Below are 225,099 nucleotides of genomic sequence, written 5' to 3' on the forward strand. Positions count from 1 at the left end.
GAAGCGCGCGCGCTTCTGCAGTTCTTCGATCGTCGCCGAACCGGTATAACCCATCGCCGCTTTCACCCCGCCAACCAGCTGATGGATCACGTCGCGCGCCGGACCCTTGAACGCGACCTGCCCCTCAATGCCTTCGGGCACGAGCTTGAGCTGATCCTTGATATCGCCCTGGAAATAACGATCGGCCGATCCCCGGCCCATTGCGCCGACCGACCCCATGCCGCGATAGGATTTGTACGCGCGGCCCTGATATAAAAAGGTTTCGCCCGGCGCTTCCTCGGTCCCCGCGAGCAGCGATCCGATCATCACGCTCGACGCGCCCGCTGCCAGCGCCTTGGCGATATCGCCCGACGTGCGGATGCCGCCATCGGCGATCACCGGAATGCCCGCCTTATGCCCTTCGGCTGCGCAATCCATCACCGCGGTCAGCTGCGGCACACCGACTCCGGCGACGACGCGTGTGGTGCAGATCGAACCGGGTCCGATGCCAACCTTGATCCCGTCCGCGCCGGCATCAATCAGAGCGCGGGTCGCCTCCGCAGTGGCGACGTTACCGGCGATCACCTGAACCGAATTGGACAGTTTCTTGACCCGCTCGACCGCACGCGCGACGTCGCGATTATGACCGTGCGCGGTGTCAATGATGACCAGGTCGAGCTCGGCATCGACCAGAGCGCTGGTCCGCTCGAAACCCTTGTCGCCGACCGTCGTTGCCGCCGCGACGCGCAACCGCCCGGTCGCGTCCTTGGTCGCGTTGGGATACATCACCGCCTTCTCGATATCCTTGACGGTGATCAAGCCGATGCAGCGATAGGATTCATCGACCACGATCAGCTTCTCGATCCGGCGCTGATGAAGCAGGCGGCGCGCCTCTTCCTGGTTGACGCCGGTGCCGACCGTGGCGAGATTCTCGTGCGTCATCAGCTCGGCGACCGGCTGACGCGGATTGCCCGCGAAACGCACGTCGCGGTTGGTCAGGATGCCGACCAGCTTGCCGTCCTTCTCGACCACCGGGATGCCGCTGATCCTGTGGCGCGTCATCAGAGTCTGCGCCTCGGCCAGTGTCGCGTCGGGCGCGATGGTGATCGGGTTGACCACCATGCCCGATTCGAAGCGCTTGACCTGGCGTACCGCGGCGACCTGCTCGTCGATTTCCATGTTGCGGTGAAGCACGCCGATTCCACCGAGCTGGGCCATGACGATCGCCATGTCGGCCTCGGTCACCGTGTCCATCGCCGATGACAGGATCGGGATGTCGAGCTTGATGCCGCGCGTCAGCAGCGTCGATGTGTTGGCCTGGCTCGGGACGATGTCGGACTCCGCCGGATATAGCAGGACATCGTCGAACGTGAGACCGAGGCGGATTTCCATGGGATGCCAGTTCCTGCGCGGGGAGAATCGTGGCGGCTCATGTAACCAAAGCCACCGCCATGCGCTAGGGCCTGGACCAACGCATTTGACTGTCCTTGTCCCGCTGATCTGCTAAATTGTCGAGCAACGGCTTTTGGAGGGCGATATCATGGAATTGACCGCAGGCGTGCTCGTCCTGGCACTGGTGTTGCTCTACCTCTTCACGAGCATCAAGATCGTCCGGCAAGGTTATCAATATACGATCGAACATTTCGGGCGCTTCACGACTACGGCGCGTCCCGGGTTCAATTTCTACCCCGCATTCTTCTATCGCGTCGGCCGCCGCATCAACATGATGGAGCAGGTCATCGATATTCCGGGGCAGGAGATCATCACCAAGGACAACGCGATGGTCGCGGTCGATGGCGTGGTGTTCTTCCAGGTGCTCGACGCGGCCAAGGCGGCGTATGAGGTATCCGAACTCTATGTCGCGATTCTGCAGCTCACGACGACCAATCTGCGCACCGTGATGGGGTCGATGGATCTCGACGAAACGCTGTCGAAACGCGACGAGATCAATGCCCGGCTGCTCTCGGTGGTCGATCATGCCACCACCGCCTGGGGCGTGAAGATTACCCGGGTCGAGGTGAAGGACATCCGCCCGCCCGCTGATATCGTCAACGCGATGGGCCGCCAGATGAAGGCCGAACGCGAGAAACGGGCAAACATCCTCGAGGCCGAAGGCTCGCGCGCTTCCGAAATTTTGCGCGCCGAGGGGCAAAAGCAGTCGAAGATCCTTGAGGCGGAAGGGCGGCGCGAAGCCGCGTTCCGCGACGCCGAAGCACGCGAACGCGCTGCCGAAGCCGAAGCAACCGCGACCAAGCTCGTCTCGATCGCGATCGAACAGGGCAGCCCGCAGGCGATCAACTATTTCATCGCGCAGAAATATGTCGAGGCGGTCGGCAAGTTCGCCACCTCGCCCAATGCCAAGACGATCCTGTTCCCGGTCGAAGCGACTCAGCTGATCGGCACACTCGGCGGGATCGGCGAGATCGCGCGCGAGGCACTGGCCGATCGCCCTGCTGCGGCGCAGCACCCGGCACCATTCACGCCCCCTGCCCGCAAGCGCGGTCCATTAGAGCCCGGTGAACAATGAGCTTCGATGGAATGAGTGCCGGCGCGTTCTGGCTGACCGCGGCGCTGGTGCTCGGCGTGACCGAATTGCTGCTGCCCGGTGTCTTCCTCGTGTTCCTGGCGATCGCCGCGGCGATCACCGGGGTCGCGAGCCTCGCCTTGCCCGACTTGCCCGCACCTGCGCAATTCGCCTCATTCGCGATCTGGAGCGGGGTCGCGGTGATGATCGGGCGGCGCTGGTACCGCGACTATCCGGTCGCCTCCAGCGATCCGATGCTCAACGACCGCGCGGCGCGGCTGATCGGTGAAATCGTCACGGTCGATCAAGCGATCGATTCGGGTGGTGGACGGGTACGCCTCGCCGATGGAAGCTGGCCGGCACGCGGCCCGGACTCACCGGCAGGCTCCCGGATGCGCGTCGTCGCGGTCGAGGGTGGCGTGCTGGTGGTCGAGGCAGTCACCCTGCCCGCCGCTTGATTGCTCCCCGGCTCGAAGCCGGGGAAACACCGATCATTTCTTGCCGAACAACCCGCCAGCCAGACCAGCGAGATCGTCGAGCGGATTGCCGTCGCCGTCGCGATCGAGCATGCCGCCAACCTTGCCCATGACGCCGCCGGCACCACCGGACGCGCCGAGCAGGCTGGCGAACTGGCCGAGCGACCCTTCATCACCGATATGGCCGACGATCTGCTGCAGAATATCGGGCGAAAGGACCGTCGCCGTGGCTGCGGTCTCGACCGTGTCGCCCGGTTCGGGATGCGCGTGGACGAGCGCAGTCACCGCGCTTTCGGCTTGTTCGGGCGTCAGGCCGACCTTCCCGCCAGATTCTTGATATCGACATTGCCGGCCACCTGGCCAAGCAGTCTATCGAGCAATCCCATGATCATTCCCTTCGACTCGGAAGATGCCGTCAGCGGCTCCGCAAGCTAAGCCGAACCGGCCGCACGAGCGAATCGTCCAGGCACAGCGCAACCGGGCCGAGCGCCCGATCAGGTCGATCGGTGCGGCTCAGCGGCCGGTGAGCTTGCCCGCCATACCAAGGATATCGTCGAGCGGGTTGCCGTCATGATTCATGTCGATCAGCGACCCTAGTCCGCCCCAACCCGACGTTGCCGGTGCCGCAGGGGCGGGCTGCGGCGCCGCCTGCTGACCACCGCCGAAAATCGATCCGACGATACCGCCGAGCATGCCGCCAAGGCCGCCTGGCTGGCTTCCCGCCGTACCGACCTGTGAACCTCCGGCCTGCTTCGCAAGATAGCCCGCGACCGCCATCGCCAGCAGCGGCAGCATCTTCTTGAGCAAGTCGGATGAAACACCGCTCTGCGCGGCGGCATGATCGGCAACAGTGCGGCTGACGTCCTTCGACCCGAAAATCTGTCCCAGAACATTGTTGCCGGCTTCGACGTCGCTGGCGCCGGGCGCGAGCACATTGGCAAGCAGACCACCGCCCCCCAGGCTGCCGAGAATATCGGCAAGGCCCCCCAACCCGTCGGGATGCTGCTGCGCCTGGCCCTTCATCCCGCCGAGGATCGCCGGCAGCAACGCGGCCGCGCCCGCCTGTGCGGTTCCTTCGTCGATACCGAGCTGACTGGAAATGGCGCTGATGCCGCCTGCCCGATTGATGATGTCCATCACGTTCATTATCGTGCTCCCCATCGCCTGCGATCAGACTAGGAGCGTATCGCGGTGTTGTCAGCCTGAAACGTCAGGCAGCGGGGTCAGGTCGGGCGGCGCGAACGCGCGCCGTGCCGCGACGGTGAACAGGCGCTGCGGGCTATAGAAGCGCAGCGGCCAGTCGCGCTGCCCCGCGGGAGAGGCAAGCAGCGCGTTGACCGTGTCGGTCAATGGCTCATCCGGCATGCGACCCGACAGATGCAGCCTGATCCCGGCAACGAAACATCGCGTGATCGTATCGTGAAAGCCCTGCGTGTCGTCGTTCACCCCGCCGACGCTTTCACTATAGGCGGCGATGATCCCGGCGATCTCCGCATCGACATCCACGTCCGGCCGGTCGCGGATCAGCCACAGCGTCGCGCCGAGATGGGCTTCATGCGTCCAGCCGGCCTTGGGCAGCGTGCACGCTAGCAACCCCTCCCCGATCCGGCGGATCGTGGCGCCACCGGCAAAGGGGCGGAACGGCAAGTCGGTCATCGATCGGGCTTTCTCTAGTGGCCCGATCGATGATCAGGCGTATCAGGCGGCTTCGGTGGCTCGAACGCGTGGTGCCGATTGTCGGACGCCTTCGTCGACATGGGGTGCGAACTCGGCGAAATTCTCGACGAACTGATCGACCAGCCTGGCCGCGGTCGCGTCATAATCTGCCTTGTTTGCCCAGGTCTGGCGTGGATCGAGGATCGCACTGTCGACCCCGGCCACCGCGACCGGTACCTTGAACCCGAAATTGGGATCGGTGCGGAACTCGGCATTGTTGAGACTGCCGTCGAGCGCTGCGTTGAGCAGCGCGCGCGTCGCCTTGATCGGCATGCGCTTGCCGACACCATATTTGCCGCCGGTCCAGCCGGTATTGACCAGCCAGCAATCAACCCCGCCCTTGGCAATCCGCTCCTTCAGCAGGTTGCCGTAGACCGACGGGTGGCGCGGCATGAAGGGCGCGCCGAAGCAGGTCGAGAAGGTCGCGCTCGGTTCGGTCACGCCGATCTCGGTGCCCGCAACGCGCGCGGTATAGCCGGAGAGGAAATGATACATCGCCTGATCGGGCGTCAGCTTGGAGATCGGCGGCAGGATGCCGTACGCGTCGGCGGTCAGGAAGATGATGTTGCGCGGTACTGGCCCCATATTCTTTTCCGACGCATTGGGGATGAAATCGATCGGATAGGCGCCGCGGCTATTCTCCGCGAGGCTGTCGTCGTCGAGGTCGAGCACGCGCGTGACCTGGTCCATCACGACATTTTCCAGGATCGTGCCGAAGCGTTTGGTGGTGGCGAAGATCTCCGGCTCGGCATCGGCCGAGAGGCGGATCATCTTGGCGTAGCAACCACCCTCGAAATTGAACACGGCGGTGTCCGACCAGCCATGCTCGTCGTCGCCGATCAGCGTGCGGCTGGCATCGGCGCTGAGCGTCGTCTTGCCCGTGCCCGACAGGCCGAAGAACACCGCAGTGTCGCCACTCAGGCCCATATTGGCCGAACAATGCATCGGCATCACGCCGGTCGGCGGCAGCAGATAATTGAGCAGGCCGAACACCGATTTCTTCATCTCGCCGGCATAACGCGTGCCGCCGATCAGGATCAGCTTCTCGGTGAAATTGACCGCGATCACCGTCTCGCTGCGGCAGCCATGCTTGGCCGGATCGGCGGCAAAACTGGGCAAATCGATGATCGTGTAGTCGGCGACGAAGCTACGCAACTGGCTTTCTTCCGGACGCACCAGCATCGTGCGGATGAAGCTATTGTGCCAGGCGAGCTCGGTCACGACGCGGACATTGACCCGGTGCTCTGGCTGCGATCCACCGAACAAGTCCTGGATGAACAGATCTTCCTTGCTCTTCAGCGCGGCAAGGAAGTCGGTCTTCAGCGCGGCGAAATGCTCCGGGCTCATCGCCTTGTTGCTCTTGCCCCACCAGACGTTGCTCTCGGTCTCCGCATCGCGCACGATGAACTTGTCCTGCGCCGATCGCCCGGTATGCGCGCCGGTCTCAACCACCAGCGGGCCGTCGGCGGACAATTTGCCCTCACCACGCGAAATCGCGGCCTGGATCAGGCGCGCGGTTACCAGGTTCCAGTGCAGATTGGCGCGGGTTTCGATGCCCTGCGCTTCAAGGCCTGCGTCGGGAATGCGATCGCTCACGATATCTCTCCGAAATTGTCTGGCGGACATTGCCGCATAATATTTATCGACGGGCGCATATCGCCGCTTCGCCAGAGCGTCAAACACATGGATGTCTCACGGGACAGTAATCCATGTCTCGCCGGGACACTCGCAACACCGGTTCGATTTTCGCGCAGCCATCGGAAGCGCCATGAGCAGCTTCGCTGGCCCTGCTGAATAGACGGAAAGAACGCGCCCATGCCACGTGTCATGACAGTGATGGCACGGCAAGCGGCTCAGTCGCAGGCGGGCGCCATCTTCGCGCGCCACGCCTGCGACTGGGCGGATCCTTCAACCGGCCGGTGGCGGCGCGGCATTGATTGCCAGTTGCGCAGCGAAAGCCCGCTTATAGGCGTGCCGCGCCTCGCCGCGCGCGACATAGTCGGCCAGGTTCGGATATTCGTCCAGAATGCCCGACATTCTCAGTCTGAGCAGGACCGATACCATCAGAAGGTCGCCAGCGCAAAAAATGCCGTCGAGCCATTCGGCATCCCCCAGGCGAACCGAAAGCTGGTTTAACCGGACACGCAGACGCTCCACGACCAGCGGCAGGCGCTCCTCAGCCCAGGGCTTGTCGTCTTCGAATATCCTGGCGATCGTGAGATCGAGGATCGGCGGCTCCACCGTGTTGAGCGCGGCAAACATCCAGGTGATCGCACGCGCCCGGGCATTGGCGTCCTCCGGCAACAGACCGGCATGATGCTCGGCAATATGGAAAACGATCGCGCCGGTCTCGAACACGGCGAGATCGCCTTCCTCATAAGTGGGAATCTGGCCGAAGGGATGAAGCGCCAGATGCGCGGGCTCTTTCATCGCCTGGAACGAGACGAGGCGAACCTTATAGGGCTGGCCCACTTCTTCGATCGCCCAGCGAACGCGCGTGTCGCGCGCCAGCCCCCTGCCGCCGTCGGGTGAGCGCTCAAAGGCGGTAATAGTGATTGTCATTGGAATACTCCGTGTGATCGCAAGGCGCTTTTTCGACCGGGGCCGCAGGGGAGATAGGCCGGCTCAGCCGGCGGTATCAGGCGACGCCGAGCCTCCCGCGTTCTCCGTCACGCGGCGCCGCGAGCTCCTCGGGCGTCACGAAGTCGGCCAGATCCGCCACCTCGAAGAACGGCCGGAGCTCGATTTCGCTCGGGCCCGACATGGGGTTGGGGCAACGCTTCGCCCAGGCCACGGCCTCGTCCATGTCCCTGACCTCCCAGATCGAGAAGCCGGCAACCAGCTCGCGGGCCTCGGCGAACGGCCCGTCGATCACCGTGCGGCTGGCGCCGTCATAGGTGATGCGCTTGGCTTCCGCGCCGGACTTCAGACCGGCGGCCGCCACAAAGACGCCGGCCTGAACCAGCTCTTCGGTGAACCGGTCCATCGCCGCGAACGCCTCGATCATCTCGGGCGTGGGGGACATGCCCTTTTCGCTGTCCTCAGTTGCTTTCACGAACACCATAACGCGCATCGTCTGCCTCCTTGTTCGAGCCCGCCCGTTTGGCGTCTCATCGGAACGACGAACGAGTTTGTCGGAAATCGACATCGTTCTGCAAATTTTTTCCCGACTGTCGAAGCGCGCGGCGGGTACGGCTGTTGTTCAGCTGAATTTTGGCCCGAGGCATCTCGCCGACTTCGTCTTGCGGTCAGCCTCCTCAGGCGAAGGTTTTGCCGGTTTGAATGCCGCTATGGCCAATATTGGCCGTTTGACGCCCGCCCGCTTTCCAGCCGATGACTATAAGAGCCACCTACCATCTCGGGAGCGCGGCTCGGGAAAGCTATCGCCCCGGCGCCAAAACAACGTTACGAAACAACGGACAAAAAGGGGTTGCGATGCGCTTGGGGAGCATGAAGGGGCTGGTCGCGAGCGCTTTGATGCTGATGCTTGCGCTGACCGCATGCGGAGGAAGCGTTCAGCCGTCCGCCACCCCTGCTGGCGTCGCGGAGCACACCACCATCGACTTCGCAGACGTCGCCGATTATTCCACGCCAACGCTTCCTGCCTATTTCGATCGGACGACCACGGCGCTGGACAACAGCCCGGCTTCCAACGCCATCAATAATCGGGTGGCGACGCTCGGACGAGTGCTGTTCTACGATCTGCGGCTGAGCACCAATGACCGGGCCTCATGTGCATCCTGTCATCGGCAGGCGCTCGGCTTTACCGACTCGATGCGGTTCAGCAATGGGATCAGCAGCGCCGCCACCACCGACTTCCACGCGATGCGGCTCGGCAACCTCCGCTATTGGCAGCCCGGCTCCACCTTTTGGGATCGGCGCGCGGCCAGCGTGGAGGCGCAGGCGAGCCTCCCGATCCACAGCCTGGTCGAAATGGGATGGGGCGGGGCCGCGGGCGGCTTTGACTCCCTGATCCGGAAAATGGGCGCGACGGACTATTACCCCGATCTGTTCGCCTGGGCGTTCGGCAGCTCCACGATCACCGAAACGCGTATTCAGCGGGCGCTCGCTCAGTTCGTGCGCGCGATGATCTCGCACTCGAGCCGGTGGGACACGGGCTATGCGCGGGTCTTTTCGCCCACCGCGCCAAACCGCGCGCTGAACGTCGACCTGCAAAACTTCACACCGGAGGAAAATCGCGGCCGAAAGCTGTTCATGACAAGCGCCGGGCAAGACGGCGCAGGCTGTTCCTCCTGTCATCTTCCTCCGACCTTCGCCCTGGCGGCAAACGCGCGAAGCAACGGTCTGGATGCCGGAGAAAAGCGCCTGTTCAAGGCGCCCTCGCTGCGGAGCGTCGGACTTACGGGGCCGTATATGCACGACGGCCGCTTCACGATCCTGGCCGATGTCGTCGATTTCTACGACCACGGCATTCAGGACGGCCCGGCGCTCGATAATCGCCTGCGCCAGGGTGGCAAGCCGCAGCGCCTGAACCTCAGCACGGCGGATCGGGCAGCGCTTGTCGCTTTCCTGGGAACGCTGACCGACCGCGTCCTCACGACAGATGCCCGGTTCAGCGATCCATTTCGTCGGTAAGGGCGTCTAGGCGCGGATCGAATATAAGGTCGCGTTGCTGATCGCGTACACCGCACCATCGGCGCCGACCAGCGTCGGCGTATAGGCCTGGCCGCGTCCGGCGTTGAGCCGCACGCTCTGCGAGAACGTGTTCGTGATGAGGTCCCAACGATACATCACACCGTCCTCGTTATTCGCGAGGATCGACTTGCGCAGCGGATCCGCGGCCATCGTGTTGATGCACCATTCGCTCCGTGCCGTGGCCGAGCTTCCGTCCGGCGTGGGCCCGAGGATCGTCATCACTTCGCGCATCACCTGCACGCCCGGCACGATCGCATCGGCCTGGCTCGCTTTCGGGTCCAGCACGGCAATCCGGTTGAGTCCGTCGCCAGTCCCCACGCCGGCGTAGTTGTTGTATTTCTGCGCCAGTAAATAGGTCGATGTGCCGGTGTAGGACGGCACCATCGAGGCGGGGATCAGGCTGGGCGACACGTCCCACCCGAAGCTGCCAGGAACACCCACCGGATTGAGCAGCGCATCGAACTGCAGCAGCCAGCCCCGCGCATTATGCGTCGGGAATGTCGTTTCCAGCACGCCATAGAACACGCGACCGTCGGGACCGACCACCGGCGACGCCGTGCCATCATCACTCAGACGCGCAGGCGTGAGCAGGTTCGGGTCCGTCAACGCCACCTTGGCGCGGGTCGCGAGCGTTGTGCTGTTGAGCGCGAGCAGGAAGCCCGACTGCGTTGCACTCGTCGAGCCCCGGTTCACCGCGATGTAGACCGTGGTGCCGTCGATCGAGATGGCAGGCGCGCAATTCATCACGGGCTTCTGGATCGAAGCATCGCCCGCCGCCGCGGCAACGCCGACCCAGATGCCCGTGCCGTCGGGCGCGACGCGCGCGATGCCGCTCACCAGCCCCGCCGGATTTGCGCCGGTCACCAGGAAGCCGAAAAAGATGTTGCCCAGCGCATCTGCCGTGAGTGGCGTGTTGATGAACACGCTGCCGTCGAACGCAGCGGGATTGGCGTTGTACGCGGCGGCGCCGTAAAACAGATGCGATGCGACGGTCCCGGTGGCCGCGTCCGCATCGTCGCGCACCAGCAGCTTGCCGCCGCCGCCCGGCGCATAGAGGCGACCAGGCTGTGTGAGCAGCACATTGTACGGCGGCACCCAATTGTGCGGCGGTGTGGTGTAATCGCTGGTCGCCGACCAGATAAGCGCGCCCGTCGTCCCGTTACGGCCTTCGACGCGATAGCCACCGGTGGCCGTCGTCTTGACCGGGATCACCACTGTGTTGTGCGTTGTCACGACCGGCGAGCCGTAATGCGTGAGCAGCGCGCCGCTCGGCGTGTATTGCGGCGCAAGGTCGACCGCGGATTGCCACGCGATGCGCCCAAGGTCCTGCGAAGCGATCGCGCTTACCGCGGTGTGCTGCGCATCATGGCCGTAACTGAACCATGCGGGGCCCGTCACGGGCGTGGGGGTCGGGGTCGGCGTGGGGGTCGGCGTGGGCGCTGGCTTAGGGGTCGGCGAAGGCGCCGGCGACCCGCCGCCGCCGCTGCCGCATGCGGTGAGCATGGCATATGACGACAGCATCGCAAGCGTGCTGCGCCGCGAAACAAGGGAGGAGGAAAGTGGTCCGGGCGGGACAGGATTGTTGCTCATGGCTTCCAGCATATCCTTTGGTTCGACGCGATGCGTCGCTTCACATACCCTGATGAACCTTATGAGCGGCTCTTTGTCCACTATCCACCACCCGGGTTGTTAGCACCAGACCGTGATCGCGTAAGATTATCATCGTCACAGCCGAGAAATCCTGGGGACAGATTCTACACGGATGCGCCAAGACCACACACGCCGGGGCGAACTACAGCGGTCGGAAGCTGCGGTCGCGCAGCTCGTCACGCCCGAGGGCGTCAATGGCGCGGCGTCTGGAAGGAGACGTCTCGTTGCTCATCGCCTCTCAAATGAGATTGTAAGGTTTTTACCAAACTATCTTGACGAGCGAATGCGCATCACTATAGTTAGGTACATGCCTAACCAATCTGCACTTGTTGCGAAGTTTGCGGCGCTCGGCGATCCGACGCGGCTGGCCATCGTGGATCGCCTCGCCGGCGGGCCGTGTAGCGTCACCGAGTTGGCCGAACCCTTCGCGATGCGGCTGCCATCGTTCATGCAGCACCTGCGCATGCTTGAGGCAAGCGGCATGGTGGCGTCGACAAAGGCTGGCCGCGTACGAACTTTCCGCCTTGAGCCTGCCTCGCTGAAGGAAGCTGAACGCTGGATCGGGCAGCGCAGCGAGATGTGGGCGCGACGGCTCGATGACTTGGGCGACTATCTCGAAGCGACCACACAATCCACCACCAGGGAAGAATGAGATGACAAAGCACAAAGCAGTGCCTTCACGCATTGAGATCGAGCGCCAGTACGACGCCTCCCCAGAGCGGGTGTTCTCAGCCTGGGCATCGCCGGAAGCCCTTCTCGGTTGGGGGACGCCGGGTGAAGGATGGGAAATCAAGATCGAGGCCTTTTCTTTCGAACCCGGCGGCGAGCAGATAACGCGCTTCGGCCCTGGCAATGGCGAGGTGTACCTCAACCGGAGCCGTTACCACGACATCTTGCCCGGTTTCCGGATCGTCTCCAGCGGTTCCATGTGCCGCGGGTCGGAGCCGCTGTTCGCGGGTGTGCTGACTGTCGAGCTGGAGCCTGTGGGCGAAGGCTGCCTGCTGCGCCTGACCGAGCTGGGTGTGTTCCTCGACGGACGCGACCTGCCGGAAAACCACCAGGATGGCTGGCGGTCCATGCTGGACAGGCTGGCCAGGCAACTCGCCGCGACCCCCACCTTGGCGCAAGCTTGAAGTGAGTCGACCATGGTCGATGGTGGCGGCATCCTGTGGGAGGCGAACCCGATAATGTGCCGCCTCGCCCGGTCGAGGGAGGATCCCCCGATGCCCTCCGATCAGGCGGCGGCGGCGTGCTCTGCGCGCGCTGCGTTCCAAACCTCCCGCGCCGCATCCGCGTTCATAACGGCGATTGCCAGGCCCACGATCAGGTCGGGCCACGCGGCGCGCCATACAAGCGCTGTGGTGAGCGCTGCCACCACGATAGCCACATTGGCGAACGCGTCGTTACGAGCCGACAGGAACGCCGCCTTGGTCAGGCTCCCGCTATGATCGCGGTATCGCGTCAGCATGAATGCGCAGCTGAGATTGACCGCAAGTGCCCCCAGCGCTGCCAGCGACAATGGCACCGGATCAGGCGCGACCGGCGTGTTGAACTTCTCCCACGCGGTCCAGAGCGTCGCGAGTCCTGGAATGAGCAGGATCGCCGCCAGCGCCATGCCGATGCGCGCGCGGTTCTTCGCGCTCCATGCCAGTGCCGCGACGATCAGCAGATTCACCGAAGCATCCTCGAGGAAATCCACTGAATCGGCGAAAAGCGAAACCGATCCGATCCGAAGGGCAACGATGAACTCGACACCGAAATACGCCAGGTTGAGCAGCGCAACCGTGGTGACGACGCGCCGAAGCGCTGGGTCGGCGCCGTTCGGACAGGCTCGATTCATTCCAGTTTCCCTAAGCCGCGCGCGTGGCCGCACGCCAAACAACATGCCCAATGAAAGGATGGCGCTCGCACATAGCTGATTGAGGAGCGTGACCCAATTGAACCAAATAACCAGCCTCGATTAATGCCAGGCTCGATTAATGACATTGCGTGAGCCCCAACAGTATTTTCGGCACCTTGAGCGCCGGCGCCCGGGTCGTAGCGGCTTCGACGGCAACGCGATTATCGGCGGCGTTTGGTGGGATACATGGCGGTCACGCCGTCCTCCGCCGCCAGCTGGCGCCAGCGATTGAAACGCTCCGCTGTCAGCGTCCCCTCGGCGATCGCTGCCCGAACGGCGCAGCCGGGTTCGCCGCCATGCGCGCAATCCGAGAAGCGGCAGCCTTGCGCCACCAGGATAAAGTCATCGAAAACCTCCGATATCCCGGCGGCCGCATCGGACAATTGCAATTCGCGCATGCCGGGGGTGTCGAGCAACCAGCCGCCGCGATCCAGCCGATGCATTTCGCGCGCGGTGGTCGTGTGGCGCCCCGTATCGTCGTGTGGGCGGATCGCCTGAGTGGCGATGCTGTCCGAACCGCGCAATGTATTGACGAGCGTCGATTTGCCGACGCCCGATGAACCCAGAAGCGCCACGGTTTTGCCCTTGCCGCACCATGCGGCGAGGCAAGCCACGCTGGCGGAATCGCGGCCGTTGACCATTTCGACCCGCAATCCGGGCTCGATCGCGCGCGCCGCTGCGGCGAAAGTCTCCGGCGTGTCCGTCAGGTCTGTCTTGGTGAGAACCACGACCGGGTTCACCCCCACCTCGCGCGCCAACACCAGATAGCGCTCCAGCCGCGCGACGCTGAAATCCTGATTGCAGGATGCGACGATGAACAGCGTGTCGACATTGGCGGCGATCATCTGATCCTTGCGTGGATCGCCCGGTGCACGCCGTTTGAACAGGTTCAGCCGACGAAGCACGCGTGTCGGCACAAGCGTGGCGCTATCGATCAGCAGCCAGTCGCCGACCGTCGGATGATCGTCCGAAGGTTGAGCATCGGGTATGTAGGGCGAAACCGAGCGCTGTGGCCCCGCGCCCGCGACGGCGATCTTGCCGCGATGAACAGCCATCACCCGAACGGGATGGCATTGCTGCGCTTCCTCGACCGACACCTGCTCGCTGAAAAAACTATTCCAGCCAAGGTCTTCCAAAGTCTCAGCAGTCGATTTCATATGGCGGCAGCGTCTTCTTTCTCACCCGTCAAAGCGATTTACCCGCATCGGGCATATGCCAGGCTCCGCTAACATGGTTCGTTGCGACATCCTACCAAGCTGGTGTAGCATGGTCGATCCAATCGCGAGAAGCAGCCGTTCGTTCAACCAACGTCGTGACGGCGGTAGAAACGGGCTGCCCGCACTTAAGCAAACACGCCAAAAATATTCATCGGGCAATCAAGGCATCGGGTCTCGTCGCACAGGCGGCACACGTTGAGCGCCGACACAGCATCGCTGGGAAGGCGCGGAAGGATGGCCTCGGCGACCCGTTCCAGAACAGCTCGGTCGGCGGGGTCAACCGCGCTAAGCAGGTCGTCGAGCACCATGCGACGACGCTCGAGCAGCGCGGCGCGGGTTTCACGCCCGGACTGCGTCAGCGTCAGCGTGACCGATCGCCGATCGTGTTCGGCGGCCGTTCGCGCGGCGAGGCCCTTTTCCACCAGCCGATCGACGACACGAACCGCACCGGGATGCGAGAGCCGCAATACGCCGCTCAATATATTGATCGAGAGGCCCGGCGCATGACCGATGACGACGAGAGCGGCTGCAGCCTCACCCCCTAGCCCGGTCTCATCGAGGCTTGCCCGCCGCACTCTGTCGGCGATGCCGAGCGCCAGCGCACCAATGAGATTGCTCAATCGATCGGATGGATCACGCATATAGTTGCCTCATAGGCTGGAAACGATATAAGGCAACTATATGCATGACGCATACATCATAGCGAGACAGGAGATCGACATGCTTTCATCGTTCAGCGTCGCGGAAAAGACTTCCGGCTCGCGAGGGTCGCTCGCATTGCTGCGCTGGGCGCTGGTGGTGATCTTCCTGTGGTTCGGGTGCATGAAATTCACCAGCTATGAGGCGATGGGAATCGCACCGCTGATGCAGAATAGCCCAATCATGAGCTGGATTCCCGCAAGTTTCGGCGTGCAAGGCGCAAGTCACTTCATCGGCGTCATCGAGCTTGTTACCGCGGCAGCGCTCGCCATTGGTGCCATCAACCCGATCGCGTCCGCGCTCGGCGCCGCGATGTCGTGCCTGACCTATGCCACAACCCTGACATTTCTTTTGAGCACGCCCGGCGTGTCCGAACCGACCGCAGGCGGGTTTCCTGCCATTTCGGCTGGCACGGGGCAGTTCCTGTTGAAAGATCTGGTGCTGCTCGCGGCGTCCGCCTGCCTCCTGCTGGCATCGATACGACCGTCAAAGACCTGATCTGGCGATCGTGCGCCTTCGGGAATTTACGGGTCTTCGTGGCACCACCGCATCGGGTCGTTGGGGTCTAATCGCTGCGTGCGCCACGTACGCAAGACGTCGCCGTGTGAGCGCTTACTAGCGACGATATCCGCCTCGGTGACGGCGCTTGCGACCGCATGGCCGCCCATCGTGACCTTGAGCTTGGTGAGGTTGGCGTGCTTGACCAGATCGTCGAGCATCGCCTCACCTTGTCGAACGCCAGGTCATTGGGCGCGAAGACGGTGATCGGCCCGGGCGATTGCAGCCAGCCGGGGACGCCCGCCGCCTTGCCGGCTTTGAGCAGCATCGTGAAATGACCGTCGGCCTTTGCGGTCTCGACGATGTTGGCGGCATAGCCCGCGATCGGAACTGGCGCGACCGTCACGGCTATCAACGCCGTTCGGCAGGAAAAATGATCTCAAGGCTCGTCTCCTGTTTGAATAGGAACGATCTGAAAAAACAGCGCGGCGATGCAAAAAACCCCGCTCCGGTGACCGGAATTACGCGAAAAGGTCGGTTCGCGCAGGATCAGTCAAGTAACCGCAGGATTTGTCCCGGCGAACTCACTGGCGCCGGACCCAACAAGCGATCAGCCCGTTCGGCACCATGTTCGTTTCTTCGGCAGATCCAGGTCGAAGCAACGCGTCCACACTCGAATTTTCGGAGATTATGGTGACAGATTCAGGCAAGCAACTCGCGGGCGCAGTGGCGATGATCACCGGCGCCAGCTCGGGCATCGGCAAGGCGACGGCAATCCTGTTCGCGCAACAGGGCGCCGCGGTCATCGTCGTCCACCACGATCATCCAAAGGAAGCCGACGCGGTGGTCGACGCGATCGTCGATGCCGGCGGCAAGGCGATCGCGGTGGCGGCCGATGTGCGCGACGAAAAAGCAGTCGATATGGCGTTCGATCGTGCGACCAAAGCCTTCGGGGCGCCGACTGTGCTGGTCAATGCCGCCGGTGTCGATGCGGCCGGCATCCCCGTTGCAGACATGGAACTCGACCATTTCGAAGACGTGCTGCAGACCAATCTGGTCGGCCCCTTCCTGTTTTGCCGCGCCCTTGTCCGCGGGCTAAAGGCCACGAAATCAAATGGCAGGATTATCAACGTGACCTCGGTGCACGAAGACATCCCGCGCGCCGGCGCTGCGGATTATTGCGCGTCCAAGGGCGGCTTGCGGAACCTCACCCGTTGCCTCGCGCTCGAACTCGCCGAACACGGTATCACCGTCAACAATCTTGCTCCCGGCATGATCCTGACGCCAATGAACCAGGAAGCAATCGACGATCCCAAGGTCCGCGAGGAACAGGTCGCGAGCATCCCGATGAAGCGCGCCGGCGAGCCAGAGGAGATTGCCAAGCTGGCGCTGTATCTCGCGTCCGATGCCGCCGCCTATGCGACAGGAGCGACGTTCACGCTCGACGGCGGGCTGCAGATGAACCTGGGGCAAGGCGCCTGATGTCCGGCTGGGAAGTCGTGGAAGTCGCGCCACTGACGATGCACCGCACCAATCGATTGGCCGACATGTATCTGCTCAGTCCGTTCGTGTGGCTCGACGGTGAGGTCTATCACCTGCTCGTGCGCGCTGTGCCGCGGCGCGATGACGAACCACGGCTCAAGATGGCCGAGATCTGGCACGGCGTTTCATCCGACGGCTTCCATTTCGAGATGGAGGAGGCACCGACGATCTGGCCTGGGCCGGATCTGATCGATCTCGATGGTTGCGAGGATCCCACAGTCCATATGGACGGGCCGCTACTGCGCGTGTGGTACACCGGCTATAACGAGAAGCAGCAGACGGGGCGCCTCTTGCTCGCGCGGGGGCCGGATGTAGCGCGGCTCGCCAAGGCTGGTCTGGCGATCGATTCCATGCCGGATTTCACCAATCCGAAGGAAGCGACCGTTGCCGCGATGGGCAAAGGCAAGTGGCGCATGTTCTTCGAATATGCCCATGAAGGTGCCTCATTGATCGGCCAGGCGGAGACCGGCGATCTCGACGGCCCGTGGGAGGACGTCGCACAAGCAGCCATCCAGCCCCGCCCCGATCGCTGGGATTGCTGGCACCTCAGCCCCGGCCCGATCGTCGACGAAGGCAGCGCCTCGCCCGGCATGTTCTACAATGGCGCGACGCAGGACGCGAAGTGGCGGATCGGCTGGGCGAGTTTCGACGCAAAGCTTGGCAAGGTTACCGCGCGATGTGATGAGCCGCTGATTATACCGCGGGGACTTGTCGGCGCCGGCTCGACCGACATCGCGTTTGCTGCCTCAGCGGTCGAACTGGATAATGAGGTTTTGCTCTATTTTTCCCAGTCGGACCAGGATCTGCGCTGCGCCCGGCTGCGGCGAAAGAAATGAACGCTGCGGAGGCTCGAGATCGCCTGAAGCAGCTCTTCCACACCGATCTTGATCTGATCTGGCGGCGCGTATCAGCAGTTATCACGGAATAGGGTCGGTGTTTTGCCGGTGTCGCGCCGGAACGCGCGCGAGAACTGGCTAAGGCTGGCGAAGCCGCATTGTCGCGCGATATCAGTCAACGGCTCGCACCTTCCCGCGAGCAATGTCTTCGCATGCGCGACGCGGCGCTCGATCAGATACGCATATGGTGGCCGACCGGTGGCCTGACGGAAGGTCCGGCTGAAATGATAGGGGCTGATGCCGCACGCGGTCGCAATCTCCGGCACGCCGATCGGCGCGGCCAGATTCTGCTCGATGAAGTCGATCGCCCGTCGCAGCCGGAACGGCGCGAGAGAATGCCGAGCGCGGTCGCCGAGCGACGTCACATTCGAATGAAGGCGCAAGGTTCGACATAGCAATAGATGCATCAGATCGTCGAGATAGGCGCAGTCGCTATCTTCGCCGCTCACTTCTTCGATCAGTGAAAGCGCGAGTGATGCGAGCAGCGGATCCTGCTCACCCAGAGTCTCGGCCAGTACAACCCGCGACGCATCGCGATCGAAGGTTTCGCCGATCATGTGATTCAGGGCGTCGGGCGTGAAATATATATGGGTGAAATCAACCGGCCCTTCCGTTGCCCATTGGAATGCGGCACCGGCCGGAATGACGCTGTAGGCGCCCGAGGATACGTCGCGTGTTTGCGCACCGCCTTCGCCGCGCCGGTTCAGGCGCTTCGCGCCGCCGAGATGAATCGAGACGAAATGCTGGTCGAGGGCGGGCTGTTCGATATCCGGATCGATGCTCTGCCAACGACGCATCAACCCTGGGATGAAGGTATTTAACGAACGATCGAGCATCGGCGCGCCCGAAAGGGTCGCGCCCCAGATGCGCGGTGACAGAGTCGATGGTTCGCCTGGCATTGCACGCTCTCACTAGTCGGCCCCGTACGATCAGATACGCGGCAGGCGAGAGATTCGTTACATGTCCCTCTCGTGATTCCGTCCAGTATCGTCTTGTTTGGGCTCCGGAATCGTCGTCGGTAACTTTTGGGCTGAGGGTGCCACGACCCGATCACCGTATCTGACGGCGGTTTGCAGAATCTTGCTGTTTCTTGACCAATCCTGCCCCCGTGTGCCCGCCGCCTGCATTTTGCGCGCTGGTCGTGCGTCGATCCGCAATCCGCTCCGTTGAGTAGTTGGAGCGGCAATGGCTTCGACCGAGTGGGCGGGAATGACGTCGCCACAGACTTTCGACCGAACCACGCCGTTTTGCCAAGTCCGATTTTGGACGACGAAGGAGCCTCGATCATGAAATCCATCAAGCTTTTAGCGATGACCGCCGTTCTTGCCGCCGGCGTTGCTGCACCTGTCTTCGCGCAGGATGCGATGATGAAAAAGGACGGCATGATGAAGATGTCGAAAATGTCGAAGGCGGACAAGAAGAAGATGGCGAGTTGCCAGAAAATGTCTCACGCTATGATGATGAAGAACAAGAGCTGCATGAAGATGATGAAGATGCACCCGGACATGATGAAGAGCGGCTGATCCTGACGATTGGCGCGGGGGGCAGCCTTTTGCCGCCCCCCGACCCGCTCTTTCTTGGCTTTCGCAACCCTCGGAAGTCCGCAACACAATGTCAGCTTGCAGGATCGGTAAATGGCTTCGGCAATGACCGGCTATGTGAGGGATATCGTACACCTGCCGGTGCCCGATTTCCTTCACACAGCACGAAGCCGCTGCGCGGCAGGGGCTGCACCGACTGCGGGCCTTGGCGCGCCGCCTGTAACATTGTCGCAACCGGAATTGTCCGCGGTGCCCGGGCGCGGCCGCGCGCACCTGGCTGGCCGAGCGCGAGGCCGATCTGCTGCCGGTCAGGTACTTTCAGATCGTCTCCACGCTGCCGGCAGAGGTCGCCGTCACTGCGCTCCAGAACAAGGCGGCGGTCTCCCGCTTCACCCTTTCACGGCGCGCGCAATTTCTGGCTCGAACCGGCCGACGAAGGCGCCCATCGTTTCCTCTCCCATGTCGACGACCTTGGCGCCGCCCCCCGAAACGACCGTGACGTCTGTGATCCCGATCACGCCCAAGATCAGACGCAGATACTGGGTCGCAATGTCGCGGTCGCGGATCGGCGATCCCTCCGTGTAGATGCCCCCCGAAGCAATCAGCACGGTCGCCGTCTTGCCGGTAACCAGGCCAGTGCCATCGAAGCCGAGGGTCATCCCCTTGCGCACGATATGGTCGACCCATGCCTTGAGCGCGGCCGGAACGTTGTAATTGTAGACCGGGGTCGCGATGACAACGTGATCGGCCGCCAGTATCTCGGCGACGAGTTCGTCCGAAAGGCGCAGGGCGTTTGCAATCTCCGGGGAATGCTGCTGGGCCGGCGTGAAATAGGCCTGCAGCCACGGTGCAGTAACAAACTGCAGATTGGTTTGCGCAAGATCGCGGACGGTGACGCTGGCATCCCGGTGTGCCGCCTTCCACGCAGATATGAACCGCGCGGTCAGATGCCGGGAGATCGAGGAATCGCCGCGCGGGCTGGTTTCGACGACGAGGAGCTTGGACATGAATTTCTCCGATTGTAATACGCTTTGCGGGCATTGGCCTTCCGGGCCAGAGGGCATGCGAGGCAACGACTGGTTGAAGGCATCCGATTTAAGGGGCTCGACCACCTTGCGGGAGCGATGAAATCATGATCAACTCCATCGTCAGGAGTGATGGACTTGATCGGCAATCTCAGCCTCGACCAACTGCGCGTCTTGGTGACGATCGCGGACACGGGCAGTTTTTCGGCTGCCGGGCGCAAGCTCGGCCGCGCTCAATCCGCTATAAGTCAGATCGTCGCGTCGCTTGAGGGAGCGCAGGGCGTCGGGCTGTTCGATCGGAGCGGCCACCGACCGAGGCTAACGGAAATTGGGGATGTGCTGGTCGCGCAGGCACGGTCGGTGCTGGCTAGCGTTACGCGCTTCGAGGCGGTCGCGGCAAACACGCGCGCCGGTCTTGAACCAGAGCTTGTACTTGCGATCGATCCGCTGGTGCCGACCGCGCCGCTGATCGACAGCTTGCGTGCATTGGGTTGCATGTTCCGCGATCTCCCGGTCAGTTTCTCGACCGAAGGGCTTGGCGGATCGCTGCGACGGCTGCGGAGCGGTTCGGCCGCGCTCGCGATCTGCCTGCTGTTACCCGCCGTTCCCGACGATATCGCGGCCTATCCACTGCTTCGTATCCGGGTGCGCGCCGTTTGCTCTCCCGCACACCCGCTGGCCGCGCTGCGCCGCGCCGCCACGCACGACGATCTGGCACCGCACGTTCAACTCGTCCTTTCGGACCCCGTCGATCCAGGCAGCGCGAATTACGGGCTGTCGAGTTCACGCCTGTGGCGTTTCGTCGACCTGGCGCGCCGCCTCGACTTCTTGCTTGCGGGTTTCGGATGGTGCCGCATGCCAGAGCATCTCGTCGCCGACGCTGTTGCCGCGGGTCGATTGGTTTGGCTCGAGATCGAAGATGACCCGACGCCGCAAGAAGGCCTGCCAATCTACGCGGCGCATCGGCGCGATCGCCTGCTTGGCACCGCCGGGCGCTGGTTGCTTGACGACCTCCGGCAAAGGCTGGGCTCGGCCGAAAGCCAGATGCGCGCTCCGTTTCAGAAACCCTGTATCAGTTCTGATTTGTAAGCCGCGCCCCCGAACGGGGGCGTCCATGATTGCGGTGCACACTGGGAAGTAAGCGGCCACCCAGCCTTCAAAGCCACACGCTGGTACAGGTCCGCAAACCTCCCTACTGCGTCGGCGCGGTGCCAGGGCGCAGGTACGCAAACATGTGCGCGACATAATCGGTTTTGCCCAAGTCGACACCTTGAGCGCGTAGTATCGCGTAGGCGATCATCAAGTGGAAGTAGAACTGCGGTATCGCCCAATCGCGAGCATATTGTTCGGCAGTGAGATCGAACACCATGCCTTGAGGTAGCGCATGGACGATCAGCGTCGCCGGGTCCATCACTGGCGCAACTGCGGCGGCCGCCTCTACTGCCGCCACAGTCTCGGCGATCCTCGCTCGCGCATCCGCAATCGTACCAGGGCGCTCGGCCGCGTTCCGGCCCTCATCCAGGAGGACCGCTACCGAGTCCGGCAAGTCCTGCCCGCGAAGCCGGGCCACGCCTTCGTGTGCCTGAACGCACGCGAAGCGGACCTGGGTAGAAAGCGGGAACATGTCAGGGGCAAGGCGCGCAACGAGAAGCGACTGAGCTTCGTCGCCGGGTTTCTGCGCCTCGGCCTTGCCGAGCCAGGCGGACAACGCGCTCAGCATCTGTATGTAGGTCGGCGTGAGGACGTCCGGCAGGGTCATGATGATTCCTCTTCTACGTTCGCGGCCAATATGGGCGACGTGGGCCGTTTACGCCGGCCCGGACGTGAGCGCCACGTCTGCCGATCATTCATCTGCTGAATTCCGCGCATAAGGATCCAGAAGCCGACAATCCCGCCCACGCCCCGGACGCCCATCCATGTTTGAGTTCGGTCGCTCGCGCGCGCGCGCGCGGCCGGTTTTGTCACAGCGGATTTCCCGACGGACGGTGCGGCCTAATGTTCGACTGCTCACGACCACCCACGGACGTTCACGCCAATTGATGCGGGCCGACAAAGCGAACATACCGACAAGCCCAACTGGTGGCGTAGGATGGCGCGATGCGAAGAATGATTTCCGTGGCGACGATCCTTGCGGCAGCCGCTCTGGCTTCTCCTGTCTGGGGGCAAGCAACAGCGCGCACATGTAGCGCGGTCGAAGAAGCAGGGCCCGCATGCCTGCTATCCCGCAAGGAATTGCCATCTTTGCCATCCGGTTCGCTCTTCTGGCATATGGACAAGTTTACAACCAGGGCGGCAGCTGAACGTGCGGTCAGCCCGACGGGCACGGTCGTGGAGGCGTTCGGATCGATCTGGCTCTTCACCATCCAACATGCCGGTTGGCGGCCCAAGGGAGGTGAGCATGTCTCGCAGATCGGGCCGCTTCCTGTTGAACCGGCCCGAATTTATGCTGCTGAATATCTCAGGTCGATATTCAAACCCGGTACTACTGCGCCACTTCACGTTCATTCCGGGCCGGAAGCATTCTACGCTGTCAGTGGCGATACCTGCCTCGAAACACCCGATGGCGTTCAGATCGGTCGAGGCGCCGGCAACAGCCTGGTGATCAAGGCTGGCCCGCCTATGCTCCTCATGGCGATCGGCAAAGCCCCCCGGCAGGGCTTCGCGTTGATCCTGCATGACGCCGACCAGCCACCTACGACCCTAACTCAAATGTGGCACCCTCAAGGGCGTTGCGCACAGCAGCTTTCGATCGATCAGAATGAAATGCCGACCGGCCACTAAGTCCAGGTGGCGTTCACGTGGCGGCCCGCGCCGTGAGTTCACGAATGGCCGGTTTCAGGAAGCGCAAGTTGTTATGGGCGCGATAAAGACGGTGATCCCTGTCTGCACCCCTTGTTGTCGGGTCCCGATCTCGATGCCGCGCCGTCCTGCCAGCACGGCACGCATATTGTATGCATTGTATGCAATGCATACAATGCATACAATGCATACAATGCAATCAACACGGCGAACACTCCTTACCGTCGCGAAAGTCTCGTGAACGGGAAATAGCGGGACGCGATACCTGTTTCGCGATTGCCAGGATTCTTGCGCCGGAGAAACATCTAACTGCTTGTTTTTTTGTAATTTTCTGTCGAGTATCAAGAGCCTGCGAGCGTCCCGGTATCTGGGCACATCGATGGAACCACTCGCCTGCGGGGCATGGAGATGTGACACAATAGGGTGTTTCATATCTCCCTCCACCCTTGCCGGGCCGATCGGTCCAAAGCGGCGAGGACATGAAAGGCGACATGCATGGCAAATGCGATGTGGCGGCCGAACGAACTACGCGGCCGATTCAACCCCGCCCGCTCAACTCCTAGACCATGCCTCAACGGCACTTCGCCCATGATCTCCCCGCTCTTTCACAGGATCGACCCCATCTCCCACTTCCCGTCCCGGATACCGACAAACCCGCCGGCATATCCGCTGCTATCGGTTCGGCACGCGGTCGCGGATATCGCGCCGGTCCACCAATCCGGTTGAGCGTGCCCCGCCTTTGCACTACCGATGCCGTAACAAATCATGAGGCTGCCGAATGACGGCGACGATCGCGCTCGTCGATGACGACCGCAACATCCTGACTTCCGTATCGATCGCGCTTCAGGCCGAGGGGTTCGTCACGCGAGTCTATTCCGATGGCGAGACCGCGTTGAAGGCGCTGATCGAAAATCCGCCCGACCTGGCGATCTTCGACATCAAGATGCCGCGCATGGATGGCCTGGAATTGCTGCGGCGCTTGCGTGAGAAACAGGCGACACCGGTGATCTTCCTCACCTCGAAGGATGACGAGCTCGATGAAGCGCTCGGCCTGGCGATGGGTGCTGACGATTATATCGCCAAGCCCTTTTCCCAGCGCCTGCTGATCGCCCGGATCCGCGCGATCCTGCGTCGCACCGAACTGGCTCAGGCCGGCCCCGCCGAAGACGGCGAGGTGCCTGCGGGTGAGCTGGTGCGTGGACGGCTGACGATGGACACCGCGCGGCACCGCGTGACCTGGGCCGGGGCGAATGTGACGCTGACCGTGACCGAATTCCTGATCCTCGAAACGCTGGCACAGCGGCCGGGCATCGTGAAGACCCGCAACCAGTTGATGGATGCGGCGTATCAGGACGACATCTATGTCGATGATCGCACCATCGACAGCCATATCAAACGCGTGCGCCGCAAGTTCCGGCAGATCGACCCCGAATTCGATGCCATCGAAACGCTGTATGGCGCCGGATACCGCTTTTCAGAGGAATGAAGCCAAGGCATGACGACGGCGAGTTGTCGCTTCGCTGGTCCGGCCGTGTTTCGCTCACGCCACGGATCCTGTTCGTCAACATCTTCGCACTGGCGCTGCTCGCGGGCGGGTTCTTCTATCTCGATTCCTATCGCAGCCGGATCGTCGACAGCCGCGTCGCGCAGGCAAGCCGGGAGGCACGCCTGATCGCCGAAGCGCTTCGATCGGTGCAGCCGGAACGGCGCGATGCGCTGGCATTGCGACTGGCGCGCGACACCGGCGCGCGGCTGCGCATCTATGACGAGGCGGGAACGCTGATCAGCGACACCCGCGCGCTGGGCTTGCGCAACGTCGTGCTGCAGGATCCGGACAAGCAGGACTGGGGTCAGGGTGCCGCGCGTTTCCTGGATGCGATGATTGACACGGTGGTCGGCGCGCCGCGCGCGCCGCTCTTTCGCGAACGGGCGGCCGGGCTCGACTGGCCGGATGTCCGCACCGCCAGTAACACCGAAACCGCGCCGGCGACGGTGTGGCGCGCGCCCGATCGAACGCCGGTCATCACCGCCGCCGCCGCCATCCCCGGCCCTCCGGGCGAACGGCGCGTGGTCATGACGACGACCAACGCGACCGACATCACTCAGACGGTCCGCGTCGAGCGCTTCCGGCTCAGCGTCGTGCTGCTGATCGTCGCGATCGTCTCGGTCCTGTTGTCGCTGTTCCTCGCGCGCACGATCGTGCGGCCGTTGCGCAGGCTGGCCCGGGCCGCGGTGCGGGTCCGGCTGGGTCGCGCGCGCGAAGTTGTCGTGCCGCGCCTGCCGACCCGCCGCGACGAAGTCGGCATGCTGGCGCGCGCCCTGTCGGACATGAGCCTAGCGCTCCGGGCGCGGATCGACGCGACCGAGGCCTTTGCCGCCGATGTGACGCATGAAATGAAAAACCCGCTCGCGTCGCTGCGCTCGGCGGTCGAGGGACTGTCGCTGGTCCGCGATCCCGAACTGCAGGAACGGCTGCTCGCGATCGTGCGCGACGATGTCCACCGCATGGACCGGCTGATCACCGATATATCCGAAGCCTCGCGGCTCGATGCGCAGCTCAGCCGCGCCAAGTTCGAACAGGTCGATATCGGCGCAATGATCGCGGCCTTGCTCGAACAGCGCGCCGACCGCGGCACCAACCGCGGTGTCCGGTTACGCTTCGACCAGCGCCGCGGCGAACCGCTGATCGTGATGGGCGAAGGTGCGCGGCTCGAACGTGTGTTTGAAAATCTGATCGACAATGCGGTGTCCTTCTCGCCCGATGGCGGGTTGATCACCATCGCTGCGGCGCGCGATCAGGACGATCTGGTGATCAAGGTCGAGGATGAAGGACCCGGTGTCCCGGAAGAGGCGCGCGAGCAGGTATTCAGCCGTTTCCAGTCGCTCCGCCCGGAAAGCGAGGAATTCGGTAAGCATTCGGGACTAGGCCTCGCCATTGCGCGGGCCATCGTCGAAGGGCATCAGGGGACAATCTCGGTCGAATCGCGCGAAGACCGATTGAGCGGGGCACGTTTCGTGGTGACATTACCGCTGAGGGATCGCAGATGAGCCGCGACCCGCAGATTCCTACCGTCTCGACCGAGACGCTGCACGTCTCGACCGTCGCGATCGACGGGCGTGCCGTATTGCTCGAAGGTCCCTCGGGATCCGGCAAGTCCGACCTTGCGTTGCGCCTGATCGATCGCGGTGGCGTGCTGGTCAGCGACGATTACACCATCCTGGTGCGCAGCGGCGATGCATTGCTCGCCTCCGCCCCCATGACGATCGCCGGCCGGATCGAAGTACGCGGCCTCGGCGTCGTCGCGATGCCGCATGTCGGACGCATCCCGGTCGCGCTGCTGGTGCGCCTGGCCAGCGGGTTCGACCGCATGCCGCTCGACAAGATGGAGCGCAGGATCGCCGGAATCGTCGTTCCCGAAGTGATCCTCGACGCCCATGAAGCGTCCGCCCCGATCAAGGTCGAGCTGGCATTGAAGCGCCTGACGAAACCGGCATGACGCACGATCCGAAGAATATCCTGCTGGTCACGGGGATGTCGGGCGCGGGCAAATCCACCGTGCTGCGAACGCTTGAGGACCTCGGCTGGGAGGTTGTCGATAATTTGCCATTGCTGCTGCTCGACCGGCTGCTGTCCGCCCCGCTGCCCGAGGGCGCGGAGACGGCCGCGCAGCCATTGGCGCTCGGCATCGGCGCGCGCACCCGCGACTTCGACCCGGATCGCGTGGTCAAGCGAATCAAGAAACTACACAAGGAACATGGCCACGACATCGGCACATTGTTCCTCGATTGCGCTGGCGCCGAACTGGAACGGCGCTATTCCGAGACGCGGCGGCGGCATCCACTCGCGCTGGACCGGCCGGCGAGCGACGGGATCGCACGCGAACGCGAACTGCTCGCACCGCTCAGGCGCTGGGCCAACCGGCTGATCGACACGACCAACATGACCGCCAACGAGCTGGCGCAGAAGGTGCGCGAGACGTTTTCCGGCGAGGGACTCGGTGAACCGACGCTGTCGATCATGTCGTTCGGATACGCGCGTGGCGTGCCGCGCAATGCCGATCTGGTGTTCGACATGCGTTTTTTGCGCAATCCGCACTGGGTCGAAACACTCCGGCCGGGCACCGGACTCGATGCGGATGTCAGTGCCTATATCGCGGGCGACCCCGCTTATGACGCGGCGCTGGACCAGATCGAATCGCTCCTCCTGCTTCTGCTCCCGCGTTACCGGGCGGAGGGAAAGTCTTATGTTACGATCGCATTTGGCTGTACCGGGGGGAGACACCGCTCAGTGCATGTCACGGAACGGGTAGCCGCACGGTTGCGCGACGCGGGATTTTCCCCCACGGTCACTCACCGCGATCTTGCCGCGGCGCCCCAGGACTCGCTGGAGGGCGCCCCGACGAACCCGCCTGGGAGTGGAACTGTTTTGCAATGATCGGCCTGGTTCTGGTGACGCATGGGCGCCTCGCCGATGAGTTCGTGACCGCAATGGAGCACGTTGTCGGCAAGCAGGAGCGCATCGCGACGATCGCGATCGGCCCCGATGACGACATGGAGGCGCGGCGTGGCGACATCGCGGAGGCGATCACGACGGTCGATGCCGGCAATGGCGTCATCCTGTTGACCGACCTGTTCGGCGGCACGCCGTCGAATCTCGCCATCTCGCTGATGGAAAAGGGCCGGGTCGAGGTGATTGCCGGGATCAACCTGCCGATGCTGATTCGGCTGGCCTCGGCGCGGACCAAGATGAAAGTGGTCGATGCCGTCGCCGCGGCGCGCGAGGCGGGCCGCAAATACATCACCGTCGCTTCCGAAGTGCTTGGCGAGGCCGCTGCCTGATGCCGGTGCAGCGGACCGTTCTGATCACCAACAAGCGTGGGCTCCACGCGCGTGCCAGCGCGAAATTCGTCACCCTCGCATCGGCTCAGCCGGTCGAGCTGTCGGTTGAAAAGGATGGCGCGGGCAGCGTTACCGGGACCTCGATCATGGGGCTGATGATGCTCGGCGCGGCAATGGGCGATTCGATCACGATCAGCGCCGATGGCGATGGTGCGGAGGCCGCGGTCGGCGCGCTGTGTGATCTGGTGGAAGCCAAGTTCGGCGAGGAATGATCCCGATCTCTCTCAGCTCCCGCCCGCGGGAGGAAAAATAAATGCCGCGTGAGATTACCGCCTTTTCCAATCCGCTGGTCAAGCGCATCCAGAGCCTGCGCCAGAAGCGCCATCGCCGCGAGGAAGGGCTGTTCCTGGCCGAAGGGCTGCGCATCCTGACCGAAGCACGCGAGAATGGTCGGATCCCGGAATATCTGTTCTTCTCGAAAGAAGGCGCGGCGCATCCGCTGGTACGGACGCTGGTGTTCGATGTCGAGGATAGCGGCGGCCAGGCGATTCAAACCTCGACCGATATCCTGTCCAAGCTATCGGGCAAGGACAATCCGCAAGCGGTGGTTGGCGTATTCACCGAATTCCCCTCCGTCCTGTCGGTACTCGACCGGACCAGCGCCGATATCTGGCTGGTCGCGGAACGGCTGCGCGACCCGGGCAATCTCGGCACGATCCTGCGCACCGGCGATGCGGTCGGCGCGGGCGCGCTGATCCTGATCGGCGAATCGGTCGATCCATTCTCGGTCGAAGCGGTGCGCGCGAGCATGGGCGCACTGTTTACCGTGCCGGTCGTGCAGGCCGAATGGAGCGATTTTCTGCCCTGGTTACGCAGCGGCCCCGGCCAGCTCGTCGGTCTGAGCCTCGACACCGACACCGATTATCGCGCAGCGAAATACGCCACTCCGACATTCCTGCTCACCGGCAACGAGGCACAGGGCATGCCGGCCGACTATGCGACCGAATGCGATATGCTGGTCAAGATCCCGATGCTCGGCAAGGCGGACAGCCTGAACGCCGCTGTGGCGACGGCGGTGATGGCCTATGAAGTGCTCTCGCAGCATCGCGGTTGAACCCTTCCGCTCGCTGAATGGTTACGTAACGATCGGTTCAGCCGCGCGACCCTATCGCGGGCTTTCAAGGAGACCCGACATGAAGTTCGCCCTCGCGCTCGCTGCCCCTGCCCTGTTGCTGACCGCCCCCGTCCTGGCGGCGACTCAGCGTCCCTTGCCCTACAGGGCGGTCGGCACGGAGCCCGGATGGACGCTGACGATCGATCGCGGCCTGATCCGCTATGTCGGCGACTATGGACGGACCAAAGTCACGACCAGGGCACCTGTCGCGCGACCCAGTTTCAACGGGCTGCGCTATGTCACCCGGCGCATCACGGTCGATGTCACGCGCGTGCGGTGCGGCGACGGAATGAGCGACCGCGTCTTTCCTGACAAGGTGACCGTGAAGGTCGGACGCAAGACGGTCAGCGGCTGCGGCGGTGACCCGATTATGGCATCGACGCCCCGATCACCGGCGCCTGGCGCATCGAGAGCGTCAGCGGACAGCTGACCCGAGGCGCAAAATCCGCATCAATCACGTTCGATGAAAATCGAATCAGCGGCAATACCGGCTGCAATGGCTTTAGCGGTGGGTTCCGCTTCGAGCGCGGGTTCCTGACCGCAGGGCCGTTGGCATCGACTCGTATGGCCTGCCCTCCGCGAGGCATGGCTCAGGAACAGGCGATCCTCGGCGTGCTCGGACAGCGCCTCAGCGTGAGTGCGAACCAGAACGGCAAGCTCGTGCTGAGCGGACGCGGTCAGGCACGCTTGGTGTTGAATCGCGACTAGAGCAACCAACGCTCGCGTACGGCCACATCACGGCGATAAACAGTCGCGGCAAGAAACCCGGATCGAGGGCGAGTTCGATCCACGCGTGGTTCATGCGCTGTCGATATGCCGAACCGGTCACGGCGCGGGCACGGTACCGGCGCTGTAGCTACCGAGATCGGGCGCAAGGAAGCGTAAATTCTGTTCGCGTAACGCCGCACCGGCGTCATCGTACAGGAACGGCAGGAACGCATAGCGCTTGCCGCGCGTGACCGGTGTCGCCTCGTGCAACAACGAACAGGAAAAGACCGCGGCACCGCCGGTCGGCGCGCGGTAGGTTCGCGTGCCGAATTCGGGAAAGCGCAGATCGCCGCCGTCATAGTCATCGGCATTGAGGTTGATCGTGCAGGCGAATTTGCGGTGCGCGGTGCCCCTGGTCGTGTTGTCGCGGTGCGCGCGGAAATGGCCGCCGCCATTGTCGCCATCATAACAGGCGACGATCCAGCGTTCGACCCGGGTCGCGTCGAACTGAAAAGCGCGGCTGATCATCGGTCGCAGAAACCGGTTGAGCCGCGCCCTGAGCGTCGCGATCAGCTCTTCGTCCTCGATGATGCAGTCCGATCGCCGCTTATGGTCATGATCGACCTTTAGTACGGTCATGCCGCTCTCCTCGCGCATGAAGCCCGATTCCTCGCCGCCAACCGTTTCGTACAGGTCGATCAACCGGCGGCACAACGCGGGTTCGAGGATGCGCGGGGCGATCAGCACCGGCGCGTTCGCGTCCTGGCTCTGGCTGGTCAACGCCGCCAGCCCGGCCATGATCGTCTCGCCGCCGGCAATCTCGGCGCGCTGGACGACGCGGAGCATCGCATCGAGCAGCAGCCAGTGCGGGCGATAACGCAGGCCTTCCCCCTCGCCATCGATCGCACCATATCTTTCGGACACAGCGCGATCGTGATCGACGAACCAGCGGATGCCGGGCAGCGATTGTTCGATGCGCTTTTCCTGCACGTCGGCCGGATCGATCGACACCCCGAAGAAGCAGGCATTGGCATCGTCGAACAAATGCCGATGACGCTCCATCACTTGTAGCGCCTCCTGGCTGGCGGCCCACGCAGCGCTGCCGTGGAACAGCAGCACGATCGGACGGCCGGCGACCGAATCGAAGGCGTAGCGCGGGTTGCCGTCGAGCGCGGCGGCGTGGAACCAGGGTGCGGGATCGCCCGGGACGAGTAGGGTGGCCATGGACCAACGGATACCGGATCGATCGAGGGTGTAAACCTTCGACCCGATCAGACTCTACTCCGCCGCTTCGTCCAGGCCACCTTCGATCAGCACTGGCTCGCCGCCATAGCGCGCCAGTGCCTCGACCGGCGGCACGTCCTCGATCTCGCGCGCGCCGGGTTCGATATTGAGGTCCTTCAGCTTGCGCGCGGTGACCAGTGTACGACTTTCGAAACTCGACACGAAGGCGTTGTAATTATTGACCGCCGAGGTCAGCCCGCCGCCGACCTTGCGCAGATCGCCCGCCGCCTTGGCCAACCGGTCGTAAAGCTCTTTGCCGAGCTCGCCGATCTGGCGCGCTTCCTTGGCGAGCCGTTCCTGACGCCATACCGCCGCGACCGTCCGCGCGATCGCGATCAGGTTGGTCGGGGTGGCGAGCAGGACGCGCTTTTCGAACGCGAAGTCCCATAATGTCGGTTCCTGTTCGAGCGCCGCCGACAGGAAATGCTCGCCGGGGACGAACATGATGACGTAGTCCGGTGCGTCGGCGAACTGGCTCCAATAGGCTTTGTTGCCGAGGCCGTTGATATGCGCTTTCATCGACGCGGCATGAAGCACCAGCCCGCGGGTTCGCTCCTCCTCATCGACCGCGCCGAACGCGTCCTGATAGGCATTGAGTGACACCTTGGCGTCAATCACCAGGCTGCGGCCGCCCGGTACGGTGACGATCGCGTCGGGGCGCAGCCGCCCGCCCTCATCGCCGCCGGCCACGCTGACTTCGGTCTGGAAATCGGTGTGTTCGGCCAGGCCACAGCTTTCGAGCACGTTTTTCAATTGCTGCTCGCCCCAGCGGCCACGCGATTTCGGCGCGTTGCGTAAGGAATTGACCAGCTTGGCGGCCTCGGAGCTGACCTTTTCCTGGCCGATGCGCATCTGTTCGATCTGGCCCTTCAACTCGCTGAAGGCGCCTTTGCGCTCGGTTTCGACCTTGGAAACGGCTTCCTCATATTTGAGCAGGCGATCGCTCACCGGCTGGAGCATGGATTTCAAATTCTGCCCGGCGGTTTCTTCGGATTGCTTGAAACGAGCATCGGCGCGTTCAAGGAAATTCTTCTGCGCCTCGGTCAGAAGTTTGTTGGCTACTTCATTGAAATGCCCGGTCATTGCCTCGCGCGAATTCTTGAACTCCTCAAGCCGCGCCTCGAACGCGCTGGCATGTGCCTTAAGCGTTGCATTCTCCGTCCGCACATAATCGCGTTCGTCGCGGATCAGCGAGAGTTCCTCACGCAGTTGGTCAGCCGCCCTCGCCCGCTCCTCCGCCGAAGCGAGATCGACGATCACGCGCTTATATTCATCGGTCCGCGTATCGCGTTCGGCGCGGGCCTCCGCACTTCCCCGACCGCCAACGAACCAGCCCAGCCCGAGCCCGATCAAAAGGACGGCGATCATCAACAGTGGAACAGTCAGGCCGGTCATCGTGCGCCTCGTTGGAACATTGCGAGAACCTTAAACCGAAGGATTGTGTTGCGCCAGCCCATGAGTAGGACTGACGTCATGCTGACTGACATAGAGATTTCCCGCGCCGCTACATTGAAGCCGATCGGGGAGATTGCCGCCAAGCTGTCGATTCCCCCCGGAGCCGTCGAGCCTTATGGACATTTCAAAGCGAAGATCGACCTGTCGCGCGTCCCGACGACGGGAAAACAGGGCAAGCTGATCCTGGTCACCGCGATCAATCCGACACCCGCCGGCGAGGGCAAGTCGACCACCTCTGTTGGCCTCGCCGACGCGCTCAACAGGATCGGCAAGCGCGCGGTGCTCTGCCTTCGCGAGCCCTCACTCGGTCCCTGTTTCGGCACCAAGGGCGGCGCTGCCGGTGGCGGATACGCCCAGGTCGTGCCGATGGAGGACATCAACCTCCATTTCACCGGTGATTTCCATGCGATCACCTCAGCGCATAATTTGCTCGCGGCGATGATCGACAACCATGTGCATTGGGGCAATGCGCTCGATATCGATGTGCGCAGGATCATGTGGCGGCGCGTCCTCGACATGAATGACCGCGCGCTCCGCGATATTGCGCAGTCACTCGGCGGACCGGCCAATGGATTCCCACGCGAAAGCGGGTTCGACATCACCGTCGCGTCCGAGGTCATGGCGATTCTGTGCCTGGCAAGCGACCTGGAAGATCTCGAAGCACGGCTCGGGCGGATCGTCGTCGCCTATACGCGCGGTTCCGACAAAAATGGACGGCGACCTATCACCGCGCGCGATTTAAAAGCGGATGGCGCCATGGCGGTGCTGCTGGCACAGGCGGTGAAGCCCAATCTGGTGCAGACGCTCGAGGGCAATCCGGCGTTCGTGCATGGTGGGCCGTTCGCCAATATCGCGCATGGCTGCAATTCGGTGATCGCAACGCGCGCGGCGCTTTCGCTGGGCGATTATGTGGTGACAGAGGCCGGTTTCGGTGCCGATCTGGGCGCGGAGAAATTCTTCGACATCAAATGCCGGCAGACCGGGCTGAAGCCGTCCGCCGCGGTGATCGTCGCGACGGTGCGCGCGCTGAAAATGAATGGCGGCGTGGCCAAGGCCGATCTCGGCACGGCCGATCCGGAGGCGGTACGGCGTGGCGGCGTCAACCTCGCGCGGCATATCGAGAATGTGCGCCAGTTCGGCGTGCCGGCAATCGTCGCGATCAACAATTTCTCCACCGACAGCGAGGCCGAACTGGATGCGATCCGCGAAATCGCCTCGGCACAGGGGTCGGAAGCGATATTGTGCACGCACTGGGCCGATGGCGGCGCGGGTGCCGAAGCGCTGGCCGGGCGGGTCGCCGAACTGTGCGATCATGGCACGCCGCAATTCGCACCGCTCTACGACAATGGCCTGTCGTTGTTCGACAAGATCAACACCGTCGCGACACGCATCTATCGTGCGGAGGAAGCGATCGCCGATCCAGGCGTGCATGCTCAGTTGAAGCGGTGGGAGGATGCTGGGTTCGGCGCCCTACCCGTCTGCATGGCGAAGACGCAGTACAGTTTCTCGACCGACCCGGCGAAGCTGGGCGCGCCGACCGGCCATGTCGTATCGGTGCGCGAGGTGCGGCTTGCGGCCGGTGCGGGATTCGTCGTGGCGATCTGCGGCGAGATCATGACCATGCCCGGTCTACCCCGCGTACCGGCGGCGGAGTCTATCCGCTTCGGCAAAAATGGCGAGATCGAGGGGCTATTCTAGGCCCCGCTCGTCATCAAACTCAGCAGTGTCTCGACATCGACCGGCTCAGAGCACAGGAAACCCTGATAATATTGGCACCCTTCCTTCGCCAGAAGGTCGAGCTGCTCGGTCGTCTCCACCCCTTCGGCGATCACCGACAGGCCTAGTGAGCGGGCCATGTCGATCACTCCGCGCACCACCACCCGGTCGCGCGCGGTGCCGGCAATGTCCTGGGCGAGCTTTTTGTCGATCTTGAGGTAATCGAGCGGCAGCGATTTGAGATAGGCCAGGCTCGAATAGCCCGTACCGAAATCGTCGATCGCGATGCGGCATCCGGCGCTGCGCAACGTCGCGAGCAGGGTCGAAGCCACGCCCAGATCTTCGATCAGCCCGCTCTCAGTGATCTCGAGCGTGAGGCGCTTGCGCGGAAAGCCGCTGGCGTCGATCCGGTCGAGGAACAGATCGGCGAACCCCGGTCGGGCGATATCGCCGGCAGTCAGGTTGAGCGAGAGGCGTAAGCCAGCCAGCGCGGCGGGCCATGCCGCCGCGCGCGCCATGACGATACGCTGGATATGGTCCGACAGCCCGATCTCCAGGTCGGCCCGGGTGGCGGCCGCGAACAATGCATCGGCCCCGATCGTGCCGAGCACCGCATGATCCCAGCGCGCCAATGCCTCGACCCCGACGATTTCGCCGGTCGATACCGACACCTGTGGTTGGAACAAGATGTCGATATCGCCCTGGTCGATCGCCTGGCGCAGTTGTGACGCGAGCCGGTCGATTGGCGCGTCGCTCTCGCCAGCCTCGGCAACACGCACCGTCGCGCTGTCCGAAGCCTTGGCGTCGGCCAGCGCCTCGCTCGCCCGGCGCAGCAGCTTGGCGGCACTATCCGCTACGCTGCGTTCGGCCATGCCGATCCGGCAGCCCAGTACGACGATCGATTCGCCGATTACGAACGGCCGTGCGAGCGCGCCGGCGATATGTTCGACCGCCAGATCGATCCGTTCGCGCGGCGCGGCCGTCGCGATAAGATATTCCGAGCCGCCCATTCGCGCGACAAGCGCGCCGCGCTCGAGCGTTTCGCGCGCCACTTCCTCGATCCGGCGATGCGCGCCGCGCAACAGGCCATCGCCCGCCGACCGACCATAAGCGGTGTTGACGACCTCGAAGCGGTTGAGCGCGACCAGGATGACGGTCAACGGTACGTCCACGGCGCCATCGTCCGATCGGGCCAGCCGGCGCTCGATCCAGCGCCGCGCGCCACCGGCATCGCGCGATAGCGCCAGCGCATCGCGCATCGCCGCGACCGAGTCCGGCGCATTGCCGAGCGGCTCGACCAACGCATCGATCCGCCCGGCCTTTTCATCGAGTTGCAGATGCTGAACCACGCGGCCGACATTGATCAGGTCGTGCGCGAAAGCGGTGGTGTGGCGCGCGCCCGTCAGGCGGCGCAGTGCGGCAATCGCGGCACGGCGCTCCTGGGTGTCGAGCGTCCGCAGCAAGGTGCGCGGCGATGGTTCCTCGTCGATGTCGAGCAACCGCGCAAAACCGGGGGTCAGCAGGACCGCGCGACTGCGCAGATCGAGCCGCCAGCCAAGCGGATCGGCGGGTCCGCTGGCCTGCCATTCCCCCGCCATGCGCTCGGCATGGCGCGCGGCGAAGCGCAGCGCCTGCACAAACTCAGCCTCGCTGAACGGGCTGGCGAGGAAATGCGTCGCGCCGGCATCGTAGAATCGCCCGATCGCATCGACATCGCCGCGCGACACAAGAGCGAGCATCGCCCCGCCGTTCGATCCGATCGCGCCGCCAAGTGCCGTAGCCGCTTCGAGCCCCTCGGCGAGCGAGCCGCGCGCATCGATCACCGCGACCGGCGCGCCACTGCCAAGGAAACGCCGCTCAGCCCCAGCTGTGCGGCGAGCGGCGACGACTTGCCAGCCGGCATCCGCCGCGATCGCGGCGAGTTCGTCGCGCTGCCTGAACGACAGAATATAGAGCGGGGCCAGCGTCACTTCGGTCACAGAACTCGCATCTCCCCGTCCATCCCGAGCCCCGTCGAAGCACCACCCTGCTCTTTCCGACGTTTACGATCGAAGAACAAGGCTTGCCCAGCGCTAGGCGGGCACCGTGTTCGATCGGGTGAAAAGTCTAACACCCTTGTTACCGACCCGATGAAAGCCTAGCTCTCACTCATGACATGCGCGCCAGCCCTGATGGACCGCCACGGGCGCACGATCAGTTATCTGCGCATCTCGGTTACCGATCGATGCGACCTGCGCTGTCGTTATTGCATGGCCGAGCAGATGACCTTCCTGCCCAAGGCGGCGCTGCTGAGCCTCGACGAGATTGCGATCATCGCCGAACGCTTCGTCGCGCGTGGCATCACGAAGATCCGCCTGACCGGCGGCGAGCCGCTGGTGCGCCGCGATGTCGGCGACCTGGTCAAGCGTCTCGGGCGGCATGTCGGGGCCGGCCTGAACGAACTGACCATGACCACCAACGGCAATCGTCTCGCTGAACATGCCGGGGCGCTGGTCGATGCAGGCATGCGCCGCATCAATGTCAGCCTGGACAGCCGCGACCCCGACCTGTTCCGCCACATCACGCGCCATGGCGATGTCGGTCGCGTGATCGACGGCATCTTTGCCGCGCGCGATGCCGGCCTTGCGGTCAAGATCAACATGGTCGCGCTGAAGGGCTGGAACGAGCAGGAGATCGCGCCGATGCTCAGCTGGTGTCGCGACGAGGGCCTCGACCTGACGCTGATCGAGACGATGCCGCTCGGCGCGGTGGATGAGGACCGTACCGACCGTTTCCTGCCGCTGACCGCCGTGATGGATGATCTGCAGGCGCAATTCCCGCTGATCCGCGATGCCCATAACAGCGGCGGTCCCGCGCGCTATTGGCGGATTGCCGATACCGATACGCGGCTTGGGCTCATCTCCCCGCTCACCGCCAATTTCTGCGACACCTGCAACCGCGTCCGCCTGACCACCGAGGGCGTGCTTTACACGTGCCTCGGCCATGACGACCAGGTCGATTTGAAGGCGACCCTGCGTGCGCAAGGCGTGGATGGTCTCGACGCGGCGCTCGATGCCGCCTTGCTGACCAAACCCGCGCGGCATGATTTTGATATCGCCGCCGCCAGCCCGGCGGTCGCGCGCCACATGAGCGTCACCGGCGGATGAGCGATTTACAACGGCGCGCGCTGGTCGCTTCGCCCACGTCCCAAGCCCAAAAGGCTGCCAAGGAGCTGGCCGATGCGCATGACTGGGTCCATCCCGAAGATGCGGATCTGATCGTCGCACTCGGCGGCGATGGTTTCATGCTGCAGACGCTCCACGCTATGCTCGAACGGCGCAAGCCGATCGTGCCTGTGTTCGGCATGAACCTGGGCACGGTCGGTTTCCTGATGAACGAATGGCAACGGCACGGTCTCGACGAACGGCTCGCCCGAACCAAGCCGTTCAAAGTCACGCCATTGTCGATGACCGCCGTCACGGTCGGCGGCGATACCTATTCCCTGCCCGCGATCAACGAAGTCTCGCTGTTGCGCGAAACGCGCCAGACGGCGAAGCTGGAGATCACGCTCAACGACCGTGTCGTCATGCCCGAACTGGCGTGTGACGGCATATTGGTGGCCACGCCGGCCGGATCGACCGCCTATAATTTTTCGGCGCAGGGCCCGATCCTGCCACTCGGCTCCAACCTACTCGCGCTGACGCCGATCAGCCCGTTCCGGCCGCGGCGCTGGCGCGGCGCAATCCTGCCCGACAAGGCGCGTATCAGCATCAAGGTGCTCGAGCCCGCCAAACGCCCGGTGAGCGCGGTCGGCGACCAGCGCGAAGTGCGCGACGTCGCCCGTGTCGACGTCGTCATCGACCGATCCCGCGAACTGACTTTGTTGTTCGATCCCGAGCATGCGCTCGACGATCGCATCACGATGGAGCAATTCGCGGCTTGAAGGCCTTGCATCCTCATTTCAGCCGGTTATAGAGCCCGCCACGACATATTCCCTGATAGCTCAGCGGTAGAGCTCTCGACTGTTAATCGAGTGGTCGTAGGTTCGAATCCTACTCAGGGAGCCAGTCTGTATGAAACCGCCGATGCCTTGCATCGCCCGTTTCAAGGTTCTGTCGCAATCCACGCAAAAATACGGCGATAGCGTTCGACCAGCCAATCAATAGCCATGTGTTGCTCGCTAGCCGACACGCGGTGGACCCGCGCGTTATCGCCCCCTATTCAACATACATGTTCGAAAGCATCATCGTCGTCGCGCGAGACCGGCAGCGGCTTGTCGATATCGGTTCGGTCGCAACCCGTTTCGGCCTTGGCGCGTTGCTCGCGCGACTTGGGCTGGAGCGTTCGGCGCCACAGCCGGACGGCGAAGCCGGGCAAGCCCAGCTGCTGCCCCAGTCAATGCCGGAGCGTTGCCGCATGGCGCTCGAAGCGCTGGGTCCGACCTTCGTAAAATTCGGCCAGATCCTCGCGACCCGTGCCGACCTCCTGCCGCCGGACTGGATCGCCGCGTTCGAACAGTTGCACAGCGCGGCCCCGGTGGTGCCGTTCGAAGACCTGCGTGCCGCCGTCGAACAGGCGCTCGGCGAACCGCCCGAAACCGCCTTCGCGTCGTTCGACCCGGAGCCGCTTGCCGCCGCGTCGATGGCGCAGGTGCACCGCGCGACGCTTTGCGACGGCCGCGCGATCATCCTCAAGATCCGGCGCCCCGGCATCCGTCCGATGATCGAGGCCGATCTGCGACTGATCGCGCATCTCGCCAAACTCGCCGAGGGCGCGAGCGCGGATATCGCCCGGCTGCGGCCCCGTGACTTGCTCCAGCAGCTGACCGAAGCGGTGCTCGAGGAACTCGACTTCAGTCATGAAGCCCGCAACGCCGAGCGTTTCGCCAGCGACTTCGCCGGCAATGATCGCGTCGTCATTCCCGCGATCCACTGGGAATGGACATCCGAAACGCTGCTGACGATGGATTATGTCGCGGGCACGCCACCAACAGATGCGACACGACTGGAGACGGCCGGAATCGATCCACGGCGGATCGCCGCACTCGGCGCGGAAATCATCCTCGACATGGTGCTGGTCAATGGCCGCTTCCACGGCGATCCGCATCCCGGCAACCTGCTGTGCCTGACCGGCGATCGGATCGCGCTGCTCGACTTCGGCATGATGGGCCATGTCAGCCCCAGGCGGCGCGAGGAGATGACCGGCTTCGTTCAGTCGCTGGTCTCGGGCGATCCGGCGCGGCTCGCCGAAATCCTGACCGCCTGGACCGAAGGCGGCGGCGTGCCGCCGGCGCGGATCTCCGCCGCCGCCGATCGGCTGATAGCGCGTCACGGCCAGGGCCGGCTCGTGCTCGCCCGTGTCGTTGCCGATTTCATGGCGCTGATGCGCGAAGAGCGGCTCTCCATGCCGCCCGACCTGGTGCTGATTTTCAAGGCGCTGGTGACGATCGATGGCGTGTTGATGCGGATCGATCCGACGTTCGATCTCGCAGTGGCGGCGACGCGCGCCTGGGGCAAGGTAATGCTGTCGCGATATTCGAGCGAGGCGTTGCGCGATCGGCTGAGTGGGTTGCTGCTCGATCTTGCGGTGACCGGCGACGATCTGCCACGGCTTTTGCGCGCAACAATCAGGAAGCTCACCGCACCCCCGGTCGATATAAGCACCGATATCGCGCGCCTAACGGTCGGCGCGTCGCGGACCGGGCGCCTGATTTGCCTGAGCGTCTTCGCGGCCGGCGCCATGATTGCGGCGGCGATCTTGCTCAACTGACCGCTGAAAGAATGAAGAGATGAGCTATTCATACAAGATGATCGCGTCGCCGGTCGGTGAGTTGAAGCTCATCGCCAGCGAAAAGGGTTTGGCGGCGATCCTGTGGGAAAATGACGATCCGAAGCGGGTTCGTCTTGGTCCGCTAGTTGAGCAGGCAGACAATCCCTTTCTGGTCGAAACAGAATGCCAGCTCGACGCATATTTCGCCGGCGAATTGACGACCTTCACCATCCCGCTCGATTTCAACGGAACCGACTTCCAGAAGAGCGTCTGGGCGGCATTGCTCGAAATCCCGTTCGGCGAAACGCGCAGCTATGCGCAGATCGCACGGCAGCTCGGCAGACCGACGGCATTCCGGGCGGTCGGCGCGGCGAATGGCAAGAATCCGATCTCGATCATCGCGCCCTGTCACCGCGTCCTGGGCTCGAGCGGCGCACTGACGGGATTTGCGGGTGGCCTTGCGGCGAAGGAATATCTGCTCGGGATCGAGGGCGCGCGGCTGGCGGCCTGAATGCCTATCGCTCCCGGCAATACTGGGACGCATCACACCGACGAACTCACCCTGAGGCCCGTCGAACCGGGCGGTCAGCACCAAATCGGCCTGTTCGAGCATCACCGGCGAATTGGCGCGATGCATTGGCCAGGGTGCCGCATTTCGCCATTTCGGAAAGCCCATGTTTCCCCAGCAGGTCGGTGGTGAAACTCGCCATCGATGCCGACCGCGCGAGGTGGAACGGATGACCGCTCAACCAGTGGGAAACGCGCCAAACATTACGGCTCCACCAACCTCATGGCCCACGTCGCGACGCCTGACGCGATGTCGTCGACGCGCAGGACTTCGGCCAGGCGCTAGCGACGACAGTTACGTGCGACCTGCAACCCGCGCAGAAAACCACGCCTCGCCACACCCGCGTCAATCGCCGCGTTCAGACGGCGTTCTGCGGGCCCCGCGCCGCTGACTTCGCGTACGATACCGCGGAAGGGAATGAGTGAATTCACCAGCGCAGCACCGCCGATCTTGGCAACGTTCCGCTTGTTCTGGGTCGGCGATGCCGAGAAATCCGGACCGATTACATCGTTCAGTGCGGCAATCGACGACGCAAGCCGCGCGCAGCCACTCGTCCCGTCGGTGGTATAGGGGTTCTCGCTCACTTCGGCGAGCAAGGGCGGGATCTTGGTTTTCTCGATACCGACGTCGCGAGCGGGCTGTGTGACGATCTGCGCGGTCGATTGTTCGTTTTTGGATTGCGCCGCCGCGAAATTGACCGGACTAACGACCGCGATGGCTGCGGCGATCGCGATAAATGGTGAATAACGGCTGCGCGTCTGAACGGTTGACGTCGATGTCATGGCTGATCCTTGATGAGTATTCCGACCGCGAGCATACGGCATACACGATTGGGAATGTCGTATCGCAAACGTCCCGATCTCGAAGTAGATCCATATCATTCCAGGCAGTACGCGAATATTGGCTCGGCACGTCTTCCGCGCCCGGGGAAAGGCGCGCATAGTTAACGTCATCCAGCCCTGAGCCGATCCCGCGCGTCGGCAACCCACGAATTGGAGGTGCCAGGATATGGGTAGATCGAAGAGAAAATTTCGATTGCGAAACGAGCTTGTTAAGCCCTTAGACATCTTACAGAAATTAAAGTGAAAAGGTAAAAATCCTTACCGGAAACTTACGGCTTTTAGATCGTTCCACCGTTAACGGCATATGCGGCTCGTTCAATCGCATATGGCCGTATTGGAGAAACCGAATGTCCGCCTCCCCGCTTCGCCGCCGTCTTGCCACCGCCGCGCTCGCGTCCGCCCTACTGGCTGTTGCCGGCTGCGCGACCGAATCCACCTATCGTCCGGCCACCGGATCGGGTTTTGCCCGATCGGGCTATAGCGATCGTCAGGTCGAGCCGAACCGTTATCTCGTCAGTTTTTCGGGCAACAGCTATACCTCGCGCGACACAGTCGAGCGTTATCTGCTGTTCCGCGCCGCCGAACTGACGGTTCAGAGCGGCAATGATTATTTCATCCTGACCGAGCGCGATGTCGATCGCCAGACCCGCACCTACTCCACGCCGTCGTTTGGCGGCGGTTTTGGCGCCTATGGCGGCTGGGGCCCGAGCTGGCGCTATTATGGCCGCGGCTATGGCTGGCGAAGCTGGAGCCCGTTCTGGGGCGATCCGTTCTTCGACCGCGACATTGATGTGCGCACGATCGACCGGTTCGAGGCGACCGCCGAGATCGTGACCGGCAAGGGCCCGAAACCACGCGACAATGTCCGCGCGTTCGATGCCCGTGCGGTGATGGATTCGATCGGACCGAGTGTGGTTACGCCCAAATAAGGGCCGACTTTACGAAAAGGGCCGCGCCGACCGAGGTTGGCGTGGCTCTTTTTTTGTTCCTGATGAAACAGTCACTCATCGTCATTTCCGCTTTCGCGGGAATGACGGCGAGATTTCAGGTCTGGCTCCCGGTCAAACCGCGCCGTGGCAATGTTTGTACTTGCGCCCCGATCCGCACGGGCATGGCGAATTGCGGCTGACCTTGCCTTCCCAGTCCGCCGGATCCTCACCGATATCCGAACCGTCGAGTTGCGGGATCGACAGCGGTGGCAGGCGCGTGGTGATCATGCCCGATCCCCCATCGATATCCATCGTGTCGTCGTCCCCGGAAAAGGGGTCGAAATGGGTGGTGATGAAATCGGGCAAGTCAGGCAGCGCCGGCGGGGCATCGTTCATACGGAATTCCGCATAGGCGATGGTCCGCGTGACATCTTCGCGGATGCTCTCGAGCATGCGCTGGAACAGCGAGAACGCCTCCTGCTTATACTCGTTGATCGGTGTCTTCTGCGCATAGGCGCGCAGATGGACGACCTGACGCAGCGCATCGAGCGTCGCAAGATGTTCCTTCCAGTGGTGGTCGAGATTCTGCAGCAGGATCGACTTCTCGACCTGGATCCAGGTTTCGGGATCGAGCTCGCTCGCCTTTTGCACGATCAGTGCGTCGGCGGCTTCGCGCACGCGTTCCTCGACCATTTCCGGATCGACCGCTTCTTCGGTGAGCCAGTCGTGGATCGGCAGGTCGAGATTAAGCGTCTCGGCGAGCTTGTCCTTCAGCGCCTCGACATTCCATTGTTCAGGATAGGAATTGGGCGGGCAGGCATCGCCGACAATCGCGTTGACCGTCTCGGCGCGCATATCCTCGACCACGTCGCCGACCGTGTCGGCGTCCATGATGTCGCTACGCTGTTCATACACGACCTTGCGCTGGTCATTCATCACGTCATCATATTCGACGACCTGCTTGCGCACGTCATAGTTGCGCGCCTCGACCTTTTTCTGCGCGGTCTCGATCGCCTTGGACAACCATTTCGATCCGATCGCTTCGCCGTCGCCGATATTGTTGCGCATCATCCGTGCGAACAGCGTATCCGGCCCGAAGATGCGCAGCAGATCGTCGTCGAGGCTCAGATAGAAGCGCGACAGGCCGGGATCGCCCTGACGGCCCGAACGTCCGCGCAGCTGATTGTCGATGCGGCGGCTTTCATGGCGTTCGGTTCCGAGCACGAACAGGCCGCCGGCGGCGAGCACGGCAGCCTTTTCGACCTCGATCTCGCTTTTGACCCGCGCAATGGCGGCGTCGCGTTCCGGCCCCTCGGCGATTTCGGTCAGTTCGTCGTTGATGCGGAATTCGAGGTTGCCGCCAAGCTGAATATCCGTGCCACGGCCGGCCATGTTGGTGGCGATGGTCACGACGCTCTTGCGGCCCGCCTGCGCGACGATATGCGCCTCGCGCTCATGCTGGCGCGCGTTGAGCACCTCGTGCTTCACGCCTTCCTTGACCAGGAAGTCGCTGAGCAATTCGGATTTCTCGATCGACACCGTGCCGACCAGGACCGGCTGGCCCTTGTCGGCGTGGAGCTTGATCTTCTTGGCGATCGCCTGGAACTTGTCGGCGGTGTCCTTGTAGAATTCGTCTTCCTCATCGACGCGCTGGATGTCGACGTTGGTCGGGATGGTCACGACGTTCATCTTGTAGATGTCGAAGAATTCCGCCGCCTCGGTCGCCGCGGTGCCGGTCATGCCCGACAGTTTCGGATACATGCGGAAATAGTTCTGGAACGTGATTGAGGCCATGGTCTGGTTTTCGGGCTCGATCTCAACGCCCTCCTTGGCCTCGACCGCCTGGTGCAGGCCGTCCGACCAGCGTCGCCCGTCCATCATGCGGCCGGTGAATTCATCGATGATGATGACCTTGCCGTCCTTGACGATGTAATCGGTGTCGGCCTTGAACATCACGATCGCGCGCAGCGCCTGATTGAGATGATGTACGACCTGAGTGTTCTCGAAATCGTAGAGATTCTGCCCCTCGAGCAGCCCGGCATTTTCGAGCATGCGCTCGACCTTCTCGGTGCCGTCCTCGGTCAGGATAATCGTCTTCTGCTTCTCGTCCTTCTCGTAATCGCCGGGGACGAGCTCCTTCACGACCAGGTCGACGCTCTTGTATAAATCGGATTTGTCGTCGGTCGGGCCGGAGATGATCAGCGGCGTGCGCGCTTCGTCGATCAGCACCGAATCGACCTCGTCGACGATCGCCATGGCGAACGGGCGCTGGACCATCGAGGCGCGTTCGTACTTCATATTGTCGCGCAGATAATCGAAGCCGAATTCGTTGTTCGTGCCGTAGGTGATATCGGAGTGATAGGCGTCGCGGCGCTGCGCATCGGACAAATTGGGGATGATCACCCCGACGGTCATGCCGAGGAATTTATAGACCCGGCCCATCCACTCCGCGTCGCGCGCGGCGAGATAGTCGTTGACGGTGATGACGTGCACGCCAAGGCCGGGCAGCGCGTTGAGATACACCGCGAGCGTCGCGACCAGAGTCTTGCCCTCGCCGGTGCGCATCTCCGCGATCTCGCCGCGGTGGAGCACGATACCGCCGACCATCTGCACGTCGTAATGGCGCTGGCCGAGTACGCGATTGGCCGCCTCGCGCACCGTGGCGAATGCCTCGGGCAGCAAATCGTCGATCTTGGTGCCGTTCGCCAGTTGCTCGCGGAACACCGCGGTCTGATTCGCCAATTCCTCATCCGACATGGCCGAGATGGTCGGTTCGAAACCGGCGATCTTGTTGACGATCGCACCGAGCGATTTGACGTAACGGTCGTTCGAAGAACCGAAAAGCGATTTGGCAAAGCCGCCGAGCATGGAGAATTCCTGTGGATTTAGGTTGGATCGCGGCGGGGCGTACCCCTGCCGTCGAAAGGAAAATGACGAGATGCGGCGCGAACCGGCGCCAGCGCGTCTTATTCGCGCGGTTTGCTCAGATAGAGCGGGACCAGAGCGAAGATCGCCAGATCCGGGGCGACGAGTGGCACCGTGGCGGTTGCGGCAAACCGGGGATCGGTGACGAGCGTCAGATAAGACCGGACCTGACGAACGCTGGCGACCTGTGCGGTGACCGACCCCTGCGCGCCGGCAATTGCGCCGGCACTCTGATGGAATTGTGCTTCCGGTGCGCGCACGCCGGAAATCGCGCCGGTAAGCGCGCTCAGCAGGGCAGAAATGAAAAGCAGCAATTGCATAGGTCTGGCGGCATGTAGTGCGCCGCCCGGCCTGCGTCCATCATTTACGCGCGACGCATGGGTTGTCATCTATCCTCGATCTGCCACTTCACCGGGCGAAGGGAGAATACCGTCCACATCGACCGACCACCGGCATCGCGCGCCGGGAAGAATTCGCCATTCTCGAGCGCCAGGCGGCAAGTCGCGTCGTCGAGCGATTCGGATCCGCTGCTCGACACGATCCAGCACCTCTGCGGCACGCCTTTGGGATCGACCGCTACGCTGACCGTGACGCGCCCCTCCTCCTCTACCCGGCGTGCTTCGGCCGGGTAGGAATCCTGCGGGAACCAGTCGCCCATATTGCCTTTCGGCACGGCCAGGATCGCGGGTTTGGAATAAGGCGGGTCCGGCACGCGCGGCACGGGCCGTGCGCCGGGACCGACCGGCTGGTCCGTTGGCGTCACGGGTACAGCGGCCGATGGGGTTTGCCCGGTCTTCTGGACGATCTTTGGCCTGGTATTTCCCGGGCGGTCGCGCGCCGACAGCAAAATGAACCCGATGCTGGCGACGATCAGCAAACCGCATATGGTCAGCACCGTGACCGTTATCCATCGCTTGGCTCCGGCAGTCGTTCCCGGCCGCGGATCGCTCGCCTCGCTCATGGGAAAGCCCTGAACAGTTTCGGCACGGCGATCGGCATGCAGGTGTCAACCGGCTTACCGTTCATGGTCATCGACGGCCTCTCGGCCAGGTTTGCGGCAGTCTGGCCATCGCCGCGTGCTTACTTCGCAACGAACTTGAGCGTCATAAAGCGAACCGCGCGCGCGGCGAAACCTGGCGCGGGACGCGGCGGTGTGACGACCACATCCTTGCGAGCCTGACGACAGGCGACCTGATCGATCCCGATACTCCCGCTAGATTCGACCACGCTGCACACATCGCTATGGCCCGACGCATCAAATTCGAGGCGCATTTTGACCGGGCGCGCATAATCGGCCGGCAACCTGGCCACCGTCAGATTCGAATCCAATGCGGCGGGGCTGAAATTGGGGTCGATCATCCAAGTCATGAAGGTGCGATAAATACCCGTCATGGGCATGCCACCCGCGTCTCTCGCCGGCTCAAATTTGAGACGTTGCAGCGCCAGCCGACACGACGTCGTGTCGAGCGCGGATGAGCGGCTCGATTCGGTTATCGCACAGCTTGTCGGTTTGCCGTCCGACGACACTTGAACCTCGATCGAGACGACGCCGGATTCATTCTTGTCCCGCGCTTTGAGTGGGTAATCCTCTGGCGAAATGATCTTTTCGACATTCAGCGCCTGAGGTTCTCTCGCCAACATCGGCGCCACGACCATTTGCATCGCGATCCCAATCGCAAGTGACAGCATCGCTGAATTCTCCCGTGTCCTGGTCCTCAATCACGTTTATGGAGTCCGCGCGTATCCGTCCATCTCCCGATCATCGATGCGACCGACCCTCTACAGGCCTGAGCTGATCGCACCAAAAGAGTTCACACGTCTGTCACAGCCCTCCGCCAGTTAACGGACTCAACGGTATGGAAAACCATCATTGCCTTCTCTCTCGGTCCGGGCTCCTCGGCCGAAATGGACCGCGTCAAACAGGAGATCGCCGACAGTTTCGATGAGGAGCTGGAAATGGAGATCGATGAAAGCCGGTACGAAACCCTGCTTGCCGATCTGGCGGATCATCCCGATCGCGAACAGGTCGAACGGCGCGTCTATTTCCGTGGGCTGGTCCGGCTCCAGCATGAACTGGTCCGGCTGCAGGACTGGGTACAGCACAAGAGGCTAAAGGTGGTCTTCATCTTCGAAGGCCGCGATTCGGCGGGCAAGGGCGGCGCGATCAAGCGCATCACTCAACGGCTCAACCCGCGGGTCTGCCGGGTGGCGGCACTCCCCGCCCCCAATGAGCGCGAGCGCACCCAACGGTATTTCCAGCGTTATGCCGCGCACTTGCCGGGAGCGGGCGAGATCGTGCTGTTCGACCGCAGCTGGTACAATCGCGCCGGGGCCGAACGGGTCATGGGCTTTTGCAGCGAGGAGGAATGCGAGGAATTCTTCCGTTCGGTTCCCGAATTCGAACCGATGCTCGTGCGCTCCGACATCATCCTGCTGAAATACTGGTTTTCGATCACCGGCGCGGAATGGGAGTTCCGCTTCAACATGCGCATCCATGACCCGCTCAAGCAATGGAAACTCTCGCCAATGGATGTCGAATCGCGACGCCGCTGGGAGGATTATACCCGTGCCAACGAAGCGATGCTGGAGCGCACGCACATTACCGAAGCGCCGTGGTTGGTGGTCAAGGCAGTCGCCAAGAAGAAGGCGCGGCTCAACTGCATCGCGCATCTGCTCGACCAGATTCCCTATGGCGATGTACCCAAGGCACAGTGACCTTGCCGGAGCGCGTGCGGCACGACGACTATATCCGCCAGCCCGTGCCGACCGAATTGCATGTGCCGGATCGACACTTATACAGCCTAAACGCGACGCTTTTGCCTTCGCCGCTCTGGAGCAATCCCGTTCCGACAATAAGAAAGAGCAAGCCGGTATAGATCCGGCAGAGCATGATATGCCCGACCCTGCGTCATAACTGAATCGCCGTCGGCAGCGGAACTGAAGGGATGGGCGGCGGGAGATATGTCACACCGGTATGTGTCAAATATTCGCTGCTACGTGAGCGCGAGGCTGATAGATAATTAACGATATTCCAAATGCTTAAATAGACATCTTGGGTAGCCATGGCCATTTAACGACGCATGAAGCCGAGCCGGCGCAGCAGCAGATAGGTCGCCACCGCCGCCCCTAGCGCCAGCAGCGTGGCGCCCATCGTGCCCATCGACGATGCCAGCGGCATACCACCGGTATTCATCCCGAAAATGCCCGTGACAAGGGTCGCGGGCAGCATCAGCGCGGTCATGATCGACAGGACGTAAAGGTTCTGGTTGGTGCGCTGCGCCGCCTGGATATCCAGTTCTTCACGCAACAGCCGCAACTGGCCCTGCACGGCGATGATGTCGCCGTCGAGCGATTGCAGGCGCTGCACCAGCTTCTCGACCGTGGCGAGCAGCGCTTCGGGCAGTTCCTCATCCTCCTCAAGCCGACGGAAGACCTCACGCATGCCGCCCAGCATCCGGTGGATCTGGGCAATGCGGCGACGGATGCCGATCAGGTCGCGGGTGGTCGGCGGATCACGTCCGTCGAGCAGCGCATCCTCGGCGATACGAACATCGTCGCTGAGCGTGCGGCTGATCCCTGAGACATTCTCGGTGATCGCGCCGACCAGCAGATCGAGCGCCGCGGCCGGGCCGGCGAGTGTCGGCATCCGCTCCAGCCGCTGACGCACGATATCAGCCGACCGGATCGGGTGCGACCGGGTAGTGAGGATCAGCGTTGGGGTCAGCGCGATGCGGAGTGCACCGATCCTTGCCGTGTCGGCGACATCGAAATCGCGCTCGAAATCATGCAGCACGCACCCGACCGTGTCGCCGTCGACCAGAGCACGCTGATGCGTGTCGGGCGACAGCAGCAATTCGCGCACGTCGATTGGCAGCGCCGCGCCTTCGATCCAGCTGCGCGTGCCATGGTCCGCGAGATTGAGGTGTAGCCAGCGCAGGCCGCCGGGCTGCGGCGCGTCGCAGGCTTCGACTGCGAGGTTGCCTGAGGTGGTGAAATCCAGCCCCCAGATCAATCCAGGTCGCATGCCACCAAAGCGCATGAGATCCGGAATAAGAGTCTCGCGCGTGACCCGCCCTTCCTACAATATCTGCGAGAAGAGCATGTAGAGACCGCCGGCCAGCAGGATCGACACCGGCAGCGTCAGCACCCAGGCCATCAGCATGTTGCGGATCGTGCTCATCTGCAGTCCCGATCCGTTCGCCGCCATTGTGCCGGCGACGCCCGAGGACAGGACGTGGGTGGTCGATACCGGCAGCCCGAGATGATCGGCGCCGAAGATCGTGCCCATCGCGACCAGTTCGGCCGCCGCGCCCTGCGCATAGGTCAAATGCGTCTTGCCGATCTTTTCGCCGACCGTGACGACGATCCGCTTCCAGCCGACCATCGTACCCAGCCCGAGTGCGAAGGCGACCGCAATCTTGACCCAGGTGGGAATGAAGCGGGTGCCCGCGTCGAGCGATTCCTTGTAGGTGGCCAGCGTCTTGCCGCTCGCCTCCGACAGCCCGGCATTCTTGTCCTTGTTGAGCCGTTTGATCGCCTCGGATGCGAGGTACATGTCGTTGCGGATATTGCCTACCGCCGCCGCCGGGACCTTGGTGAACGAGCCATATTCCGTGACCTTCTGATCGACATCGCGGATCAGCGTGGCCAGCGCCGGCACAGTCGCCGGCGTGAATTGCTTGTCGGCGATATAGTTGGTCACGACATTGCGCGCAGCTTTGGGCGATGCGCCGGCCGCGGGTCCGCCCAGCGTGTCGGTCGCGCCGACCGAATTCATGTGGAAATCAACCGAATATTTTGCCGGCACCGCGCGGTTCAGCGCATAGGCGGTCGGCACCGTCCCGATCAGAATCAGCATGATCAGGCCCATGCCCTTTTGCCCGTCGTTCGAACCATGCGCGAAGCTGACGCCAGTGCAGGTGAAGATCAGCAAGCTCCGGATCCACAAGGGCGGTGGCACACCCGGCCTGGGCTCCTGATACAGCGCCTTGTTGCGGATCAGCAGCTTCATCGCGAGGAACAGCAAAGCCGCGACGGCAAACCCGATCAACGGCGATACCAGCAACGCCTGACCGATCTCCGCCGCCTTGGACCAATCGACACCCGATGTGCCGCTCTTGCCGTGCATCATCGCATTGGCGACGCCGACGCCGATGATCGATCCGATCAGCGTGTGTGACGATGAAGACGGAATGCCCAGCCACCAGGTCGCCAGGTTCCACGCGATCGCCGCGAGCAGCAACGCGAAAACCATGGCGAAACCGGCATTGGAGCCGACCTGCAGGATCAGTTCGACCGGCAGTAGCGAGACGATGCCGAATGCCACCGCGCCGGTCGACAGCAGGACGCCGAGAAAATTGAAGAAACCCGACCACACCACCGCGACGTTAGCCGGCATCGCATTGGTATAGATAACGGTGGCGACCGCATTCGCGGTATCGTGAAATCCGTTCACGAATTCGAAGGCGAGCGCGATCAGCAACGCGACGAACAGCAGGATGAAGGGCAGATAGGCGGTTGCCTCGACCCCGACCGCGCTGGCATCGCTATAGACGCTGTACCCGACATAGAGCAGTGCGGCAAAGATCGCGGCGCCAAAGCCCAGTTTTCCGGCGACGCCCAGGCCCTTGTCGAGATCGGGTCGTCCGGGCGCGATACCTGCGGCGATCGTAGCGTTCATCGGGTCGCGGCCTTTGTCGATTCTATCCCCGGTACAAGCGGGTTATGACAAGCGCGTGTCGGGCAGCGGCCCCAGCCGCGAGCCGGCATGTAAATGACAATATCGGCGAAACCGCCGGTGACCTGTTTCGCAATCACGGTTATGGGGTTCGCATGACCTCGACCATCTCGCCGCTCGCCCCCGTCGGATTCCCCGCGCTTCCCGCCATCGCCGGCGTGACGTTGCGTATCGCTCGCGCGCATTACAAGACTTGGGATCGCTGCGACCTGACCTTCGTCACGCTTGATCCCGCTACCGTCGTTGCGGGTGTGTTCACACAGAGCCGCTGCCCATCGCCCGAAGTCGAATGGTGCCGCAAGGCGCTGACGCTCGGCGAGGCGCGCGCGCTGGTGGTCAATGCGGGCAACTCCAACGCCTTTACCGGTGATCGCGGCCGTGAAGCGGTCGAGAATCTCGCCGCGCGCACCGCGCAACATCTCGGTTGCCAACCCTCCGACGTCTTTCTCGCCTCGACCGGGGTGATTGGTGTGCCGCTGCCGATCGACAAATCGGAGGCCGGGCTGAACGCCGCCTTCACCGCTGAGCCCTGCGGCTGGGAAGACGCCGCCGCGACGATCATGACCACGGATACTTTCGCCAAGGGCGCGGTCACGACGGCGATCGTCGATGGCAAGACGGTCACCCTGGTCGGAATCATCAAGGGTTCGGGCATGATCATGCCCGACATGGCGACGATGCTTGGGTTCGTCTTCACCGATGCCGTGGTCGATCCCGCCTTTCTGCAATCGGCCTTGTCCGACGCCAATGTGAAGACTTTCTCGTGCATTACCGTCGATAGCGACACCTCGACCAGCGACACGGTACTCGCCTTTGCCACCGGCGCCGCGGGCAATGCCCCGCTCGTTTCGGCCGACGACGATGGTGCGGACGCGTTTCGTGCCGCGCTCGCCGACCTGTGCCGCCAACTCGCCCATCTCGTGGTGCGCGACGGCGAAGGTGCGTCGAAATTCATCACCATCGACGTGACCGGGGCGGAGAGCGACATGAGCGCGCACCGCATCGCACTCTCGATCGCCAATTCACCTCTGGTGAAGACCGCGATCGCTGGCGAGGACGCCAATTGGGGCCGCGTCGTGATGGCGGTCGGCAAGGCGGGCGAACCGGCCGAGCGCGACAGACTGGCGATCCGTTTCGGCGAGACGCAGGTCGCGCGCGATGGCCTGGCCGTGACCGGCTATGACGAAGCGCCGGTCACGGCGCATCTCAAAGGCAGCGATGTGGATATCGGCGTCGAACTCGGTCTCGGCGATGGCCGCGCCACGGTGTGGACCTGCGACCTGACACACGGCTACATCTCGATCAACGGCGATTACCGGAGCTGAGCCCGGTGCTGACGATCTGGGGGCGGCCCAATTCGCACAATGTGAAGAAAATCGCCTGGCTCGCCGCCGAAATCGGCATGCCCCATGTGCGCCGCGATGTCGGTGGTCAGTTCGGCATGGACGACGCCTATCTGACACTCAATCCCAATGCGCTGATCCCGACGATCGACGATGATGGTTTCGTCCTGTGGGAATCGAACGCGATCCTGCGTTACCTTGCCGCAAAATATGGACCCGACACATATTGGCACGACGACCCGGCGGTTCGGGCGCAAGGCGACAAATGGATGGACTGGCAGTTCACCTTTGCCGACGCGCAACGCGACGCCTTTCTCAACCTGGTGCGACTGCCGGTCGAGAAGCGTGATCCGGCGCGCATCGCCCGATCGGCAGCTGCCTGCGGGCGACATATGGCAGTGCTGGACGAGGCGCTAAGCGCGCAAGGCTGGTTGTCCGGCGACTGTTTCGGCATCGGCGATATCCCGATGGGCGTCTATGCACACACCTGGTTCTCGCTGCCGATCGACCGGCCCGCTGTACCGCATGTCATGGAGTGGTATGAGCGACTGAGGACACGCCCGGCCTTCGCGGCGCAAGTCATGATTCCGCTCACCTGAGGCGGCACGGAGAGAGCAATGCCCGACCTGATCCTGCATCATTATCCGATGTCGCCCTATAGCGAGCTCCTGCGCCTTGCGCTCGGCATCAAGGGCGCGGCCTGGCGATCGGTGATCATTCCCAATATCGCGCCCAAACCCGATCTGATCCCGCTGACCGGGGGTTACCGCAAGACGCCGGTGTTCCAGATCGGCGCGGATATCTATTGCGACAGCGCCATCGCGATCGAGGCGATCGAGGCATTCCAGGCCGAACCGAGTCTGTTCCCCGCGCCCCTCGGTCGGCTTGCCGCGCTGGTCGCTTTGCAGTCCGGCGGCACGACCTTCAGCCAGTCGGTCGGATCGGCGATGGCACCGTTCATCGATCGCATCGACGACGAATTTTTCGAGGATCGCAAAAAGCTGTTCGGGTTCGACCGCGAACGCGTGAGACGCGGTGCGCCGCACCTGACGGCGCAGTTCATCGGCTGGCTCGCGCGGATCGACGACGCGCTGTCCGATGGCCGCGCGTTCCTCGGCGGCGACGCGCCGGGTTATGCCGATTGCGCGGCGGGCATGAATGTCTGGTTCCAGGGCAATTTCGGATTGAAGGGATCGCGCACCGCCCCCTTCCCGCATGTCGGCGCGTGGATCGCACGAGTCGAGGCGATCGGCCATGGATCGCCGACCGACATGACCGCGCAAGAGGCGCTCGACGTGGCGCGGGATGCCGAGCCGATGGTCGTCGAACGGATCGACGAAGATAGCAGCTTCACCGCCGGTCAGCCGGTCACGGTGCGTACGGAGGATCCCGGCGCGGACGTGGTCGAAGGCAGGCTGGTTAGGCTGACGTCACGCGACGTCGCGATCCTGCGCGACGATCCGCGCGTCGGCACCGTCGCGGTGCATTTCCCGCGCATCGGGCAGATCGTCATGCCGGTTTGAGGTCAGCCGGGTGCTGGAAGCCGGCCGTCCCAAATTGGTCTGGGAGAGAGGTTTAACCGCCATCGATGCGAGTTGCCGACTCTCCGCCGACTAGCTCAACCGGCAAGGCATGTCCGCAATGTTTCGAAGAGGAACTGGTCCTCCGATTGCGCGACGTTGAAGCGCATGAACGGCGCGGCCGACTGCGCGACGCTAAACACGTTGCCAGGGGCAAGAACCACACCGCGTTCCACGCAGTAGCGCGCGACATCGGCGGAATCTTGTCCGTCGGGCAGGCGGCACCAAAGATAAAACCCGCCCCGCGGCATGATCCACGGCACGATGCCGAGAGCTGCAAGCCGATCAGCCGTCTCGGTTCGCGCCCGCGCGAGCCGCCGATGCAGGCCGGCCATATGCTTGCGATAGCTCCCGCCCGCGAGGACATTCGCGATCAATTCGGTCGCAGCAGGGCTCGGACCGCCAAAGCTCGTCGCCACCTGAAGGTCAACCAGCCCCTCTATCCAATCACCGCGCGCGGCGATGTAACCGCAGCGCACCGACGCGGAGAGCGTTTTCGAGAAACTGCCGATACGGATGACGCGATCGAGGCCGTCCAGGACGGCAAGGCGCGGAGAAGCAGAAGGCTCGAAGTCGGCGAAGATGTCGTCCTCGACGATCGTCAGATCGTGCGCGGCCGCGGCACTCAGCAGACGATGGGCCACCTGTGGCGACAAGCTCGCTCCGGTCGGATTGTGAAGCGCGGAGTTGGTGATGTAAAGCCGTGGCCGCTCCGCAACCAGTGCGGCCTCAAACGCGGCGGTATCAGGTCCGGTCGGCGTATATGGGATGCCGACGACCTTGACATGATGCGCACGGAGCAGCGCCTGAAAGTTGAAATATCCCGGATCATCGATCAACACCGTGTCGCCGGGATGCAGTAAGTAACGGCAGATAAGATCGATCGCCTGCGTGCCGGATCCGGTGAGCAGGAGCTGGTCCGATCCCGCATCGATTCCTTCTTCCGCAAAGCGGCCAAGCAACAGTCGGCGGAGCTTGAGCGAGCCGCGTGTGCTGCCATAATCGGACAGTAGCGCATCGTCGGCCCGCGCGAGTGCACGCAAGCCCTGTCGCAGCGCGCCGTTCGGCATCCAGTCTGCTGGAAGCCACCCGCATCCCGGCTTCAACGCCTCGGGATCGGCGTCGAGCGATTGGCGGGAAACCCAGAACGGATCCACCGCGCGGTCACGGCGCGGTCCCATCTCGCCGATCGACATTGGTGGCATATTTGCGCTGGTGACATAGAAGCCCGAACCACGTTTTGCGCGGATCAACCCTTCGGCCGCAAGCCGGTCATAGGCCTCGACCACGGTCGAGGGCGACACCCCCATGGTCTCGGCGAAACCACGCACAGAAGGCAGTCGATCGCCCGGCCCGATCGCCCGGCTTCTGACCTTGGCTCGGATTGCCGCCATCAGCTCTTCGGTTCGCGTCGCTTCACGATGCATCTTTATTCATCCCGGTTGTATGGATCCTCATAGCCATACACTTGTCCCACATTGTACCCAATTGTTCCTGTTGGTGCCATCGCTGGTCGCGTAGGCGTATCCCCGAAAGCGAGGACATATGGAACGGACTACCGCCGGCTGGGGAAGCGGGTTTCTGGGCGTCATCATCTTTAGCGGGTCGCTGCCGGCGACACGCGTTGCGGTCGCCGACTTCTCGCCGGTGTTCCTGACCTCGGGACGCGCAGTCGTCGCAGCGCTGATCGGCGTAATATTTCTGTTTGTGATGCGGCAGGCCAGGCCCCTACGCAGCGACCTCGTGCCGCTTGCGATCGTCGCGATCGGTGTCGTCATCGGCTTCCCGCTGCTGACTGGGCTGGCCCTTCGCCACATTACCGCAGCACACTCCATTGTCTTTGTCGGCCTGCTTCCGCTTGCCACCGCGATCTTTGGCGTGGTGCGGGGCGGAGAGCGGCTCAGGCCTGCCTTCTGGTTGTTCTCGACGCTCGGCGCAGCGACCGTCACAGGCTTTGCGCTGTACCGCAGCGATGGCGGATCGGTCGTCGGCGATATGCTGATGGTCGCGGCAATCCTGCTTTGTGGGCTCGGTTATGCGGAGGGCGCCACGCTCTCGCGGCGCCTTGGCGGATGGCAGGTGATCAGTTGGGCACTGGTCCTGGCGTTGCCGTTGATGACCGTGATCGCTTTGGCGTCGATGCCGGTGAGGTGGAGCAGCATCGGTGCGCCAGCCTGGGCGGGCTTCGCCTATGTCTCGATCTTCTCGATGATGCTGGGATTCGTGTTCTGGTATCGGGGCCTGGCGCTCGGCGGGATCGCGGGTGTCGGCCAGTTGCAGCTCCTTCAGCCCTTTTTCGGGCTGGTGCTGGCTGGCGTGCTGCTCGGCGAACCCGTTGCCTGGACAATGATCGCATCCACCGCGATCGTCATCCTATGCGTCGCCGGCGCCAGACGCTTCACCTGACCCTCTATCGACCATCGGGACGGGAAGCGCTTGGGTTTGAACAAGCGCGGTCACTAGTCGACGCCCCCTTTCCTGTCCTCGTAGGAAAGGGAGGGTCGGCTCAGTGTTCGGGTCAGGCGAGTTCGTTTTCGAGCCAGGCCTTGAGCTGGTTCTTCGGGCGTGCGCCGAGCAATTCGGCGACGGGAGCGCCGCCCTTGAACAGCTTGAGCATCGGGATGCTGCGGATGCCCATCTGCGCGGCGATATCGGGGTTATCGTCGATGTTGAGCTTGGCGATCGTCACCTGCCCGCCCAGTTCTTCCGAAATCTCTTCCAGGCTCGGCCCGATCTGCTTGCACGGCCCGCACCATTCCGCCCAGAAATCGACGAGCACGGGGCCATCGGCCTTGACGACGTCCACGTCCCAGCTCGAATCGGTAACCTGTTTGGTGGCCATGATGAAGTCTCCTTTGTTGACGCTAATCTAGGGAGCGCGCGGGTCGCGCTCAAGCGCCGACTGCGTAGCTTTGTTCGTTGGCGACAAAGCCCGGCTTGTGCATGTCGAGCAGCCCCGGCGGCAGCGCGAACAGCGCGGGGCCAGAAGTGTAGAGCAAGGCCGCCTCGATCGTACGATCGGGAAAGATCGCCGCCAGGGCCGCGCAATACGCCGCCATCTGACGCAGATGATAGGGCGGAATATCGCCCAATCCCACAGGCGCATGCCGCCCGGTCTTGAAATCGATCACGCGAACCATGTCATCGGTGACGAGCAGGCGATCGACCGTGCCCGACACGACCACGCCATCCGCCACGACCGCGGCGATCGGCGCTTCGGCGAGCGAGCCCGGCCCGAACAGGTCGGCAAAAAGTGGGTCGTCCAGCACAGTCAGTACGGTTGTCGCGATATCGGCGCGATCGGCAGCGGTTTCGACGCCGCCTGCCCCGGCAAGCCACCGCTCCGCCGACGCTGCCCGCAAGGCGGGCGCAACGGCAGGCAGGCGTTCGAACAGCGCATGGATCAACCGGCCCCGCTCAGCCGCGACGCGCATCGCCGGCGATGGCGGCGGATCGGCAACCATATCCTCGCCGAGCGAGGACGGTGCGAGCGGACGCGGCGGGCGCACCTCGACCGGTGCCTTGCGCCTGGTCCAGTCGGGCAGAGGCGCGCCGGACGAAGTGCGATCGGCTCCCTTCGGTTTCAGCGCGACCGGTTTTTGCGGTACGCGACCGACATAATGCCTGGCGTCCTCCGACGGTTCGATCCCGAGTGACTCAAAGGCGCGGTCGGACGCCGCGTACCAGCTCGTCTCGGGCGGTACGCCCCTGGCCATCGGGCCGAGCGCCCCGGCGATCACAAGGCGCTCCTCCGCGCGCGTCGCGGCGACGTAGAACAGTCGCCAATGCTCCTCCAGTTCGCTCCGCGCGGTCTTTTCGAGCAACTCGGCGAGTGGGCCGCCAGCCTCGTCCTTGCGCGGCCGGAAGATCGGGAAGGCAGCGCCGCCATCGGCCGCCCATTTAAGCATACGGGTTGGCGTGCGCGAAGGATCGGCGGTGGCATCGGCGAGGATCACCAGCGGCGCCTGCAAGCCCTTGGCGCCATGCGCGGTCATCACCCGGACCGCATCGAGCGGCGCCGATGGATCGCGCACGATCTCGACATCGCCGCGGTCGAACCAGTCGAGGAAGCGCTGCAGCGAAGGCGTCGACTGCGTCTCGAAATCGAGCGCGGCGTTGAGCAGTTCCTCGATCGGGTCGCGCGCTTCCTGCCCCAAACGGCGCAGCATCTTGCGCCGCCCGTCGAGCGGCCCCGAGAGCAGTTCCTCGAGGAAGCGATAGGGCGTGGCAATATCGGCGCGCGCCAGCATCGCCAGCAACGATGCGAGCCGCTCCGCCGGCTGGGTGCGACGCAGATGCGCCCACAGGCTGCCCGAACCGCGCGGTGCAGCGGCCATCAGGTCGTCCTGGCTCCAGCCGATCAGCGGCGACACGAGCAGGCTCGCCAGCGACAGGTCGTCGCCCGGCTGCAACACGAAACGGATCGCGGCGAGCAGGTCCTGCACGCTGAGCGGTGCATTGAGGCGCAGGCGATCGACCCCCGCAACAGGCACACCCTCAGCATAGAGCCGCGCCACGATCACCGAGGCGAGTTCGCCGCGCCGCTTGACCAGGATCATCACATCCTCGGGGTGGAGCAGCCGGCCCTGGCTTTCCAGCATCAGCGGTGTCGGCCCGTAGAGCCAGTCCCTCAGCGTCCGTGCGATCCGTGTCGCCAGCGCGCGCGTCGCGTCGGGGATCCAGCCCTCGACGTCCTCTTCGCTGCCGCCGGCGACGATCGGCGGCCACAGCGTCACCGTGCCGGGGCCAGCCACTTCGCTGGCATGTAGATCGGCAATCGCGCCGAGCCCCGGATCACCCAAAGCGCCAAGCGCGGCGTCTACAAACTCGAGCACCGGCTTGGTCGAACGGAACGAGGACGTCAGCGACAGGTGCTCGAACGGTAAACCACGATCGTCATCGGCGGTTTCTTCATCACCACGAGCTTCATCTGCGCGCCTGGCAAAATAGAGTCCCGCCGCTTCAAAATTGCGAGGGTCGGTGCCCTGGAAACCAAAGATCGCCTGTTTCTGATCGCCGACGGTAAACAGCGTGCGAGTCTGGGCCCCATAGATACCCTGGCCGGCGAAAAACTCGTCCGCGAGCGCTCGTATGATACGCCACTGAGCCACATTGGTATCTTGCGCCTCATCAATCAGGACGTGTTCGGTCACCTGATCAAGCTTGTAGCGGATCCACTCCCCCATGTCTGGCTGATCCAGCAGTTCGACAACCGATCGTATCAGGTCATCAAAATCGACCGCACCGATCCGCCGCTTTGCCAGCGCATAGGCATTGGCATAGTCGCGCCCGACGATCAGCGCGTCGGCCAGCAAATCGACATATGCGCCGCGCACGCGCATCTGCAGCAGCGCGGAGCAATAGTCATACATGCCGGTCGCGAGATCGGCATAATCCGGCTCCTGCGGCGCCTGCCCTTTGCCGAACGAGCGGATGTCGAGGTCGGCCTTGGCCCAGATCTTGTTGAGCTCGCCCAGCGTCGCCGCGCGATCGGGCGGTGAGCGGTCGAGCCAGGCCGAGACCAGCCCCGCCCGTTCGATCCCGCTCTTGGTGCCCCAGCTGGCATTGAAGCCGCCGATCGCGTCGAGCGTTTCATGGTCGAACACACAATCGTCGCATGCCTCGGCGATCGCCGCTTCGATATCGCCCTCGGGCAGATCGAGCTGGCGACGCAGAAAGGGTTGCAGGTCGATCGGCAATTCCTGCAACGATGCCAGTGATCGGGCGCATTCGCGCAGGAAATGTTCCGCTTCGCCCTCGCCGAGCCTGAGGCTGAGCGCACCGACCGTGTCGATCGCATGCGGGCCGGCATCGACCAGCATCTCGGCCAGCGCCTCGCGCGCCAGCACCGATTCCTCGCGCGCTTCCAATGGCCGGAAACCGGGCACCAGCCCCGCTTCGATCGGGAAGGAAGCAAGTAAGCTCTGGCAGAAACCATGGATCGTCTGGATACGGATGCCGCCGCCGGGCGCGTCGAGCACCTTGGCGAACAGGGTGCGCGCGCGTTCCGCGAGGCTGTCGTCGGGTTTCTCGCCCAGCGCGCTCAGATCGCTGAACAACGCCGATTTCGGCATGCGAACCCAGGCCGCCAACCGCTGGCTGATCCGCCCCGCCATTTCCGCCGCGCCTGCTTTGGTAAAGGTCAGACAGAGGATCGCGCCGGGATCGACGCCGCGCAGCAACAGCCGGAACACACGCGCCGCCAGCACCTGGGTCTTGCCCGTGCCGGCCGAGGCCGACAGCCAGACATGCGCACCCGGGTCGCTGGCGCGCGCCTGATTGTCCTTGAGGACCGGCAGCGGGCGGTTATCCACGCTCACGGCCATACCATTCGTCGCGGCGCATCAGCTGGTCATAATCGGCATAGGGCGCATATTCGGGATGGAGCTTGGCGGTAAACGGCGCATCTCCGGTCAGCCATTCGCGAACCGCCGCGGTGAAGTTGCGCGCGGCGATGGTGGTGAAATCGGCGGTCGGAATGCGACCCCGCTTACCCTCCGGATCGACCGGGCTTTCGACATATCCGAATTTGCCATTCTTGCGCGACAATGACCAATATTCGAACGCATCGGCGCGACCCTTGGCATCGGCGAACCCGCCATGTTCGGCGATCAGACCGAGCAGGCCGAGCTGCAGGCTATACCCTTCCGCGACGGCGGCGGCGGAGGGCGGCTTGCCGGTCTTGTAATCGATAATCGCCAGCCCGCCGCCGGGCAAGCGATCGACCCGGTCGAACTTGCCGGTCAGCGTGACACCGGCAATCTCGCATTTGCCGTCCTGTTCGACCGCGACCAACGTCCGGCCCTCTGCGACATGGCGCGCTGTTTCCGCGACGATCCAGTCGATCGCCTCCATCAGGCGCGGCTGCCATAATGCCTGCATCAATGGATGCGCATCGGCGAGCATGGTCAGTGCGCGCGCGTGCAACTTGGTCGGATCGCACTGGTCCTGACGCGCCCAGGTTTCGAGCACCTCGTGCACCGCGCTGCCGCGCCACGCCGCGCTCGGATCGGCATCGACCGGATCGAGCGGCATCAGACGCAGGATGCGCTTGGCGTAAAAGGCGTAAGGGTCGGCCTTGAGCCGGTCGACATCGGTCACCGCGATGCGTTTCGGGCGCAGTTCAGCCGGTGGCGACGGCCCTGGCTGAGATTCGGGCAGATGCTCGCCCGGATCGTCGAGCGCGCGGCTCCAGCCTTCCAGCTCCACCGCGCGTTCGAAACGCTCGCCGGCCAGCGCCTGGAGCCGCAGCCAGAAACGCGAAGCGATCGCCGGCGACTTCGCATCGCGCCGCGCCCGGGTCAGCAGCGCGCCCGGTGCGCCGAGTGCACTGGCGAGATCATGTGCCGACACACCGACCCGGCGTTCCAGCCCTGGCAAGCCAAGCTCGCTACGGATACGCGGTGCGAGCCAGGGATCGGGCGCGGGCTGACCCGGCCAGGTACCCTCATTAAGGCCGCCCAGGATCATCAGGTCGGCGGTTTGCAGGCGCGCCTCGATCAGGCCGTAGATCGCCAGCCGGGGATGCCCGCCCTGCGGTGGCCGCACCGCGACCTCGTCCATCAACGTCTTGAGCAACGGCGCGAGACTCTCGGGCTCGATCAGCACCGGCCCGGCCCCCGCCTGCGCTTCCAGTTCGGTGAGTAGTTCGGCCGCGGCACGTCCCGCCGGGCCGCCCCACAGCGCATCGCCGCACAATGCCTGCGCCGTTTCGCGTAGCGCCGCGACCATTGCCGGCAAGGGTTGTGCGCCGCCGCTGAACACCGCCTCGATCGGCGCCAGCAGCGCGCGCGCCTCTGGCCACCATATCGCTGCCTCGGCGCGGCGATTCGCCTCTCGCTCGGGCGCGTTGGCAAGATGCGCGTCGATCCCGGTCAGCCCGGCGGCCGGACGCGGTCCGCGTAGCACTCGATCGAGACTGCGCGCACCGTCGAGCCACGCCGTCCGCCCCTCGCCGAAACGAACCAGCGGATGTTTGAGCAACGCGAGCAGCGCAAGCGGTGCGAAACGCTGCACCGCCGCCTCGGCCAACGCGGTCAGCAAGGTACCCGATGGCAGGATCGACAAGGGACGACCGGCAGTGTCGTCGATCTCGATCTCCCAGCGCCGGAGATGCGCCGCCACCCGCCGCGCCAGCGCGCGATCGGGGGTGACCAGTGCGGCGGTCTTGCCTTCGGTCTCCAGCACCTCGCGCAAGGCCAGCGCGATCGCCTGCGCTTCCTCTGCCGGCGTTGCCAGTTCGGCCGCGGCGATGCCCGACAAGCGGCGCTTATCGGCATCCAGCGTCGTCCATTTCCCGGTGAATTCGGCCGGGGCAAGCGCATTGGCGATGGCGCGACCGCGCGCGATCGTCGCGTCATGCCCACCGCCTTCACGCCACACGCTGAACTCGCCGCGATTGACGCTCATTCGTTCGAGCAGCAGCTTCATATGGAATTGCGGATGCGTCTCGATCGAGCGCCGGCGCTGTCCCGTCACCGGGTCGGGCTTGTGCGGGCCGAGCGCGAGCCACTCGGCCTCGTCCATCTCCAGCGCGAGATCGGCGAGCACCACCATGCCTTGCGGCAGTTCCGAAACGCAGCGCATCAACCGCGCGACGGCGGGGGCGCTGTCGGTGATGCCGGCCGCGCAGACGAAGCCGGCGGGCGGTTTGTCACGCCAGCGACGGGCGAGGCGGTCCAGCAATAACGAGCGCCGGTCGGCAAGATCGATGCGTCCCAGCGCCTTGAGCTCCGCCGGCCAGCGATCGAGCACCGTGCCGAATAGCGACAGCGCCTTTTTCCAATGGTCCGACAGTTCCTGCGCCAATTCCAGTTCGCGCAGCCTGGCCGGCGCGACGTCCTCCACCAGCAATTGGTCAAGGGTGCGCGCCAATTCTCCGGCAAGCCGGACCGCTTCTGCCGCATCGACCGGCTGGCCCGCGCGTACACCCTCCTCCGACACGAGCCGTGCGAGGATCATCCGGCGCTGTAGCGGCGCCACCGCCGGCGGCACCGGATCGAGATCGTCGGCAGGGTCGAGCGCCGCCCCCGCCGCCTCGTCGAGCGATGGATCACCGATAGCAACCAGTCGGGGCAGCAACAGGCCGCCACCGCTCGCGCGCACAAAGGCATCGGTCAGCGCGCGCTTGGCGCGATTGTTGGGCAGCAGCACAATGCCCCGTGCGAGCCCCATCGGCCCGCCGCCGAAGCGCTTGATCAGTCCCGCCGCCAGCGCATCGGCAAAGGCCCGGTGCGCCGGGATCGTGTAGAGTGCTGGCTTGCGCCACTCACCCATCAGCCAACATCGCTTCGGTCTTGGCGATCGCGCCCGGCGTGCCGACGTCGAACCACAATCCCTGATGCACCAGGCCATAAGCCCGGCCCGCGGCGATCGCGCGTTCCCAGAAAAGCATGGTCGAGAATGGCCCTTCCGGCCAATCGGCGATCACCCGCGGTGAGAGGATCTGCACACCGGTATAAACGAACGGCGCGATCTTGCCCGGCTGGCGCCGTCCGAGAATGCGGCCATCGGGCGCGACGCGGAAATCGCCCTGCCCGGTATGGCAATGCGCGCGCGCCTGCGGCACGAGCAGCAACAGCGCATCCATCTGCTCGTCGTCCCAGCGCGCGGCAAGCGCGCGGATCGCGTCGGTCGGTCCGTCGATCCACAGATTGTCCGAATTGACCACCACGAATGGCTGGTCGCCGATCAGGTCGCGCGCCTGGACGATGCCGCCGCCAGTCTCCATCAGCTTGCCGCGCTCATCGGACACGACCACGTCGATGCCCTTTACGCGGTTGTTGAGATGCGCTTCGAGCGCATCGGCGAGATAGTGGACATTGACCACCGCGCGCTTGACGCCGGCCGAACGCAACCGGTCAAAAACATGGTCGAGCAGCGCCCTGCCGCCCACCTCGACCAGCGGCTTGGGTCGGGTCGCGGTCAGCGGGCGCATGCGTTTGCCGAGCCCTGCCGCCATGACCATCGCGGTTTCGGGCACATGGCCGCCCGGATCGGGCCGGATCGCGAGCGTGCGCTTCAGACTCATTTGCCCAACGTCTTGGCGCTGATCGTCATGGGATCACCGCGCATCTCGGCGGGTATATTGGCGTCGAACCAGGCCGCGACCGGTGCCAATGCCGGATGCGCCAGATCATGTTCGAGATAGCGCCACACACGCGGGCACATGCCCGGATAACGCGGCTTGCCGTCGCGTTTCCACAGTCGGGTAAAGATGCCGATGATCTTCGCGTTCCGTTGTGCGCCGAGCACATGATAAGCGGTGTCGAAATCGTCGCCTACGCCAGTAATCCGCCGATAGCGATCAAGCATCGAAGCCTCCAGCGCCACCGGCACATCGCGCCGCGCATCCTGCAACAGAGAGACGAGATCATAGGCGGGGTGCCCGGCCAGCGCATCCTGGAAATCGAGCAGACCGAGCGTCTCGCTGCCGCCTTCGACCGCGGCGCCGATCAGCATCAGGTTTTCGGCATGATAATCGCGCAGCACGGTCACGCGCGGCCCGGCCAATGTGCTGGCCAGCACCTTGTCCCATGCATCGCGGTAACCGGGAAGGTCGGCATCGACACCGATCGCCGGGCAATACCATTCGGTGAGCAAGCCCGCCTCGCGGTGAAGTTCGGGCAGATTATAACCCGGCAACGGCCCCGCTTCGTGATCGCGCAAGCGAATCAGCACGTCGATCGCGGCTTCGTAGAGCCTGAGTTCGCTCTCCGGCGCGGCATCGACCGTCTCGCGCATCCGCGCGTCGCCGAAATCCTCGATCAACACCAGGCCGTTGTCGAGATCGATGCCGTGGATCGTCGGCGCGGCAAAGCCGCGCTCGACCAGCCACCGTGCGATGGTGATGAACGGTTGCGGGTCTTCATGCGGCGGCGGCGCATCCATCAGCACCGCGCTGCGATCATGATCGACCACGCGGAAATAACGCCGGAAAGACGCATCGCCCGCCAGCGGCAGGATCGATGCCTCCGCCCAGCCGATGCCGCGAAGAAAGTCGGCCGCGGCGGCCGGGGGATTCATATCAGGTGCCATCGCGCCTTCCATGCCGCCGGGACCCGCGCTGTCAAGGCGCGCGCGCCATCGGGCATGATCTCCAGGGTGAGTGCCAGCGCATGCGGCCAATATCCTGGCGCGCGTTCGGGCCATTCGACGATCAGCAGCGAATCGGACGCCGCATCGTCGAGGCCCAATTCCTCCATCTCGTCAGGGTGTTCGATACGGTAGAGATCGACGTGCAGGACGGGCAATCGCACTTCGGGCGGCGCATAGGGCTGCACGATCGCGAAACTTGGGCTCGGCGCTTCGCCGGCCAGACCAAGCGCGGCGAGCAACCCGCGCGCGATGCTCGTCTTGCCCGCGCCGAGCGGGCCGGCGAGCGTGATGACGTCGCCTGGTTGCGCGAGTGCGGCAAGGCGGACACCGAGGTCGTCGCTCGCGACGGGATCGGCCAGCAAGATCAAGTCGGGCACGGTCAGTACCCGCTCAGCAGCATATCGATGGCGGCCATGATCGCATCCTGTTGGTCGGCCAGGGAGGTGACGCGCGGACCAAGATGGCTCGACCGGATTGCCGCGGCATATTGCGTCATCATCACCACCGCCTCGCCTTCGACATCGAATACCGGATTCAACCGGCGAGCCGGCGGCGGCGCATCGCCGCGTCGGATGAGTGGCACCGTCAATCTGGTTTCCAGATCATCCAGATAATCCGTCTGGCAATCCAGCAAGAACCCGCCACCACCCGGTAAATGATGCACATCGAACCGAGCCATCAGAAAAGACGGAATTTTTCAAGCGGCAGACCGTTTTTCTCTATCCATTCGTTCGATGCCCGGAGTGCTGCACGATTTTCTTCAAGCCACCGCCGGGCGCGTTCTTCCGCCACTTGATTTTCAAGGCCTTGTTCGCAGGCGCGCGATATATTGATGCCGAGTTCCTTCGCATCGTCGATTAATGAGGAATCGAGCGACACATTGGTCGCTCGACGAAACGCGGCTCTCGTTTCGCGAACGCTGGGTCTGGGCATCTCTTGGCTCCTAAAGATGCACATATGATATGCGCATTGTTCAGTGCACGCAATGTTCAGCGCCGCGGTAGTTCGACCGTGATGAAGGTCCCCTGCCCCGGCTTGGACACAAGCGAGATCGTTCCGCCATGCGCCTCGACGAACTGCTTCGCGAGCGGCAGTCCGAGCCCAAGCGCCCGCTCGCCGCCGCGCGTGGTACCGGGTTGCGCAAAACGGTCGAATGCATGCTTGACCGCCTCGACGCTCATCCCCGCGCCGTCATCGGACACGATGATCCGCGCCGCCGCCGCCGTACCATCGGTATGGAGCAGGATGCGCCCGCCTTCCGGCGTGCCGCCGATCGCATGGCGCAGCAAATGCTCGATCATCTGGCGCAAACGCTCGGCATCACCCTTGGTACTGCCGACCGATGGCATGACCTCGATCGCGAAATCGAGTTTCTTGCGCCTGCCCAGCGACGCCACCGCATCCGCCGCCGCCCGTGCGGTCTGTTCCAGATCGACCTCGAGCATTTCCAGCGCGGCAGCCTTGCCATCATTCTGCGTCAGGTCGAGCACCTCATCGACCAATGTGCCGAGCCGCTGGACCGACTCCAGGATCGCCTCGACATAACCATCGGCCGCCTTGCTCAGCTTGCCGGCATAACCTTCGCTCAGCATTTCTGCGAACCCGCTGATCGAGGTCAGCGGGGTGCGCAGTTCATAGCTCATATTGGCGACGAACGCGGTCTTCACCTGGTCGGCCGCCTCGAGCGCTTCGTTGCGATCCCGCAGTGCGCGTTCGATCCGGCGGCTGTCGGAGATGTCGAGCATCGTGAACAGGCCGTTGCCATCGGGCAGCGGCACCGCGGCAAACTCGAAATGCCGGCCATCGGCAAAGGCCACGCGCCCGGCACGCTGTTGCCGCTCGACCGTCGCCGCCCGCACCAGGTCGGCGATCAGCTGAGCACGCGCCGGATTGGACAGCTTGCCGGCCGCCGCTTCGGCCAGCACATCGACCCGCGGATGGGTCGAGAGGAATTCCTCATCAAAGCCCCAGAGCGCACGGAATTTGTTATTCCAGATCTGCAGTCGCCCGTCCGCCGCGAACACGCCAAGTGCTTCGTAGAGATTGTCGAAGGTCGCGGTACGCACGCGCAGCAGCGTGTCGCGAGCGCTGGCCAATTGGACCTGTTCGGTGCGGTCCTCGAAGATCAGCAACAATCCCCCATCGGGCAGCGGCTGCGCGACGACGCGCAAATGCACGCCGCCCGGCAAATGCCAATTCTCCTCGATCGCACCGCCGGTCGCGACGAACCAGTCGCGCCGTTCCGCCTTCCAGCCCGGGAAGTCGCGCACTTCGGGCAGGCGATTGGCCTCGCGCATCCGCTCCAGCACGCGGTCGAATTCGGGGCGGTCGGACAGCCATTCGCTGCGCATCGCAAAAAGGCGGCGAAACGGCTGGTTGTAGAAGACCAGGGTGCGGTCGGCGGCGAATTGCACGACCCCCGCCGACAGCCGGTCGAGCATCGCGCGCTGCGCGTCCCCGAACCGCTTGATCCCGCTGCGCGCCTGTTCGAGTTCCTCGATATCGACCGCGAAGCCGGCGACGCCGCCGGTCGGCAACGGCACGTCATAGACGCGCAACATGCGCCGCGCGCCGCGGATGGTCGCGGGCATCGCCTGCATCTGCGGCCTGTCGGTATCGCGTGCCAGCACCGCGCTGGCCAGCGGGCCGCCAATGCCCGATCCTTCGACCAGTTCGACTCCGCGGCGCACGACATCCTCGGCATCCGCGCCTTCGACCGCCTCGACATAAGATGAATTGACCATCGCCAGCCGCAGGTCGGCGCCGCGGTACCACATCGGCAATGGCGCCGCCTCAATCAACCCGGTGAGCGCGTCGAACGCGGCGCGCGCGCCGACGCCATCCTCGCTCAGGCGTTCGATCTCAGCCTGGCTTTCGGTCGCATCGAATACCCACAGCACGACGCCGCCCGGCGCCTGCAAGTCACGCGGCGCGCGCAAGCCGTGGATCATCAAGGTCCGTGACGACCCTTGCGCCTTGACCGCACGTCGAAACGGCCGGCCGGCCTTTTGCGAGGCGGCGACATCCGCCGCCAGCGCGGCGGAGTCTTCGGCGATGAGCCCCGCTTTGCCACCCGCCAGATCGGCGAGATAGCGCGGCGGCGAAGACAGGCCAAACCAGTCTGTAAGCCGGTCGGAGAGTTCGAGACGGCCGTCCGTGCGGACGACCATGGCGAGCGCGGGAGCGGCGGCGAGCAATGCTTCAAGACGCGCGTTGGCGAGCGTCGTCGTGACGGCCTCACGTTGCGCGCGGATACCGCGATAGAGGAGCGCACCCGCACCGATGACGAGCAAAGCAAGCACCACGCCGGCGATTGCGGTGGCCATCGTCGATATCTCGCTCATGTGTCGCCCGTTCGGCGCATCGTGCGCTGGCTCCCTTACCGTGAGGATCACGGCACGACATTCAATGCCGTGTTCGTGCAGGGCCGTCGATAACGAAAAAGGCCCCGGCAAATGCCGGAGCCTTTTTTTCTCCATTTACTCAATCCGGTATCGAGCACGCCGTGCACGAAGATACTTCACAAATATCCAGATCGAATTATCACCCGGAGATAGCGATCAAAATAGCCGGTCGAGCGAAATCTTAGCGCCAAAATAGAAGTACCTGCCGACCGCGCTCACCGGGTAACCAGCGAGTGCCGCGACATCGGGCTGCTGGTTGGTGAAATTATTTACGCCGCCGTAGAAAGTGAACCGGTCATTCGTATTGATAGCGAAGCGGATATCGTGCTCCCAGCGCTCCTTGTACAAGAAGTATTTTGAATCAGATATATCTGGGTTACCCCGCAGCTGTTGGTCGGTGAAGCGCTGGGTCTTACCCTGCCATCCGAGACCGTAGTTGATCGAGATCGGCCCCCTGCTCCAGCCAAGGTCCAGATTACCAACATATCTGGGCTGATACATGCGGTTGCGCTGCTGCTCAGGAACACCGCCCGCCGTCGCGTAAAACGTCAGGTCGTCCAAATAGTTTCCGCTCAAGCGGAAATTGAATGTCCCGATATCGATGGCTGGTTTGAAACGATATCCAATCGAGACTTCGAGCCCTGCAGTCGTAAATTGCGCGACGTTTTGCGCTTGGACGATAAAGGTATTGATGAATCCGGTGCCGGATGCCCGGCTGAAGTTATTACAAAACACGTTGTCTAGGCTGGGTTGATCGACACACAGCTTGAACAGCTCGTTCACGTCTGGCGTATTAATCGCATTCTTGATGTTGATGTCATACCAGTCGGCGGTGATCGAAAGCCCCGGGATAAAGCTTGGGCGGAGCACAAGACCCGCCGTCCATGTCTTGGCGGTTTCTTCTGTCAAGTTGGGATTGCCACCGGTTAGACCCGGCTGACTCGTACTTTGCTCGGCGTCGGTTGACGGGCTGAAGTTTGCAATCTGCGCGGGGGTGAGACCGGCGGCAGTCAGTGCGGCACGACAGTTTGCTTCGCGGTATTGTGTCCCTTCCGGCAAGTTGACCGGATCGCACGGGTCATCGAGGAACTGGAAGGTTCCCTGAAGTGGGCTAAACAGTTCGGTAATGTTGGGAGCGCGAACAGCCTGCGAATAAGAACCGCGGAAGGTGATGTCGCTGACGGGTGAATAGCTTCCATCGAGTTTCCACGTGAATGTTGAACCAATAGTCGAATAATCCGAGAATCGCGCAGCCCCGCCAAATGAAAGGTTCTTCGCGAACGGAAGATCCTTCAACAACGGCACGTTTATCTCGCCGAAAACCTCCTTTACATCATACCCACCGCCGCTTGAAATGATGGCGGACCCGCCGTCGAAAAATCCTGCCGCCTGGAACTCGGACGGCGTAGATCGGGTGGACTCCTTGCGATATTCACCACCGACCGCGAAGCCGATCGGCCCACCTGGCAGCGAAAACAGAAAACTCAGATCGCCGGAAATAGAGCCGGAAACGACATGCTGTTCGCTGCGCGCCCGGGTGATGCTATCGACATAGACCCAATCGATTGCGGCTTGCGACGAAACGCCCGAGCCCAGAATGTTAAGTGGCTGGCATTGACCCGGGCTAAACGATAGCGGCGCTCCGGTAACCGGCACACCGCCTATGACTTGAACGCCCGCATAGTTATTGGAATCAATGATCGACTCGCCGGGCAGGTTGATGCGACACGTCGCGTTACCTGTAACCGGATCCCGCACCGCGTCGATGGCAGCGAAATAGCGGTCCGTGACACGAGTGTTCTCGTCGGTAACAACCGAACTTGCCCGCCCGTAAACGTATGACAGTTCGTAACGGAAATTGCCGCTACCTTCGCCGCTGCTCAATTCGCCATCGAACCCGACAACCGACCGGATGGTCTCGCGATCGGCCTTTTGGCGGCTGATCCCAAAATCAAAATTATCGCGATTTACCAAAGCGCCATCTGGCGCCAACGCCCCGAACTGACGATTGAGGTAGAAGTTATCGGGCGTTAAATAGGTACCGAAGTCGAAAGAAGGCTGGGATTCGGTAAGCGCGCGAGTTTTTACATATTTTGCTTCCGCAAAGAAGCGGATCGCCGGGCTGATTTCGAAACTGGTCAGCAGGTTTACATTGTGACGCTCCAGCTGGGGAGCAAAGTCACCAAAATACCCTGCAGTCGGCGTATTAGATGAACCATTGATTGCCCGACCACCGGAACCCGAGAGGAACTGGCCCCCATCATATATCCGACCGCCGCCTTCGAAATCCGGAATGCCATCAAGATCGACGTCGACCGCTCCATTTGGAGCGCTGTCTGCCCAGCCGACATAATTAAACAGCCGCCGATCGGCAACGTTGGGATCGTCCGGGAAGTCCTGCGGATCGCGCAGCAATTCGTAACGACGCGCGGGATCCCCTGTGTAGGACCTTTGCCGCTGACTAAACCTATCGGACGAACTATACTCGTAAGCGAGCGCGATATTGCCCCGGCCATCGGCGAAATTCTTGCCCGCGACGATCGAACCGAACTTGTTTCCCGCATCTCCCTGTTCAGAGATGCCAATCTGCCCGCGCGCTTTCAGCCCCTCGAAATTACGTAGGAGCTTGAAGTTGACCACACCGGAGACACCGTCGGCGCCGTAAATCGCGGAGACGCCGCCGGTAAGAATATCGACGCTTTCGATAAGGTCGACTGGGATGGTATTGACATCAACCGAGTTTTCACCGGGAAAAGCGTTTACGTGGCGCCGACCATTAACGAGTACCAGCGTCCGAGCCGTTCCGAGATTACGCAAGTCAAGTAGATTTAATCCGACCGATTGAAAGCCAGCATTCGACCCGGAGTTTCTCTCGCTGGACAAAGAACCGACAAGAGCCGGAGAATCTAGCAGCGCGTCGATCAGGTTCGTATCACCCGATTCTTCAATGTTCTTTGCCGTGATGACCTCGATAGGGTTAGGAAACGAGAGCTCAGGTCGAAGGATGCGTGAGCCCGTAACGACGATATCGGTGGCGATGTCGGGTTCCGCCAATGTCTCGGGAGTCGTGGCCGGCGTCTGTGAATCAGGCAAAACGGTTTGTGCGATCGCTGGCATGGCTATGCTAGCGCACGACAGGGCAAATAGCGAGGCTGTGATGCCGAATGCTGCGCGATGCCGGGAAAGAGTGACAGACATGAAAGACCCCTTTTGAAATTCTACTTCCGCCCCCCGGACGACACACAGCAGAACATCCAAAAGGTTATTGCAATCCCCGGGCAACAGTTTTGCCCAAGGTGTTGCGAAGGGGCCACAATGAAAAGGCCGCACCTGCTGTTCAAAAGCAGGCGCGGCCTTCGCTATTCCAGGAGATCGTCGCTCAATACCGATAATGATCCGGCTTGAACGGACCCTCGACCGGCACGCCGATATAACCGGCCTGCTTCGGAGTCAGCTTCGACAGATGTACGCCGAGCTTTTCGAGATGCAGCGCCGCGACCTTCTCGTCGAGATGCTTGGGCAGGACGTACACGTCGTTGCCGTACTTCTCGCCAGCGGTCCAAAGTTCGATCTGCGCCAGCGTCTGGTTGGTGAAGCTGGCCGACATCACGAACGACGGATGGCCCGTCGCGCAGCCGAGGTTCACCAGGCGGCCCCTGGCGAGGATGATGATCTGCTTGCCGTCGGGGAACTTCACCAGATCGGTGCCCGGCTTCACTTCGGTCCACTCATAGTTCGACAGCGCCGCGATCTGGATTTCGCTGTCGAAGTGACCGATGTTGCAGACGATCGCCATCGGCTTCATTGCCTTCATGTGATCGGCGGTGATCACGTCGGCATTGCCGGTCGCGGTGCAGAAGATGTCGGCGCGGGTCACGGCCTCTTCCATCGTCACGACTTCGAAGCCCTCCATCGCCGCCTGCAGCGCGCAGATCGGATCGACTTCGGTGACCATCACACGCGCGCCGCCATTGCGGAGCGACTGGGCCGAGCCCTTGCCGACGTCACCGAAGCCGGCGACGCAAGCGACCTTGCCGGCAAGCATCACGTCGGTCGCGCGACGGATCGCATCGACCAGCGATTCCTTGCAGCCATAAAGATTGTCGAACTTCGACTTGGTCACGCTGTCGTTGACGTTGATCGCCGGGAACGGCAGCTCGCCCTTCTTGGCGATCTCGTACAGGCGGTGCACGCCGGTCGTGGTTTCTTCCGAAACGCCCTTCAAATTCTTCACCGTCTCGGTCAGGTAACCCGGATATTTCGCGACATACGCCTTCAGCGCGCGCTGGAATTCGACTTCCTCTTCATTCTCCGGCTCGCCCAGCGTGTGGCCGGCTTCGAGCTTCGCGCCCCACAGCGCGAACATCGTCGCGTCGCCGCCATCGTCGAGGATGATGTTGGCGGTGGTGCCATCGGTGTCGGCGCCCCAGTTGAAGATGTCGCCGACATAGTCCCAATAATCGGCCAGGCTCTCGCCCTTGATCGCGAACACCGGCACACCGGTCGCGGCGATCGCAGCGGCGGCATGGTCCTGAGTCGAGAAGATGTTGCAGGTCGCCCAGCGCACATCGGCGCCAAGCGCGGTCAGCGTCTCGATCAGCACTGCGGTCTGGATCGTCATGTGCAGCGAACCGGTGATGCGCGCGCCCTTGAGCGGCTGCGACGGGCCGAACTCGCTGCGCAGCGACATCAGGCCGGGCATCTCGGTCTCGGCGATGTTGATCTCGGCGCGGCCGAAATCGGCGAGGCTGATATCCTTGACGACATAGTCGTTGGTTTCGATGGCAGGTGCGGTGGCCACGAGAAAGTCTCCGGTAAAAGCGTTTGGATGGCGCGCACATAGAGCGTGACGGCGGCCAAATCAAATATAAAGATATCTTTATGTGATCTCCCCAGCTTCGATTCAGCCTCGACATGGGATCACCCTGACTGGGGTGATTGCGATGCCTCGCGAACTAAGGCACTTCACCGCCTCCCGCCGGAGCAATGGTGAAAACATGATATCGGAAATGGCGTTTCAAGGGCGCTGGCGCGATTATCAACACCAGGTCCTGACCGACCTCGACGCGCATCTTGCCGATGGGAAGCTGCACGTCGTCGCGGCGCCGGGGTCGGGCAAGACCGTGCTCGGGCTCGAAGTGCTGCGCCGGATCGGCCAGCCCGCGCTGATCCTCGCGCCGACGATCGCGGTGCGCAACCAATGGGTCGACCGCTTGTGCAGGATGTTCCTGCCGGCGCCGCATGATCAGCCCGGCTGGATATCGACCTCGCTCGCCGCGCCAGCGTTGGTCACGATCCTCACCTATCAGGCGCTTTATGCCGCGCTGGGCGAGGCCGCCGACCGGATCGAGCCGGAAATCATCGAAGACGCTACGGTCGAACAAGAAGCGGCGGACGCCGACCCGGCGCGGATCGAGACATTGCTTGCCTATTACCGGGTGCTGGGCCCGACGACGATCATACTCGACGAAGCGCATCATTTGCGGCGCGAATGGTGGCGCGCGCTCAGCACGCTATATGAGGCATTGCCCGAGGCCCGGCTCGTGTCGCTGACCGCCACGCCGCCCTATGACGTCGAATATGCCGAATGGATCCGCTACGAAACCTTGTGCGGCCCGGTCGACGCCGAAATCCCGGTGCCCGAACTGGTCCGCAATGGCGATCTGTGCCCGCATCAGGATCATGTTCATGTATCGCGGCCGACAGGTGCGGAAAACGTGCTGCTCGCGGCGCGGCGCGACGGTCTCTATGCATTCGTGACGGCGCTGCTCAGCGATCCGGGCGTGCGCGATCTCATCCTCGCCCATCCCTATCTGACGCTCACCGCCCATTATGAAGAAGAGATTCTGGCGGCACCCGAATTCTTCTCCTCGATGTTGATCTTCGCTTTTTCCGCGGACGCACCACCGCCCCGCGATGCGCTTCGCCTGCTCGGCGCGAGCAGGAGCGATATGCCGGCCATGTCGCTTGGCTGGCTGGAAATCCTGCTCACCGGGCTGTTGTTCGCCGACCCTCATCTGGCCGAGGATGGAAAGACCCGGCTGACGACGATGAAGGCCGACCTGCGGCAACTCGGCGCGATCGAAGGGCGCCGGGTGCGCCTGGTCGATCAGGACGAACTTCATTCGACCGTCGCCGGCAGCATCGCCAAGCTCGGCAGCGTGATCGAGATCGCGCGGTGCGAGGTTGCGGCGCTGGGCGATGATCTGCGCATGGTCGTGCTGGCCGATCATGTCCGTGCCGGGGACATGCCACGCCGCGCCGACGTCCCGTTTCTGCCGGTCAAACTCGGCGTCGTACCGATTTTCGAAGCCCTGAGGCGCCAGGAAATCGGCGCGGCGCGGCTCGGCGTGCTGACCGGTTCGCTGGTGATCGTGCCGGTCGAAGCACTGGACGCCCTGGAACAGAATGCGCGGGAAATCGCTATCGCCCGGGATCATCTGCGCACCGTACCGCTCGGCCATGACCCGCGTTATGCCCGCATCGAGATCGGCGGCGAAAGCGGCCACCGCATCGTCCAGCTCATCACGGCGCTGTTCAATCAGGGCGAGGTGACCCTGCTGGTCGGCACTCAGGCGCTGCTCGGCGAAGGCTGGGATGCGCCAACCGTCAACACGCTGGTGCTGGCCAATTATGTCGGGTCGTACATGCTCTCCAACCAGATGCGCGGCCGTGCGATCCGCACCGATCCGCAGCGCCCCGACAAGGCCGCCAATATCTGGCACCTCGCGACGGTCGTGCCGGAATCGCTTGGCAATGCCCTGGCCAAAGGACTGGGCTGGCTCACGGCGGTCGATCCGTCGGATCCCATTGGCCGCCCGCTCGGTGCCGATATGGAAATGCTGAAGCGCCGTTTCCGGGCATTCGAGGGCATCAGCGAAACCGGATCGGTGCGGATCGAAAACGGCCTTGGACGGCTCGGTCTGGCCGGGCGCGACTGGAATGCCGAAGCGATTGGAGCCTTGAATGAGGACACATTGCTCCGGTCAGGCGAGCGGGCAAGCCTGGCAGCGCGCTGGCGTTCGGCGCTCGACGGGACCACCATCCGGCCAAGGATGCGGCAGATCACCCGCGTCAATCACACGCCCCGGCTGCTGCCGCTCGCCGACACGCTGCACTATCTCGCCATCAGCGGCGTGCTTGGCGGGTTGTTTTCGGCCGCCAATGCGCTGCGCGGTCGTGGCTTGCCGCCGAACTGGGGCGTCGCGGCAATGATCTTCTTCGGTCTGACCTTGCTTTACGCACTGCCGAAGCTGGGCAAGGCACTCTACCTGCTCGTGCGCAACGGCACGCTTGAGGGCAGCATCATGCAAGTCGGCCGGGTCGTCATCGATTCGCTCGCTTATGCCGGCCTGATCACCAGCGATCCCGACTCGATCCGGGTCGAGGCGCGAGACAGTGCGATGGGCAAGTCCCTCGTCCATGTCGAAGGCGCGACGCGAGCGGAGGAACGCCTGATCCTCGAATCGATCGAGGAAATTCTCGGGCCGGTGCGCAACCCGCGCTACCTGCTCACGCGCAGTTCGCCGCTCGGCCGCTGGCTCAGGATCGACTACCATGCCGTGCCGACCGCTCTCGGCCAGCATAAGGAGACCGCCGCATTCTTCGCGCAACGCTGGATCCGCCACGTCGGTGCGGGAAAGCTGGTCTATCTGCGCAGTGCCAAAGGACGACGCGTCCTGCTCAGGGCACGCACGCGGTCGATGGCAGCCGGCTTTCGGCGAGCGGTCGACCGGCTCAGCATCTGGCAGTGAGGCTCAAGGTTGGTTCGAAATGGGCTGAGGCGCATCGAGGCGGCGACGACCCGCTCCTTCACGCCGTGCCCGCGCCGCTCGTCAGCAAGCGCGTATCGACCCCCGCCTCGGCAAAGCCACGTTCCCATCGCGTCTCGGCCGGCGTTTCGTAGAGCAGCTCCAGATCGCCCGGTACGTTGAACCAGCCGGGGCGCGTCATCTCTTCGTCAAGCTGCCCCTCGCCCCATCCGGCATACCCCAATGCCACGACCCAGCGGCTCGGTCCCTTGCCCGAAGCGATCGCGCGCAGCACGTCGATCGTGCCGCTCAATGCCCAGCGTCCGGCGACATCGATCGTATCCTGGCCGCCCCAATCCTTGGAATGGATCACGAAACCGCGCCGCGGTTCGACCGGGCCGCCGAAATGGACCGGCGCGTCGGGCGCATCGCCCGGATCGATCTTGAATTGTTCGAGCACGGTATGCAGCCCGAGCCCGCCGATCGTCGCGCCAAGCCCGATGCCGATCGCCCCCGCCCCGTCATGCGCACAGATCGCGATCACCGCATGTTCGAACCGCGGGTCGCCGATCCCGGGCATGGCGAGAAGAAATTGTCCGGTGAGATATGCTGCGCTTTCCATCGCTTCGCCCATAGCCGCCCGTGACCGATCTAGCCAACGCTTGAAATCCCAATGCTTGAAATTTGGGCGAAGCCGCACGAGTTAGGGCCCACCCGCTCAAGCGGCTATCTAGCGCCGCATCGGCGGCCATCAGGAGAATCAGCAATGACCATCAGCGTCGGCGATCGCGTCCCCAGTCTCACGCTCACCAAGGCCACCGCGAGCGGCCCCGATCAGGTCAGCTCGGACGAATATTTCAAGGGCCGCCGGGTCGCCGTGGTCGCGGTGCCCGGTGCCTTCACGCCGACCTGTTCGGCCCGCCATTTGCCCGGCTTCGTCGACAAGGCGAGCGAGATCAAGGCCAAGGGCGTGGATGAGATCGCCTTCACATCGGTCAACGACGCGTTCGTGATGGGCGCCTGGGGCAAGGCCAGCGATGCGGGTGACATCACCATGCTGGCCGACGGCAATGCCGATTTCGCCAAGGCGGTCGGCCTGACCTTCGATGGATCGAAGTTCGGCATGGGTGAGCGCAGCCAGCGCTATTCGATGATCGTCAACGATGGCGTGGTCGAGCAGCTCAACGTCGAAGCACCCGGCGAATTCAACGTCAGCTCGGCCGAACATCTGCTCGGCGAACTCTAATATCTTCAGCGTTCTAACACCTTCAGCCGCCCCGCCTGCGCGTCCAACTGCTTTCGGGCATGGAACGAGTTGCGCGGGGCGGGGTTGTTCATACGGATAACCAGAAGGGAATTTGCGATGAGCGACACCACCCAGGACGCAGGCAATGCGATCGTCGACTCCGCCAAGGAAGCTGCCGGCGAGAAGTCGTTCTTGGATCAGGCACGCGCAGCGGTCGGATCGGCCGTCGACTCGACCATCGAAGCGGTCGGCTCGGCATTCGAATCGACGGTCGAGGCGGCCAAGGAAAACCCGGTCGCGGCGGCAGCGATTGCCACCGGCGCCGCCGCAGCGGTGGCTGGCGCCGCGTTCGGAATCAGCAAATTGCTGGAAGACGACAAGGCTTGATCCGCCTCTCTCCCCTCTCTCGGCGAGGGAGGGGAGCATGACTGACGCGGCGCTATGGCCCCGATGACTTGCCCCATGACTTGCCAGCGTAACGAAGCTGCCTTAGCGACAGCAGATGACACGTGCATCCATCCCAAATGCCTCCTCGCCCATTGCTTCATCGATCGTCGCTGAGCTCGATCGGCTTTATACCGCTTCGGTAAAGCGGCTGCAGGACGCCCTCACCGCTTATCTCACCGACCGCACGACGCCCGATCCGGCAAGCCGGACCGATGGCTCCTTCGCTTATCCCGAAATTCGCTTGCGCTATCTCGGCGCGGATGATCGTCCCGCGCCGATCCGCTCGTTCGGCCGCTTGGTCACGCCGGGCGAATACAAGATCAGCGTCACCAAACCGGCGATCTTCGCCGATTATCTGATCGAACAGCTCACCCTGTTGATCGAGGATTACGACGTCGAGGTCGAAGCGGTCGCGGGACGGCAGGAAATCCCCTTCCCCTATGTGCTCGATCCCGGCCATGCGATGAGCCTGGACGAAGTGTCGGCGCTGGATCTGGCGCGACATTTCCCGGCCACCGAACTCGCCTATATCGGTGATGAGATCGCCGACGGGCTTTACGCCGCTCCCGACGAAGTTCGCCCGCTCGCCTTGTTCGATGGGCTGCGCACCGATTTTTCGCTCGCGCGGCTGCGCCATTACACCGGCACGCCGGTCGAACATGTCCAGCGCTACATCCTGTTCACCAACTATCATCGCTATGTCGATGAATTCGTGCGCTGGGCCGCGTCGCAGCTCGGTGAAGGCAGTCGCTACACCGGCCTGTCGGGTGCCGGCGGCGTAATGATCCATGCCGGCGATGACGCCGACAAGATCGTCACCGACAGCGCGTGGCGGCGGCACCAGATGCCGGCTTATCACCTGATGGCGGATGACGGCACCGGCATCACCCTGGTCAATATCGGCGTCGGCCCGTCCAATGCCAAGACGATCTGCGACCATCTCGCTGTGATGCGGCCAGAGGCTTGGCTGATGATCGGCCATTGCGGTGGCCTGCGCCCCAGTCAGCGGATCGGCGACTATGTCCTGGCGCATGCCTATCTGCGCGACGATCACGTCCTCGATGAAGTCCTGCCGCCGGAAATCCCCGTCCCCGCGATCGCCGAAGTGCAGGTCGCAATGGCGCGTGCGGCGGAAACCATCTCCGGCCAGTCGGGCGAGGAATTGAAGCGCCGCCTGCGCACCGGCACGATCGTCACCACTGACGATCGCAACTGGGAATTGCGCTACTCCAAATCGGCGTTGCGCTTCTCGCTCTCGCGCGCGGTCGGCATCGACATGGAATCGGCGACCATCGCGGCGCAGGGTTACCGCTTCCGCGTGCCCTATGGCACGTTGCTTTGCGTCTCGGACAAGCCGCTCCATGGCGAACTGAAGCTGCCCGGCCAGGCCAACCGCTTCTACGAACGCGCGATCAGCGAACATATGCGCATCGGGATCGAGACCTGCGAGGAGCTGCGCCGCGAAGGCGCCAAGCTGCACAGCCGCAAGCTCCGCGCGTTCAACGAGCCGCCTTTCCGTTAAGGCGTTTCGCGAAAAGGAAACCAACGCCTGTTCATGCGTTACGCAAGCTCAACGACTCAGGAATTCGCCATGGCCACGCCTCCCAAGAAGCCCGCGCCGCGCCGCAAGCCCGCCAGCACCCGCAAGCCCGCCGCTGCGCGCAAGCCGAACATCGCGCCCGCCGCGACGAGTGGCGCGCCCAGCGCGGCCGCTGCCCCGGCCGAGCCAAAGGCAAGTGCGGCCAAACCCGCGGTGACCAGGGCCAAGGCTCCAGCTAAAACCGCAGCAAAGCCTGTGGCGAAGACTGCGCCCAAGACGGCAGCCAAGCCCGCCGCCAAACCCAAGGCGCCGGCCCGTCCCCGCGCGACAACGGCCAAGACGCCATCACGCAACGCCGCCGTGACGACACTCGGCAAGGCGCGCCAGGTCGTATCCAAGGCATCGCCGGCCAGGAAATGGACCATCGCGGCGATTATCAGCGGCATCGGCGCCGCGGCCACCGCCGCGCTGCTGACCTTGCGCGGCAGCACCCCCGACGCGAAGGCCAGGGCGAAAGCCACGCCAGGCAAAAAGGCCCATCAGGCCGACGGCACGGATTCGTCCAAGTCGTTCCAGGCCGGCATTGCCGATGAGGGCACGATCCCCGAGTGATCGCCCCACCCATGACACTCTAACTCGCCTTCCCCGGCGAAGGCCGGGGCCCAGTCGAGGAGCAGATGTTGGGAGACGCCTACGGGAGCGGCGCTTGCTCAGCATGAAGCCGCCACCCTGATTAGTCTAACGCCGGCAGGCCGAGATAACCCTCGTTTGAGCATGCAGGGTGAGGTGCCGAAATATCCGTCCGCGAGCCGGCTATGGCATCGGTGGAGTCGATTGCTCAACACTTGAGGCTGAATGCCACCTTGAAGCCAGACAGGCGATGAAGGCAGTGCCTATCAGTTGACCGACCTAGAAAAGAAGAAGTTGGCTATGGGCCGCGCAGGTGGTTGGTCCCGCATCGCCTAGCGGCCAATATCTGACATTGTGAGATTGAGAGCGCTGCGCGAAATCAATCGGCTCCGATGTTTGGAAACCAATCATTGATGGCCGATTGATTCACGCCGTGAGATGCGTTCCACCACTGAACCGGATAAGGCCAATCGTCCGTGTGCCACGGTGTTCCTTCTCTTTCGACGACCGGGACAAAATCTCGCCGGAAATCCGGCCTTTTGCGATCGACCAGAACACCAGCGTAGCCGAGGATTCCGATGAGTGTGCGCCGCTCAGCGCTGTTCGACGGCAGCACTTTGACCAAAGCCTTGTCGAGGTCCCCAAGACGGGCCTTTGGCGGCAATGACCTAGCCGCATCGAGGATCGCTCGCAGGATCGCGTAGTCGCCGGATTCAGTTCGGGGCACATCCCGATTGCGCAGTGTGCCAAGATCAAACGCGATATACGTCGGCTGATCGTGACGGACGCCACCCCACTTCACGCGCTCGAAGTTCAAGGCGTTGAGATCAACGTCGGTTCGGGCGTACAGCCCGCAATATGAGCACATCTTACTCGTCGCTGAAGGCCTTGCCGCATGCTGACGTATATGACGCGCAACTGCATAGCTTCCTAGCGCAGACCGCACATCTAATTCTCTCGAACTGAGGCTACCCACGAACGCATTGACCACATCTATCGGTTTCAATGCGGCGGCAGCGCTTATCGCGGCATCGATCGCTTCATCGTGGGAAAGCGAAATCGGGTCAAACATCACGCCATGCGCCTGGGCGTAAGCGAAATCCTCATCAGAGACAGCCGGTTCCCGCTTCCAACCGAGGGAAGACCAGTAGGTTGAGGTCAAGATACGAACGGCCGGTTTGTCGAGAGGCATCTCGGTTTTCACACCTCGCGTTTGTTGAGCGATCCGAGCTTCGGATAGGCAAAAGGTTCACGAGGAATATGCCGCAATTCCGAGATTCCTAACATTCGCTGATGGCTCGTAACTGCGGTATCGGCTCGAGCGGCGCTATACTCTCCCAGATAACGACGAATGCACTTGCTGATTTTTTGATCGAGGTTGTCGAAAGTTTGACGGTCATTGCAGAACCAATAATGCTTTCCCCATCCGTCAATCATTCCGTCCACCCGCTTTAGCGTGCTGGATAGCGAATTGGTTCGCTCAAAAGGCTGCCCGTGCTGAATGCCGCGCATCATTTTCAGGCTTTCGTCGAAAGCAGATTGAACGGAGCGCAGAATTTTTGCTTGCGCCTTCGAGCCCGGCCGGACCGCGCCGGGACAAAGGTTGATACCGAGAAAATCGAATCCATCGTCGATTGAGGCACCACCCTTGGAAGTTTTTTCAGGCGACAGTTCCATCCTCAGCACCTCAAGAAGGTCAGCAGCCTTCCGAAGCCTTGCTGAAGCTGCCTTTTTCGAAGGCGCGAGGATTATGAAATCATCGATGTAGCGCACGCATTTACAATCACCGTCGTTCATTACCCGGTCGAAGTCGGCGAGAATGATGTTTCCAAGCAGAGGTGAAAGTGAGTTGCCCTGCGCAACCCCGATGTCCTCGATCGGAAAATCGACTGCTTTGTCTCGAAGCTGAGCCATGTTGGAAAGCTCGACATCGATCGCTTCGCGAAACAGCGCCACTAGCTCATCGTCGTTGACCGCAGACGCCACAATCTTGGTCACGGCATCCTTCGAAATCCGCGTGAAAAAAGACCTGATGTCTGCGCTCGCCACAAACCGTGCGCCATTACCAATTTCGTCAAGCACGGCTCGGATCGCAGCGGGAGCAGCGGAAAGTGAGTCAGATCGCGCGACCTTATCATTTTGCGAGCCGCGCACGCCCCTAATGCCGCCAAAGCTGTAGGGGGTTTGGATGAAGGGCTTGAGCGCTGTAACTTCGAGCAACACATTCAGGATCGCGCGCTGAACAATGCGGCTTTCCACAGGAGCAAGAACGATAGGCCGAAACTTTCCGGTCTTCTTACCCTTCTCGTCTAGTTTGGGTATCGGCACGCCTTTAGCAGGCGCAAATTTGAACGACCCGCGCGCCAGTCGGCCCTTAAGCGACCTCAAGTTGGTCGGAGCATCTTCGGCAAAAGCTTCCAGCTCCAGGCGCACATCTTCGGATTTAGACGCACGACCGTTTCGCTGAATCACGCTCCATGCGCCTTCAAGGTTGCGCAGGCTTCGAACCGCTTTGATTAATTCTGAAGCCAAGCGTCTCTGGGGTCCTGTCGATTCACCTCACCCACCTGACGGAGCGCTGAACTCAGCAGCGGTACCTTTCGGCCCTTGCCGCCCAATCGGGGTGACGACTTGCGCCGTCGCCTCGCCGTAGCAGGTTCGCTCGCACTCGACGGTGATCCCGCCAGCCGCGCTTCCTGCTAGAGCCAGTCCGACCAGAATTGCCGTGAAGCGCCGCTGGCCGACCCGTGCCGGGTTGGCACGTTTTTGCATGGTTCGCGCATTATGGTCTCCTCCCGGAAAGCGTAACGTTTTTAAGGCGTTAGGCAAGAGGCGAAATGCCGCGCGGCCCTCCCACCTCCCTGTGTAACTAAAGCGAGTAGCCGTTCGACAGGTCCCCCTAACGGTAAAGGTTCCGGCTCTCATAGGTACATCAGGCAAGCGAGCGCTGAACTCAGCAGCGGTACCTTTCGGCCCTTGCCGCCCAATCGGGGTGACGACTTGCGCCGTCGCCTCGGCGTAGCAGGTTCGCTCGCTCTCGACGGTGATCCCGCCAGCCGCGCTTCCTGCTAGAGCCAACGCGAACAGGATAGGAACATCAACGCCTTCAGGTCAAGCATTAAGCGAACGTTCGCCGAGCAACGACACCGGCGATACTCGATGGGACAACCGCTGATCGCTCCGACCGCGCGACGGGCGGGGGTTTCGTTCACAGTCCATCTAATCGCTTATCTCCGCCCCCTCACCATCTCGCTACCGCGCCCAGCCCCAATCATCCACCCCCATCCGCAACCCCGCCCAAATGCCACTCAACCACCGCACACAACGCCAGCATCTCATCACGCTTGCGCTCGGCAATCTCCGCGAACCGCGGCAATGAGGCGCAGATGATGTCGGCGTTATACTCCGCCGCCGCCGCCTTCAGCCGGGTAAGCGTGGCACGCAGATTTGCCAGCGTCGCGCGCTGCCCCGGCGCCGGCGGCTTTCGATAAACCACCGTCCGCAATCGCGCATCGATCACCACATCGTCGGGCGGCGGCATCGGCGGCTCCATCCTGATCGTCATCCCCTCGGTAACGTCCAGCACCTCTGCCCACGCCTCCAGATACACGCCGGCCTCCGCCACGGCCCGCGCCGGGTCTCCCGCGATCTCCACCACCGGCGGCACCGTGGGTGGCAGGGCCTCCGATCCGTCCTCCGCTTCGTCATCCCCGCCATCACCATGCCATCGCGGTTCCTCCGGTAGCCGCATCGCCGCCGCACGCGCCCTGTCGGACGCCTCGCGCTCCAGCCGCATCTTGTGACGGCGGCGGTCATGCTCCGCCATCGATCGCAGCGCATTGTCGCGCGCCCGTTCTTCGGCGGAGCGCCGGTCGGTGTGGATCTGCCGGGCATAACGCTGCGGCAAATGCCTCGCGATTAGGTCGCGGACATCGACCAGCGCGAACCAGTCGCACCATGCGGCCGCCTTGTCATATCCCTCGACCATCGCCTCGATCCCGGGGCGCCGCGCCGGCAGTTCCGCCTGCAATTCGGCATGCGTCGCGGCCAGCCGGTCGAGCAACAATGGCGCCCCCGGCTCCGCCCCCGGCCAGTCCGCCGTGCCCCGTACCGACCCGATCCTCACATCGTCGGGGTGCGGCACCGGCGCGGCCAACTCGGAGTTGAGCGGCTTCGCCCTGGTCAGCAGCTGCGTCCACACCTCCTTATACTCGACCGCCGTCTCGTACCCGGGCGCCGCTCCCTCCGGACCACGCCGGACATCCCACGGGTGAGGCGACGGCGCGGGTGTCTGCGCCTGAGCCTGTGCCGCCGCGCGCGCTTCCGCCGCCTCGGACTGCATCACCAGCCGCGCCAGCGTCGCCGTGGCCAGCCGATTGCCTCGCGCCGCCTTCATCGCAATCTCGCGGAACGCCGCCTGCATCGCCGGGATCTCGACCACGCGTCCGCCCGCCTTGACCCGAACCATGCGCATCGCCTCGGCCATCAGCATCCCATGGACCGATTCATTGGGAAGTTGCGGCACCACCTCCTCGCACGACTTCACCTTGCGCTTCTTGCCGCCCGGATTGGCGCGATTTCCCTTTTGAAACTGGTGCGTTTTCGGCGGCTTGCCGCGACCCACCGCATAGTCGTCCGGTGCCGCGCTTGCGGTTGCCCCCGTTGCCTCCGCGTGTTCGGTGCGATTCAACTCGCTCTCTTGTGTCGTCATATCTGCTCTCCGCCGCACGTTTGCGCATGCGCGGTGAAAGCCCATTTGGCCGGGCATGTGAATCGACCAACCCGAAATTGAGCAGACCATGACCGTCACGCCGCCATTCCCGATCTTCCCGCAACATCGCGGCAAAATACCCGTCATGACACGCCGGTTTTCCCGCAGTTTTTCCCGCAGCTTCCCGCAGAACCGGCAAAAAACATCTTCCCGCAAAAAATCCCGCAGCGACGGGAATTCGGAACACCGAAAGCGGTAACCAGCCGGCTGCGGCTTCGATCGGAATGATCCGGCCGATTCAACTCCGCCCGCCGAATCGCTAGCAGCACCCCGGACGGCCTTTCTCTCGCCGCCGTCCGGCTCTTTCACATGACGAAAAACACTCCCCGCCCCACCGGAACAGGAAGCGCCCCCGCTGCCATCGGCAGCGGCGGCGCATCTTCACCAGCCGGTCGGCTTGCCCTTGTTCTGCTCGTCGAGCCAGGTTTTCAGCGGCGCGAAATATTCGACCATCGCCGCGCCCGACATTTCCTTGGTGCCGGTGAATGCTTCGAGCGCTTCGGGCCAGGGCTTGGACTGGCCCATCTTCAGCATCGCGTCGAGCTTCGCGCCGACTTCCCTGTTGCCGTAGAAGGAGCAGCGATGCAGCGGCCCCTTCCAGCCCGCCTGATCGCACGCCGCCTTGTAGAACTGGAACTGCAGCAACCGCGCGAGGAAGTAACGCGTGTACGGCACGCTCGCTGGCACATGGTATTTCGCGCCCGGATCGAACTTCGTCTCGTCGCGCTCGACCGGTGGCACGATGCCCTGATATTGCAGGCGCAGCGCGTTCCACGACGCCTCATATCCGGCCGGCTTGATGGTGCCGGAAAAGACGCCCCAGCGCCATTTGTCGATCAGCAGGCCGAACGGCAGGAACGCGACCTTGTCCATCGCCTGTTTGAGCAGCAGGCCGGTGTCCTTGTCCGCGCTCGGCACCTTGGCCTTGTCGAGCAGGCCGATCTGGACAAGGTAATCGGGCGTGATCGACAGCGCGACGAAATCGCCGATCGCCTCATGGAAGCCGTCATTCGCACCGTTGAGGAACAAGGGCGGCTGGTCCTGATAGGCGCGCTGGTAATAATTATGGCCCATCTCGTGATGGATCGTGACGAAATCGTCGCCATTGACCTTGGTGCACATCTTGATGCGCACGTCGTTCTTGTTGTTGATATCCCAGGCCGAGGCATGGCAGATGACTTCGCGGTCGGCCGGCTTGGTGATTTGTGAGCGCGTCCAGAACGTCTCGGGCAATGGCGCAAAGCCAAGCGAGGAATAGAAACCCTCACCGGCCTTGAACATCTTGATCGGGTCGTAGCCCTTGGCCTTGAGCAGGTCGCCGGTGTCGTATCCGATGTCGCCCGCGCCCTTGGGTGCGACGACATCATAGATATTGCCCCATTCCTGCGCCCACATATTGCCGAGCAAATCGCTGCGGATCGGACCGGTCCTGGACTGCACCGCATCGCCATATTTCTCGTTGAGCTTCCAGCGGACATAGGTGTGCAGCGACTGGTAAAGCGGCTCGACCTCTTTCCACAATTTGTCGGTGAGCTTGGCGAATTCCTCCGGGCTCATGTCATAGCCGGATCGCCACAGCGACCCGACATCCTTGTACCCGAGTTCGACCGCGCCCTGGTTGCCGATCTCGACCATGCGCGCATAATCCTTGCGCATCGGCGCGCCGACATTGTCGTGCCAGCTGACCCACATCTCCTTCAGCTTGGCCGGGTCGCGCTCGGTGCCCATCGCGGCTTCGATATCGCTGCCGTTGATCGGCTTGCCGTCGAGTGTGCCCTTTCCCTTGCCGTACGACGAGGACATGCGCGTCACCAGCGTCGATAATTCGGTCGCCGCACCCGGCTTGGTCGGCGCCGGCAGGGTAAGCCCGCCGCGCAACAGGTCGAGCTTGCGCCGCGTGTCGGGCGACAGGCCGCTAACCTTGCCGTACTTCGCCGCTTCCAGCGCGAACTTGACCGACATTTCGGTGCCGGTGGCGTTGATCCGCGCCGCCATCGCATCGGTATCGTCGGTGATATAGGTCGCATTGACCCAATTGACCTGGCTCGATTCGATCGAGAAATCGAACAGCGTCTTTTCCGCCGCCGCGACGAAAGCGTCGGCCTCCGCGGCGGTCGGCGTCAGCGGCCGCTGTGCCGCTACGGGCGTTTCCTTCTTGTCCTTGGCGAGCGTCGGCGTGGCGGCGATCGCGCATGCGAGCGCCACGATCGAAATTCCGGTGCGGATCATTGGTAACCCCTGAAACTTGTTGATGGCGGCAACCTGTCCGCCACCGCGCGCTAGGTCAAGCCGGGGGTCAAACCGGGGGTCAGGCCCAGGATCAGGAGGCGAGAAAATCCGCGATCGCCAGGCCAAGCTCTGGCTTCACCACCGCGCTCATATGGCCACCCGGAACGCTGCGGTAGGTCGCGTTGGGCAGAATATCCGCCAGGTCCTCCGCCGATCCATTGTCTTGATCTTCCTCGCCCGCGAGCACCAGCGCCGACGGGGTGATCGCACGCAGCGCCTCGACCGGCGTATCGACGAACGTGTCGAGGATGTGCAGCAGGGCAATGGGGTCGCCTTTGCTGGTCTTCAGGAACGCCTCAGCCAGCCATTCCGGCGTGCCGCGTTCGAAGCTGCCGGGATTGGTCAGTATGTTGCGGAAATGCCCGCCACGGCCGGCGGTATCGGTCAGCCCTTTCAGTCCCATGCCCGACAGGATGAAGCGGCGCGGCGTCGCGCGCGCCGTAGGACTCCGGGCCATCATCCGCGCCACCGTCCGCGCACCGAGCGAATAACCGCCCAGGTCGTAATCGCCAAGGCGGAGATGCTCGATCAGCGCAAAGCCGTCCTTGGCCAGCACGTCGCGCGGATAGGATGCGGCGTCATGCGGCTTGGCGCTCGACCCATGCGCGCGCAGGTCGGGCATGATGACGCGGAAACCGCGCTCGGCGATCGCCGCGGCATGGCCATAGCGGATCCAGTTGGTCTGCGCGTCGGAGAAGAAGCCGTGGAGCAGGACGACCACCCTGCCCCCGTTCGATTCAGTGCCCAGTTCGCGCCACGCGATCCGCGCGCCATCGAAGCTTTCGAAGAAATTCGGTTCAATCGGGGAGTTTGCCAATGGTTTTCATCCAGCGATCGACAAGGGCCTGATGCTCATCGGTGCGATAGTCGGGCAGATCGCGGGTGTCGAGCCAAGCCTCATGACGACTCTCCACACCGAAATGGTGTGTCGGACGAAACCGCCCGGGCGTATCGAAGCTGCCGACGGTCAAGTCGATATTGCCGCTGTCGGGATAATCGAAGGAGAGCGGTGTGCCGCAGGCCGAACAAAACCCCCTCTCGGCAAAGGGCGAAGAGGCGTGACGCTCCGGCTCGTGTGACCAGGCCAGATCCGCTTTCTTCACGGTCTTGAAGGCGATCGAAACGCCGCCAGTCGCGCGCTGGCACATCCGGCAATGGCAGAGATACGCGCCAACATCGCCGACCTGAACGGTGTAGCGGATCCGTCCGCACTGGCAGCCGCCGGCGAGCCGCTCGTTGATCGGCGCAACCGCCGGCGCGACTTTGCCCGGCACGGCATCGATGTGAGGCTGATCGACCATGAAAACTCTCCTCGAACGGACCCGGATTCAAACGCTTACGCTGCGCTGCAATATTTTTTCCCAGCGCGGTATTGGATTATATAAGGAAGCTTATTATATGTGCAGCCATGAGCGATACACTCGGATTCCTTCTTAGCGATGTTTCGCGCCTGATGCGGCGGCGTTTCGACGAGCGCGCGCGCCTGATCGGCGTGACGCGTGCGCAGTGGCGTACGCTGTTTACCGTGTCGCGCAATGAAGGTGCCAACCAGGGCGGATTGGCCGATATCCTCGAAGTCGAGCCGATCACCCTGTGTCGCATGATCGACCGGCTGGAGGAATCGGGCCTGGTCGAACGCCGCCGCGACCCCAGCGACCGTCGCGCCTGGCAGATTTTCATCACGCCCAAGGCGCGCCCGCTGCTCGATCAGCTCCACAAGATCGGCGAAGACATGTTCGCCCATGCGCTCGACGGCGTAACCCAGACGGAGCGCGACGAGCTGGTCGCCGCACTGACCCTGATCCAGAACAATCTGAACGACGCCCCGAAGGGCAAGGAGGCCAGTCATGGCTGATGCAGACCCAGTGATCGACCGCAGCCAGGCAATCGCGATCGACATCCCCGCAACCGAGGACCTCCCCATGGTCAAGCGCCGTAGCTGGCTGCGTCCGCTGCTGATGTTCAGCGTACCGCTGCTGATCCTCGCGGTCGGCGGCTATTTCTGGCTGATGTCGGGCCGTTACGTCTCGACCGACAACGCCTATGTGAAGCAGGACATGGTTTCGATCAGCCCGGATGTCAGCGGTCGCATCGTCCAGGTCTCGGTCAGCGAAAACCAGCGCGTCAAGGCCGGCGACTTGCTGTTCCGGATCGATCCCGAGCCCTATCGCATCGCACTGGCGCAGGCCGATGCCGCGATCGCCAATGCGCGCGTGCAGGTCAGCACCATGTCGACCGATGTCGGCGGCGCCGATGCCGATATCGAAAGCGCCCGCGCCGACATCCTGCTCGCCCAGGGCACCTATAATCGTCAGGTCGCATTGATGAAGCGCGGCTTCACGACGCGCGCCAGCCTCGATGCGGCATCGCATGAACTCGCCGCGGGCAAAGCCAAGCTCGCCACCGCGCAGGCTGCGGTGGCCCGAGCGCGGAGCCAGCTCGGCAGCGGCAGCACCTCGTCCGCGGCTCCAGCCGCGATCCAGACGGCGATGGCGCAGCGCGAACAGGCCGCGCTCAATCTCGCCCGGACCGAAGTCCGCGCGCCCAAGGACGGCATCGTCAGCCAGACCGGCCGCCTGCAAGTCGGCAACATCACGCCGAGCGGCGTGCCCGCGCTGAGTATCGTGGTCAGTCAGGGCACCTGGCTCGAGGCGAATTTCAAGGAAACTGACCTTAACCATATGGCCGTCGGCCAGCCTGCGGAGATAACGCTCGACGCCTATCCCGGGCTCAAGGTCAAGGGTGTCGTCGCGAGCATCGGCGCAGGCACGGGCTCGCAATTCTCCGTCCTGCCGGCGCAGAACGCGACCGGTAACTGGGTCAAGGTGACGCAGCGTATTCCGGTGCGCATCGCGATCGACGGCACTCCCGCCCGTGCGATGATCGCGGGGCTCAGTGCCGACGTCTCGATCGATACCAAACCCCATGGCTGAGCTCGTGCCCGGCGCGCCGCTGCTGCCCGTGCGGCAGCGCGGCTTGCTGACCGTCGGCGTGATGGGGGCGATGATCATGCAGATCCTCGACACCACCATCGCCAATGTCGCCCTGCCGCATATGCAGACCAGCCTCGGCGCGACAGTCGATACGATTACCTGGGTGCTGACCAGCTATATCGTCGCCTCCGCGATTGCGATTCCGGCCACTGGCTGGCTGTCCGGCCGGTTCGGCTCGCGCAATCTGTTCTTGTTCGCGGTCGGCAGTTTCATCGTCGCATCGATGCTGTGCGGGACAGCTGTCAGCCTTGAAGAGATGGTCGCCTTCCGCATCTTGCAGGGCGTCGCCGCCGCCTTTATCGGCCCGCTGTCGCAAACCGCCATGCTCGACATCAACGCGCCCGAGGATCAGGCAAAGGCCATGTCGGTCTGGGGCATGGGGGTGATGGTCGGCCCGATCATGGGGCCCGTGATCGGCGGATGGCTGACCGAAAGCTATAGTTGGCGCTGGGTATTCTATGTCAATCTGCCGATCGGCATCGCGACCTTTGCGATCCTGTGGTTCCTCCTCCCCTCGCGTCCGCGCGAAACCCGCTCGTTCGACATCACCGGCTTCGCGCTGATCGGCATCGCCGTCGCCAGCTTCCAGCTGATGCTCGATCGCGGCCAGCAGGAGGATTGGTTCTCCAACTGGGAGATCATCGTCGAAGGCGGCGTTGCGATGGCCGCGCTATGGATGGGCATCGTCCACCTCGCGACCGCGAAAAAGCCCCTGTTCGACCGCGCCCTGTTCAAGAACCGCAATCTGGTCGTCGGCATGTTCTTCATGGTGGTGATCGGCATTTCGACCATGGCGCCGATGGCCTTGCTGCCGCCGATGCTGCAGTCGCTGTTCGGCTATCCGGTGATCGATACCGGCCTGATGCTGGCCCCACGCGGAGTCGGCGTGCTGTTGTCGATGGCGCTCGCCGCGCGGCTGATGGGCAAGGTCGATACGCGCATCGTGATCGCGGTCGGACTGGTCATCTTCGCCTTCTCACTGCGGCAAATGGCGGGCTGGTCGCTGGAAATGGATTTCTGGCCGGTGATCATCAGCGGTTTCGTCCAGGGCATCGGCATGGGGCTGGTCTTCATGCCGCTCAACTCGCTTGCCTTCGCTACGCTCGGCGGCGCGCACCGGACCGACGGCGCCAGCCTGCTCAACCTGATGCGCAGCATCGGCCAGTCGGCCGGCATCTCGATGGTCACGACATTGCTCGCACGCAATCTGCAGCAAAGCCATTCCGACCTCGCCAGCCATGTGACCTCGGCGACGATCCCCGCGCTCGATCTCGGCGCACTCGATCGCTTCGGCAGCCTGTCGGACGGCGTGTTTGCCTTTGCCGACGGCATGATCAACCAGCAGGCGGCGATGGTCGCCTATATCGACGATTTCTACCTGATGGCCTGGATCTCGATCGCCGTCGTGCCGCTGGTCCTTCTGTTGTCCAAGCCAAAGGGCAAGATGGAAGCGGTACACGCCGAATAGGCGGATCAGCGCGTCGCGCGCCCGCTAGCGCATCATCGTCGCGATGAACTCGGCAATCGGCGGCGTCTCGTCAAAGGCCGGCACGCCATCGGCGATTACCACCCAGGGCTGCTTGCGCTTGACCCACATATGCAAGCGCGGGCTGAGCCGATCGCTTTCATCAAGCGTGCCGGCGCGCAACACTGCAAGTCCCGGCCGCGCGCTGTTCGTATTGAAGATGCGCGTATGGCATGTGCCGCAGAAGCGCTGATGCGATTCATGCCCGCTCGGATTGGTGAAGCGATACTCGACCACCGGCCCGGCCACGCTGATCGCGCCTTCGGGCAGCAGCGCACTCTGGGTGAACGCGCTGCCCGCCCAGGTCTGACAGGTCAGGCAATGGCAGCAATACGTCGCCGGCGCCGCATCCAGCGCCAGCACGTAGCGGACGGCACCGCAATGGCAGCCGCCCTCCACGCTCATCTCAGGCCGCTTTCTTCAGATGGCGACGACCGAGCAATTCCGCGATCTGCACCGCATTGAGCGCGGCACCTTTCCGCAGATTATCGCTCACGCACCACAGGGTCAGCCCATTCTCGACCGTCGAATCGTCGCGCACACGGCTGACGAAAGTGGCAAATTCGCCGACGCATTCGATCGGCGTGATGTACCCGCCATCCTCGCGCTTATCGATCAACATCACGCCGGGTGCCTCACGCAGGATATTCTGTGCCTGCTCGGCGGACATCTCGTCCTCGAACTCGATGTTGATCGCTTCGCTATGGCCGACGAACACCGGCACGCGCACGCAGGTCGCGGTCAGCTTGATCTTCGGATCGAGGATCTTCTTGGTTTCGACCACCATCTTCCATTCTTCCTTGGTCGACCCGTCGTCGAGGAAGCTGTCGATATGCGGGATCACGTTGAAGGCGATCTGCTTGGTGAATTTGTGCGGCTCGGCCGGATCGCCGACGAAGATGTTGCGGCTCTGCTCGAACAGCTCGTCCATGCCTTGCTTGCCCGCGCCGGACACCGACTGATAGGTCGAGACGACGACGCGCTTGATCTTCGCCACATCGTGCAGCGGCTTAAGCACCACGACCATCTGCGCGGTCGAGCAATTGGGATTGGCGATGATGTTCTTGCGCAGATAACCATCGATCGCCTCCGGATTCACCTCCGGCACGATCAGCGGCACGTCCGGGTCCATGCGATAGAGCGACGAATTGTCGATCACCGTGCAGCCCGCCTTGGCCGCGATCGGCGCATAGACCGCAGTCGCTTCGGAGCCGATCGCGAACAGCGCCATGTCCCAGCCGGTCCAGTCGAAATGTTCGATATTCTGGACCTTGAACTGCTTTCCGGTGTCGCCGTAATCGACCATCAGGCCCTGGCTGCGCGACGACGCCACGACGGCGATCTCGTCAGCCGGAAATTCACGCTCCGCAAGTATGTTGAGCATTTCGCGCCCGACATTCCCCGTCGCGCCTGCGACCACAACCCGGTAACCCATGTTAACTCCCATTCGTCAGCACGGGGCGCGGTACTCCCGCTGACGCCGCCACGCAAGCAAGCGGAGCTTTATCGCGCCCCACAGAAGCTTGGCGAAAGCCCGCTATTTCGCGGCCGGCCCGTTCTTCACTTCGCGGTCGAGAAAGTTCAGGATCGTCGTCCAGACATGGATGTCGCGCACCGCCGAATGCGTCTTGCCGGGATAAAGCATCATCTCGAACGGAACGTTCTCCGCCTGCATCTTCGCGGCGAACGCGGTGCTGTTGTCGAGCACGACATTATCGTCCGCCATGCCGTGAACCAGCAGGAGCGGATCGGCGATCCTCGCCGCGTCATCGATCGCATCGGACGTCGCATAGGCTTTCGCGTCCTTCCTGGGATCGCCCATGTAACGCTCGGTATAATGCGTGTCGTACAGCTCCCATTTGGTCACCGGCGCGCCCGAGACACCCGCTGCATAAACACCCGGATTGGCCTCAAGCATCTTGAGCGTCATATAGCCGCCATAGGACCAGCCATAGGTCGCGATCTTGCCGGCATCGACGAACGGCTGTTGCTTGAGCCACTTTGCGCCGGTCAGCTGATCCTCGACCTCGACCGAGCCCATCGCGCGGAAGATCTGATCCTCGAACGCGGTGCCCCGATTGGCCGAACCGCGATTGTCGATCTGGAACACGACCCAGCCCTGGCTGACGAGATACTGGTGCAGCGCGCTGCCCCAGTTGCGGCTGACGGTCTGCGAATGCGGCCCGCCATAATGTTCGAAGAACACCGGATATTTCCGGCCCGGTTCGAGGACCGGGGTCAGCATCTCGTAATAGAGCGTGCTGCCATCGGCCGCCTTCAGCGTACCGAAGGTCGGTGATCGGTGCTGCTGCACGAACGGGAAATAGGGGTGGCCCGGACGAAGCGCGTTCTCGTTGATCCATGACAGCCGCTTGCCCGCGGCATCGCCGAGATAGACTTGCGTCGGCTGATCGGGATTGGAACGTGATACGATCATTCGCGATGCGTTCACGTCCATCGTCGCGCCGTTCCACCAGCCCGGTTCGGTCAGTCGCGAAATGACATTCGGTCGCGCGATGTCGACCGAATAGACGTGCTGTTCGAGCACCCCATCCTTGTTGCCGGTGAAGAAGATGCGCCCCTTCGCCTCGTCGAACCCGACCATGCCTGTGACCACCCATGCCCCCCTGGTCAGCTGCGTCCATTTGCCGCCCTTGAAGCGGTAGAGATGCGCATAGCCGTCACGTTCCGACGTCCAGATCAAACCTCCCTCGTTCAGCGCGCGGTACCCGTCGTTGAGATTGACCCAACTCTTTGACCCCGATTTCTCACTGAACAACGGGGTCGATTTGCCCGTTGCCGGATCGACCTCGAGCATGTCGAGCACGGTCTGATCGCGGTTCTGGCGCTGCACGAGCAGTGATTGCCCATCGGCCGTCCAATCGACTCGCGCGAGGTAGATGTCGGTTGCCTTGCCCAGATCGACCTTTACGCGGCCACTGCCATCGGCGTTCATCACGTAAAGTTCGACCAGCACGTTCGGCGTGCCGGCAGCGGGATAGCGCTGGTCGAACACCTTGGTGCCATTGGCGCCGATCGCAGCGCGGGTGACCACGCCGACCGGCGCTTCGTCGAACCTTTCGACCGCGAGCCGCCGGTCGCCCGGTGCCCACCAATAACCGGTGCGACGCCCTATTTCTTCCTGGGCGACGAATTCCGCCTCTCCCCAATGCACGGTGCCCGCACCGTCATCGGTCAGCGCCATTTCCTTCCCGTCAAGCGGCTGTACGAACAGGTTCTGGTCACGCACGAAGCTGACGAACGCGCCGCCGGGGCTGATCTTGGGGTTCAGCTCGCCGGCCGCCGTCGCGGTCAGGCGTGTCACCTTGCCGTCGAGCGTCGCCAGATAGAGGTCGCCGTCGAGCGGCACGAGGGTCGATTTGCCGTCGGGTGACCATTCATAAGCGACGATGCCCCTGGACCCGCCGATCCGTGCGCGTTCGCGCTGCATCTTTTCGGCTTCTGAAAGCTCCTCACCGGTGCCGAGCTTCTTCGAATCGACCAGCATCCGCTCCTTGCCGATCTTCGTGTCGAGCACCCAAAGGTCGAGCCGATCCTTGTCGTCCGCTCTTGGGCGCAGCGATGTAAGCAGGCTGCCGTCAGGCGACAGCTTGAGCAACTTTGGTTGCGCCCCTGCCAAATCGGGCGATGCGTAGACCCGCTGCAATGTCAGTTTCTGCGCCGTCACTGCCTGCGTGGCGGGCACCGGCTCAGCCGCCATGGCGGGCACAGCGATGCCCGCGAGCATAGCGCCCGCCAGCAGCCAGGATTTCCGCATCATCCATCTCCAGTCCCGAATTACCTGCGCCACGCGAATGGCGGAATACCGCGCGTTATCGCGGGGCTTCGGGTTTGGGTAAAGGGGCGATAGTCGGATCTCAGCCGGCGACCGGCTGCGCTCCAATTGCCGCCTTGCCGCTCTTGCGCAACGGCAGAGTTCGCCCGGCAATGATCGATCGCCAGGCCCATTCGACCGGCGCGATAGCGTAATCGCGCAGGTAACGGTTCGCCGCCCATAACAGCAATGCGTTCACCGCCAGCGCGGTCAGCATCAGCCCCATCCAGCCCTGCTGCCCATACAGGCCGAGCGTGAACGGCGGATAGAGTATCCACAGGCAGATAATGGTCTGCAGGATATAAAGGGTTAGTGCCGTGCGTCCGGCCGCTTCGAACGGCTTTAGCAATTTCGTACCGGCGACCGTGCCGAGCAGGATGTAGACCAGCCCGATATGACCGATGGTGGTCGCCAGCCGCGTCACTTCGCCGGTCGCCAGGATCATGTGCGGGTAATCGTCGAACCGAGTCACCCAATAGGCCATCACGGCGCGGCCGGTCAGGCCGATCGCATAGGCGATGAGCGTCGCGCGAAAATAGAAGGAGCGCGAGCGGCTGCCCTGAATGATTCCCCATTTGAACAACGCTGCACCGATCAGCATCGTACCGGCGGCTTCCCACACAAAGGCCCATTCGATGAACGTGGCATCGCCGAAACCGTCGGAGAAACCCCAGAGGAAAAGGATGGTCGTCCACGCAGCCTTCGCCCAGCTTATAAAGGTGCCGCTGACATCCGAACGCGCCTTGTCCTCGGCGGCGATACGGGTGGCGTCCTCGGCCTTTTTCCTGGCGCGTTTATCGGCACGCCCGGCCTGATCCTTGACCTTTGCGATCTCGGTCGCGGTAAGCTTCTGGCCGGCGTCAAGCTTCGCGTGCAATTGCGCGACCTCGGTCCGCGCCTGCTGCGCCATGCGCAGACCGATACCCCCGCCGATCAGCTGGAGCATTGCCAGGGTCAGGCCGATGCCGAGCAGAACCTTCGGCCCGCAGCGACGAAACAGGAAAGCGACCATCGCCGCGATGCCGTAGGTATGAAGAATGTCGCCCGGCCACAACAGGATGAAGATGTGGACCAGTCCGAACAGGAACAGCACGAAATTGCGCCAGTAATACCCGCGCAGAACCGCCGCTTCACCGAACAGAACACCCCCGATCCGGCGGATGCGGCCGGCGGGATCGGTGGCCGAGGTCTCCAAGGCGCCTGCCGCGCGATCGGTCAGGATCACCATGCCGACGCCGAAAAGCATTTCGAGCATGCACCGCGCGGTGCCGTCGGCGAAGATCTCGCGCAGCCACCATGCGACCTGATCGGCCTGGGTCCAGCCCAGATGCCGGACATCATCGAACGACGCCCAGAGCGACCCGCCCATGTCGTTGATGTTCATGAACAGGATGCCGAGGATCGCGATACCGCGCAGGATATCCAGCCCGGCGACACGCGGCGCGCCGTCCGGCTCCACGGCCGTGGTCATCGATACGTCGCTCATTGCCCGCCCTTTCGAAACCCCTGGCCAGAATAAACCTGCCGGAAGGTGTATTGTAAATATCAAACAGCGCGAATGAAAGAATCGACCGCAAGTCCTGCGGAGGTTTGAAACCGGTGCCACCGGCGTTAAGGGCATATGATGGACTATCCCGATGAACCAGAAACCCGGACCTGGATCGACATCGTTCGCGAAAAATCGACCTACGCCTTCGGCGTCCTGTTCCTCCTGTCCTGGTTCGCCCTGCTATACTTCATGTTCCGCGACCTGATGTAAGCGGCAGGTCGGCTGCGAATATGGCCGACTCTCCTTCGAACGTGGGATGCGCGATCATCCCGGACATAGCATCGCCCACTCCGCAATGACGTTCATGGAGTTTGGGATGTTCGACAGCTTTACGATCCGGGGCCCTGGCCATCGCCACCTGCTCACCGGTACGGGCCTTGCGGTCATGGTCTTCCTTACTTCGCCGATGGCGCATGCGCAGGAAGTGGCCGGCGGCAACGTGACAGGCGGCGCGGCCACCGCGGTCGGTACGGGATCGCGGGCGGATACCCGGTCCGTCGCGGTCGGCCGATCCGCACGAGCCTCCGGCACCGCCTCGGTCGCCATTGGGTACCGGTCGATCGCGACGGCGGTCGACAGCACGGCGATCGGGGCCAATGCCGAAGCGCGCGCCGCCGGCAGCGCGGCGATCGGCGAGAACGCGGTGGCCAGGGGGACGGATTCCGTCGCGATCGGCAGGAATTCGACCACGACGTCGAGCGAGGATCGCACGGCGTCGTTCGGCAACAGTTCGCTTGAACGCAGACTGATCCACATCGCCGACGGCATCGCCGATAGCGATGCCGCCACGGTCGGTCAGATGGCGGCCGGCAATGCGGCCACCTTGACCGCCGCCAACGCCTATACCGATGCTGGCAATGCGGCCACTTTGACCGCAGCCAACGTCTATGCCGATGCCGGCGATGCGACCACCTTGATCTCGGCCAACGCCTATACCGATACCGGCAATGCACAGACGCTGGCTTCGGCGCAGGATTTCGCTCGGGCCGGGGATGTGGCCACGCTGGCCAGCGCGCGATCCTATGCCGATCAGGTAGGTGCGCAGACGCTAGCCTCGGCCAATTCCTATACCGATGCGCGCATCGCCGGACTGCAGTTCGATTTGCGCCAGGTACGCCGCCATGCCGACGCCGGCACCGCGGCGGCGATCGCTGGCGCGAACATCCCGCAATCGGTCGAACCTGGCCGCACGACGATCGGCATCGGCGGCGGGACCTATGGCGGCGAACAGGCCTTTGCGATCGGCGCATCGCATCTGATGGCGAATGGCCGTGTCGCGATCAAAGGCAGCGCGAACTTCAGCGGCGGCGACGGGTCCGGCGGTGGCGTCGGGGTCGGTTTCAGCTTCTAAAGTCAGGAGGGCGCGGCGGCCGCAGCTTCTGAAACCAAGAGGCGCGGCGGCCGCGCCGCCGTGCCCCCGATCAGTTCTTGCGGCGAAAACAGCCCGCGACATGATCGTCGAAGATGCCGCACGCCTCCATCCAGGCATAGACGATCACCGGCCCGACGAATTTGAAACCGCGTTTCTTGAGCGCCCTGGATATTCCCTCCGACAATGGCGTTTTGGTTGGCAAGTGAACGCCGTCACCAACGATCGGCGCGCCGCCCGCCATGCCCCAGATAAAGGCCGAGAAATCCTCGCCCGCGTCACGCATCGCCAGCCAGGCGCGGGCATTGCCGATCGTCGCGACGATCTTCGCACGCGAGCGGATGATGCGGGCATCGGTGACCAGGCGCTCGATATCCGCTTCATCGAAACGCGCGACGATCTCCGGATCGAAGCCTTTGAAGACCTCACGAAACGCATCGCGTTTGCGCAGGATGATGCTCCACGACAATCCCGCCTGAAAACCGTCGAGCATCAATTTTTCCCACAGCGCGCGACTATCCTGCTCGGGGACACCCCATTCCAGATCGTGATAGTCGCGCATCATCGGGTCGTTTCCCGCCCAGGGGCAGCGCTCGATAGTCATGCGGTTCGCTTGCGGAACGGCAGGCGCCGCCATTCGACCAGCGACCGCCACGCCCATTCGACCGGCGCGATACGGAAGTGCCGAAGATAGACATTGGCCAACCACAACAGGCCAAGATTGATGATCACGGCTGTCACCATCAACGCTGCCCAGCCCTGCGTACCGTATAAGCCCAGCGCGAACGGTGGATAGAGCAGCCACAGGCAGATCAACGTCTGCATGACATAGATCGATAGCGCGGTGCGTCCGGCGGCGACCAGTGGGTGCAGCAGTTTCGAACCCAGCACACTCATGGCGAGCAGGTTGACCAGCCCGACATGACCCAGGGTCATCGCTTGTCGCGCAATCTCCTGCGTCGCCCAGATCGTGTGCGGGGCATTATCGAAGCGCATGGTTTCCTCGGCACCGATGATGCGCAAGGTGCAGCCGATCAGATAGGCGAGGACGGTCATACGCCAGTAGAAGCGCCGCGATCGCTGGCCCTGCAGGATGCCAAGTTTGAACAACGCCGCGCCGATCAGCATCAGGCTTGCCGATTCCCAGACGGCAAATAGCTCGCCAAAGCCGAACAAGCGTTCGGCACCCATGCGCAACTGCTCGACAAACCAGTTGCCGGTCGTGCCCGACCGATCACTGTCTTCCTTTGCAACCTCAGCTTTGCGCTCGGCGCGATCCTTTTCGCGCTTGGCCTTGTTCTTGACGATCTCGGTCAGCTTCTTCTTTTCAACGACCGTCAGCGCCTGCCCGGCGTCGCTCTTCGCCTGCAGCGCGATGCTTTGGGCCTGCCGCTGGATGCCGGTGTAATAGCCGAAATAACCCCCGCCAAAGAGCTGCAGCAACGCCATGATCATGCCGATGCCAATCAACCAGCGCGGGCTCAAGCGGCGGAACCAGAACACGATCAGCGCAGCCATGCCATAGGTATGGAGGATATCGCCGCCCCACATCAGGATGAACATGTGCGCGAGACCGAAGAGCACCAGGACGATGTTGCGCCAGTAATAGCGGCGCATCGCGGTCCATCGCCCGGCCGCCTGCACCGCACGGTCGGTCAGGATCACCATCCCGGCACCGAACAGCATTTCGAGCAGGCAGCGCGTCGTACCATTGGCAAACACTTCACGCAGCCACCAGGCGACCTGATCGTTCGGGCCCCAGCCGAAATGCCGGACATCGCCACCGGCGCGGAACGACGCGCCCATGTCGTTGATGTTCATGAACAGGATGCCGAGGATCGCGACGCCGCGCAGGATATCGAGTACCGCGATCCGCGGCGCGCCATCCGGCTCCTCCACCTGCGCCGACGTCTGTTCGCTCACCCTCAGTTCCCCCGAATTGCCGGTTGTTGGTAACGCAATCCCGGAGTGTATTGCAAACATAAAACACTGTGGCGGATCGGACCGACGCAGGGCGGCGCGGTGGGCGCCCGTGCAAACGACAATCCCACACCGCGCGCGAGCAAGCGGATTTTCCGGATTTGCCCCTAGGCGAACAGCCGTTCGGTCATGCATGGAGCGTCCAAAGGAGTATGAATATGACCGTTTCGAGCGGCTCACAGGCTGCGGTGCAGGAACTTGCGGATACTTTTGGTGCCGTGCCGACTGCGATCAACGCATTCTATGCGCAAGGACAGACCGAGGGAGTTAACATCGCCGTGTTTGCCGACAGTCCGGCAGAAGGAGTGAACTCGGTCGGTACGGTGACACTATCGGACCATGACCTGAAACTCGACCCGGCCGAATTGCGGTTGGAGATCGTCGCGATCTACCCATCGAGCGCGGTCAGTTTTCCCAACGCCATCGCCGACTGTGCCGTTGCCACCTTTCGCGACGGCGCTCCGCTGCAACGAGGCGCGGTGCATCCTTATGTGATGACGCGATATGATTTATCGCAAACCATGGAGCATTTGATGTTTACCCTGCCCTTTTCATGGAAGGGCGGCCCCAAAACGCTCACGCTTGATGATCGCACCACTGCCTGGTTGCAGGCTGTGCCGATCTCGGAAGCGGAGCGCGCCTATGCAGAACGAGAGGGCGCCGCGGCTCTGGAAGAGTTGCTGGCGCAGCATAAGGTCGATGTTACCGACCTGAACCGGGAATCGGCAGCCTTTGTTCGCATAGCCTGACGGCCCAGGCAGAAACGAGAAAGGGCGCGGAAGACCATGGTCTTCCGCGCCCTTTCTTATTCGCAGCCTGGCTGATCGCGCCGATTACTCGGCGGCGACGGTGCCCTTGGCGGGACGCGTGTCGCGGCGCTCGGCGATACGTGCCGACTTGCCGGTGCGGCCACGCAGATAATAGAGCTTTGCACGACGGACGGCGCCCTTACGGACCACCTCAATCGAATCGATGTTCGGCGAATAGAGCGGAAAAACGCGCTCGACGCCTTCACCGAACGAAATCTTGCGCACGGTGAAGTTCGAACCCATGCCCTTGTTCGAACGCGCGATGCACACGCCTTCGTAGTTCTGGACGCGGGTGCGTTCACCTTCGACCACCTTCACGCCGACCTTCAGCGTGTCGCCGGGGCGGAATTCCGGGATCTTCTTGTTTTCGAGAAACTTGGCGATGTTCTCGGCTTCGATCGTCTGGATGAGATTCATCTCATTCGTCCTTCGTCTTCGCGTGCGCGCCAGAGGGCGACTGGACCCGAGCACCGATATGGCGCTCCCAAAGGTCCGGCCGTCTTAGCCGTGTCTCGGTCTCGGCCATCGACTTTCGCCAGGCCGCGATCCTCGCATGATCCCCCGATCGCAGCACTTCGGGGATCGTGCGCCCTTCCCACGTCGGTGGTCGGGTATAATGCGGGTATTCGAGCAGCCCCGTTTCGAAGCTCTCGTCCACACCGCTGGAAGCCGCGCCCATTACGCCGGGAAGCAGCCGAATGCAAGCGTCGAGCAGGACCAGCGCGCCCATCTCCCCGCCCGACAGGATATAGTCGCCGATCGACACTTCCTCGACCTCACGCGCTTCGAAGATGCGTTCGTCGAATCCTTCGAACCGGCCGCATAAAATCGTAACCCCAGGGCCGTCGGCGAGTTGCCGCACACGCGCCTGAGTCAGCGGCGCGCCGCGCGGCGTCATCGCGAGCACGGGTCGATCCCCGGGTACGCTATCGATCGCCGCCGCCAGCACATCGACGCGCAACACCATCCCGGCCCCGCCGCCGGCTGGTGTGTCGTCGACCGTGCGATGCCGATCGATCGCAAAGTCGCGGATATTGACTGCGTCGAGCGACCATTTGCCTTCGTTCAGCGCGCGCCCGGCAAGAGAAATACCGAGCGGCCCAGGAAACATCTCGGGGTAGAGCGTTAAGACGGTGGCGGCGAAGGACATGACTCTCCTTCCCGCAATGGTTACGCGAAGGCAAGGACGAGCAATTGGACGTACAGGACGACTGCATCATCATCGGTGCCGGCCCCGCCGGCCTGACCGCCGCGATCTATCTTGCGCGTTTCCATCTATCGATCCGGCTATTCGATTGCGGCAGCAGCCGGGCCGCGCTGATCCCGCGCACGCATAATCATGCGGGTTATCCCGGTGGAATCAAAGGAACGGACCTGCTCGCGCTGATGCTCGAACAAGCGGAAAGTTTCGGGGCGCGGCGTGAAATGGCCGAGGTGACGGCGATCGTGCCGATCGACGACGGCTTCGAAGTGCAGGTCGAGGGAGCGACCTTCCGGGCGCGCAGCGTGTTGCTGGCGACGGGCGTGGTCAACAACCGGCCGGACATGCCACGCGACGAGCATGACGATGCGTTGGCGCGCGGATTGCTGCGCTATTGCCCGATCTGTGACGGGTATGAGGTAACCGACAAGCGCGTCGGGGTGATCGGCACCGGCGATCACGGCATGCGCGAGGCGTTGTTCCTGCGCGGCTTCACCGGCGACATCACACTGATCGCGCCGGGTGCCGCGCATGATCTGGATGCGGCGTGTCGCGCAACGCTCGATGCGGCGGGGATCGTGCATGTCGATGGTCCGTGCACGCCGATCCAGGTTCGCGATGATCGGATCGTCGTGACCACGCCAGGGGGCGAACTGGATTTCGCCAGCATCTACCCCGCGCTGGGGTCTAAAATTCGCTCGGGCCTGGCGGTGGCGGCTGGTGCGCGCGCGTCGGAGGATGGTTGTCTCGAGGTCGATGCGCATCAGCGCACAACTGTCCCCGGCCTGTTCGCGGCAGGTGATGTGGTGAAGGGCCTCGACCAGATCAGCAATGCGATGGGCCAAGCCGGCGTCGCCGCGACCAGCATCCGCAATCTGCTCGACGAGCAGCAATCGATCAGGCGGTGAGACGGCCGCTGCGGAGCGCCTCGGCCCAATCGCCGCGCCCTTCACGCGCCGCCTTGGCCGCAGCCGCTTCATGATCATACTCGACCGCGACGAACCCAAGTCGGCCGTTTTCGATAATCGCGTAGCGAGCTCGGGGATCGCCGACTTCCACACGATACGGCCAGGGCCGGTCATCGTCGAACGCCTGCAGTCCGACACTACCGGGATTTGCGACGACCCGTCCGTCATCGAGCGTGACGATGCGGGGAAGATGGGTGTGGCCGCACAGGATGATCGCCTCATGTCGATCCGTCGCACGCGCAGCGATCTCCGCACCGGTTGCCTCGCGCATGCCGGTCGGTTCGACCGTGTTCAGGAAATGTTCGAGGTCGCTGTCCGGCGTACCGTGACACATGAAGATGCCGGGCGAATATGCCAGTACCGTCGGCTGCGCGGCTATCCATGCGAGATGCCTCTCTTCGAGTACATCGCGCGCATGACCGTCGCTTGCGCCCATCCGCGCCCGATCGAGGGTCAAGAGCTGACGTTCATGGTTGCCCGCGATCGTCGGCCAGTCTTCGCGCATCAGGCGCTCGGCGGTTTCGACCGGCCAGAGCGGGCCGGATAGCGTATCGCCGAGGTTGAGAAAAGTGTCGCAACCCCGTGCCTGCGCATCGGCGATCACCGCGTTCAGCGCGAGCACATTGCCATGAATGTCCGACAGCACCGCGATACGGGTCACGAGATGAAGTCGTCCGCCACCACCAGTCGCTCGCCATCCCATTCGGGTACCGCGTTGGCGTTCATCGGCACCATGAAGCGCTTGCCGGTGTCGCGTTCGATCTCGATCACATCGCCGGCGCCGAAATCGTCGATCGCGACGACCTTGCCGAGCAACTCGCCACTGACGGATACCGCGGGCAGGCCGAGCAGGTCGGCATGGTAATATTCTCCATCGGCGAGCGCCGGCAGCGCGGAACGGGGCACGGTCAGTTCGGTGCCGCGCATCGCCTCGGCGGCGTTGCGATCGGTCACTTCGGCGATGCGCGCGATTATGCCATTGCTGCCGTGACGCGTCGATTTCAGCGTCAGCGCACCGTCATTGAAGGTCTTGTACGGCGTCAGGTCCCCGGCAAAGACCTTGAGCCGCACCTCCCCCGTCACGCCGTGCGCGCCGATGACGACGGCGAGCGTGACGGGGCGGTCGGTCGACATCAGCCCTCGGCAGGCTTTTGTGCGGATTCGCCTTCGACGGCATCGACGCTGTCGCCCGCGTCGCTGTTCGGCGTCGCTTCATTGGCTTCGGCAGCAGGCGCTTCTTCGGCAGCGGCCGCTGCTTCGACGGCAGGTGCCTCTTCAGCGGCAGGCGCCTCGTCGGCTACTGGCGCTTCTTCAGCGGCAGGTGCCTCTTCAGCGACAGGAGCTTCGTCAGCGGCAGGCGTCTCTTCAGCGACAGGAGCTTCGTCAGCGGCAGGCGTCTCTTCGGCGGTCGCTTCAACCACGGCTTCGGCCTCGGGGGTCGGCTCTTCGGTCGCGGCTTCGACCTCGGCAGCTACAACGGCCTCGGCTTCCTCATTGCTGTCAGCAACCGGGGCAGCTTCGGGCTCAGGCTCTGGGGCCGGCGCGGCAGCGGCGGCTGCAGCGGCTTCCTCGGCTTCGGCTGCCTTGGTCGCACGCTCTTCGGCACGCTCATTGGCCTTGTCGCCCGGCTTGCCCTTATTCGGGTTGTTGCGCGCGGGGCGCTCACGCACGCCGGCAACGTCCAGGAAGCGCGCGACGCGGTCGGTCGGTTGCGCGCCGACGCTCAGCCAATGCTTGGCACGCTCGGTGTCGAGCTTGATGCGTTCGGGCGAATCCTTCGCCAGCAGCGGGTTGTAGGTGCCGAGCTTCTCGATGAAGCGGCCATCACGCGGGCTGCGCGCATCGGCGACGATGATCTTGTAATAAGGACGCTTCTTGGAGCCGCCACGCGACAGACGAATGCTGAGTGCCATTGTCGTTATCTTCCTTGAGTGATCTGAAAATGATCTGGATTGAGAGAGTTATTTCTTGTTGAGCAGATTTTCGAAACCGGGCGGCAATTTGGCCTGGCCGCCGCCGAGACCGGGGAGCCCGCCCCCGCCGGCGCCGCCAAGCATGTCGCCCAGCCCCTTGCCGCCGAGCGCGTTGCCAAGACCGCCCATACCGCCCTTGCCGAGCATGGCCGCCATCCCGCGCATGCCGCCCATCTTGCGGATCTTCTTCATCGCAGTGGACATTTCGAGGTGCATTTTCAGCAACTTGTTGACGTCCTGCACCGTTGTGCCGCTGCCCCTGGCAATACGGATCTTGCGCTTGGCGTTGATCACGTCCGGTTTGGTGCGTTCCTTTTGCGTCATCGATGTGATCATCGCGTCCATGCGCAGCAGGATGCGTTCGTCGACCGCGCCGGAGGCCATCGCCGCCTGCGCCTTCTTCATGCCTGGGATCATGCCGGCGAGCGCGCCGAGACCACCCATGCGGCGCATCTGGGCGAGCTGGCTGCGCAGATCGTCCATGTCGAACTGGCCCTTGGCCAGTTTCGCCGCCATCTTCTCGGCATCTTCCTGCTGGATGACCTCCGCCGCGCGCTCGACCAGGCCGACCACGTCGCCCATGCCGAGGATGCGGCCGGCGACCCGGCTGGGATGGAATGCTTCGAGCGCGTCGAGCTTTTCGCCCATGCCGGCAAACTTGATCGGCTTGCCGGTGACGGCGCGCATCGACAGCGCCGCGCCGCCGCGCGCATCGCCGTCCATGCGGGTCAGCACGATACCGGTCAACGGCACCTGTTCGGAGAAGCTTTTCGCGACATTGACCGCGTCCTGTCCGGTCAGCGCATCGACGACGAGAAGGATTTCGGCAGGCCTGGCGACATCGGCGACGGCACGCATCTCGTCCATCAAGGTCTGATCGACATGGAGACGGCCCGCGGTATCGAGCATCAGGACGTCATAGCCCTGCAACTTGGCTGCCTGTAGCGCGCGGCGTGCGATATCGACCGGCTGCTGGCCCAGCACGATCGGCAGGGTCGCGACGTCGGCCTGGGTGCCGAGCGTGGCGAGCTGTTCCTGCGCGTTCGGGCGATTGACGTCGAGCGACGCCATCAGCACTTTTTTGCGATCACGGCCCGCCAGGCGCTTGGCGATCTTGGCCGTGGTCGTGGTCTTGCCCGAACCCTGCAGGCCGACCATCATGATCACCGCCGGCGGCGTGACACCGAGTTCGAGCTCGGCGGATTCCGCGCCGAGCATCTCGACCAGCGCGTCGTTGACGATCTTGACGACCTGCTGACCCGGCGTGACCGAACGCAGCACGTTCTGGCCGATCGCGAGCTCGGTCACCTTGTCGACGAAATCGCGCGCGACGGGCAGCGCGACATCGGCTTCGAGCAGCGCGACGCGGACTTCGCGCATCGCCGCGCGCACGTCCGCTTCGGTCAGCGCACCGCGCCCCCGCAGTCGATCGAACACACCACCAAGGCGGTCGCTCAGGCTTTCAAACATCAACAAACTCCGTTGCCGATCGCGGCTATTCCCTTGAAACGCAAGAAACGCCGGCGGACGAAACCTCGTCAGCCAGCGTATGACCGTCCTGCGGTGGACGGTGCCCCTGCGTTTTTGCGGGAACGCGCCGGGCTATAGGGGGCAAAGCGCGGAAACGCAACCGCACCCGTTCAGAGCGATATCGGCGCGCATTTGTCGGAGACCAACGCGCGCGATTTGATCACGGCACAAGCCTCGGTGCTCGCCGCTGTCAGCTTCAGTCGACGCGCCATATCGACCGCCTCGTGCACAAGGGCATCGGCCCGCGCTGCGTTCCCGGTCCTGGCCTCGAGATCGGCCTCGAGCAACAACGAAAACGGTTGAAATATCTCGAAGCCGATCTGGCGGCGCGTCGCCGAACTCCTCACCGCGAAATCGCGCGCGGCGGTAAGGTCGCCGGCATCCTCGGCGACCCAAGCAAAGTGCCGGTCGATATAGGATTGCTCCAGCGCGCATCCGTCGGCCGTCGCCTTCCGCGCGGCTTCGAGCCCTACCTTCGATGCGGCGACCTCACCAGCGACCTGCGGCATCAACGCGGCGAAGAACAATGCTTCCGAACGCTGGCACGGTGCCTCGATCGCTTCGGCGGCCGACAGGAAGGTCGGCACGAAGTCGAGCGACTTGGCGGTCTGATCGGCGATCAGCGCGGTGAAGTAAGTCGAGATGGTCAGCCGCAGCGTCGCCAACCCCTTAAGCGAGCGGTTGCCACTCGTCTTCATCAGCGTCTCGATTTCGCCGATAACGGCTTTTTCATCGCCGACCGTCACGCCCGCCAAGCGCGCATTCTGCTGGAAGCGGAGTTTCTGGACGAGCAATTCGAGCCGTGCATCCGGGGCGAGGCGCGCAGTGCCGAGCGCGGCGTCCAGGTGCCGCGTGCCGGTCTCAAAATCGGCGGCATACAAGGCCGCCTCGGATTGCCGGATCGGTTCACGGATATCGGCTGGAGCGGCTGCGCCCAGCGCCAGTGCGAAGAGAGCGAGAATCGTCATGCGCGATTGATATCAAACACGGCCGCACACGCAAGGCCGGCTTAACGTCTTCTACACACGATCCATGAGATCAGGGACATCAACAGGATCGTGGGGCAGACCGGCATGGCGCTGGATATAGGCGAAGACATCATCCAACAGCCGATCACGGCCAAACGCGAGCTGCTGAACGGCGCGATCACGGTTGCCGCAATTCTGTTGTTCGTCGGCACCGGGAGTGCGGTGCTGTCGACCACGCTCAGGCAATACCTCGCCGGCGGAACCGGGAGCGACCAGACCCTGGTCATTGCCTTGCTGCTCAATGTCGCGCTGATCCTGTTCGGCTGGCGCCGCCATCGCGAACTCAGCATCGAAGTGACGATCCGCGCCGCCGCGGAGGAGCGCGCGCAGCAATTGGCGTCGAAAGACCCGCTGACCGGTTTCCTCAATCGCCGCAGCCTGGCGGAAGAAGGCGCCGCCATGTTCGTGCGCGCCGAACGCCGCAACAAGGCGATGGCGATGCTGATGCTCGACCTCGACCATTTCAAGACAGTCAACGACATGCATGGCCACGCCACCGGCGATGCATTGTTGCGCCAGGTCGCGATCGAGATCGCCGCGGCGATGCCATCAATCTCGCTCACTGCACGCTTCGGCGGCGACGAATTCGCCTGCGCCTTTCTGTTCGATCCAGCGCATCCCGATACGGTCGAGCGGATCGCCGAGAAACTGATCAGCCGCCTCGCCCAGCCCTTCCATGCCGAGGGCCTGCAACTGCATATCAGCGCCTCGGTCGGCGTGGCGCGATCCGATTTCGATTGCGCCAGCATCGACGCGCTGATGCGATCGGCCGACATCGCAATGTATGCGGCGAAGAATTCGGGCCGCAACCGCTATGCCTGGTTCGACCTGTCGATGGAGCGTGAGCTGCAGGCGCGCAACGAGCTGGAGAGCGGCCTGCGCGCCGCCATCCCGCGGCTCGAAATCGTGCCCTATTTCGAACAGCAGATCGACCTGACCACCGGTCGGCTCGGCGGCTTCGAGGTGCTGGCACGCTGGGAACATCCGACACGCGGTCTGATCGTACCCGACAAATTCATTCCGATCGCCGAGGAAACCGGCATGATCGCGGAGCTGTCGCTGTCGATCATGCGCCAGGCGTTCGTCGCGGCGAAGGACTGGGATCCCAGCCTCTCGTTGTCGGTCAATATCTCGCCCTGGCAGCTCAAGGACGCCTGGCTGGCGCAGAAAATCATCAAGGTGCTGACCGAAACGGGGTTCCCCGCGAGCCGGCTGGAGATCGAGATCACCGAAAGTTCGCTGTTCGACAATCTCGCGCTCGCGCAATCGATCGTCGGGTCGCTCAAGAACCAGGGCATCCGCCTCGCGCTCGACGATTTCGGCACTGGCTATTCCTCGCTTGCCCATCTGCGCGCATTGCCGTTCGACCGGATCAAGATCGACAAGAGTTTCGTCATGTCGATCAACGACAATTCGGAAAGCGCGGCGATCGTCAACGCGATCACGCGACTGGGCGACAGCCTCAACCTGCCGATCACCGCCGAGGGCATCGAGGACGCGTCGATCGAGGAAAGGTTGCGTGCGCTGGGCTGCTCCAAGGGGCAGGGCTATCTTTATGGCCGACCGCTGAGCGTTGCCAATGTACGGCGCCTGCTCGCGGAAAAACGGCTATTGCGGCAGCCGCTGCCGATTACCGAACCCCAGTCGAGCGATCCTACCAGCCGGCGTCTGGCCGGCTGAGATAGTCGAGTTCTTCAGGCGTCGATTCGCGCCCGAGTGCAGCGTTGCGTGACGGGAATCGGCCGAAACGCTCGATCACCTCGGCATGCTCACGGGCAAATTTGACGTTTTCCTCATTGCCGAGCCGTTCGAACCAGGCGACGCTCTTTGCCTGTATCTTGCGATTTTCGGTATGCATCATCGGCATATAGAGAAATGCGCGGCGCTCGACGGGTTGCCGATCGTCCCAGGCAAGGATGAGTGCGCGCTCCGTCAACTTCAACGCCAGCGGGTCGGCCGCGAACGCCGCCGCCGTACCACGGTGGATATTGCGCGAGAATTGATCGAGCAGGATCACCGCGGCGAGCACCGTATCCGGATCGTCGCGCCAGCCGGCCGCCATGGTCGCCAGGACAAGATCGCGCACCGCGCCGAAACGCTCCGTGATCGTGCGATCGAGCGCCTCATCCCTTGCGTACCATTTGTCGGGCGGCACTTCGTCGAACCAGAAGTGCAGCACGGTGCTGGCCTTTTCATGGACTTCGTCCGGCTTCGCACCTAGATCACCGCTCATGCCCCATCTCCCGGCCACGATTATGGCTGACCCCGACATTATCAGCATGGGCTGCCGGTTGAACATCGCTGAAAGCGAAACGATCCGCGCGCTCGTTGCCGGTCGCGATATGGTTGTGATCAACAGCTGCGCCGTGACCAACGCGGCCGTGCGCCAGACGCGCAGCGCGATCCGCCGCGCTCGGCGCGACCGACCGGGCGCGCAGATCGTCGTCACCGGATGCGCAGCGCAGATCGATCCCGCAGGATTCGCCGCCATGCCCGAGGTCGACCGGGTGATCGGCAATGCGGAAAAGCTCACAGCGCCGGCCTGGGAGGTTCAAGACCCGGTGGTGGTCGGCGATATCATGCAGGTGCGCGAGACCGCCCCTCACCTCGCCGCCGCCTTCGCGGCGCACGCCCGCGCCTTTGTCGAGGTGCAGAACGGCTGCGACCATCGCTGCACGTTTTGCGCGATCCCGTTCGGGCGCGGCAACAGCCGTTCGGTGCCGGCGGGCGCGGTCATCGACCGGATCGCCGGGCTGGTCGACGCCGGGCACCGCGAGGTTGTGCTAACCGGAGTGGACCTGACCAGCTATGGCCCCGACCTGCCCGGCGCGCCCAGCCTAGGTTTGCTGGTCGAGCGCATCCTGCGCCACGTGCCGGCACTGGAGCGACTACGCCTGTCGTCGCTCGATTCGATCGAAATCGACAACCGGCTGTTCGACCTGATCACCGGCGAAGCGCGGATCATGCCGCATGTGCACCTGTCCTTTCAGGCAGGCGATGACATGATCCTGAAACGGATGAAGCGCCGCCATGACCGGGCGCAATCGGTCGCTGCGGTCGAGCGGCTCAAGGCGGCGCGGCCGGAGATCGCGATCGGTGCCGACCTGATCGCGGGTTTCCCGACCGAAACCGACGCCATGTTCGCCAACACGCTGGCGCTGATCGACGATTGCGACGTGGTCCACGCGCATATCTTTCCCTATTCGCCCCGCGCCGGCACGCCGGCGGCAAAGATGCCGCAGGTCGCGCCTGACATACGCAAGGCACGCGCGGCGTTGCTGCGTGGGTCGGCCGAGCGGCGGCGGGCGGCATGGCTTGAGAGCCTGGTCGGGACCACTCAGGCGGTACTGGTCGAACGCCCCGGAGACCGGGGTCATTCAGGCAATTTCGCGGAAGTTCGCCTCGATACGGTGGACGAGGTCGGCAGCGTGATCGACGTGTTGGTCACGGGGGTGACCGCCGAGGCCCGATTGACCGCCCTGTCCTGTCATCCTCGCGAAAGCGGGGATCCGGCTTCTTCTCTACCGTCGCAGCAGAAGCGGGACCGCCGCTTTCGCGGGGTTGACGTCGATATGGAACTGATCACATGAGCACTACCCCTAGCTGGCACGACAAATTGCTCGGCGGCTTCAAGCGCACCTCCGACCGGTTGCTCGGCAATCTCGCCGGGCTCGGCGCGGCGCGGCTCGATGATGCGACACTCGATGATATCGAGGAGGCGCTGATCGCATCCGACCTGGGGCCGGAAACATCAGCACGAATCCGCGCGCGGCTCGCCGAGGGACAATATGAGCGCAACATGGAAGAGCTCGGCATCCGCCTGATCGTCGCCGAGGAGATCGAGAAAGTGCTCGCCAAAGTGGCCAAGCCGCTCGAGATCGAAGCGTTCCCGCGCCCGCAAGTGATCCTCGTCATCGGCGTCAATGGCTCCGGCAAGACCACCACCATCGCCAAGCTCGCCCATTTGCTGATGGAGCAGGATTATGGCGTGATGCTTGCCGCTGGCGACACGTTCCGCGCCGCCGCGATCGGCCAGCTCGCGACCTGGGCCGAGCGGGTCGGGGTGCCGATCATCAGTGGCAAGGAAGGCGGTGACGCGGCCGGGATCGTTTACGAGGCGGTCAAGCAGGCGACCGCGACAGGCATCGACGTGCTGATCGTCGATACCGCAGGGCGCCTGCAGAATAAACGCGAGCTGATGGACGAACTGTCCAAGATCCGCCGCGTGCTCGGGCGGCTCAATCCGGCAGCGCCGCACGATGTGGTGCTGGTGCTCGACGCGACGACCGGGCAGAACGCGCTGAGCCAGATCGAAGTGTTCCAGAAGGATGCCGGTGTCACCGGCCTGGTCATGACCAAGCTCGATGGCACCGCGCGCGGTGGCGTTCTGGTCGCGGCGGCGGAGAGATTCGGCCTGCCGATCCATGCGATCGGCGTTGGCGAGAGCATGGGCGATCTGCGCCCGTTCGATGCGAACGAGGTTGCGCGGATCATTGCCGGTGTGGAAGGAGCGGTGAAATGACCAGTTCAACCCGCCCGCCGATCGGCACCGGCCTGCGCCTCGCGATCGATATCGGGCCGCTCGCCGTGTTCTTCCTCGTCAATGCGCTGGCCGGTGGGCCCGCACTGGGCAAGCTGCTCGCCGCGACCGCGGCGTTCATGGTGGCGAGCGTCATCGCGATGATCGTGTCGCGGGTAAAGACCGGGCATATCTCGCCGATGCTGTGGATTTCCGGCACGCTGGTGCTCGTGTTCGGCAGCCTGACGCTGTATTTCCACGACGGCACCTTCATCAAGATGAAGCCGACCTTCGTCTATTCCATGTTCGCGGCGATCCTCGCGTTTGGACTCGTGACCAAGCGGCCGTTACTGCAGCAATTGCTCGATACCGCATATCCGGGCGTCGATGCGGCCGGCTGGCGGCAGTTGACGATCAACTGGGCGCTGTTCTTCGTGTTCATGGCGGTGCTGAACGAAAGTGTGTGGCGCTATACCGCACCGCTCAGCACCGACGATCCCGCTTTCTGGGCCGGGTTCAAGCTTTGGGGCGCGGTGCCGCTGACGCTGATCTTCGCCTTTGCGAATGTGCCGATGCTGATGAAGCACGGGCTGAAGGTCGGCGAGGATGAAACACCGCCGATACCACCCGAAGGCTGAGCCCGTCGGGCGAGGCCATGGCGCTCGCGATGCTGATTCGACACTAAGAAAGAGCGCGCCGGTAATGCCCGACAAAGGATGACATGCCCGATCCGGCGTGATGGTTGAATCGCCGCTGACAACAGGGCCGAAGGGTCGAGCGACGGGAGATATGTTACACCAGTAATGTAACATATCTCTGAGCCCACACCGTCGTCAAATCCGAATAATATCATTATACATCAAATGGTTGTTTCGAATACCGACCCGTTGCGACAAACGAAAAAGGGCCCCGGTTTCCCGAGGCCCTCGCCGTTTCGATGATCTGCGGATCAGCCGACCGCGGCGTCGTAGCGCTTGCCGGCTTCGTCCCAGTTCACCACGTCCCACCATGATTTGAGATAGGCAGCGCGGTCGTTGCGATAGGTCAGGTAATAAGCGTGCTCCCACACGTCGTTACCGAGGATCGGGGTGCCCTTGTCCTTGGCGTCGTCCATCAGGGGATTGTCCTGGTTGGGCGTCGAGGTGACTTTCAAAGCACCGGATGAATCGGCGATGACCCAGGCCCAGCCCGAACCGAACTGACCGGCACCCTTGGTGTTGAATTCTTCCTTGAGCTTGTCGAGGCCGCCGAACGCCTTGATCGCTTCGGCCAGCTTGCCCGACGGCGTGCCGCCGCCCGGAGCCATGATCTTCCAGAAAAAGTCGTGGTTCCAGAAACCACCGCCATTGTTGCGCACCAGCGGCGGCTGCGACGAAATCACCGCGAGGATCTGCTCGATCGTCTTGCCGGCAAGCGACGGGTCCTTCTCGACGCCCTCGTTGAGCTTATCGGTATAGGCCTTGTGATGCTTGTCGTGATGGAACTTCATCGTCTCTTCGTTGATGGTCGGCTCCAGCGCGTCATAGGCGTAGGGAAGCGGCGGTAATTCGAAGGCCATGTAAAGCTCCATCTCTTTAGTGTCGGTCACCAAACGCCTGTCGGGCGACCTGGTTCAGCCGGGTGGTGCGAATTCGTTACAGGTGGCAAACGATCCCGCCAAGCCCGGTGCCGATGATCCGTGGAAATCGACACAGGGCGGAGATGGGGAGCTGCGCGAGGCGGACAAGGTCGCGCCCGCGCAAATGCGTGGACCCGGGCATTTTTCCTGTTGCCTCCCTGCTTCGCCGTGAAAGCACAAATTACGGGAGGCACCAAACGATGCAGATCTAATCGTCGCGGATCTGCCCCGCTGAAATCAGGCCGTGACGCTTGAGCGCATGGCGAAGCTGATCGTAGCTGAGCCCCAGCCCTTCGGCGGTCGCGCGTTGGTTGAAGCGGTGTTCGGCCAGCGCCTTGGCGAGCAGATCGCGTTCGAAACGAGCGATGCGCGATTTGAAATCGGATCCGCCCTCGGCAGCACTTTCACCTGCAACCGCCGCCGGCAAATCGCCGACTTCGTCTTCAGCCATGCGAGACGGCGCGACCGCCGGCCGGGCGGCGCTCGCCGGTTGATAGGGTGAATGGAACGGGTCGAATTCGATCGTTTCGATCGCGCCGCCCAGTTCCCAGCGATAGACCGCGCGTTCGACCACGTTGCGCAGTTCGCGGACATTGCCCGGCCATTGATAATCAACCAGCGCGTCGATCGCCTGCGGACCGAAGCCGGACCATTCGTCGCGACCCATCTCCGCTGCCATGCGCCGGCCGAAATGGTCAGCCAAGACCATCACGTCGCCGGGCCGCGCGCGCAGCGGCGGCAGGGTCACGACCTCGAAGCTCAGTCGGTCGAGCAGATCGGCGCGAAACTGATTGCGTTCGACCTTTTCGGGCAGATGTTCGTTGGTCGCCGCAACGATGCGGACATCGACGCGCATCGGGCGCGACGAGCCGATTCGGGTGATCTCGCCATATTCGACCGCGCGCAACAAGCGCTCCTGCGCGCCCATCGATAAGGTGCCGAGTTCGTCGAGGAACAGGGTGCCGCCATCGGCCTCCTCGAAGCGCCCGACCCGCGCCTTGGTGGCTCCGGTAAAGGCGCCGGCCTCATGGCCGAACAATTCGGCTTCGATCAACGTCTCCGGCAGCGCGGCGCAGTTCATGATCACCAGTGGCTGATCCCAGCGCGGGCTCAGGCGGTGAAGCCGTTCGGCGACCAGTTCCTTGCCGGTACCCCGTTCGCCGATCACCAGCACCGGCCGGTCCAGCGCTGCGGCGCGACTGGCGCGTTCCAGCACGTCGAGAAATTCGGTCGACTGGCCGATGACCTGTGTGGTGCGATCCATGCCCAACGCTTGGCGTAAATTCCCAAGCCTTGGCAAGATGGAAAATACCAAGCTGAACAAAATGACAGGAAAATGGCGGATTTGCGTCAATCTTCAAATTGGCACGGGTCCTGCAATACTCTCAGCAACCGCCGATGAGCGGCACCGATTACCGCCGCAACCGGCCAGAAACAGGGAATTTTCGACATGAACAACGACTATAACCCCCGCAACGCCCGCCACACCGTCGCAGCGATCGTCTGCACCATCGTGTGCAGCACAGTGTTCGTACTCGGCGCCGTCGCACCGGCCCAAGCCGCTACCGCCCCCACTTACCAGATCGCCGCTCACGCATAAATCGAGCGGCGCCAGCCGGGGTGGTCCAACGCCCCTTGCACCACCCCGGCACCCTAATCCCTTCAACCCCACTCAACGGCCCAGTATTCCGGCCAGCGTATCTTCAAGGAGTTTACCGATGGGCATTTTCTCCCGCACCCGCGACATCATCGCCGCGAACTTCACCGATCTGCTCGACAAGGCGGAAGACCCGTCGAAGATGATCCGCATGATCATCCTCGAAATGGAGGAAACCCTGGTCGAGGTTCGCGCCTCCGCCGCGCGCACCATCGCCGATCAGAAGGAAATGCGCCGTCACATCTCCAAGCTGGACACGCTGCAGGAAAGCTGGACCGAAAAGGCCGAACTCGCGCTGTCGAAGGACCGTGAGGATCTTGCCAAGGCCGCTTTGGTCGAGCGCCAGAAGGCCGCCGATATGGCCGACCAGCTGCGTGCGGAGATCGGCGTGCTAGATGATGCGCTGCGCGCTTCGGAGGAGGACATCGCCAAGCTGCAGAACAAGCTGCGCGAAGCGCGGACGCGGCAGAATTCGATCGTTACCCGGCTGGAAAGCGCCAACAACCGCTTCAAGCTGCGCGATATGTATGCCGGCCCCAAGATCCAGGACGCGTTCTCGCGCTTCGAAGTAATGGAACGCCGGGTGGACTTCGCCGAGGGCCGCGCCGATGCGCTGAGCCTGGGCGGGCCGCAGAAGAGCCTGGAAGAGGAACTGGCCGAGCTGAAGTCCGCCGAGAAGGTCGATGCCGACCTCGCCGCGCTCAAGGCACGCCTGGGCAAGGACAGCTGAGATGGAAGATGTCATCGTCCCGGTCTTTGTCTGCGGTCTGCTCTTCGTGGGAATGCCCTGGGTGATCCTGCACTACGTCACGAAGTGGAAGCAGGCGCCAAAGATCACGCAGGAGGACGAGAAGCTGCTCGATGAGATGCATATGCTCGCCCGCCGCCTCGAAGACCGCCTCAACACCGTCGAACGCATCGTTGCGGCCGACAATCCCGACTGGAGGCCCGGACTGCCGAGCGCATCCAGCACCGATTATGAAATTACCAGGAGGAGCTGAAATGTCCGCCAGCCGCACCAAATTCTATCTCGACAAGCAGAACCGCAAATGGCTCGGCGTCTGCTCCGGGATCGCCGACTATACCGGGGTGGATGTCACCTGGGTCCGGATCGGCACCGTGGTCCTCACCCTTGCCGGCGGTTTCCCCTGGACGCTGCTCGCTTACTGGCTCGCCGCCTGGATGGCCGACACGAAACCTTACGGCCTGTACGACACGCCCGAGGATGCGAAATTCTGGCAGGGCGTCCGATCCAACCCGAAGCGTTCGACCGCCGAAGTACGATCGACCTTCCGCGAAATCGACCGCCGGCTCGCCGATATCGAAATGCACTATACGAGCCGCAACAGCTCGCTCGCCAATGAGATCGACAGCCTGCGCTAAGACACCGGCTGGTCAGGGAGAACGACAATGAATTGGGGTGGACCGGGCTTTATCATCGCGATCATCGCGATCTCCACGGCCGGATGGATCATCAACAACTGGATCCGTGCCCGTCACGGCTATCCGATGGAGGATGAATGGTCCGGCAAGAAGAGCCACCGTACCGATGTGGCGGTCGATGCCGAGCGCAAGATCGGGCTGCTCTCTTCGGAGAATGAACGCCTGACCGGCCAGATCAGCCGCCTGGAGGAACGGATCGCCGTCCTCGAACGCATCGCGACCGACCCCGCCGAGCGCACCGCTCGCGAAATCGACTCGCTGCGCTGAAATAGGAAAACGACCATGAACCCAACACAATTCATACCGGTCATCAGCGCCATCGGCCCGCTCATCGCCATCGTCGCAGTTGCGGGCGTGATGGGCTGGGTGATCACGACCTGGATGCGCATCCGCCATGGCTATCCGCTGGACGGGCAATGGGGCCAGGCGATCTATCCCAAGACCGATCAGGAAGCCGCCGAACGCATCCGCCTGCTCAGCCAGGAAAATGGCCAGCTCCGGGCTGAGATCGGATCGATCAAGGACCGGCTCGCCAATGTCGAGCGGATCGTTACCGACAGCGCGCACAACCTCGATCGCGAGATCGAAAGCCTGCGAACCAAACCGAACTGAGGAACAAGTCCGATGAACCCCCTGCTGATCCCCATTCTCGGAATATCCTGCGGTCTGCTCGCGATCTTCGGCGGCGTCTTCATCAAACCTTGGTTTACCTACAAGCATCGCCAGATGGAGCTCGAAGCCAAGATGATTGCCGAAAAGGCAGCGCAATACGCCTCCCAGACCAGCAGTCTGGAACAGCGTGTCCGCGTGCTGGAGCGTATCGTCACCGACCGCGGCATCGAACTTGCCGATGAAATCGACCGCCTGCGCGATGACAGCGCACCGCTCAACTAACCGCGCGGTGAAACGCGCCATTCAAACTGAACCCTCCCCGAAAGGAATCACGACGTGCTTATCATCTTCGCTATACTCGCCACCATCGCCGGCATCGGCGTGTATCTGACCGAACGCGTCGATCGCCCGCTGCGTCGCCAGGAGCGCGAAGCCCGCAACGCGCAGTAGTTCTGACCATCAAGAACAAGAGAATAAGGGAAGCCTCCCCATGAACCCCTTTGAAATGGTCGTTGCGATCATCGTCGTGATCACGATCGGCAAAGTCCTTCAGGCGCGGTTCGGCGTCGGCCAGGACAAGCGTGACAGCAGGTTCAACCTACGCCGTGACGACGCGGCGACCGAAAACGAGAACCAGCGGCTGCGCGAGGAATTGAAGGCAATGAAGGATCGCCTCGCCGTCCTGGAACGCCTGGCCACCGACAGCAACGACAGCGGCGCCCGCCTCGATCGTGAGATCGAGAAGCTCCGCGACCGCAGCTAAACCCAAATCCAAACTAAGGAGCAGGGATCATGACCGATCCGAACTTCTATCTGACCTTATCCGCCGCAGCATTGGCCGGCCTCGGCATGCTGACCCTGGCCACCCTCACCGGCTGGCGCGGCTGGCTGGCGCTCAAGCAGCAGGAGCTGCGGGCGAATGGCGACTTCCATCCCGCCGCCCCGGTGCCCAGCGCCAGCGCGCGGATCGAGATCGCAGACCTGAAGGAACGCATTCGCAAGCTCGAGGCGATTGCCGCCGGCGTGGATCTCTGACCTCTCCCCGGCCATTGCCGGGAAGTTGAGGTTGGCATGGCGGGCAACGAGGCTATAGCCGGCGCCATGCCCGATCTTTCCGACCTGCAAGACGAATATGGCTTTCTCGACGCCGACGACCGGTACCGTATGCTGATCGACCTGGGGCGCGCGCTGGAGCCAATGCCGGAAGCGCTCAAGACCGACGCGACACTGGTTCGAGGCTGTTCCGCCTCTGTATGGGTTTATCCCACCGTCCGCGACGATGGAGCGCTCCACTTCCTCGCCGATTCAAACGCCGCTATCACCAAGGGCATCATCGCGCTGGTCCTGCTGACTGTACAGGATGCCGCACCGGCGGCGATCCTCGCCACCGACATCCAGGCGGCACTCGCGCCGTTCGAACTGAAGAGCCAGCTCAGTTCGAACCGCACCCAGGGCATTCCCAACATGATCGCGCTGATCCGCGATACGGCGGCGCGATACGCCGCCGTCTAAGGAATAATTCGGTTGGCCTTCACCCCCGCCGCGCCGTCGCTCTAGCGGGCGGCGGCGGTTTTTGGCGGTTTCGGATATGGCACGAACTCGCTCAGGCCGACCGAACCGCTCGACATGCGCGACGACCGATCAATCAGCTGTATGATGTCGATACTGCACAACTGGCTGGAATAGGTCTTGCTGACAAGGATATCGTCATCATCGAGGAATGCCGCGCCGCCGTCCACCTTGTTGACGTACAGCGTCCCGTTCCTGCCGCGATAGACGATGGCGGTCTTGTTGACGATCTCGCTCGATTGAATGTCCCGCAGTTGGATACAGCTCACCGGCGCACCGGCAATTCGCCCATCGAGCATCTTCGCCAGCTTTGCTTCCGGGCTCAATCGCTCAGCCTGGGCGACACCACCGCCCATCAACAGAGCGCCCGCAAGGATAAGATGAATTGCACGCATGCCAAAAACTCCTATCGTTATGTCGGATCATAACACAGCCGGTCTGAACCATGGCTGACCAATATCACCCTATTTGCCGAGACGGAGTGCCGACACGATTTCCGCAATGTCCCGGCGGGCTGGTACGATCTTCCATTCACCCGGATGGGCGGCATCGACTATCGTCACGGCACCGCGCGGGCACACGCCAAGGCATTTGACTTCGACGATACCGAGTTTGCCTTTGCGCCCCTTGCCGCTGCCAAGTTCCTTGCGCAATGCCTTGGCCAGCGATGTGCGCCCTTTTGGACCAAATCCACCGTCGAGCCGCTTCGAACATTTTTTGCACACCAACAATGCGGTCGACCAATGCGAACGTACCGATTTCAGTCCGGCGGGCTTCAAGCGGTCGGTTTCCATTCCCGCGTTTCCTCGGCCAGGCGAAGCACATCATATGCTGCCTGGATCGCCTGAAAACGCTTCGCCGCCTCGGCGTCACCGGGGCGGACATCGGGGTGGTTTTCCTTCGCCAGCCGGCGCCAGGCGAGGCGTATGGCGGCGAAATCGACATCCGGTTCGAGCTCGAACAGGTCGAGCGCACGCATCTCGTCACGCGACCGGCTGCCGTCGCCCGGGCCGGCCCAGCTGTGGTGCTTCGATTCGGTATAACCATCGGCGGTGGACCGTTCGGCGGCCTCGCGCTCGGCCGCTTCCTCGGCGGTCAGCCCTTCGAAATAGTTCCAGCCGCGATTATATTCGCCGGCATGTTCCTGGCAGAAATACCAGCGCTCGGGACTGTTGGGCGATTTCGGCGCGGGGCAATTGCCCGGCTCCTCGCATCCGTGCCGGTCGCACAGGCGCACCGTCGCCGCCTCGCTGCCGGCGGAGCCATAGCCGCGCCAGCGAGGAAAGCCCCAGTCGACCGATCGAGAAGAAGAACGCGCCATCGCCGCCCGACATAGGCCGCGCGGACGAGAGCGCAACCCGGGTATCAGTTTTGGATCAGGAACTTCACGCGCTGCACACTGCCGCCGCAACCCAGCCCACCATCGGGGCGGAAACTCTTCTCGTACTTCGCAGTCGCGAGCGTTTCCTTGCCCGCCTTGGTGAAGACGAACGGCGGATAGGAAACGATCGCGCGCTCGTTGAGCACCTTGCCATCGGCGGCGACATCGAACTGCACCTGTGTCCAGCCCTCGAAGCCCCATTGCCGCGCTTCGTTGGGGAAAGTTCCGCCGGCGTGCAGGAAACGCGGCGGCGCATCGATTAACGCGCACTGATTGGCCGCCAGGCCGGAGCTTTCGAACGCGGTACGCGCGGCGTCGACATTGCCGTTCGCCTGTTCGAGCGAGGCGAGCCGGACCAGCGCGCCGACGCGTAGCGGGTGGTTGGCAGGCAGGGCGGGTTCATCGCCGACCTGCTTCAGCATGATGCGCGCGCCATTCTCGTCGAACGTGCGCATGGCATCCGCCAGCATCAGGCGGATCGCCGACCGGGCCGGCACATCGGCGGCGTAGGCCGGATAGGACAGAGCCGGCATGATCGCTTTTACCTCCCGCTTTGCGTTCCAGCCCTCGGCACCGCTGCTCGCCGCGACGATGCGGTCGATCGCGAAGCGCGCCGTGGCGGGTGCCCCGGCGGTGGTGACGATGGCCAGTGCCCGGCGTGCAAAGCCGTTCGCTTCCTGACGCGGGACGACGGCATTGCGTGCAAGCAGGTGCAGGATAGGCACCAACGGGAGAGCATCCTTGCCGTCGCGTGCTTCGGCCGCCGCAAGCTGGCTGCGCAGCATGGGCAGCGTCGCAGCATCCGAACCGTTCGCGAGCAGCGGCGGGGCGATGCCCTTGCTCGACAGCCAGGAAGCGAGATCGCCATCGAGATAGTCGCCGACCGATGGGCGCTGGAACACCGTGGAGCAGCGCAGTTCGATGCGCATGCGAATGCGGAAAAAGGTCGGCATCGTTTTCACCTGGACCGGGTCGAACGACCAGTTCTGTACCGCACGGGCGAATTCCAGCGCGACCGCGCCGCCGCCCGCAGCATAGACGGGAACCGCGGACACCGTCCCGTCACTGCCGATCGAAAGTTCGACAACGGCCATATCCTCGGGCCGCAAATTGGCCTCGCCGCCGCAATCAGGCACCTTCATCTGCGGGCCGGGATCGAAACTACCCTTGCTGAGGCGCCCCGCCCCGGTCATCGCCATGTAACGGCGCGCTTCGTCGGTCTTGCCGTTGAGCAATGCCGCGATCGCGTAATTCGACCGGGCCGCCACGTCGTACAGATCGGTGTTCGAGGTCAGGCCACCCAACAGCTTCACCGCCGCACCGGCCTCGAGCTGAGCCGCCGCATAATTGCCCTGGTTCATCAGCAACTGGCTCTTGACGCGCTTGAGAATCGCGCGGTTCCGTGCATCGATCTTCAACGGCGCCATGAACGCCTCCGCCCGCGCCATGTCGCGGGTTGCCGAGTCGGGGTCGACGAAGGTTTCCGCCTCGACCAGGCCACGAAAGGCGGCAACGCGATTGAGATCGTCGCTCGCGATCGGTTCGGCCTGACGATAGGCTTCGGCAGCGCTCGCATAGTCGAGCGAATATTCCGCGATTCGCCCCAGGTTCGACCAGCCGACATAGCGGTCGGCCTTTAGCGTCGGGTCGTCGATCGGCAGATCGGCCAGCCCGGCACGGACCGCCGCGACCGCATCGTCATGGCGCTGCAGTCCGATCAGCGCCGTCGCCTTGCGCACGCGAATGATCGCCAGGCTGCGTTTGTTTTTGGGGATCCGCTTTTCCAGCGCTTCCCAGACGGCGAGCGCCTCGGCATGTTTTCCGGCGTCCTGCAGCGCGGTTGCCGCTTCGAAATCCTGCTGAACAGAGCGTTTCGCGGATTGCACAGGAGCCGGGCTTACGGCCGCGGCCGGTGACACGGCCTGGGCCGCGATAAGCATAATCCCCAGCATTTTGCCCGCCTTTTCCGTGTACTGCCAAGAATAGTCGATAACCGGCCGGCTACGCCAGCGACATTTCAACCGGTTCGGTGAGAGATGTGGCTATGGGCGGCCACACGAGACATGTGGCTAGAGGCGGCTGCGGCTTATCAGCGCGGCGAGCATCAACAGCCCCGCGGGCAGCGCGACCGCGACTCCGCCCAACCGGATCGCCAGCGCCGCGCCCAAAATGGCGCCGAAAACCAGCGCGAACCACAGGCCGAGCCAAGGCATCGCTTCGCGCAATTGCCCGGTGCCGGTGGTCGCCGCCGCGAGCCGCTCGCCGACCCTGGCCAGCGCGCCGGTCATATAGGTGACGCCGAAGCGCACCTCGCCATCGACCATGAACACGGCATTCGCGCTGCCCATCGCCAGGACCATCAACGGCGTCGCGGCGTGGGGTCGCCCGGTCGCGTGCAAAGCCGCCGCGGCGGCCAGCAACATCCCCTCGACCAGCAGCAACGCGACGGTCCGGTCGCTCTGAACTTTCTCGCCGATGATGTTGCCCGCCGCAACGCCGGTAACGAACAGCGCGATCAGGCCCGCCGCAAAAACCAGATCGGGCCACATTTCCTGCGCCGCGGAGACCGCCAAGCGAGTCGAATTACCGCTCATGAAAGAAACGAAGAACTGGCCGATCGTGATGAACGCGACTGCATCGACAAATCCGGCGACCGCCGCGAGCGTCAGGGCAAGCGTCAATTCAGGACGGTCGAGCTGCTTCATTCCCAGCAGGTTAGCAGGAGACCCGATCGATCCACAAGAAAATGCCAGAGGGTCTGTAAGCCGGGTTCTGTCCTCGCATCGAAATGCGATGTGCGACCATTCCTCTAGGCCCGCATTCGCATGCGGGCTCAAGCAACCAACCCGGGCGACGAGCTGAAACAAAGCCCCCGAACCTCGAAGGTCCTTTGCCGCCCCTATTCGGTCTTGCTCCCGGTGGGGTTTGCCGTGCCGCCCCTGTTACCAGGCGCGCGGTGCGCTTTTACCGCACCCTTTCACCGTGGCGTGGCCGAAGCCGTCGCCGTCTGCTCTCTGTGGCACTTTCCCTGGGGTCGCCCCCGCCGGGCGTTACCCGGCACCGTTGTTTCGTGGAGCCCGGACTTTCCTCGGCGTGCTGACGCACGACGCGGCCGCCCAACCCTCTGGCGCACCCGCCCTACTCGTCCCCCTGCGGTTTTGGCAACAGCAAGGCGAGCAGGATGCAGCGGCATTCGCCGTCGATCTCGCCATCGATCAGCTCGGAGCGGAAACGGCGCTGGAAGGCGACGACGGCGGCGAGTTTGTCGGCGACATCGTAACCGAAGCGTTCGAGCGCGATGAGGAAGCCCGAATCGCTCCACATCGGGTCCATCAGATTCCGGGTTGGACGCGGCAGTGCGAGACGCAGCCTGGCGAGGCGCGCCCAGGGGAACAGCTCGCCCGGATCCTGTTTGCGCGTCGGGGCAATGTCGGAATGGCCGACGACATTGCCGCGCGAGATGCCGTGCCGTTCCTTGATCTCACCCAGCAACGGCAGCAGCGCGTCGATCTGCTCCTCCGGAAAAGGGCAATACCCCCATTCATGGCCGGGGTTGACCAGCTCGATCCCGACGCTCGCGCTGTTGACGTCCTCGATCCCGCGCCAGCGCGACTTGCCGGCGTGCCAGGCGCGCTTGTCCTCCCCAACCAAACGCACAACCGCACCGTCTTCCTTGACGAGATAATGCGCCGATACCTTGGCGGCTGGGTCGGTCAGCCGCGCGATCGCCGAGTCCGCGTCATGCATGCCGGTATAATGCAGCACGATCATCGACACCGGCAGCACGCGGTCGTCGAAATTGGGTGATGGCGTCTCGATCATGCTCATGGCGTGTCCCCTGCGCGCGCGGTCCGGATGGTGACGATCGCGACGCCCAGCATCGCCACCGCCCCACCGGTTAGCATAAGCATGGTCAACGGCGTGCCGAAATACCAGGATGCGGCGAACACCGAGACGATCGGCGCGGCCAGAGTCATTGGCGTGACCACGCTGATCGGGTGACGCTGCAACAGCCAGGACATCGACCCCTGCCCGATCACGGTCGATCCGATCGCCGAAAACGCCACCCAGCCGAGCGTGGACAGCGGCAATGATGGTATCGCGTGCATTGCGACCGGCTCGACGAACCAGGCGAGCGTGCCCAGCGTGATCGACCCCCAGAAACCGATCCAGGCATAGATGGTCAGCACCGGCACGCCGATCAGATAGCGCTGGATCAGCGAGCAGATCGCCCAGATGAAGCTGGAGATCGCGGTCAGTGCCAGCCCCGGCACTTCGCGCGCGGCGGCCGGATCGAACACCAGCAGCACGACGCCGCCAAATGACAGAGCGATGCCCGCAATGCGCGGCAAGCGGATGCGTTCGCGAAACACCAGGATCGCCAGCAGCAGTGAAAAAGGCACACCCAACTGCCCGGCGATCGCCAGTGCGCCGACATTGTCGGACACCGCGAGCGACAGGTTGACCGCGACGTAGAATACTCCGCCCGAAAGGATACCCAATATGGTCAGCAAGCGCATCTTGCCGGGCACGATCTTGAGCGCGGTGCCGCAGACCATGAGCACGATCGCCTGGCGCAGGAAGCCGGCGGTCAGCGGTGCGATCGCCATCACCGCCATCTTCACCGCGATGATATTCAGACCCCACATGATGTTCATCACCAGCACGACCGCAAAGTCATGGGCGCCGAAGCTGGTGGCTTTGGGAACGGTCCCGGTCATTGCCGCCGCTTGCGACGTGCGACCGGCAAAGTAAACCGGTGCCAAGGGTGTTAGGACGGTGCCAGGCGCAAATTCGCTCGACCGCAAGTTTTCAGACAAAAGTTTCAGGCGCGCGCGGCGATCCCGCAAGGCGCGATACCGGTCGGCTCGTAAAGGCCGCGATAATCGGGTGAAGGCCGAAACGCTTCGGTCTGGCCGATCACCGTTTCGCCCGCACCGAGCACCAGCAGACCGCCCGGCCGCATCACCTGCGCCAGGCGATCGAGCACCTGGTTGCGCAACGACGGCGACAGATAAAGCAGGACGTTGCGGCACAGGATCACGTCGAAGCGCCCGATCGGCAGCGGGTCGGCGACCAGATTGAGCCGACGGAAGGAGATGCGGCGGATCAATTCGGGTCGGGCGACCCAATCCACGCCGACCGTGTCGAACCAGCGCATCATGCGCCGCACCGGCAGGCCGCGCTGGATCTCGAACTGGGAAAAACGCCCGGCCCGCGCCCGCGAGATCGCATTTTCCGAAACATCGGTGGCGACGATCTCGGGCGCCTGCAATCCGGTCGCCGTCTCGTACTCGGCGAAGAGCATTGCCAGCGACAGGGGTTCCTGTCCCACCGAACAGCCGGCGGACCACACGCGCAATCGTCGCGTCGGTCCGTCGGCGCGCATCGCTTCGAGCGCCAGCGGGATCATGTCGAGCACCGCCGCATCGCGGAAGAATGAACTTTCCTGGTTGAGCAAGGCGTCTACCACTTGATCGGCGACCGCCGGGTCGCGTCCATTGACGATGACGCCAGCCAGGTCGTCGAGCGCCTCCAGGCCACGTTCGCGCAGCAGTGGTTTCAGCGCGGTCTCGATGCGCCATTCGCGGTTCGCCGCGATCTGCTGGCCGGTGCGCTGTTCGAGCAGCGCGGCGAATATGTGCATCGCGCCGGTCGGCCGCGCGGGGGCTGCCGGGCCAGCCGGGCGGGCTCTGGGCATAGCGGGCATGGGCATCACGGCCGCCGCCGCATGGCGATGAGGCGGCCGATCTCATCGGGCGGCAGGATCGCACTGGCGCCGCCGGCGCTGGCGATCGCGCCGGGCATGCCCCACACGACCGAGCTTGCCTGATCCTGCACGACGACACAGCCGCCGGCATCGGCCAACCGTTTCGCACCGTCGCTGCCGTCGCGGCCCATGCCGCTGAGCACGATCGCCAGCGCGCGCGGACCGTACACCTCTGCCAGGCTTTCGAACATCGGATCGACCGACGGCATGCAGCCACTTTTCGCCGGTTCGCGCGACAGCCGCACCGCCGCGCCGCCGTCACCGAGATTGACCAGGCGCATATGGCCGTCACCGGGTGCGATGATGACCCGGCCCGGACGGATGCGCAGGCAATCGGTCGCGACCTCGCACGGCCGCCCGGCGAGTACCGCCACCTGCGCGGCGAAATAGGGCATGAAGGATTCGGGCAAATGCTGGGTGATCAGGATCGGCAACGGAAAGCTTGCCGGAATCTCGCGCAGCAACTGGCTCAGCGCGTGGATGCCGCCGGTCGAGGCGCCGATCGCGACGATGTCGAAGCCACCGCTGTCGCTACGCGCCGATACCGCCGGCAGCACATCCTCGACGATATCGTCGATCTCGAGCAGGCGCGTCAGCTTGTCGGTCAGCACTTCGGCGAAACGGCCGGCGAACGCACCGACGCCCGGTTTGACCAGCGTGTCGGCAGCACCCAGCGCCAACGCCTGGATCGTGGTCACCGCGCCCTCGTCGCACGACGACGAGACGATCAGTACCTTGGCGCCCAGGCTTGCCGTGATCAGGTCGGGCAAGGCGGTCAGCCCATCGATCCCCGGCATGTCGATATCCAGCAGGATCGCGTCGACCGCGTTGCCCTTGAGAAAGGCCAGCGCGGCCTGGGCGTCGGACACCGATCCGGCGACCACGAAACGGCGGCTCGCTTCGATCATCCGGCCGATCACTGCGCGCGCGACGGCCGAATCATCGACGATCAGGATCCGGGGCGAATGGGCGGGTCGGTGACTGGGCGCAGGACCGCTTGCGCGCGCAGTGGCGCGGAGCGACCGGGCCTCGGCGGGCGGGCGGGGCATCGGTGCGGCCTCAGGCCATGCCGACGATCTGGAGCTTGCTTTCCAGCGTCTCGCGATCGAACGGCTTCATGACATATTCGTCGGCGCCGGCCTCGATCGCGGCGCGAATATGCGCCATGCCGTTTTCGGTGGTGCAGAAAACCACCTTGGGCCGATGCGAAACCGCGCTGTCGCGCAGCGCGCGGAGAAAATCCATCCCGCTCATCACCGGCATGTTCCAGTCGAGCAGAACCACGTCGGGAGCCGATGCCAGGCAGGATTCGAGTGCCTCGCGGCCGTCGCCCGCCTCCGAAACGGAGAAGTTCAGCGTTTCCAGAATATGTCGGGCTACCTTGCGGATCACCTTCGAATCATCGACCACCAGGCACGTCTTCATTTGTAAATCCTGTTCCGCTCAAGTCCTGTTTGCCGGAAACCCGTAAGCGTCGCGTTAATTTGTAGAAATCCGCAGGCGATCGTCACGCCGCCAGCGCCGTCAGGCCGGGGATCAGCGCGCGCAGGTCGATCGCTAGGATCGCCTCGCCGTCGCGCTCGACGATCCCGCACCCGGTCGCGCGCCAGCCGCCGTCGAGCACGATGCCCGATGACAGCGGTGCGAGGTCGAAGGGCGCGACATCTTCAAGCGAATCGACCAGCACCGCATAGTGATGACCATCGGCCAGCGTGATGATCGCGCGCGTCGCCGCCACGCCGGCGGGCGGTACGCCCAACGCGGCGCGCGTATCGATCACCGTCACGACCCGGCTGCGTAACGCGGCCAGTCCGAGCACCTGACTCGCCGCACGCGGCACCGGCACGACATCACCGATATCGACGACCGATTCGACCTGTCCCGATTCGATCGCGACCGCGCGACCGGCGATATGGGCAATCAGAAATAACTGTGTCATCGCCCGTTTCCTCCTGCCCGCTCGGCGAGCGCGGCGAGCAAAGCCCCCCGGTCGTAGCGATAGATGCTGTCGTCGCTCACGCCGTTCGCCGAGCGATCCTGGCGCAGCCGGACGACCGGCGCCGCGCCGATCCGCGCCGGCGCCGCAACGTCCATCGTCAGCACCACCGCCGCGGTTTCATCCGCACCCAGCCTGGTTGCAACACGATAGCCAGCGCCTTCCAGCACCGGCTTCAGGAAAGTCGTCATCCATACCGTATCCGCGCCATCGATCAGGCAGAGCGGCGGGCTCTCCTCGCGGCCTTCTTCGCCGTGCGTCGCGAACAGCCAGTGGACGTCGAGCAATTCGATCTGCTCGCCATCGAGCGCGACCACGCCGGCAACCGGCCCGGCCTCGCGTGCCGGCGCGATCGCGTCGGGCAGGGAAACGATATCGAGCGCCTCGCCGATCGCATAACCAATCTCCATCGCGCCATCGCGCAGGCGCAGCACCGACACGTCGAGCCGTTCGCCGATCTCGCCCTGCGTGGCGAGCGGGATGATCCGGCCGTCGATCGACAGCCTGAGCCGCCCGGCGGCGAAGCGGATCGCGTCGGTCGATACCGGCTCGACGCGGTCGATGACCGACAGCGGCACCAGCCGCCGCACACCGTCGAGATCGTCGAACAGCAAGGCCGACGGGCGTTCCGCGACGATCGTCTCAGGCACATCGTCCTCGCCGGTGATCTCACGGTGGAAAGCCAGGCCGGCGACCGCCGCAATTCCCGTGCAATCGAGCAGCAGCATCGGCAACCCGCTGTCGGGCAAGGTCTGTCCGGCATAAAGACCGGTCGACATCACCGCGGGTGCCGCTGGCTTTATCACCAGTTCCTCATGATCGAGCACGGTATCGACAGCGAGCGCATAGCTCCCGCCGGCGACGCTGACGATCACCAGCATCGAGGGCGACACACCGCTTGCGGCCATGCCAAGCGTGCCCGAAAGATCGACCAGCGGCATGCGCCGTTCGCGTACCGTGGCGGCCGGCGTATCGCCAAGCATGTCGATGCGGATCGCATCGCCACCGACGCGTACGATCTCCTCGATCGCCTGGCGCGAAATGGCGAAACGCTGATCGCCCACCCCAACACCGATGGTCGAGATGATCGACAGGGTCAGCGGCACATGGATCGCGATGCGCAGACCCTTGCCGGGATTGTTGTGGAGATCGATGCGACCACCGATCTGTTCGATATTGGCGCGCACCACGTCCATGCCGACGCCGCGCCCTGAAATAGCGGTGACCTCGTCCTTGGTGGTCAGGCCGGCCTCGAATATGAGATCGAGTCTGGCCTTGTCGCTCAGCGCGCGCAGGTCGCGCTCGGTCCGGCCGGAGCCAGCGATTTTGGCGATTAGCCGTTCGGTATCGATGCCCTGCCCGTCATCGCTGATCTCGATAATGATCTGATTGCCCGACTGGCGCGCGGCGACGGTCAGCCGGCCATGGTCGCGCTTGCCCAGCACACGGCGCAGCGCGGGCGCCTCGATGCCGTGATCGATCGCGTTGCGCACGATATGGACCAGCGGATCGCGCATCATCTCGATCATCTCGCGATCGAGTTCGACATCGGCGCCTTCGATATGGAGGTTGACTGACTTGCCCAGTTCCGCCGCGGTGTCGCGGACCATGCGCGGCAGTGCGGAGAACAGCGCGTCGATCTTCTGCATGCGTGTGCGCGTGACGGTGTCGCGCATCTCGGCGACGGTCAGCGAGAGGCGTTCGAGCGCTGCCTCGACCGCCGGATCGGCGCCATCGTCGCGCAGGCGTCGCGCCAGTTCGTTGCGTGCCAGCACCATGTCGGACATGCCCGACATCATCCGGTCGAGCAGATCGACGTTCAGCCGCACGCTGCGCGACGGCGCGCGCTGGGCGAGCGCGGTCGGCGCGGGGGTGATCGTTTCCGTTTCCGATCCCTCGTCGAGTGCTGCGATCAGCATATCCTCCCCCGAATCGGCGAGCGCCGCACCGGCGTCGATCGCTTCGACGATCTCACCAATCCGGTCGACGATCGCGAGCACCGCATTGACCAGCGACGTGTCGGGATTGCGCGTGCCCGAACGCACCGCGGCGAGCACATCCTCGGCGGCATGGCTCAGCCGGGCAAGCCGGGGCAGATCGAGGAAACCGCAGCTTCCCTTGACCGTGTGGACGAAGCGAAAAATCGCATCGAGCCGGTGGCGGTCGGATGGATCGCTCTCCCACGCGACGATCTCACCGGAAAGCGCTTCCAGCGTCTCTCGCGTCTCGGCGATGAATTCTTGAAGAAGATCGTCCATATGTCCCCGCGCGGCTTGCATCGGACCATGGTGTAAAAACGGTTAAGGACCGGTTATTCCCGGAGCGATGACCATGATGATCAGGATATTCACCCTGCTGCTCGCGCTCGCCGTGGCGACGCTGATCGGCTTCGTGCTCGGCCGCTCCGGCCGGTGGCAGGATTATGAGCAACGCCGGCTGGGCGTGATGCAGGCGATCGTGCGGCAAATGGGCCCGGGACAGATGCTGATCGTCGGCGACAGCATCGTCGAGATGCAATCGCTGCCGCCGATTTGCGGCCTGGTGCCGATCAATGCCGGTATCAGCGGCGCCCGGTCGCAGGACCTGCACGGATTTGCGACGGCGGCGATCGGCCTGACCGGGCCGTCACGTGTGGTGTTTGCGGTCGGCGTCAACGATCTGCTGCAAGGCACCGACCTGAAACAATGGACCGCACAGACGACCGAACTGGTCGATAAGTGGCGGGGCGAGCCGATCATTATCGGCATCACGGCGATCAGGAATGCCGATCCGGCGACCGCGAACCGGATGAACGCGATCCTGCGTGGACTGGCGATGGGACGCGGTGGCATTTTCGTCAAAGGCCTGAGTGTACAGGAAACCTATGACGGCGTGCATCCATCACGCGCCGGCGCCAGGGCATGGCAGGAACGCCTTGCCGCGGCGTGCGCCTGAAAGACGGCGTAAGTCGAGAAATCTATCCCGCTTTAAACGCCGCCCCGAACAGCAGCACGGGCTCGTCCGGTGCGGAAACCTGGACCTGACCGCCGCCCTCGGCGACCAGCGCATGGACCAGATACGCGGCGGCCGCGCGCGGCGTAATGACCGCGTCGCCGGTCGTGCCGTTCAGCGCATTGCGCAATTCCTGGTCGAGCACGATGCGAGGCCCGTCGGCGCGCACCACGATTTCGACCTGGCCGCCAACGCTTTCCGCCCCGACATCAAGCTGCCCGCCACGGATCAGCGCATCGCCCGCGATCAGCGCGAGGTTGAGCAATGCCTTGATCGCCGGCTTGGGCAAGGTCGCATCCTCGACCAGCCAGCCCAGCTTGACGCGGTGATTATCGCCGAACAGCCCCTCGATCGCCGCGCGCGCCTCGCGCGAATCGACCGTCTCGCCGAATCCGCCCGCCGCACCGAAGGCGAGCCGGAAGAATTTCAGCTTGTTGGCGGAGGCACGCGCGCTTTCGTTGAGCAATTCCAGACAGCGCTGGCGCATCTCCGGATCATGCTCGTCGGCAAGCAATTCGAGGCCGTTGTTAAGCGCGCCCACCGGGCTGAGCAGATCGTGGCAAAGTCGCGAACAAAGCAGGCTGGCGAAATCGACCGCACTGATGGTCATGAAAAAGGTCCGCTTTCGGGATTATTGATTTGATCGCTCTTCTGGCGATGTGGGCGCGTGGGCGCAACCCATTGCCACCGCTCATTGCCGCGACCTGCCGACGCCCGATATCGGTCGAGCGCGACTTGCGTGCATGTTTCGGCAGCGCCGTAGCGCCGACAGATCGGCGGCGAATAAGGTCCGCCGACTGGGCCGTGATAAAGGAACGCCGCTAGCGGACTCGTATCCAGCACCACGCGCTCGACCTCGCGGACATGTCGCTTCAGCGTCTTTGCGATCACCTCCAGTCTGTCGCACAAACCCCGCGCCACATGATCGTGCCAGCACCGTCGACGACGTACAGGAGCGTCATCTGTCACTCACATCCAACCCTGCAAACATCGACATCTGTCATCCTCCGGCTCTGGAGAGCCGAAAGGCGACGCCGCACCTAAGCAGGAGGGCGGCTACCTCAACTACGCGATGTCACAGTAACTTTAATTCATGATTATAGACGCGTACAAAAGTCGCTATTTTTCTGAACCGAAATTCTTTTTACCTTATTAATTTTCTCTATCCTCGCCGCTCTGCGGTAGTGACCAAAGGCACCAAAGGGACCTTTTCCCGGTAAAAGTCTCAATCTCCCTTCAAGTTGAAAGTAGATAGCTCCACCGCCGCCCAATGCATCTTTAAGCTCTGGGAAACGGCGACGGTCGAATTCAATCCAGATCGCTTGATCGCTGTAAAATGGATCTGGCGTACTCCATTTACATAGGTTTGATACAAAAGAAGATGCCTCTATATCTACCATCCAAACCCCTTTAACTTTTAGCCTTTGCTCAATCGTCAGAGTTTTTTCGGTCGGATTACTGGGTTTGCACCCAAGTAATGATGTTAACAAAACCGATGTTACACTTAAGAATATTGGTATCTTCATTCCCAAATGCCCCAGATGTCATGAGCAGTTCTGCCGACAACAAGCCCGTATCTAGAGCCTACAAAACCTAACGTCCCGGTGCCTCTGTTAACTCGAACATCAGGCGCACTTGGAGCATTCTGCCTTAGATGTGTATCAGGATGAAAATGGAACGATGCAGCTAAAGGTGCCTCAATTTCGAATCTGGTTAGCGTAAAATCATTTCCCATCGCGCCATTTGACGCACCTCGAGATATCGGCCCCGAAAAGTATTTACCCGCGCTACCGTATATCCAGAATCCATATTCTCGATCGTACCTGATACCTCTAATCAAACTACTGGTCATATTATCTCGAATCGATGCGGTCCCTAATATGCCCGCAACTATTAATTTGTCGCTGGCTGATAATTTATCATATTCTTTGAACCACCCCATCTTCTTTTGATCATCAGTAGGATTTAATACAGCAGAAAAGCCCGCCCCGACGGCATCTGCAATCGCAATTTCTCTCTGCATTCTGGCCGCTTGAGTGTCTGTTCCATTTATACTAAGAAGGTTTACCTGCGAACAATCTACACTCGGCAAGATCGATCCTGTACAATATTGCGCCAAATTTCCACTTGGGTCTGCTGAATTAATTGGATCGCCGCCAACATAATTATACCAGTTCATACCATCGCCGTACCCGATCGGATCGGTCTGCATGAACCGCCCCAACGTCGCCGAGTAGAGCCGCGCCTTGTAATAATAGAGCCCGATCTCGGCCAGCCAGGTTTGACCCGTATATTGAAACCGGCCGATATTGCCCGATCCCGGGATGCCGTATTCGTCATAGGTGTTGGTGCCGATCACCGCACCCGTGCCGTTGGTTACCGCGATCACGCTGCCGCGTTCGTCCGTGTGCAGCCAGCGCCTGTCGCTCGTATTGGCTGTGTTATACCAGACCAACGGCTCATCGCTGCCGGGGCCGTGGACATAGCGTTTCTGCAACACGCCGGCCGGCGTCCATTCGCCGATCAGATCGAGCCCGTCATAGCCGAGCCGCGTGGTATCGTTGATCTGAAAAAGTCGCAGCAAGGGTCATAATACAACGCGGTACTGCCTGTGGATTGCAGCAGATTCTCCGAGGTATAAGCATAGCTGGTCGCACCCGAGCTGGTCAAATTGCCTCGCGCATCATAACCCAGCGCAATGGCGCCCGACGCCGTCGCCTGATTGAGGCCGTTGATCGTGTAGGCGCGATCGACATTGACCGACCCCGTCCAAGCATAGCCATTGTTCGGTCCCAGTGACAGCTTACTTAACCCCCAGGCCGTCGTCATTGCGGAGCCAGTCGGCCACTTCCACGCGGCTTTCACGATGATACCCGGTTTGGCTGTCGAATGATTGCAGCCAACCAATAGTAGCTGACGCTCAACTGGACCCAACTTCACACGCCTGCTCGAAACGGATTAGCCGCAAACACTGTATGCATTGTATGCAATGCATACAGTGCGACTTGATCCTGATTTCAGCGACAGGCTGCGCGGCTTCGTCACATTTTTCGAACGCCGATCAGCCTTAACTATCCATCTACTATATTGATATAGAACGATTTAATTGGCAAGTTCGCTACTGTGCGGCTTCTGGGGTATCCGTCATATATCTTGCCGGACCGTCGCTGAAACGGCGCGACGATAGGTGTCCCACATCTCCCCGCCTCGAAATATGACACAAACGGGTGTGTCATATCTCGCCGCTCGGGCACCGCCCGGCGGTCCGGCTTATGCTCGAGCGGGTCGATTCAAGTCATCTGTAACCGGCGTTATCTGTCGCTCTGCTCTTTGACATGACGAATAAAACTCACCGCCCGGTTCAGGCGGCGACGTTTGCCTCTGCCAAGGCCGCCTTGATCGCGGCGACGGCATCGTTGGCCTTGTCGCCGTCCGGCCCGCCACCCTGCGCCATATCGGGGCGCCCGCCCCCGCCCTGCCCGCCGAGTACGGCAACGGCGCGGCGCAACAGGTCGACCGCATTGTGCGACGCGATCAGGTCGTCACTGACACCGACGGCGATCGACGCGCGGCCTTCGTTGACCGCGACCATCACCACCACGCCCGATGCGATGCGCTGCTTGGCCTCGTCGACCGCGCCGCGCAGGCCCTTGGCGTCGAAATCGGCGATCACCTGGCCGACGAAATTGACCCCGCCGACCTGTTCCGGTCCCGCCGGCGCCGCACCGGCACCGCCGCCGAGTGCCAGCGCCTTTTTCGCCTCGGCCAGTTCGCGTTCCAGGCGGCGGCGATCCTCGACCAGCGCGGCGACACGCGCGGGAACTTCGTCGGGTGATGCCTTCAGCGTCGCGGCGGTCTCGCGCAATTTCTCGTCGCGACCGGTGAAATACTGCCGCGCAGCTTCGCCGGTCAGCGCCTCGATACGACGGATGCCCGACGACACGGCGCTCTCGCCGACGACCTTGAACAGGCCGATATCGCCAAGTGCCGCGACATGAGTGCCGCCGCACAGCTCGAGCGAATAGGTCTTGCCGCCTTCGCTGCCCATCGAAACGACGCGCACCTCGTCGCCATATTTTTCACCGAACAGCGCCATAGCGCCTTCCTCGATCGCTTCGTCCGGCGTCATCAGGCGGGTTGAGACGGAACCGTTGGCACGGATGTGACGGTTCACATCGGCTTCGACCTCGCCGATGTGCGCGGGGTCGATCGCGCTGGGCTGCGAGAAGTCGAAGCGCAGGCGATCGGGCGCGACCAGGCTGCCCTTCTGCGCGACGTGCAGGCCAAGCCGCTGGCGTAGCGCCTCGTGCAGCAAATGCGTCGCGCTGTGATTGGCGCGTATCTGGTCGCGGCGCGCGATGTCGATCTGGAGTTTGATCGTGTCGCCGACCTTGAGGCCGCCGGCATCGACGATCGCATGATGCACGAACACGCGGCCAAGCTGCTTCGACGTTTCGGTGACGTTCGCACGCAGGCCTTCATCGTTCGAGACCGTGCCGGTGTCGCCGACCTGGCCGCCGCTCTCGCCATAAAAGGGCGTCTGGTTGACCACGATCGAGACCGTGTCGCCGGCCGTGGCATGGTCGACACGGGCGCCGTCCTTGACCAGCGCGACGACCTGACCCTCGCCCGCCGTTGCGGTGTAGCCGAGAAATTCGGTGCCGCCCGATGCTTCGGCGATGTCGAACCAGATATCGTCGGACGCCTTTGCGCCCGAACCCTTCCACGCGGCACGCGCGGCGCGCTTCTGTTCCGCCATGGCGGTGTCGAAGCCCTCGCGATCGATCCCGAATCCTTGCGAACGCAGCGCGTCTTCGGTCAGATCATAGGGAAAGCCGAAGGTGTCGTAGAGCTTGAACGCGGTCTCGCCCGGCAGCGTCGCGCCCGGCGCCAGTTTCGCCGTCGCCTCGTCGAGCAGGCGCAGTCCATTGGTCAGTGTGCGGCGGAACTGCGTCTCTTCTTGCAGCAATGTCGATTCGATCGACGCCTGCGCGCGCAGCAATTCGGGATAGGCCGCGCCCATCTCGGCGATCAGCGCGGGCACCAGCCGGTGCATCAACGGTTCTTTTGCGCCAAGCAGATGCGCATGGCGCATCGCGCGGCGCATGATACGGCGCAGGACATAACCACGCCCTTCATTGGCCGGCAGCACCCCGTCTGCGACCAGGAAACCGCTGGTGCGCAGGTGATCCGCGATGATCCGGTGGCTCGCCTGATTGTCGCCGGTGGTGGTCGTGCCGGTCAGCGCACCCGATGCCGCGATCAGCGCCTTGAACGTATCGGTATCGTAATTGTCGTGCACGCCCTGCAGCACCGCCGCGACGCGCTCCAGCCCCATGCCGGTGTCGATCGATGGTTTGGGCAGGTCGGCGACGATCTGATTGTCGGCCTGCTCATATTGCATGAACACCAGGTTCCAGATCTCGACGAAGCGGTCGCCATCCTCATCCGGGCTGCCGGGAGGGCCGCCGGGGATATGGTCGCCATGATCGTAGAATATCTCGGAACACGGTCCGCACGGGCCGTTGTCGCCCATCGTCCAGAAATTGTCCGAGGTCGCGATGCGGATGATGCGCTCTTCGGGCAAACCGGCGATCCGGCGCCACAGGTCGAATGCCTCGTCATCGGTATGATAGACGGTCACGGTCAGTTTTTCGGGCGCAATGCCCCACACCTTGGTCAACAGCGTCCAGGCATGGGTGATCGCCTGGTCCTTGAAATAATCGCCGAACGAGAAATTGCCGAGCATTTCGAAGAACGTATGATGCCTGGCGGTGTAGCCGACATTGTCGAGGTCGTTATGCTTGCCACCGGCGCGGACGCACTTCTGGCTCGATGTCGCGGTCACATAGGGCCGCGATTCCAGGCCTGTGAAGACATTCTTGAACGGCACCATCCCGGCATTGACGAACATCAGGGTCGGGTCGTTCTGCGGCACGAGCGGCGCGGATTGAACGCGAGCGTGACCGGCGGACTCGAAATAATCGAGGAAGCTGCGGCGGATGTCGTTGGTCGATGTCATGCCCTGCGATCTAGGCGAGGACCGCGCCCTACTCAAGCCACCGGTGGCGGCGGCGCAACGACGGTCAATGCCAGTGGATCGATGCGGAAGGTAAAGGGCAGCTTCAATTCGGTTACTTCGCCATCGAGCGCGATGTCGACCGCGCTCGAAGGACCACTGACCTCCAGCTCCGCGACATCGCCGATCGCGGCGAAGTCCCGGTCGCGCCGGGTCCGGCCGAGCAAGCTGCGAATGGCGAAGTCGACCAGTTGGAAACGATGGCTCGGCCCGATCGCGAAGACGGAGAGCAGCCCGTCATCGAGCGCGTTGCGCTTGCCGGGATGGCCTTGCTCGATCTCGTAGTGATTATTGCCGACGAACAGCATCGGCGTGACGATCTGACGCTCGCCTTCGGCGCTGCGCAGCCGCAAGCGGTGGTGACGGATGCGTCGCAGTGTCGCGATACTGGCGGGAATCGCCGCCAGCCATTTCGCCATCTTGTGCCGTCGCTGCGTGTCTTCGCGCAGCTCGACCATTTGCGGGTAGAGCCCGATCGACGCGTTGTTCAGGAACATCCGGTCCGCCGCCCACGCCACGTCGATCTTGCGCGTGTCACGCGCGGCAATGACCTTGGCCGCGCCGGCAAGATCGAGCGGAATGCCGAGTTCGCGCGCAAGGTGATTGCGCGTCCCGAGCGGCAGGATACCAAGCGCGGACCCATCGCCGCGCTCGACCAGGATCCGCGCCGCGCATCCCAGGGTGCCGTCGCCACCGCCGACCACGATCAGCCGCTCGCCCTTCAATTCCTTGATCGCGTCGCGCAAACCATCCGCATCGAGCAGGCGCAAATCGATTTGCAACCCCGCGTCGGCGAACGCCGTGCGAACCTCGTCGGCAAGCGTATCGCCCTTGCTCGCCGCGGTGCCGCCTCGGCTGTTGATCAGGACCGGTATCGCGTCGGTCATCCGAACGGCTTTTCGATCGAGGTCGGCGGCACCGAAAACCATTTCGGCCCGGCCGCAGTCATGTGGAAGCAGTCCTCCAGCCGGACGCCGAACTTGCCCGGCAGATAAAGGCCCGGCTCATCGGAAAAGCACATGCCGACAGCAAGCGGCGTCTTTTCGCCGCGCACCAGATTGATCGGTTCATGGCCGTCCATGCCGATGCCGTGACCGGTACGATGCGACAGGCCGGGGAGTTGATAATCGGGGCCATAGCCAATGACGGCATAATAGCGCCGCACCGCGTCATCGACCTGTCCCGCCGGCACGCCGATCCGCGCCGCAGCGAAGGCGGTTGCCTGCCCGTTACGAACCTGGTCCCACACTTTGCGCTGCTCCGCGCTCGCAGTACCGAACACGAAAGTGCGCGACACGTCCGACTGATATCCTTGCACGGCACAGCCGCAATCCATCAGCACCACTTCGCCGTCGGTCACGATCTGCGGCTTGCGGCTGCCATGCGGATAGGCGGCGGCCTCGCCGAGCAGGATCAGCGCGAACTCCGGGCTGCCGCCAAGCTTGCGTGTCGCCGCGTTCATCAGCGCGCCGACCTGATTGTTGGTCATGCCCTTTTCGATGCGCGGCCAGGTCCAGCGATAGGCCGCGATCGTCACGTCGGTCGCGGCCTGCATCAGCGCGATCTCGGCCGGCGTCTTGATCAAACGGCAGCCGCGCACCACTGGATTGGCCGAGACGATCTTCGCACCCGGCAACGCCCGCTCCAGTCCATCGACCGCGAAGTAGCGCGTCGTTTCCTCGATCCCGATCGGACGGGTGCTCAGCTTGCGATCCTTGAGAAAACCCGCGACGACTGCAAGCGGATCCTGATCCTCCTGCCACACCCGCACATCAGCCGCGGTGCCGAGCGATTCGCGGATCGACGGTTCCTCGAAGAATGGCGTGACGATGCACGGATCGCCCTCGACCGGGATCACCACTGCGGTCAGCCGCTCGCTGCGCCCCCAGCGCACGCCGGTGAAATAGATCAGGCTCGATCCCGATTCGATCAGCACCGCGCCGATGCCGTTCGCCTTCATCAAGGCCTGGGCGCGGGCGATGCGCGTGTTGCGCTCGGCCGCTTCGATCGGCCGGGTGGCGCCGGTCATGTCGGACAGAGCCGATAAATCGGGCTCGGCAGCGCGTAGGATGGCGGGCACGCCAAGCAGCGGAAGCGCCGTCGCGCCGGCCAGCAGACCGCGCCGATCGATCGAAAATGGCTGCTGAATCATCATCGTCCTTCGCTTATCCGACGCCGCTCAAGCGATACGGTCCTTGACCGCGTCGCCGCAATACCCTTCCCTATCGGCAATCGTTTCTCGGAGAGGTTCATGGCCAAGCGCCTTACATGGTATATCTTGATCGGGCTGGTGCTGGGCCTGGTGGTCGGCTGGGCGCTCAACGCCTGGATCGACGATGGCACCCCCGCCGCAGCGGCGGAACTCAAGAACATCGCTTATTATCTCTCGATCGTCACCACGCTGTTCCTGCGCCTGATAAAGATGATCATCGCGCCGTTGGTCTTTGCAACACTGGTCGTCGGTATCGCCCATATGGGCGACACTGGCGCGCTTGGCCGGGTCGGGCTGCGATCGGTCGCCTGGTTCCTGTGCGCCAGCTTGTTGTCGCTGACGCTCGGCCTGATCCTCGTCCATATCTTCCAGCCCGGCGTCGGGCTGAACTTTGCGATTCCGGCCGCGACCGCAGCAACCGGGATCGATCAAAGCGCGTTCGACCTCGCCAAGTTCGTCGCTCATGTCGTGCCAGCTTCCGGTATCGAGGCGATGGCCGATAACGAGATCCTGCAAATCGTCATCTTCTCGCTATTCATCGGCGTCGCGATCACCGCGATCGGCGAGAAGGCGGCACCGCTGGTGAAGGGCGTCGAGGCGCTTGCGGCCGTTATGCTGCAGGTGACAAATTACGTCATGCGCTTCGCACCGTTCGCGGTGTTCGCAGCGGTGGCCAGCACATTGGCGGAACGCGGGCCGGGCGTGATCGGCGACCTCGCCTATTTCATGGGCACTTTCTACATCGGGCTGTTCACGCTGTGGGCGTTGCTGATCGGCATCGGCTTCCTGTTCATCGGCAGGCGCACTGGCCTGCTCGTGCGCTATATCCGGGAGCCGCTGCTGCTCGCCTTTTCCACGGCCTCGTCGGAGGCCGCTTATCCCCGCACGCTGGAGGCACTCGACCGGTTCGGCGTCCCGCCCAAGATCGCCAGTTTCGTATTGCCGCTGGGGTATTCGTTCAACCTTGACGGCTCGATGATCTACATGACCTTCGCGTCGCTGTTCATCGCCCAGGCGTACGGCATAGACCTCAGCCTGGGGCAGCAGATCACCATGTTGCTGGTACTGATGGTCACGTCGAAAGGCATTGCCGGCGTGCCGCGTGCCAGCCTGGTGGTGATCGCCGCAACCTTGCCGATGTTCAAGATTCCGGAGGCCGGCCTGTTGCTGATCCTCGCGGTCGATCACTTTCTCGATATGGGGCGGTCGGCGACCAATGTGATCGGCAATGCCGTCGCGGCCAGCGTCGTGGCGAAATGGGAGGGCGATCTCGAGCCGCGCGAGCCGGCCGAGATCGAACCACCCCATGCGCCGTCCAAGGGCCTGATCGGTTAGCGCCTATTCGGGCCGGACGGCTGCGCGCCCTAGATGCCGATCGCCGCAGCCCCGCTTCGGCGATCAGGCATAGGCGTATGGGCCGCCCTTTTCGAGTGCGACCTGATAGGCCGGGCGGGTGTGGACCTTGTCGAGCCAGGCGATCGTGGCCGGACGTGAGGCGTCGAGCCCGGCGCGGCTGCGCGCGGCTTCGAGCGGGAAGCTCATCATGATGTCCGCCGCAGTCATCTCATCACCGGCGAACCAGGAACGGCTGGCGAGTTCGGCTTCGACATAGTCGAGATGGACGTCGATCATCGGCTGGATGCGTTTCATAGCCTTTTTGCCGAATAGCGGGATACGGGCGAGCACCAGCTTGAGCAGGAGCGGCGGCATCATCGAGCCCTCGGCATAATGCAGGAAATGGCGGTAGCGCAGCACCGAATCGCGATGCGCCGGCGGGCCGAGTTTTCCATCGGCCTTTTCGACCAGGTATTCGACGATCGCGCCGGTTTCGGCGATGGTCACGCCAGCCTCTGTATCCTCAATGACCGGCGACTTGCCGAGCGGGTGGACGCGCTTGAGCTCGGGCGGCGCGAGCATGGTCGTCTTGTTCCGCTCGTAACGCTTGATCTCATAGGGCAGGCCGAGTTCCTCAAGCATCCACAGCACGCGTTGGGAGCGCGAGTTTTCGAGATGATGGACAATGATGGTCATGGCAGTCCTCTCCTGCTTTGCCGGCACGCTAGCGGCTTGGCAGGCGATGTCGAGCGGATCAGGTCTTCGGGTGAAGCCATCATCCGAAAATGCCATAAACGCGAAAGGCCCGCCATAACAGGCGGGCCTTCCCATGTGTTTGCGACGCGCGGGACGCCGACTTGAAACTGGCGTGACCGTGACACCATCCCCCTCCCCGTCGGGAGAGGAAGAAATCACATCTCCTCGCCGTCATCCTCTGGTTCGGGGCCGGCCATCATTTCCTCGGCGACCTTGTCGGTGCGCGTGCGGATCGCCTTTTCGAGGCGGTCGCACATTTCCGGATTTTCCTTGAGGAAGGTCTTCGAATTCTCGCGACCCTGACCGATGCGGACGCTGTCATAAGAGAACCAGGCACCCGATTTCTCGACCAGTCCGGCCTTGACGCCGAGATCGAGAATTTCGCCGATCTTGGACACGCCCTGGCCGTACATGATGTCGAATTCGACCTGCTTGAACGGCGGTGCGACCTTGTTCTTGACGACCTTCACTCGCGTGGTGTTGCCGATGATCTCGTCGCGATCCTTGATCTGCCCGATGCGGCGGATATCGAGCCGGACGCTGGCGTAGAATTTCAGTGCGTTGCCGCCAGTCGTCGTCTCCGGGTTGCCGTACATCACGCCGATCTTCATGCGCAGCTGGTTGATGAAGATCACCATGCAGCGCGAACGGCTGATCGATCCGGTCAACTTGCGCAACGATTGCGACATCAGGCGAGCCTGAAGGCCGACATGGCTGTCGCCCATTTCGCCCTCGATCTCGGCGCGCGGTACCAGAGCGGCAACCGAATCGATCACCAGCACGTCGATCGCATTGGAGCGGACCAGCGTATCGACGATCTCGAGCGCCTGTTCACCGGTGTCAGGCTGCGATACGATCAGTTCGTCGATGTTGACGCCCAGTTTCTTGGCATAGACCGGATCAAGCGCGTGTTCGGCATCGACAAACGCCGCGGTACCACCGCCCTTCTGCGCTTCGGCGATGACGTGCAGCGCGAGCGTGGTCTTGCCCGAGCTTTCCGGGCCGTAAATCTCGATCACCCGGCCACGCGGCAGACCGCCGACGCCGAGCGCGATATCGAGCCCGAGCGAGCCGGTCGAGATCACCTCGACTTGCATCGTCTCCTTCGAGCCGAGCCGCATTGCCGAACCCTTGCCGAACGCGCGATCGATCTGCGCGAGCGCCGCGTCGAGCGCCTTTTGGCGCTCGGTCGACGCCTTATCGGCATTCTTATCTGGGGAAACTGCCATTTTGCTGTCGATGACCTTCAAGTTCGCCGCCATTGGAGCCTCCGCCGCTAGACCTATACCGCCACGCATTCAATGCGTGATGAGGTCTTGTATCGCGTTTGTTCTTATAGAACAAGAGCGGAACATAAAAATTGTTGGACCGGTTATGGAAGTACCCCCGATCAAGACGCAGTATTCGCGGCGCACGACGCACAGGAAGATTAGTTCAGTGCTTCCAGTGCCTTGGCGACTCCATCCATGGTGAATGGCTTGGCCAATCTGGGACGCTCACGATGCTCCTCGACGATCGCGTCGCCGGTTCCGCCACTTGCGAAAACGAACGGAACACCGATCCGCGTCAGCGCATCGGCGACCGGAAAACTCTTTTCCCCACTGCGCAGATTCACATCGAGAATCGCCGCGTCGATCCCGCCCGCCTCGATCAACGCCAGCGCATCGGCGACATTGTCCACGCTGCCGGCCAATTGCTTGCCCAGCACGTCGAGGAAATCCTCGAGCATCATGGCGATAAGGGGCTCGTCCTCGACAATGAGGATATGCTGCGGTGAGCTCATGCCGCGGCTTTAGCCGCAGGCCGATCGCCGCGCCAAGTCATTTCGCCGCCAGAACGCTACGAGCGGCTTCGGCAAGCTGTTGCACCGAAAAGGGCTTGGCGAGGAACTGGACATTGTCGAGGTCGATCGACTTGCGCAGCGTCTCCTCGGCATAACCCGACATGAACAGGATCGGCAGGTCGGGATAACGCTCCCGGGCGTGGCGCACCATGGTCGGACCGTCCATCAGCGGCATCATCACGTCGGAAATGAGCAGGTCCGGCTTCTCGCTGCGGGCAAGCACTTCCAGCGCGGCCTCACCATGTTCTGCGGTCAGCACGGTATAACCTTGACGGGTCAGCGCGCGCTCTGCGACCGCGCGGACCATGTCCTCATCCTCGACCAGCAGGATCGTGCCGGTACCCCATAGATCGAGCGGCTTGTCTTTCGGCATGGCCCGTGCCGCCGCGGGGGGGGGGGCTTCGACGACCCCGCTTGCGGTGTGGACCGGCAGATAGATGGTGAAGACCGCGCCGGGCCCACCCTTGTTGTTGTCGGCGAAGATATAACCGCCCGATTGCTTGACGATGCCATAGACGGTCGAGAGACCGAGCCCAGTCCCCTTGCCCACTTCCTTGGTGGTGAAGAAGGGTTCAAAGATCTTGGGCAGGATATCGGCCGGGATACCACTGCCCGTATCGGCAATCTCCAGCGCGATATAATCGGCGATCGGCAGGATGTCGGAACCCATCTTGCGCACATCGGCGATGGAAACCGATTTGGTCAGGATCGACAATGTACCCCCGCCGCGCGGATCGCGCGCGAGCATCGCGTCGCGCGCGTTGACCGCGAGGTTGACCACGACCTGTTCGAGCTGACCGGGATCGGCGCGCACCGGCCCCAGATTGCGGCCATGCTTTACGGTCAGTGCGACCGTCTCGCCCAGCAGACGCTTGAGCAGGTTCGACACTTCGGAAATAACGTCGGGCAGTTGCAGCACCTGCGGTCGTAGTGTCTGCTGACGCGAGAAAGCGAGCAACTGGCGGGTCAGGCTGGCGGCGCGGTTCGAATTCGCCCTGATCTGCTGGATGTCGTCATAATCGCTGTCGCCAGGCGTATGGCGCATCAGCATCAGGTCGCAATGCCCGATGATCGCGGTCAGGATGTTGTTGAAATCATGCGCAACGCCGCCGGCAAGCTGGCCCACCGCCTGCATCTTGGTCGCCTGCGCGACCTCGCGCTTGAGCCGGGTTTCCTCACCATTATCTTTCAGGCTGAGGAGTACGGCGGCATCGCCCAGCCCGCGCGCGCCGGCGATCGACAGCGCGACCGGTTCGTCGGGATGATCCTTCAGCCGCACCGCAAGATCGGTCGAATGCGTCGCGCCATTGGCGAACCGCCGGATCGCGTCGGCGACCACCCCCTTATCTTCGCGCACCAGCAAGTCGCCGGGGTAAAGTGGCGGCGTCGCGGCGTCGACCTGCGCGGCACGCGCGAACGCGTCGTTCATCTGGATGAAGCGGCCATCGCGATCGACCAGCGCCATGCCGAACGGCATCAGGCTGACCAGGCTACGCACATGCGCCGAGGCGCTACCACCGATCGCCGGCGTGTCGCCGCCGACCTCCTCATCGAGCAACGCGACGAGCATCGGCGCGTCTTCGCCTTCGAGAAAGGGTATCTGCAGCACGCGCAGGGGCACCCCGGTCAGGCCTTCGCGTTCGAAGCGTACTTGGCCATGGCTGTCGGTGATCAGGAAGCGAGCGAAATCGCGCCCGGCGATCGCTCCTTCCTCATGCCCCATCGCGCGCGCGCGGAACACGCGGTTGGCCGACCGGATGCGCCCGTCAGGGCCGATCAGTGCGGTCATGATACCCGCAGCAGCGAGCCGGTCGCCGGTGGTGCCGCCGATCATCCCCTCGACCGAAGTGGCGAGGTCGAGCCCCTCGGCACCACGGAAGCGCCACACCAGCAGATCCTCGTCGCGGCCGGCGCGCTCGACTTCCGCCGCGAGTGGGGTGCCGCGCGATAAAAGGCGGTCGACCCTGGCCGTGCCGTCGCGCCATGCGGCGCGGCCGGCGGTGCTCAGGCGGTCGACGCCGGCATCGTCGATCGGCAGGCCAGGCGGCGTCGGAAAACCGGCAAACAGCGTTTCGTAGCGGTCGTTGGCACACACCAGTCGCCCCGCGCGGTCGGTGATCGCAACGGCATCGGCGCTGCTTGCCGCAAGCGTGCGCGCGACGGTCCAGTCGGCCTCGACCTCTCCCGTGCGGCTTTGCGGGAACAGGCGTCGTGCCGCGACAAGGCAACCGACGATGACCAAGGCGGTGGCCAGGAAGGCGCCGGCGATCGGCAAGTTGCCGATCAGCCCCAGGATAATCAGCGCCGCGGCGACGCCGCAACCACCGGCGATCAGAGCGGCGCTACGCGCTGGACTGAGCGAAGTGGTTGGAAGGGCGGGGAGGATGGCCATTGCCCGCCCCTCTTTGGCCGCGCTCGGTGTGTCGTCAAGCGGTTACCAGATCCGAACGCGCTGTTCCGGTGCCAGATAGAGTTTCTCGCCCGCTTTCGGCTCGAACGCGCCGTACCAGGGATCGAGATTGCGCACGATCCAGGCGCGCTGCTGTGACGGCGCGTGGGGGTCGGTCTTGAGACGCTGGATCATGTCCGCCTCCCGGTAGCTGCGCCGCCACACCTGCGCCCAGCCGAGATAGAAACGCTGATCGCCGGTGAAGCCGTCGATCACCGGTGCTGGTTTGCCGCCGAGCGACGCGTGATAGGCATCGAACGATGCGCTCAGACCGGCCAGATCGGCGGTGTTCTCACCAAGCGTCAGCGTGCCGTTGACCTTGCGGCCGGGCAGCGGTTCATAAGCGTCATATTGCGCGACAAGATTGCCGGTCAGCTTCTTGAAGCTCGCCACATCGGCGGGCGTCCACCAGTCGGTGAGCCGACCCTTCAAATCATATTTGGCGCCCTGATCGTCGAAATGATGGCTCATTTCATGGCCGATCACCGCACCGATGCCGCCATAGTTGATCGCAGGGTCGGCATCGGGATCGAAAAAGGGCGGCTGCAGGATCGCCGCGGGGAAGGTGATCGCGACCAAAGTCGAATTGGCCTGTGCATTGACCGTCATCGGTGCGAGGCCCCATTCCCAGCGATAGATCGGCTTGCCCAGCTTCTCGACATTATACTGATGCGCCCATTGATTGGCGCGCAGCGTGTTGCCGAACGCGTCGCCGGCGGCGATGCGCAGCGCCGAATAGTCGCGCCACTTGTCGGGATAGCCGATGCGAGGGGTGAACGCGGCGAGCTTGGCGTGCGCCTTGACCTTGGTTTCGGGCGCCATCCAATCGAGCTTGTCGATCCGCGCGTTCATCGCGGTGATGATGTTCTTGACCAGCGCATCCGCCGCCGCCTTGGTCTCGGGCGGGAAATATTTCGCGACATAAAGCTTGCTGACGTCGTCAGTGAGAACGCCGCTGGTATAGTCGACGCCGCGTTTCCAGCGTGTCTGCTGTTCGGGCGTACCCGATAGCACGGTGCTGAACATCGCGAAATTCTCCTTGTCGAACGCGGTTGGCAGGACCGACGCGAACCCCTCGAGCGAGCGGATCAGCAATTGGTCCCTGAGCACGCCGACCGGGGCCGCGCCGATCAATTTGGCGATACCGGTGATCGCGCTCGGCTGGGCCACGATGACATTATTGGCCGGAATGCCGATACCCTTGAAATAGGTCACGAAATCGAAACCGGGCGCGGACTTGGCCAGATCGGCAACCGCCATCTTGTTATAGGTCTTGTCGGCGTCACGGCTTTCGGCGCGGGTCCAGCTGACCCGGGCGATCTCGGTTTCGAAATCAACGATCGCCTTGGCTCGTGCATCCGCATCAGGCTCGCCGGCCAGGGTGAACATCCTGGCGATATGCGCTTGATACGCCGTCTTGGCGGCGGCGAGCTTGGCATCGTTCGCGTCGAGATAGAAATCACGATCGGGCAGGCCGAGGCCACCCTGACGCATCTGCAGGGCGTAGGCCTCCGGGTCTTTCTGATCCGGCGAAACGCCGGCGTTGAACGGCACGCCGACCCCGTTGCGATCGGCCTGCGCGACCAGTGCGGCATAACCGGCCGGCGACTTCAGCGCCTTGATCTTGTTCAGCCATGGCTTGATCGGCGCCAGCCCCTTGGCCTCGATCGCCGCCTGATCGAGATAGGCGGTATAGGCCGCGCCGATCTTCGACCCGGACTTCGCCTTTTCCGCCTCCAGGATGCCGCGGGTACGTTCGCGCGATAGATCCTGCAGCAGATCGAACGCGCCAAAATTAGCCTTGTCCGCCGGGATCGGCGTCTTTTCGACCCAGGCGCCGTTGGCGAATCCGTAGAAATCGTCGCCCGGCGCCACCTTGCGGTTCATGCCAGTCTCGTCGAAGCCGAAGCTGCCGATCGACGGCTTCGAATCTGCGGCGGCACCGACGACCGGAGCATTTTGCGGGGCGCTGGCAGCGGCGCAGCCGACAAAGGCGGTGGCCGACAACAGCAAGGTAAGGAACGGCGATCTGGACATTTGGGGCATCCGAAATTCAGGAAAGGATGCCGTGTTCTAGTCAAACAATACGCCCCGTCAAATTGAGGTCAAATTGGGGTCAATTTGGCGGCTCAATTTGCCGGATCGACAACCCGAGACCGGTGGCGATTACGCCATTTACGCGCGATCCACAGGCGCCAGCCAAGCGCACTGGCGAAATAACCGACCACCGCGAAGACGACAGTGATGATGAGCAGTCCCATGGCCGTGGCCGGCGCCGCTTCCGACGCGATCCAGCTCAGCCAGCCGGCATTTGCATCGACTGTGTTGGCGACCGGGCTGCCGGGAACATGCGCATCCAGGCGCAGCACGAAGCGGCCGATCCAATATGCAGCGACCCATAAAGGCGGCGTGGTGAAGGGATTGGTGATGAAGGTGGTGAGCGCCGCCGCCGGAATATTGGCGCGGAACGGCAGCGCGAGAACCGCCGATAGCGGCACCTGCGCGACCGGCGCCAGGATCCCGGTGACCATGCCGAGCGCAACGCCGCGCGGCACCGAGCGGCGGGTGAAGCGCCACAGCTCCGGTCGCAGCACGCGATGCGCGACGGGCTTGAGAAAGCGACTGCCCTCCATGCTTTCACGCGTTGGCATGTTGCGGCGGCACCATGCGACGAACCTGGCGAACATCCCCTGCTCAGCCACGATCACGCATCAACCTTCCCTGCTCACGCTTCCAGTCGCGCTCCTTGATCGTTTCGCGCTTGTCATGCGCCTTCTTGCCCTTCGCCAACGCCAGTTCCACCTTCGCCTTGCCTGACGAATTGAAATAGATCGACAGCGGCACCAGCGTCATGCCCTCGCGCGCCACCGCCCCGTGCATCTTGTTTATCTCGCGCTCGTGAAGGAGCAATTTGCGAGGGCGCTTGGGCTCATGGTTGAAGCGGTTGCCATGGCTGAATTCGGGCACGTTGGAATTGATCAGCCAGACCTGGCCGTCATCGACCTCGGCATAGCTTTCGGCGATCGACCCCTGGCCGGTGCGCAGCGCCTTCACTTCGGTGCCGGTCAGCGCGATGCCCGCCTCATAGACCGTCTCGATCGCATAATCGAACTTGGCGCGCCGGTTCTCGGCAACGACCTTGGTCTTTTCGAAGGTGACGGGTTTGGGACGGGCCATGGGAGGTGGGCATGTAGGCGCGGGCGCGGCGGATTGGAAGCGGGGTGGTAACTTCGCGCCTCGCTCACCCCCAATGCAGCACCGGTCAGCTTATCGCCGTCCCGCTTCCCCTCCCCCTCCCCCTCCGTCACCCCAGCGAAGGCTGGGGTCTCAAGCAATCACGCGATAAGGTCGAACAAATCGTTCCACTCAGGATTGGTTTCCTCGATCAAGCGTATCTTCCAATCGCGCTTCCACGCCTTCAGCGCCTTCTCTCGCGCAATCGCGAACTCGATCTCGTCATGCCATTCGACGAGGACCAACGTCTTGATTCCATATACTGTCGACAAAATGCCGATCCGACATCGCGGCGGTTCTGGTCGATACGTTGCGCGGGATAGCGGTCACGCCGATATAGATCATGCCGCGCAATTTGTTGGCCATCATGTAGGTCCAGCCGCCGCGCATTTCTCAGTCGTAGCCCCCGCTGCTTGAGACCCCAGCCTTCGCTGAGGTGACGTTAGAGGGTGGCTTGAATCGCCGCGTCCACTGCGCGCTGACTTGACCCGTTTGGCCATGTCATCGGCAGGCGCAGGGTGACGGGCCATTCCGGCCTCAGCTTGCCCAGCGCATATTTCACCGGGCCGGGCGACGCGTCGGTGAACATCGCGATGTGCAGGGGGTAAAGCCGGTCGTGCAGCGCCAACGCGCCCGCCGTGTCGCCCGCCGCCCACGCCGCCTGGAAATCGGCGCACAGCCGCGGCGCGATGTTCGCGGTGACGGAGATGCAGCCGGTCCCACCCATCGCGTTGAAGGCCAGCGCCGTTTCGTCATTGCCCGAAAGCTGCACGAAATCCCGGCCACAGCCGGCGCGCTGCTCGCTGACGCGGCCGAGCGCGCCGGTGGCATCTTTTACGCCGATGAAGATGTCCGGAAACGCCTGGACGATCCGCGCCATCGTCGCCGGCTGGATGTCGGTCACGGTGCGCCCCGGGACGTTATAGAGTATGATCGGCAGCGGCGATTCCTTCGCTACCGCCTCGAAATGGCGAAAGATGCCTTCCTGGCTCGGACGGTTATAATAGGGCGGCACCATCAGGGCGGCATCGGCGCCGGCCTGCTTCGCCGCCGTCACATTGGCGATCGCCACACGCGTATCATTCGACCCCGCGCCGGCCAGGATCGGCACCCTGCCCTTCGCTTGTTCGACGCAAACGCGAACGACATGGAAATGCTCGTCCGCGCTCAATGTCGCGGCCTCGCCGGTCGTGCCGCACGGCACCAGCCCGGCCGAGCCTTCGCCGATCTGCCACTCGACAAAGTCGCGATAAGCGTTTTCCGCGAACGCGCCGTCGTCTTCGAACAGCGTGACGAGCGCTGGGATCGATCCGGAAAACATGGGTGATATGCTCCTCACGGGCGATAAATCCCGCATATTTTGTAATTTTGTTCAGCGACAAATAAGGTGCGATGGCCTATTCTGTCCACATGATAGCATCGGTCATCAAATCCGGCGTATTGCTTGCCGGTATCTCGGGGCTCGCCGTCGCATCTGGCGTTCCGCAGGAACAGCTTGGTTGGGGCCGCGCTCAACAATTGCTTCAGGGACAAACGCCGCAAAGCTCGGCGATGGCCATAGCGGTCAGCGAATGGAACGCGCTGCGCCAGTCGAACAGCTATCCGTTCGATCGCTATGCGCGCTTCCTTATCGCCCATCCCGGCTGGCCGGGCGAGAACGCGCTGCGCCGGACGGCCGAGCGATCGATGGACGCAGGCAATTGGTCGCCGTCCACCGCAGTCAGTTATTTTCGGCGCCATGCTCCCCTGACCGGGGGCGGCAAGACCCGTTATGCCGAGGCCTTGTCGCTGACCGGCCAGCGTGACGAAGCGCAGGTCGCGGCACGCAACGCCTGGGTGTCGGGGCCGTTGTCGGTGACCGACGAGGCGAAGCTGATTTCCGGCTTTCCCGGCGCGCTCCGTTCCGAAGACCATGATGCGCGGATGGACGAACTGCTCTGGCAGGGCTCGACGGCATCGGCGCAGCGCCAGATCGCGCTGGCCAGCCCGGGCAAGCGCGCCCTGTTCGAGGCACGGCTCGCCTTCCGCACCAATGCGGCGGACGCTGCGGACCGCTCGGCCGCGACGCAAGGGATTGGCGCGAACGACCCCGGTTATATCGCCGATCGCGCGACCTGGCTGCGCAACAATGCCGCCGCTCCGAGCGCGCGCTCCTGGCTCGCCCGTCCCCGTTCGCTCGCGCGGCGCCCTGGCGATGTCGAGAAATGGTTCGAGGTGCTGCTCGCTAATGCCCGCGAAGCGGCGAATGACGGCCAGTCCCAGACTGCGTTCGATATCGCGAGCAAGGTCGACGATGCGTTCCCCGAAGGAACCGATATCAGCCGAACGCCGCTCGGCGAGCGCGACGATTATACCAGCCTGGTCTGGCTGGCCGGACAGACCGCGCTCAAGAAACTCAACCGGCCGGCCGACGCGATCGGCATGTACGACCGTTACGCCCGGGGTTCGCAGACGCCGCAATCGCAGTCCAAGGGCTATTATTGGGCGGGCCGCGCGGCCCAGGCGGCGGGGCGCACGGCCGATGCCAACGCCTTCTTCACCCGCGCCGCCGGGTATCGCGACCTGTTTTATGGCCAACTCGCGCTCGAGCGGCTCGCGCTGCCGTTGACGCCGCCGGGCAATCCCGTGCCGCGCCCGATCGATGAGCCGGTCCGCGCGGCTTATTTCGCACGCGAAACGGTGCGTGCTGCGCAATATCTCGGCACCGTCGGTCGCTGGGAGGATCAGACCGCGTTCGTGCGCCAGATTGCGATCGATGCGAAAAGCGACAGCGATCATATGCTCGCGACCGAATTGTCGCGCATGCTTGGCCGGCCCGATCTCGGCGTGATGGTGGGGCGCAGCGCGCTGCAGAACGGCTTTACCGATTATACCACTGTCGCTTTCCCCAATGTCCGCGTGCCGGACACGCAAGCGAGCAACTGGACGATAATCCATGCGATCGCGCGCCAGGAAAGCCAGTTCGACCGCGCCGCGATCAGCCATGCCGGCGCGCGCGGCCTGATGCAACTCATGCCCGGTACCGCGCGCGAAACCGCGGGCAAGCTGGGCCTGACCTATCAACCGGGTTCGCTGACCACCGACACCGATTATAATATCCAGCTCGGGGCGAGTTATTTTCAGCGCGTCTATAATAACTATAACAGCTATCCGCTGGCCGTCGCGGCGTACAATGCCGGGCCGGGCAATGTGAACAAATGGCTCCGAGCCAATGGCGACCCGCGGATGGGTGCGGTCGATATGGTCGATTGGATCGAGGCGATCCCGATCCAGGAGACGCGCAACTATGTTCAGCGCGTGCTGGAAAATGCCGTGGTCTATGACCTGATGAACCCGGCGCGCGCGCGATCGAGCGGTGCGAACCGGATCAGCTGGTATCTGGGCAAGCAGCAGCCGGGCTGAGCCCCGTGGAGCAGCCCAATTACATCACACCGGCCGGTTATGCCGTGCTCAGCGCCGAATATCGCCAATTGCTCGGCGAGGAACGTCCCAAGCTGGTCGAAGTCATCTCCTGGGCCGCTGGCAACGGCGACCGGTCGGAGAATGGCGATTACATCTATGGCCGCAAACGGTTGCGCGAGATCGACTGGCGGCTCGGCTGGCTCGCGAAACGCATGAAAGCGGCCAAGGTGATCGACCCCGCCGACCAGCCCGACCGCAGCCGGGTCTTTTTCGGCGCCACCGTCACCATTGCCGATGAGGGTGATGTCGAGCGGGTGCTGACGCTTGTCGGCGATGACGAGACCGAGACGGGTTCGGGCAGGATCGGCTGGGGTGCGCCATTGGCACGTGCCTTGCGCGGTGCGGCCATCGGCGATGTGCGCAGGGTGACATTGCCCGGTGGCGAGAAGGAATATGAGGTGATGGCGATCGCCTATCCGGCAACCGAGCGTTTCGTCACCGCAGATTGACCCGGCGGCGGCTGCGTGAAACGATGCGGCATCGAAACAACAGGATGTCCGCTATGCCGATCCCCGCAACCTGGTCGCCCAAATTGCTCGCTTTGCTTCGCATCGTTGCGGGTTTGGGTTTCATGCATCACGGCATCTCGAAATTCTTCAATGTGCCGCCCTTCCCCATGCCGCTCAATCCTTTGCTGTACGCGGCCGGCACGCTGGAACTGGTCGGCGGCGCGCTGATCATCATCGGGCTGTTTACGCGACCGGTCGCGTTCATCCTTTCGGGCATGATGGCGGTCGCCTATTTCATGGCCCATGCACCGAAGAGCCTCTATCCTTCGGTCAATGGTGGCGAAGCAGCGATGCTTTATTGCTTCATCTTCCTTTATCTCGCCGCCGCGGGTGCTGGCGCATGGAGCGCCGACGCAGCGCGCAATCGCGCCTGATCCCGCCCGCGATGACCCCACAATGATGATGTCGGTACGATAAAAGCTGCCGGGAACACGACGGACTCCCGGCAGATCGCGCTCCAATCCCCTCGGCCTGTGCTAGGCCGGTCGCGACGGCGCCTATCCTGGGCGCTTGCGGTGTAGAATGAGTGGGTGGGAATGGCGTCGACGCAGCGTGTCTTTATCAGCGGGAAAGTTCAGAATATCGGCTTTCGCGACTGGATCGTGCGACGGGCGCAGGAAAACTGCGTGACCGGCTGGGTGCGCAATCTCCGCGACGGCCGGGTCGAGATACTTGTCGTGGGCGAGGACGATGCGGCGACGGCGTTCCTCGACGCCTGCCGCCGGGGCTCCGAACTGGCCCGGATCGACAGCCTGCAGGCCAGACCCGATGACGAACGTGCCCCCAAGGGTTTCACCAAACGCTTCACCGCCTGACTTGCGCGCCGGTGTGACGATCGATCCTGGGGTGACGGGGCCGCATTCGACGTGCAGGATGGCGCGATGACCGATCCCCAACTCGCCGGCAACATCGCGCTGCTGATCGATGCCGACAATGCTTCGCCCGCCTCGCTCGACCCGGTGCTCACGGTGCTGGCCGATCTCGGCGCGGTGAATGTGCGGCGTGCTTATGGCAATTGGAGCAAGCCCGCGCTCAAGACCTGGGCCGCGCTGACGCTCAAGCACGGCATCGAACCGCAGCAGCAGTTCGACATCACCAAGGGCAAGAACGCGACCGACATGAAGATGACGGTCGATGCGATGGACCTGCTCTATCGCGGGCGCGTCACCGGTTTCGGCATCATGTCGTCGGATAGCGATTTCATGCCGCTGGTCATGCGCATTCGCCAGGAAGGGTTACCGGTCTATGGCTTCGGATCCTCGCGCACGCCCGAGGGGTTCCGCCAGGCCTGTACTCGGTTCATCGACGTCACCGGGCTCGCCGCGCAGGAGGAAATGCCGCTGCCGCCGGCGATCCTCCCCCGCGCGGCAAGCAAGACGTCATCGAGCGCTCCCGCCCGCCCGCCCGCCAATGAGCCGGCAGCGCCGATCGCAACCGACGGCACTGCGCCGGTCGGCGAGGAGCTGCTCAAATTGCTCGGCGATGCGTGGAAAGCGGCAAAGCGCGATTCGGATGGTTTTGCCAGCGTGTCGGAGGTCGGCCGGATCGCCGGCAATCGCTCGAGCTTCGATGTACGCAGCTATGGCTTTTCAAAGCTCTCCGATCTGATCGCGACCTTGCCCGAATTCCGCGCCGAAGTGCGCGACGGCCGAACCTTCGTGAAGCGCGTCCGCTAAGATAAGCCCGGGCCGGCTACGGCGCGTCCATAGTCGGCCCAAAGGCCCTGACCGGCGAGAGCTCGGCATCTGTTCGGGCGTCGTGGTGGCGCCGATCTTCGCGGTGAGCTGATCGTCCCGGAGTTAACCGAACCACGGTGGGAACGGTCCGTCGTTCAGTCGAGCGAAGAATGGCGCGTAGTCCTTTTTCGCGGTCGCCCCGAATCTGGCGTGGAGGAAAGACACAGCTTCCGCCAGTTACGGCTCGACCGCGCATCACCCTTCCCTTCCGTGTCGAATAGCGTGCCTCAATGACATATACACATTCAATCCGTCGCGTGCATGGCTCAGTTCACGCCAGAAGCTTCTGTAATCGCGGCAAAACGTAAAAACTCCATCTGTCGCGATTTTCCTTCGTTGATAGCGTCAGTCGAGCCGCGCGTGGGTCGCACGGCGAAATGGGCGAATGAAAATGACCGCAACACAACGGATGATCGTGACCGGCCGCGTGCAAGGTGTTGGATATCGTAACTGGGCGGTAAATCGCGCCCGCGCGCTCGGCGTGACCGGCTGGGTGCGCAACACGCACGGCGGCGGCGTCGAGCTTGTCGCCTCGGGCGAGGACGAGGCGGTCGGCGCACTGGTCGAGGCGCTGCGCCAGGGACCTGAAATGGCCCGCGTCGATCACATCGAAGTGCTTGCTGCCCAAGATGCCAAGTTGAAAGGGTTCACCAAGCGCCTCGGCACCTGAGTTTTGGTGTCGCATCCCCGACCTCACCGGACGTTGCAATCGGTGAGACCGGGATGACGCGACGACCTGATCAGCGCGTGAGTTTTTTGTAGGCCAGACGCGTCGGACGATCCGCCGCATCGCCGAGGCGACGGCGCTTGTCCTCTTCATAGCTCTCGAAATTCCCCTCGAACCATTCGACATGCGAATCGCCTTCGAACGCCAGGATGTGCGTCGCCAGGCGATCGAGGAAGAAGCGGTCATGGCTGATCACCACCGCGCAGCCGGCAAAGCTCTCCAGCGCCTCTTCCAGAGCACGCAGCGTCTCGACGTCGAGATCGTTGGTCGGTTCGTCGAGCAGCAGGACATTGCCACCCTCTTTGAGCATCTTGGCGAGATGGACGCGGTTGCGCTCACCGCCGGATAGCTGGCCGACCTTCTTCTGCTGGTCCTGACCCTTGAAGTTGAACGCACCGACATAGGCGCGGGTGCCGATCTCCTGCTTGCCGAAGCGGAACACGTCCGACCCGCCAGACACTTCTTCCCACACCGTCTTGGTCGCGGTCAGGTCGTCACGGCTCTGATCGACATAACCAAGCTTGACCGTCTGGCCGACGCTAATCTCGCCCTCGTCCGGCGTTTCCTGGCCCGTAATCAACTTGAAGAGGGTCGACTTGCCCGCGCCGTTGGGGCCGATCACGCCGACGATACCGCCGGGCGGCAGGTTGAAATCGAGATTCTCGAACAGCAATTTGTCGCCATAGGCCTTGGTCAGACCCTTGGCTTCGATCACCCGGCCGCCGAGGCGCTCGGGCATCTGGATGAGGATCGCGGCCTTGCCGACGGTGCGGTTCTCCTGCGCGGCGACCAGTTCGTCGAACGCGCGGATACGCGCCTTTGACTTGGTCTGGCGCGCCTTGGGCGTCTGACGAATCCAGGCGAGTTCGTCCTGAATCGCCTTTTGCTTGCCCTGTTCTTCGCGATCTTCCTGCTCGAGCCGCTTGGACTTCTTTTCGAGATAACCGGAATAGTTGCTTTCATAAGTGTAATAGCGCCCGCGATCGAGCTCCAGCACCCAGTTGACGACATTGTCGAGAAAGTAGCGGTCATGCGTCACGAGAATGACGTTGCCGGTATATTCCTTGAGGAAATTTTCCAGCCAGCCGACGCTCTCGGCATCGAGATGGTTGGTCGGTTCGTCGAGCAACAGGATGTCGGGCTTTTCGAGCAACAGTTTGCACAGCGCGACGCGACGCTTCTCGCCGCCGGAAAGGTTGGTGACCGGCGAATCGCTCGGCGGGCAGCGTAGCGCTTCCATCGCCTGTTCGAGCTGGCTGTCGAGGCTCCAGCCGTCGACCGCGTCGATTTTCTCCTGAAGCTCGCCCATCTCGGCCAGCAGCGCGTCGAAATCGGTGGTATCCGTGGGATCGCCCATTTCGGCGCTGATCGCGTTGAAACGCTCGACCATCTGCGCCACCGGGCCGGCGCCCAGCTTGACGTTTTCGATCACCGTGCGGGTCGGGTCGAGCTGCGGCTCCTGCGGCAGGTAACCGACCTTGATCCCCTCGGCTGCCCAGGCCTCACCGGTGAAATCGGGGTCGATGCCGCCCATGATCTTCATCAGCGTCGATTTGCCCGATCCGTTCGGCCCGATGATCGCGATCTTGGCGGTGGGCAGGAACTGCAGGTGGATATTGTTGAGCACCGGCTTGGCGGCACCGGGGAAGGTCTTGGTCAGACCCTTCATCACATAGCTATACTGGACGGCCATCGGGGGTCGTGCTCCGCGGGAAAAGAATGCTGGAAATGTCGTGGGCCATGTAGTGAGCGATGGCCCGGTTGGCAAACGTCGGCCGCTGCAAGCCTTTTGCCACGAACCTGTTCAACTTGCCCGTTCGGCTTCGCGCGCGAACGGCTTGTCGAAGTACCGGTCTTCGCTCTAAGCCTGCCGCCATCACGGAATGACCGATGAGCGGCACCCCGGTTGAGGGGCGACACGCTCGAGGCGAATGGAGAATATATGTCGCGCACCACTGCCCTGATCGCGGCGCTCGCCGCCACCGCCCTCGCTACACCACTGATCGCTCAGACGCGCCAAACCACCCCCGCAGCGGCGCCTGTCGTGCCTGCCCAGGTCGTGAAAATGCGCGACGCGGCGCTGAAGGACGATGTCGCCTATGACATCATCGAAGGGATCACGACCGAGGTTGGTCCGCGCCTTGCCGGGACCGAGGCCGAAGCACGTGCACGCACCTGGGGCCTGGCCAAGCTCAAGGCGCTCGGCTTCAAGAATGTCCGGATCGAAACTTATCATATGCCGGTATGGGTTCGGGGCGAAGAAACCGCCGAAGTCGTCTCGCCCTTTCCGCAGAAACTGCGCCTCACCGCGCTGGGCAACTCAGGCGCGACTCCGCCGGAGGGGTTGACCGCCGAGATCGTCTATTTCCCCAGCGTCGCCGACCTTCAGGCCGCGCCCGAAGACAGCCTGAAAGGCAAGATCGCCTTCGTGTCCAACGCAATGGTCGCGACTCAGGACGGGTCGTCCTATGGCACTTATGGCGTTGCCCGTTTTGTCGGGCCGAACATCGCCGCGACCAAGGGGGCGGCGGCGATCGTCATCCGGTCGATCGGGTCGGATCACGGCCGCGGACCACATACCGGCCTCACCACTTTCGCCGCCGGCGTGACGCCGATCCCGGCCGCCGCACTGTCCACTGCGGATGCCGACAACCTCTCGCGTATCGTCGCACGCGGCAAGCCGGTGACGCTCAAACTCGTGCTGACGCCGCAGCAGACCGGCACGCAAGAATCGGGCAATGTTATCGCCGAAGTGCCGGGATCTGATCCGAAGGCCGGCATCGTCCTGGTCGGCGGGCATCTCGACAGCTGGGACCTGGGCACCGGCGCGATCGACGATGGTGCGGGGATCGCCATAACGGCCGCCGCCGCCAAGCGCTTCCTCGATGGCCCCAGGCCGCGCCGGACAATCCGCGTCGTGTGGTTCGGCTCCGAAGAAGTCGGGGGCTTTGGCGGCCGCGCCTATGCCGAAGCGCACGGCTCGGAGAAACACGCGACCGCGTCCGAATCGGACTTCGGCGCCGATCGGGTCTGGCGCTTCGAAGTCAATCTGCCGGAAAGCGGGAAAGCGGCGGGGGATAGACTCGCGGCGGCACTCGCCCCGCTCGGCATCGTGCGCGGTAAGGGACTCGGCGGTGACGGCTCCGATGTCGGCCCGATGATGCAGAAAGGCGTGGCGGCGATCGACCTGAATCAGTCGGGTCAGCGCTATTTCGATTACCATCACACGCCCGAGGACACGCTCGACCGTATCGATCCGGAACAACTGCGCCAGAATGTGGCGGCATGGACCGCAATGCTGGGGATTATGGCCAACGCACCTGAGGAAATCGGGTCGGTCACACCCAGATAAGCGACGAATCGAGTGTTCCGAATATTGCCACAAGCTGAATTAAGGCGGGATCGTGATCAAATTGCGATTGACGGTGCGATATTCGCCGCTATTTGCTCAAGCTTCGTGACAGCATTCGGGCTGGCCGCGAATATTGCTATGCTTGGGAGCAACCGCATGAAGAAAATCGCCTTTGTTCTCGCCGCCGCCGGCCTGATGTCCGTGGCTGCCTGCACCAAGTCGCCGGAAGCCGCAGCCGTTGAAAACAACGCTGAGATGGTTGCCGACAACCTCGAAATGGGCGCTGACAACCTCGAAGCAGCAGCTTCGAACAGCGCCGACATGATGACCGAGAATGCCGGCAATGTTGCTGACAACATGAACGCAGCAGCTGACAACGTTCGCGAAGCTGCGGACGCCAAGACCGACAACATGTAATCGGCTCGGTCGGGCTTCGGCCCGATCGGTTTGATGCAGAGAGGGCGTCCCTTCGGGGGCGCCCTTTTCATTGCGCCGGGCAACGCGACAGCGAAGCTATCGCAAGGCCAAAGGCCATAAGCGAAACCGGCCGGCGGCGCTCAAGCGCCGACCGACGGCGTGGCTTTGCCACGGCGTACAACTCACCCCTCGATGTAATCCAGATAGCTGACGACGTCGTTGCTGGTCTGCAGAAACAACCCGTCCTGCACATCATCGGGCTGTGCTGCGGCCAATGCGAGTGCCTCGCCCAGCGTCCCGTAAACCAGCGTCGCGGCAGCCCCGTCGTCGCCCAGGTGATAGAGCCTGACGGCAACATCGTCGGAAATCGTGCGCATCTTGTCCTCATCCGGCAGGGTTTGCCCAACTGCGATGACGATATTCCCGATCGCTATGCAATCCTGATTCGCATGACCTCCCGCGAACGTGCCGCAACCATTGCCCGCTGGCCGCCACCCGTTCAGCGAAGTGCTGCATCAGGGCGCGGTCCCGGCGGAAGTTCCGCATGTCGTCGTTGTTGGCGAGTCGGGCTGGATGATATCTTCGCTACCACCCCGGAAAATGGCTCAGCGCGTTTTCTGAAAACGGCATAACGGCCACAGCGCGCCGGGAGCGTTTCTGATCAGCGACATTCGATATAGATCGGATTTCCGATGAGCCGGGGATGCCCAGTCGACAGAATTGTCGCGCTGATCCAGCCACAAGCCTGAGCCCGATCCAGCGAGAATGAACTCCATTGATCGGATCTGGTTACCGGCGCCTGATGCGACGGGACGGGTGTTCCATTGGCGATGACCTGGATCATACCCTCGGTCATGCCGGCCACATGCACCTTGAGCTCCAGCGCGCCTTCGATCCGCAGGGTCTGGCCCATCACGGCGCGAGCGGCACCCGATATCGCCTGCAACTCGAGCAGCCGGTCGCGACTGCCATCGACGTCGATGAAGACGTTCCCGGCGCGAATGCCGGCGATGATCGCGGACGTCGACAGTGCCTCGGCATGGACCACGGTGGTCGGCCGGCCGATCGGCGCCTTGCCGGCGGGAGCGTCGGGATCATGATTGTCGCTGCCGCCGATGCCGGTCAGGCGATGACCTTCGTTGAGCCGGGCATACCAGAAGCCGATTCCCGCCAAAGGACCTTCCGCCATATTGCCGTTGACGGCCTCGATCGCGGTGATGCCCGCATAGTCGGTGGCCGGCCATGTCCAGCCACACCCCATGCACACTTCGCCCGATGGCAGGGCGGGATGGTTGATCGACATGATCGCACCCGCCTCCACAGCTTTACGTTCCAGCGCGGCGACGTTCGGCACGCCCTTGCTGCCAATCCTGAAATCGACGAACTGCGATGGCGCGAAGATATTGGCATGGCCGCCAAAAGTGGTGACCTCGACGCCCGGGATCAGCAAAAGCCGGTCGAACCAGGGCTGAAGTTCGCGCAGGGTCCCGAAATGGGCGACCGTGTTGTGATCGGTGACCGCGACGAAATCGAGTCCCGCCTTCGCCGCGGCTTCGATCGTGCGGAACAAGGGACACGGCACGCGTTTGCCCGACCGGCTAGGGCAGTTTCCGTCGCTATTGGCATCGTGCATGTGCAGATCGCCCCGGTACCAGCCGGGCGCATCGTTCAGTGGCGGATCCGCGATCGCGGCGGTCGCCTTGCGCGCCTTGCCGCGGTCGAAAAAGACGCTGACGACATAAGCGCTGCTACTTCCCGCCCGCGCATTGGGCACGCCGAGCATGACCCGCCAGCGCCCGGGCGGAATGGCGCCGGAAAGATAACCGGGCGACGCATCGCTCGGGCTGATCGTGAAACGGTCGCGCGTGCCACCGCTCCACCCACGAAACGTCTTGGAATCCCATATCCCCAGATCGATCACCGTCTTGCTGGTCTTGTCATAGGACAGGGTTACGGTGATCCGCTTTACGCCGGTTGGCACGTCGAACGGCACTTCCTTGTAATGCTGGTGGTCGGCACCGGTCACGACACCCCTGGCGCGAAAATCGGCCGTTGCCACCGGCTCGGCCGCCGCCGGAGCGACGACGGCCAGAGCAAGCAGAAGGGCAAACAGGGTCCGGACCAATGCCATCAGAATTTGAAATCCACCGCGAACCTGACATTGCGGCCAAGGATCGGCCGACCGATGAACAGTTGATCATTGGCCTGGCCGCTGGTCAACTCGCCGGCGCGCGGATTGCCCTCGGTCAGGCCGAGCTTGTTGGTCAGATTGTCCCCATAAGCCCAGAGCGTGATCTGGTCGGTCAGGCCGAAGCGGACACTGGCGTTGATCACGGTATAGGCCGGCAGCTTCGAGATGTTTGCGGCATCGGCATAGCGATCCGAATAATATTCGACATCCATCTGCGCGCGGAAGCGCTTGTCGAACAGATTGACGCCCGGCGTCGCCCGCAGCGCGAGCTTCGGAACGCGGAGCAACTGATTGCCCGAATAGTCGCGCGTGACCAGTCCTTTGGAGCCATCCGACTTCGTCACGACTTCGTCGAAACGCAGATTGCGGAAGGTCGCCTCCTGCACCGTCGCATTTACCGTGAAGTCGAACCATTCGACCGGCCGGATCGTGCCCTCAAACTCGACGCCATAAGCGCGGGTATCGGTATAGACGGTCTGTGAGGTATAACCGCCGGTACCGCTGTTGAACTGGAAGTTCGAGATCGAGAAAGAATCGAAGTCGGTCAGAAAACCCGTCGCATAGACGCTGAACAACGGGGTCGAGGCCTTCACGCCGGCTTCCCACATGTGAATGCCTTGAATGACCGGGGCCGCCGTAGCGTTGGTGATGAAGCTGCCGACGCTCGGTAGGCGGAAAGTGGATGTGTAGCGGCCAAACACACCGGCAGAGTCACTGAACTGCCAATTGCCGCCAATCGTGAAGCCGACATGATCGAAGCGCCGGTCAAACGGGGTGAAGACGCCATTTCCGGCCAGCACATTATTGTCCGCCAGCGTATTCGCATCGCCCAGGTCGACCGTCCTTGTCCCTTCCTGCGCGCCCTTGGTCGTGACGCGTTCAAACCGAATGCCGCCATCGATCCGCAGCTTCGGCGTCAACTGCCATTCGTCCGAGGCATAAAGTGCGATCGTGTCCGACGAGCCTGAGCCATTGGCAAATTCGGAGCCATAGCGCGACACGCCGTTCTGCGTCAGCGAACCGACGACCTGACCGGCGGCGTTGACGGCGACGAGATCCAGCAGGCGCGAATTATCCGATACGTCCTGCAGGGTCGTCGCAGAATAGCGACGAAAGGTCTCATCGATATGCGCGAAATAGACGCCGAAGGCGACGTCGTGCGTCTGGCCGAACAAGTCGAACTTACGGGTCACGCGCAGATCGTCGAGGAATTCGCTCTCATCGACCGTCACCGGCCGAGCGCTATTCTCGAAGATCAGGCCATTGCCGTTCTGGCCTGTGAGATTGAATGCCTGGCCGGTGTCGGTGTAGCGAAGCACCAGGCCCGTGGCGCTGGGATATGCGCCGAGCAACGCGGTCCGTTTCGAGGCGACATAGGCCGCACCGGTGTTGATCGCGGCCGGGTAGACACCGTTACGCACCGTCGCCGAATCGCGATAGCGTGCCTTGTTCGAGAGCGTCCAGCCGTCGCCGAATTCCCAGTCCGCCATCGCCGAAAACTGGTCGAGGCGGATGCTGCTGCCATCAGTATTGTCGAACGAGACCGGGCCATTGGCGTTGCGCAGCGTCAGGAACGCGCTCGCGCGACTCGCGGTGGTGCCATAATGCGGGTCGAAGCCGGCAATGCCGACGATATTGCCGTTGCGATCCTTGCTCAGCGGGATGCCGGTGTAGAAGACCGCATTGTCGTCGAGCCGCTTGTAGCTGAGGCTGACATGGCCATTGCCGAAGTCGCGCGACAGATCGGCGCGGATCTGGCCGCCCTTGTTGCCGGTATAGCCCGGATCGCGAACGCCGCGTTCGTTGCGGTAGAAACCGCCGACATCGAATTTCCAGCCCCCGCCGATCGGCCCGCCGACCCAGCCGTCGAAACGAAAAAGATCAGCGGTCGGGCCGTACAGGATCCGCGCATTGCCCGAGAAGGTATCGCCGGGCCGCTTGGTGATGAAATTGACCACACCGCCCGGCGCGTTGGGAGAAAAGACCGAGGACGGACCGCCGCGCACGACTTCGATCCGGTCGATCGATTCGTCCATGCGAAATGCCTGATCGGCGTTGAGATAACCCAGCGCCGGATCATGCTGCACCGGCAGGCCGTCCTCCAGCAGATTGATCGACCCGAAACCATCGACCGGAATACCGCGCGCACGGACATTGCCGCTGCCCTCGCCGCCTGAGGCTTCGACCCAGAAGCCGGGCACCGACTTCAACGTCTCGGTGACGCTGGAGGGCGCGCGCGACCGCAGCGCGTCGTTCGACAGGGTGGTGATGGCATAGCTGGTTTCGAGCTTGGTCCGCTCGCCGCTGCCGGCGCGGCCGGTGACGACGATGTCCTCATCCGTATTCGGTGTTTCTGCCGGCGGCGTTGCGTCAATTTTCGCCTGGGCGAATGCCGATGTGCCGCACGATATCGACAGAACGGCCATTCCAAGGCCGGCCATCTTCGCTTTCCTCATCATTTACGCTTCCCTTTAATCCCCAGCGGATCACGCGATCCCGCTAGAGTCGGCGCGTTGCGCTTTCGCGATGATTGGAAGACGGAATGATGACGGAACCGGGCAAGTAATTTGACAGCCGGGACGCACGGATGACTGATAACGGCAAGGCCAACCGCTGGTTGTCGCGGTCGGCGGCATTCGTTGTTTTTCTTCCGGCATCGAGCCCGCCAAGGCGTCGGCTTCGGCCGCGGCGATTGCGGAGCGCTTGCCGATCTTGTCGCTGGGATCAGGACGAAGCTCTTCTCCGGGAGGCCGGCTTCGAGGACGTCGCACTTTGGCTATGCCGGATTCACGTTTCGCAGCTGGGTGGCCACGGCGTGATCATGACGACACAGGTTGAGCTATTTCGTAAGGAAAATGGTCGGGGAGACAGGATTCGAACCTGCGACATCCTGCTCCCAAAGCAGGCGCGCTACCGGACTGCGCCACTCCCCGACGCGGGTTTCGCTTAGGCGTGCAATTCCGGGGGCGCAAGACGCTTGGGGGAAAAGGTCGGCGAAAATGCATCTCAGCAAAGCCGCGCAGTCGGTCGCCACTTTGGCAGTGCGACCGCCCGCCGCAAAGCGATAGCTCACGCTATCGCTTTGCGGCGGGCGTTGGTGGGCCCGGCAGGACTTGAACCCGCAACCTACCCGTTATGAGCGGGCAGCTCTAACCAGTTGAGCTACAGGCCCCACCGCCTGCCCCGTTAGCGGAGGCGCAGCGGCGGTGGCAAGCCGGACGATGTCACTTTGCGCCCGCCGCGATCAATTGGTCGAGCGATGCCGGCCGGACGCCGCGCCGGTCGAGATCGGCCAGTACGCGGTCCCACCAGCGGTGAAACGCGGCGAGGTCCGCCGCGTCGCGCACATAAGGCGTATGCCCGGGGGCGAGCGAGGGCGAGTGGAACGAGAAATTGAGCACCCGCACGCCTTCGCCCAAGGCAACCGCGATCGCTTCCAGTGCATCGGCAAGCGGCATATCCTCGGGCGTCAGTGCAACACGGGACAATAGCCCGACGCGGGCGAACACTCCCCTGCCCTTCGGTACATGTTTCAGCGCACGATAAAGCGCCACGCCGCCACGCCGCGCGGCACCGGTAAACACGCTGGTCAGCGGCAATTCCAGGATTGCGCCATCGGGTCCGGCGTGAAAGGCATGATTGCCGATCGCACCAAAATCTGGCCCGCCCTCCGCGCTATAGTCATAGGCCGACCGCATCGAACTATCGATCCGGTAACCGCGCAAGGCGAGCAGCGCGAAGGTCGAACGACCGATACCATAGCGCCCGGCGCGGTAAGCGCGCGGCGCGGTGCCGAACGCCGCAGTGATCGCGCCGGTCAGCACATCGATCTTCGCGGCTTCGAGCGCTTCGGGCAAATTGCCGGCAAAACTGTTGGCCGGCGTCATCGTCTCGTCGAACGGCGGGTTGACCCAAGGGTGGAGCTGCGTCCCGATCGTCGAACGTCCGTCGGCCAGCACGCCGCGCAGCACGTCGATCGCCAGCGGATCGGTCGCGACCGGATGGTCGATCAGATAAGTCAGCGATACGCCGCGATCGGAAAAGCGGCGGTGCGCCTCGGGCAACGCGGCCATTGCGGAGGCGCCGCGCGATTCGCGCGACAATGGCGCATCCCAGTCGAATTCCTCCTCGGTATCGACCATGATGGTGAAGCGGGTGCCGAAATCGTCGGGCCACACGACCATGTCGGCCGCAGCCGGAGGCGCGGGGCGGTGGACCGGCCCGATCGATGACCCGGTCGAGGGCGGGGGGGTGGTCGCTGCCACGCTCAGCTGGAAGAAGCCTGCTCCACGATGGCGATAACGGCGGCAGGCAGGCATAATGTCAAGCTTTGCTCACCGATCGCGAGCGCGCCGCCGAGCTCGGCGGCGAGGTTGCGCGCCAGCCGCAGGGCGAAGCCGGTGCCGAGCAACGGCGCGCCCTCGGCTTCGGCCTCCGCCTCGGCGTCGATCGTCAGGATGCTCTCCGCGCCATAGGCGGCGAGCGTGCGCGGGCGATCGAAGGTGAAGATGATCTGCGCGTCGCTGCCCGGTGCCGCGACGACACCGATCGTCTCGCCCTGGCTACCAGAGGCGACCAACGTCGACATCAGCCGCGCGATCAGCCGTTCGACCGCGCGATCATCGCCGGCGATCGCCATCTCGATCGGCCCGGGATCGATCGTCAGGACCGTGCCGCGCAAGCCGGCAAGCGGCGCCAGGTCGCCCGCCACCTGGGCGAGCAGGGATGCGACGTGCACGGTGCCGGGACGCAGGTCGAGCGCATTCGATTCGATCCGCGCGGCGAGATCGATATCGTCGATCGCGGTGAGCAGGTCGGCGGCCTGGCTGCGGATCGTGCCGGCATGGTCGCGATAAGGTTGCGGAACCGGCCCGAGCAGCTGCGTCTCGATCATCTCCGCGAAACCGGCAATGGCATTGGTCGGCGTGCGCAATTCATGGACGAGTTGGCGCAAGGCGTCGGACTGCGGATTGCGCGACGCGTGGATCGGCTCGGCGCTTTCGTCCGCTCGCGGGCGGCGCGCGGTGCCGCGATAACCGGTGAAACGGCCGCTCTCGCGGTCGAAGACCGGAATGCCGGTGATGCGCCAATGGCCCGCAGCGTCCGAATGGCCGTCGACGACGAGGCGCGCATTGGCGAATCCGGCCCGACGGCGAAACGCGCCCGCCGCGACCCCGTCGACGCGCGAACCGCTTGGTGTTGCCGCGAAATCGAGCGACAGCCCGATCAGCGGCGCGCGCGCGGCGCCTTCGATCCAGCGTACCACGCCTGCCGCATCGGTCTCGAACCGGAAGCTCGGCGCCACGACCGGCTCCAGTTCGAACAGCGCCGGCTGCACATCGGGTTCGCTGCGGAACAGCGGCACCGTGGGCGAATCCTCGCGCTGGCGCTGATAGGCGTCGATCCGCTGCAGCAATTCGTTGATCTGGAACGGTCCGTCCGCCTGCGGCTCGACTGCGGCGGGCGCCGCATCCAGATCATCGGCCAGGCGCAGCGCCTCGGCGACCAGCGGCAAACCGAGCGCGACCACGCCAAGCGAAACGAACGGCGAATCGACCGGCGGCTGAAAGTTCGGGTTCGCGGCACCGGCCAGCGGCCATAGTCCAGCGCTCGCTTCGATCTCCGGTACCGGCGCGAGATCGGCTAACGGAACGATCTCGGCGGCCGGCAAGCGGAAATCCACCGCACCGAAAGCCTCCAGCGCGCGGCGCACTTCGGGCGCAAGGTCGCGACGATGGCGCAGGACCGATCGACCCGCCGGCGACAGGCCGGGCAGCATCTCGATCCACTGATCGACGCGCATTCGGGCAATGCGTAATACCGGCGCGGCGACCGCGATCTCGTCATCGGCGAACAATTTCACCAGGGCTGCGGGCGGATCGGTAAAGGCGAGCGACCGCGCACTCGCCGCGCGGACCGGCGGCGACACCTGCGCGCGAAGTGCCTGCAACCGTGCGATCGCCGCGGAATCCGCCGGCACCCGACGCCGCCCGATCAGGTCGACAAGCTGACGCCATGCCGATTGCGCGCCAAACGGGGTCGACATGTCCGCCGAGAGTACCGTTTCAAGACTGTCGTCGAAGCGCAAACCGGGAGCCCCCATCACGACCCGTCAGATGGCGCGTCGTAAGGATTTCTTAACCGCCCCGGACCGGTTGAGGAACCGTTGATTTCGGGACGTAGCAATGTGGGACAATTGCGTTCCCCCGCAATTATCTTATGCTGAATGAATGAGAGGCGCGCGAAAACTCGCGTCCCGCGGGAGCGTTGCGCAATGGCGTTTGATCAAATCGACCGGCAGATTCTGGGTTTGTTGCAGGACGACGGGCGGATGACCAATGTCGAACTCGCCGAAAGGGTCGGCCTGACCGCGCCGCCATGCCTGCGCCGCGTCCGCGCGCTGGAGGATGCCGGGGCGATCAAGGGTTATCACGCCGAACTCGACGCGGCCACCTTGGGTTATCCGATCACCGTATTCGCGATGGTCAGCCTGCGCAGTCAGGCCGAACACGACCTCGCCGCGTTTGAGGAACATGTCGCGGCGATTCCTGAAATCCGCGAATGCCATATGCTCAATGGCGAAATCGACTTCATCCTGAAGATCGTTGCGGGCGACCTGAAGAGCTTCCAGGACATATTAACCACGCACCTGACCCCCGCGCCCAACGTGGCCAGCGTCAAGACATCGCTCACCATCCGGATAGCTAAATCGGTGCCGGGCATCCCGGTTCGCACCGGCTGAGCGAGAAGGTCTTTGCGGTTTTAGACGGTGCCAGCCACGAAGATCCTCATGGAAAAGGGCGGCATCGCTGCCGCCCTTCTCACATTTTCCGAATGATCGAACCGCTCAGGCGGCGGGTGCCCCGGCCGCCGGCGCATCGACCCAGGTCGTCCACAGGGTCGCGATCTCGCTGCGCGGCGCGGTCTTGACCAGCGCGAAAGCTCCCTTGGCACCAGCCTTGTCGCCAGTCCCGGCGAGCGCGATGCCGAGATGGGTATTGACCTCATCGGCGTCGACCGATCCCTTGCTCAGCGCAAGGCGGTACATCTCGATCGCTTTCGCATAATTCCCCTGACCGAGACAGAAATCGCCCGTGTCGGCCGCGACCTTACCCGTGGCGGCGGCCTTGGCCTTGGACTCCTGCGCGGTGAGCGAACCTTCGGTAGCGATCTGCTTGACCGCGTCGGACCGATATCCGGTCGCCGAGGTGCTCGTCGCCGGAATCTTCTGGTTCTTCTTGCCCTCGTCGATCACCGCGATCGTCTCGCTGCCCAAACCGATCGAGAACGCCAGTTCGGCATATTCGAGATAATCCTCCTGGCCCGCCAGACCATTGGCCGCGCGCATCAGCCGGAACAGATCGACACGCTGCTTCTTGTCGATGCGCTTGGCGCCCGCGCCCTGGAAACCGAACACATAGATCGCGGTACGCCAGTTCTTCGGTGTGCCGTAAGCGTGCAGCCAGTTGCGCGTCCAGCGCTGAGTGGCGGCATTGTCGCCGGTCTTCTGCAGCGCGGTGATCGCATAAGTATAAAGATCCTCCGACACCGGCTTGCCCGCCGCCTTGTCGGCAGCGACCGCCGCCTCGATATCGGCGACGCCGCCGGCCGGATCCCCACCAAGGATTTTCGCCTTGGCGATCAGCAGGGAAATGTCGTTGGCGGTGTAACCCGCGGTTTTCGCACGGGAGTAATTGCTCAGCGCGACCGGATATTGCTTGGAATTATAGGCGATATTGCCGCGCATAAAGGCGTACCGGCCGATCGAATCCGCCGGTGTCTTCGGATTGGCAAGCAGTGCGTCGAGCGGCCCGGCCAGCGTCGCCTCATTGCCGCCATTGCCCAGCTTGAGCGCCTCGTACTGAAAACGATATGCCTGTGCGATATACTTCTCGTCTTCGGACTGCGCCACACCCTCAAGACCGGGAAGATTGGCCGCGAGCGCGGCAAGGTACGCGGCATCGCCTTGCGCCTTGTCGGTCGCCGTTTCGCGTGCCTTGGCCGCCTCGTCGATCTTGACCGCGAACTCGCGCGCTTCCTTGCTCAACACCAGCCCGCCGGCGGGCTTCGCCTCTTCCTTTTTCTTGGCATATGCCGGCGCAACGATCGCGACGCTGGAGGTGCTGGCGATCAATACAGCCGCCAGTGCGACCCGAGACAATTTCTTCACGGTGGAACTCTCCTATTGGCGGCGCGCGGCGCCCTACCTTAGCCTGTGCGCTGTAGCCAGCCCGGGCGTCGGGTTCAAGCAAGTGACACGGGGGGCCCAATGCCGCCCGCGCGCTGAATGACGATTGAACGAGGCCATGGTTCCAAAGCGCGACGTATCGCCTCGACCAAGGCTTTGACCGGGGCCGGTCGCCCCGCTAACCGGGCGCGATGATCGCTGTCCTCTCTCCCGCCAAGACGCTCGACTATGTAAAGCCGATCCCGGCCGTGACGCCGACTGCGCCGCGCTTCGCGGCCGAGGCATCGGCGCTCGCCGCGTCGGCCGCCAATCTCAGCCAGAAACGGCTCGCCGGGTTGATGGACATCTCAAAGGCACTGGCCAAACTCAATGCCGATCGCTTTGCCGGTTTCGCGGCGGCGCCGGAGCGGCCGGCACTCTTCGCCTTTGCCGGTGACGTCTATACCGGGTTCGACGCGAAAACGGTCGATGAGGCGGGAATCGCCTTTGCGCAGGATCATGTCCGGATGCTGTCGGGGCTGTACGGCCTGCTCCGCCCGCTCGATTCGATGCGGCCCTATCGGCTCGAAATGGGCACGCGCTGGGCACCACGGCGCAAGAGTCTGTATGACTGGTGGGGTGATCGGATCGCCGGCCTGCTCGCCGACGATCTCGCCGGGGAAGGGTCGGGCATTGTGCTGAACCTTGCCAGCCAGGAATATTGGCACGCCGTCGCGGACCGTCTGCCGCGCGACATCCGCGTCATCCAGGTCGATTTCCGCGAGCCCGGCCCCGATGGTCCGCGCTTCGTCAGCTTCAACGCCAAACGGGCGCGCGGCATGATGGCGCGCTGGTTGTGCGAACACCGCATCGACGATGTGGACTCGATGAAAGATTTTGACAGCGACGGTTATCGCTTCGACGCCGGCGAGAGCAGCACCACGCAATGGCGCTTCATGCGCAAGGCGGCCTGATGCCCGGCGCGGCGGTCGTCATCGGCGCGTCCGGCGGCATCGGCGCCGCGTTCGAGGAAGCGCTGATCGACGAAGGCGCGTTCGATATCGTCCATGGCTTTGCGCGCAGCGGCAGCGGCGACCGGCAACTCGACCTGACCGACGAGACCAGCATCGCGGCTGCCGCGAAGCTGGTCGCCAATGGCCCGGCGCCAACACTGATCTTCATCGCGACGGGATTGCTCCACGAAGGCGATCATGGTCCGGAAAAGGCGCTGGTCGATCTCGACCCGGACTGGCTCGCGCGGATTTTCGCGATCAACACGATCGGCCCCGCGCTGGTCGCCAAGCATTTCCTGCCACTGATGCCCAGAACCGGTCGCACCGTCTTCGCCGCGCTCTCGGCGCGGGTCGGCAGCATCGCCGACAACCGCCTCGGCGGCTGGTACGGCTACCGCGCGTCGAAGGCCGCGCTCAACATGATGATCCGCACGCTGGCGATCGAGGAACGGCGCCGCAACAGCAGTTCGATCGTCGTCGGCCTGCATCCCGGCACGGTCGATACCGACCTGTCGCGCCCCTTCCAGGGTAACGTCACGCCGGGAAACCTGTTCGCTCCCGACCGCGCGGCGGTGCAATTGCTCGACGTGATCGACGGGTTGCGCGCGCCCGACAGCGGCAAGATCTTCGCCTGGGACGGCGCCGAAGTCCCCGCATGACGATCATTTCACCCTGGCGTCACATGGCCGATAACGGGACTGGCGCAAAACCCTGATCAGTGGCGCACAAAGCGCCGCGTTGGACAGGATAAAGCCAATGTCGAAAACCATCATCGCCTCGATCCTCGCCGCTTCCGCACTGTTCGCCGGTGCCGCCGGGGTCGCCACCGCCAATCCGATCGCGCAGACCAAAACCACGACCTCGACGACGGTCAAGGCCGCGCCGGTCAAGGTCGCCGCGACCCGCCACGCCTATGTCCGACGCACCACGAAAGTGACTCCGGCGGGCCGGATGGTGTCGACCAGGACGACGACCGGCAAGGCGGTCACCTACGACTGCAACAAGGCCGGAAATGCGACCAAGAAAGCCTGTAAATAAGCGTCCGAACGACCGGCCCCCGCCCGCGCTCGGGCGCGTGCGGGGGTGGTATCCTTCACGCTGATCGGCTAGTGTCGTAACCACAACGTCACACAACCCGAAAGCTTCGAAATTTGACCGACGAGACACTCCTCGCCGACCCTTCCGATATCTCGCCGATCTCCATCGTCGACGAAATGCGTTCCAGCTATCTCGATTACGCGATGAGCGTGATCGTCTCGCGCGCGCTACCCGATGTGCGCGACGGGCTGAAACCGGTCCATCGCCGTATTCTTTTCGCCAGCCAGGAGGGCGGCTTCGTCCCCGGCCGGCCGTATCGCAAATGCGCCAAGATCGTCGGCGACGTGATGGGCAATTACCATCCTCACGGCGACAGCTCGATCTACATGGCGCTCGCCCGCCTCGCCCAGGATTGGGCGATGCGCGTGATGTTGATGGACGGCCAGGGCAATTTCGGGTCGATGGATCCGGATATGCCGGCGTCGATGCGCTATACCGAGGCTCGGTTGACCAAGGCGGCGATGGCGTTGCTGCAGGACATCGAAAAGGACACGGTCGATTTCGCGCCAAACTATGACGGGTCGCGCGAAGAGCCGACCGTGCTGCCGGCGCGTTTCCCCAACATTCTGGTCAACGGCGCGGGTGGCATCGCCGTCGGCATGGCGACCAACATCCCGCCGCACAATCTCGGCGAAGTGATCGATGCGTGTCTCGCCTATATCGAGAACGGCGCGATCACCATCGAAGAGCTGATGGAAATCGTGCCCGGCCCCGACTTCCCGACCGGCGGGATCATTCTCGGCCGCGCGGGCTGCCGCTCGGCCTATCAGGATGGCCGCGGGTCGATCCTGGTGCGCTCGCGTTACGAGGTCGAGGAAGGTCGCGCCGATCGCCGCTCGATCGTCCTCACCGAAATCCCCTATCAGGTCGGCAAGAACGGCCTGGTCGAAAAGATCGCCGAAGCCGCCAAGGACAAGCGCATCGAAGGCGTCAGCGACATTCGCGACGAATCGAACCGCCACGGCGTACGCATCGTCATCGACCTGAAGCGCGATGCCACCCCGGAGGTCGTACTCAACCAATTGTGGCGCCACACCCCGGCGCAATCGAGCTTCCCGGCCAACATGCTCGCGATCCGCGGCGGCCGCCCGGAAACGCTCAACCTGCGCGACATCATCGAAGCCTTTGTCAAGTTCCGCGAAGAGGTGATCACGCGCCGGTCCAAGTTCGAACTGGCCAAGGCGCGCGAACGTGCGCACATCTTGCTCGGGCTGGTCATCGCGGTCAGCAACCTCGATGAAGTCGTGCGCATCATCCGTGGCTCGGCGAGCCCCGTCGTCGCCCGCGCGGCACTCGCCGCGCGCGAATGGCCGATCGCCGAGATCGCGCCGTACATCCGCCTGGTCGAAGCGGTCGAGGACAAGCAGGAGGGCGAGGTCTATCGCCTGTCCGAGGTTCAGGTCCGTGCGATCCTCGATCTGCGGCTGCATCGCCTGACCGCGCTTGGCCGTGACGAGATCGGCGACGAACTCAAGACGCTGGCTGAATCGATCACCGAATTGCTCGCGGTCCTCGCCGATCGCTACAAGCTGTATGAAGTGATGAAGGAAGAACTGGCCGCCGTGCGCGACCAGTTCGCGACACCACGCCGCACCGAAATCGCCGCCGCCGCCGACGGCATCGACGATGAGGATCTGATCGAGCGTGAGGACATGGTCGTGACCGTGACCATGCAGGGTTATATCAAGCGCACCACGCTCGACACCTTCCGCGCCCAGGCCAAGGGCGGCAAGGGCCGCGCCGGCATGGCGACCAAGGAAGAGGATATCGTCACCGAAATGTTCGTCACCTCGACGCACACGCCGGTGCTGTTCTTCTCCACTCACGGCAAGGTCTATCGCAAAAAGGTCTGGCGCCTGCCCGAAGGCGGCGCCGCGACGCGCGGCCGGCCAATGGTCAATCTGCTGCCGCTGGCCGAGGGTGAGACGATCTCGACCGTGCTTCCTTTGCCCGAGGATGAGGCGGAATGGGGCGCGCTGCACGTCATGTTCGCCACCGCCAAGGGCAATGTCCGCCGCAACTCGATGGACGCGTTCACCAACGTGCCCAACAACGGCAAGATCGCGATGCGCTTCGATGACGAGAGCGAGGATCGCCTGATCGGCGTGGCCTTGCTCAACGAGGGCGACGATGTGCTGCTCGCAACGCGCAAGGGCAAGGCGATCCGCTTTGCCGGCGACGATGTGCGCGAATTCCAGAGCCGAACCGCGACCGGCGTGCGCGGCATCTCGCTGAAGAACGACGACGAGGTCATCTCGCTGTCGATCCTGCACCGGGTCGGCACCACGCAGGAGGAGCGCGAGGAATATGTCCGCTTCGCACCGTGGAAGCCCGAAAAGGACGGCGAACCGACGATGAGCGCGGAACGCTTCGCCGAGCTGCGGACGCGGGAGGAATTCATCCTGACGGTCTGCGCTAATGGCTATGGCAAACTGTCCTCGGCCTATGAATATCGCCGCATCGGTCGCGGTGGCCAGGGCATCACCAATATCGACAACCTCGCCCGCAACGGCAATGTCGTGGCAAGCTTCCCCTCGGCGCATGGCGAACAGCTGATGCTGGTCACCGACCAGGCCAAGCTGATCCGCATGCCGATCGAGCTACGCCACGAACGCGACGACGAACAGGGCTTCCGTATCATCAGCCGCGGTTCGGCCGGTGTAAAACTGTTCGACGTGGCCAAGAACGAACATGTCGTTTCGGCCGCGCGAATCCGGGAAAGCGCGGACGATGCGGAAATCGATCTCGACGAAACGATCGCATTACCCGCACCCGACGGCGCAACTGCGGATACGCAGGACACGCCTGAGGATGGCGAGTGAGCGACCTTCCCGTCACGGCCTATAAGGTCCTGACCGCCGAACAGATGGCGGCGCTGGAACGTGACGGGACTTTCGCCGGGGCGCCGGTCGATCTGGCCGACGGCTATATCCACCTCTCGACCTGCGAACAGTTGACCGAGACGGTCGACAAGCATTTCGCCGGCCAGACCGGCCTGCACGTCGCGGCGGTCGATCTCGGATCGTTCGGCGCATCGCTGAAATGGGAAGAGTCACGCGGCGGACAGCTATTCCCGCATCTCTACGGCCCGCTGCTGCTCGAAACATTGTTCGCCTATGGCCCGCTGGAGCGCAACGACGATGGCACGGTGAGGCTGCCTGTCACGGGATAGGCCGTGTTCCTGCTGTGATTGAGCTGGAACGGATCGACGCTCAACATTGCGTACCGAGATTTGGTAAATTGTTCGCGCAGAGGCGCGCACAATGCAGACAATACCCGCCGCGTCGTGATGACCCACCAACTACACTGCCCGCGCGGTATCAATTTTGAAGCGCGGCATTTGCTATCGAAGTTGACACCGCGAACAATTGAAAACTGGATACGGATCAGCGCGGCTCTGCTCATCCCGACCCCGCCACCGAAGACGACACTCAGCGAAAGAACAACGCCAATGAGATTATTTTCGGCGATCATTGTGATAGCTGCGGCCGCGGCGCTGCAGAGCGTTAGCGCCAGCGCCAAGACCACCGACTATTCAGGGCCGATCATCGATGCCCATGCGCATTTGCGGCTCGGCGAAAAGGACGCGCTGAGCAAGACCCATCCGATCGGCACCGATGCGCTTCGCAAGCTCGATGACCAGACCGGCGTCTCGATGAGCGCGTTGATCGTGATCGCCAAGCGCGGCCAGATTGCCGAGACACGCAAAGCAAATGACGCCGTAATAGCCGCTGCGGCGGGCGCCGGGCGCTTCTATGCGGTGCCATCCGTGCATCCTCTGGATGGCGCCGATGCCTTCAAGGAACTGGATCGTCTTGCGGGTCTTGGCGTTCGCGAGATCAAACTCCATCCCAATACGCAAAACTTCGACGTCGGTGACCCAGCGGTCGCCGCGCTGGTCGAGCATGCCGGCAATCTCAACCTGGTTCTGCTTTTCGACAGCTACAAACCGTGGGACACCTCGGAGGTCGGCAAGTTCCTCCTGCTCGCGGCGCAATTTCCGAAGACGCGCTTGGTGCTGGCTCATATGGGCTTCAGCCAGTTCCGCGAAACGATCGCGTTCGCGACATTACAGAAGATCGGCATGGGCGGAAACGTCTGGTTCGATCTTTCGGCGATCGGCACGGCCTACGTCGATTCTCCGATGAAACCGGAACTGCTCTGGACAATCCGCCAGATCGGCATCAGCCAATTCCTGTTCGGTTCGGACTGGCCCGTCGATACGCCGGCCGCCGCCGTCGCCGCGATCCGACACTTCGGTTTCACGCCCGCCGAACAGCGCGCCGTCTTCCATGACAATGCCGCACGATTGCTCGGCTTGAAGTAAACGTGCTCGCCGTCGAGGTACGAAAGACGGGGCCGCACCATCACCGTAACTGCCAAACCAGAGAACCGTGCGACTGCCCGCGTCCACGGAGAAAAAAGGGCAGTTACTCGCTGAGAGCTGACGTTAGGGTGAGGGTGCAATATCTCGCCGCCTCGAAATATGACACAAACGGGTGTGTCATATCTCGCAGATCGTCGTCTCGCGCGGTCCAGCCTTGTGCCCGAGCGCAGCGATTCAAACCATCTCGAACCGACGCTACCTATCGCCTTGCTCTTTGACATGATGAACACCGCAAGGCCGATATGGTCGATCATCCCGCTGTCCTCCGCAACGCCGTCACCACGCCCCAGGCGATCAACGCCTGACCAGCGAAATAGGTCGGCCAGACCAGCAGTGCGGGGACCGCCGACCCGGCCAGCGGGCCGATCCGCGAGAAAATCAGCAAGTCGGAGATGACGAACAGCATCGCGCCAAGCGCGACGATATGGCGCGGAAAACGGCTCAGCCATGCACAGGCGGCCATCGCGCCGAGCCCGGTCGCATACAGCGCGATCCCCGGCGCGGCGCTTCGGTCCGACGGCAGGACCCAGGCGATAAGCGGTGTCAGCACAATCAACAAAACCGCGACGATCCAGCCCGGAGCAACCTCTCGCCGATGACGCAGATAAAGGAAGATCGCAACGATGTGTCCGGCGAGAAACGCCAATGCCCCGGTCACCAGTCCCGATATCTCGATCAGGACGTCACCCAGCGCGCCAAGCGCGAGCACGACGGCGATCAGCCAGCCATCCATATTTCGCGCGGCCAGCGCAGCCCATAATGCAAGCAACGCGACCCCTGCGCCCTTCCATATGATCTTGGTCACGGGGTCGGTGATCACGGTCGAGACAGGCAGCAGCGTCGCTCCGGCAACCAGCGCGGCGATGAAGATCAATGATCGTATGCGTTCGGTCATGCCCGCCCCCGGTTCGCTTTTGCCGGCTCGTTCGCCGGCTGCCGTTCGATCATCCCGTCTCCGATTGACATTCGCCAGCATTTCTTTTATTTCTGCTTTTACAGAAAGTGAGCAAATGACCCTGTACGACCATCCCGACGTCAAGGCCTTCATCCTCCATTGGGGGGAGATGGGCACGCATTGGGGCGTGAACCGCTCGGTCGCGCAGATCCATGCCCTGCTCTATCTCTCCGACCGGCCGATGCATGCCGAAGAGATTGTCGAGACGCTCGGGCTCGCCCGGTCCAATGTCTCGACCGGCCTGAAGGAATTGCAAGGGTACGCGATCGTCCGCCGGGTCCATGTCGAGGGCGACCGGCGCGACCATTTCACCGCGGAAACCGATCTGTGGGAAATGCTCATGCGCATCGCCGCGGAGCGCAAGCGCCGCGAGATCGACCCGACCATCGCGCTGATGGGACAGCTATCGGAGCGATTGAAGGCCGATGGCGCCGCACCCGCGCATGTCCGCGAACGCATCACACGGATGCACGAATTCCTCTCGACGCTCGGCACCTGGTACGATCAGGTTCGCGTGTTGCCCAAACAGACCCTGGTCACGCTGATGAAACTCGGCGGCAAGGTCGCACGGTTCATCCCCGGCAAATCGAAAGACTGAGGAGACATACATGCCCCCTCTTCCTCCATAGCCATGCCCGGCTATTTCACAAATTACAGAAATTTCAGACACAAAAAAGGAATGAGCCATGGTCGAAACAATCTATGCGCTTTACCTCGTCATCACGATCGCCATCACGATCTGGGTCGCGCGCACCCTGTCCAGCAACGGCGTCGTGTTCCTGATCCAGTGCTTCGGTCAGAATGAGGTGCTGGCGCGCTCCACCAACCATCTGCTGGTGGTCGGTTTCTATCTCGTCAATATCGGCTTCATCACCCTGACACTCAGCCTCGGCAACGAACCGACCACACTGACCGGCGCGATACGCTTCCTCAGCGGCAAGGTCGGCCTCGCCGTTGTCGTGCTCGGGGCGATGCATTTCTTCAACATGGGCGCGATCGCGCAATTCGGCCGCAAGGTGAATGGCTGGCTGAACGAGCGGCCCGACTCCGTGGCGATGGTTGGCTGAATCGGGCGCGGTGCCGGAGGCGGTGATGCCGCCTCCGGCCCGATTATCGGGAGAATCGAGATGTACCGCAGCACATCATCGAATTCCGGCACTGTCGCGGCAACGCTGCTGGCCGGGCCGATCTTCGTGGCCGGCATTCTGGTCGGGACATGGTCGAACGATATGGACAAGGCGATCGAGCTGCCCGACATCAGGTTCGTCATCACGGGCGTTCCCGCAATCATCATTGGCCTGGCCCTGATCATGCTCGCTGGAGTACTGATTTCCGGCATTCCCAATTTCCTTGGAACCTGGCTGATGCGACGGCTTGGCCGATATAACCCCGCAATGCGGTTGCCCGCAGCCTGGGCGCTGGCCGGAGGGCTGGCCACGGGGATGCCTCTCGTGCTGTCGGGCAATGGCGATACGCAAAGCTCGATCGCGTGTTTCGGCTTCAGCTTTGCCGGCGCGGTCTGCGCGCTGATCTGCCGGTGGCACGTGACGTGGGAGGATGACAGCGCTCAGCCTTTGTCAGGCGCGACAAGGACGGCTATCGCCACCCAATGAACCACGACATCCACATCATCGGCGGCGGTCTTGCCGGTTCCGAGGCCGCCTGGCAGCTCGCCGAAGCGGGCTATCAGGTAAAGCTCTCCGAAATGCGCGGCTCGGGCGAGATGACGCCGGCGCACCATAGCGACGGCCTCGCCGAACTGGTCTGTTCGAACAGCTTCCGCTCCGACGACGCGACCAGCAACGCGGTCGGCCTGCTCCATGCCGAGATGCGCGCGCTCGGCTCGATCATCATGCGCGAGGGCGATATCCACAAGGTGCCGGCGGGATCGGCGCTGGCGGTCGATCGCGACGGTTTCTCGGCCGGCGTGACCGCCGCGATCGAGGGGCACCCCAACATCACGGTCGTGCGCGAGCGCGTCGACGTCATTCCATCGGACGGTCCGGTGATCATCTCGACCGGTCCGCTTACCGCGGCGGGCCTTGCCGAGAGCATCGGCGCGGCGACCGGTGCGGAGGCGCTGGCGTTCTTCGACGCGATCGCGCCGATCGTCCATTTCGACAGCATCGACATGGACACCGCCTGGTTCCAGTCGCGCTGGAACAAGGGAGAGGGCAAGGATTACATCAACTGCGCGATGGACCGCGATCAATATGCCGCCTTCCATCAGGGCCTGATCGACGGTGAAAAGACTCCGTTCCGCGACTGGGAGAAGGATACGCCCTATTTCGAGGGATGCATGCCGATCGAGGTGATGGCCGAACGCGGCTTCGACACGCTGCGTTTCGGCCCGATGAAGCCGGTCGGGCTCGACGACCCGCGCACCGGACGCTGGCCGCATGCCGTGGTCCAGCTGCGCCAGGACAATGCCTCAGGCACCTTGTGGAACATCGTCGGCTTCCAGACCAAGATGAAACATGCCGATCAGGTCCGGCTGTTCCGCACCATCCCGGGTCTCGAGAATGCCGAGTTCGCGCGACTCGGCGGGCTGCATCGCAACACCTTCATCCGCTCGCCCGTCCTGCTCGATGAAACATTGCGGCTGAAGGCGCGCCCCAATGTGCGCTTCGCCGGGCAGATCACCGGCTGCGAGGGTTATATCGAGAGCGCGGCGATCGGCCTGCTCGCCGGGCGCTTCGCCACGGCGGAGCTGGCCGGCGCGTCGCTCGCCCCGCCGCCGGTCGAAACCGCGCTCGGCGCCTTGCTTGGACACATCACCGGCGGCGCGGAGGCTGACAGCTATCAGCCGATGAACGTCAATTTCGGCCTGTTCCCACCGATCGAGGGCCGCACGAAAAAGGCCGATCGCAAAAAGATGTATACCGATCGCGCCCGCGCGGCGCTCGGCGAATGGGTCGCGGCGACCGGCAGCCGCGTGGCCTAAAGTCTTCCCGGTTTAGCCGGTGCCAGCCCGCTCTCCCTCCCGGCCACCCATTCAGGATATTCTGTGGGTGGCCGGGCGGGGAAGCGGGCTGGCACCGGCTTGCTAAAAACGAGTCTAGCCTTCCTCGTCTTTCGGCGCTGCCGGCGGGCAGTTCGGCTTGGCCTTGGCGCGGCGTTTCGGCGCGGTGGTGGCGAATTCGACGGCGTTCATCGTCCCCGACTTGTCCTTGTCCGCATCCGCGAACTTGGTCGTGGTCTTGGTCGCCCATTCGTCGAACGACAATTGGCCGTCATGATTGATGTCGAGCTTCGCATAGGCCTTGCGGCGCGAGACGAGATATTCCTCGCGCGTGACCGCGCCGTCGCGATCCTTGTCGTAGCGGTTGAACCGCTTCTCCTCGCGGGTCTTGGCGCCCGCCTCCGGAATAGTGTCAGGCAACGCTTCGTCGTCGTCGGCAACCTGGCCCGCATGCGCCGGCGCCGCCATGAGTGGTGAAACCGGGCGAGCGGACCCGCCAGCCAACATGATTCCCGCGATGATCAACATCAGCGCCGCCACGCTGCCCGCCACATAGCGCCACATCATTTCCGTCTCCCAACTGACAATAGGTCCAGACTATCGCGGATTGGCCGTCTCGGACAAGCTAACGTCCCCGAATCCGATGAATCAATATGCGCCACACGCGGTGCGGCGCGCCATGTGGGATCGGTTCGCCGATCGGCACCTTCAGGTCGAGCCGTGCGAGATGGGCGAGTGCGCCGAGTGTCCGTCCTGCACGGCTCCACCGCACGGCGGTCGCGGCGACCAGCGGGCCGGTGGCCAGACGCAGCGCGTTTACCGCGACCTGCCTGTCCTCCACATTGCGCGCCAGATCGGCCAGCGCCCAGCCGCGCCCGGCCGGTGCGATCGGATCGGTCGGCGCTGTGCCAAGCAACGTTCCCGCCGCGCCGAACAGGATCACGCCCCGCCCCGCATAACGCTCCAGCGTTGCATCGTCGGGCGTCTCCGGATCGAGCAGCACCTCCCACGCGTCGATCATGTCGGCAAGCAGCGCCCCCGACACGCCGCGCGGGATCACCTCGGCCGCGAGTGCCTGGAGGACCGGCTCGGCCGGGACGCTCCCGTCGTCAAGCTTGCCCAGCGCCTCATGCCACCAGGTCAGCCGCATCTGCCCGACCAGCGGCTCGCGCGTGGTACGCAGGATCGCAGCGAGCGTGTCGTCGAGCGCGAAGAGCGCAGTCACGCCAGCGCGATGCGATATGGGCGAATAGGATAATGCGAGAAGACGCTCCGGGTCCGCCGTCATGAGGTCGCGGCCCCAGATCGTAACCATAGCATTAACCATGTCGATTGAAGCGCAATTATCCCTTCGCCCCGCATAGGCCGCTGGTTGGGACCAATATCTACCAAGCGGGGCGGCTGAATGTCGGGGATCAAAGCGATCGAGCGAGTAATGACGCGCGGCTTCATGAGCCGCCTTGCACATGACGTTCGCGGCAACACGCTTGCCATGATGGCGATCGCGCTCTTCCCTATCTGCGGCATCGTCGGTTCGGGCATTGACACTGCGCGTCTCTATGTCGTCAAGGTGAGGCTGCAACAGGCCTGTGACGCCGGCGTGCTCGCAGGTCGCAAGTCGATCGTCAACAGCACCGCGCCGCTTGATGTTTCGCCGGCGGGCCAGGCGCAGACGTTCTTCAAGAATAATTTCAAGAACGGCTGGATGCGTACCAACACGACCGCTTTCACACCGGTCAAGACGACAGACAATCAGGTTTCCGGCACCGCCAGCGTCAACGTGCCCATGACGATCATGAAGATGTTCGGCGCGGCCGATGTCGCGCTCAACGTCGCATGTCAAGCGCGTTACGACGTGGCCGACACTGACATTATGTTCGTGCTGGATACGACCGGGTCGATGGCCGGCAAGCCGGACGGCTCGGGTGCCGGCGGCAAATACGCCTACACGCGCGAGGACGGCACGACTGGCTACGCTTCGGGAGAAGCCTCCTCGGATTCAAAGATCGCCGGCGTTCGCGCTGCCGTGCTCAACTTCTACGATACAATCGACTCCACCGCCGACCCTTCGACGCATATCCGCTATGGTTTCGTGCCGTATAGCGTGACGGTGAACGCGGGCGCGGCAATTCGCTCGCTCAATCCATCGTATCTGGTCGATAAGTGGACCTACAATACGCGCGAGCCGGCGGGCATCGCTACCAATACGGTCGAGAACAACGACACGGTCTGGAACACCGCGACCGTCATCACCGACAAGGTCGCGTCGACTTCCTGCACGGTCGGCGTCGTGCGGACACCGGCAAACGGCTATGTTGTCGCCGGATCCGGCATCGCCGCTACCGCGACCGCTACTCGGGTAACGAAGACCTACCAGGCGCAGACCAACAACAAAGCCCCGGGGACCTGCACGGTCAAGACCGAGAAGCTGAAGGTCACCTGGAATTACTTGAACAAAGAACTCGACGTGTCGCAGCTCAAGACTGGCGCCGCGACCGTGGATCGCACGCGTTATGGCGGCGGCACGATCACGTGGCCGGGTTGCATTGAGGAACGGCAGACCACTTTCGGCGCGACCAGCTTCAATCAGAGCGCCCTGCCGCCCGACCTCGATCCGGATTTGACGCCGAGCTCCGATGACACAAAATGGAAGCCAGCACTGCCCGAGCTAAGCTATTACCGTGGTAATAATACCAGCGTGTACAATGCCGGAAGCTCGAACACCGCGAGTAGCGATGTGAGCGGAACCGGCACTACGCTCGGCAAGTGGCTAGCAGCGAATTACAACGGTGATGGCGTCGCCTGTCCCAAGGCGGCCAAGCGCCTGTCGGTTATGACACGCGGTGAGGTTGCCACCTATGTATCATCGAGCGGTGACCTGCGGCCCTCCGGATACACTTATCACGATACCGGCATGATCTGGGGTACGCGCTTTCTCGCGCCGAAAGGGCCGTTCGGGGCGGACACCGCAGCCTGGCCCAATCGCAACGAGCCGAACCGTTTCATCGTCTTCATGACCGATGGCGACATGAACAACGTCGTGACCGCTTACAGCCTCTATGGCATCGAATATTATGATAAGCGTGTCAGTGGCCTGGACAATGACGAAGCCTATCACAACGCGCGCTTCGTGGCGGAATGCACGGCTGCCGGGTCACGCGGTATCACGGTGTACGTCGTCGCGTTCGGCACAGCGCTGAATCAGGAGCTGAAGGATTGTGCCAAATACGGCAAGGGGAAGGCCTTCACAGCCACCGACACCGCTTCGCTGAACACCGTTTTCCAGGACATCGCCAAGCAGATCGCGCTGCTCCGGATTTCGCAGTGATACGCCGTCTTCTCAACCTCGCACGCGATCGGCGCGGCTCTACCGTCATTGAATTCGCCATCATCGCGCCCGTCATGATGCTGCTTCTGATGGGATTGAGCGATCTCGCTTATCAGGTCTACGCACAGTCGCTCGTCAACGGCGCGATGCAAAAAGCCGGGCGCGATTCAACGATCCAGGGCGGCGGTAACAACACGGCGGCAATCGATGCGAAGGTGTCCGACATGGTCAAGAAGATCGCCAAGAATGCGACCTTTGCCTTCACGCGGAAGAATTACGATTCGTTCAGTACAGCCAAGCCCGAACCTTTCATCGACACCAACAACAACGGCATTCGCAACTCCGGGGAGTGCTTTACCGACATCAACGCGAACAGTCAGTGGGATGCCGATCCGGGCGCGGACGGTCAGGGCGGCGCGAACGACGTGACGCTATATTCGGTGCAGGTCGCCTATCCCCGGCTCTTCCCGGTCGCGGGCCTTTTCGGCTGGCCATCGACCAATACGATCAACGCCAGCACGCTGCTCAAGAACCAGCCCTACGCAACGCAGCAGGTCGCCGCGGCACCCAAGCAGGTCTGCACATGAAGATAAATCTCCGCTCCAAAATTGCCGGCCTTAACAGCGCGCGCCGCCGCCTCGCTCGTGACAAGAGCGGCTTGGCGATGCTTGAGTTCGCCTTTTCGATGCCGATCGTGCTGATGATCGGCCTATACGGAATTGAGACTGCCAATCTGGCCCTGATCAATCTGAAGGTCAGTCAAATCGCGCTCGGCCTGGCCGACAACGCGGCGCGCGTCGGAACGATCGATTCGAATCAGGTCGAGCAGCTTCGCGAAGTCGACATGAACGACGTGCTGGACGCTGCGCGGACGCAGGGCAAAGGCATCAAGCTTACGACCTATGGCCGGATCACCGTATCGAGCCTGGAGGCGGACTCGGCAGGGGCACAGCGAATCCATTGGCAGCGCTGCGTGGGTATGAAGAACGGTGCGGGCTATGACTCGTCCTATGGACTAGCGACCACCGGACTTTCGAATGCCGGCGCTTATGACCCGAACGCAGGCGTAAACACCGCGACGCTTCCGCTCGACAATTCGGCCGCTCACCCTGGCGCCCTTGCCGTCGGTGCAGCCGGCGGGCCAGTGCTGGTCGGCATGGGCGACAGTTCGGCCGACGCGGTGAAGGCGCCCACCAACGGCGGCGTGATGTTCGTCGAGGTCAATTATTTGTACCAGCCGGTGGTCGGCAACTGGCTCTATGGCGCTATGCGCATCCACTATATCGCGTCCTTTGTGGTGCGCGACAATCGCGATTTCGCGCAGGTCTATAACCCGTTGCCAATCGCGACGAAAGCAACCTGCAACACCTACGCGGCATGACACACTTTAGCGGTATGTCACCTTCTTCACCGCTTCGACGATCTTCGCCGAATTGACCAGGGCGAGTTTTTCGAGGTTCGCCGCGTAAGGCAACGGCACATCCTCATTGGCGACGCGCAGGACGGGTGCATCGAGGTCGTCAAACCCTTCCTCCATGCAGATCGCGACGATCTCCGACGCGATCGAGCAAGTCGCCCAGCCTTCTTCCACGACGACCATGCGGTTGGTCTTCTTGAGACTCTTGAGCACCGCCTGTTTGTCGAGCGGGCGCAGCGTGCGCAGGTCGATGACCTCGACGTCGATGCCCTCCTTCGCCAGTTCCTCGGCGGCTTCGAGCGAAAGCCCGACACCGATCGAATAGCTGACGATCGTCACGTCCTTGCCCTCGCGCATGGTGCGCGCCTTGCCGATCGGCAGGACATAATCGTCCAGCTTGGGCACTTCGAAGGTACGACCGTAAAGCAGTTCGTTTTCGAGGAAGACGACCGGATCCTCGGTGCGGATCGCGGCCTTCATCAGTCCCTTGGCATCGGCCGCGTCGTATGGCGCGATGACGATCAGGCCGGGCACGCTGGCGTACCACGGTGCGTAGTTCTGGCTGTGCTGTGCGCCGACGCGTGAGGCCGCGCCATTGGGGCCGCGGAACACGATCGGGCAGCGCATCTGGCCGCCCGACATGTAATTGGTCTTGGCCGCCGAATTGACGATATGATCGATCGCCTGCATCGCGAAATTGAAGGTCATGAACTCGACGATCGGACGCAAGCCGCCCATCGCCGCGCCCGTGCCGACCCCGGCAAACCCATATTCGGTGATCGGCGTGTCGATCACGCGCTTGTCGCCGAATTCCTCGAGCAGGCCCTGACTGACCTTGTACGCGCCCTGATACTGCGCGACTTCCTCGCCCATCAGGAACACGCGGTCGTCGCGGCGCATTTCCTCCGCCATCGCATCGCGCAACGCTTCGCGCAGCGTGACCTTGACCATCTCGGTCCCCTCAGGGATCGCCGGGTCGGTCGGGCCGTCATGCCTGGCGGCTTCGTACATCTGGCGTGCACCGGTCTCGACCTGGTGCGGCGTCGCGCTTTCCGGTGCTGGCGGCGCCTTGTCGGCAGGTGGCTCTTCCTTGGATTCTGCCCTGGCCGGCGCAGCTTCGGACGGCTCTTCGCCCTCGGCGTCGAGCGTCGCGATGACGGTGCCGACCTTCACATTGTCGGTGCCCTCGGCGATCAGGATCTTGCCGATCGTGCCTTCATCGACCGCTTCGAACTCCATCGTCGCCTTGTCGGTCTCGATCTCGGCCATGATGTCGCCGGACTTGACGGTGTCGCCTTCCTTCACGAGCCATTTGGCGAGCGTGCCCTCCTCCATTGTCGGGGAGAGCGCGGGCATCTTGATTTCAATCGGCATCAGTAAGTTTCCACCAGCACGTCGGTATAGAGTTCGGCGGGCTCCGGTTCGGGCGCGCTCTCGGCGAAGTCGGCGGCTTCGTTGACGACCTTGCGGATTTCCTGCTCGATCTTCTTCAGCTCGTCCTCCTTGACGCCTTCGGCTTCAAGCAGCTTCTTGCAATGGTCGATCGGATCGGACTTGTCGCGCACCGCCTGGACCTCGTCGCGGCTGCGATATTTCGCCGGGTCGGACATGGAATGGCCGCGATAGCGATAGGTCTTCATTTCGAGGATGATCGGCCCCTTGCCCGCGCGAACCCAGGCCAGCGCCTCTTCGGCCGCGCCGCGTGCCGCGAGCACGTCCATGCCGTCGATCTGGATACCGGGGATGCGAAAGCTTTCGCCACGGCGGAACAGCTGGTCCTCGGCCGATGAGCGATTGACGCTGGTGCCCATCGCATACTGGTTGTTTTCGATCACATAGATGACCGGCAGCTTCCACAGCTCGGCCATATTGAAGCTCTCGTAAACCTGGCCCTGGTTTGATGCCCCGTCGCCGAAATAGGCGAGGCAGACACCGCCATCGCCCTTGTATTTATGGCTGAAACCAAGCCCGGTGCCGAGCGAGACCTGCGCGCCGACAATGCCGTGCCCGCCATAGAATTTATGTTCGACGCTGAACATGTGCATCGATCCGCCCTTGCCCTTGGAAATGCCGGCCTGACGCCCGGTCAGCTCCGCCATCACGTCCTTGGGTGGGATGCCGCACAACAGCATATGGCCGTGATCGCGATAACCGGTGATCACGCTGTCCTTGTCCGACAACGCCGATTGCAGTCCGACCGCGACCGCTTCCTGGCCGATATAGAGATGGCAGAAACCGCCGATCAGGCCGAGGCCGTAAAGCTGACCGGCCTTTTCCTCGAAACGGCGGATCAGCAGCATCTGCTTGTAGAACTGGAGCAGCTCATCCTTCGAAGCCTTGTAGAGCTTTGGCTCATTGGGGCGCTCGCGATTGGGTGTCAGCGGTTCGGCTTTTCGGGCGGCGGGGGCTTTGGCCACGATGGGGCAACCTCGTTTTCCGTGGGGAGGGGAAGCGGTGCCTATAAGCCCGTTTCGGGCCGGACATCAATCGTCTGGACAACAGGCGAAGTTTGCGGGTGCCAAGCAATCGGCGATTGCCGCGACGCAATGCTCGCGCCTAAAGGTTTTCGCGATGCCCCCCGCCCCCCACCCGTTTCGCATCGCCAATTTCCGCGCCTATTGGGCGGCGCGCTTTGCGATGACGATTGCCCAGAACGCGATGATCATCGTCATCGGCTGGCAGACTTACACGATCGCTCGCCAGACCATGTCACCGAGCGCCGCGGCGGCGCAGCTCGGCCTGATCGGTTTGCTGCAATTCATACCCTTGTTCGTGACCACACCGATCAGCGGCTGGGTCGCCGACCGTTTCGACCGGCGCTGGATCACGCGCGTCACGGTGACGATGCAATTCACCTGCGCGCTCATTCTCGCTCTCGTCACGCTCGACGGCGCGATGACCCTGCCGGTGCTGTTCGGAGTCGCCGTCCTGCTCGGTCTGGCGCGCGCCTTTGCCGGACCGGCATTCAGCGCGCTCGCGCCGAATCTCGTGCCGCGCGAAGTGCTGCCCACCGCGATCGCGCTCAGCTCGATCTCCTGGCAGGTCGGCACGATCATCGGCCCGGCGGTCGGTGGCTTCGCCTATTCGATCACACCGTCGGGCGCCTATTGGCTCGCCACCCTGTTGTTCGCCGTGGCGTTGGTCTGCGTGTTCCTGATCGGCAAGGTACCCCGCACCATCGCGGTCGGCAGCGCGCATCCGTTGAAGCAGATCGCCGACGGCCTGACCTATGTTTTTCACAACAAGATGGTGTTCGGCACCATCACGCTCGATCTGTTCGCGGTGTTTCTGGCGGGCACGACCGCCCTGCTGCCGATCTATGCGCACGACATTCTGAAGGTCGGACCGCAAGGGCTGAGCGCACTGGCTGCCGCGCCTGCGGTGGGCGCATCGATCGTCGCGCTGTTCTTCTCGTTCCGCCCGCTCAAGACCAATGTCGGCCCCAAAATGCTGATCGCGGTGCTGATCTATGGAATCGCGACGATCGTGTTCGGCCTGTCGCAGATCATGGCGCTCAGCCTCGGCGCGCTCGTCGTGGCCGGCGCGGCCGACATGTTCTCGGTCTATATCCGGCAATCGCTGATCCAGCTCTACACCCCGGACGACAAGCGTGGCCGGGTCGGCGCGGTCTCACAATTGACCATTTCGGCGTCCAACGAACTGGGCGAGGCCGAATCGGGGTTCCTTGCCGCGGGGCTGGGCCCGGTCGGCGCGGTGCTGGTCGGCGGCACGGGAGCGATTGTGGTGACAATCCTGTGGACCTATCTGTTCCCTGTTATCCGCAAGGCAAAGACATTCGATCCACCCGAAACGGCACGAGATGCCGCAGACACTGAGATGGAGGCAGCACGATGAAAGCCAACACGATCCTAGAGACGATCGGCAACACCCCGCACATCCGCGTGACCAAGCTGTTCCCCGACCGCGAAGTGTGGATCAAGTCGGAGCGCTCCAATCCGGGCGGGTCGATCAAGGACCGCATCGCGCTCGCCATGGTCGAAGCGGCCGAGGCGTCCGGTGATCTCAAACCCGGCGGCACGATCATCGAACCGACCAGCGGCAATACCGGCGTCGGCCTGGCGATGGTCGCGGCGGTCAAGGGCTATAAGCTGGTGCTGGTCATGCCCGAGAGCATGTCGCTCGAACGCCGCCGCCTGATGCTCGCTTATGGCGCGACCTTCGACCTGACACCGCGCGAAAAGGGCATGAAAGGCGCGATCGAACGCGCGCTTGAGCTGGTCGACCAGACCGCCGGCGCATGGATGCCGCAACAGTTCGAGAATCCCGCCAATATCGCGATCCATAGCCGCACGACCGCGCAGGAAATCCTCGCCGACTTCCGCGATACGCCGATCGACGTGATTATCACTGGTGTCGGCACCGGCGGCCACATCACGGGTGTCGCAGAGACACTCAAGAAGGAATGGCCGGACCTCAAAGTCTATGCGGTCGAGCCCGATGCGTCGCCGGTAATTTCCGGCGGCCAGCCCGGCCCGCACCCGATCCAGGGCATTGGCGCAGGGTTCGTGCCGGCCAATCTCCACACCCAGGCAATCGACGGCGCGATCAAGGTCGATGCGGCGTCCGCCAAGGATTTCGCGCGCCGCGCCGCGACCGAGGAAGGCATGCTGGTCGGGATCAGTTCGGGCGCGACGCTGGCGGCGATCAAGCAGAAGCTGGTCGACCTGCCGGCAAACGTACGTGTCCTTGGCTTCAATTACGACACCGGCGAGCGTTACCTGTCGGTGCCCGACTTCCTGCCGGAAAGCTGAGGCGAGCATCGCCTGCGCAACCTGAAATGACATCTGCCTCGCCGTGCCCATGGGCATTGCGAGGTCGATGCTCGTTCAGGCGAAGCGAGCGACTGGAGCGATTTCTCATTCCGCGCATTGTGCGCTAAGAGCCTTTTCGGTTTAGACGGTGCCGGCCTGTTCCCCCTCCCGGCCACCCGCAGCGTATCCTGAATGGGTGGCCGGGAGGGGGAGCGGGCCGGCGCCGTATCGACGTAAGTCGGAAAGACTCGAAAAGCCCGCTGCCCGACCCGCCAGGAGCCGACCGTGATTTTCAAACAGCTCCCGCCCGGCCACCGCTGAGCCGCTTTTCCGTGATCGATACACCAATCATCGCCGGCCCCCGGGCCGACGCATCGCCCGCGATGGTCTTGCGGCTGTTGGTGGCGGCCATCGCTCTCGTCGCGACCGCAGTGCCGGCGCTGATCGTCATTTTCGCACCTCCGATACGCCCGCAACGTCATATCGCGATGCCGCAGCAGCGCATCGTGCCGCAGGCCGAGTTGCCGCCGGTCGAACCGCTCAAATATCGGGATTTGCCGCCGGACGACGCGCGCACCTTCAACGCCACCATCCCTTATTCGACCGCGCCCAATCCGGCGGCACGGCCGTTCGTGCTGAGCGGCACCGACGAGGACAAGGCGCGCGCGATCGACTGCATGGCCGCGGCGGTGCTGTACGAAGCCGGGGACGATACGCTGGGCCAGCGATCGGTCGCGCAGGTCGTGATCAACCGCACCCGCCATCCCGCCTTTCCCAAGACGATCTGCGGCGTGGTGTTCCAGGGCGAGGAACGCGCCACCGGTTGCCAGTTCACCTTTACCTGCGACGGGGCGCTAGTCCGCCATCGCTGGTCCGACCTCGCCTGGAAACGCGCGCGCGAAACGGCGGCGCTGGCGTTGACCGGATCGGTGTTCAAGCCGGTCGGCTATGCGACGCATTACCACACCGATTGGGTAGTCCCTTATTGGAGTTCCAGCCTCGACAAGGTAACCAAGGTGCGCACGCATTTGTTCTTCCGCTGGACCGGCTGGTGGGGCACGCCGCCGGCGTTCGGGCGACGCGTATCATCGTCCGAGCCGGTGATCGCCCAGCTCGCCGCCCTGTCCGACGCGCACCGCATGGGCGCAGCACTCGAAGAGGCCGCGGCGGCGACGATCGAGGGCGCGGCGGCAACCGGCGCCCTGACCCAGCCGATCGCCACCGATACCAACAGCTTCATCGTCACGCTCGACCCGAAAATGCCGCCCGAGAGCTTCGCCGCCCTGGCCTCTGCGACCTGTGGCGAGCGCCCCTATTGCAAGTTCATGGCGTGGAGCAGCAAGGCGAAGACACCCGCCGCGGTGCCGCTGCAGTCGAGCCAGGTATCGACCATGTCGTTCAGCTATCTGCGCGATCGGACCAAGGGTTATGACAAGGCGCTGTGGAATTGCGCCGAATATCGTCGCCCCGATTTGACCCAGTGCATGAAGCTGCAGGTGTTCGTGCCGGTGATTCGCCAGACCGAGGGTTTCCGGCTGGAGAATCTTCCCGGGTCACGGGTCGTACCGCCGCCGGTGTCGTCGACGCTGAAACCAGCGGCCGACGGGCTTGCCGGCGTGCGTCGGCGGGTCGAAATTACCGCCGTCCCGGCGAAGTCGATCCCGCAGGTTGCGGCAACGCCGGTGCCCAGGCCTTAGACGAGAACTAGGCCGTGTTCACCACCTCCGCCGTCACCCCAGCGAAGGATGGGGTCTTGCTGAGGCGGGCTCCGCACTATCCCCAATGAGATCCCCGCCTTCGCTGGGATGACGCGTGGGCGCGCGGCCCGCCCCCTCAGGCCGTCATGAACATCTCCGGCGGCAATGCCATCATTGCCTCCGCACCACCCTCGATCTTGCGGCGCAGCGCGCCGGCGTCGGGCAGGATGCGTTCCGCGAAATAGCGCGCCGTCACCAGCTTGGCGTCGAGGAAGGCGGTATCGCCCTCTCCCGCTGCCTTCAGGTCAGCAGCGGCCTTGGCCATGCGCAGCCACATCAGCCCAGTCGCGACGATGCCCATGATGTGCATATAGCTATGCGCGCCGGCGCCGACATTGTCGGGGTTCTGCATGCCGTTCTGCATGAACCACATCGTCGCTGCCTGAAGCTCGCCATTGGCCTTTTCGAGCGCCGTCGCGAAGGCGGCGGTCGCCGGATCGGCCTTGCCCGTCGCGACATCGTCGGCGACGACCTTGAAGAAGGCCTGCACCGCGCGGCCGCCATTCTGCGCGAGCTTGCGCCCGACCAGGTCCATCGCCTGCACGCCGTTGGTGCCTTCATAGATCATCGCGATCCGCGCATCGCGGACATATTGCTCCATGCCCCATTCGGCGATGTAGCCATGGCCGCCATAGACCTGCTGCGCGTTGGTCGCGATGTCGTAACCCTTGTCGGTGCCATAACCCTTGATCACCGGGGTGAGCAGACCGATCAGGTCGGCGGCGAGCTGCTTTTCCTCGTCGGTCGCGGCGGCATGTTCGAGATCGACCTGCAGCGCGCCCCATAAGCAAAGCGCACGAAGGCCCTCGGTCAGCGCTTTGGCATCCATCAGCATGCGGCGGATGTCGGGATGGACGAACAGTGTATCCGCTTTCTCGTTGGGCTCTTTCGGCCCGGTCAGCGCGCGGCCCTGACGGCGGTCATGCGCGTATTGCACCGCATTCTGATAGGCGGTTTCGGCCACGGCGAGTCCTTGCAGACCGACGCCGAGGCGGGCCGCATTCATCATGATGAACATCGCCGCGAGGCCCTTCATCTCGTCGCCGACCAGCCAACCGGTCGCGCCGTCATAATTCATCACGCAAGTCGAATTGGCATGGATGCCCATCTTGTGCTCGATCGAGCCGCACGACACCGCGTTGCGCGCGCCGAGCGCGCCGTCATCGCCGACCATGAACTTGGGCACGACGAACAGCGAAATGCCCTTCGAACTATCCGGCGCGCCCGGCGTCTTGGCCAGCACGAGATGGATGATGTTCTCGGTCAGGTCATGCTCGCCCGACGAGATGAAGATCTTGGTGCCGGTGATCGCATAGCTGCCGTCCGCCTGCGGTTCGGCGCGGGTGCGGATCAGGCCGAGATCGGTGCCGCATTGCGGCTCGGTCAGGTTCATCGTGCCGCCCCATTTGCCCGACACCATGTTGGGGACGTACTTCGCCTGTTGCTCGGGCGTGCCCTTGACCAGCAAGGCGGCGATCGCGCCGTGCGTCAGGCCGGGATACATCGCGAACGCCATGTTCGAGGAGATCATGAATTCCTGAAACGCGGTCGACACGACATGCGGCATCGCCTGCCCGCCGAATTCCTCCGGCGCGGACAAGGTGCCCCAGCCGGACTCGACGAACGCCTGATACGCTTCCTTGAACCCTGCGGGGGTGGTCACGCTGCCGTCGTCGTGGCGCGTGCAGCCCTCCTGGTCGCCCGAATGGTTGAGCGGAAACAATATCTCGGCGACGAACTTGCCGCCTTCATCGAGCACCGCATCGACCACATCGGGCGTCGCGTTCTGGAAACCCGGCAAATTGGCGTGAGCGTGGAGCCCGACGACATGCTCGAGGATGAAGCGCACGTCGCGAACCGGGGGCGTATATTGCGGCATTGTAAGTCCTTCAGCCTTGCTGGGATTCTAAAGAGTTTGCGGGTTTTCGAGAACGGCGACGAACTCGGTGAGCTCGGCGATCGCCGCGTCGATGTCGTGTTTCTGCGATTCGAGCAGCGCGACGCGTTCGCGGCACCGTGCGATGGTCACTTCGCGCTGCGCCTTGCGGCCGTCGCCGATATCGTAAAGATCGATCATCTCGCGGATTTCCGTGAGCGAGAAGCCGACTCGCTTGCCGCGCAGGATCCACGCCAGCCGGGCGCGATCGCGATGCGAATAGATTCGCGTCGTGCCACGCCGTTCCGGCGCGATCAGCCCCTCATCCTCATAGAAACGCAAGGCGCGGGCGGTCACGTCGAATTCGGCGGACAGATCGGAGATCGAGAATCGATCGCGATCGGCACGCTGCGGAACGACGGCATAGGCTGCGACGGTCGACATGGCCGCCTTTGTAAAATCAGCTTACGTGAACGTCAAGGTCAACCGTGGCTGCCCGTCACCCGCCGCTGCACAGTAATTTGCCCTTGGCGTCGCGCAGGGTGGACGCTTCGGACACCGATTCGCTCAACCGGTCCACATCAAGCGCCGCCAGTGATGCTCGACGCGAGCACAGCTTTGCGCAGCCATCGGGAACCTTGCCTGGAAAGGATATCCCGTCGCCCTCAAAGCGCGCATCGAAATTGCATCCGGGCGCATCGGGGAAATCGACATTCAGCGCCTCGCCGACGCGCGTGACGACGCCCGATCCGCCGCAATTCTGATCTTCGCCATAATCGACATATACGCCGATCCGGTACGCGGTTGCGGTGGGGACGACGCACATGCGATCGGTGTCGCGCGCATAGAGTCCCGTGATGTCGGTGCCATTGGGATCGGGAATCACGCCGGCCTCGATCGCCGCGGCTTCGAGGCCGGTCGCCGGCGCGGCTGCGGTTTGTTTCGGTACGTCCGGCTGGCGCGAGCAGGCAGCGACCAGCAACAGCGCCAGGACGAGGCCGCGCCTCATTCCACCGGGCTCAATCCATCGCCCTCGATCCGGCGATAGAAGCAACTGCGCTGGCCGGTATGGCAGGCCGGGCCGGCAGGATCGACGATCAGCCACACCGCATCCTGATCGCAGTCGATGCGGATTTCCGCGACGTGCAGGATGTGGCCCGACGTTTCGCCCTTTTTCCACAGCTTGCCGCGGCTGCGCGACCAGAAATGCGCCTCGCGAGACGCGATGGTGGCGGCCAGCGCTTCGGCGTTCATATGTGCCAGCATGAGCAATTCACCGCTCGCGCGGTCGGTGGCAACGGCGGTGATCAGGCCGTTGGTATCGTAACGGGGATTCAGCTCAAGGCCGGTGTCGCGGGAATCGGGCATGGTGACCTCATAGGGCTGCCTGCTCTCGGGCGAAAGCGCGACACCCGCCATCCGTCACCCCAGCGAAGGCTGGGGTCTTTGTGGGGCTGGCGCCGCGCCTTCCTCATTGAGATCCCAGCATTCGCTGGGATGACGGAAGTGGCGATGGAGAGAAGGCGGGCGACGTATCATCACCCCTTGCGAATCGCCCTGACCAGATCGGCCTTGCCCATCCTCGATCGGCCCGCGATGCCGACCTCGCGCGCTTCCTTCATCAGATCGGCCTTGGTGCGGTCCTCGAGTTCGGTGCCGCGATGGTCGAGCGTGCCCGCCGCCTGGGCATTGGCGATCCGCGCCGCCTTTTCCTTCGACGCGCCGTCGCGGCGCAAATCCTCGTATAATTTATCATTCTTGACGCTCGGCCCGTGATCCTTGGCCATGATTAAGTACCTCCTGATCCACGGAAAACCGCCGATGCGACAGATTGCTCCGGCTCGATGTGACAAAAACGCGACAAACGCGGATCGCGTGCCTATATGGCGGGCGCCGCTTACTCCCCCGAAGGGCGCTATGCTGACAACCAATCCGTTCGATCTCCCCGATGCAAATGGGGACAAGCTGCGCGAAGAGTGCGGCATCTTTGGCGCCTCCGGCAGCGATGGCGCTGCGGCGCTTGTCGCGCTCGGACTCCATGCGCTGCAACACCGTGGCCAGGAGGCTGCGGGAATCACCAGTTTCGACGGTGCCGAATTCCATACGCACCGCGCGATGGGTCATGTCGCGGGCAATTTCGACAGCCCGGCGATCATGAACGCCCTGCGCGGCAATGTCGCGTGCGGCCATGTGCGCTATTCGACCACGGGCGAGACCGCGCTGCGCAACGTACAGCCGCTTTATGCCGATCTCGCGTCGGGCGGCTTCGCGATCGCGCATAACGGCAATATCTCGAACGCGATGCGGTTGCGGCGCGATCTGGTGCGGCGCGGGTCGATCTTCCAGTCGACCTCCGACACCGAAACGATCATCCATCTCGTCGCCACGTCAAACTACCGCACCTTCGTCGACAAGTTCATCGACGCCCTGAAGCGAGTCGAGGGTGCCTATTCGCTGATCGTGATGACCCCGGAGGGCATGATCGCCTGCCGTGACCCGCTCGGCATCAGGCCGCTGGTCATGGGCAAGCTCGGCGAGGCGATCATCTTCGCGTCGGAAACCGTCGCGCTCGACGTGGTCGGCGCGACCTATGTACGCTCGATCGAGCCGGGCGAGCTGGTCATCGTCAAGGGCAGCGAGATGTCCTCGCACCGTCCCTTCGCGCCGACCGAACCGCGTCCGTGCATCTTCGAATATGTCTATTTCTCGCGTCCCGATTCGATCTCGGACGACCGCAGCGTCTATACCGTGCGCAAGGAAATCGGCGCACAGCTGGCGATCGAAAGCCCGGTCGATGCCGACCTGGTCATTCCGGTGCCCGATTCGGGCACGCCCGCCGCGATCGGTTATGCACAGCAGTCGGGCATTCCGTTCGAACTCGGCATCATCCGCTCGCATTATGTCGGGCGCACCTTCATTCAACCCAATAACGAAGTGCGGCATCTCGGCGTCAAGCTGAAGCACAACGCCAATCGTGCGCTGATCAAGGGCAAGCGGGTCGTGCTGATCGACGATTCGATCGTGCGTGGCACCACCAGCCTGAAGATCGTGCAGATGATGCGCGATGCCGGTGCGGCCGAGGTACATATGCGCATTGCCAGCCCGCCGACCCGGCACAGCTGCTTCTACGGCGTCGATACGCCGGAACGCGGCAAGCTGCTCGCCGCCAACATGAACATTGAAGAGATGAACACCTATATCCAGGCCGACAGCCTGGCGTTCGTGTCGATCGACGGCCTGTACAAGGCGCTTGGCGAGCCGGGCCGGGCGGCCAACCGTCCAAGCCATTGCGATGCCTGTTTCACCGGCGATTATCCGACGATGCTGACCGATCATGACGATGTCGCCTCGGTCGATCAGTTCGCTCTTCTCGCGGAGCGAGTGAGCTAAACCCCAAATACGTCATGCCGGACTTGTTCCGGTATCTACCGTGCGGCATGCGCCCCGGGCCGAGGCTCTTGCGGGCCGGTGGACGAAGGAAGAATGATGACCGACAAACCCCTCGCCGATCAGATCGCCCTCGTCACTGGCGCCAGCCGCGGGATCGGCGCGGCAACCGCAAAGGCGCTGGGCGCAGCGGGCGCGCATGTCATTCTTACCGCCCGCACCGCCAAGGATCTGGAAGAGGTCGAGACCGCGATCTTCGACGCTGGCGGCAGCGCGACGATCGCGCCGCTCGACCTGACCGAAACCGACAGCATCGCGCGGCTTGGCGCGGCGATCGGCGAGCGCTGGGAAAAGCTCGATATCATGGTACTCAACGCCGGGATGCTCGGCAGCCTCGCGCCGGTCCCCGCAATCGATGCGAAGGAACTGGCGCAGGTGCTGACGCTCAACGTCAGCGCACAGGCAGCGTTGATCGCCGCGTTCGACCCGATGCTGCGCAAATCGCCGCGCGCCCGCGTGCTCGGCATCACCTCCAGCGTCGGGCGCAAACCGCGTGCATTCTGGGGCCTTTACGGCGCGTCCAAGGCGGCGTTCGAAACGCTGATCGCGGCCTATGGCGACGAGATGCAGCGGATCAGCTCGATCCGCACCGCGATCATCGATCCCGGCGCGACCCGCACCAAGATGCGCGCGCGCGCCTATCCCGGTGAGGATCCCGCGTCGGTCAAGGAACCGGCAGTCGTGGCGGACCGGATCGTCGCCTTGATCGTCGAGGATTTCGACACCGGGCATTTCGAACGGGTCGACTGACTCACCGATCCGGCGAGGAGGTTACTTCCCCGCCGCCTCGATCACCTGGAGCTGGAATACCGCCCGTTCGGTCTTCAAATCGTCGCCGGTCGCCCTGGGCCAGGCGCCCGACACCGCGATGACGATCTTCTTGGCCGGGTCGATGAAGATGCTTTGGCCGAAAATCCCCTGCGCGCCGAAATAGCCATTGGGATAAGTCCACCATTGATAGCCATAGCCATAGGCCGGTGAGGTCGTGACCTGCGCGCGGGTCGCATCGGCGAACCAGCCATCGGGCACGATGCCCTTGCCGCCGTCGAGCACCAGCTGGCCCATCCGCGCATAGTCGCGCAGCGAGACCGACAGGCAGCAACCGCCGATTTCCTGGCCCGACTGATCGATCATCCAGAACGCGTCGCGCTCCATGCCATAGGGCTTCCACACCTTCTCGCTGAGATAGGTCGCCAGCGGCTTGCCCGTCGCCTTGGTCACCAGCACGCCAATCAAATTGGTTTCGCCGGTCTTGTAGACCCATTTCTCACCCGGCGGCGTTTCGCGCGGCAAGGTGCGCATATAGGCGATTGTCGGATCGACACCGGCCGGCACCGGCTTCGCATACATCGTCGCGACATCGGATTTTGGATCGGTGTAATTCTCGTTCCATCTGACGCCCGAGGTCATCGTCAGCAGCTGCGCGATGGTCACGCCATCATAACCGCTGCCGGCCAGTTCCGAGATGTATCTGGTCACCGGCTCCGCAACCGATTTGATATAACCATCGCGGATCGCCGCGCCGACCAGGGTCGAGCTGAACGATTTGGCGACCGAGAATGACGTATAGCGCCCCTTGGCGGAATAACCGCGGGCATAGCGTTCGAGGCGGATCTTACCGTCCTGAAGCACGATCAGCCCGGCGACATTCTGCCCCGCCATATAGGCGTCGATCGTCGCGGCATCGAGCGGCAGGGGCTTGCCTTGCGGTAATCGATGGACCTTGCCACCCGCCCTGGCGATGTGACCGGGAAAGAGCTTTTCCATGGTCGGGAAATTCTGGTCGCGCTGCGCCTGCGACCAGAACAGGATCGTCGCGCCGGCACTGCGCAGTTTATCCGGGTCACCGGTCGACAGGCGGACTTCGGGCGATTCGACCGCCTGCGCATTGCTGCGCTCGACATGGGTTGCGGCCCCCGCCAGCGCCACCGCGCCCAATATCGCCAGCCGCCGCATACTCGCCTCTCCTTTTATCGTTTTACCAGTGTCACTTGTACGACATCGATCCCGCCGCCGCGAAACCCGCCTTCGCAGTACATCAGATAATAGCGCCATAAGTCCACGAATTCATTGTCGAATTCAAGCGGAAGTCTTCCCGCCTCGACCGCCGCATCGAAATTCACCCGCCAGCGCCGCAGCGTTTCGGCATAATGCTGGCCGAAACCGACACGGTCCTGCCAGATCAGGCCGTTGCGTTCGGCAAGTGCGCGAAAGCGGCTTTCGGACAACAGCATACCGCCCGGAAAAACGAAGCGCTGGATGAAATCGACGTTGCGTGCATAGCTCTCGAACAGCGCGTCATCGATGATGATGTACTGGATCGCGGCACGACCCCCGGGTTTCAGCGCACGGGCGATGGCATGAAGATAGGCCGGCCAATATTGCTGCCCGACCGCTTCGACCATCTCGATACTGACCACCGCGTCATAACTGCCGGCGACGTCGCGGTAATCGGTCAGCGAGACGCTGACCCCGCCCAGCTCGGCATCGGCCCCGGCATTGACGATGCGCTGCTCGACCATCGCCTTCTGTTCCGCCGAAAGCGTGATGCCATGGACCTTGCGCCCCGCTCGTGCGGCGAGTTCGGCGAACGAACCCCAGCCACTGCCGATTTCGAGGATCGTATCGCCCGGCCGGGTCCCCGTCCGGTCGAGCATCGCCTGCAGCTTGGCCGCCTGTGCCACCTCGAGCGATTGTGCCGGGTCGATCGGCTCGGCGAACAACGCGCTCGAATAGGTCATGCCGGGGTCGAGCCACAGGCTGTAGAAATCATTGCCGAGATCGTAGTGGAATTCGATGTTGCGGCGCGCGCCGGCCTTGTCGTTGCGACGCAGCCAATGGCCGATGCGCCGCGTGAGGCGCGACAGGCCGCCGGCCCTTGCCGTGTCGCCCAGCGACTGCCCGTTGCGCATGAACAGGTCGAACAGCGGCACCGGATCGGGGCTCGACCATTCCCCCGCCGCCCAGGCGCTGTACCAGCCGGCCGACCCGTCGCGGATCAGGCGGAGCAGCGCCCGCCAGCTGCGCAGGTCGACGATCGGCACCGGCCCCGGCGCCCGCCCGCCGAGCAAACGTCGCGTGCCATCGGGCAACGACGCCTCGATCGCGCCGTGCTCCAGTCCCTGGTCGATGCGGTCGAGGATGCGATGAAAGGCCCACGAAAAGCGATTGAGCAGCCAGCCGCCGCTCCCCTCCTCGCGTCCCCCTACGCCACGCTGCTTCCGCGCCCCGAACCGGCGCCCCCTGTTTGGCACGGTTACGTTCATATGCGCAGCCTCATGCACCCGGCGCGGGGCGGCGAAAAGCGATTCTTGGAGGGCGCCGTCACTTCGCCTGTCTGGCTGCCGCAAGCGCGCGTTCCCGCGCTTCCCGATGGCCGATGATCTTCGCCGGATAGGTTTTCGGCCGGCACCCGGACTCGTCGGGATCATGGATGGCGTCGTCGCTCAACCCGGCCAGTTCGGGCACCCATTCGCGGATATAGTCCGCGGCATCGAACTTCTCCGACTGGCTGAGCGGCGCCATGATGCGCACGAACATGTTCGAATCGATCCCGGTGCCGGCGGTCCATTGCCAATTGACGCTGTTGCTGGCGTAATCGGCATCGACCAGCGTATCCCAGAACCATCGTTCCCCGGCGCGCCAGTCGATCAGCAGATGCTTGATCAGGAACGACGCCGCGATCATCCGCACGCGGTTGTGCATCCAGCCGGTGGTCCAGAGCTGGCGCATCCCGGCATCGACGATCGGATAACCGGTCATACCCTTCTGCCACGCTCGCAATTCGGCATCGGCGGCCTTGCCTGTTCGCCATTCCAGGCGGTCGAGCGCCGGCCGGCCATTGGTTTTTCCATAGTCGGGAAATTGCAGGATCACATTCTGCGCATAGTCGCGCCAGGCGATCTCCTTGAGGAAGGTCGTCGTATCGCCTTTGGCCTTCACAATGCGGTGCCACACCATCGACGGCGAGATTTCGCCGAAATGAAGATGCGGCGACAGGCGCGAACTTCCCTCGTCCGATGGCAGATTGCGCGCGGTGTCATACGCGGCGGCAATGGGTACGAAATCGTCGAGCCGTTCGCGCGCGCCATCCTCGCCCGGCGTCCATTCCTTGGCGAAGCCAGTCGCCCAATCGGGCTTGTGCGGCAACAGGTCGAAATCACCGAGCGCATCGCTTTTCGGCCAGTGATCCGGTGTCGGGATCGCGTGCGGCATCGGCGCGGGCGGCGGCGGCGGCATATGTGCGTCAAGCGCGCGCCAGAACGGCGTGTAGATCTTGTACGGCTGCCCCGCCCCGGTCGTCACCACACCCGGCGGCAACAGGTAATTGCCGTCATGACGGACGAGGTCGAGCGTCCTGGCGACGACCATCTCGGCATTGCGCCACCATGGTTCGTAATGACGCAGGCAGTGGACCCGCGTCGCGCCGGTTTCCTTCGCCAGTGCGGACAACACCTCATCGGCTTTCCCCCGGCGCAGGATCAGCCGCGATCCCTTCGCGCGCAGATCGGCGTCGAGCGACTTCAGGCTATGATGCAACCACCAGCGTGACGCGCCACCCATCCGGCGATGCTTCGGTGTGTCGTCGTCCAGGATATAGACCGGAATGACCGGCCCCTCATGGGCGGCGGCGATCAATGCGGCCTGATCGTGCAGACGCAGGTCGCGACGGAGCCAGAGAAGTGAGGTCACCTCGCTCCTCCCCGGCACGGGGAGGGGGGCCGTTCGCCTTCTTCAGGCGAATGGTGGAGGGGGTGGGCCGGCAGCGTTACGCGTGCGGAGAACCCCCTCCACCATTTTGCTGAAGGAGCAAAACGGTCCCCCTCCCCGTTCCGGGGAGAAGCAAACGAATTACATCGCATGCGGCTGTTTTTCGACCTGCCAGGTCTGGCCCTGCGACAGCAGCTTCTGCAGGTCGGGCTTCTTGCCTTCCGACGCCTGCTTGTTCTGCGCGACCACGGCGCTTTCGAAGGTCGGTGCGGGATCGTTGTAGATCACGCCGAGCGCAACCGGGAAGGTCCCGAGCGGCAGTTCGACCAGCATGTGCGCGACCGCGCGGTTGGTCTGGTCGTGAACGATGACCTTCGCCGCGGCCCAGTCGCCATCGACGACATCGACGATCTTCAGCACCAGCCGCTCCTGATCGAGCGCAATACCCCTAGTACCACCGGCGAACAGCAGCGGCTGACCATGCTCGACCCACAATTGCCCGGCTTGCGCCTTGTCCTTGTCGGTGAAGCTGGCGAACACATCGTCATTATAGACGATGCAATTCTGGTAGATCTCGATGAAGCTCGCGCCCTTGTGCGCATGCGCAGCCTTCAGCACCGACGGCAGGTTCTTGTTCACATCGATCGCCCGGGCGACGAAGCGCGCACCCGAACCAAGCGCGAAAGCGCAAGGGCTGGCCGGCCGATCGACCGAACCGAACGGGGTCGAAGGGCTGCGCGTGCCGACCCGGCTGGTCGGCGAATATTGCCCCTTGGTCAGGCCATAGATCTCGTTGTTGAACAGCAGCACCTGGCAATCGAGATTGCGGCGCAGCAAATGCATCGTGTGGTTGCCGCCGATCGACAGCGCATCGCCGTCACCGGTGATGATCCACACGTCGAGATCGGGATTGGCCAGCTTGACCCCCGTCGCCACCGCCGGCGCGCGGCCATGGATGGTGTGGAAGCCATAGGTCTCCATATAATAAGGGAAGCGCGACGAGCAGCCGATGCCGCTGACGAACACCGTGTTTTCCGGCCGCACGCCCAGTTCCGGCATGGTCCGCTGCACCGCCTTCAGGATCGCATAATCGCCGCAACCCGGGCACCAGCGCACCTCCTGGTCGGTTTCCCAGTCCTTGGGCGTGGTCTTCGCGATGGGGGTCATGTCGTTCATCGGTCTTCTTCCTGTTTTCCCTCTCCCATCGGGAGAGGGAGGGGCCCATCGCGTCAGCGATGGGAGGGTGAGGGTGACAGGTGTTAATCGCCCTCACCCTTCCGCCGCTTACGCGGCTCCCTCCCTCTCCCGCCGGGAGAGGGATTTAGTTCAGCGCTTCCTCGATCGCCGCTTCGATCTCGGAAATCATGAAGGGTTGGCCGGAAATCTTGTTGAGCGGCCTGGCATCGACCAGAAACTGGTCGCGCAGCACCGTCTTGAGCTGGCCCGTATTCATTTCCGGCACGATGATCTTCTCATAACCCTTTAGCAAGTCGCCGAGATTTGCCGGCATCGGCCAGATATGGCGGATATGGATATGGCTGACGTCATGGCCCTTGCGACGCATGCGCCGCACCGCCTGATGGATCGGCCCAAAGGTCGATCCCCAACCGACGATCGCCAGCTTGCCCCCGGCCTCGCCCAGTTCGACCTGCTGGTCGGGAATGGCGATGTTCGCCACCTTGTCGCGGCGGATCTCGGTCATCTTCTGATGATTGGCGGCGCCATATTCGATATTGCCGGTACCGATCTGCTTTTCGATCCCGCCGATGCGGTGGAGCAGGCCGGGCGTACCCGGCTTGACCCACGGTCGCGCCAGCTTCTCGTCGCGCGAATAGGGCAGGAAACCACCCTCCGGCACATGGTCGAGATAAGTCACCGGGAAGGGTGCGTAGGTGCTCATGTCGGGCACCTTCCACGGCTCGGCGGCGTTGGCGATATAACCGTCGGTCAGCAGCATCACCGGGGTCATATATTGCACCGCGATGCGCACCGCCTCGATCGCGCAATCGAACGCATCGGCGGGCGATCGCGCGGCGATCACCGGCATCGGCGCATCGCCGTTACGGCCATAGACCGCCTGATACAGGTCGGACTGCTCGGTCTTGGTCGGCAGGCCGGTCGACGGGCCGCCACGCTGCGAATTGACGATCACCAGCGGCAATTCGGTCATAATCGCGAGCCCCATCGCCTCACCCTTCAGCGCAATGCCCGGACCCGAGGATGAGGTCACTCCAAGCTGCCCGGCATAGGAAGCGCCGATCGCCGATGCGATCGCGGCGATCTCGTCCTCCGCCTGAAAGGTCGTGATGCCATATTCCTTGAGCCGCGAAAGGTGATGCAGGATCGCAGAGGCCGGGGTGATCGGATAGCCGCCGAAGAACATCGGGACATCGGCCAGCTGCACACCCGCGACCAGCCCGAGCGAAATCGCCTCCGCGCCGGTGACGGTGCGGTAAAGCCCCTCCTCCGCCGGTGCCGCGGCGATATGATGCTGCCTGAGCCCCGCGTCCCCAAGCCCGACCCCGGCGAGCTCGGCCGTCTCGCCATAGGCATGGCCGGCATTTAGCGCGGCGATATTCGCTTCGGCCAGCACCGGCATCTTGGCGAACTTGCTCTTCAGCCAGTCGATGATCGGCTGGCGGTCGCGATCGAACATCCAAAGCGAAAGGCCGAGCGTCCACATATTCTTGCAGCGCAGCGCCTCCTTGTTGCCGAGCCCGAACGGCTTCACCGCGTCGAGCGTCAGTTGCGAGATGTTGAACGCAAGCAATTGCCATTTGGCCAGGCTGCCGTCGGTCAGCGGACTGACCTCGTATTTCGCCTTGTCGAGGTTACGCTTGGTGAACTCGCCCTCATCGGCGATGATCAGGCCACCGGTCTTCAGCGCATCGACATTGGTCTTCAGCGCCGCCGGGTTCATCGCGACCAGCACATCGGGCGCATCGCCCGCGGTCTCGATCGCGGTCGATCCGAAATTGATCTGGAAGGCGGAAACGCCGAACAACGTGCCTTGCGGCGCGCGAATCTCGGCGGGAAAATCGGGGAAGGTCGCAAGATCGTTGCCCGACAGCGCGGTCGACAAGGTGAACTGGCCACCGGTCAACTGCATGCCGTCGCCCGAGTCGCCAGCGAAACGAACCACGACGGATTCTGCCAGCGGGTGGGCGGACGCCTCTTCGGGTGTCACCTCATGAACGGCGGTCGCCATTGTCATCATCCTGCAAACTTTGATGTGCGCCGTCTAGGCCCGCAACGCTTGGCACCCAAGGTAGAAAATGCGCGGGCGTGTGCAACCGCTTCTTTTCAAAGGCCCGTCCCAGACCGAGGACCGATGCGACATGCCGCCGCGCGACTTCCATCGCATCCACGCCATAACCGCCACCGACCGTGCTCGCGAGCGGAATGGCGCGATCGATCGCCAGGCCGGCAACCAGCGACTCGCGGCGTTCGAGCCCCGCCAATGACAGACCGAGGCGACCAAGACGGTCATCCGCGAACGGATCGACCCCGGCCTGATAGAGGATCAGGTCGGGCCGGAACGCGTCCAGCATCGGTTCCAGCGTCGTTTGCAGCGCATCGAGATAAGCATCGTCCCCGGTTCCATCAGGCAGCGGCACATCGAGCGTCGAGCGAGCTTTCCGCACCGGAAAATTCTTCTCGGCATGAATCGAATAGGTCGCGATGTCGGGTCGGCCCGCGGTCAGTGCCGCGGTGCCGTCACCCTGATGGACATCGCAATCGACGATCAGCACGCGCTCGACGATGCGTTGCTCGGTCAACCGGATGGCTGCGATGGCAAGATCGTTGAACACGCAAAAGCCCGCGCCCGTGTCGGCCAGCGCATGATGGCTGCCGCCCGCCGTGTTGGCGGCAAACCCATGGTCGAGCGCCAGCGTCGCCGCCAGCCAGGTGCCACCGGGCACGACGGCGGCGCGGCGTGCGACCAGCGGCGTGACGGGAAAGCCGATGCGCCGTTCCTTGACGGCCGGGACTCGTGCCTCCAGCACCTCCGCGACATAATCGGCGTCGTGCGCCGCCTCCAGCCACTCGACCGGCATCGGCTCGGGCTGAAACCATCTCAGATCCGCATCGCTATCGCGCAGCAGGTCACGGATCAGGCCGTTCTTGTTCCACTGATAAGTGCTTCGCGCCGGTGCCGGCGCGACATAATCCGGGTGATGGACGAGCGCGATCATGCCCCTTAGGTAAGCGCGAACCCCGGGCTTCGCCATGCACCCGGAAGATGTGGAGACGTCGCCAATGCCCGCCCCTTTCGTCAGCGCCCCCTTCGTCCGCCCTGATGTGCGCGGCTTCCTCACCTATCTCAACAATGTCCCCGGCCCCAAAATGCACGAGCTGGATCCGCCCGCGGCACGCGCCGTCTATGTCGCGATGAAGGATGTCGCGGATCTCCCGCTCGGCACCCTCGCGACGATCGCCAACCTGACGATTCCAGGGCCTGCCGGCGGTATCCCGGCGCGGCTGTTCGACGCCCGCGCATCGCGCGAACCGGGCCCGGCGGTCATGTTCTACCATGGCGGCGGCTTCGTGATCGGCGATCTCGACAGCCATGCGAGCTTCTGCGCCGAGATCGCGCGCACGCTCGACTTGCCGGTCGTCGCGGTCGATTATCGGCTCGCGCCCGAACATGCCTGGCCCGCCGCCCCCGATGATTGCGAAGCCGCCGCGCGCTGGGTGGCGGAAAGTCCCGCCGAGCTCGGCCGTTCGGTCACCAGCCTGATCGTGTGCGGCGACAGCGCGGGCGGCAATCTGTCGATCGTCACTGCTGTGGCGCTACGTGACACGCCCGCCAAGGTCCCGGTGATCGCGCAATTCCCGATCTATCCCGCGACCGATTCAAGCCGCGAGCTTCCCTCCTATAGCGAGTTCGGCGAAGGCTTTCTGCTCACCCGCGAGAGCATGGAATGGTTCGACGCCGCCTATCAGGCCGAACGCACGCATATCCGCGCCTCACCACTGGTCGGCGATCTCGCCGGCCTGCCCCCCGCGCTGGTGATGACGGCGAGCCTCGACCCGTTGCGCGATCAGGGCCGCGCTTATGCCGGTGCCCTGATCGCGGCCGGCGTGCCGACCGTCTTCCGTGAAGCGGTCGGCAACGTCCACGGCTTCGTGACGCTGCGTCAGGCGATCCCCTCGTCACAAGGCGACGTCGCCGGCGCGCTGGCCGCATTCAGGACCATCATCGCCGAGGCGGAAGCGAACCGCGTCATGGCCCAAGCCGCGAGTTAAAAAATCCTCCCCGGCACGGGGAGGGGGACCGCGAAGCGGTGGAGGGGGCGGGCCGGCAACGTAACGCTTGGGGGAGGATCGCCAGTTTCGACACGACCATAGCATAGCGGATAGCCGAACCCGATCACACCGATCTCACCGGGACAAAATCATGACCGACCCATCCACCCTGCCCTACCGCCCCTGCGCCGGAATCATGCTGCTCAACGCCCAGGGCAAGATATTCGTCGGCCAGCGCATCGATTCAACGCTTGAGGCGTGGCAGATGCCGCAAGGCGGAATCGATGACGGCGAGGACGCCGAACAAGCCGCGATCCGCGAGCTGGCTGAGGAAACCGGCATCACCCCCGACAAGGTCGAGCTGATCGCGACGATCGACCACGATCTGTTCTACGACTTGCCCGAGGACATGATCGGCAAGGTGTGGAAAGGAAAATGGCGCGGCCAGCGCCAGCGCTGGTTCCTCTACCGCTTCCTCGGCAAGGACGGCGATGTCGACATCGCGACGAAGCACCAGGAATTCCGCGCCTGGCGCTGGGCCGACCCGGCCGAACTTCCCGAGGTGATCGTCCCGTTCAAGAAAGCGCTTTATGATGAAGTGCTGGCTGGGTTTGCGGGTTATTTGGCCTAGGACTGCTCGACAGCATCGCTTTGGCGTGTTCTGCGCAGATACTGACCTCCGGCAATCGCTCTCGATCAGGCCGTAATAGAGAATTGCCTGCACTGGCCATACTCCCACTTGGAGCACCCGCCGAGCGACCCGATCGTCGCGATCGATCTACACCATCTCGGATCGAATGACGGCTGAATCCGAAGGCGCTTGCTTTCTTAATCCCCGCAGTGATGATGTCGGCAACTCGGGGGGAGGGGCAAATGACCGTATTAGTAGACAATGACTTTGCGCGCTTTGGTGCGAAGAGCTACGCAATTAATAAAATAAATAGCGTCGAGGTTCGAGAGCGACAGCCTCACGGCATAGGCGGTGCAATTGTGGCCGGTATTCTGGGCATCTTATTTCTCCTGAGCAGTTTGGGGGCTATGGCATCACCGCAGGGTGCCCCGGTCACAACGCTTGTAATTGGACTGGCATTGCTCGCCATTTCCTATTGGCAATGGCAGCGCACCAAGATTCGGGAATACCTCCTTTTTCTCATGACAAGTTCATCGGAAACGCAAGCGTTCGTTACACGAGATCAAAGTGAGGTGAACGACCTTCGATTTAAGATCGAGAATGCCATGGTGCATCACTCTCAGGGTGCAATTCGTCAAGCTTAACGACACCAGAAAAAGAGAGCCATGCTCCATCTTTTTCTTATATTCTTAGCTTCTGTAACAACGGTAATTCACGCATGTAAATACGCATCCGAAGTAAGGACGTTGTTGCACGTGTCACCGTAACAGCATAGCCTCGCGTCAATTGTCCGTATTGCTCTGTCTGCTGTTGTGGGTGCATTGTTTTGACGATGAGAGGATTGATTGGATGGACGGATGGGAATACCTTGTGCAGCAATACCTCTGCCTAGATCGGCGAGTTTTTTTAAACCCTCAATACCAAGTCGGCGGCGCGGACTGGTACGGCCGTCCTGACTTTCTCGCTATTGATTTTACTAATAAGACAGTCTGGATGATTGAGGTTTCGACTGCCAAAAGCAGTTTTTCGGCCAAGGCCGCACAGTTCTCCACCGAATATGAGCCTCGGATACGATCACAGCTTGTAGAAATGGGCTTCGATCTGAAGGCATGGACTATACGAATCTGGTTTTTTACGTCTGAGCAGTATGAGAAATGGGCGCGCGGCTTGCTGGCTAAGGAAGGACTTGATTATGCCAGATTGACTACTCTTGAAACGGTCACCTCCGGGCTACTCAACGGAAGTGCATGGCAAGACCGATCTGATCAGGTCCTCAATAGGAGCGGACCAGAGTCCACGATATGAGTATTTTTGAACCGCTCGATAGTTATAAATTCCAAAGCAAATGGGTAACTTGGTTCAGTATTCCGGGGAGGATATTTCTTTGGGTATTTTACATGTTTCCGAGTGGCGGATTTATCGGTGTTGCCTCCTCCAGTCGACATGCGAGGAGTCCTATTATGGCTATCGCCTATTCGGTCGGCTTTTACCTCGTTATGTCCGGAGCCATAGCGCTAACCGTGCTATCGTGATTCTCGTCTAGCAGGCTTTTTGCGCAACGATTAGCCTTAATCCAATAGGCAAGGGCTGCAACGACAACGCAGCTTAAGCCCGCTACAACTAGTGGTAGCGGTATACCTTTATCGGGAATGATCTTAGCGTGTGGCCAAACAACTTTGCTGCCCGCTATCCCTAAAATCCACGCAACAACGGCCCATCTCGCAGCAGCACGTTGGCTGACTCGCTTTATCCAATTGGACTGACGCGTCTCGATACCAGCATCGATCACGCCCCACTCATTTGTAATTTCTGTCTTATCTTCCGTGAGGCTTTCAATCCTCTGGTTCAGCGTTCGTCCAAGAGAACTCCTTCCGTCGAATAGGCCGTCGTATTGCCGCCGAGGTATTTCATTTTCATCACCCTGCTGGAGTAAAGCCTCGATTTCCGCCTCTTTTTTGCTCTCGCTACGGGTTAGCCTCGTTAAGTTTGCCACCTCTGATGAAGTCGCAAAACGTGCCGACGCAGATCGCCGAAATGCTGATGAAGCACCTCTCATCTCGGTGACGACCCATGCAACAACTAGAATTATGGGAGCAATTATTGCGACAAAAAATAGGGCACCGAACAACATCAAAGCAATTATCTCTCCTCCGCCTCCCGAGCGATTTTGCTTTGCCATGTTTTCTCACCCCTTGCCGGTAGTTGATTATGATTACGGTGTGATTACGGTGACGTTGCGTAATTGAGGTAGCCATCCTCCTGCTAGATGGGGAGTCGCCTGGCAGGTGCTCCAAGGCAGGAGGATGACCGATGACGATTTATGCTGGTTTGGACGTTTCTGACAAGATGACGCACATTTGTGCGGTGGACAGCGAGGGCAGGATCAAGTGGCGCGACGTAAATTACGAATTACGGTGGAATTACGGAATTAATTACGGTTATAATTACGGTGACAGTTTACTTAACCCCTAAACCCTTTGGTGCCGGCCCTCGCTTCGCCGGGGCAAGCGTCCTGCCGGTGCGCGTCTCCAACGCGGCGATCCAGTCCGCGTCACCGACTGGCCGGCCGATCGTCTCCGCCCGGCGCAGCGCAGCATAGGCGGATGCCTCATCGATCTCGCCACCCAGGAATGCCGCGAAATCACCGACCCGCTCCAACCCTGGCGCGACCTTCACCAGCGCATCGTCCTGGCCCGCAAGATGCGCCGCCACGCTCGACCAGCGCCAGTCCTTCGCTCGCTCGACCAGCCGTGCTCGCACCGGATTAAGGCTCACGTAGCGCAAGGCATGTGCCAAATGCGCGTCGTCCATCGCCACCGACCCGAACCGCCCCTGCCACAAATGCCCGGTCCGTCGTGCGCGCGCATTGATGAAGCCGGTATAGCGTCGATGCAGATCGCCAAAGGTGCGCCTGAGCCCGTCCTCATCTGAGGGCACGACGATCGCATGGACATGATTGGGCATCAGGCAATAGCCCCACACCTCGACATTCGCTCGCTCGGCGGCTTCGGCGAACAGGTCGAGATACAGCGCATAGTCGCCCTCCTCGAAGAAGGTCGGCTGGCGGCCATTGCCGCGCTGCGTCACGTGATGCGCGAGACCGGGGACGACGAGGCGGGACAGACGGGCCATATGCGAATGCTAGGCTAGTTTGGGGGTTAAGTAAACTGTCACCATAATATGCCACCATAATATGCGCTCCGAACAGTAATGAGAATTTAACGCGCTCGGCGATTATGATCGCCGATGCGACCCAAAATCCTCATCCTGCTTGGGCTCCTGCTGAGTGGCTGCATCGCCCACCTTTCGTCGGACGTCCTTGCTGATTTGGCGGTCAACCGGCAATGGGTCACTAATGCCGATGGCTATGTGTTTACCGTCGGTTACTTCAGCGCTGAGCAAGCGCTTTCACCCGCATGGGAGAATAGGCGGTGGGAAAGCCGCAAGACGGCAAGCATTTGTCAGCAGGAGCGCATTGTCGCACGAGACGTCCGATGGTTCGGTCCAATCGCACCGGGAGAACCGCGATGCGCCGCGATTATATACAGTGTGTCGTGTCCGCATCCCGGTCCGGCACGGAGAAATGCATTAGAATATGGCCGGCGGCAGGCGCTGCTGGAAGACCCGATATGGCCTCCGACACCCGGCTGTGGCGAAAAAAGCCGCGCTAAATTGCTGGTGCCTTTGACCCCGGTCCCGGCTCCGCTCGGAGCGGATATATCGGAGCAGGCAAATTGCCGATCTTTACCGGATATCCAATCCGGAAAATTCAATCTGCGCGATGTAAATTACGTCCACACTCGGGCGCTGGTCTCACCTGCCTTCCTCGAGACCTTTCGCGTACCGTTTGACGGCAAAGCCGCGGCGTTCGTTGTGACCGCCGCTACCTTTGAAGGAAAGGTCCATATGGTGGTCGTGAAGCGTACGCTTCCAGACGATGGAAACAACATGTTCATCGAGCAGGCATTCGCATCGGATTCGCAGGGCGTCTGCATCACCCTGACCGCTCGTCAGGGCGATGCCAATTGGCGCAAAACGGTGCGGGGAGATTTTCAACCGCAACCGGAACCCACGAAATCCCGCATTGTCGTGCCCCTGAATCAAGATGCCTTGGCGAGGATGCTTCAGCTCGACCTCGCAGACCATCTGGGCATCGAAACTTCCAAGCTCAGGCGACCGCCATCTAGCAAAGGAGTATTCGTCATATCGTGATCTTGGTGCGGCATTACGGTGCATGACAGCTTACTTAACCCCCACACCCCAGTTGCCACCCGGACGCTCAGCACATAAATCACCCAAATGCCCAACCCTTCGTCCAGCCCCTCCCCACCCCCAGTCGCGATGGACGCGCTCAGCCAGGTCCTGCAGGACTTCCGCCTGAGCGGCGTCAACTATGGCCGCTGCGAACTCCGGCACCCCTGGAGCATCGGCTTCCCGCGTCAGGACCTGCTGCGCTTTCACTTCGTCAGCAAGGGGCCGTGCTTCATCCACACCGAAGCACAGGGCTGGCAGCCACTCAATGACGGCGATCTGGTGTTGTTGCCGCAAGGCATCGCGCACCGCCTGGCCAGTTCTCCCCATGTCGTGAACGACTGCCTCAAGGAATGCCAGGTGGTCGGACTGGGCGGCAATGTCTGTGAGGTCGTGCGCGAAGGAACCGGCGCGACCAGCACGCTTTTCTGTGGCTCCATGGCGCTCGACGCCTATGCGCTTCACCCCCTAATCAACCTGATGCCGCCACTCATCAAGGGTTGCGACGTTGCCGCCAATGATCCGATCATCGGCCCCTTGCTGGAGGCCATGACGGTGGAGGCGTCGCAACCGCGCATGGGCAGCGCCACGATCCTGTCGCGCATGGCCGATTTGCTCACCGCACGGCTCATCCGCTGCTGGGTCGATTGCACCGGCAGCTCGACCACCGGCTGGCTCGCCGCGATCCGCGACCCCCATCTCGGCCGCGCCCTCGCGGCGATGCACCGCGACCCCGGCCATGGCTGGACGCTCGAAAACCTCGCCGCGCTGGCCGGCCAGTCGCGCTCGGTCTTCGCCGATCGCTTCGGCACGGTCCTTGGCGAAGGCGCGGCGCGCTATCTCGCACGCCTGCGCATGCAGCTCGCGCGGGAATGGCTCGGCCAGGGCGCCCTGTCGGTCGCCGAAGTCGCCGGTCGCCTGGGCTACCAGTCGGAGGCATCGTTCGCCCGTGCCTTCAAGCGCATCACGCGAGTCTCGCCGGGCGTTGTGCGGCGCACAAATTCCGGACGAACGGACATGGAATTCGGATTATAGGATACAGATAATCCGGATACGCGCACTTATGTAGAGCCCCAATTCAGGAGGTTCTTCATGTCGGATACGATAGCCCTGCAACTCGGCGCGGCGACAGACGATAACAGCCCCGCAGCCGTCGATACATGGGACATGGCGACCTGGTTCGCGGTCCTGTCGATGGCCGCCGCCAGCTTCGCTTTGGTCTCGGCCGAATTCCTGCCCGCCGGCCTGTTGACTCCGATGGCGCGTGATCTCGGCGTGAGCCAGGGCGTCGCGGGACAAGTCGTCACCGCCACCGCATCGGTCGGTGCGGTGACCGCATTGTTCAGCAATGTGCTGATTGGCCGGCTGAATCGCAAGACCGTGCTGGTCGGCCTCAGCGCGCTGGCGATCGCCTCCAACATACTTGCCGCACTGGCGACCGATTTCTGGATCTTGCTGCTCGGCCGCGCCGGACTTGGCATCGCCTTGAGCGGCTTCTGGGCGCTGTCGGTCGCCGTCGTGGCACGCGTGGCCGGCGTCAATTCGATCGGCCGGGGCATGGCGATCGTCACGCTTGGCGTCTCGCTCGCCACCATCGCCGCGCCCGCGCTGGGCGCGTTGATCAGCGACTGGCTCGGCTGGCGCGTCGCGATGGCGATGACTGCGGGGCTGGCCGCGCTCGCCATGCTGCTGCAGGCGCTGAGCCTCCCGACCTTGCCCGCGACCACCAGCAACAGCCTTGCCGATGTCCTGCGCCTGACGCGGCGGCGCGGCATCCAACTCGGCATGCTCGCCATTGTCTTGCTGATGACGGGGCATTTCGCCGGCTCCGTCTATGTCCGCCCCTTCCTCGAACAGGTGACACATTTGGAGACGGTCCCAATCGCCCTCGCACTGCTCGGGTTCGGCATCGCCGCCGTGGCCGGCAATGTGGTCGGTGGCCGCCTGGCCGATGCGAATATCCGCATGGCCCTGGTGACCACCAGCGCGCTGATGGGGCTGGCGGCCTTCGCCCTGGTGCTCGCCGGCGCGCATGTCGCGGTCGCCTTCATCTTCGTGACGCTGTGGGGCTTCGCGTTCGGCATGGCGCCGGTGGTGCTGCCGACCAACCTGTCCCGCGCCGCGCCGGACGCACTGGAAGCGACGGGCAGCCTGATGGTCGTCTCCTTCCAGGTCGGCATCACCATCGGCGCGGTGATCGGCGGCTATGCCGTGGACACATATGGCGCCATCGCCCCGCTGACCCTCACCGCCATCCTTGCCGCATCCACGCTCGTTCTTGCGCTGCTCCAGCGCCGAACGTGACCGACTGACCAGTCGGACGCCTCGCTTGGCGGAGGCTTGTTGGAAATAATAATATCGTTATTATCCAGTTAGATATTGTGAATTCCTCACACGAGCCCAGCGCCGGAGATATGGAACGACCGGTGTAACATATCTCCCGCAGCGTCTGTCGATCGACCGATTCAAACCCAGTCGAAGCCCCGCTATCCGGGCAGCATGGAAACGCGCCCCTCGACCTTCAAACCCGCTTATGTCCGTCAGGCGAAGGAGCTCTACGCCCAGGGCCTGACCGATCGCGAGCTTGCCGCCGTGTTTGGCGTCTCGCGCACCACCATCTTTCGCTGGCGTGCCGCTTACCCGGAGTTCGCCGAGGCGACGAAGCTCGGCAAGGAGGTGGCCGACGACCGCGTCGAGCGTGCGCTGTACGAGCGCGCAATCGGTTATGAGGAGGAAGCGGTCCGCGTCTATCATCCGACCGGCGCCGAGGAGCCGGTGATCGTGCGCTACAAGCGCGAAGTGCGTGCTGATACCGCCGCGGCGCTGCAATGGCTGCGCGCCCGCCGTCCCGCAATCTGGGCTCGCCCCATGCCGCCGCCCGAGGAAAAGGAAGATTGGGCCGAGGAGATGCGCAAGGCGGCGGAGCGGGTCGAGAGAATAACGTCGCCCGAATACCGTACGGAACCCCATCATCATGCGCGGAAATAAAGACGTGGTCGACACCGCTGCCACCGACACGCTCGCCGCGAAAATGCTCGGCTACAGGCATAACCCGCTCGGCCATGCCGCCTTCGCCTATCGCTGGGGTGAAGGCGCGCTCAAAGGCGTCGCCGGCTCACGCGTCTGGCAGCATGACGTCATGACGGTCATCAAGACCCATCTCGAAGACCCCACAACCCAATACACCCCCTGCCGCATCGCCCGTGCCTCGGGCCACGGCATCGGCAAGTCCGCGCTCATCGCGATGCTGATCAAATGGGGCCTCGATACCGGCATCGACACACGCATCGTCGTCACCGCCAATACCGAGAACCAGCTGCTCACCAAGACCGCGCCCGAACTGGCGAAGTGGTCCAACCTCTCGCTCACCCGCGACTGGTTCCGGGTCGGTACAGCGGCGCTCGTCTCGACCAGTCCCGGCCATGACAAAAGCTGGCGCGCCGATCTCGTCACCTGGAGCCTGACCAATACCGAGGCATTCGCCGGGCTGCACAATCAGGGCAAGCGCCTGATCCTGGTGTTCGACGAAGCCAGCGGCATTCCGGCCAGGGTGTGGGAAGTCGCGCTCGGCGCGCTGACCGATGAGCAGACCGAGATCATCTTCCTCGCCTTCGGCAACCCGACCAGCAACTCCGGGCCTTTCCGCGAATGCTTCGGCGCGCACCGCCATCTGTGGAACACAGCGCAAATCGACAGCCGCAATGTCGAGGGCACCAACAAGGCCTATCTCGACGAACTGGTCGCGACCTACGGCGCTGACAGCGACATCGTGAAGGTTCGTGTGCGTGGCCAGTTCCCATCCGCCTCCTCGATGCAGTTCATCGCCAGCGACCTGGTCGATGCGGCGCGCGTGCGTGACTTCCACAATTTGCCGACCGACCCGCTCATCTTCGGGCTCGATTGCGCGCGCTTCGGCGACGATCATTCGACGCTGGCGATCCGCTGCGGCCGCGACGCGCGCAGCCGCCCGTGGAAGCGCTGGTTTAAGACCGATGCGATGACGCTCGCCGGCGATGTCGCGCTTGCCGCGCAGATCCACCGCCCCGATGCCATCTTCGTCGATGCCGGCAATATCGGCGCGGCCGTGGTCGATCGCCTGCGTCAATTGGGCGTCGAGAACGTCCATGACATCTGGTTCGGCGGCAAGGGCGCGGACGCCGTCTGGGCCGGCGACATGCGCGTCAGGACCGCCAACAAGCGCGCCGAGATGTGGACCAGCATGCGCAACTGGCTCGAAAACGGCGCCATCCCCGATGATGATGCGCTCGCGACCGACCTGACCGGCGTCGAATATGGTTATTCCAGGGACGACGAGATCCAGCTCGAGAAGAAGGAACATATGAAGGCGCGCGGCCTCGCCTCGCCCGATGACGCCGACGCGCTCGCCCTCACCTTCGCCGCACCGGTCATGCCGCGCGACACGCTCTACTGGCCCGACCCCCAGCCCCATCAGCGCCCGTTAAGCGAGGAAGGGGAATGGGAACGCACCTACCGGGATATCAGAGATGACGGACAATAAATCCTCCCCGGCACGGGGAGGGGGACCAGCGAAGCTGGTGGAGGGGGCGTGCCGGCAACGTCACGCCTGAAGAGGGAACCCGCCACAAACGTTACGCTTGTGGAGAGCCCCCTCCACCATTCGCCTGAAGAAGGCGAACGGTCCCCCTCCCCGTTCCGGGGAGGAGCTGGATGAGCCCCGCCGCAAAACCTCTGCGCCACCGCGCCTCCTCGCCAACCCAATCCTTCCTAAACCCAAAGAGACCACCAGAATGACCCACCCCAACGATCAAACGCCCCGAACCGGCGATATCATGTTGATGCAAACGGTTCCGCAAAAGCACGTGAGACGCTATGCGCAACCGGTGCGCATCTTATTGACCCTGCTCGCCGCCCCGCTCCTGCTCGGCAATGTCGATCCGGCATCGATCCCGCCTCAGGTGAAGGCGATGCTTGATGCGGCGATCGCGTCCGGCAACGAAAGTGAGGTCGCGACGATCGTCAAATATGCCCGCAACGCGGCCCCGGACAGCGCCGATGCGATCGTCGCGATCGCCGATGGCTGGCGCGCCGAACGCCGCGCGAAAGCGGTGGAAATGCTGCGCGAGGCGGGACCGTTCGATCTGTGGAAAGGCCGGGCCGAGATCGGCGGTTATCTGACCACCGGCAACACCGAGAATATCGGTATCAGCGGCGCCTTTGACTTGCAGCGCGAAACGGTACGCTGGCGCCACAAGGTCCGCCTCGCCGCCGATTATCAGGAGAGCCTGGGGCTGGTCAGCCGCGAACATTATCTCGCCGCCTATGAACCCAATTTCAAATTCGACGATCGCGGTTACGTCTATGGCGCGGCGCAATATGAAAGTGACCGCTTCCTCGGCTATACCGACCGCTATTCCGCATCGCTCGGTGCCGGGTACAGTGCGATCAAAGGCCCGGGCATGACGCTCGATGTCGAGCTTGGCCCGGCATTCCGTCACACCAGTTTCACCGACGCGACGATCGAAAGCAGCGTGGCCGCGCGTGGCTCGCTCGACTTCGACTGGAAGCTTTCGAAAGGGCTGACGCTCAGCCAGGACGCCTCGGCCTATATCCAGCATTACAACAGCAGCGTGACCGGGACCACTGCACTCAATGCCCAATTGATCGGGCCGCTTGCCGGCAAATTGTCGTACAGCGTGCAATATGAAAGCATGCCGCCGATCGGGCGCGTCGGCACCGACACGACCAGCCGGGCCTCGCTCGTCTACAGCTTCTGACCGCATCGTCGCCCGTCCCGGTTTCAAATCGGCCCCGGTTTCAAATCGTACCAGAGGCGGCTAACACGCTGCCGATGAACCGACTGTCCCCCGCCGAAACCGCAGCGATCGACCTGATCCACCAACAGCCGATGCTGGCACAGGTCGAGGATTGGGCAGCGATCAACAGCGGCACGCGCAATATCGCGGGGATGGCGGCAATCGGGGCGAAACTCGCCGACGCGTTTTCGGCGCTGCCGGGGCAGATCGACATGATCGAGGCCGACCCGGTCGAAAGCGTGGGCAGCGACGGAATCGTCTCACCGCTCGATCATGGCCGGCATCTTCACCTCACGGTACGGCCCGACGCGCCGGTGCAGATGTTGTTCACCGGTCATATGGACACGGTATATCCGATCGATCATCCGTTTCAGCAACTGACCTTTCGCGACGATGGCACGCTCAACGGGCCGGGCGTGGCCGATATGAAGGGAGGCCTTTCGCTGATGCTCGCCGCGCTGAAAGCGGTCGAGGCATCGCCGGTCCGCGAGCGGATCGGTTATGAGGTCGTGATCAATTCCGACGAGGAAACCGGGTCATTCTCCTCGGCCGGCCTGCTGGCGCGCGCGGCGCGCGGCAAGGTGGCGGCGTTGACTTATGAACCCGCCTTGCCCGACGGCACGCTGGCCGGTGCGCGCGGCGGCACGGGCAATTTCTCGATCGTCGTACGCGGCCGCAGCGCCCATGCCGGCCGCAACCCGGAGGACGGCCGCAACGCGATCGTCGCCGCCGCCGATATCGCCTTGCGCCTGACTCAGGCGCGTGGCCCGCGCCTGGCGGTCAACCCGGCGCGCATCGAGGGCGGCGGGCCGAACAATGTGGTGCCCGACCTCGCCATATTGCGGGTCAATTTCCGCCCCGCCACGCTCGACGAGATTACACGCGCCCGCGCGCATATCGACAGCGCGGTGGCGATGGTCGCGGCCGAACATGACGTCAGGATCGAGGTCCATGGCGGGTTCAACCGGCCACCCAAACCGATCGATGCCGGCGCGGCCAAATTGTTCGGGCTGATCAAGAGCACCGGCGCCGATCTCGGCCTCGATATCGCCTGGCAGCATTCGGGCGGCGTGTGCGACGGCAACAACATCGCCGCCTGCGGCGTGCCGGTGGTCGACACGATGGGCCCGCGCGGCGGCGCGATCCACTCGGCGGACGAATTCCTGATCATCGACAGCCTGACCGAGCGCGCCGCGCTGTCCGCCCTTACCATCATGCGCATTGCCGAACGGGGACTATCATGAGCTTTCGCATCCGCGCCGCCGGCGATCGCGATCTTCAGGCATTGTATGAAATGGCGAAGCTGACCGGCGGCGGCTTCACCAACCTGCCACCCGACCGCACATCGCTGCAGATCAAGCTCGATCGCAGCAACCAGGCCTTCGCGCGCGACGATGATGTGCTCGGCGACGACCTGTTCGTGCTCGTGCTCGAGAATGTCGAAACCGGCGAAGTGCGCGGCACGTGCCAATTGTTCAGCCAGGTCGGGCAGCGCTTCCCTTTCTACAGCTATCGGCTCAGCACGCTGTCGCAACACAGTAAGGAGCTCAACCGGACCTTCCACGCGGAGAATCTCGCGCTGACCACCGATCTCGAAGGGGCGAGCGAGGTCGGCGGCCTGTTCCTCCACCCTGGCGAACGCGCCGGTGGGCTCGGCATGCTGCTCGCACGCAGCCGCTATCTGTTCATCGCCCAGCATCGCGCGCGCTTCGCCGAACGCATCCTGGCGGAGTTGCGCGGGATCATCGACGAAGCAGGCGGTTCGCCCTTTTGGGACGGGCTTGCCGGGCGTTTCTTCGGCATGAATTTCCAGGACGCCGATCAGTTCAATGCGATCCACGGCCACCAGTTCATCGCCGACCTGTTCCCGCAGCATCCGATCTACACCGCGATGCTGTCGGAAGGCGCGCGCGCCGCGATCGGCCTGCCGCATCCATCCGGCCGCGCCGCGATGCGCATGCTGGAGAATGAAGGCTTTGCGTACGAACGTTATGTCGACATCTTCGATGGCGGCCCGACCATGACCACCAAGACCGACAATGTCCGCACGATCCGCGATGCGGTGACGACAAAAATTGTCGCGATCGACGAGGATGGCGGCGACCAGGCACTGGTCGCGACCGGCCGGCTCGCCGATTTCCGCTGCTCGCATGCCCGTATTCGCCCAAGCGGCGACGGCATCGCGGTCGATCCGGCCTGCGCAAAAGCGCTCGACATCGGGCCGGACGCGATTGTCAGCTATGCGGGGCGCGTTTGATGCTGACCGAGATCAATTTCGACGGCCTGATCGGCCCCAGCCATAATTATGCCGGTCTCAGCCACGGCAACCTTGCCGCGACCAACAATGCCGGCAAGGTGTCGCAACCGCGCGCCGCGGCGCTGGAGGGCATTGCCAAGATGCGCGCCAATATCGCGCTCGGCTTGACCCAGGGCATCCTGTTGCCGCTGGCGCGCCCCGATCATGGCTGGCTGGATAGCCTTGCGACCAATTATGCCGAGGCAGCACCGCATTTGCAGGCGCAGGCGCTGTCCGCATCGGCGATGTGGGCGGCCAATGCTGCCACCGTCTCCCCGGCGCCCGACACGGCCGACGGCCTTTGCCATCTGAGCGTCGCCAACCTCGTGACCATGCCGCATCGCAGCCATGAATGGGCCGGCACGCTCGCTCAGTTGCGCGTTGCATTCGCCGACCCCGGCTTCGCGGTTCACGGCCCGGTTCCGGCACCGTTCGGCGACGAGGGCGCGGCCAACCATATGCGGCTCTGCGCTAAGCATGGCGGGCCTGGCGTCGAGGTGTTCGTCTATGGCGTCTCCGGCGGCCCTTTCCCTGCGCGCCAGCACCGTGAAGCCAGCGCGAGCGTCGCTCGTCGGCATCGGCTGGATGCGGCGCACACGCTGTTCGTCGCCCAGTCGGAAGCGGCGATCGCCGCCGGCGCGTTCCACAACGATGTCGTCGCCGTCGCCAATGAACGCGTGCTGTTCGCGCACGAACTGGCGTTCGCGGACAAGGATATGTTCTACGCCGACCTGCGCAAGCGCTTGCCCGAGGTCGAGATCATCGAAGTGCCAGCCGCCCGTATAAGCCTGGCCGACGCTGTGTCGTCCTATCTGTTCAACGCCCAGCTCGTCACGCTGCCGACCGGCGGCATGGCGCTGATCCTGCCCGAGGAAGCGCGCGATAACCGGGCCGTATGGACCTGGCTGCAGGAGATGGTCGCCGGCAACGGACCGATCCGGCATCTCGAAGTCGTCGATGTTCGCCAGTCGATGGCCAATGGCGGCGGCCCTGCCTGCCTGCGCCTGCGCGTGGTGTGCGATCCGGTCGCGGTCGACCCGCGCTTCCTGGTCGATGATGCCAGGCTCGACCGCATTGCAGCCATCGTCGCGACGCACTGGCCCGAACGGATCGACCCGTCGATGATCGCTGACCCGGCGCTGATCGGCACGATCGAACGCGCGCGCATCGCCCTGCTCGAAGAGCTCGGGATTGTCGGATTAATTGACAGGTAACCATCTTCGTTAAGATGAAACCGCGTGTTTCCGCCATTGGCCCATGACTTGCTTAAGCTTTTCGCATGTGGAGCAAATTCGCCAGACTGTTCGTCATCAAGACCAAGTTCGAAGCCTTTCTGGTGATCTATGGTCTGGGGTTGGGTGCGGTCGAACGCGGGGTGCATTATCTGTACCAATATCCGGGCTTTGGCGGCTGGCTGCTCTTTGCGGTTTGTCCGGTCGCGGTCTTCATGGCCGGCACGCGGATTCTCGATTCGATCGAGCGGCAACAGGCCGATTGACGCAAGGCTGCGACCCCCAGCTTTCAGGCGCAACAGGATAAGTTGATCGCGCCGGGGCAATTCGCCACTATCTGCAACGTCAATGAGCCTGTCCCTCACCCATCTCCAACGCCTCGAAGCCGAGAGCATCCACATCATGCGCGAAGTGGTCGCCGAGGCCGAGCGCCCGGTGATGCTCTATTCGGTCGGCAAGGATTCGGCGGTGATGCTGCATCTGGCGAAGAAGGCGTTCTTCCCGGCGCCCCCGCCCTTCGCGCTGCTCCATGTCGATACGACCTGGAAGTTCCGCGACATGTACGCGCTACGTGATCGCGCCGCGGCCGATGCCGGCATGAGGCTGATCGTGCACAAGAATCCTGATGCCGAGGCGCGCGGGATCAACCCGTTCGATCATGGCAGCTTGCACACCGATCTGTGGAAGACCGAAGGGCTGAAACAGGCGCTTGAGGCCGGCGGCTATGACGCGGCGTTCGGCGGCGCGCGGCGCGACGAGGAGAAGAGCCGGGCCAAGGAGCGCATCTTCAGCTTTCGTTCGGCGCATCAACGCTGGGATCCGAAGAACCAGCGCCCCGAATTGTGGCGGCTGTACAATACCCGCAAGGCGAAGGGCGAAAGCTTCCGCGTATTCCCGCTGTCGAACTGGACCGAGCTCGATATCTGGCAATACATCCTCGCGGAAAATATTGAGATCGTACCACTTTATCTCGCCGCTCCGCGCCCGACGGTGGAGCGCGACGGCCTGTTGTTGATGGTCGATGACGATCGTTTCCGGCTGCGTCCGGGCGAGGTCCCGGTCCAACGATCGATCCGCTTTCGCACGCTTGGTTGTTATCCGCTGACCGGTGCCGTCGAAAGCACCGCAGCAACCCTGCCCGAAGTGATCCAGGAGATGCTGCTGACCACCACCAGCGAGCGTCAGGGCCGTGCGATCGACCATGATCAGTCGGCGAGCATGGAGAAGAAAAAGGCGGAGGGGTATTTCTGATGGCCACCGCTTCCTCCTTCAAACCCGACGATCTCATCGCATCGGACATCACCGAATATCTCGCGCTGCATCAACGCAAATCGCTGTTGCGTTTCATCACCTGCGGCTCTGTCGACGACGGAAAATCCACACTTATCGGGCGCTTGCTCTATGATTCGAAGATGATCTTCGAGGATCAGCTTGCCGCACTCGAAGCCGACAGCAAGCGTGTCGGCACGCAAGGGCAGAACATCGATTTCGCCTTGCTGGTCGACGGGCTCGCCGCGGAGCGCGAACAGGGCATCACGATCGACGTCGCCTATCGTTTCTTCGCGACCGAGAAACGCAAGTTCATCGTCGCCGACACGCCGGGTCACGAACAATATACCCGCAACATGGTGACCGGCGCATCGACCGCCGATTGTGCGGTGATCCTGATCGATGCGCGCAAGGGCGTGCTCACCCAGACGCGGCGCCACAGCTTCCTCGCGCATCTGATCGGTATCCGACACATCGTGCTGGCGGTGAACAAGATGGACCTGGTCGATTATGAGCAGACCATATTCGACGAGATCGTTGCCGATTATCGCCTGTTCGCAGACTCGATCGGGATCGAGGCCTTCACGGCGATCCCGCTTTCAGGGCTTGCCGGCGACAATATCGCCAGCCGCTCGACCGCGATGCCCTGGTATGGCGGCCCGGCGCTGATCGAACATCTCGAGATCATCGATCTCGAAGGAGATGCGGCGCGGGCACGTCCGTTCCGCATGCCGGTGCAATGGGTCAACCGGCCCGATCTCGATTTTCGCGGTTTCGCCGGGCTGCTTGCGAGCGGATCGATCAAGCCGGGTGACAAGATACGCGTGCTTCCTTCGGGCCGCACGAGCAGTATCGCGCGGATCGTCAGCATGGATGGCGATCTGGCCGAAGCCGTTGCAGGCCAATCGATCACCCTGACGCTGACCGACGAAATCGATTGTTCGCGCGGCGATGTCATCGTCGCCGCCGACGCGCCACCACAAGTGGCCGACCAGTTCCAGGCGACTTTGGTGTGGATGGCGGAAGAGCAATTGCTGCCCGGTCGCGCTTATTGGCTCAAGCTGGCGGCGCAGACGGTCAGCGCAACGATCCAGCAGCCGCGCCATGCGATCGACATCAACACGCTCGCCGAATTGTCGGTCAAGACGCTCGGCCTCAACGATATTGGTGTGACCGAGGTCTATACCGATCGACCGATCGTGTTCGAACCCTATGCGGAATCGACCGATCTTGGCGGGTTCATCCTGATCGACAAGCTGACCAATGCGACCGTCGCCGCGGGCACGCTGAGTTTTGCGCTGCGTCGGTCGCAGGACGTGCATTGGCAGGCAGTCGATATCACCCGCGCCGCGCACGCCGCGCAAAAGGGCCAGACCGCAAAACTGCTCTGGTTCACCGGCCTGTCCGGGTCGGGCAAATCGACCATCGCCAATCTGGTCGAGAAGAAGCTTCATGCGCTTGGGCGCCACAGCTTCCTGCTCGATGGCGACAATATCCGCCACGGCCTCAACAAGGATCTCGGCTTCACCGATGCCGACCGGATCGAGAATATCCGCCGCGTCGGCGAGGTCGCCAAGCTGATGACCGACGCCGGGCTGATCGTGCTGACCGCCTTCATCTCGCCGTTCCGCGCCGAACGCGACCTGGTGCGCGGCATGATGCCTTATGGCGAATTCGTCGAGGTGTTCGTCGATACACCGCTGGAGCTGGCCGAAGCGCGCGACGTGAAGGGGCTTTATGCCAAGGCACGCAGCGGCACGATCGCCAATTTCACCGGTATCTCCAGCCCCTATGAGGCACCCGTCAATCCCGACATTCGCATCGATACAGTGCGCGAGAGCCCGGAAGCGGCGGCGGAACGCATCGTCGAGCATATCATGGGCGTATGGAGTCCCGACTTGTGACCTCATCCATCCAGACCGACGCCGAACTCGCCCGTGCCGTGGCACTGGAAGCGGGCGCGCTGCTTCGCGACCTGTGTGCCACCGGCGATTGTTCGGGGGCGGCGCTGGGCAAGCGCGGCGACGTGCAGGCCAATGCCGCGATCATCGCCCATCTGAAAGCGGCGCGCCCCGACGACTTCATCCTGTCCGAAGAGGCTGCCGACAATTCGGCGCGTTGTTCGGCGCGACGCGTCTGGGTGGTCGATCCGCTCGACGGGACACGGGAATTTTCCGAAGAACGCGATGATTGGGCGGTGCATATCGGCCTGGCCATCGATGGCGCTCCGGTGATCGGCGCGGTCGCCCTGCCCGCCGCGCATAAGGTCTTCGCCACCGACGATGCGCCGCCGGCTTACCCACCGCTCTCGGGTCGTCCGCGCATGGTGGTCAGCCGCTCACGTCCACCCGCGGTCGCGGTCGCGGTTGCCGCCGCGCTCGATGCCGAGATGATCCCGATGGGATCGGCCGGTGCCAAGGCGATGGCAGTGGTCGAGGGCCGCGCCGATATCTATCTCCATGCCGGCGGCCAATATGAATGGGACAATTGCGCCCCCGTTGCCGTCGCCTTGGCCGCCGGGCTGCACGCCTCGCGGATCGACGGCAGCGCCCTGGTTTACAATTGTCTCGATCCGCTGCTCCCCGATCTGCTGATCTGCCGGGTGGAGCTCGCTGAGCGCGTGCTCGCGGCGATAAGAGCGGCCGATCTCGACTGAGGCGAGGCTATCCGGTCGTCGCCGGCGCATTTCTGAACGCGACGTTTTGCACTGGCTTTGCTAACTCCTAC

At 63.2% G+C, this 225,099-nt stretch carries 216 protein-coding genes, 3 tRNA genes, 1 other RNA gene and 4 pseudogenes (1 of these 224 cut by a window edge); 106 read left to right on the forward strand and 118 right to left on the reverse strand.

What is annotated here, in order from left to right; all coding sequences use genetic code 11:
• Positions 1 to 1,371, reverse strand: the 5' portion of a protein-coding gene (gene guaB / locus ACVWZA_RS05535; RefSeq protein WP_457310175.1) for an IMP dehydrogenase. It extends 87 nt beyond the left edge of the window; 1,371 of the gene's 1,458 nt are visible here — the first part of the coding sequence; the start codon lies at positions 1,369 to 1,371; its stop codon lies beyond the left edge, outside the window.
• Positions 1,372 to 1,519: 148 nt separating this feature from the next.
• Between guaB and ACVWZA_RS05540 the strand changes: the two genes are divergently transcribed.
• Both ACVWZA_RS05540 and ACVWZA_RS05545 read left to right on the forward strand, forming a co-directional pair.
• Positions 1,520 to 2,506 (forward strand): SPFH domain-containing protein, encoded by a 987-nt coding sequence (locus ACVWZA_RS05540; protein WP_457310176.1) that lies wholly within the window; start codon positions 1,520 to 1,522, stop codon positions 2,504 to 2,506.
• Positions 2,503 to 2,961, forward strand: a complete 459-nt coding sequence (locus ACVWZA_RS05545) for an NfeD family protein (protein WP_457310177.1) — start codon at positions 2,503 to 2,505, stop codon at positions 2,959 to 2,961. The genes ACVWZA_RS05540 and ACVWZA_RS05545 overlap by 4 nt, the downstream gene beginning before the upstream one ends.
• A gap of 33 nt (positions 2,962 to 2,994) precedes the next feature.
• On the opposite strand, the gene ACVWZA_RS05550 is transcribed toward ACVWZA_RS05545, so the two are convergent.
• The 6 genes from ACVWZA_RS05550 to ACVWZA_RS05575 form a co-directional block, all read right to left on the reverse strand.
• Entirely contained in the window at positions 2,995 to 3,264 is a 270-nt protein-coding gene (locus ACVWZA_RS05550; RefSeq protein ID WP_457310178.1) for a hypothetical protein, read from the reverse strand.
• Positions 3,265 to 3,492: 228 nt separating this feature from the next.
• Positions 3,493 to 4,125, reverse strand: a complete 633-nt coding sequence (locus ACVWZA_RS05555) for a DUF937 domain-containing protein (RefSeq protein WP_457310179.1) — start codon at positions 4,123 to 4,125, stop codon at positions 3,493 to 3,495.
• Positions 4,126 to 4,176: 51 nt separating this feature from the next.
• Entirely contained in the window at positions 4,177 to 4,635 is a 459-nt protein-coding gene (locus ACVWZA_RS05560) for a hypothetical protein (protein WP_457310180.1), read from the reverse strand.
• Between the two features lie 42 nt (positions 4,636 to 4,677).
• Positions 4,678 to 6,321: a phosphoenolpyruvate carboxykinase gene (locus tag ACVWZA_RS05565; protein WP_457310526.1), complete on the reverse strand. Its 1,644-nt coding sequence runs from the start codon at positions 6,319 to 6,321 to the stop codon at positions 4,678 to 4,680.
• Positions 6,322 to 6,603: 282 nt separating this feature from the next.
• Positions 6,604 to 7,257 (reverse strand): glutathione S-transferase family protein, encoded by a 654-nt coding sequence (locus tag ACVWZA_RS05570; protein WP_457310181.1) that lies wholly within the window; start codon positions 7,255 to 7,257, stop codon positions 6,604 to 6,606.
• 76 nt (positions 7,258 to 7,333) lie between these two features.
• Positions 7,334 to 7,768: a YciI family protein gene (locus ACVWZA_RS05575; RefSeq protein ID WP_457310182.1), complete on the reverse strand. Its 435-nt coding sequence runs from the start codon at positions 7,766 to 7,768 to the stop codon at positions 7,334 to 7,336.
• Positions 7,769 to 8,145: 377 nt separating this feature from the next.
• Between ACVWZA_RS05575 and ACVWZA_RS05580 the strand changes: the two genes are divergently transcribed.
• Entirely contained in the window at positions 8,146 to 9,291 is a 1,146-nt protein-coding gene (locus ACVWZA_RS05580) for a cytochrome-c peroxidase (protein ID WP_457310183.1), read from the forward strand.
• Between the two features lie 6 nt (positions 9,292 to 9,297).
• Here ACVWZA_RS05580 and ACVWZA_RS05585 read toward each other — a convergent pair whose 3' ends face one another.
• Positions 9,298 to 10,941, reverse strand: a complete 1,644-nt coding sequence (locus tag ACVWZA_RS05585) for a hypothetical protein (RefSeq protein WP_457310184.1) — start codon at positions 10,939 to 10,941, stop codon at positions 9,298 to 9,300.
• A 172-nt stretch (positions 10,942 to 11,113) separates the two neighbouring features.
• Here ACVWZA_RS05585 and ACVWZA_RS05590 point away from each other — a divergent pair, with 172 nt between their 5' ends.
• Both ACVWZA_RS05590 and ACVWZA_RS05595 read left to right on the forward strand, forming a co-directional pair.
• Positions 11,114 to 11,653: an ArsR/SmtB family transcription factor gene (locus ACVWZA_RS05590; protein WP_457310185.1), complete on the forward strand. Its 540-nt coding sequence runs from the start codon at positions 11,114 to 11,116 to the stop codon at positions 11,651 to 11,653.
• Position 11,654: 1 nt separating this feature from the next.
• Positions 11,655 to 12,134, forward strand: a complete 480-nt coding sequence (locus ACVWZA_RS05595) for an SRPBCC domain-containing protein (protein ID WP_457310186.1) — start codon at positions 11,655 to 11,657, stop codon at positions 12,132 to 12,134.
• Positions 12,135 to 12,235: 101 nt separating this feature from the next.
• On the opposite strand, the gene ACVWZA_RS05600 is transcribed toward ACVWZA_RS05595, so the two are convergent.
• The 3 genes from ACVWZA_RS05600 to ACVWZA_RS05610 all read right to left on the reverse strand — a co-directional run bounded on the left by ACVWZA_RS05600 (position 12,236) and on the right by ACVWZA_RS05610 (position 14,759).
• Positions 12,236 to 12,841 (reverse strand): cation transporter, encoded by a 606-nt coding sequence (locus tag ACVWZA_RS05600; protein WP_457310187.1) that lies wholly within the window; start codon positions 12,839 to 12,841, stop codon positions 12,236 to 12,238.
• A 221-nt stretch (positions 12,842 to 13,062) separates the two neighbouring features.
• Positions 13,063 to 14,058: a ribosome small subunit-dependent GTPase A gene (gene rsgA / locus ACVWZA_RS05605; RefSeq protein ID WP_457310188.1), complete on the reverse strand. Its 996-nt coding sequence runs from the start codon at positions 14,056 to 14,058 to the stop codon at positions 13,063 to 13,065.
• 185 nt (positions 14,059 to 14,243) lie between these two features.
• Positions 14,244 to 14,759, reverse strand: a complete 516-nt coding sequence (locus tag ACVWZA_RS05610) for a MarR family winged helix-turn-helix transcriptional regulator (protein WP_457310189.1) — start codon at positions 14,757 to 14,759, stop codon at positions 14,244 to 14,246.
• A 79-nt stretch (positions 14,760 to 14,838) separates the two neighbouring features.
• Between ACVWZA_RS05610 and ACVWZA_RS05615 the strand changes: the two genes are divergently transcribed.
• Positions 14,839 to 15,315: a YkgB family protein gene (locus tag ACVWZA_RS05615; RefSeq protein WP_457310190.1), complete on the forward strand. Its 477-nt coding sequence runs from the start codon at positions 14,839 to 14,841 to the stop codon at positions 15,313 to 15,315.
• Positions 15,316 to 15,341: 26 nt separating this feature from the next.
• On the opposite strand, the gene ACVWZA_RS05620 is transcribed toward ACVWZA_RS05615, so the two are convergent.
• Entirely contained in the window at positions 15,342 to 15,536 is a 195-nt protein-coding gene (locus ACVWZA_RS05620; RefSeq protein WP_457310547.1) for a hypothetical protein, read from the reverse strand.
• Positions 15,537 to 15,550: 14 nt separating this feature from the next.
• Positions 15,551 to 15,643: pseudogene (locus tag ACVWZA_RS05625) on the reverse strand (fasciclin domain-containing protein); the annotation flags it as partial.
• A gap of 365 nt (positions 15,644 to 16,008) precedes the next feature.
• Here ACVWZA_RS05625 and ACVWZA_RS05630 point away from each other — a divergent pair.
• Together ACVWZA_RS05630 and ACVWZA_RS05635 are read left to right on the forward strand one after the other, a co-directional pair.
• Complete coding sequence (locus tag ACVWZA_RS05630; protein ID WP_457310192.1) at positions 16,009 to 16,797, forward strand: SDR family NAD(P)-dependent oxidoreductase; 789 nt, start codon at positions 16,009 to 16,011, stop codon at positions 16,795 to 16,797.
• Complete coding sequence (locus tag ACVWZA_RS05635; RefSeq protein ID WP_457310193.1) at positions 16,797 to 17,693, forward strand: glycoside hydrolase family 130 protein; 897 nt, start codon at positions 16,797 to 16,799, stop codon at positions 17,691 to 17,693. The genes ACVWZA_RS05630 and ACVWZA_RS05635 overlap by 1 nt, the downstream gene beginning before the upstream one ends.
• Positions 17,694 to 17,764: 71 nt before the next feature.
• Here ACVWZA_RS05635 and ACVWZA_RS05640 read toward each other — a convergent pair whose 3' ends face one another.
• Positions 17,765 to 18,652, reverse strand: a complete 888-nt coding sequence (locus ACVWZA_RS05640) for a helix-turn-helix domain-containing protein (RefSeq protein ID WP_457310194.1) — start codon at positions 18,650 to 18,652, stop codon at positions 17,765 to 17,767.
• Between the two features lie 387 nt (positions 18,653 to 19,039).
• Between ACVWZA_RS05640 and ACVWZA_RS05645 the strand changes: the two genes are divergently transcribed.
• Positions 19,040 to 19,276, forward strand: a complete 237-nt coding sequence (locus tag ACVWZA_RS05645) for a hypothetical protein (protein WP_457310195.1) — start codon at positions 19,040 to 19,042, stop codon at positions 19,274 to 19,276.
• A gap of 206 nt (positions 19,277 to 19,482) precedes the next feature.
• Positions 19,483 to 19,676: pseudogene (locus ACVWZA_RS05650) on the forward strand (transposase zinc-binding domain-containing protein); the annotation flags it as partial.
• Positions 19,677 to 19,683: 7 nt separating this feature from the next.
• On the opposite strand, the gene ACVWZA_RS05655 reads toward ACVWZA_RS05650, so the two are convergent.
• Entirely contained in the window at positions 19,684 to 20,301 is a 618-nt protein-coding gene (locus ACVWZA_RS05655) for an FMN-dependent NADH-azoreductase (RefSeq protein ID WP_457310196.1), read from the reverse strand.
• Between the two features lie 150 nt (positions 20,302 to 20,451).
• Here ACVWZA_RS05655 and ACVWZA_RS05660 point away from each other — a divergent pair, with 150 nt between their 5' ends.
• Positions 20,452 to 21,408 (forward strand): LysR family transcriptional regulator, encoded by a 957-nt coding sequence (locus ACVWZA_RS05660; protein WP_457310197.1) that lies wholly within the window; start codon positions 20,452 to 20,454, stop codon positions 21,406 to 21,408.
• Positions 21,409 to 21,511: 103 nt separating this feature from the next.
• Here the strand turns inward: ACVWZA_RS05660 and ACVWZA_RS05665 are convergent, their stop codons facing one another.
• Entirely contained in the window at positions 21,512 to 22,078 is a 567-nt protein-coding gene (locus ACVWZA_RS05665) for a DUF1993 domain-containing protein (protein WP_457310198.1), read from the reverse strand.
• Positions 22,079 to 22,434: 356 nt separating this feature from the next.
• Between ACVWZA_RS05665 and ACVWZA_RS05670 the strand changes: the two genes are divergently transcribed.
• The 10 genes from ACVWZA_RS05670 (at position 22,435) to ACVWZA_RS05715 (ending at position 29,839) form a co-directional block, all read left to right on the forward strand.
• Positions 22,435 to 23,100 (forward strand): hypothetical protein, encoded by a 666-nt coding sequence (locus ACVWZA_RS05670; protein WP_457310199.1) that lies wholly within the window; start codon positions 22,435 to 22,437, stop codon positions 23,098 to 23,100.
• Between the two features lie 796 nt (positions 23,101 to 23,896).
• Complete coding sequence (locus ACVWZA_RS05675; protein ID WP_457310200.1) at positions 23,897 to 24,604, forward strand: response regulator transcription factor; 708 nt, start codon at positions 23,897 to 23,899, stop codon at positions 24,602 to 24,604.
• Positions 24,601 to 26,166, forward strand: coding sequence for a stimulus-sensing domain-containing protein (locus ACVWZA_RS05680; RefSeq protein WP_457310201.1), 1,566 nt, complete (start codon positions 24,601 to 24,603; stop codon positions 26,164 to 26,166). The genes ACVWZA_RS05675 and ACVWZA_RS05680 overlap by 4 nt, the downstream gene beginning before the upstream one ends.
• Positions 26,163 to 26,615: an HPr kinase/phosphorylase gene (locus tag ACVWZA_RS05685; RefSeq protein ID WP_457310202.1), complete on the forward strand. Its 453-nt coding sequence runs from the start codon at positions 26,163 to 26,165 to the stop codon at positions 26,613 to 26,615. Before ACVWZA_RS05680 ends, ACVWZA_RS05685 begins: the two co-directional genes overlap by 4 nt.
• Positions 26,612 to 27,553: an RNase adapter RapZ gene (gene rapZ / locus ACVWZA_RS05690; RefSeq protein WP_457310203.1), complete on the forward strand. Its 942-nt coding sequence runs from the start codon at positions 26,612 to 26,614 to the stop codon at positions 27,551 to 27,553. The genes ACVWZA_RS05685 and rapZ overlap by 4 nt, the downstream gene beginning before the upstream one ends.
• Entirely contained in the window at positions 27,550 to 27,957 is a 408-nt protein-coding gene (locus ACVWZA_RS05695) for a PTS sugar transporter subunit IIA (protein WP_457310204.1), read from the forward strand. Before rapZ ends, ACVWZA_RS05695 begins: the two co-directional genes overlap by 4 nt.
• A complete protein-coding gene (locus ACVWZA_RS05700; RefSeq protein ID WP_457310205.1) occupies positions 27,957 to 28,229 on the forward strand; it encodes an HPr family phosphocarrier protein in 273 nt (90 codons plus the stop codon). The genes ACVWZA_RS05695 and ACVWZA_RS05700 overlap by 1 nt, the downstream gene beginning before the upstream one ends.
• Before the next feature lie 41 nt (positions 28,230 to 28,270).
• Positions 28,271 to 29,071 (forward strand): TrmH family RNA methyltransferase, encoded by an 801-nt coding sequence (locus ACVWZA_RS05705; protein WP_457310206.1) that lies wholly within the window; start codon positions 28,271 to 28,273, stop codon positions 29,069 to 29,071.
• Positions 29,072 to 29,150: 79 nt separating this feature from the next.
• Entirely contained in the window at positions 29,151 to 29,561 is a 411-nt protein-coding gene (locus tag ACVWZA_RS05710) for a hypothetical protein (protein ID WP_457310207.1), read from the forward strand.
• Positions 29,558 to 29,839 carry an META domain-containing protein gene (locus tag ACVWZA_RS05715; protein WP_457310527.1) on the forward strand — a complete coding sequence of 94 codons (282 nt, stop codon included), beginning with the start codon at positions 29,558 to 29,560 and terminating at the stop codon, positions 29,837 to 29,839. The genes ACVWZA_RS05710 and ACVWZA_RS05715 overlap by 4 nt, the downstream gene beginning before the upstream one ends.
• A gap of 117 nt (positions 29,840 to 29,956) precedes the next feature.
• Here the strand turns inward: ACVWZA_RS05715 and ACVWZA_RS05720 are convergent, their stop codons facing one another.
• Positions 29,957 to 31,063, reverse strand: a complete 1,107-nt coding sequence (locus ACVWZA_RS05720) for a 2OG-Fe(II) oxygenase (protein WP_457310208.1) — start codon at positions 31,061 to 31,063, stop codon at positions 29,957 to 29,959.
• Between the two features lie 54 nt (positions 31,064 to 31,117).
• On the reverse strand, positions 31,118 to 32,518 hold the full coding sequence (locus ACVWZA_RS05725; protein ID WP_457310209.1) for a DNA recombination protein RmuC: 1,401 nt from the start codon (positions 32,516 to 32,518) through the stop codon (positions 31,118 to 31,120).
• A gap of 78 nt (positions 32,519 to 32,596) precedes the next feature.
• Here ACVWZA_RS05725 and ACVWZA_RS05730 point away from each other — a divergent pair, with 78 nt between their 5' ends.
• Positions 32,597 to 34,276 (forward strand): formate--tetrahydrofolate ligase, encoded by a 1,680-nt coding sequence (locus tag ACVWZA_RS05730; protein ID WP_457310210.1) that lies wholly within the window; start codon positions 32,597 to 32,599, stop codon positions 34,274 to 34,276.
• Here ACVWZA_RS05730 and ACVWZA_RS05735 read toward each other — a convergent pair.
• Positions 34,273 to 36,273: a putative bifunctional diguanylate cyclase/phosphodiesterase gene (locus tag ACVWZA_RS05735; RefSeq protein ID WP_457310211.1), complete on the reverse strand. Its 2,001-nt coding sequence runs from the start codon at positions 36,271 to 36,273 to the stop codon at positions 34,273 to 34,275. The two genes, ACVWZA_RS05730 and ACVWZA_RS05735, sit on opposite strands and share 4 nt — an antisense overlap.
• Before the next feature lie 192 nt (positions 36,274 to 36,465).
• Between ACVWZA_RS05735 and moaA the strand changes: the two genes are divergently transcribed.
• From moaA to ACVWZA_RS05760, 5 genes are all read left to right on the forward strand, one after another.
• Entirely contained in the window at positions 36,466 to 37,440 is a 975-nt protein-coding gene (gene moaA, locus ACVWZA_RS05740) for a GTP 3',8-cyclase MoaA (protein ID WP_457310212.1), read from the forward strand.
• Positions 37,437 to 38,216, forward strand: coding sequence for an NAD kinase (locus ACVWZA_RS05745; protein WP_457310213.1), 780 nt, complete (start codon positions 37,437 to 37,439; stop codon positions 38,214 to 38,216). The genes moaA and ACVWZA_RS05745 overlap by 4 nt, the downstream gene beginning before the upstream one ends.
• 49 nt (positions 38,217 to 38,265) lie before the next feature.
• Positions 38,266 to 38,340: transfer RNA gene (locus ACVWZA_RS05750), tRNA-Asn, on the forward strand.
• 163 nt (positions 38,341 to 38,503) lie between these two features.
• Positions 38,504 to 40,042 (forward strand): ABC1 kinase family protein, encoded by a 1,539-nt coding sequence (locus ACVWZA_RS05755; RefSeq protein WP_457310214.1) that lies wholly within the window; start codon positions 38,504 to 38,506, stop codon positions 40,040 to 40,042.
• 19 nt (positions 40,043 to 40,061) lie between these two features.
• Positions 40,062 to 40,553: a methylated-DNA--[protein]-cysteine S-methyltransferase gene (locus ACVWZA_RS05760; RefSeq protein WP_457310215.1), complete on the forward strand. Its 492-nt coding sequence runs from the start codon at positions 40,062 to 40,064 to the stop codon at positions 40,551 to 40,553.
• 338 nt (positions 40,554 to 40,891) lie between these two features.
• On the opposite strand, the gene ACVWZA_RS05765 is transcribed toward ACVWZA_RS05760, so the two are convergent.
• Entirely contained in the window at positions 40,892 to 41,392 is a 501-nt protein-coding gene (locus tag ACVWZA_RS05765) for a hypothetical protein (protein WP_457310216.1), read from the reverse strand.
• Positions 41,393 to 41,799: 407 nt separating this feature from the next.
• Here ACVWZA_RS05765 and ACVWZA_RS05770 point away from each other — a divergent pair, with 407 nt between their 5' ends.
• Complete coding sequence (locus ACVWZA_RS05770) at positions 41,800 to 42,381, forward strand: CC0125/CC1285 family lipoprotein (protein ID WP_183112902.1); 582 nt, start codon at positions 41,800 to 41,802, stop codon at positions 42,379 to 42,381.
• Between the two features lie 132 nt (positions 42,382 to 42,513).
• Here the strand turns inward: ACVWZA_RS05770 and secA are convergent, their stop codons facing one another.
• The 4 genes from secA to ACVWZA_RS05790 form a co-directional block, all read right to left on the reverse strand.
• A complete protein-coding gene (secA, locus tag ACVWZA_RS05775) occupies positions 42,514 to 45,249 on the reverse strand; it encodes a preprotein translocase subunit SecA (protein ID WP_457310217.1) in 2,736 nt (911 codons plus the stop codon).
• Between the two features lie 98 nt (positions 45,250 to 45,347).
• Positions 45,348 to 45,695, reverse strand: a complete 348-nt coding sequence (locus tag ACVWZA_RS05780; protein WP_457310218.1) for a hypothetical protein — start codon at positions 45,693 to 45,695, stop codon at positions 45,348 to 45,350.
• Positions 45,692 to 46,267 carry an energy transducer TonB gene (locus ACVWZA_RS05785; RefSeq protein ID WP_457310219.1) on the reverse strand — a complete coding sequence of 192 codons (576 nt, stop codon included), beginning with the start codon at positions 46,265 to 46,267 and terminating at the stop codon, positions 45,692 to 45,694. The genes ACVWZA_RS05780 and ACVWZA_RS05785 overlap by 4 nt, the downstream gene beginning before the upstream one ends.
• A 119-nt stretch (positions 46,268 to 46,386) precedes the next feature.
• Positions 46,387 to 46,995, reverse strand: coding sequence for an energy transducer TonB (locus ACVWZA_RS05790; RefSeq protein WP_457310220.1), 609 nt, complete (start codon positions 46,993 to 46,995; stop codon positions 46,387 to 46,389).
• Between the two features lie 216 nt (positions 46,996 to 47,211).
• Here ACVWZA_RS05790 and ppk2 point away from each other — a divergent pair, with 216 nt between their 5' ends.
• Complete coding sequence (gene ppk2, locus ACVWZA_RS05795) at positions 47,212 to 48,021, forward strand: polyphosphate kinase 2 (RefSeq protein ID WP_457310222.1); 810 nt, start codon at positions 47,212 to 47,214, stop codon at positions 48,019 to 48,021.
• Positions 48,022 to 48,376: 355 nt separating this feature from the next.
• Here the strand turns inward: ppk2 and ACVWZA_RS05800 are convergent, their stop codons facing one another.
• Positions 48,377 to 49,330, reverse strand: a complete 954-nt coding sequence (locus ACVWZA_RS05800; protein WP_457310223.1) for a transporter — start codon at positions 49,328 to 49,330, stop codon at positions 48,377 to 48,379.
• A 54-nt stretch (positions 49,331 to 49,384) separates the two neighbouring features.
• Positions 49,385 to 50,986: an inorganic phosphate transporter gene (locus ACVWZA_RS05805; protein ID WP_457310224.1), complete on the reverse strand. Its 1,602-nt coding sequence runs from the start codon at positions 50,984 to 50,986 to the stop codon at positions 49,385 to 49,387.
• A gap of 152 nt (positions 50,987 to 51,138) precedes the next feature.
• Between ACVWZA_RS05805 and argJ the strand changes: the two genes are divergently transcribed.
• Genes argJ through ACVWZA_RS05820 form a run of 3 tightly spaced genes read left to right on the forward strand, consistent with a single transcriptional unit; the run spans position 51,139 to position 53,909 of the window.
• A complete protein-coding gene (gene argJ, locus ACVWZA_RS05810; RefSeq protein ID WP_457310225.1) occupies positions 51,139 to 52,368 on the forward strand; it encodes a bifunctional glutamate N-acetyltransferase/amino-acid acetyltransferase ArgJ in 1,230 nt (409 codons plus the stop codon).
• A gap of 5 nt (positions 52,369 to 52,373) precedes the next feature.
• On the forward strand, positions 52,374 to 52,985 hold the full coding sequence (locus ACVWZA_RS05815) for a glutathione S-transferase family protein (protein WP_457310226.1): 612 nt from the start codon (positions 52,374 to 52,376) through the stop codon (positions 52,983 to 52,985).
• Between the two features lie 18 nt (positions 52,986 to 53,003).
• Positions 53,004 to 53,909, forward strand: coding sequence for a glutathione S-transferase family protein (locus tag ACVWZA_RS05820; protein WP_457310227.1), 906 nt, complete (start codon positions 53,004 to 53,006; stop codon positions 53,907 to 53,909).
• Between the two features lie 95 nt (positions 53,910 to 54,004).
• Here the strand turns inward: ACVWZA_RS05820 and ACVWZA_RS05825 are convergent, their stop codons facing one another.
• Complete coding sequence (locus tag ACVWZA_RS05825) at positions 54,005 to 55,393, reverse strand: aminotransferase-like domain-containing protein (protein WP_457310228.1); 1,389 nt, start codon at positions 55,391 to 55,393, stop codon at positions 54,005 to 54,007.
• Positions 55,394 to 55,511: 118 nt separating this feature from the next.
• Here ACVWZA_RS05825 and ACVWZA_RS05830 point away from each other — a divergent pair, with 118 nt between their 5' ends.
• Positions 55,512 to 56,372, forward strand: coding sequence for a DMT family transporter (locus tag ACVWZA_RS05830; RefSeq protein ID WP_457310229.1), 861 nt, complete (start codon positions 55,512 to 55,514; stop codon positions 56,370 to 56,372).
• A 112-nt stretch (positions 56,373 to 56,484) separates the two neighbouring features.
• On the opposite strand, the gene trxA is transcribed toward ACVWZA_RS05830, so the two are convergent.
• The 11 genes from trxA to ahcY all read right to left on the reverse strand — a co-directional run bounded on the left by trxA (position 56,485) and on the right by ahcY (position 73,268).
• Positions 56,485 to 56,808, reverse strand: coding sequence for a thioredoxin (gene trxA, locus ACVWZA_RS05835; RefSeq protein ID WP_457310230.1), 324 nt, complete (start codon positions 56,806 to 56,808; stop codon positions 56,485 to 56,487).
• A 49-nt stretch (positions 56,809 to 56,857) separates the two neighbouring features.
• On the reverse strand, positions 56,858 to 60,292 hold the full coding sequence (gene addA, locus ACVWZA_RS05840; protein WP_457310231.1) for a double-strand break repair helicase AddA: 3,435 nt from the start codon (positions 60,290 to 60,292) through the stop codon (positions 56,858 to 56,860).
• On the reverse strand, positions 60,273 to 63,242 hold the full coding sequence (addB, locus tag ACVWZA_RS05845; protein ID WP_457310232.1) for a double-strand break repair protein AddB: 2,970 nt from the start codon (positions 63,240 to 63,242) through the stop codon (positions 60,273 to 60,275). Before addB ends, addA begins: the two co-directional genes overlap by 20 nt.
• Positions 63,235 to 63,996 (reverse strand): nucleotidyltransferase family protein, encoded by a 762-nt coding sequence (locus ACVWZA_RS05850; RefSeq protein ID WP_457310233.1) that lies wholly within the window; start codon positions 63,994 to 63,996, stop codon positions 63,235 to 63,237. Before ACVWZA_RS05850 ends, addB begins: the two co-directional genes overlap by 8 nt.
• Positions 63,993 to 64,991: an aminoglycoside phosphotransferase family protein gene (locus ACVWZA_RS05855; RefSeq protein ID WP_457310528.1), complete on the reverse strand. Its 999-nt coding sequence runs from the start codon at positions 64,989 to 64,991 to the stop codon at positions 63,993 to 63,995. Before ACVWZA_RS05855 ends, ACVWZA_RS05850 begins: the two co-directional genes overlap by 4 nt.
• A complete protein-coding gene (gene tsaE, locus ACVWZA_RS05860) occupies positions 64,988 to 65,428 on the reverse strand; it encodes a tRNA (adenosine(37)-N6)-threonylcarbamoyltransferase complex ATPase subunit type 1 TsaE (RefSeq protein WP_457310529.1) in 441 nt (146 codons plus the stop codon). Before tsaE ends, ACVWZA_RS05855 begins: the two co-directional genes overlap by 4 nt.
• Positions 65,429 to 65,442: 14 nt before the next feature.
• Entirely contained in the window at positions 65,443 to 65,742 is a 300-nt protein-coding gene (locus ACVWZA_RS05865) for a CcdB family protein (protein WP_457310234.1), read from the reverse strand.
• On the reverse strand, positions 65,742 to 65,996 hold the full coding sequence (locus ACVWZA_RS05870) for a type II toxin-antitoxin system CcdA family antitoxin (RefSeq protein WP_457310235.1): 255 nt from the start codon (positions 65,994 to 65,996) through the stop codon (positions 65,742 to 65,744). Before ACVWZA_RS05870 ends, ACVWZA_RS05865 begins: the two co-directional genes overlap by 1 nt.
• 56 nt (positions 65,997 to 66,052) lie before the next feature.
• Positions 66,053 to 68,407, reverse strand: a complete 2,355-nt coding sequence (locus ACVWZA_RS05875; RefSeq protein ID WP_457310236.1) for a PAS-domain containing protein — start codon at positions 68,405 to 68,407, stop codon at positions 66,053 to 66,055.
• A gap of 216 nt (positions 68,408 to 68,623) precedes the next feature.
• On the reverse strand, positions 68,624 to 71,665 hold the full coding sequence (locus ACVWZA_RS05880) for a TonB-dependent receptor plug domain-containing protein (RefSeq protein ID WP_457310237.1): 3,042 nt from the start codon (positions 71,663 to 71,665) through the stop codon (positions 68,624 to 68,626).
• A gap of 181 nt (positions 71,666 to 71,846) precedes the next feature.
• Positions 71,847 to 73,268: an adenosylhomocysteinase gene (gene ahcY, locus ACVWZA_RS05885; RefSeq protein ID WP_457310238.1), complete on the reverse strand. Its 1,422-nt coding sequence runs from the start codon at positions 73,266 to 73,268 to the stop codon at positions 71,847 to 71,849.
• A 208-nt stretch (positions 73,269 to 73,476) separates the two neighbouring features.
• On the opposite strand from ahcY, the gene ACVWZA_RS05890 reads away from it, so the two are divergent.
• Positions 73,477 to 76,221 carry a DEAD/DEAH box helicase family protein gene (locus ACVWZA_RS05890; protein ID WP_457310239.1) on the forward strand — a complete coding sequence of 915 codons (2,745 nt, stop codon included), beginning with the start codon at positions 73,477 to 73,479 and terminating at the stop codon, positions 76,219 to 76,221.
• Between the two features lie 58 nt (positions 76,222 to 76,279).
• On the opposite strand, the gene ACVWZA_RS05895 is transcribed toward ACVWZA_RS05890, so the two are convergent.
• Entirely contained in the window at positions 76,280 to 76,840 is a 561-nt protein-coding gene (locus ACVWZA_RS05895; protein ID WP_457310240.1) for a YqgE/AlgH family protein, read from the reverse strand.
• 144 nt (positions 76,841 to 76,984) lie between these two features.
• On the opposite strand from ACVWZA_RS05895, the gene ACVWZA_RS05900 reads away from it, so the two are divergent.
• The 4 genes from ACVWZA_RS05900 (at position 76,985) to ACVWZA_RS05915 (ending at position 80,063) form a co-directional block, all read left to right on the forward strand.
• The gene (locus tag ACVWZA_RS05900; RefSeq protein WP_457310241.1) at positions 76,985 to 77,464 is read left to right on the forward strand and encodes a redoxin family protein; all 480 of its coding nucleotides are present in this window, start codon (positions 76,985 to 76,987) and stop codon (positions 77,462 to 77,464) included.
• Positions 77,465 to 77,581: 117 nt separating this feature from the next.
• Positions 77,582 to 77,851, forward strand: a complete 270-nt coding sequence (locus tag ACVWZA_RS05905; RefSeq protein WP_457310242.1) for a hypothetical protein — start codon at positions 77,582 to 77,584, stop codon at positions 77,849 to 77,851.
• 115 nt (positions 77,852 to 77,966) lie between these two features.
• Entirely contained in the window at positions 77,967 to 79,433 is a 1,467-nt protein-coding gene (locus ACVWZA_RS05910) for an AMP nucleosidase (protein WP_457310243.1), read from the forward strand.
• A 69-nt stretch (positions 79,434 to 79,502) separates the two neighbouring features.
• Complete coding sequence (locus ACVWZA_RS05915; RefSeq protein ID WP_457310244.1) at positions 79,503 to 80,063, forward strand: hypothetical protein; 561 nt, start codon at positions 79,503 to 79,505, stop codon at positions 80,061 to 80,063.
• A gap of 397 nt (positions 80,064 to 80,460) precedes the next feature.
• On the opposite strand, the gene ACVWZA_RS05920 is transcribed toward ACVWZA_RS05915, so the two are convergent.
• The 4 genes from ACVWZA_RS05920 to ACVWZA_RS05935 all read right to left on the reverse strand — a co-directional run bounded on the left by ACVWZA_RS05920 (position 80,461) and on the right by ACVWZA_RS05935 (position 84,792).
• Entirely contained in the window at positions 80,461 to 81,273 is an 813-nt protein-coding gene (locus tag ACVWZA_RS05920) for a hypothetical protein (RefSeq protein ID WP_457310245.1), read from the reverse strand.
• Between the two features lie 8 nt (positions 81,274 to 81,281).
• Positions 81,282 to 82,613 (reverse strand): reverse transcriptase domain-containing protein, encoded by a 1,332-nt coding sequence (locus ACVWZA_RS05925; protein WP_457310246.1) that lies wholly within the window; start codon positions 82,611 to 82,613, stop codon positions 81,282 to 81,284.
• Between the two features lie 27 nt (positions 82,614 to 82,640).
• Positions 82,641 to 82,853: a hypothetical protein gene (locus tag ACVWZA_RS05930; RefSeq protein ID WP_457310247.1), complete on the reverse strand. Its 213-nt coding sequence runs from the start codon at positions 82,851 to 82,853 to the stop codon at positions 82,641 to 82,643.
• Between the two features lie 499 nt (positions 82,854 to 83,352).
• The gene (locus ACVWZA_RS05935) at positions 83,353 to 84,792 is read right to left on the reverse strand and encodes a DUF5681 domain-containing protein (protein ID WP_457310248.1); all 1,440 of its coding nucleotides are present in this window, start codon (positions 84,790 to 84,792) and stop codon (positions 83,353 to 83,355) included.
• Positions 84,793 to 84,880: 88 nt separating this feature from the next.
• Between ACVWZA_RS05935 and ACVWZA_RS05940 the strand changes: the two genes are divergently transcribed.
• On the forward strand, positions 84,881 to 85,051 hold the full coding sequence (locus ACVWZA_RS05940; RefSeq protein ID WP_457310249.1) for a hypothetical protein: 171 nt from the start codon (positions 84,881 to 84,883) through the stop codon (positions 85,049 to 85,051).
• A gap of 182 nt (positions 85,052 to 85,233) precedes the next feature.
• Here ACVWZA_RS05940 and ACVWZA_RS05945 read toward each other — a convergent pair whose 3' ends face one another.
• From ACVWZA_RS05945 to ACVWZA_RS05955, 3 genes are all read right to left on the reverse strand, one after another.
• On the reverse strand, positions 85,234 to 87,081 hold the full coding sequence (locus tag ACVWZA_RS05945) for a M2 family metallopeptidase (RefSeq protein ID WP_457310251.1): 1,848 nt from the start codon (positions 87,079 to 87,081) through the stop codon (positions 85,234 to 85,236).
• A 91-nt stretch (positions 87,082 to 87,172) separates the two neighbouring features.
• On the reverse strand, positions 87,173 to 87,958 hold the full coding sequence (locus ACVWZA_RS05950) for an alpha/beta fold hydrolase (RefSeq protein WP_457310252.1): 786 nt from the start codon (positions 87,956 to 87,958) through the stop codon (positions 87,173 to 87,175).
• The gene (locus ACVWZA_RS05955) at positions 87,939 to 88,382 is read right to left on the reverse strand and encodes a GFA family protein (protein ID WP_457310530.1); all 444 of its coding nucleotides are present in this window, start codon (positions 88,380 to 88,382) and stop codon (positions 87,939 to 87,941) included. The genes ACVWZA_RS05950 and ACVWZA_RS05955 overlap by 20 nt, the downstream gene beginning before the upstream one ends.
• Before the next feature lie 167 nt (positions 88,383 to 88,549).
• Here ACVWZA_RS05955 and ACVWZA_RS05960 point away from each other — a divergent pair, with 167 nt between their 5' ends.
• The 3 genes from ACVWZA_RS05960 to ACVWZA_RS05970 are packed head-to-tail and all read left to right on the forward strand — an operon-like array spanning position 88,550 to position 91,602.
• The gene (locus tag ACVWZA_RS05960) at positions 88,550 to 88,996 is read left to right on the forward strand and encodes a MarR family winged helix-turn-helix transcriptional regulator (protein ID WP_457310253.1); all 447 of its coding nucleotides are present in this window, start codon (positions 88,550 to 88,552) and stop codon (positions 88,994 to 88,996) included.
• Positions 88,989 to 90,074 (forward strand): HlyD family secretion protein, encoded by a 1,086-nt coding sequence (locus ACVWZA_RS05965; RefSeq protein WP_457310254.1) that lies wholly within the window; start codon positions 88,989 to 88,991, stop codon positions 90,072 to 90,074. The genes ACVWZA_RS05960 and ACVWZA_RS05965 overlap by 8 nt, the downstream gene beginning before the upstream one ends.
• On the forward strand, positions 90,067 to 91,602 hold the full coding sequence (locus tag ACVWZA_RS05970) for a DHA2 family efflux MFS transporter permease subunit (RefSeq protein WP_457310255.1): 1,536 nt from the start codon (positions 90,067 to 90,069) through the stop codon (positions 91,600 to 91,602). Before ACVWZA_RS05965 ends, ACVWZA_RS05970 begins: the two co-directional genes overlap by 8 nt.
• 24 nt (positions 91,603 to 91,626) lie before the next feature.
• On the opposite strand, the gene ACVWZA_RS05975 is transcribed toward ACVWZA_RS05970, so the two are convergent.
• The 4 genes from ACVWZA_RS05975 to ACVWZA_RS05990 all read right to left on the reverse strand — a co-directional run bounded on the left by ACVWZA_RS05975 (position 91,627) and on the right by ACVWZA_RS05990 (position 96,980).
• Complete coding sequence (locus ACVWZA_RS05975) at positions 91,627 to 92,064, reverse strand: GFA family protein (protein ID WP_457310256.1); 438 nt, start codon at positions 92,062 to 92,064, stop codon at positions 91,627 to 91,629.
• Position 92,065: 1 nt separating this feature from the next.
• Positions 92,066 to 93,094, reverse strand: a complete 1,029-nt coding sequence (locus ACVWZA_RS05980; protein ID WP_457310257.1) for an aspartate-semialdehyde dehydrogenase — start codon at positions 93,092 to 93,094, stop codon at positions 92,066 to 92,068.
• A 102-nt stretch (positions 93,095 to 93,196) separates the two neighbouring features.
• Positions 93,197 to 95,437, reverse strand: a complete 2,241-nt coding sequence (locus ACVWZA_RS05985; protein ID WP_457310258.1) for a DPP IV N-terminal domain-containing protein — start codon at positions 95,435 to 95,437, stop codon at positions 93,197 to 93,199.
• 100 nt (positions 95,438 to 95,537) lie between these two features.
• Entirely contained in the window at positions 95,538 to 96,980 is a 1,443-nt protein-coding gene (locus ACVWZA_RS05990) for a DUF418 domain-containing protein (RefSeq protein ID WP_457310259.1), read from the reverse strand.
• A 138-nt stretch (positions 96,981 to 97,118) separates the two neighbouring features.
• Between ACVWZA_RS05990 and ACVWZA_RS05995 the strand changes: the two genes are divergently transcribed.
• Positions 97,119 to 97,253 (forward strand): hypothetical protein, encoded by a 135-nt coding sequence (locus ACVWZA_RS05995; RefSeq protein WP_457310260.1) that lies wholly within the window; start codon positions 97,119 to 97,121, stop codon positions 97,251 to 97,253.
• A 106-nt stretch (positions 97,254 to 97,359) separates the two neighbouring features.
• Positions 97,360 to 98,394 (forward strand): YadA-like family protein, encoded by a 1,035-nt coding sequence (locus tag ACVWZA_RS06000; RefSeq protein ID WP_457310261.1) that lies wholly within the window; start codon positions 97,360 to 97,362, stop codon positions 98,392 to 98,394.
• A gap of 70 nt (positions 98,395 to 98,464) precedes the next feature.
• Here ACVWZA_RS06000 and ACVWZA_RS06005 read toward each other — a convergent pair whose 3' ends face one another.
• Together ACVWZA_RS06005 and ACVWZA_RS06010 are read right to left on the reverse strand one after the other, a co-directional pair.
• The gene (locus ACVWZA_RS06005; protein WP_457310262.1) at positions 98,465 to 99,016 is read right to left on the reverse strand and encodes a DNA-3-methyladenine glycosylase I; all 552 of its coding nucleotides are present in this window, start codon (positions 99,014 to 99,016) and stop codon (positions 98,465 to 98,467) included.
• Complete coding sequence (locus ACVWZA_RS06010) at positions 99,013 to 100,335, reverse strand: DUF418 domain-containing protein (protein WP_457310263.1); 1,323 nt, start codon at positions 100,333 to 100,335, stop codon at positions 99,013 to 99,015. Before ACVWZA_RS06010 ends, ACVWZA_RS06005 begins: the two co-directional genes overlap by 4 nt.
• A gap of 215 nt (positions 100,336 to 100,550) precedes the next feature.
• Between ACVWZA_RS06010 and ACVWZA_RS06015 the strand changes: the two genes are divergently transcribed.
• Positions 100,551 to 101,141 (forward strand): suppressor of fused domain protein, encoded by a 591-nt coding sequence (locus ACVWZA_RS06015; RefSeq protein ID WP_457310264.1) that lies wholly within the window; start codon positions 100,551 to 100,553, stop codon positions 101,139 to 101,141.
• An 84-nt stretch (positions 101,142 to 101,225) separates the two neighbouring features.
• On the opposite strand, the gene rplS is transcribed toward ACVWZA_RS06015, so the two are convergent.
• Both rplS and trmD read right to left on the reverse strand, forming a co-directional pair.
• On the reverse strand, positions 101,226 to 101,618 hold the full coding sequence (gene rplS, locus ACVWZA_RS06020) for a 50S ribosomal protein L19 (RefSeq protein WP_034158471.1): 393 nt from the start codon (positions 101,616 to 101,618) through the stop codon (positions 101,226 to 101,228).
• A 1-nt stretch (position 101,619) separates the two neighbouring features.
• On the reverse strand, positions 101,620 to 102,351 hold the full coding sequence (trmD, locus tag ACVWZA_RS06025) for a tRNA (guanosine(37)-N1)-methyltransferase TrmD (protein ID WP_457310265.1): 732 nt from the start codon (positions 102,349 to 102,351) through the stop codon (positions 101,620 to 101,622).
• Between the two features lie 44 nt (positions 102,352 to 102,395).
• Between trmD and ACVWZA_RS06030 the strand changes: the two genes are divergently transcribed.
• The gene (locus ACVWZA_RS06030) at positions 102,396 to 103,310 is read left to right on the forward strand and encodes an NAD(P)/FAD-dependent oxidoreductase (RefSeq protein WP_457310266.1); all 915 of its coding nucleotides are present in this window, start codon (positions 102,396 to 102,398) and stop codon (positions 103,308 to 103,310) included.
• Here the strand turns inward: ACVWZA_RS06030 and ACVWZA_RS06035 are convergent.
• The 5 genes and pseudogenes from ACVWZA_RS06035 to ACVWZA_RS06055 all read right to left on the reverse strand — a co-directional run bounded on the left by ACVWZA_RS06035 (position 103,300) and on the right by ACVWZA_RS06055 (position 107,841).
• Positions 103,300 to 104,031, reverse strand: a complete 732-nt coding sequence (locus tag ACVWZA_RS06035) for a metallophosphoesterase family protein (RefSeq protein WP_457310267.1) — start codon at positions 104,029 to 104,031, stop codon at positions 103,300 to 103,302. The genes ACVWZA_RS06030 and ACVWZA_RS06035 overlap by 11 nt on opposite strands.
• Positions 104,028 to 104,504, reverse strand: a complete 477-nt coding sequence (rimM, locus tag ACVWZA_RS06040; RefSeq protein WP_457310268.1) for a ribosome maturation factor RimM — start codon at positions 104,502 to 104,504, stop codon at positions 104,028 to 104,030. The genes ACVWZA_RS06035 and rimM overlap by 4 nt, the downstream gene beginning before the upstream one ends.
• Before the next feature lie 302 nt (positions 104,505 to 104,806).
• Positions 104,807 to 105,283 (reverse strand): annotated as a pseudogene (rpsP, locus tag ACVWZA_RS06045) (30S ribosomal protein S16); the annotation flags it as partial.
• 48 nt (positions 105,284 to 105,331) lie between these two features.
• The gene (ffh, locus tag ACVWZA_RS06050) at positions 105,332 to 106,813 is read right to left on the reverse strand and encodes a signal recognition particle protein (RefSeq protein WP_457310269.1); all 1,482 of its coding nucleotides are present in this window, start codon (positions 106,811 to 106,813) and stop codon (positions 105,332 to 105,334) included.
• A 170-nt stretch (positions 106,814 to 106,983) separates the two neighbouring features.
• Positions 106,984 to 107,841: a hypothetical protein gene (locus ACVWZA_RS06055; protein ID WP_457310270.1), complete on the reverse strand. Its 858-nt coding sequence runs from the start codon at positions 107,839 to 107,841 to the stop codon at positions 106,984 to 106,986.
• 105 nt (positions 107,842 to 107,946) lie between these two features.
• On the opposite strand from ACVWZA_RS06055, the gene ACVWZA_RS06060 reads away from it, so the two are divergent.
• On the forward strand, positions 107,947 to 109,581 hold the full coding sequence (locus tag ACVWZA_RS06060; RefSeq protein WP_457310271.1) for a putative bifunctional diguanylate cyclase/phosphodiesterase: 1,635 nt from the start codon (positions 107,947 to 107,949) through the stop codon (positions 109,579 to 109,581).
• Here ACVWZA_RS06060 and ACVWZA_RS06065 read toward each other — a convergent pair.
• Positions 109,556 to 110,134 carry a DUF924 family protein gene (locus ACVWZA_RS06065; protein ID WP_457310272.1) on the reverse strand — a complete coding sequence of 193 codons (579 nt, stop codon included), beginning with the start codon at positions 110,132 to 110,134 and terminating at the stop codon, positions 109,556 to 109,558. The two genes, ACVWZA_RS06060 and ACVWZA_RS06065, sit on opposite strands and share 26 nt — an antisense overlap.
• Before the next feature lie 22 nt (positions 110,135 to 110,156).
• On the opposite strand from ACVWZA_RS06065, the gene mtaB reads away from it, so the two are divergent.
• From mtaB to ACVWZA_RS06080, 3 genes are read left to right on the forward strand one after another with little or no spacing between them, the layout of a single operon-like run.
• The gene (gene mtaB / locus ACVWZA_RS06070; protein ID WP_457310273.1) at positions 110,157 to 111,491 is read left to right on the forward strand and encodes a tRNA (N(6)-L-threonylcarbamoyladenosine(37)-C(2))-methylthiotransferase MtaB; all 1,335 of its coding nucleotides are present in this window, start codon (positions 110,157 to 110,159) and stop codon (positions 111,489 to 111,491) included.
• Positions 111,488 to 112,423, forward strand: coding sequence for a signal recognition particle-docking protein FtsY (ftsY, locus tag ACVWZA_RS06075; protein WP_457310274.1), 936 nt, complete (start codon positions 111,488 to 111,490; stop codon positions 112,421 to 112,423). Before mtaB ends, ftsY begins: the two co-directional genes overlap by 4 nt.
• The gene (locus ACVWZA_RS06080) at positions 112,420 to 113,058 is read left to right on the forward strand and encodes a septation protein A (protein WP_457310275.1); all 639 of its coding nucleotides are present in this window, start codon (positions 112,420 to 112,422) and stop codon (positions 113,056 to 113,058) included. The genes ftsY and ACVWZA_RS06080 overlap by 4 nt, the downstream gene beginning before the upstream one ends.
• Before the next feature lie 311 nt (positions 113,059 to 113,369).
• Here the strand turns inward: ACVWZA_RS06080 and ACVWZA_RS06085 are convergent, their stop codons facing one another.
• Entirely contained in the window at positions 113,370 to 113,978 is a 609-nt protein-coding gene (locus ACVWZA_RS06085) for a superoxide dismutase (RefSeq protein WP_457310276.1), read from the reverse strand.
• Positions 113,979 to 114,246: 268 nt separating this feature from the next.
• A complete protein-coding gene (gene pspF / locus ACVWZA_RS06090) occupies positions 114,247 to 115,302 on the reverse strand; it encodes a phage shock protein operon transcriptional activator (RefSeq protein WP_457310277.1) in 1,056 nt (351 codons plus the stop codon).
• A 186-nt stretch (positions 115,303 to 115,488) separates the two neighbouring features.
• Between pspF and ACVWZA_RS06095 the strand changes: the two genes are divergently transcribed.
• From ACVWZA_RS06095 to ACVWZA_RS06140, 10 genes are all read left to right on the forward strand, one after another.
• The gene (locus ACVWZA_RS06095) at positions 115,489 to 115,638 is read left to right on the forward strand and encodes a hypothetical protein (RefSeq protein ID WP_457310278.1); all 150 of its coding nucleotides are present in this window, start codon (positions 115,489 to 115,491) and stop codon (positions 115,636 to 115,638) included.
• 118 nt (positions 115,639 to 115,756) lie between these two features.
• Positions 115,757 to 116,425, forward strand: a complete 669-nt coding sequence (gene pspA, locus ACVWZA_RS06100) for a phage shock protein PspA (protein WP_457310279.1) — start codon at positions 115,757 to 115,759, stop codon at positions 116,423 to 116,425.
• A 1-nt stretch (position 116,426) separates the two neighbouring features.
• The gene (pspB, locus tag ACVWZA_RS06105) at positions 116,427 to 116,696 is read left to right on the forward strand and encodes an envelope stress response membrane protein PspB (RefSeq protein ID WP_457310280.1); all 270 of its coding nucleotides are present in this window, start codon (positions 116,427 to 116,429) and stop codon (positions 116,694 to 116,696) included.
• 1 nt (position 116,697) lies between these two features.
• Positions 116,698 to 117,078, forward strand: a complete 381-nt coding sequence (gene pspC, locus ACVWZA_RS06110) for an envelope stress response membrane protein PspC (RefSeq protein ID WP_457310281.1) — start codon at positions 116,698 to 116,700, stop codon at positions 117,076 to 117,078.
• A 27-nt stretch (positions 117,079 to 117,105) separates the two neighbouring features.
• Positions 117,106 to 117,405 carry a hypothetical protein gene (locus tag ACVWZA_RS06115; RefSeq protein ID WP_457310282.1) on the forward strand — a complete coding sequence of 100 codons (300 nt, stop codon included), beginning with the start codon at positions 117,106 to 117,108 and terminating at the stop codon, positions 117,403 to 117,405.
• 15 nt (positions 117,406 to 117,420) lie between these two features.
• Positions 117,421 to 117,750 carry a hypothetical protein gene (locus tag ACVWZA_RS06120; protein ID WP_457310283.1) on the forward strand — a complete coding sequence of 110 codons (330 nt, stop codon included), beginning with the start codon at positions 117,421 to 117,423 and terminating at the stop codon, positions 117,748 to 117,750.
• A gap of 12 nt (positions 117,751 to 117,762) precedes the next feature.
• Positions 117,763 to 118,032, forward strand: coding sequence for a hypothetical protein (locus tag ACVWZA_RS06125; protein WP_457310284.1), 270 nt, complete (start codon positions 117,763 to 117,765; stop codon positions 118,030 to 118,032).
• 208 nt (positions 118,033 to 118,240) lie between these two features.
• Complete coding sequence (locus ACVWZA_RS06130; RefSeq protein ID WP_457310285.1) at positions 118,241 to 118,513, forward strand: hypothetical protein; 273 nt, start codon at positions 118,241 to 118,243, stop codon at positions 118,511 to 118,513.
• A 29-nt stretch (positions 118,514 to 118,542) separates the two neighbouring features.
• Positions 118,543 to 118,785: a hypothetical protein gene (locus tag ACVWZA_RS06135; RefSeq protein WP_457310286.1), complete on the forward strand. Its 243-nt coding sequence runs from the start codon at positions 118,543 to 118,545 to the stop codon at positions 118,783 to 118,785.
• 66 nt (positions 118,786 to 118,851) lie between these two features.
• A complete protein-coding gene (locus ACVWZA_RS06140) occupies positions 118,852 to 119,262 on the forward strand; it encodes a SufE family protein (protein WP_457310531.1) in 411 nt (136 codons plus the stop codon).
• A gap of 41 nt (positions 119,263 to 119,303) precedes the next feature.
• Here the strand turns inward: ACVWZA_RS06140 and ACVWZA_RS06145 are convergent, their stop codons facing one another.
• From ACVWZA_RS06145 to ACVWZA_RS06205, 13 genes are all read right to left on the reverse strand, one after another.
• Complete coding sequence (locus ACVWZA_RS06145; protein ID WP_457310287.1) at positions 119,304 to 119,714, reverse strand: hypothetical protein; 411 nt, start codon at positions 119,712 to 119,714, stop codon at positions 119,304 to 119,306.
• A 69-nt stretch (positions 119,715 to 119,783) separates the two neighbouring features.
• On the reverse strand, positions 119,784 to 120,113 hold the full coding sequence (locus ACVWZA_RS06150; RefSeq protein ID WP_457310288.1) for a hypothetical protein: 330 nt from the start codon (positions 120,111 to 120,113) through the stop codon (positions 119,784 to 119,786).
• Positions 120,095 to 120,640 (reverse strand): J domain-containing protein, encoded by a 546-nt coding sequence (locus tag ACVWZA_RS06155; protein ID WP_457310289.1) that lies wholly within the window; start codon positions 120,638 to 120,640, stop codon positions 120,095 to 120,097. Before ACVWZA_RS06155 ends, ACVWZA_RS06150 begins: the two co-directional genes overlap by 19 nt.
• A 44-nt stretch (positions 120,641 to 120,684) precedes the next feature.
• Positions 120,685 to 122,652, reverse strand: a complete 1,968-nt coding sequence (locus ACVWZA_RS06160) for a hypothetical protein (RefSeq protein ID WP_457310290.1) — start codon at positions 122,650 to 122,652, stop codon at positions 120,685 to 120,687.
• Positions 122,653 to 122,769: 117 nt separating this feature from the next.
• Positions 122,770 to 123,405: a YoaK family protein gene (locus tag ACVWZA_RS06165; protein ID WP_457310291.1), complete on the reverse strand. Its 636-nt coding sequence runs from the start codon at positions 123,403 to 123,405 to the stop codon at positions 122,770 to 122,772.
• A 40-nt stretch (positions 123,406 to 123,445) separates the two neighbouring features.
• Positions 123,446 to 123,828: RNase P RNA component class A (gene rnpB, locus ACVWZA_RS06170), an RNA gene on the reverse strand.
• A gap of 10 nt (positions 123,829 to 123,838) precedes the next feature.
• Positions 123,839 to 124,528 (reverse strand): N-acetylmuramoyl-L-alanine amidase, encoded by a 690-nt coding sequence (locus ACVWZA_RS06175; RefSeq protein ID WP_457310292.1) that lies wholly within the window; start codon positions 124,526 to 124,528, stop codon positions 123,839 to 123,841.
• Positions 124,525 to 125,421, reverse strand: coding sequence for a DMT family transporter (locus ACVWZA_RS06180; RefSeq protein ID WP_457310293.1), 897 nt, complete (start codon positions 125,419 to 125,421; stop codon positions 124,525 to 124,527). Before ACVWZA_RS06180 ends, ACVWZA_RS06175 begins: the two co-directional genes overlap by 4 nt.
• A gap of 104 nt (positions 125,422 to 125,525) precedes the next feature.
• Complete coding sequence (locus ACVWZA_RS06185; RefSeq protein WP_457310532.1) at positions 125,526 to 126,347, reverse strand: CheR family methyltransferase; 822 nt, start codon at positions 126,345 to 126,347, stop codon at positions 125,526 to 125,528.
• Positions 126,348 to 126,415: 68 nt separating this feature from the next.
• A complete protein-coding gene (locus tag ACVWZA_RS06190) occupies positions 126,416 to 127,519 on the reverse strand; it encodes a chemotaxis protein CheB (RefSeq protein WP_457310294.1) in 1,104 nt (367 codons plus the stop codon).
• A gap of 10 nt (positions 127,520 to 127,529) precedes the next feature.
• The gene (locus ACVWZA_RS06195) at positions 127,530 to 127,895 is read right to left on the reverse strand and encodes a response regulator (RefSeq protein WP_457310295.1); all 366 of its coding nucleotides are present in this window, start codon (positions 127,893 to 127,895) and stop codon (positions 127,530 to 127,532) included.
• A gap of 82 nt (positions 127,896 to 127,977) precedes the next feature.
• Positions 127,978 to 128,409, reverse strand: a complete 432-nt coding sequence (locus tag ACVWZA_RS06200) for a chemotaxis protein CheW (RefSeq protein ID WP_457310296.1) — start codon at positions 128,407 to 128,409, stop codon at positions 127,978 to 127,980.
• On the reverse strand, positions 128,406 to 130,724 hold the full coding sequence (locus ACVWZA_RS06205) for a chemotaxis protein CheA (RefSeq protein WP_457310297.1): 2,319 nt from the start codon (positions 130,722 to 130,724) through the stop codon (positions 128,406 to 128,408). Before ACVWZA_RS06205 ends, ACVWZA_RS06200 begins: the two co-directional genes overlap by 4 nt.
• Positions 130,725 to 130,797: 73 nt before the next feature.
• On the opposite strand from ACVWZA_RS06205, the gene ACVWZA_RS06210 reads away from it, so the two are divergent.
• Positions 130,798 to 131,400, forward strand: a complete 603-nt coding sequence (locus tag ACVWZA_RS06210; RefSeq protein WP_457310298.1) for an SGNH/GDSL hydrolase family protein — start codon at positions 130,798 to 130,800, stop codon at positions 131,398 to 131,400.
• Positions 131,401 to 131,422: 22 nt separating this feature from the next.
• Here the strand turns inward: ACVWZA_RS06210 and ACVWZA_RS06215 are convergent, their stop codons facing one another.
• From ACVWZA_RS06215 to ACVWZA_RS06245, 7 genes are all read right to left on the reverse strand, one after another.
• Positions 131,423 to 132,067, reverse strand: coding sequence for a histidine phosphotransferase family protein (locus tag ACVWZA_RS06215; protein WP_457310299.1), 645 nt, complete (start codon positions 132,065 to 132,067; stop codon positions 131,423 to 131,425).
• Between the two features lie 487 nt (positions 132,068 to 132,554).
• Complete coding sequence (locus ACVWZA_RS06220; protein ID WP_457310300.1) at positions 132,555 to 132,983, reverse strand: hypothetical protein; 429 nt, start codon at positions 132,981 to 132,983, stop codon at positions 132,555 to 132,557.
• The gene (locus ACVWZA_RS06225) at positions 132,980 to 134,041 is read right to left on the reverse strand and encodes an RHS repeat-associated core domain-containing protein (protein ID WP_457310301.1); all 1,062 of its coding nucleotides are present in this window, start codon (positions 134,039 to 134,041) and stop codon (positions 132,980 to 132,982) included. Before ACVWZA_RS06225 ends, ACVWZA_RS06220 begins: the two co-directional genes overlap by 4 nt.
• A complete protein-coding gene (locus tag ACVWZA_RS06230; protein ID WP_457310303.1) occupies positions 133,981 to 134,286 on the reverse strand; it encodes a hypothetical protein in 306 nt (101 codons plus the stop codon). The genes ACVWZA_RS06225 and ACVWZA_RS06230 overlap by 61 nt, the downstream gene beginning before the upstream one ends.
• Before the next feature lie 532 nt (positions 134,287 to 134,818).
• Complete coding sequence (gene alaS / locus ACVWZA_RS06235; protein WP_457310304.1) at positions 134,819 to 137,479, reverse strand: alanine--tRNA ligase; 2,661 nt, start codon at positions 137,477 to 137,479, stop codon at positions 134,819 to 134,821.
• A 32-nt stretch (positions 137,480 to 137,511) separates the two neighbouring features.
• Entirely contained in the window at positions 137,512 to 138,423 is a 912-nt protein-coding gene (locus ACVWZA_RS06240; RefSeq protein WP_457310305.1) for a diacylglycerol/lipid kinase family protein, read from the reverse strand.
• Positions 138,420 to 139,691, reverse strand: a complete 1,272-nt coding sequence (locus tag ACVWZA_RS06245) for a M24 family metallopeptidase (protein ID WP_457310306.1) — start codon at positions 139,689 to 139,691, stop codon at positions 138,420 to 138,422. Before ACVWZA_RS06245 ends, ACVWZA_RS06240 begins: the two co-directional genes overlap by 4 nt.
• Before the next feature lie 96 nt (positions 139,692 to 139,787).
• On the opposite strand from ACVWZA_RS06245, the gene ACVWZA_RS06250 reads away from it, so the two are divergent.
• Entirely contained in the window at positions 139,788 to 141,083 is a 1,296-nt protein-coding gene (locus tag ACVWZA_RS06250; protein ID WP_457310307.1) for a dicarboxylate/amino acid:cation symporter, read from the forward strand.
• Positions 141,084 to 141,146: 63 nt separating this feature from the next.
• Here ACVWZA_RS06250 and ACVWZA_RS06255 read toward each other — a convergent pair whose 3' ends face one another.
• The 9 genes and pseudogenes from ACVWZA_RS06255 to dapA all read right to left on the reverse strand — a co-directional run bounded on the left by ACVWZA_RS06255 (position 141,147) and on the right by dapA (position 150,686).
• The gene (locus ACVWZA_RS06255) at positions 141,147 to 141,779 is read right to left on the reverse strand and encodes a glutathione S-transferase family protein (RefSeq protein WP_457310308.1); all 633 of its coding nucleotides are present in this window, start codon (positions 141,777 to 141,779) and stop codon (positions 141,147 to 141,149) included.
• Positions 141,780 to 141,994: 215 nt separating this feature from the next.
• Positions 141,995 to 143,101, reverse strand: coding sequence for a recombinase RecA (gene recA / locus ACVWZA_RS06260; protein ID WP_457310309.1), 1,107 nt, complete (start codon positions 143,099 to 143,101; stop codon positions 141,995 to 141,997).
• A 167-nt stretch (positions 143,102 to 143,268) separates the two neighbouring features.
• Positions 143,269 to 143,622, reverse strand: a complete 354-nt coding sequence (locus tag ACVWZA_RS06265) for a response regulator (protein ID WP_457310310.1) — start codon at positions 143,620 to 143,622, stop codon at positions 143,269 to 143,271.
• A gap of 37 nt (positions 143,623 to 143,659) precedes the next feature.
• A complete protein-coding gene (locus tag ACVWZA_RS06270) occupies positions 143,660 to 146,074 on the reverse strand; it encodes a response regulator (protein WP_457310311.1) in 2,415 nt (804 codons plus the stop codon).
• Positions 146,075 to 146,116: 42 nt separating this feature from the next.
• Positions 146,117 to 148,168: a M13 family metallopeptidase gene (locus tag ACVWZA_RS06275; protein WP_457310313.1), complete on the reverse strand. Its 2,052-nt coding sequence runs from the start codon at positions 148,166 to 148,168 to the stop codon at positions 146,117 to 146,119.
• Between the two features lie 92 nt (positions 148,169 to 148,260).
• Complete coding sequence (locus tag ACVWZA_RS06280; protein WP_457310533.1) at positions 148,261 to 148,818, reverse strand: DUF2062 domain-containing protein; 558 nt, start codon at positions 148,816 to 148,818, stop codon at positions 148,261 to 148,263.
• A gap of 7 nt (positions 148,819 to 148,825) precedes the next feature.
• Positions 148,826 to 149,308 carry an SsrA-binding protein SmpB gene (smpB, locus tag ACVWZA_RS06285; protein ID WP_457310314.1) on the reverse strand — a complete coding sequence of 161 codons (483 nt, stop codon included), beginning with the start codon at positions 149,306 to 149,308 and terminating at the stop codon, positions 148,826 to 148,828.
• A gap of 158 nt (positions 149,309 to 149,466) precedes the next feature.
• A pseudogene (locus ACVWZA_RS06290) lies at positions 149,467 to 149,755 on the reverse strand (GIY-YIG nuclease family protein).
• Positions 149,756 to 149,807: 52 nt separating this feature from the next.
• Entirely contained in the window at positions 149,808 to 150,686 is an 879-nt protein-coding gene (dapA, locus tag ACVWZA_RS06295) for a 4-hydroxy-tetrahydrodipicolinate synthase (RefSeq protein WP_457310315.1), read from the reverse strand.
• 89 nt (positions 150,687 to 150,775) lie between these two features.
• Between dapA and ACVWZA_RS06300 the strand changes: the two genes are divergently transcribed.
• From ACVWZA_RS06300 to ACVWZA_RS06325, 6 genes are all read left to right on the forward strand, one after another.
• Positions 150,776 to 152,767, forward strand: a complete 1,992-nt coding sequence (locus ACVWZA_RS06300) for a transglycosylase SLT domain-containing protein (RefSeq protein ID WP_457310534.1) — start codon at positions 150,776 to 150,778, stop codon at positions 152,765 to 152,767.
• A gap of 5 nt (positions 152,768 to 152,772) precedes the next feature.
• Complete coding sequence (locus ACVWZA_RS06305) at positions 152,773 to 153,276, forward strand: GreA/GreB family elongation factor (protein WP_457310316.1); 504 nt, start codon at positions 152,773 to 152,775, stop codon at positions 153,274 to 153,276.
• Between the two features lie 53 nt (positions 153,277 to 153,329).
• A complete protein-coding gene (locus tag ACVWZA_RS06310; protein WP_457310317.1) occupies positions 153,330 to 153,710 on the forward strand; it encodes a DoxX family protein in 381 nt (126 codons plus the stop codon).
• Positions 153,711 to 153,872: 162 nt separating this feature from the next.
• On the forward strand, positions 153,873 to 154,151 hold the full coding sequence (locus ACVWZA_RS06315; protein ID WP_457310318.1) for an acylphosphatase: 279 nt from the start codon (positions 153,873 to 153,875) through the stop codon (positions 154,149 to 154,151).
• 66 nt (positions 154,152 to 154,217) lie between these two features.
• A complete protein-coding gene (locus tag ACVWZA_RS06320; RefSeq protein ID WP_457310319.1) occupies positions 154,218 to 155,012 on the forward strand; it encodes an NYN domain-containing protein in 795 nt (264 codons plus the stop codon).
• A 451-nt stretch (positions 155,013 to 155,463) separates the two neighbouring features.
• Entirely contained in the window at positions 155,464 to 155,742 is a 279-nt protein-coding gene (locus tag ACVWZA_RS06325; RefSeq protein ID WP_457310320.1) for an acylphosphatase, read from the forward strand.
• 70 nt (positions 155,743 to 155,812) lie between these two features.
• Here the strand turns inward: ACVWZA_RS06325 and ettA are convergent, their stop codons facing one another.
• Positions 155,813 to 157,492 (reverse strand): energy-dependent translational throttle protein EttA, encoded by a 1,680-nt coding sequence (ettA, locus tag ACVWZA_RS06330; RefSeq protein ID WP_457310321.1) that lies wholly within the window; start codon positions 157,490 to 157,492, stop codon positions 155,813 to 155,815.
• 249 nt (positions 157,493 to 157,741) lie between these two features.
• Between ettA and ACVWZA_RS06335 the strand changes: the two genes are divergently transcribed.
• Both ACVWZA_RS06335 and ACVWZA_RS06340 read left to right on the forward strand, forming a co-directional pair.
• On the forward strand, positions 157,742 to 159,151 hold the full coding sequence (locus tag ACVWZA_RS06335) for a M20/M25/M40 family metallo-hydrolase (protein ID WP_457310322.1): 1,410 nt from the start codon (positions 157,742 to 157,744) through the stop codon (positions 159,149 to 159,151).
• 156 nt (positions 159,152 to 159,307) lie between these two features.
• On the forward strand, positions 159,308 to 159,568 hold the full coding sequence (locus ACVWZA_RS06340) for a hypothetical protein (RefSeq protein WP_457310323.1): 261 nt from the start codon (positions 159,308 to 159,310) through the stop codon (positions 159,566 to 159,568).
• A gap of 182 nt (positions 159,569 to 159,750) precedes the next feature.
• Here ACVWZA_RS06340 and ACVWZA_RS06345 read toward each other — a convergent pair whose 3' ends face one another.
• The 7 genes from ACVWZA_RS06345 to ACVWZA_RS06375 all read right to left on the reverse strand — a co-directional run bounded on the left by ACVWZA_RS06345 (position 159,751) and on the right by ACVWZA_RS06375 (position 167,862).
• Entirely contained in the window at positions 159,751 to 159,945 is a 195-nt protein-coding gene (locus tag ACVWZA_RS06345; RefSeq protein WP_457310324.1) for a hypothetical protein, read from the reverse strand.
• 284 nt (positions 159,946 to 160,229) lie between these two features.
• A complete protein-coding gene (locus tag ACVWZA_RS06350; protein ID WP_457310325.1) occupies positions 160,230 to 161,699 on the reverse strand; it encodes a CehA/McbA family metallohydrolase in 1,470 nt (489 codons plus the stop codon).
• A complete protein-coding gene (locus tag ACVWZA_RS06355) occupies positions 161,699 to 164,218 on the reverse strand; it encodes a TonB-dependent receptor (protein WP_457310326.1) in 2,520 nt (839 codons plus the stop codon). The genes ACVWZA_RS06350 and ACVWZA_RS06355 overlap by 1 nt, the downstream gene beginning before the upstream one ends.
• A gap of 397 nt (positions 164,219 to 164,615) precedes the next feature.
• Positions 164,616 to 164,692, reverse strand: a tRNA-Pro gene (locus tag ACVWZA_RS06360).
• Between the two features lie 162 nt (positions 164,693 to 164,854).
• A tRNA-Ile gene (locus ACVWZA_RS06365) sits at positions 164,855 to 164,931 on the reverse strand.
• Positions 164,932 to 164,983: 52 nt separating this feature from the next.
• The gene (locus tag ACVWZA_RS06370; RefSeq protein ID WP_457310535.1) at positions 164,984 to 165,943 is read right to left on the reverse strand and encodes a polysaccharide deacetylase family protein; all 960 of its coding nucleotides are present in this window, start codon (positions 165,941 to 165,943) and stop codon (positions 164,984 to 164,986) included.
• Between the two features lie 83 nt (positions 165,944 to 166,026).
• The gene (locus ACVWZA_RS06375) at positions 166,027 to 167,862 is read right to left on the reverse strand and encodes a sensor histidine kinase (RefSeq protein ID WP_457310327.1); all 1,836 of its coding nucleotides are present in this window, start codon (positions 167,860 to 167,862) and stop codon (positions 166,027 to 166,029) included.
• A 171-nt stretch (positions 167,863 to 168,033) separates the two neighbouring features.
• Between ACVWZA_RS06375 and ACVWZA_RS06380 the strand changes: the two genes are divergently transcribed.
• Entirely contained in the window at positions 168,034 to 168,501 is a 468-nt protein-coding gene (locus ACVWZA_RS06380) for an Lrp/AsnC family transcriptional regulator (protein WP_457310328.1), read from the forward strand.
• Positions 168,502 to 168,606: 105 nt separating this feature from the next.
• Here the strand turns inward: ACVWZA_RS06380 and ACVWZA_RS06385 are convergent, their stop codons facing one another.
• A complete protein-coding gene (locus tag ACVWZA_RS06385) occupies positions 168,607 to 169,929 on the reverse strand; it encodes a hypothetical protein (protein ID WP_457310329.1) in 1,323 nt (440 codons plus the stop codon).
• Positions 169,930 to 170,138: 209 nt separating this feature from the next.
• Between ACVWZA_RS06385 and yaaA the strand changes: the two genes are divergently transcribed.
• The 6 genes from yaaA (at position 170,139) to ACVWZA_RS06415 (ending at position 176,364) form a co-directional block, all read left to right on the forward strand.
• The gene (gene yaaA / locus ACVWZA_RS06390; protein ID WP_457310330.1) at positions 170,139 to 170,900 is read left to right on the forward strand and encodes a peroxide stress protein YaaA; all 762 of its coding nucleotides are present in this window, start codon (positions 170,139 to 170,141) and stop codon (positions 170,898 to 170,900) included.
• The gene (locus tag ACVWZA_RS06395) at positions 170,873 to 171,598 is read left to right on the forward strand and encodes an SDR family NAD(P)-dependent oxidoreductase (protein ID WP_457310331.1); all 726 of its coding nucleotides are present in this window, start codon (positions 170,873 to 170,875) and stop codon (positions 171,596 to 171,598) included. The genes yaaA and ACVWZA_RS06395 overlap by 28 nt, the downstream gene beginning before the upstream one ends.
• Positions 171,599 to 171,695: 97 nt before the next feature.
• Complete coding sequence (locus ACVWZA_RS06400) at positions 171,696 to 171,977, forward strand: hypothetical protein (RefSeq protein WP_457310332.1); 282 nt, start codon at positions 171,696 to 171,698, stop codon at positions 171,975 to 171,977.
• A 113-nt stretch (positions 171,978 to 172,090) separates the two neighbouring features.
• Entirely contained in the window at positions 172,091 to 174,859 is a 2,769-nt protein-coding gene (gene gyrA / locus ACVWZA_RS06405; protein WP_457310333.1) for a DNA gyrase subunit A, read from the forward strand.
• Complete coding sequence (locus tag ACVWZA_RS06410) at positions 174,856 to 175,209, forward strand: DUF952 domain-containing protein (RefSeq protein ID WP_457310334.1); 354 nt, start codon at positions 174,856 to 174,858, stop codon at positions 175,207 to 175,209. The genes gyrA and ACVWZA_RS06410 overlap by 4 nt, the downstream gene beginning before the upstream one ends.
• A gap of 279 nt (positions 175,210 to 175,488) precedes the next feature.
• A complete protein-coding gene (locus ACVWZA_RS06415) occupies positions 175,489 to 176,364 on the forward strand; it encodes an amidohydrolase family protein (protein WP_457310335.1) in 876 nt (291 codons plus the stop codon).
• Between the two features lie 310 nt (positions 176,365 to 176,674).
• Here the strand turns inward: ACVWZA_RS06415 and ACVWZA_RS06420 are convergent, their stop codons facing one another.
• On the reverse strand, positions 176,675 to 177,319 hold the full coding sequence (locus tag ACVWZA_RS06420) for a lysoplasmalogenase family protein (RefSeq protein ID WP_457310336.1): 645 nt from the start codon (positions 177,317 to 177,319) through the stop codon (positions 176,675 to 176,677).
• Between the two features lie 115 nt (positions 177,320 to 177,434).
• Between ACVWZA_RS06420 and ACVWZA_RS06425 the strand changes: the two genes are divergently transcribed.
• The 4 genes from ACVWZA_RS06425 to trmFO all read left to right on the forward strand — a co-directional run bounded on the left by ACVWZA_RS06425 (position 177,435) and on the right by trmFO (position 180,323).
• Positions 177,435 to 177,977, forward strand: a complete 543-nt coding sequence (locus ACVWZA_RS06425) for a GbsR/MarR family transcriptional regulator (protein ID WP_457310337.1) — start codon at positions 177,435 to 177,437, stop codon at positions 177,975 to 177,977.
• Positions 177,978 to 178,065: 88 nt separating this feature from the next.
• Positions 178,066 to 178,446: a hypothetical protein gene (locus ACVWZA_RS06430; protein WP_457310338.1), complete on the forward strand. Its 381-nt coding sequence runs from the start codon at positions 178,066 to 178,068 to the stop codon at positions 178,444 to 178,446.
• Between the two features lie 60 nt (positions 178,447 to 178,506).
• A complete protein-coding gene (locus ACVWZA_RS06435; protein ID WP_457310339.1) occupies positions 178,507 to 178,992 on the forward strand; it encodes a hypothetical protein in 486 nt (161 codons plus the stop codon).
• Positions 178,989 to 180,323 (forward strand): methylenetetrahydrofolate--tRNA-(uracil(54)-C(5))-methyltransferase (FADH(2)-oxidizing) TrmFO, encoded by a 1,335-nt coding sequence (trmFO, locus tag ACVWZA_RS06440; protein WP_457310340.1) that lies wholly within the window; start codon positions 178,989 to 178,991, stop codon positions 180,321 to 180,323. The genes ACVWZA_RS06435 and trmFO overlap by 4 nt, the downstream gene beginning before the upstream one ends.
• A 114-nt stretch (positions 180,324 to 180,437) precedes the next feature.
• Here the strand turns inward: trmFO and ACVWZA_RS06445 are convergent, their stop codons facing one another.
• Both ACVWZA_RS06445 and ACVWZA_RS06450 read right to left on the reverse strand, forming a co-directional pair.
• Entirely contained in the window at positions 180,438 to 180,908 is a 471-nt protein-coding gene (locus ACVWZA_RS06445) for a histidine kinase (protein WP_457310341.1), read from the reverse strand.
• 58 nt (positions 180,909 to 180,966) lie between these two features.
• Positions 180,967 to 181,668, reverse strand: a complete 702-nt coding sequence (locus tag ACVWZA_RS06450) for a squalene/phytoene synthase family protein (RefSeq protein ID WP_457310342.1) — start codon at positions 181,666 to 181,668, stop codon at positions 180,967 to 180,969.
• A gap of 78 nt (positions 181,669 to 181,746) precedes the next feature.
• Between ACVWZA_RS06450 and ACVWZA_RS06455 the strand changes: the two genes are divergently transcribed.
• Genes ACVWZA_RS06455 through ACVWZA_RS06465 form a run of 3 tightly spaced genes read left to right on the forward strand, consistent with a single transcriptional unit; the run spans position 181,747 to position 185,050 of the window.
• Positions 181,747 to 183,669, forward strand: a complete 1,923-nt coding sequence (locus ACVWZA_RS06455; protein ID WP_457310343.1) for a pilus assembly protein TadG-related protein — start codon at positions 181,747 to 181,749, stop codon at positions 183,667 to 183,669.
• A complete protein-coding gene (locus ACVWZA_RS06460) occupies positions 183,666 to 184,256 on the forward strand; it encodes a TadE/TadG family type IV pilus assembly protein (protein ID WP_457310344.1) in 591 nt (196 codons plus the stop codon). Before ACVWZA_RS06455 ends, ACVWZA_RS06460 begins: the two co-directional genes overlap by 4 nt.
• Positions 184,253 to 185,050, forward strand: coding sequence for a TadE/TadG family type IV pilus assembly protein (locus ACVWZA_RS06465; protein ID WP_457310345.1), 798 nt, complete (start codon positions 184,253 to 184,255; stop codon positions 185,048 to 185,050). The genes ACVWZA_RS06460 and ACVWZA_RS06465 overlap by 4 nt, the downstream gene beginning before the upstream one ends.
• 6 nt (positions 185,051 to 185,056) lie before the next feature.
• On the opposite strand, the gene ACVWZA_RS06470 is transcribed toward ACVWZA_RS06465, so the two are convergent.
• Positions 185,057 to 186,460 carry a pyruvate dehydrogenase complex E1 component subunit beta gene (locus ACVWZA_RS06470; protein ID WP_457310346.1) on the reverse strand — a complete coding sequence of 468 codons (1,404 nt, stop codon included), beginning with the start codon at positions 186,458 to 186,460 and terminating at the stop codon, positions 185,057 to 185,059.
• Complete coding sequence (gene pdhA, locus ACVWZA_RS06475) at positions 186,460 to 187,503, reverse strand: pyruvate dehydrogenase (acetyl-transferring) E1 component subunit alpha (protein WP_457310347.1); 1,044 nt, start codon at positions 187,501 to 187,503, stop codon at positions 186,460 to 186,462. Before pdhA ends, ACVWZA_RS06470 begins: the two co-directional genes overlap by 1 nt.
• A gap of 154 nt (positions 187,504 to 187,657) precedes the next feature.
• Between pdhA and ACVWZA_RS06480 the strand changes: the two genes are divergently transcribed.
• The 3 genes from ACVWZA_RS06480 (at position 187,658) to ACVWZA_RS06490 (ending at position 191,555) form a co-directional block, all read left to right on the forward strand.
• Positions 187,658 to 188,941 (forward strand): MFS transporter, encoded by a 1,284-nt coding sequence (locus ACVWZA_RS06480; RefSeq protein WP_457310349.1) that lies wholly within the window; start codon positions 187,658 to 187,660, stop codon positions 188,939 to 188,941.
• Positions 188,938 to 189,858, forward strand: a complete 921-nt coding sequence (cysK, locus tag ACVWZA_RS06485) for a cysteine synthase A (RefSeq protein WP_457310350.1) — start codon at positions 188,938 to 188,940, stop codon at positions 189,856 to 189,858. The genes ACVWZA_RS06480 and cysK overlap by 4 nt, the downstream gene beginning before the upstream one ends.
• Before the next feature lie 332 nt (positions 189,859 to 190,190).
• Positions 190,191 to 191,555, forward strand: coding sequence for a cell wall hydrolase (locus ACVWZA_RS06490; RefSeq protein ID WP_457310351.1), 1,365 nt, complete (start codon positions 190,191 to 190,193; stop codon positions 191,553 to 191,555).
• A gap of 136 nt (positions 191,556 to 191,691) precedes the next feature.
• Here the strand turns inward: ACVWZA_RS06490 and ACVWZA_RS06495 are convergent, their stop codons facing one another.
• The 5 genes from ACVWZA_RS06495 to ACVWZA_RS06515 form a co-directional block, all read right to left on the reverse strand.
• Positions 191,692 to 193,494, reverse strand: a complete 1,803-nt coding sequence (locus ACVWZA_RS06495; RefSeq protein WP_457310352.1) for an acyl-CoA dehydrogenase C-terminal domain-containing protein — start codon at positions 193,492 to 193,494, stop codon at positions 191,692 to 191,694.
• Between the two features lie 27 nt (positions 193,495 to 193,521).
• The gene (locus tag ACVWZA_RS06500) at positions 193,522 to 193,935 is read right to left on the reverse strand and encodes a MerR family transcriptional regulator (protein ID WP_457310353.1); all 414 of its coding nucleotides are present in this window, start codon (positions 193,933 to 193,935) and stop codon (positions 193,522 to 193,524) included.
• Positions 193,936 to 193,990: 55 nt separating this feature from the next.
• Complete coding sequence (locus tag ACVWZA_RS06505; RefSeq protein WP_457310354.1) at positions 193,991 to 194,500, reverse strand: hypothetical protein; 510 nt, start codon at positions 194,498 to 194,500, stop codon at positions 193,991 to 193,993.
• Positions 194,497 to 194,859 carry a phosphoribosyl-AMP cyclohydrolase gene (hisI, locus tag ACVWZA_RS06510; protein ID WP_457310536.1) on the reverse strand — a complete coding sequence of 121 codons (363 nt, stop codon included), beginning with the start codon at positions 194,857 to 194,859 and terminating at the stop codon, positions 194,497 to 194,499. Before hisI ends, ACVWZA_RS06505 begins: the two co-directional genes overlap by 4 nt.
• 170 nt (positions 194,860 to 195,029) lie before the next feature.
• Positions 195,030 to 195,278 carry a Rho termination factor N-terminal domain-containing protein gene (locus tag ACVWZA_RS06515; RefSeq protein ID WP_457310355.1) on the reverse strand — a complete coding sequence of 83 codons (249 nt, stop codon included), beginning with the start codon at positions 195,276 to 195,278 and terminating at the stop codon, positions 195,030 to 195,032.
• 130 nt (positions 195,279 to 195,408) lie between these two features.
• On the opposite strand from ACVWZA_RS06515, the gene purF reads away from it, so the two are divergent.
• Both purF and ACVWZA_RS06525 read left to right on the forward strand, forming a co-directional pair.
• Positions 195,409 to 196,881 carry an amidophosphoribosyltransferase gene (purF, locus tag ACVWZA_RS06520; protein WP_457310356.1) on the forward strand — a complete coding sequence of 491 codons (1,473 nt, stop codon included), beginning with the start codon at positions 195,409 to 195,411 and terminating at the stop codon, positions 196,879 to 196,881.
• 96 nt (positions 196,882 to 196,977) lie between these two features.
• On the forward strand, positions 196,978 to 197,688 hold the full coding sequence (locus ACVWZA_RS06525; protein ID WP_457310357.1) for an SDR family NAD(P)-dependent oxidoreductase: 711 nt from the start codon (positions 196,978 to 196,980) through the stop codon (positions 197,686 to 197,688).
• 21 nt (positions 197,689 to 197,709) lie between these two features.
• Here ACVWZA_RS06525 and ACVWZA_RS06530 read toward each other — a convergent pair whose 3' ends face one another.
• The 6 genes from ACVWZA_RS06530 to ACVWZA_RS06555 form a co-directional block, all read right to left on the reverse strand.
• On the reverse strand, positions 197,710 to 198,894 hold the full coding sequence (locus ACVWZA_RS06530; protein ID WP_457310358.1) for a serine hydrolase domain-containing protein: 1,185 nt from the start codon (positions 198,892 to 198,894) through the stop codon (positions 197,710 to 197,712).
• Between the two features lie 14 nt (positions 198,895 to 198,908).
• A complete protein-coding gene (locus ACVWZA_RS06535; protein WP_457310359.1) occupies positions 198,909 to 200,204 on the reverse strand; it encodes a class I SAM-dependent methyltransferase in 1,296 nt (431 codons plus the stop codon).
• Between the two features lie 58 nt (positions 200,205 to 200,262).
• Complete coding sequence (locus ACVWZA_RS06540) at positions 200,263 to 201,630, reverse strand: cryptochrome/photolyase family protein (RefSeq protein ID WP_457310360.1); 1,368 nt, start codon at positions 201,628 to 201,630, stop codon at positions 200,263 to 200,265.
• A 159-nt stretch (positions 201,631 to 201,789) separates the two neighbouring features.
• Positions 201,790 to 202,824 carry a 2-oxoacid:ferredoxin oxidoreductase subunit beta gene (locus ACVWZA_RS06545; RefSeq protein ID WP_457310361.1) on the reverse strand — a complete coding sequence of 345 codons (1,035 nt, stop codon included), beginning with the start codon at positions 202,822 to 202,824 and terminating at the stop codon, positions 201,790 to 201,792.
• Between the two features lie 145 nt (positions 202,825 to 202,969).
• A complete protein-coding gene (locus ACVWZA_RS06550; RefSeq protein WP_457310362.1) occupies positions 202,970 to 204,856 on the reverse strand; it encodes a 2-oxoacid:acceptor oxidoreductase subunit alpha in 1,887 nt (628 codons plus the stop codon).
• A complete protein-coding gene (locus ACVWZA_RS06555; RefSeq protein WP_457310363.1) occupies positions 204,837 to 205,844 on the reverse strand; it encodes a histone deacetylase family protein in 1,008 nt (335 codons plus the stop codon). Before ACVWZA_RS06555 ends, ACVWZA_RS06550 begins: the two co-directional genes overlap by 20 nt.
• A 64-nt stretch (positions 205,845 to 205,908) precedes the next feature.
• Between ACVWZA_RS06555 and ACVWZA_RS06560 the strand changes: the two genes are divergently transcribed.
• From ACVWZA_RS06560 to ACVWZA_RS06575, 4 genes are all read left to right on the forward strand, one after another.
• Positions 205,909 to 206,898 carry an alpha/beta hydrolase gene (locus ACVWZA_RS06560; RefSeq protein ID WP_457310364.1) on the forward strand — a complete coding sequence of 330 codons (990 nt, stop codon included), beginning with the start codon at positions 205,909 to 205,911 and terminating at the stop codon, positions 206,896 to 206,898.
• A 151-nt stretch (positions 206,899 to 207,049) separates the two neighbouring features.
• Positions 207,050 to 207,529 (forward strand): RNA pyrophosphohydrolase, encoded by a 480-nt coding sequence (locus ACVWZA_RS06565; RefSeq protein WP_457310365.1) that lies wholly within the window; start codon positions 207,050 to 207,052, stop codon positions 207,527 to 207,529.
• 242 nt (positions 207,530 to 207,771) lie between these two features.
• Entirely contained in the window at positions 207,772 to 208,173 is a 402-nt protein-coding gene (locus ACVWZA_RS06570; protein WP_457310366.1) for a DUF6232 family protein, read from the forward strand.
• Between the two features lie 205 nt (positions 208,174 to 208,378).
• Positions 208,379 to 208,834 (forward strand): hypothetical protein, encoded by a 456-nt coding sequence (locus ACVWZA_RS06575; protein WP_457310367.1) that lies wholly within the window; start codon positions 208,379 to 208,381, stop codon positions 208,832 to 208,834.
• Positions 208,835 to 209,015: 181 nt separating this feature from the next.
• On the opposite strand, the gene ACVWZA_RS06580 is transcribed toward ACVWZA_RS06575, so the two are convergent.
• Positions 209,016 to 209,708 (reverse strand): hypothetical protein, encoded by a 693-nt coding sequence (locus ACVWZA_RS06580; protein WP_457310368.1) that lies wholly within the window; start codon positions 209,706 to 209,708, stop codon positions 209,016 to 209,018.
• Between the two features lie 278 nt (positions 209,709 to 209,986).
• Complete coding sequence (locus tag ACVWZA_RS06585) at positions 209,987 to 210,661, reverse strand: transposase (protein ID WP_457310369.1); 675 nt, start codon at positions 210,659 to 210,661, stop codon at positions 209,987 to 209,989.
• A 114-nt stretch (positions 210,662 to 210,775) separates the two neighbouring features.
• Between ACVWZA_RS06585 and ACVWZA_RS06590 the strand changes: the two genes are divergently transcribed.
• The 13 genes from ACVWZA_RS06590 (at position 210,776) to ACVWZA_RS06650 (ending at position 225,028) form a co-directional block, all read left to right on the forward strand.
• The gene (locus ACVWZA_RS06590) at positions 210,776 to 211,741 is read left to right on the forward strand and encodes a hypothetical protein (RefSeq protein ID WP_457310370.1); all 966 of its coding nucleotides are present in this window, start codon (positions 210,776 to 210,778) and stop codon (positions 211,739 to 211,741) included.
• Between the two features lie 87 nt (positions 211,742 to 211,828).
• Positions 211,829 to 212,815 carry a cupin domain-containing protein gene (locus ACVWZA_RS06595; protein WP_457310371.1) on the forward strand — a complete coding sequence of 329 codons (987 nt, stop codon included), beginning with the start codon at positions 211,829 to 211,831 and terminating at the stop codon, positions 212,813 to 212,815.
• A 57-nt stretch (positions 212,816 to 212,872) separates the two neighbouring features.
• Entirely contained in the window at positions 212,873 to 214,084 is a 1,212-nt protein-coding gene (locus ACVWZA_RS06600; RefSeq protein ID WP_457310372.1) for an MFS transporter, read from the forward strand.
• Positions 214,085 to 214,279: 195 nt separating this feature from the next.
• Entirely contained in the window at positions 214,280 to 214,768 is a 489-nt protein-coding gene (locus ACVWZA_RS06605) for a helix-turn-helix domain-containing protein (protein WP_457310373.1), read from the forward strand.
• A complete protein-coding gene (locus tag ACVWZA_RS06610; protein ID WP_457310374.1) occupies positions 214,755 to 216,299 on the forward strand; it encodes a terminase in 1,545 nt (514 codons plus the stop codon). The genes ACVWZA_RS06605 and ACVWZA_RS06610 overlap by 14 nt, the downstream gene beginning before the upstream one ends.
• 343 nt (positions 216,300 to 216,642) lie before the next feature.
• Positions 216,643 to 217,536, forward strand: a complete 894-nt coding sequence (locus tag ACVWZA_RS06615) for a DUF481 domain-containing protein (RefSeq protein ID WP_457310375.1) — start codon at positions 216,643 to 216,645, stop codon at positions 217,534 to 217,536.
• Positions 217,537 to 217,610: 74 nt separating this feature from the next.
• Positions 217,611 to 218,819 (forward strand): hydrolase, encoded by a 1,209-nt coding sequence (locus ACVWZA_RS06620; protein WP_457310376.1) that lies wholly within the window; start codon positions 217,611 to 217,613, stop codon positions 218,817 to 218,819.
• Positions 218,816 to 219,832, forward strand: coding sequence for an arginine N-succinyltransferase (locus tag ACVWZA_RS06625; protein ID WP_457310377.1), 1,017 nt, complete (start codon positions 218,816 to 218,818; stop codon positions 219,830 to 219,832). The genes ACVWZA_RS06620 and ACVWZA_RS06625 overlap by 4 nt, the downstream gene beginning before the upstream one ends.
• Entirely contained in the window at positions 219,832 to 221,085 is a 1,254-nt protein-coding gene (locus tag ACVWZA_RS06630) for an N-succinylarginine dihydrolase (protein ID WP_457310378.1), read from the forward strand. Before ACVWZA_RS06625 ends, ACVWZA_RS06630 begins: the two co-directional genes overlap by 1 nt.
• A 65-nt stretch (positions 221,086 to 221,150) precedes the next feature.
• On the forward strand, positions 221,151 to 221,369 hold the full coding sequence (locus tag ACVWZA_RS06635) for a hypothetical protein (RefSeq protein ID WP_457310379.1): 219 nt from the start codon (positions 221,151 to 221,153) through the stop codon (positions 221,367 to 221,369).
• An 82-nt stretch (positions 221,370 to 221,451) separates the two neighbouring features.
• Positions 221,452 to 222,354: a sulfate adenylyltransferase subunit CysD gene (cysD, locus tag ACVWZA_RS06640; protein WP_457310380.1), complete on the forward strand. Its 903-nt coding sequence runs from the start codon at positions 221,452 to 221,454 to the stop codon at positions 222,352 to 222,354.
• Positions 222,354 to 224,276 carry a sulfate adenylyltransferase subunit CysN gene (gene cysN / locus ACVWZA_RS06645; protein ID WP_457310381.1) on the forward strand — a complete coding sequence of 641 codons (1,923 nt, stop codon included), beginning with the start codon at positions 222,354 to 222,356 and terminating at the stop codon, positions 224,274 to 224,276. Before cysD ends, cysN begins: the two co-directional genes overlap by 1 nt.
• The gene (locus ACVWZA_RS06650) at positions 224,273 to 225,028 is read left to right on the forward strand and encodes a 3'(2'),5'-bisphosphate nucleotidase CysQ (protein ID WP_457310382.1); all 756 of its coding nucleotides are present in this window, start codon (positions 224,273 to 224,275) and stop codon (positions 225,026 to 225,028) included. The genes cysN and ACVWZA_RS06650 overlap by 4 nt, the downstream gene beginning before the upstream one ends.
• Positions 225,029 to 225,099 lie beyond the last annotated feature (71 nt).

This window comes from Sphingomonas sp. UYAg733 (genome assembly GCF_054057355.1).

Excerpts from the sequence above, each read along its gene's own strand:
- ACVWZA_RS05540 (WP_457310176.1), top strand. The coding sequence starts at position 1,520 with ATGGAATTGACCGCAGGCGTGCTCGTCCTGGCACTGGTGTTGCTCTAC.
- ACVWZA_RS05545 (WP_457310177.1), top strand. The coding sequence starts at position 2,503 with ATGAGCTTCGATGGAATGAGTGCCGGCGCGTTCTGGCTGACCGCGGCG.
- ACVWZA_RS05555 (WP_457310179.1), bottom strand. The coding sequence starts at position 4,125 with ATGAACGTGATGGACATCATCAATCGGGCAGGCGGCATCAGCGCCATT.
- ACVWZA_RS05560 (WP_457310180.1), bottom strand. The coding sequence starts at position 4,635 with ATGACCGACTTGCCGTTCCGCCCCTTTGCCGGTGGCGCCACGATCCGC.
- ACVWZA_RS05565 (WP_457310526.1), bottom strand. The coding sequence starts at position 6,321 with ATGTCCGCCAGACAATTTCGGAGAGATATCGTGAGCGATCGCATTCCC.
- ACVWZA_RS05570 (WP_457310181.1), bottom strand. The coding sequence starts at position 7,257 with ATGACAATCACTATTACCGCCTTTGAGCGCTCACCCGACGGCGGCAGG.
- ACVWZA_RS05575 (WP_457310182.1), bottom strand. The coding sequence starts at position 7,768 with ATGCGCGTTATGGTGTTCGTGAAAGCAACTGAGGACAGCGAAAAGGGC.
- ACVWZA_RS05580 (WP_457310183.1), top strand. The coding sequence starts at position 8,146 with ATGAAGGGGCTGGTCGCGAGCGCTTTGATGCTGATGCTTGCGCTGACC.
- ACVWZA_RS05585 (WP_457310184.1), bottom strand. The coding sequence starts at position 10,941 with ATGAGCAACAATCCTGTCCCGCCCGGACCACTTTCCTCCTCCCTTGTT.
- ACVWZA_RS05590 (WP_457310185.1), top strand. The coding sequence starts at position 11,114 with ATGCGCCAAGACCACACACGCCGGGGCGAACTACAGCGGTCGGAAGCT.
- ACVWZA_RS05595 (WP_457310186.1), top strand. The coding sequence starts at position 11,655 with ATGACAAAGCACAAAGCAGTGCCTTCACGCATTGAGATCGAGCGCCAG.
- ACVWZA_RS05600 (WP_457310187.1), bottom strand. The coding sequence starts at position 12,841 with ATGAATCGAGCCTGTCCGAACGGCGCCGACCCAGCGCTTCGGCGCGTC.
- rsgA (WP_457310188.1), bottom strand. The coding sequence starts at position 14,058 with ATGAAATCGACTGCTGAGACTTTGGAAGACCTTGGCTGGAATAGTTTT.
- ACVWZA_RS05610 (WP_457310189.1), bottom strand. The coding sequence starts at position 14,759 with ATGCGTGATCCATCCGATCGATTGAGCAATCTCATTGGTGCGCTGGCG.
- ACVWZA_RS05615 (WP_457310190.1), top strand. The coding sequence starts at position 14,839 with ATGCTTTCATCGTTCAGCGTCGCGGAAAAGACTTCCGGCTCGCGAGGG.
- ACVWZA_RS05620 (WP_457310547.1), bottom strand. The coding sequence starts at position 15,536 with ATGCTCGACGATCTGGTCAAGCACGCCAACCTCACCAAGCTCAAGGTC.
- ACVWZA_RS05635 (WP_457310193.1), top strand. The coding sequence starts at position 16,797 with ATGTCCGGCTGGGAAGTCGTGGAAGTCGCGCCACTGACGATGCACCGC.
- ACVWZA_RS05640 (WP_457310194.1), bottom strand. The coding sequence starts at position 18,652 with ATGCCAGGCGAACCATCGACTCTGTCACCGCGCATCTGGGGCGCGACC.
- ACVWZA_RS05645 (WP_457310195.1), top strand. The coding sequence starts at position 19,040 with ATGAAATCCATCAAGCTTTTAGCGATGACCGCCGTTCTTGCCGCCGGC.
- ACVWZA_RS05655 (WP_457310196.1), bottom strand. The coding sequence starts at position 20,301 with ATGTCCAAGCTCCTCGTCGTCGAAACCAGCCCGCGCGGCGATTCCTCG.
- ACVWZA_RS05660 (WP_457310197.1), top strand. The coding sequence starts at position 20,452 with ATGGACTTGATCGGCAATCTCAGCCTCGACCAACTGCGCGTCTTGGTG.
- ACVWZA_RS05665 (WP_457310198.1), bottom strand. The coding sequence starts at position 22,078 with ATGACCCTGCCGGACGTCCTCACGCCGACCTACATACAGATGCTGAGC.
- ACVWZA_RS05675 (WP_457310200.1), top strand. The coding sequence starts at position 23,897 with ATGACGGCGACGATCGCGCTCGTCGATGACGACCGCAACATCCTGACT.
- ACVWZA_RS05680 (WP_457310201.1), top strand. The coding sequence starts at position 24,601 with ATGAAGCCAAGGCATGACGACGGCGAGTTGTCGCTTCGCTGGTCCGGC.
- ACVWZA_RS05685 (WP_457310202.1), top strand. The coding sequence starts at position 26,163 with ATGAGCCGCGACCCGCAGATTCCTACCGTCTCGACCGAGACGCTGCAC.
- rapZ (WP_457310203.1), top strand. The coding sequence starts at position 26,612 with ATGACGCACGATCCGAAGAATATCCTGCTGGTCACGGGGATGTCGGGC.
- ACVWZA_RS05695 (WP_457310204.1), top strand. The coding sequence starts at position 27,550 with ATGATCGGCCTGGTTCTGGTGACGCATGGGCGCCTCGCCGATGAGTTC.
- ACVWZA_RS05700 (WP_457310205.1), top strand. The coding sequence starts at position 27,957 with ATGCCGGTGCAGCGGACCGTTCTGATCACCAACAAGCGTGGGCTCCAC.
- ACVWZA_RS05705 (WP_457310206.1), top strand. The coding sequence starts at position 28,271 with ATGCCGCGTGAGATTACCGCCTTTTCCAATCCGCTGGTCAAGCGCATC.
- ACVWZA_RS05710 (WP_457310207.1), top strand. The coding sequence starts at position 29,151 with ATGAAGTTCGCCCTCGCGCTCGCTGCCCCTGCCCTGTTGCTGACCGCC.
- ACVWZA_RS05720 (WP_457310208.1), bottom strand. The coding sequence starts at position 31,063 with ATGGCCACCCTACTCGTCCCGGGCGATCCCGCACCCTGGTTCCACGCC.
- ACVWZA_RS05725 (WP_457310209.1), bottom strand. The coding sequence starts at position 32,518 with ATGACCGGCCTGACTGTTCCACTGTTGATGATCGCCGTCCTTTTGATC.
- ACVWZA_RS05730 (WP_457310210.1), top strand. The coding sequence starts at position 32,597 with ATGCTGACTGACATAGAGATTTCCCGCGCCGCTACATTGAAGCCGATC.
- moaA (WP_457310212.1), top strand. The coding sequence starts at position 36,466 with ATGGACCGCCACGGGCGCACGATCAGTTATCTGCGCATCTCGGTTACC.
- ACVWZA_RS05745 (WP_457310213.1), top strand. The coding sequence starts at position 37,437 with ATGAGCGATTTACAACGGCGCGCGCTGGTCGCTTCGCCCACGTCCCAA.
- ACVWZA_RS05755 (WP_457310214.1), top strand. The coding sequence starts at position 38,504 with ATGTTCGAAAGCATCATCGTCGTCGCGCGAGACCGGCAGCGGCTTGTC.
- ACVWZA_RS05760 (WP_457310215.1), top strand. The coding sequence starts at position 40,062 with ATGAGCTATTCATACAAGATGATCGCGTCGCCGGTCGGTGAGTTGAAG.
- ACVWZA_RS05765 (WP_457310216.1), bottom strand. The coding sequence starts at position 41,392 with ATGACATCGACGTCAACCGTTCAGACGCGCAGCCGTTATTCACCATTT.
- ACVWZA_RS05770 (WP_183112902.1), top strand. The coding sequence starts at position 41,800 with ATGTCCGCCTCCCCGCTTCGCCGCCGTCTTGCCACCGCCGCGCTCGCG.
- secA (WP_457310217.1), bottom strand. The coding sequence starts at position 45,249 with ATGCTCGGCGGCTTTGCCAAATCGCTTTTCGGTTCTTCGAACGACCGT.
- ACVWZA_RS05780 (WP_457310218.1), bottom strand. The coding sequence starts at position 45,695 with ATGACAACCCATGCGTCGCGCGTAAATGATGGACGCAGGCCGGGCGGC.
- ACVWZA_RS05785 (WP_457310219.1), bottom strand. The coding sequence starts at position 46,267 with ATGAGCGAGGCGAGCGATCCGCGGCCGGGAACGACTGCCGGAGCCAAG.
- ACVWZA_RS05790 (WP_457310220.1), bottom strand. The coding sequence starts at position 46,995 with ATGCTGTCACTTGCGATTGGGATCGCGATGCAAATGGTCGTGGCGCCG.
- ppk2 (WP_457310222.1), top strand. The coding sequence starts at position 47,212 with ATGGACCGCGTCAAACAGGAGATCGCCGACAGTTTCGATGAGGAGCTG.
- ACVWZA_RS05800 (WP_457310223.1), bottom strand. The coding sequence starts at position 49,330 with ATGCGACCTGGATTGATCTGGGGGCTGGATTTCACCACCTCAGGCAAC.
- ACVWZA_RS05805 (WP_457310224.1), bottom strand. The coding sequence starts at position 50,986 with ATGAACGCTACGATCGCCGCAGGTATCGCGCCCGGACGACCCGATCTC.
- argJ (WP_457310225.1), top strand. The coding sequence starts at position 51,139 with ATGACCTCGACCATCTCGCCGCTCGCCCCCGTCGGATTCCCCGCGCTT.
- ACVWZA_RS05820 (WP_457310227.1), top strand. The coding sequence starts at position 53,004 with ATGCCCGACCTGATCCTGCATCATTATCCGATGTCGCCCTATAGCGAG.
- ACVWZA_RS05825 (WP_457310228.1), bottom strand. The coding sequence starts at position 55,393 with ATGCATCGTGAAGCGACGCGAACCGAAGAGCTGATGGCGGCAATCCGA.
- ACVWZA_RS05830 (WP_457310229.1), top strand. The coding sequence starts at position 55,512 with ATGGAACGGACTACCGCCGGCTGGGGAAGCGGGTTTCTGGGCGTCATC.
- trxA (WP_457310230.1), bottom strand. The coding sequence starts at position 56,808 with ATGGCCACCAAACAGGTTACCGATTCGAGCTGGGACGTGGACGTCGTC.
- addA (WP_457310231.1), bottom strand. The coding sequence starts at position 60,292 with ATGGCCGTGAGCGTGGATAACCGCCCGCTGCCGGTCCTCAAGGACAAT.
- addB (WP_457310232.1), bottom strand. The coding sequence starts at position 63,242 with ATGGGTGAGTGGCGCAAGCCAGCACTCTACACGATCCCGGCGCACCGG.
- ACVWZA_RS05850 (WP_457310233.1), bottom strand. The coding sequence starts at position 63,996 with ATGAGTCTGAAGCGCACGCTCGCGATCCGGCCCGATCCGGGCGGCCAT.
- ACVWZA_RS05855 (WP_457310528.1), bottom strand. The coding sequence starts at position 64,991 with ATGAATCCCCCGGCCGCCGCGGCCGACTTTCTTCGCGGCATCGGCTGG.
- ACVWZA_RS05865 (WP_457310234.1), bottom strand. The coding sequence starts at position 65,742 with ATGGCTCGGTTCGATGTGCATCATTTACCGGGTGGTGGCGGGTTCTTG.
- ACVWZA_RS05870 (WP_457310235.1), bottom strand. The coding sequence starts at position 65,996 with ATGCCCAGACCCAGCGTTCGCGAAACGAGAGCCGCGTTTCGTCGAGCG.
- ACVWZA_RS05875 (WP_457310236.1), bottom strand. The coding sequence starts at position 68,407 with ATGAGCGAGATATCGACGATGGCCACCGCAATCGCCGGCGTGGTGCTT.
- ACVWZA_RS05880 (WP_457310237.1), bottom strand. The coding sequence starts at position 71,665 with ATGTCTGTCACTCTTTCCCGGCATCGCGCAGCATTCGGCATCACAGCC.
- ACVWZA_RS05890 (WP_457310239.1), top strand. The coding sequence starts at position 73,477 with ATGGCGTTTCAAGGGCGCTGGCGCGATTATCAACACCAGGTCCTGACC.
- ACVWZA_RS05895 (WP_457310240.1), bottom strand. The coding sequence starts at position 76,840 with ATGGAAAGCGCAGCATATCTCACCGGACAATTTCTTCTCGCCATGCCC.
- ACVWZA_RS05900 (WP_457310241.1), top strand. The coding sequence starts at position 76,985 with ATGACCATCAGCGTCGGCGATCGCGTCCCCAGTCTCACGCTCACCAAG.
- ACVWZA_RS05905 (WP_457310242.1), top strand. The coding sequence starts at position 77,582 with ATGAGCGACACCACCCAGGACGCAGGCAATGCGATCGTCGACTCCGCC.
- ACVWZA_RS05910 (WP_457310243.1), top strand. The coding sequence starts at position 77,967 with ATGACACGTGCATCCATCCCAAATGCCTCCTCGCCCATTGCTTCATCG.
- ACVWZA_RS05915 (WP_457310244.1), top strand. The coding sequence starts at position 79,503 with ATGGCCACGCCTCCCAAGAAGCCCGCGCCGCGCCGCAAGCCCGCCAGC.
- ACVWZA_RS05920 (WP_457310245.1), bottom strand. The coding sequence starts at position 81,273 with ATGCCTCTCGACAAACCGGCCGTTCGTATCTTGACCTCAACCTACTGG.
- ACVWZA_RS05930 (WP_457310247.1), bottom strand. The coding sequence starts at position 82,853 with ATGCAAAAACGTGCCAACCCGGCACGGGTCGGCCAGCGGCGCTTCACG.
- ACVWZA_RS05935 (WP_457310248.1), bottom strand. The coding sequence starts at position 84,792 with ATGACGACACAAGAGAGCGAGTTGAATCGCACCGAACACGCGGAGGCA.
- ACVWZA_RS05940 (WP_457310249.1), top strand. The coding sequence starts at position 84,881 with ATGACCGTCACGCCGCCATTCCCGATCTTCCCGCAACATCGCGGCAAA.
- ACVWZA_RS05945 (WP_457310251.1), bottom strand. The coding sequence starts at position 87,081 with ATGATCCGCACCGGAATTTCGATCGTGGCGCTCGCATGCGCGATCGCC.
- ACVWZA_RS05960 (WP_457310253.1), top strand. The coding sequence starts at position 88,550 with ATGAGCGATACACTCGGATTCCTTCTTAGCGATGTTTCGCGCCTGATG.
- ACVWZA_RS05965 (WP_457310254.1), top strand. The coding sequence starts at position 88,989 with ATGGCTGATGCAGACCCAGTGATCGACCGCAGCCAGGCAATCGCGATC.
- ACVWZA_RS05970 (WP_457310255.1), top strand. The coding sequence starts at position 90,067 with ATGGCTGAGCTCGTGCCCGGCGCGCCGCTGCTGCCCGTGCGGCAGCGC.
- ACVWZA_RS05975 (WP_457310256.1), bottom strand. The coding sequence starts at position 92,064 with ATGAGCGTGGAGGGCGGCTGCCATTGCGGTGCCGTCCGCTACGTGCTG.
- ACVWZA_RS05980 (WP_457310257.1), bottom strand. The coding sequence starts at position 93,094 with ATGGGTTACCGGGTTGTGGTCGCAGGCGCGACGGGGAATGTCGGGCGC.
- ACVWZA_RS05985 (WP_457310258.1), bottom strand. The coding sequence starts at position 95,437 with ATGCGGAAATCCTGGCTGCTGGCGGGCGCTATGCTCGCGGGCATCGCT.
- ACVWZA_RS05990 (WP_457310259.1), bottom strand. The coding sequence starts at position 96,980 with ATGAGCGACGTATCGATGACCACGGCCGTGGAGCCGGACGGCGCGCCG.
- ACVWZA_RS05995 (WP_457310260.1), top strand. The coding sequence starts at position 97,119 with ATGGACTATCCCGATGAACCAGAAACCCGGACCTGGATCGACATCGTT.
- ACVWZA_RS06000 (WP_457310261.1), top strand. The coding sequence starts at position 97,360 with ATGTTCGACAGCTTTACGATCCGGGGCCCTGGCCATCGCCACCTGCTC.
- ACVWZA_RS06005 (WP_457310262.1), bottom strand. The coding sequence starts at position 99,016 with ATGACTATCGAGCGCTGCCCCTGGGCGGGAAACGACCCGATGATGCGC.
- ACVWZA_RS06015 (WP_457310264.1), top strand. The coding sequence starts at position 100,551 with ATGACCGTTTCGAGCGGCTCACAGGCTGCGGTGCAGGAACTTGCGGAT.
- rplS (WP_034158471.1), bottom strand. The coding sequence starts at position 101,618 with ATGAATCTCATCCAGACGATCGAAGCCGAGAACATCGCCAAGTTTCTC.
- trmD (WP_457310265.1), bottom strand. The coding sequence starts at position 102,351 with ATGTCCTTCGCCGCCACCGTCTTAACGCTCTACCCCGAGATGTTTCCT.
- rimM (WP_457310268.1), bottom strand. The coding sequence starts at position 104,504 with ATGTCGACCGACCGCCCCGTCACGCTCGCCGTCGTCATCGGCGCGCAC.
- ffh (WP_457310269.1), bottom strand. The coding sequence starts at position 106,813 with ATGTTTGAAAGCCTGAGCGACCGCCTTGGTGGTGTGTTCGATCGACTG.
- ACVWZA_RS06055 (WP_457310270.1), bottom strand. The coding sequence starts at position 107,841 with ATGACGATTCTCGCTCTCTTCGCACTGGCGCTGGGCGCAGCCGCTCCA.
- ACVWZA_RS06060 (WP_457310271.1), top strand. The coding sequence starts at position 107,947 with ATGGCGCTGGATATAGGCGAAGACATCATCCAACAGCCGATCACGGCC.
- ACVWZA_RS06065 (WP_457310272.1), bottom strand. The coding sequence starts at position 110,134 with ATGAGCGGTGATCTAGGTGCGAAGCCGGACGAAGTCCATGAAAAGGCC.
- mtaB (WP_457310273.1), top strand. The coding sequence starts at position 110,157 with ATGGCTGACCCCGACATTATCAGCATGGGCTGCCGGTTGAACATCGCT.
- ftsY (WP_457310274.1), top strand. The coding sequence starts at position 111,488 with ATGAGCACTACCCCTAGCTGGCACGACAAATTGCTCGGCGGCTTCAAG.
- ACVWZA_RS06080 (WP_457310275.1), top strand. The coding sequence starts at position 112,420 with ATGACCAGTTCAACCCGCCCGCCGATCGGCACCGGCCTGCGCCTCGCG.
- ACVWZA_RS06085 (WP_457310276.1), bottom strand. The coding sequence starts at position 113,978 with ATGGCCTTCGAATTACCGCCGCTTCCCTACGCCTATGACGCGCTGGAG.
- pspF (WP_457310277.1), bottom strand. The coding sequence starts at position 115,302 with ATGGATCGCACCACACAGGTCATCGGCCAGTCGACCGAATTTCTCGAC.
- ACVWZA_RS06095 (WP_457310278.1), top strand. The coding sequence starts at position 115,489 with ATGAACAACGACTATAACCCCCGCAACGCCCGCCACACCGTCGCAGCG.
- pspA (WP_457310279.1), top strand. The coding sequence starts at position 115,757 with ATGGGCATTTTCTCCCGCACCCGCGACATCATCGCCGCGAACTTCACC.
- pspB (WP_457310280.1), top strand. The coding sequence starts at position 116,427 with ATGGAAGATGTCATCGTCCCGGTCTTTGTCTGCGGTCTGCTCTTCGTG.
- pspC (WP_457310281.1), top strand. The coding sequence starts at position 116,698 with ATGTCCGCCAGCCGCACCAAATTCTATCTCGACAAGCAGAACCGCAAA.
- ACVWZA_RS06115 (WP_457310282.1), top strand. The coding sequence starts at position 117,106 with ATGAATTGGGGTGGACCGGGCTTTATCATCGCGATCATCGCGATCTCC.
- ACVWZA_RS06120 (WP_457310283.1), top strand. The coding sequence starts at position 117,421 with ATGAACCCAACACAATTCATACCGGTCATCAGCGCCATCGGCCCGCTC.
- ACVWZA_RS06125 (WP_457310284.1), top strand. The coding sequence starts at position 117,763 with ATGAACCCCCTGCTGATCCCCATTCTCGGAATATCCTGCGGTCTGCTC.
- ACVWZA_RS06130 (WP_457310285.1), top strand. The coding sequence starts at position 118,241 with ATGAACCCCTTTGAAATGGTCGTTGCGATCATCGTCGTGATCACGATC.
- ACVWZA_RS06135 (WP_457310286.1), top strand. The coding sequence starts at position 118,543 with ATGACCGATCCGAACTTCTATCTGACCTTATCCGCCGCAGCATTGGCC.
- ACVWZA_RS06140 (WP_457310531.1), top strand. The coding sequence starts at position 118,852 with ATGCCCGATCTTTCCGACCTGCAAGACGAATATGGCTTTCTCGACGCC.
- ACVWZA_RS06145 (WP_457310287.1), bottom strand. The coding sequence starts at position 119,714 with ATGCGTGCAATTCATCTTATCCTTGCGGGCGCTCTGTTGATGGGCGGT.
- ACVWZA_RS06150 (WP_457310288.1), bottom strand. The coding sequence starts at position 120,113 with ATGGAAACCGACCGCTTGAAGCCCGCCGGACTGAAATCGGTACGTTCG.
- ACVWZA_RS06155 (WP_457310289.1), bottom strand. The coding sequence starts at position 120,640 with ATGGCGCGTTCTTCTTCTCGATCGGTCGACTGGGGCTTTCCTCGCTGG.
- ACVWZA_RS06160 (WP_457310290.1), bottom strand. The coding sequence starts at position 122,652 with ATGCTGGGGATTATGCTTATCGCGGCCCAGGCCGTGTCACCGGCCGCG.
- ACVWZA_RS06165 (WP_457310291.1), bottom strand. The coding sequence starts at position 123,405 with ATGAAGCAGCTCGACCGTCCTGAATTGACGCTTGCCCTGACGCTCGCG.
- ACVWZA_RS06175 (WP_457310292.1), bottom strand. The coding sequence starts at position 124,528 with ATGAGCATGATCGAGACGCCATCACCCAATTTCGACGACCGCGTGCTG.
- ACVWZA_RS06180 (WP_457310293.1), bottom strand. The coding sequence starts at position 125,421 with ATGACCGGGACCGTTCCCAAAGCCACCAGCTTCGGCGCCCATGACTTT.
- ACVWZA_RS06185 (WP_457310532.1), bottom strand. The coding sequence starts at position 126,347 with ATGCACATATTCGCCGCGCTGCTCGAACAGCGCACCGGCCAGCAGATC.
- ACVWZA_RS06190 (WP_457310294.1), bottom strand. The coding sequence starts at position 127,519 with ATGCCCCGCCCGCCCGCCGAGGCCCGGTCGCTCCGCGCCACTGCGCGC.
- ACVWZA_RS06195 (WP_457310295.1), bottom strand. The coding sequence starts at position 127,895 with ATGAAGACGTGCCTGGTGGTCGATGATTCGAAGGTGATCCGCAAGGTA.
- ACVWZA_RS06200 (WP_457310296.1), bottom strand. The coding sequence starts at position 128,409 with ATGACACAGTTATTTCTGATTGCCCATATCGCCGGTCGCGCGGTCGCG.
- ACVWZA_RS06205 (WP_457310297.1), bottom strand. The coding sequence starts at position 130,724 with ATGGACGATCTTCTTCAAGAATTCATCGCCGAGACGCGAGAGACGCTG.
- ACVWZA_RS06210 (WP_457310298.1), top strand. The coding sequence starts at position 130,798 with ATGATGATCAGGATATTCACCCTGCTGCTCGCGCTCGCCGTGGCGACG.
- ACVWZA_RS06215 (WP_457310299.1), bottom strand. The coding sequence starts at position 132,067 with ATGACCATCAGTGCGGTCGATTTCGCCAGCCTGCTTTGTTCGCGACTT.
- ACVWZA_RS06220 (WP_457310300.1), bottom strand. The coding sequence starts at position 132,983 with ATGAAGATACCAATATTCTTAAGTGTAACATCGGTTTTGTTAACATCA.
- ACVWZA_RS06230 (WP_457310303.1), bottom strand. The coding sequence starts at position 134,286 with ATGACGACGGCCTGGGGGTTAAGTAAGCTGTCACTGGGACCGAACAAT.
- alaS (WP_457310304.1), bottom strand. The coding sequence starts at position 137,479 with ATGACATCGACCAACGACATCCGCCGCAGCTTCCTCGATTATTTCGAG.
- ACVWZA_RS06240 (WP_457310305.1), bottom strand. The coding sequence starts at position 138,423 with ATGACCGACGCGATACCGGTCCTGATCAACAGCCGAGGCGGCACCGCG.
- ACVWZA_RS06245 (WP_457310306.1), bottom strand. The coding sequence starts at position 139,691 with ATGATGATTCAGCAGCCATTTTCGATCGATCGGCGCGGTCTGCTGGCC.
- ACVWZA_RS06250 (WP_457310307.1), top strand. The coding sequence starts at position 139,788 with ATGGCCAAGCGCCTTACATGGTATATCTTGATCGGGCTGGTGCTGGGC.
- ACVWZA_RS06255 (WP_457310308.1), bottom strand. The coding sequence starts at position 141,779 with ATGACCATCATTGTCCATCATCTCGAAAACTCGCGCTCCCAACGCGTG.
- recA (WP_457310309.1), bottom strand. The coding sequence starts at position 143,101 with ATGGCGGCGAACTTGAAGGTCATCGACAGCAAAATGGCAGTTTCCCCA.
- ACVWZA_RS06265 (WP_457310310.1), bottom strand. The coding sequence starts at position 143,622 with ATGAGCTCACCGCAGCATATCCTCATTGTCGAGGACGAGCCCCTTATC.
- ACVWZA_RS06270 (WP_457310311.1), bottom strand. The coding sequence starts at position 146,074 with ATGGCCATCCTCCCCGCCCTTCCAACCACTTCGCTCAGTCCAGCGCGT.
- ACVWZA_RS06275 (WP_457310313.1), bottom strand. The coding sequence starts at position 148,168 with ATGTCCAGATCGCCGTTCCTTACCTTGCTGTTGTCGGCCACCGCCTTT.
- ACVWZA_RS06280 (WP_457310533.1), bottom strand. The coding sequence starts at position 148,818 with ATGTTCGCCAGGTTCGTCGCATGGTGCCGCCGCAACATGCCAACGCGT.
- smpB (WP_457310314.1), bottom strand. The coding sequence starts at position 149,308 with ATGGCCCGTCCCAAACCCGTCACCTTCGAAAAGACCAAGGTCGTTGCC.
- dapA (WP_457310315.1), bottom strand. The coding sequence starts at position 150,686 with ATGTTTTCCGGATCGATCCCAGCGCTCGTCACGCTGTTCGAAGACGAC.
- ACVWZA_RS06300 (WP_457310534.1), top strand. The coding sequence starts at position 150,776 with ATGATAGCATCGGTCATCAAATCCGGCGTATTGCTTGCCGGTATCTCG.
- ACVWZA_RS06310 (WP_457310317.1), top strand. The coding sequence starts at position 153,330 with ATGCCGATCCCCGCAACCTGGTCGCCCAAATTGCTCGCTTTGCTTCGC.
- ACVWZA_RS06315 (WP_457310318.1), top strand. The coding sequence starts at position 153,873 with ATGGCGTCGACGCAGCGTGTCTTTATCAGCGGGAAAGTTCAGAATATC.
- ACVWZA_RS06320 (WP_457310319.1), top strand. The coding sequence starts at position 154,218 with ATGACCGATCCCCAACTCGCCGGCAACATCGCGCTGCTGATCGATGCC.
- ACVWZA_RS06325 (WP_457310320.1), top strand. The coding sequence starts at position 155,464 with ATGACCGCAACACAACGGATGATCGTGACCGGCCGCGTGCAAGGTGTT.
- ettA (WP_457310321.1), bottom strand. The coding sequence starts at position 157,492 with ATGGCCGTCCAGTATAGCTATGTGATGAAGGGTCTGACCAAGACCTTC.
- ACVWZA_RS06335 (WP_457310322.1), top strand. The coding sequence starts at position 157,742 with ATGTCGCGCACCACTGCCCTGATCGCGGCGCTCGCCGCCACCGCCCTC.
- ACVWZA_RS06340 (WP_457310323.1), top strand. The coding sequence starts at position 159,308 with ATGAAGAAAATCGCCTTTGTTCTCGCCGCCGCCGGCCTGATGTCCGTG.
- ACVWZA_RS06345 (WP_457310324.1), bottom strand. The coding sequence starts at position 159,945 with ATGCGCACGATTTCCGACGATGTTGCCGTCAGGCTCTATCACCTGGGC.
- ACVWZA_RS06350 (WP_457310325.1), bottom strand. The coding sequence starts at position 161,699 with ATGGCATTGGTCCGGACCCTGTTTGCCCTTCTGCTTGCTCTGGCCGTC.
- ACVWZA_RS06355 (WP_457310326.1), bottom strand. The coding sequence starts at position 164,218 with ATGATGAGGAAAGCGAAGATGGCCGGCCTTGGAATGGCCGTTCTGTCG.
- ACVWZA_RS06370 (WP_457310535.1), bottom strand. The coding sequence starts at position 165,943 with ATGGTCGTGTGGCCCGACGATTTCGGCACCCGCTTCACCATCATGGTC.
- ACVWZA_RS06375 (WP_457310327.1), bottom strand. The coding sequence starts at position 167,862 with ATGGGGGCTCCCGGTTTGCGCTTCGACGACAGTCTTGAAACGGTACTC.
- ACVWZA_RS06380 (WP_457310328.1), top strand. The coding sequence starts at position 168,034 with ATGGCGTTTGATCAAATCGACCGGCAGATTCTGGGTTTGTTGCAGGAC.
- yaaA (WP_457310330.1), top strand. The coding sequence starts at position 170,139 with ATGATCGCTGTCCTCTCTCCCGCCAAGACGCTCGACTATGTAAAGCCG.
- ACVWZA_RS06395 (WP_457310331.1), top strand. The coding sequence starts at position 170,873 with ATGGCGCTTCATGCGCAAGGCGGCCTGATGCCCGGCGCGGCGGTCGTC.
- ACVWZA_RS06400 (WP_457310332.1), top strand. The coding sequence starts at position 171,696 with ATGTCGAAAACCATCATCGCCTCGATCCTCGCCGCTTCCGCACTGTTC.
- ACVWZA_RS06415 (WP_457310335.1), top strand. The coding sequence starts at position 175,489 with ATGAGATTATTTTCGGCGATCATTGTGATAGCTGCGGCCGCGGCGCTG.
- ACVWZA_RS06420 (WP_457310336.1), bottom strand. The coding sequence starts at position 177,319 with ATGACCGAACGCATACGATCATTGATCTTCATCGCCGCGCTGGTTGCC.
- ACVWZA_RS06425 (WP_457310337.1), top strand. The coding sequence starts at position 177,435 with ATGACCCTGTACGACCATCCCGACGTCAAGGCCTTCATCCTCCATTGG.
- ACVWZA_RS06430 (WP_457310338.1), top strand. The coding sequence starts at position 178,066 with ATGGTCGAAACAATCTATGCGCTTTACCTCGTCATCACGATCGCCATC.
- ACVWZA_RS06435 (WP_457310339.1), top strand. The coding sequence starts at position 178,507 with ATGTACCGCAGCACATCATCGAATTCCGGCACTGTCGCGGCAACGCTG.
- trmFO (WP_457310340.1), top strand. The coding sequence starts at position 178,989 with ATGAACCACGACATCCACATCATCGGCGGCGGTCTTGCCGGTTCCGAG.
- ACVWZA_RS06445 (WP_457310341.1), bottom strand. The coding sequence starts at position 180,908 with ATGATGTGGCGCTATGTGGCGGGCAGCGTGGCGGCGCTGATGTTGATC.
- ACVWZA_RS06450 (WP_457310342.1), bottom strand. The coding sequence starts at position 181,668 with ATGGTTAATGCTATGGTTACGATCTGGGGCCGCGACCTCATGACGGCG.
- ACVWZA_RS06455 (WP_457310343.1), top strand. The coding sequence starts at position 181,747 with ATGTCGGGGATCAAAGCGATCGAGCGAGTAATGACGCGCGGCTTCATG.
- ACVWZA_RS06465 (WP_457310345.1), top strand. The coding sequence starts at position 184,253 with ATGAAGATAAATCTCCGCTCCAAAATTGCCGGCCTTAACAGCGCGCGC.
- ACVWZA_RS06470 (WP_457310346.1), bottom strand. The coding sequence starts at position 186,460 with ATGCCGATTGAAATCAAGATGCCCGCGCTCTCCCCGACAATGGAGGAG.
- ACVWZA_RS06480 (WP_457310349.1), top strand. The coding sequence starts at position 187,658 with ATGCCCCCCGCCCCCCACCCGTTTCGCATCGCCAATTTCCGCGCCTAT.
- cysK (WP_457310350.1), top strand. The coding sequence starts at position 188,938 with ATGAAAGCCAACACGATCCTAGAGACGATCGGCAACACCCCGCACATC.
- ACVWZA_RS06495 (WP_457310352.1), bottom strand. The coding sequence starts at position 193,494 with ATGCCGCAATATACGCCCCCGGTTCGCGACGTGCGCTTCATCCTCGAG.
- ACVWZA_RS06500 (WP_457310353.1), bottom strand. The coding sequence starts at position 193,935 with ATGTCGACCGTCGCAGCCTATGCCGTCGTTCCGCAGCGTGCCGATCGC.
- ACVWZA_RS06505 (WP_457310354.1), bottom strand. The coding sequence starts at position 194,500 with ATGAGGCGCGGCCTCGTCCTGGCGCTGTTGCTGGTCGCTGCCTGCTCG.
- hisI (WP_457310536.1), bottom strand. The coding sequence starts at position 194,859 with ATGCCCGATTCCCGCGACACCGGCCTTGAGCTGAATCCCCGTTACGAT.
- ACVWZA_RS06515 (WP_457310355.1), bottom strand. The coding sequence starts at position 195,278 with ATGGCCAAGGATCACGGGCCGAGCGTCAAGAATGATAAATTATACGAG.
- purF (WP_457310356.1), top strand. The coding sequence starts at position 195,409 with ATGCTGACAACCAATCCGTTCGATCTCCCCGATGCAAATGGGGACAAG.
- ACVWZA_RS06525 (WP_457310357.1), top strand. The coding sequence starts at position 196,978 with ATGACCGACAAACCCCTCGCCGATCAGATCGCCCTCGTCACTGGCGCC.
- ACVWZA_RS06530 (WP_457310358.1), bottom strand. The coding sequence starts at position 198,894 with ATGCGGCGGCTGGCGATATTGGGCGCGGTGGCGCTGGCGGGGGCCGCA.
- ACVWZA_RS06535 (WP_457310359.1), bottom strand. The coding sequence starts at position 200,204 with ATGAACGTAACCGTGCCAAACAGGGGGCGCCGGTTCGGGGCGCGGAAG.
- ACVWZA_RS06545 (WP_457310361.1), bottom strand. The coding sequence starts at position 202,824 with ATGAACGACATGACCCCCATCGCGAAGACCACGCCCAAGGACTGGGAA.
- ACVWZA_RS06550 (WP_457310362.1), bottom strand. The coding sequence starts at position 204,856 with ATGGCGACCGCCGTTCATGAGGTGACACCCGAAGAGGCGTCCGCCCAC.
- ACVWZA_RS06555 (WP_457310363.1), bottom strand. The coding sequence starts at position 205,844 with ATGATCGCGCTCGTCCATCACCCGGATTATGTCGCGCCGGCACCGGCG.
- ACVWZA_RS06560 (WP_457310364.1), top strand. The coding sequence starts at position 205,909 with ATGCCCGCCCCTTTCGTCAGCGCCCCCTTCGTCCGCCCTGATGTGCGC.
- ACVWZA_RS06565 (WP_457310365.1), top strand. The coding sequence starts at position 207,050 with ATGACCGACCCATCCACCCTGCCCTACCGCCCCTGCGCCGGAATCATG.
- ACVWZA_RS06570 (WP_457310366.1), top strand. The coding sequence starts at position 207,772 with ATGACCGTATTAGTAGACAATGACTTTGCGCGCTTTGGTGCGAAGAGC.
- ACVWZA_RS06575 (WP_457310367.1), top strand. The coding sequence starts at position 208,379 with ATGGACGGATGGGAATACCTTGTGCAGCAATACCTCTGCCTAGATCGG.
- ACVWZA_RS06580 (WP_457310368.1), bottom strand. The coding sequence starts at position 209,708 with ATGGCAAAGCAAAATCGCTCGGGAGGCGGAGGAGAGATAATTGCTTTG.
- ACVWZA_RS06585 (WP_457310369.1), bottom strand. The coding sequence starts at position 210,661 with ATGGCCCGTCTGTCCCGCCTCGTCGTCCCCGGTCTCGCGCATCACGTG.
- ACVWZA_RS06590 (WP_457310370.1), top strand. The coding sequence starts at position 210,776 with ATGCGACCCAAAATCCTCATCCTGCTTGGGCTCCTGCTGAGTGGCTGC.
- ACVWZA_RS06595 (WP_457310371.1), top strand. The coding sequence starts at position 211,829 with ATGCCCAACCCTTCGTCCAGCCCCTCCCCACCCCCAGTCGCGATGGAC.
- ACVWZA_RS06600 (WP_457310372.1), top strand. The coding sequence starts at position 212,873 with ATGTCGGATACGATAGCCCTGCAACTCGGCGCGGCGACAGACGATAAC.
- ACVWZA_RS06605 (WP_457310373.1), top strand. The coding sequence starts at position 214,280 with ATGGAAACGCGCCCCTCGACCTTCAAACCCGCTTATGTCCGTCAGGCG.
- ACVWZA_RS06610 (WP_457310374.1), top strand. The coding sequence starts at position 214,755 with ATGCGCGGAAATAAAGACGTGGTCGACACCGCTGCCACCGACACGCTC.
- ACVWZA_RS06620 (WP_457310376.1), top strand. The coding sequence starts at position 217,611 with ATGAACCGACTGTCCCCCGCCGAAACCGCAGCGATCGACCTGATCCAC.
- ACVWZA_RS06625 (WP_457310377.1), top strand. The coding sequence starts at position 218,816 with ATGAGCTTTCGCATCCGCGCCGCCGGCGATCGCGATCTTCAGGCATTG.
- ACVWZA_RS06630 (WP_457310378.1), top strand. The coding sequence starts at position 219,832 with ATGCTGACCGAGATCAATTTCGACGGCCTGATCGGCCCCAGCCATAAT.
- ACVWZA_RS06635 (WP_457310379.1), top strand. The coding sequence starts at position 221,151 with ATGTGGAGCAAATTCGCCAGACTGTTCGTCATCAAGACCAAGTTCGAA.
- cysD (WP_457310380.1), top strand. The coding sequence starts at position 221,452 with ATGAGCCTGTCCCTCACCCATCTCCAACGCCTCGAAGCCGAGAGCATC.
- cysN (WP_457310381.1), top strand. The coding sequence starts at position 222,354 with ATGGCCACCGCTTCCTCCTTCAAACCCGACGATCTCATCGCATCGGAC.